This is a genomic window from Agrococcus sp. ProA11, assembly GCF_039880525.1.
Lineage (GTDB): Bacteria > Actinomycetota > Actinomycetes > Actinomycetales > Microbacteriaceae > Agrococcus > Agrococcus chionoecetis.
This window is the reverse complement of the sequence record NZ_CP156989.1, coordinates 1,406,179-1,629,022: the sequence shown is the minus strand read 5'-3', so window position 1 is coordinate 1,629,022 and position 222,844 is coordinate 1,406,179. Positions and strand designations below refer to the sequence as shown.

General features: G+C 70.7%; 218 protein-coding genes, 3 tRNA genes and 4 pseudogenes (2 of these 225 running past the window's edge). 124 read left to right on the top strand and 101 right to left on the bottom strand.

Annotation, left to right across the window (positions count from 1 at the left end):
* The 4 genes in view from dnaE to ABG090_RS07860 are tightly spaced (at most 47 nt apart) and all read left to right on the top strand, a layout consistent with a single transcriptional unit that may run on beyond the window.
* Positions 1-905: the 3' portion of a DNA polymerase III subunit alpha gene (dnaE, locus tag ABG090_RS07875; protein WP_347753908.1), read on the top strand. The gene continues 2,605 nt to the left of window position 1, outside the view; 905 of the gene's 3,510 nt are visible here — the last part of the coding sequence; its start codon lies off the left edge, out of view; its stop codon occupies positions 903-905.
* A 47-nt stretch (positions 906-952) separates the two neighbouring features.
* The gene (gene hisD, locus ABG090_RS07870) at positions 953-2,266 is read left to right on the top strand and encodes a histidinol dehydrogenase (protein ID WP_347753907.1); all 1,314 of its coding nucleotides are present in this window, start codon (positions 953-955) and stop codon (positions 2,264-2,266) included.
* Positions 2,266-2,733, top strand: a complete 468-nt coding sequence (nrdR, locus tag ABG090_RS07865) for a transcriptional regulator NrdR (RefSeq protein WP_347753906.1) — start codon at positions 2,266-2,268, stop codon at positions 2,731-2,733. The genes hisD and nrdR overlap by 1 nt, the downstream gene beginning before the upstream one ends.
* Entirely contained in the window at positions 2,730-3,773 is a 1,044-nt protein-coding gene (locus ABG090_RS07860) for a quinone-dependent dihydroorotate dehydrogenase (protein WP_347753905.1), read from the top strand. Before nrdR ends, ABG090_RS07860 begins: the two co-directional genes overlap by 4 nt.
* 72 nt (positions 3,774-3,845) lie before the next feature.
* Here ABG090_RS07860 and ABG090_RS07855 read toward each other — a convergent pair whose 3' ends face one another.
* On the bottom strand, positions 3,846-4,406 hold the full coding sequence (locus tag ABG090_RS07855; RefSeq protein ID WP_347753904.1) for a DUF3043 domain-containing protein: 561 nt from the start codon (positions 4,404-4,406) through the stop codon (positions 3,846-3,848).
* An 85-nt stretch (positions 4,407-4,491) separates the two neighbouring features.
* Between ABG090_RS07855 and ABG090_RS07850 the strand changes: the two genes are divergently transcribed.
* From ABG090_RS07850 to ABG090_RS07830, 5 genes are all read left to right on the top strand, one after another.
* On the top strand, positions 4,492-5,901 hold the full coding sequence (locus ABG090_RS07850) for a M20/M25/M40 family metallo-hydrolase (protein WP_347753903.1): 1,410 nt from the start codon (positions 4,492-4,494) through the stop codon (positions 5,899-5,901).
* Positions 5,902-5,948: 47 nt separating this feature from the next.
* On the top strand, positions 5,949-6,290 hold the full coding sequence (gene erpA, locus ABG090_RS07845) for an iron-sulfur cluster insertion protein ErpA (protein ID WP_347753901.1): 342 nt from the start codon (positions 5,949-5,951) through the stop codon (positions 6,288-6,290).
* A gap of 151 nt (positions 6,291-6,441) precedes the next feature.
* Entirely contained in the window at positions 6,442-7,320 is an 879-nt protein-coding gene (locus ABG090_RS07840; protein ID WP_347753900.1) for a cytochrome C oxidase subunit II, read from the top strand.
* Positions 7,320-9,041, top strand: coding sequence for a cytochrome c oxidase subunit I (gene ctaD / locus ABG090_RS07835; RefSeq protein ID WP_347753899.1), 1,722 nt, complete (start codon positions 7,320-7,322; stop codon positions 9,039-9,041). Before ABG090_RS07840 ends, ctaD begins: the two co-directional genes overlap by 1 nt.
* A gap of 1 nt (position 9,042) precedes the next feature.
* Positions 9,043-9,459 carry a cytochrome c oxidase subunit 4 gene (locus ABG090_RS07830; RefSeq protein WP_347753898.1) on the top strand — a complete coding sequence of 139 codons (417 nt, stop codon included), beginning with the start codon at positions 9,043-9,045 and terminating at the stop codon, positions 9,457-9,459.
* Between the two features lie 104 nt (positions 9,460-9,563).
* Here ABG090_RS07830 and ABG090_RS07825 read toward each other — a convergent pair.
* The 4 genes and pseudogenes from ABG090_RS07825 to pepN all read right to left on the bottom strand — a co-directional run bounded on the left by ABG090_RS07825 (position 9,564) and on the right by pepN (position 14,965).
* A pseudogene (locus tag ABG090_RS07825) lies at positions 9,564-10,998 on the bottom strand (FAD-binding dehydrogenase).
* Between the two features lie 29 nt (positions 10,999-11,027).
* A complete protein-coding gene (locus ABG090_RS07820; RefSeq protein WP_347753896.1) occupies positions 11,028-11,429 on the bottom strand; it encodes a globin in 402 nt (133 codons plus the stop codon).
* On the bottom strand, positions 11,429-12,415 hold the full coding sequence (locus tag ABG090_RS07815) for a mechanosensitive ion channel domain-containing protein (protein WP_347753895.1): 987 nt from the start codon (positions 12,413-12,415) through the stop codon (positions 11,429-11,431). The genes ABG090_RS07820 and ABG090_RS07815 overlap by 1 nt, the downstream gene beginning before the upstream one ends.
* A 12-nt stretch (positions 12,416-12,427) precedes the next feature.
* Complete coding sequence (gene pepN, locus ABG090_RS07810; RefSeq protein ID WP_347753894.1) at positions 12,428-14,965, bottom strand: aminopeptidase N; 2,538 nt, start codon at positions 14,963-14,965, stop codon at positions 12,428-12,430.
* Between the two features lie 88 nt (positions 14,966-15,053).
* Here pepN and ABG090_RS07805 point away from each other — a divergent pair, with 88 nt between their 5' ends.
* The 3 genes from ABG090_RS07805 to ABG090_RS07795 are packed head-to-tail and all read left to right on the top strand — an operon-like array spanning position 15,054 to position 17,254.
* Positions 15,054-15,707, top strand: a complete 654-nt coding sequence (locus ABG090_RS07805; protein ID WP_347753893.1) for a DsbA family protein — start codon at positions 15,054-15,056, stop codon at positions 15,705-15,707.
* Positions 15,707-16,192 carry a ribose-5-phosphate isomerase gene (locus ABG090_RS07800; RefSeq protein ID WP_347753892.1) on the top strand — a complete coding sequence of 162 codons (486 nt, stop codon included), beginning with the start codon at positions 15,707-15,709 and terminating at the stop codon, positions 16,190-16,192. Before ABG090_RS07805 ends, ABG090_RS07800 begins: the two co-directional genes overlap by 1 nt.
* Before the next feature lie 30 nt (positions 16,193-16,222).
* Positions 16,223-17,254: a DNA-formamidopyrimidine glycosylase family protein gene (locus ABG090_RS07795; protein WP_347753890.1), complete on the top strand. Its 1,032-nt coding sequence runs from the start codon at positions 16,223-16,225 to the stop codon at positions 17,252-17,254.
* Between the two features lie 192 nt (positions 17,255-17,446).
* On the opposite strand, the gene ABG090_RS07790 is transcribed toward ABG090_RS07795, so the two are convergent.
* The 3 genes from ABG090_RS07790 to ABG090_RS07780 form a co-directional block, all read right to left on the bottom strand.
* On the bottom strand, positions 17,447-18,097 hold the full coding sequence (locus ABG090_RS07790) for a hypothetical protein (protein ID WP_347753889.1): 651 nt from the start codon (positions 18,095-18,097) through the stop codon (positions 17,447-17,449).
* A gap of 32 nt (positions 18,098-18,129) precedes the next feature.
* Entirely contained in the window at positions 18,130-19,677 is a 1,548-nt protein-coding gene (locus ABG090_RS07785; protein ID WP_347753888.1) for a DUF222 domain-containing protein, read from the bottom strand.
* 139 nt (positions 19,678-19,816) lie between these two features.
* Positions 19,817-19,890: transfer RNA gene (locus tag ABG090_RS07780), tRNA-Gly, on the bottom strand.
* A gap of 79 nt (positions 19,891-19,969) precedes the next feature.
* Between ABG090_RS07780 and ABG090_RS07775 the strand changes: the two genes are divergently transcribed.
* Complete coding sequence (locus ABG090_RS07775) at positions 19,970-21,382, top strand: GH1 family beta-glucosidase (RefSeq protein ID WP_347753887.1); 1,413 nt, start codon at positions 19,970-19,972, stop codon at positions 21,380-21,382.
* Positions 21,383-21,400: 18 nt separating this feature from the next.
* Here ABG090_RS07775 and ABG090_RS07770 read toward each other — a convergent pair whose 3' ends face one another.
* Positions 21,401-21,841, bottom strand: coding sequence for a hypothetical protein (locus tag ABG090_RS07770; RefSeq protein ID WP_347753885.1), 441 nt, complete (start codon positions 21,839-21,841; stop codon positions 21,401-21,403).
* Positions 21,828-22,544 carry a TetR family transcriptional regulator gene (locus ABG090_RS07765; protein WP_347753884.1) on the bottom strand — a complete coding sequence of 239 codons (717 nt, stop codon included), beginning with the start codon at positions 22,542-22,544 and terminating at the stop codon, positions 21,828-21,830. The genes ABG090_RS07770 and ABG090_RS07765 overlap by 14 nt, the downstream gene beginning before the upstream one ends.
* Positions 22,545-22,779: 235 nt before the next feature.
* On the opposite strand from ABG090_RS07765, the gene ABG090_RS07760 reads away from it, so the two are divergent.
* Positions 22,780-22,854, top strand: a tRNA-Pro gene (locus ABG090_RS07760).
* A gap of 17 nt (positions 22,855-22,871) precedes the next feature.
* On the opposite strand, the gene ABG090_RS07755 is transcribed toward ABG090_RS07760, so the two are convergent.
* From ABG090_RS07755 to sigK, 4 genes are read right to left on the bottom strand one after another with little or no spacing between them, the layout of a single operon-like run.
* Entirely contained in the window at positions 22,872-23,726 is an 855-nt protein-coding gene (locus ABG090_RS07755; protein WP_347753883.1) for a phosphatase PAP2 family protein, read from the bottom strand.
* Positions 23,723-24,688 (bottom strand): DMT family transporter, encoded by a 966-nt coding sequence (locus tag ABG090_RS07750; RefSeq protein WP_347753882.1) that lies wholly within the window; start codon positions 24,686-24,688, stop codon positions 23,723-23,725. The genes ABG090_RS07755 and ABG090_RS07750 overlap by 4 nt, the downstream gene beginning before the upstream one ends.
* Positions 24,689-24,741: 53 nt before the next feature.
* Positions 24,742-25,665, bottom strand: a complete 924-nt coding sequence (locus tag ABG090_RS07745; protein ID WP_347753881.1) for an anti-sigma factor — start codon at positions 25,663-25,665, stop codon at positions 24,742-24,744.
* Positions 25,662-26,210 carry an ECF RNA polymerase sigma factor SigK gene (gene sigK / locus ABG090_RS07740; protein WP_347753880.1) on the bottom strand — a complete coding sequence of 183 codons (549 nt, stop codon included), beginning with the start codon at positions 26,208-26,210 and terminating at the stop codon, positions 25,662-25,664. The genes ABG090_RS07745 and sigK overlap by 4 nt, the downstream gene beginning before the upstream one ends.
* A gap of 219 nt (positions 26,211-26,429) precedes the next feature.
* Between sigK and tig the strand changes: the two genes are divergently transcribed.
* The 3 genes from tig (at position 26,430) to ABG090_RS07725 (ending at position 29,196) form a co-directional block, all read left to right on the top strand.
* Positions 26,430-27,791 carry a trigger factor gene (tig, locus tag ABG090_RS07735; protein WP_347753879.1) on the top strand — a complete coding sequence of 454 codons (1,362 nt, stop codon included), beginning with the start codon at positions 26,430-26,432 and terminating at the stop codon, positions 27,789-27,791.
* 122 nt (positions 27,792-27,913) lie between these two features.
* A complete protein-coding gene (locus ABG090_RS07730) occupies positions 27,914-28,525 on the top strand; it encodes an ATP-dependent Clp protease proteolytic subunit (RefSeq protein WP_347753878.1) in 612 nt (203 codons plus the stop codon).
* A complete protein-coding gene (locus ABG090_RS07725) occupies positions 28,525-29,196 on the top strand; it encodes an ATP-dependent Clp protease proteolytic subunit (protein ID WP_347753876.1) in 672 nt (223 codons plus the stop codon). The genes ABG090_RS07730 and ABG090_RS07725 overlap by 1 nt, the downstream gene beginning before the upstream one ends.
* Before the next feature lie 75 nt (positions 29,197-29,271).
* Here ABG090_RS07725 and ABG090_RS07720 read toward each other — a convergent pair whose 3' ends face one another.
* The gene (locus ABG090_RS07720) at positions 29,272-29,934 is read right to left on the bottom strand and encodes a copper resistance CopC family protein (RefSeq protein ID WP_347753875.1); all 663 of its coding nucleotides are present in this window, start codon (positions 29,932-29,934) and stop codon (positions 29,272-29,274) included.
* Between the two features lie 120 nt (positions 29,935-30,054).
* On the opposite strand from ABG090_RS07720, the gene clpX reads away from it, so the two are divergent.
* From clpX to ABG090_RS07700, 4 genes are all read left to right on the top strand, one after another.
* Positions 30,055-31,332, top strand: coding sequence for an ATP-dependent Clp protease ATP-binding subunit ClpX (clpX, locus tag ABG090_RS07715; protein WP_347753874.1), 1,278 nt, complete (start codon positions 30,055-30,057; stop codon positions 31,330-31,332).
* A gap of 71 nt (positions 31,333-31,403) precedes the next feature.
* The gene (locus ABG090_RS07710; protein ID WP_347753873.1) at positions 31,404-32,219 is read left to right on the top strand and encodes an ABC transporter ATP-binding protein; all 816 of its coding nucleotides are present in this window, start codon (positions 31,404-31,406) and stop codon (positions 32,217-32,219) included.
* 52 nt (positions 32,220-32,271) lie between these two features.
* The gene (locus tag ABG090_RS07705; RefSeq protein ID WP_347753872.1) at positions 32,272-33,273 is read left to right on the top strand and encodes an iron-siderophore ABC transporter substrate-binding protein; all 1,002 of its coding nucleotides are present in this window, start codon (positions 32,272-32,274) and stop codon (positions 33,271-33,273) included.
* Complete coding sequence (locus ABG090_RS07700; RefSeq protein ID WP_347753871.1) at positions 33,270-35,300, top strand: iron ABC transporter permease; 2,031 nt, start codon at positions 33,270-33,272, stop codon at positions 35,298-35,300. The genes ABG090_RS07705 and ABG090_RS07700 overlap by 4 nt, the downstream gene beginning before the upstream one ends.
* Positions 35,301-35,416: 116 nt before the next feature.
* Here ABG090_RS07700 and ABG090_RS07695 read toward each other — a convergent pair whose 3' ends face one another.
* The gene (locus ABG090_RS07695; protein ID WP_347753869.1) at positions 35,417-37,456 is read right to left on the bottom strand and encodes a M3 family metallopeptidase; all 2,040 of its coding nucleotides are present in this window, start codon (positions 37,454-37,456) and stop codon (positions 35,417-35,419) included.
* Between the two features lie 85 nt (positions 37,457-37,541).
* Between ABG090_RS07695 and ABG090_RS07690 the strand changes: the two genes are divergently transcribed.
* Both ABG090_RS07690 and ABG090_RS07685 read left to right on the top strand, forming a co-directional pair.
* Positions 37,542-38,150: a helix-turn-helix domain-containing protein gene (locus tag ABG090_RS07690; RefSeq protein ID WP_347753868.1), complete on the top strand. Its 609-nt coding sequence runs from the start codon at positions 37,542-37,544 to the stop codon at positions 38,148-38,150.
* Positions 38,151-38,152: 2 nt separating this feature from the next.
* The gene (locus ABG090_RS07685; protein WP_347753866.1) at positions 38,153-38,275 is read left to right on the top strand and encodes a hypothetical protein; all 123 of its coding nucleotides are present in this window, start codon (positions 38,153-38,155) and stop codon (positions 38,273-38,275) included.
* 259 nt (positions 38,276-38,534) lie between these two features.
* On the opposite strand, the gene ABG090_RS07680 is transcribed toward ABG090_RS07685, so the two are convergent.
* The 13 genes from ABG090_RS07680 to ABG090_RS07620 all read right to left on the bottom strand — a co-directional run bounded on the left by ABG090_RS07680 (position 38,535) and on the right by ABG090_RS07620 (position 51,472).
* The gene (locus tag ABG090_RS07680) at positions 38,535-39,131 is read right to left on the bottom strand and encodes a DUF305 domain-containing protein (protein ID WP_347753865.1); all 597 of its coding nucleotides are present in this window, start codon (positions 39,129-39,131) and stop codon (positions 38,535-38,537) included.
* Positions 39,132-39,382: 251 nt separating this feature from the next.
* Positions 39,383-39,829, bottom strand: coding sequence for a DUF6153 family protein (locus ABG090_RS07675; protein ID WP_347753864.1), 447 nt, complete (start codon positions 39,827-39,829; stop codon positions 39,383-39,385).
* A gap of 198 nt (positions 39,830-40,027) precedes the next feature.
* Positions 40,028-41,437: a proton-conducting transporter membrane subunit gene (locus ABG090_RS07670; RefSeq protein WP_347753862.1), complete on the bottom strand. Its 1,410-nt coding sequence runs from the start codon at positions 41,435-41,437 to the stop codon at positions 40,028-40,030.
* Positions 41,434-42,921 carry an NADH-quinone oxidoreductase subunit M gene (locus ABG090_RS07665; RefSeq protein WP_347753860.1) on the bottom strand — a complete coding sequence of 496 codons (1,488 nt, stop codon included), beginning with the start codon at positions 42,919-42,921 and terminating at the stop codon, positions 41,434-41,436. The genes ABG090_RS07670 and ABG090_RS07665 overlap by 4 nt, the downstream gene beginning before the upstream one ends.
* Positions 42,922-42,925: 4 nt before the next feature.
* Positions 42,926-44,839 carry a proton-conducting transporter membrane subunit gene (locus ABG090_RS07660; RefSeq protein WP_347753858.1) on the bottom strand — a complete coding sequence of 638 codons (1,914 nt, stop codon included), beginning with the start codon at positions 44,837-44,839 and terminating at the stop codon, positions 42,926-42,928.
* On the bottom strand, positions 44,836-45,138 hold the full coding sequence (locus ABG090_RS07655; protein ID WP_347753857.1) for an NADH-quinone oxidoreductase subunit K: 303 nt from the start codon (positions 45,136-45,138) through the stop codon (positions 44,836-44,838). Before ABG090_RS07655 ends, ABG090_RS07660 begins: the two co-directional genes overlap by 4 nt.
* Positions 45,135-45,719, bottom strand: a complete 585-nt coding sequence (locus ABG090_RS07650; RefSeq protein ID WP_347753856.1) for an NADH-quinone oxidoreductase subunit J — start codon at positions 45,717-45,719, stop codon at positions 45,135-45,137. Before ABG090_RS07650 ends, ABG090_RS07655 begins: the two co-directional genes overlap by 4 nt.
* Positions 45,719-46,660 carry a complex I subunit 1 family protein gene (locus ABG090_RS07645; RefSeq protein ID WP_347753854.1) on the bottom strand — a complete coding sequence of 314 codons (942 nt, stop codon included), beginning with the start codon at positions 46,658-46,660 and terminating at the stop codon, positions 45,719-45,721. The genes ABG090_RS07650 and ABG090_RS07645 overlap by 1 nt, the downstream gene beginning before the upstream one ends.
* Positions 46,653-47,873: a hypothetical protein gene (locus ABG090_RS07640; RefSeq protein WP_347753853.1), complete on the bottom strand. Its 1,221-nt coding sequence runs from the start codon at positions 47,871-47,873 to the stop codon at positions 46,653-46,655. Before ABG090_RS07640 ends, ABG090_RS07645 begins: the two co-directional genes overlap by 8 nt.
* Positions 47,864-48,214 carry an NADH-quinone oxidoreductase subunit A gene (locus ABG090_RS07635; RefSeq protein WP_347753851.1) on the bottom strand — a complete coding sequence of 117 codons (351 nt, stop codon included), beginning with the start codon at positions 48,212-48,214 and terminating at the stop codon, positions 47,864-47,866. Before ABG090_RS07635 ends, ABG090_RS07640 begins: the two co-directional genes overlap by 10 nt.
* Positions 48,215-48,334: 120 nt before the next feature.
* Positions 48,335-48,565, bottom strand: a complete 231-nt coding sequence (locus tag ABG090_RS07630; protein ID WP_347753850.1) for a hypothetical protein — start codon at positions 48,563-48,565, stop codon at positions 48,335-48,337.
* Positions 48,565-51,156, bottom strand: a complete 2,592-nt coding sequence (gene valS / locus ABG090_RS07625) for a valine--tRNA ligase (RefSeq protein ID WP_347753849.1) — start codon at positions 51,154-51,156, stop codon at positions 48,565-48,567. Before valS ends, ABG090_RS07630 begins: the two co-directional genes overlap by 1 nt.
* Positions 51,157-51,298: 142 nt before the next feature.
* Positions 51,299-51,472 carry a hypothetical protein gene (locus ABG090_RS07620; RefSeq protein ID WP_347753848.1) on the bottom strand — a complete coding sequence of 58 codons (174 nt, stop codon included), beginning with the start codon at positions 51,470-51,472 and terminating at the stop codon, positions 51,299-51,301.
* 65 nt (positions 51,473-51,537) lie between these two features.
* On the opposite strand from ABG090_RS07620, the gene ABG090_RS07615 reads away from it, so the two are divergent.
* Positions 51,538-52,359: a fructosamine kinase family protein gene (locus ABG090_RS07615; RefSeq protein ID WP_347753847.1), complete on the top strand. Its 822-nt coding sequence runs from the start codon at positions 51,538-51,540 to the stop codon at positions 52,357-52,359.
* Between the two features lie 58 nt (positions 52,360-52,417).
* On the opposite strand, the gene ABG090_RS07610 is transcribed toward ABG090_RS07615, so the two are convergent.
* On the bottom strand, positions 52,418-53,041 hold the full coding sequence (locus ABG090_RS07610) for a YigZ family protein (protein ID WP_347753846.1): 624 nt from the start codon (positions 53,039-53,041) through the stop codon (positions 52,418-52,420).
* A gap of 200 nt (positions 53,042-53,241) precedes the next feature.
* Between ABG090_RS07610 and ABG090_RS07605 the strand changes: the two genes are divergently transcribed.
* Together ABG090_RS07605 and ABG090_RS07600 are read left to right on the top strand one after the other, a co-directional pair.
* Positions 53,242-53,844 carry a helix-turn-helix domain-containing protein gene (locus ABG090_RS07605; RefSeq protein ID WP_347753845.1) on the top strand — a complete coding sequence of 201 codons (603 nt, stop codon included), beginning with the start codon at positions 53,242-53,244 and terminating at the stop codon, positions 53,842-53,844.
* Positions 53,845-53,891: 47 nt separating this feature from the next.
* Positions 53,892-54,803, top strand: a complete 912-nt coding sequence (locus tag ABG090_RS07600) for a hypothetical protein (protein WP_347753844.1) — start codon at positions 53,892-53,894, stop codon at positions 54,801-54,803.
* 4 nt (positions 54,804-54,807) lie between these two features.
* Here the strand turns inward: ABG090_RS07600 and ABG090_RS07595 are convergent, their stop codons facing one another.
* Together ABG090_RS07595 and ABG090_RS07590 are read right to left on the bottom strand one after the other, a co-directional pair.
* The gene (locus ABG090_RS07595) at positions 54,808-55,662 is read right to left on the bottom strand and encodes an aminotransferase class IV (RefSeq protein ID WP_347753843.1); all 855 of its coding nucleotides are present in this window, start codon (positions 55,660-55,662) and stop codon (positions 54,808-54,810) included.
* The gene (locus ABG090_RS07590) at positions 55,659-56,150 is read right to left on the bottom strand and encodes a hypothetical protein (RefSeq protein WP_347753842.1); all 492 of its coding nucleotides are present in this window, start codon (positions 56,148-56,150) and stop codon (positions 55,659-55,661) included. The genes ABG090_RS07595 and ABG090_RS07590 overlap by 4 nt, the downstream gene beginning before the upstream one ends.
* A 252-nt stretch (positions 56,151-56,402) precedes the next feature.
* On the opposite strand from ABG090_RS07590, the gene ABG090_RS07585 reads away from it, so the two are divergent.
* From ABG090_RS07585 to ndk, 7 genes are all read left to right on the top strand, one after another.
* Positions 56,403-57,641, top strand: a complete 1,239-nt coding sequence (locus ABG090_RS07585) for a histidine kinase (protein ID WP_347753841.1) — start codon at positions 56,403-56,405, stop codon at positions 57,639-57,641.
* Positions 57,629-58,354: a response regulator transcription factor gene (locus tag ABG090_RS07580; protein ID WP_347753840.1), complete on the top strand. Its 726-nt coding sequence runs from the start codon at positions 57,629-57,631 to the stop codon at positions 58,352-58,354. Before ABG090_RS07585 ends, ABG090_RS07580 begins: the two co-directional genes overlap by 13 nt.
* Complete coding sequence (locus tag ABG090_RS07575; RefSeq protein WP_347753839.1) at positions 58,351-59,205, top strand: hypothetical protein; 855 nt, start codon at positions 58,351-58,353, stop codon at positions 59,203-59,205. Before ABG090_RS07580 ends, ABG090_RS07575 begins: the two co-directional genes overlap by 4 nt.
* 297 nt (positions 59,206-59,502) lie before the next feature.
* Positions 59,503-62,817, top strand: coding sequence for an isoleucine--tRNA ligase (gene ileS / locus ABG090_RS07570; protein WP_347753838.1), 3,315 nt, complete (start codon positions 59,503-59,505; stop codon positions 62,815-62,817).
* Positions 62,814-64,343, top strand: a complete 1,530-nt coding sequence (locus tag ABG090_RS07565; protein ID WP_347753836.1) for a folylpolyglutamate synthase/dihydrofolate synthase family protein — start codon at positions 62,814-62,816, stop codon at positions 64,341-64,343. Before ileS ends, ABG090_RS07565 begins: the two co-directional genes overlap by 4 nt.
* On the top strand, positions 64,340-64,738 hold the full coding sequence (locus tag ABG090_RS07560) for a DUF4233 domain-containing protein (protein ID WP_347753834.1): 399 nt from the start codon (positions 64,340-64,342) through the stop codon (positions 64,736-64,738). The genes ABG090_RS07565 and ABG090_RS07560 overlap by 4 nt, the downstream gene beginning before the upstream one ends.
* Before the next feature lie 177 nt (positions 64,739-64,915).
* Positions 64,916-65,326, top strand: coding sequence for a nucleoside-diphosphate kinase (gene ndk / locus ABG090_RS07555; RefSeq protein ID WP_347753832.1), 411 nt, complete (start codon positions 64,916-64,918; stop codon positions 65,324-65,326).
* Between the two features lie 291 nt (positions 65,327-65,617).
* Here the strand turns inward: ndk and ABG090_RS07550 are convergent, their stop codons facing one another.
* The gene (locus ABG090_RS07550; RefSeq protein WP_347753831.1) at positions 65,618-66,238 is read right to left on the bottom strand and encodes a vitamin K epoxide reductase family protein; all 621 of its coding nucleotides are present in this window, start codon (positions 66,236-66,238) and stop codon (positions 65,618-65,620) included.
* A 42-nt stretch (positions 66,239-66,280) separates the two neighbouring features.
* On the opposite strand from ABG090_RS07550, the gene leuE reads away from it, so the two are divergent.
* Both leuE and ABG090_RS07540 read left to right on the top strand, forming a co-directional pair.
* Positions 66,281-66,964 (top strand): leucine efflux protein LeuE, encoded by a 684-nt coding sequence (leuE, locus tag ABG090_RS07545; protein ID WP_347753830.1) that lies wholly within the window; start codon positions 66,281-66,283, stop codon positions 66,962-66,964.
* A gap of 193 nt (positions 66,965-67,157) precedes the next feature.
* The gene (locus ABG090_RS07540; protein WP_347753829.1) at positions 67,158-69,959 is read left to right on the top strand and encodes an Rne/Rng family ribonuclease; all 2,802 of its coding nucleotides are present in this window, start codon (positions 67,158-67,160) and stop codon (positions 69,957-69,959) included.
* Between the two features lie 103 nt (positions 69,960-70,062).
* Here the strand turns inward: ABG090_RS07540 and ABG090_RS07535 are convergent, their stop codons facing one another.
* Entirely contained in the window at positions 70,063-70,332 is a 270-nt protein-coding gene (locus tag ABG090_RS07535; RefSeq protein WP_347753827.1) for a DUF4031 domain-containing protein, read from the bottom strand.
* Positions 70,333-70,493: 161 nt separating this feature from the next.
* On the opposite strand from ABG090_RS07535, the gene rplU reads away from it, so the two are divergent.
* The 18 genes from rplU to ABG090_RS07445 all read left to right on the top strand — a co-directional run bounded on the left by rplU (position 70,494) and on the right by ABG090_RS07445 (position 88,102).
* Positions 70,494-70,802, top strand: coding sequence for a 50S ribosomal protein L21 (gene rplU / locus ABG090_RS07530; protein WP_347753826.1), 309 nt, complete (start codon positions 70,494-70,496; stop codon positions 70,800-70,802).
* Positions 70,803-70,814: 12 nt separating this feature from the next.
* On the top strand, positions 70,815-71,072 hold the full coding sequence (gene rpmA, locus ABG090_RS07525) for a 50S ribosomal protein L27 (protein WP_347753824.1): 258 nt from the start codon (positions 70,815-70,817) through the stop codon (positions 71,070-71,072).
* A gap of 81 nt (positions 71,073-71,153) precedes the next feature.
* Positions 71,154-72,686, top strand: coding sequence for a GTPase ObgE (obgE, locus tag ABG090_RS07520; RefSeq protein ID WP_347753823.1), 1,533 nt, complete (start codon positions 71,154-71,156; stop codon positions 72,684-72,686).
* Positions 72,683-73,480 carry a glutamate 5-kinase gene (gene proB / locus ABG090_RS07515; RefSeq protein WP_347753821.1) on the top strand — a complete coding sequence of 266 codons (798 nt, stop codon included), beginning with the start codon at positions 72,683-72,685 and terminating at the stop codon, positions 73,478-73,480. Before obgE ends, proB begins: the two co-directional genes overlap by 4 nt.
* Before the next feature lie 38 nt (positions 73,481-73,518).
* Positions 73,519-74,781, top strand: a complete 1,263-nt coding sequence (locus ABG090_RS07510) for a glutamate-5-semialdehyde dehydrogenase (protein WP_347753820.1) — start codon at positions 73,519-73,521, stop codon at positions 74,779-74,781.
* 50 nt (positions 74,782-74,831) lie between these two features.
* Entirely contained in the window at positions 74,832-75,011 is a 180-nt protein-coding gene (locus ABG090_RS07505; protein ID WP_347753818.1) for a hypothetical protein, read from the top strand.
* A 40-nt stretch (positions 75,012-75,051) separates the two neighbouring features.
* A complete protein-coding gene (gene nadD / locus ABG090_RS07500; protein WP_347757553.1) occupies positions 75,052-75,618 on the top strand; it encodes a nicotinate-nucleotide adenylyltransferase in 567 nt (188 codons plus the stop codon).
* Complete coding sequence (locus tag ABG090_RS07495) at positions 75,615-76,817, top strand: hypothetical protein (protein ID WP_347753816.1); 1,203 nt, start codon at positions 75,615-75,617, stop codon at positions 76,815-76,817. The genes nadD and ABG090_RS07495 overlap by 4 nt, the downstream gene beginning before the upstream one ends.
* 16 nt (positions 76,818-76,833) lie before the next feature.
* On the top strand, positions 76,834-77,217 hold the full coding sequence (gene rsfS, locus ABG090_RS07490) for a ribosome silencing factor (RefSeq protein ID WP_347753814.1): 384 nt from the start codon (positions 76,834-76,836) through the stop codon (positions 77,215-77,217).
* A gap of 174 nt (positions 77,218-77,391) precedes the next feature.
* A complete protein-coding gene (locus ABG090_RS07485; RefSeq protein WP_347753813.1) occupies positions 77,392-78,414 on the top strand; it encodes a LacI family DNA-binding transcriptional regulator in 1,023 nt (340 codons plus the stop codon).
* Positions 78,411-79,328 (top strand): sugar ABC transporter permease, encoded by a 918-nt coding sequence (locus tag ABG090_RS07480; protein ID WP_347753812.1) that lies wholly within the window; start codon positions 78,411-78,413, stop codon positions 79,326-79,328. The genes ABG090_RS07485 and ABG090_RS07480 overlap by 4 nt, the downstream gene beginning before the upstream one ends.
* Positions 79,325-80,164 carry a carbohydrate ABC transporter permease gene (locus tag ABG090_RS07475; protein ID WP_347753810.1) on the top strand — a complete coding sequence of 280 codons (840 nt, stop codon included), beginning with the start codon at positions 79,325-79,327 and terminating at the stop codon, positions 80,162-80,164. Before ABG090_RS07480 ends, ABG090_RS07475 begins: the two co-directional genes overlap by 4 nt.
* 45 nt (positions 80,165-80,209) lie before the next feature.
* Positions 80,210-81,508 (top strand): extracellular solute-binding protein, encoded by a 1,299-nt coding sequence (locus ABG090_RS07470; protein WP_347753809.1) that lies wholly within the window; start codon positions 80,210-80,212, stop codon positions 81,506-81,508.
* Between the two features lie 73 nt (positions 81,509-81,581).
* Entirely contained in the window at positions 81,582-82,733 is a 1,152-nt protein-coding gene (locus tag ABG090_RS07465) for an ADP-ribosylglycohydrolase family protein (protein ID WP_347753808.1), read from the top strand.
* Positions 82,730-84,109: an ADP-ribosylglycohydrolase family protein gene (locus ABG090_RS07460; protein WP_347753807.1), complete on the top strand. Its 1,380-nt coding sequence runs from the start codon at positions 82,730-82,732 to the stop codon at positions 84,107-84,109. Before ABG090_RS07465 ends, ABG090_RS07460 begins: the two co-directional genes overlap by 4 nt.
* Positions 84,106-86,076, top strand: a complete 1,971-nt coding sequence (locus tag ABG090_RS07455; protein WP_347753805.1) for an SUMF1/EgtB/PvdO family nonheme iron enzyme — start codon at positions 84,106-84,108, stop codon at positions 86,074-86,076. The genes ABG090_RS07460 and ABG090_RS07455 overlap by 4 nt, the downstream gene beginning before the upstream one ends.
* A complete protein-coding gene (locus ABG090_RS07450; RefSeq protein ID WP_347753804.1) occupies positions 86,073-87,260 on the top strand; it encodes a CoA transferase in 1,188 nt (395 codons plus the stop codon). Before ABG090_RS07455 ends, ABG090_RS07450 begins: the two co-directional genes overlap by 4 nt.
* Entirely contained in the window at positions 87,257-88,102 is an 846-nt protein-coding gene (locus ABG090_RS07445; protein ID WP_347753802.1) for a CoA ester lyase, read from the top strand. Before ABG090_RS07450 ends, ABG090_RS07445 begins: the two co-directional genes overlap by 4 nt.
* 18 nt (positions 88,103-88,120) lie before the next feature.
* Here the strand turns inward: ABG090_RS07445 and ABG090_RS07440 are convergent, their stop codons facing one another.
* Positions 88,121-90,046, bottom strand: coding sequence for an amidase (locus tag ABG090_RS07440; protein WP_347753800.1), 1,926 nt, complete (start codon positions 90,044-90,046; stop codon positions 88,121-88,123).
* Positions 90,043-91,068 (bottom strand): agmatine deiminase family protein, encoded by a 1,026-nt coding sequence (locus ABG090_RS07435; RefSeq protein WP_347753798.1) that lies wholly within the window; start codon positions 91,066-91,068, stop codon positions 90,043-90,045. Before ABG090_RS07435 ends, ABG090_RS07440 begins: the two co-directional genes overlap by 4 nt.
* Before the next feature lie 90 nt (positions 91,069-91,158).
* On the opposite strand from ABG090_RS07435, the gene ABG090_RS07430 reads away from it, so the two are divergent.
* From ABG090_RS07430 to ABG090_RS07420, 3 genes are all read left to right on the top strand, one after another.
* Positions 91,159-91,785, top strand: coding sequence for a TetR family transcriptional regulator C-terminal domain-containing protein (locus ABG090_RS07430; protein ID WP_347753797.1), 627 nt, complete (start codon positions 91,159-91,161; stop codon positions 91,783-91,785).
* Between the two features lie 73 nt (positions 91,786-91,858).
* Positions 91,859-93,220 (top strand): NAD(P)/FAD-dependent oxidoreductase, encoded by a 1,362-nt coding sequence (locus tag ABG090_RS07425; protein ID WP_347753795.1) that lies wholly within the window; start codon positions 91,859-91,861, stop codon positions 93,218-93,220.
* A gap of 34 nt (positions 93,221-93,254) precedes the next feature.
* Positions 93,255-94,799: an APC family permease gene (locus ABG090_RS07420; protein WP_347753793.1), complete on the top strand. Its 1,545-nt coding sequence runs from the start codon at positions 93,255-93,257 to the stop codon at positions 94,797-94,799.
* Between the two features lie 65 nt (positions 94,800-94,864).
* Here ABG090_RS07420 and ABG090_RS07415 read toward each other — a convergent pair whose 3' ends face one another.
* The gene (locus ABG090_RS07415) at positions 94,865-95,746 is read right to left on the bottom strand and encodes a VOC family protein (protein ID WP_347753792.1); all 882 of its coding nucleotides are present in this window, start codon (positions 95,744-95,746) and stop codon (positions 94,865-94,867) included.
* Between the two features lie 139 nt (positions 95,747-95,885).
* The gene (locus tag ABG090_RS07410; protein WP_347753791.1) at positions 95,886-96,359 is read right to left on the bottom strand and encodes an Lrp/AsnC family transcriptional regulator; all 474 of its coding nucleotides are present in this window, start codon (positions 96,357-96,359) and stop codon (positions 95,886-95,888) included.
* A 173-nt stretch (positions 96,360-96,532) separates the two neighbouring features.
* Between ABG090_RS07410 and ABG090_RS07405 the strand changes: the two genes are divergently transcribed.
* The 8 genes from ABG090_RS07405 to ABG090_RS07370 all read left to right on the top strand — a co-directional run bounded on the left by ABG090_RS07405 (position 96,533) and on the right by ABG090_RS07370 (position 106,539).
* Positions 96,533-97,651 (top strand): thiamine pyrophosphate-dependent enzyme, encoded by a 1,119-nt coding sequence (locus ABG090_RS07405; protein WP_347753790.1) that lies wholly within the window; start codon positions 96,533-96,535, stop codon positions 97,649-97,651.
* Positions 97,648-98,688: an alpha-ketoacid dehydrogenase subunit beta gene (locus ABG090_RS07400; RefSeq protein ID WP_347753789.1), complete on the top strand. Its 1,041-nt coding sequence runs from the start codon at positions 97,648-97,650 to the stop codon at positions 98,686-98,688. The genes ABG090_RS07405 and ABG090_RS07400 overlap by 4 nt, the downstream gene beginning before the upstream one ends.
* Positions 98,685-100,055, top strand: a complete 1,371-nt coding sequence (locus ABG090_RS07395; protein WP_347753788.1) for a dihydrolipoamide acetyltransferase family protein — start codon at positions 98,685-98,687, stop codon at positions 100,053-100,055. Before ABG090_RS07400 ends, ABG090_RS07395 begins: the two co-directional genes overlap by 4 nt.
* Before the next feature lie 20 nt (positions 100,056-100,075).
* Positions 100,076-101,767 (top strand): carboxyl transferase domain-containing protein, encoded by a 1,692-nt coding sequence (locus tag ABG090_RS07390; RefSeq protein WP_347753787.1) that lies wholly within the window; start codon positions 100,076-100,078, stop codon positions 101,765-101,767.
* Between the two features lie 14 nt (positions 101,768-101,781).
* Positions 101,782-103,722: a biotin carboxylase N-terminal domain-containing protein gene (locus tag ABG090_RS07385; RefSeq protein WP_347753786.1), complete on the top strand. Its 1,941-nt coding sequence runs from the start codon at positions 101,782-101,784 to the stop codon at positions 103,720-103,722.
* Between the two features lie 26 nt (positions 103,723-103,748).
* Positions 103,749-104,273 (top strand): MaoC family dehydratase, encoded by a 525-nt coding sequence (locus ABG090_RS07380; RefSeq protein WP_347757551.1) that lies wholly within the window; start codon positions 103,749-103,751, stop codon positions 104,271-104,273.
* Positions 104,274-104,281: 8 nt separating this feature from the next.
* Positions 104,282-105,106 (top strand): CoA ester lyase, encoded by an 825-nt coding sequence (locus ABG090_RS07375; protein WP_347757549.1) that lies wholly within the window; start codon positions 104,282-104,284, stop codon positions 105,104-105,106.
* Between the two features lie 149 nt (positions 105,107-105,255).
* Positions 105,256-106,539 carry a YibE/F family protein gene (locus ABG090_RS07370; protein ID WP_347753785.1) on the top strand — a complete coding sequence of 428 codons (1,284 nt, stop codon included), beginning with the start codon at positions 105,256-105,258 and terminating at the stop codon, positions 106,537-106,539.
* Positions 106,540-106,565: 26 nt separating this feature from the next.
* On the opposite strand, the gene ABG090_RS07365 is transcribed toward ABG090_RS07370, so the two are convergent.
* Together ABG090_RS07365 and ABG090_RS07360 are read right to left on the bottom strand one after the other, a co-directional pair.
* Positions 106,566-107,276 (bottom strand): TrkA family potassium uptake protein, encoded by a 711-nt coding sequence (locus ABG090_RS07365; protein WP_347753784.1) that lies wholly within the window; start codon positions 107,274-107,276, stop codon positions 106,566-106,568.
* Positions 107,269-108,636 (bottom strand): potassium transporter TrkG, encoded by a 1,368-nt coding sequence (locus tag ABG090_RS07360; RefSeq protein WP_347753783.1) that lies wholly within the window; start codon positions 108,634-108,636, stop codon positions 107,269-107,271. Before ABG090_RS07360 ends, ABG090_RS07365 begins: the two co-directional genes overlap by 8 nt.
* Before the next feature lie 81 nt (positions 108,637-108,717).
* Here ABG090_RS07360 and ABG090_RS07355 point away from each other — a divergent pair.
* Positions 108,718-108,793 (top strand) — tRNA-Ala (locus tag ABG090_RS07355).
* 710 nt (positions 108,794-109,503) lie between these two features.
* On the top strand, positions 109,504-110,295 hold the full coding sequence (locus ABG090_RS07350) for a hypothetical protein (protein WP_347753782.1): 792 nt from the start codon (positions 109,504-109,506) through the stop codon (positions 110,293-110,295).
* Positions 110,296-110,478: 183 nt separating this feature from the next.
* Here ABG090_RS07350 and ABG090_RS07345 read toward each other — a convergent pair whose 3' ends face one another.
* Genes ABG090_RS07345 through ABG090_RS07330 form a run of 4 tightly spaced genes read right to left on the bottom strand, consistent with a single transcriptional unit; the run spans position 110,479 to position 113,632 of the window.
* Positions 110,479-111,333, bottom strand: a complete 855-nt coding sequence (locus tag ABG090_RS07345; protein WP_347753780.1) for an ABC transporter permease subunit — start codon at positions 111,331-111,333, stop codon at positions 110,479-110,481.
* A gap of 3 nt (positions 111,334-111,336) precedes the next feature.
* Positions 111,337-112,116 carry an ABC transporter permease subunit gene (locus ABG090_RS07340; RefSeq protein ID WP_347753778.1) on the bottom strand — a complete coding sequence of 260 codons (780 nt, stop codon included), beginning with the start codon at positions 112,114-112,116 and terminating at the stop codon, positions 111,337-111,339.
* A 5-nt stretch (positions 112,117-112,121) separates the two neighbouring features.
* Positions 112,122-113,108 carry an ABC transporter ATP-binding protein gene (locus ABG090_RS07335; RefSeq protein ID WP_347753777.1) on the bottom strand — a complete coding sequence of 329 codons (987 nt, stop codon included), beginning with the start codon at positions 113,106-113,108 and terminating at the stop codon, positions 112,122-112,124.
* On the bottom strand, positions 113,105-113,632 hold the full coding sequence (locus ABG090_RS07330; RefSeq protein WP_347753776.1) for a transcriptional regulator: 528 nt from the start codon (positions 113,630-113,632) through the stop codon (positions 113,105-113,107). The genes ABG090_RS07335 and ABG090_RS07330 overlap by 4 nt, the downstream gene beginning before the upstream one ends.
* A 162-nt stretch (positions 113,633-113,794) precedes the next feature.
* Here ABG090_RS07330 and ABG090_RS07325 point away from each other — a divergent pair, with 162 nt between their 5' ends.
* The gene (locus tag ABG090_RS07325; protein WP_347753775.1) at positions 113,795-114,217 is read left to right on the top strand and encodes a hypothetical protein; all 423 of its coding nucleotides are present in this window, start codon (positions 113,795-113,797) and stop codon (positions 114,215-114,217) included.
* Here ABG090_RS07325 and ABG090_RS07320 read toward each other — a convergent pair.
* The 8 genes from ABG090_RS07320 to ABG090_RS07285 all read right to left on the bottom strand — a co-directional run bounded on the left by ABG090_RS07320 (position 114,214) and on the right by ABG090_RS07285 (position 119,409).
* Positions 114,214-115,041, bottom strand: coding sequence for an NAD(P)H-binding protein (locus ABG090_RS07320; protein ID WP_347753773.1), 828 nt, complete (start codon positions 115,039-115,041; stop codon positions 114,214-114,216). The genes ABG090_RS07325 and ABG090_RS07320 overlap by 4 nt on opposite strands.
* Positions 115,038-115,676 (bottom strand): HAD family hydrolase, encoded by a 639-nt coding sequence (locus tag ABG090_RS07315; protein WP_347753771.1) that lies wholly within the window; start codon positions 115,674-115,676, stop codon positions 115,038-115,040. The genes ABG090_RS07320 and ABG090_RS07315 overlap by 4 nt, the downstream gene beginning before the upstream one ends.
* A gap of 40 nt (positions 115,677-115,716) precedes the next feature.
* Positions 115,717-115,980 (bottom strand): YgaP-like transmembrane domain, encoded by a 264-nt coding sequence (locus tag ABG090_RS07310; protein WP_347753770.1) that lies wholly within the window; start codon positions 115,978-115,980, stop codon positions 115,717-115,719.
* The gene (trxA, locus tag ABG090_RS07305) at positions 115,977-116,354 is read right to left on the bottom strand and encodes a thioredoxin (RefSeq protein WP_347753769.1); all 378 of its coding nucleotides are present in this window, start codon (positions 116,352-116,354) and stop codon (positions 115,977-115,979) included. The genes ABG090_RS07310 and trxA overlap by 4 nt, the downstream gene beginning before the upstream one ends.
* 74 nt (positions 116,355-116,428) lie before the next feature.
* Positions 116,429-116,800 carry a rhodanese-like domain-containing protein gene (locus ABG090_RS07300; RefSeq protein WP_347753768.1) on the bottom strand — a complete coding sequence of 124 codons (372 nt, stop codon included), beginning with the start codon at positions 116,798-116,800 and terminating at the stop codon, positions 116,429-116,431.
* A 31-nt stretch (positions 116,801-116,831) separates the two neighbouring features.
* The gene (locus ABG090_RS07295; protein ID WP_347753767.1) at positions 116,832-117,602 is read right to left on the bottom strand and encodes a sulfite exporter TauE/SafE family protein; all 771 of its coding nucleotides are present in this window, start codon (positions 117,600-117,602) and stop codon (positions 116,832-116,834) included.
* A gap of 31 nt (positions 117,603-117,633) precedes the next feature.
* Positions 117,634-119,046 (bottom strand): MBL fold metallo-hydrolase, encoded by a 1,413-nt coding sequence (locus tag ABG090_RS07290; RefSeq protein WP_347753766.1) that lies wholly within the window; start codon positions 119,044-119,046, stop codon positions 117,634-117,636.
* 177 nt (positions 119,047-119,223) lie between these two features.
* Positions 119,224-119,409, bottom strand: coding sequence for a hypothetical protein (locus ABG090_RS07285; protein WP_347753764.1), 186 nt, complete (start codon positions 119,407-119,409; stop codon positions 119,224-119,226).
* A gap of 95 nt (positions 119,410-119,504) precedes the next feature.
* Between ABG090_RS07285 and ABG090_RS07280 the strand changes: the two genes are divergently transcribed.
* Positions 119,505-119,789 (top strand): metal-sensitive transcriptional regulator, encoded by a 285-nt coding sequence (locus ABG090_RS07280; protein ID WP_347753763.1) that lies wholly within the window; start codon positions 119,505-119,507, stop codon positions 119,787-119,789.
* 47 nt (positions 119,790-119,836) lie between these two features.
* Positions 119,837-120,874, top strand: a complete 1,038-nt coding sequence (locus ABG090_RS07275) for a zinc-dependent alcohol dehydrogenase family protein (protein ID WP_347753761.1) — start codon at positions 119,837-119,839, stop codon at positions 120,872-120,874.
* Here ABG090_RS07275 and ABG090_RS07270 read toward each other — a convergent pair.
* From ABG090_RS07270 to ABG090_RS07260, 3 genes are all read right to left on the bottom strand, one after another.
* Positions 120,849-121,535 carry a methyltransferase domain-containing protein gene (locus ABG090_RS07270; protein ID WP_347753759.1) on the bottom strand — a complete coding sequence of 229 codons (687 nt, stop codon included), beginning with the start codon at positions 121,533-121,535 and terminating at the stop codon, positions 120,849-120,851. The genes ABG090_RS07275 and ABG090_RS07270 overlap by 26 nt on opposite strands.
* Positions 121,535-122,821: a DUF2254 domain-containing protein gene (locus ABG090_RS07265; RefSeq protein ID WP_347753758.1), complete on the bottom strand. Its 1,287-nt coding sequence runs from the start codon at positions 122,819-122,821 to the stop codon at positions 121,535-121,537. Before ABG090_RS07265 ends, ABG090_RS07270 begins: the two co-directional genes overlap by 1 nt.
* Positions 122,822-122,900: 79 nt before the next feature.
* The gene (locus tag ABG090_RS07260; RefSeq protein ID WP_347753757.1) at positions 122,901-124,460 is read right to left on the bottom strand and encodes a hypothetical protein; all 1,560 of its coding nucleotides are present in this window, start codon (positions 124,458-124,460) and stop codon (positions 122,901-122,903) included.
* Positions 124,461-124,633: 173 nt separating this feature from the next.
* Between ABG090_RS07260 and ABG090_RS07255 the strand changes: the two genes are divergently transcribed.
* Together ABG090_RS07255 and ABG090_RS07250 are read left to right on the top strand one after the other, a co-directional pair.
* A complete protein-coding gene (locus ABG090_RS07255) occupies positions 124,634-125,194 on the top strand; it encodes a PadR family transcriptional regulator (protein ID WP_347753756.1) in 561 nt (186 codons plus the stop codon).
* A gap of 37 nt (positions 125,195-125,231) precedes the next feature.
* Positions 125,232-126,938 (top strand): AarF/UbiB family protein, encoded by a 1,707-nt coding sequence (locus ABG090_RS07250; protein ID WP_347753755.1) that lies wholly within the window; start codon positions 125,232-125,234, stop codon positions 126,936-126,938.
* An 81-nt stretch (positions 126,939-127,019) separates the two neighbouring features.
* Here the strand turns inward: ABG090_RS07250 and putP are convergent, their stop codons facing one another.
* Entirely contained in the window at positions 127,020-128,597 is a 1,578-nt protein-coding gene (gene putP / locus ABG090_RS07245; protein WP_347753753.1) for a sodium/proline symporter PutP, read from the bottom strand.
* Between the two features lie 209 nt (positions 128,598-128,806).
* Here putP and ABG090_RS07240 point away from each other — a divergent pair, with 209 nt between their 5' ends.
* The 9 genes from ABG090_RS07240 (at position 128,807) to ABG090_RS07200 (ending at position 139,237) form a co-directional block, all read left to right on the top strand.
* Positions 128,807-129,943, top strand: a complete 1,137-nt coding sequence (locus ABG090_RS07240; RefSeq protein ID WP_347753752.1) for an ROK family transcriptional regulator — start codon at positions 128,807-128,809, stop codon at positions 129,941-129,943.
* A 72-nt stretch (positions 129,944-130,015) separates the two neighbouring features.
* Complete coding sequence (locus tag ABG090_RS07235; protein ID WP_347753751.1) at positions 130,016-131,536, top strand: ABC transporter substrate-binding protein; 1,521 nt, start codon at positions 130,016-130,018, stop codon at positions 131,534-131,536.
* A 58-nt stretch (positions 131,537-131,594) separates the two neighbouring features.
* Positions 131,595-132,536, top strand: coding sequence for an ABC transporter permease (locus ABG090_RS07230; RefSeq protein ID WP_347753750.1), 942 nt, complete (start codon positions 131,595-131,597; stop codon positions 132,534-132,536).
* Complete coding sequence (locus tag ABG090_RS07225) at positions 132,533-134,326, top strand: dipeptide/oligopeptide/nickel ABC transporter permease/ATP-binding protein (protein WP_347753748.1); 1,794 nt, start codon at positions 132,533-132,535, stop codon at positions 134,324-134,326. The genes ABG090_RS07230 and ABG090_RS07225 overlap by 4 nt, the downstream gene beginning before the upstream one ends.
* Entirely contained in the window at positions 134,323-135,165 is an 843-nt protein-coding gene (locus ABG090_RS07220) for an ATP-binding cassette domain-containing protein (RefSeq protein ID WP_347753747.1), read from the top strand. Before ABG090_RS07225 ends, ABG090_RS07220 begins: the two co-directional genes overlap by 4 nt.
* 65 nt (positions 135,166-135,230) lie before the next feature.
* Entirely contained in the window at positions 135,231-136,112 is an 882-nt protein-coding gene (locus ABG090_RS07215; protein WP_347753746.1) for a sugar phosphate isomerase/epimerase family protein, read from the top strand.
* Positions 136,113-136,123: 11 nt separating this feature from the next.
* Positions 136,124-137,197, top strand: coding sequence for a Gfo/Idh/MocA family oxidoreductase (locus ABG090_RS07210; protein WP_347753744.1), 1,074 nt, complete (start codon positions 136,124-136,126; stop codon positions 137,195-137,197).
* A 4-nt stretch (positions 137,198-137,201) separates the two neighbouring features.
* Entirely contained in the window at positions 137,202-138,308 is a 1,107-nt protein-coding gene (locus ABG090_RS07205) for a Gfo/Idh/MocA family oxidoreductase (RefSeq protein ID WP_347753743.1), read from the top strand.
* Positions 138,305-139,237: an ROK family protein gene (locus tag ABG090_RS07200; RefSeq protein WP_347753742.1), complete on the top strand. Its 933-nt coding sequence runs from the start codon at positions 138,305-138,307 to the stop codon at positions 139,235-139,237. The genes ABG090_RS07205 and ABG090_RS07200 overlap by 4 nt, the downstream gene beginning before the upstream one ends.
* Before the next feature lie 72 nt (positions 139,238-139,309).
* On the opposite strand, the gene ABG090_RS07195 is transcribed toward ABG090_RS07200, so the two are convergent.
* Genes ABG090_RS07195 through ABG090_RS07180 form a run of 4 tightly spaced genes read right to left on the bottom strand, consistent with a single transcriptional unit; the run spans position 139,310 to position 141,977 of the window.
* Positions 139,310-139,792 carry a DUF6328 family protein gene (locus ABG090_RS07195; RefSeq protein ID WP_347753741.1) on the bottom strand — a complete coding sequence of 161 codons (483 nt, stop codon included), beginning with the start codon at positions 139,790-139,792 and terminating at the stop codon, positions 139,310-139,312.
* A 31-nt stretch (positions 139,793-139,823) separates the two neighbouring features.
* Positions 139,824-140,081 carry a Rho termination factor N-terminal domain-containing protein gene (locus ABG090_RS07190; protein WP_347753740.1) on the bottom strand — a complete coding sequence of 86 codons (258 nt, stop codon included), beginning with the start codon at positions 140,079-140,081 and terminating at the stop codon, positions 139,824-139,826.
* Entirely contained in the window at positions 140,081-140,962 is an 882-nt protein-coding gene (locus ABG090_RS07185; protein WP_347753739.1) for an SDR family oxidoreductase, read from the bottom strand. Before ABG090_RS07185 ends, ABG090_RS07190 begins: the two co-directional genes overlap by 1 nt.
* Entirely contained in the window at positions 140,922-141,977 is a 1,056-nt protein-coding gene (locus ABG090_RS07180; protein ID WP_347753738.1) for an EamA family transporter, read from the bottom strand. Before ABG090_RS07180 ends, ABG090_RS07185 begins: the two co-directional genes overlap by 41 nt.
* A gap of 49 nt (positions 141,978-142,026) precedes the next feature.
* Here ABG090_RS07180 and ABG090_RS07175 point away from each other — a divergent pair, with 49 nt between their 5' ends.
* Genes ABG090_RS07175 through ABG090_RS07160 form a run of 4 tightly spaced genes read left to right on the top strand, consistent with a single transcriptional unit; the run spans position 142,027 to position 146,049 of the window.
* Positions 142,027-142,803 carry an EI24 domain-containing protein gene (locus ABG090_RS07175; protein ID WP_347753737.1) on the top strand — a complete coding sequence of 259 codons (777 nt, stop codon included), beginning with the start codon at positions 142,027-142,029 and terminating at the stop codon, positions 142,801-142,803.
* 30 nt (positions 142,804-142,833) lie between these two features.
* Positions 142,834-143,922, top strand: coding sequence for a GNAT family N-acetyltransferase (locus ABG090_RS07170; protein WP_347753736.1), 1,089 nt, complete (start codon positions 142,834-142,836; stop codon positions 143,920-143,922).
* A complete protein-coding gene (locus ABG090_RS07165) occupies positions 143,919-144,974 on the top strand; it encodes a GNAT family N-acetyltransferase (protein WP_347753735.1) in 1,056 nt (351 codons plus the stop codon). Before ABG090_RS07170 ends, ABG090_RS07165 begins: the two co-directional genes overlap by 4 nt.
* Before the next feature lie 10 nt (positions 144,975-144,984).
* A complete protein-coding gene (locus ABG090_RS07160) occupies positions 144,985-146,049 on the top strand; it encodes a GNAT family N-acetyltransferase (protein ID WP_347753734.1) in 1,065 nt (354 codons plus the stop codon).
* A gap of 16 nt (positions 146,050-146,065) precedes the next feature.
* Here the strand turns inward: ABG090_RS07160 and ABG090_RS07155 are convergent, their stop codons facing one another.
* A complete protein-coding gene (locus ABG090_RS07155) occupies positions 146,066-146,530 on the bottom strand; it encodes a phosphohydrolase (protein ID WP_347753732.1) in 465 nt (154 codons plus the stop codon).
* 33 nt (positions 146,531-146,563) lie between these two features.
* On the opposite strand from ABG090_RS07155, the gene ABG090_RS07150 reads away from it, so the two are divergent.
* Positions 146,564-147,079 (top strand): hypothetical protein, encoded by a 516-nt coding sequence (locus ABG090_RS07150; protein ID WP_347753731.1) that lies wholly within the window; start codon positions 146,564-146,566, stop codon positions 147,077-147,079.
* On the opposite strand, the gene ABG090_RS07145 is transcribed toward ABG090_RS07150, so the two are convergent.
* Complete coding sequence (locus ABG090_RS07145) at positions 147,037-148,083, bottom strand: FUSC family protein (protein WP_347753729.1); 1,047 nt, start codon at positions 148,081-148,083, stop codon at positions 147,037-147,039. The genes ABG090_RS07150 and ABG090_RS07145 overlap by 43 nt on opposite strands.
* Before the next feature lie 58 nt (positions 148,084-148,141).
* On the opposite strand from ABG090_RS07145, the gene ABG090_RS07140 reads away from it, so the two are divergent.
* Positions 148,142-149,305 carry a phosphotransferase gene (locus ABG090_RS07140; protein WP_347753728.1) on the top strand — a complete coding sequence of 388 codons (1,164 nt, stop codon included), beginning with the start codon at positions 148,142-148,144 and terminating at the stop codon, positions 149,303-149,305.
* A 40-nt stretch (positions 149,306-149,345) separates the two neighbouring features.
* On the opposite strand, the gene ABG090_RS07135 is transcribed toward ABG090_RS07140, so the two are convergent.
* The 5 genes from ABG090_RS07135 to ABG090_RS07115 form a co-directional block, all read right to left on the bottom strand.
* On the bottom strand, positions 149,346-150,401 hold the full coding sequence (locus ABG090_RS07135) for an LLM class flavin-dependent oxidoreductase (protein ID WP_347753727.1): 1,056 nt from the start codon (positions 150,399-150,401) through the stop codon (positions 149,346-149,348).
* 110 nt (positions 150,402-150,511) lie between these two features.
* A complete protein-coding gene (locus ABG090_RS07130; protein ID WP_347753726.1) occupies positions 150,512-152,098 on the bottom strand; it encodes a ubiquinol-cytochrome c reductase cytochrome b subunit in 1,587 nt (528 codons plus the stop codon).
* Positions 152,095-153,207 carry a Rieske 2Fe-2S domain-containing protein gene (locus tag ABG090_RS07125; RefSeq protein ID WP_347753725.1) on the bottom strand — a complete coding sequence of 371 codons (1,113 nt, stop codon included), beginning with the start codon at positions 153,205-153,207 and terminating at the stop codon, positions 152,095-152,097. Before ABG090_RS07125 ends, ABG090_RS07130 begins: the two co-directional genes overlap by 4 nt.
* Before the next feature lie 30 nt (positions 153,208-153,237).
* Positions 153,238-153,996, bottom strand: a complete 759-nt coding sequence (locus ABG090_RS07120) for a c-type cytochrome (protein ID WP_347757547.1) — start codon at positions 153,994-153,996, stop codon at positions 153,238-153,240.
* Positions 153,997-154,064: 68 nt separating this feature from the next.
* The gene (locus ABG090_RS07115) at positions 154,065-154,712 is read right to left on the bottom strand and encodes a heme-copper oxidase subunit III (RefSeq protein ID WP_347753724.1); all 648 of its coding nucleotides are present in this window, start codon (positions 154,710-154,712) and stop codon (positions 154,065-154,067) included.
* 68 nt (positions 154,713-154,780) lie between these two features.
* On the opposite strand from ABG090_RS07115, the gene trpD reads away from it, so the two are divergent.
* Together trpD and ABG090_RS07105 are read left to right on the top strand one after the other, a co-directional pair.
* Positions 154,781-155,845 (top strand): anthranilate phosphoribosyltransferase, encoded by a 1,065-nt coding sequence (gene trpD, locus ABG090_RS07110; protein WP_347753722.1) that lies wholly within the window; start codon positions 154,781-154,783, stop codon positions 155,843-155,845.
* Complete coding sequence (locus ABG090_RS07105; protein WP_347753720.1) at positions 155,842-156,786, top strand: hypothetical protein; 945 nt, start codon at positions 155,842-155,844, stop codon at positions 156,784-156,786. Before trpD ends, ABG090_RS07105 begins: the two co-directional genes overlap by 4 nt.
* Before the next feature lie 51 nt (positions 156,787-156,837).
* Here ABG090_RS07105 and glpK read toward each other — a convergent pair whose 3' ends face one another.
* On the bottom strand, positions 156,838-158,349 hold the full coding sequence (gene glpK / locus ABG090_RS07100) for a glycerol kinase GlpK (protein ID WP_347753719.1): 1,512 nt from the start codon (positions 158,347-158,349) through the stop codon (positions 156,838-156,840).
* Positions 158,350-158,440: 91 nt separating this feature from the next.
* Positions 158,441-159,208 carry an MIP/aquaporin family protein gene (locus tag ABG090_RS07095; protein WP_347757545.1) on the bottom strand — a complete coding sequence of 256 codons (768 nt, stop codon included), beginning with the start codon at positions 159,206-159,208 and terminating at the stop codon, positions 158,441-158,443.
* A gap of 220 nt (positions 159,209-159,428) precedes the next feature.
* Here ABG090_RS07095 and dhaK point away from each other — a divergent pair, with 220 nt between their 5' ends.
* From dhaK to dhaM, 3 genes are read left to right on the top strand one after another with little or no spacing between them, the layout of a single operon-like run.
* The gene (gene dhaK / locus ABG090_RS07090; protein WP_347753718.1) at positions 159,429-160,433 is read left to right on the top strand and encodes a dihydroxyacetone kinase subunit DhaK; all 1,005 of its coding nucleotides are present in this window, start codon (positions 159,429-159,431) and stop codon (positions 160,431-160,433) included.
* Positions 160,430-161,053, top strand: a complete 624-nt coding sequence (dhaL, locus tag ABG090_RS07085; RefSeq protein ID WP_347753716.1) for a dihydroxyacetone kinase subunit DhaL — start codon at positions 160,430-160,432, stop codon at positions 161,051-161,053. The genes dhaK and dhaL overlap by 4 nt, the downstream gene beginning before the upstream one ends.
* On the top strand, positions 161,050-161,745 hold the full coding sequence (dhaM, locus tag ABG090_RS07080) for a dihydroxyacetone kinase phosphoryl donor subunit DhaM (protein ID WP_347753715.1): 696 nt from the start codon (positions 161,050-161,052) through the stop codon (positions 161,743-161,745). Before dhaL ends, dhaM begins: the two co-directional genes overlap by 4 nt.
* A gap of 24 nt (positions 161,746-161,769) precedes the next feature.
* On the opposite strand, the gene ABG090_RS07075 is transcribed toward dhaM, so the two are convergent.
* A complete protein-coding gene (locus ABG090_RS07075; RefSeq protein WP_347753713.1) occupies positions 161,770-162,066 on the bottom strand; it encodes a GNAT family N-acetyltransferase in 297 nt (98 codons plus the stop codon).
* Between the two features lie 31 nt (positions 162,067-162,097).
* On the opposite strand from ABG090_RS07075, the gene ABG090_RS07070 reads away from it, so the two are divergent.
* Together ABG090_RS07070 and ABG090_RS07065 are read left to right on the top strand one after the other, a co-directional pair.
* Positions 162,098-163,039, top strand: coding sequence for a DMT family transporter (locus ABG090_RS07070; RefSeq protein ID WP_347753711.1), 942 nt, complete (start codon positions 162,098-162,100; stop codon positions 163,037-163,039).
* Between the two features lie 48 nt (positions 163,040-163,087).
* Positions 163,088-163,984: a LysR substrate-binding domain-containing protein gene (locus tag ABG090_RS07065; RefSeq protein ID WP_347753709.1), complete on the top strand. Its 897-nt coding sequence runs from the start codon at positions 163,088-163,090 to the stop codon at positions 163,982-163,984.
* Here ABG090_RS07065 and ABG090_RS07060 read toward each other — a convergent pair.
* Both ABG090_RS07060 and ABG090_RS07055 read right to left on the bottom strand, forming a co-directional pair.
* Entirely contained in the window at positions 163,958-164,722 is a 765-nt protein-coding gene (locus ABG090_RS07060) for an amino acid racemase (RefSeq protein ID WP_347753707.1), read from the bottom strand. The genes ABG090_RS07065 and ABG090_RS07060 overlap by 27 nt on opposite strands.
* 55 nt (positions 164,723-164,777) lie before the next feature.
* On the bottom strand, positions 164,778-165,524 hold the full coding sequence (locus tag ABG090_RS07055; protein WP_347753706.1) for a lysoplasmalogenase family protein: 747 nt from the start codon (positions 165,522-165,524) through the stop codon (positions 164,778-164,780).
* An 88-nt stretch (positions 165,525-165,612) separates the two neighbouring features.
* Between ABG090_RS07055 and ABG090_RS07050 the strand changes: the two genes are divergently transcribed.
* Positions 165,613-166,767, top strand: coding sequence for an ATP-binding protein (locus ABG090_RS07050; protein WP_347753705.1), 1,155 nt, complete (start codon positions 165,613-165,615; stop codon positions 166,765-166,767).
* A gap of 225 nt (positions 166,768-166,992) precedes the next feature.
* Positions 166,993-168,843: a thiamine pyrophosphate-binding protein gene (locus ABG090_RS07045; RefSeq protein WP_347753704.1), complete on the top strand. Its 1,851-nt coding sequence runs from the start codon at positions 166,993-166,995 to the stop codon at positions 168,841-168,843.
* 204 nt (positions 168,844-169,047) lie between these two features.
* Here the strand turns inward: ABG090_RS07045 and ABG090_RS07040 are convergent, their stop codons facing one another.
* The 3 genes from ABG090_RS07040 to ABG090_RS07030 all read right to left on the bottom strand — a co-directional run bounded on the left by ABG090_RS07040 (position 169,048) and on the right by ABG090_RS07030 (position 172,674).
* Entirely contained in the window at positions 169,048-169,974 is a 927-nt protein-coding gene (locus ABG090_RS07040; RefSeq protein ID WP_347753702.1) for a hypothetical protein, read from the bottom strand.
* Positions 169,975-170,140: 166 nt separating this feature from the next.
* Positions 170,141-172,315 carry a protealysin inhibitor emfourin gene (locus ABG090_RS07035; protein WP_347753701.1) on the bottom strand — a complete coding sequence of 725 codons (2,175 nt, stop codon included), beginning with the start codon at positions 172,313-172,315 and terminating at the stop codon, positions 170,141-170,143.
* A 71-nt stretch (positions 172,316-172,386) separates the two neighbouring features.
* A complete protein-coding gene (locus ABG090_RS07030) occupies positions 172,387-172,674 on the bottom strand; it encodes a DUF1905 domain-containing protein (protein WP_347753700.1) in 288 nt (95 codons plus the stop codon).
* 41 nt (positions 172,675-172,715) lie between these two features.
* Here ABG090_RS07030 and ABG090_RS07025 point away from each other — a divergent pair, with 41 nt between their 5' ends.
* The 4 genes from ABG090_RS07025 to ABG090_RS07010 all read left to right on the top strand — a co-directional run bounded on the left by ABG090_RS07025 (position 172,716) and on the right by ABG090_RS07010 (position 176,436).
* Positions 172,716-173,363: a thioredoxin domain-containing protein gene (locus ABG090_RS07025; RefSeq protein ID WP_347753699.1), complete on the top strand. Its 648-nt coding sequence runs from the start codon at positions 172,716-172,718 to the stop codon at positions 173,361-173,363.
* A gap of 50 nt (positions 173,364-173,413) precedes the next feature.
* Complete coding sequence (locus ABG090_RS07020; RefSeq protein WP_347753698.1) at positions 173,414-174,301, top strand: hypothetical protein; 888 nt, start codon at positions 173,414-173,416, stop codon at positions 174,299-174,301.
* Between the two features lie 157 nt (positions 174,302-174,458).
* Positions 174,459-174,683: a tautomerase family protein gene (locus ABG090_RS07015; RefSeq protein WP_347753697.1), complete on the top strand. Its 225-nt coding sequence runs from the start codon at positions 174,459-174,461 to the stop codon at positions 174,681-174,683.
* 115 nt (positions 174,684-174,798) lie between these two features.
* Complete coding sequence (locus ABG090_RS07010) at positions 174,799-176,436, top strand: helix-turn-helix transcriptional regulator (protein ID WP_347753695.1); 1,638 nt, start codon at positions 174,799-174,801, stop codon at positions 176,434-176,436.
* A gap of 23 nt (positions 176,437-176,459) precedes the next feature.
* Here the strand turns inward: ABG090_RS07010 and ABG090_RS07005 are convergent, their stop codons facing one another.
* The 4 genes from ABG090_RS07005 to ABG090_RS06990 all read right to left on the bottom strand — a co-directional run bounded on the left by ABG090_RS07005 (position 176,460) and on the right by ABG090_RS06990 (position 178,966).
* On the bottom strand, positions 176,460-177,263 hold the full coding sequence (locus ABG090_RS07005; RefSeq protein WP_347753693.1) for a thioesterase family protein: 804 nt from the start codon (positions 177,261-177,263) through the stop codon (positions 176,460-176,462).
* A gap of 68 nt (positions 177,264-177,331) precedes the next feature.
* On the bottom strand, positions 177,332-177,865 hold the full coding sequence (locus tag ABG090_RS07000) for a hypothetical protein (protein ID WP_347753692.1): 534 nt from the start codon (positions 177,863-177,865) through the stop codon (positions 177,332-177,334).
* Positions 177,866-177,880: 15 nt separating this feature from the next.
* The gene (locus tag ABG090_RS06995; protein WP_347753690.1) at positions 177,881-178,360 is read right to left on the bottom strand and encodes a pyridoxamine 5'-phosphate oxidase family protein; all 480 of its coding nucleotides are present in this window, start codon (positions 178,358-178,360) and stop codon (positions 177,881-177,883) included.
* An 87-nt stretch (positions 178,361-178,447) separates the two neighbouring features.
* On the bottom strand, positions 178,448-178,966 hold the full coding sequence (locus ABG090_RS06990) for a metallophosphoesterase (RefSeq protein ID WP_347753689.1): 519 nt from the start codon (positions 178,964-178,966) through the stop codon (positions 178,448-178,450).
* Between the two features lie 57 nt (positions 178,967-179,023).
* Here ABG090_RS06990 and ABG090_RS06985 point away from each other — a divergent pair, with 57 nt between their 5' ends.
* Positions 179,024-180,361: an alpha-amylase family glycosyl hydrolase gene (locus ABG090_RS06985; RefSeq protein ID WP_347753688.1), complete on the top strand. Its 1,338-nt coding sequence runs from the start codon at positions 179,024-179,026 to the stop codon at positions 180,359-180,361.
* On the top strand, positions 180,358-181,155 hold the full coding sequence (locus ABG090_RS06980; RefSeq protein ID WP_347753687.1) for a DNA/RNA non-specific endonuclease: 798 nt from the start codon (positions 180,358-180,360) through the stop codon (positions 181,153-181,155). The genes ABG090_RS06985 and ABG090_RS06980 overlap by 4 nt, the downstream gene beginning before the upstream one ends.
* Before the next feature lie 37 nt (positions 181,156-181,192).
* On the opposite strand, the gene ABG090_RS06975 is transcribed toward ABG090_RS06980, so the two are convergent.
* Positions 181,193-181,672 (bottom strand): plastocyanin/azurin family copper-binding protein, encoded by a 480-nt coding sequence (locus ABG090_RS06975; RefSeq protein WP_347753686.1) that lies wholly within the window; start codon positions 181,670-181,672, stop codon positions 181,193-181,195.
* A gap of 71 nt (positions 181,673-181,743) precedes the next feature.
* On the opposite strand from ABG090_RS06975, the gene ABG090_RS06970 reads away from it, so the two are divergent.
* A complete protein-coding gene (locus ABG090_RS06970) occupies positions 181,744-182,976 on the top strand; it encodes a saccharopine dehydrogenase NADP-binding domain-containing protein (protein WP_347753685.1) in 1,233 nt (410 codons plus the stop codon).
* Here the strand turns inward: ABG090_RS06970 and ABG090_RS06965 are convergent.
* The 4 genes from ABG090_RS06965 to ABG090_RS06950 all read right to left on the bottom strand — a co-directional run bounded on the left by ABG090_RS06965 (position 182,965) and on the right by ABG090_RS06950 (position 185,600).
* A complete protein-coding gene (locus tag ABG090_RS06965) occupies positions 182,965-183,810 on the bottom strand; it encodes an SDR family NAD(P)-dependent oxidoreductase (RefSeq protein WP_347753684.1) in 846 nt (281 codons plus the stop codon). The genes ABG090_RS06970 and ABG090_RS06965 overlap by 12 nt on opposite strands.
* Positions 183,811-183,852: 42 nt before the next feature.
* Positions 183,853-184,785, bottom strand: a complete 933-nt coding sequence (locus ABG090_RS06960; protein WP_347753683.1) for an oxygenase MpaB family protein — start codon at positions 184,783-184,785, stop codon at positions 183,853-183,855.
* 19 nt (positions 184,786-184,804) lie between these two features.
* Positions 184,805-184,957 carry a hypothetical protein gene (locus tag ABG090_RS06955; RefSeq protein WP_347753682.1) on the bottom strand — a complete coding sequence of 51 codons (153 nt, stop codon included), beginning with the start codon at positions 184,955-184,957 and terminating at the stop codon, positions 184,805-184,807.
* Between the two features lie 253 nt (positions 184,958-185,210).
* Positions 185,211-185,600, bottom strand: a complete 390-nt coding sequence (locus ABG090_RS06950) for a heavy metal-responsive transcriptional regulator (RefSeq protein WP_347753681.1) — start codon at positions 185,598-185,600, stop codon at positions 185,211-185,213.
* Positions 185,601-185,693: 93 nt separating this feature from the next.
* Here ABG090_RS06950 and merA point away from each other — a divergent pair, with 93 nt between their 5' ends.
* Complete coding sequence (merA, locus tag ABG090_RS06945) at positions 185,694-187,085, top strand: mercury(II) reductase (RefSeq protein WP_347753680.1); 1,392 nt, start codon at positions 185,694-185,696, stop codon at positions 187,083-187,085.
* 273 nt (positions 187,086-187,358) lie between these two features.
* On the opposite strand, the pseudogene ABG090_RS06940 reads toward merA, so the two are convergent.
* Positions 187,359-187,661: pseudogene (locus ABG090_RS06940) on the bottom strand (transposase); the annotation flags it as partial.
* 303 nt (positions 187,662-187,964) lie between these two features.
* On the opposite strand from ABG090_RS06940, the gene ABG090_RS06935 reads away from it, so the two are divergent.
* Genes ABG090_RS06935 through ABG090_RS06925 form a run of 3 tightly spaced genes read left to right on the top strand, consistent with a single transcriptional unit; the run spans position 187,965 to position 190,281 of the window.
* Positions 187,965-188,369, top strand: a complete 405-nt coding sequence (locus ABG090_RS06935; RefSeq protein ID WP_347753679.1) for a metalloregulator ArsR/SmtB family transcription factor — start codon at positions 187,965-187,967, stop codon at positions 188,367-188,369.
* Positions 188,353-189,294 (top strand): cation diffusion facilitator family transporter, encoded by a 942-nt coding sequence (locus tag ABG090_RS06930; protein ID WP_347757543.1) that lies wholly within the window; start codon positions 188,353-188,355, stop codon positions 189,292-189,294. The genes ABG090_RS06935 and ABG090_RS06930 overlap by 17 nt, the downstream gene beginning before the upstream one ends.
* Before the next feature lie 57 nt (positions 189,295-189,351).
* Positions 189,352-190,281, top strand: a complete 930-nt coding sequence (locus ABG090_RS06925) for a M23 family metallopeptidase (protein ID WP_347753678.1) — start codon at positions 189,352-189,354, stop codon at positions 190,279-190,281.
* Between the two features lie 170 nt (positions 190,282-190,451).
* Here ABG090_RS06925 and lnt (ABG090_RS06920) read toward each other — a convergent pair whose 3' ends face one another.
* Both lnt (ABG090_RS06920) and ABG090_RS06915 read right to left on the bottom strand, forming a co-directional pair.
* A complete protein-coding gene (gene lnt, locus ABG090_RS06920) occupies positions 190,452-192,194 on the bottom strand; it encodes an apolipoprotein N-acyltransferase (RefSeq protein WP_347753676.1) in 1,743 nt (580 codons plus the stop codon).
* Between the two features lie 43 nt (positions 192,195-192,237).
* On the bottom strand, positions 192,238-193,200 hold the full coding sequence (locus ABG090_RS06915) for a cytochrome c oxidase assembly protein (protein ID WP_347753675.1): 963 nt from the start codon (positions 193,198-193,200) through the stop codon (positions 192,238-192,240).
* A 279-nt stretch (positions 193,201-193,479) separates the two neighbouring features.
* Between ABG090_RS06915 and ccsB the strand changes: the two genes are divergently transcribed.
* Complete coding sequence (gene ccsB / locus ABG090_RS06910; protein WP_347753674.1) at positions 193,480-194,418, top strand: c-type cytochrome biogenesis protein CcsB; 939 nt, start codon at positions 193,480-193,482, stop codon at positions 194,416-194,418.
* A gap of 271 nt (positions 194,419-194,689) precedes the next feature.
* Positions 194,690-195,355: a DUF305 domain-containing protein gene (locus ABG090_RS06905; RefSeq protein WP_347753673.1), complete on the top strand. Its 666-nt coding sequence runs from the start codon at positions 194,690-194,692 to the stop codon at positions 195,353-195,355.
* A 261-nt stretch (positions 195,356-195,616) separates the two neighbouring features.
* On the opposite strand, the gene ABG090_RS06900 is transcribed toward ABG090_RS06905, so the two are convergent.
* A complete protein-coding gene (locus ABG090_RS06900; protein ID WP_347753672.1) occupies positions 195,617-196,342 on the bottom strand; it encodes an NlpC/P60 family protein in 726 nt (241 codons plus the stop codon).
* 361 nt (positions 196,343-196,703) lie between these two features.
* Between ABG090_RS06900 and ABG090_RS06895 the strand changes: the two genes are divergently transcribed.
* The 5 genes and pseudogenes from ABG090_RS06895 to ABG090_RS06875 all read left to right on the top strand — a co-directional run.
* The gene (locus ABG090_RS06895; RefSeq protein WP_347753671.1) at positions 196,704-197,285 is read left to right on the top strand and encodes a redoxin family protein; all 582 of its coding nucleotides are present in this window, start codon (positions 196,704-196,706) and stop codon (positions 197,283-197,285) included.
* Positions 197,282-198,043, top strand: coding sequence for a cytochrome c biogenesis CcdA family protein (locus ABG090_RS06890; protein ID WP_347753670.1), 762 nt, complete (start codon positions 197,282-197,284; stop codon positions 198,041-198,043). The genes ABG090_RS06895 and ABG090_RS06890 overlap by 4 nt, the downstream gene beginning before the upstream one ends.
* On the top strand, positions 198,027-199,613 hold the full coding sequence (locus tag ABG090_RS06885; RefSeq protein WP_347753669.1) for a cytochrome c biogenesis protein ResB: 1,587 nt from the start codon (positions 198,027-198,029) through the stop codon (positions 199,611-199,613). Before ABG090_RS06890 ends, ABG090_RS06885 begins: the two co-directional genes overlap by 17 nt.
* 99 nt (positions 199,614-199,712) lie before the next feature.
* Positions 199,713-199,844, top strand: a pseudogene (locus ABG090_RS06880) (leucine zipper domain-containing protein); the annotation flags it as partial.
* Positions 199,842-199,949, top strand: a pseudogene (locus ABG090_RS06875) (IS630 family transposase); the annotation flags it as partial. The pseudogenes ABG090_RS06880 and ABG090_RS06875, both read left to right, overlap by 3 nt.
* A 92-nt stretch (positions 199,950-200,041) precedes the next feature.
* Here ABG090_RS06875 and ABG090_RS06870 read toward each other — a convergent pair.
* Both ABG090_RS06870 and ABG090_RS06865 read right to left on the bottom strand, forming a co-directional pair.
* Positions 200,042-201,934, bottom strand: coding sequence for a cation-translocating P-type ATPase (locus ABG090_RS06870; RefSeq protein ID WP_347757541.1), 1,893 nt, complete (start codon positions 201,932-201,934; stop codon positions 200,042-200,044).
* A gap of 143 nt (positions 201,935-202,077) precedes the next feature.
* Positions 202,078-202,449, bottom strand: a complete 372-nt coding sequence (locus tag ABG090_RS06865) for a metalloregulator ArsR/SmtB family transcription factor (RefSeq protein WP_347757539.1) — start codon at positions 202,447-202,449, stop codon at positions 202,078-202,080.
* Here ABG090_RS06865 and ABG090_RS06860 point away from each other — a divergent pair, their 5' ends adjacent.
* The 4 genes from ABG090_RS06860 (at position 202,450) to ABG090_RS06845 (ending at position 204,925) form a co-directional block, all read left to right on the top strand.
* On the top strand, positions 202,450-203,124 hold the full coding sequence (locus ABG090_RS06860; protein WP_347753668.1) for a signal peptidase II: 675 nt from the start codon (positions 202,450-202,452) through the stop codon (positions 203,122-203,124).
* A gap of 102 nt (positions 203,125-203,226) precedes the next feature.
* Positions 203,227-203,586 carry a metalloregulator ArsR/SmtB family transcription factor gene (locus ABG090_RS06855; protein WP_347757537.1) on the top strand — a complete coding sequence of 120 codons (360 nt, stop codon included), beginning with the start codon at positions 203,227-203,229 and terminating at the stop codon, positions 203,584-203,586.
* Positions 203,583-204,188 (top strand): cadmium resistance transporter, encoded by a 606-nt coding sequence (locus ABG090_RS06850; protein WP_347753667.1) that lies wholly within the window; start codon positions 203,583-203,585, stop codon positions 204,186-204,188. The genes ABG090_RS06855 and ABG090_RS06850 overlap by 4 nt, the downstream gene beginning before the upstream one ends.
* A 50-nt stretch (positions 204,189-204,238) precedes the next feature.
* Positions 204,239-204,925 carry a thioredoxin domain-containing protein gene (locus tag ABG090_RS06845; protein WP_347753666.1) on the top strand — a complete coding sequence of 229 codons (687 nt, stop codon included), beginning with the start codon at positions 204,239-204,241 and terminating at the stop codon, positions 204,923-204,925.
* A 459-nt stretch (positions 204,926-205,384) separates the two neighbouring features.
* Here ABG090_RS06845 and ABG090_RS06840 read toward each other — a convergent pair whose 3' ends face one another.
* Positions 205,385-205,924 carry a MarR family transcriptional regulator gene (locus tag ABG090_RS06840; RefSeq protein WP_347753665.1) on the bottom strand — a complete coding sequence of 180 codons (540 nt, stop codon included), beginning with the start codon at positions 205,922-205,924 and terminating at the stop codon, positions 205,385-205,387.
* Between the two features lie 101 nt (positions 205,925-206,025).
* Between ABG090_RS06840 and ABG090_RS06835 the strand changes: the two genes are divergently transcribed.
* Positions 206,026-206,352, top strand: a complete 327-nt coding sequence (locus ABG090_RS06835; RefSeq protein WP_347753664.1) for a hypothetical protein — start codon at positions 206,026-206,028, stop codon at positions 206,350-206,352.
* A 2-nt stretch (positions 206,353-206,354) separates the two neighbouring features.
* Here the strand turns inward: ABG090_RS06835 and ABG090_RS06830 are convergent, their stop codons facing one another.
* Complete coding sequence (locus ABG090_RS06830; protein WP_347753663.1) at positions 206,355-207,410, bottom strand: PLP-dependent transferase; 1,056 nt, start codon at positions 207,408-207,410, stop codon at positions 206,355-206,357.
* Positions 207,411-207,517: 107 nt separating this feature from the next.
* Here ABG090_RS06830 and ABG090_RS06825 point away from each other — a divergent pair, with 107 nt between their 5' ends.
* Genes ABG090_RS06825 through ABG090_RS06815 form a run of 3 tightly spaced genes read left to right on the top strand, consistent with a single transcriptional unit; the run spans position 207,518 to position 210,635 of the window.
* On the top strand, positions 207,518-208,627 hold the full coding sequence (locus ABG090_RS06825) for a crosslink repair DNA glycosylase YcaQ family protein (RefSeq protein ID WP_347753662.1): 1,110 nt from the start codon (positions 207,518-207,520) through the stop codon (positions 208,625-208,627).
* 38 nt (positions 208,628-208,665) lie between these two features.
* Positions 208,666-209,583 carry a diacylglycerol kinase family protein gene (locus tag ABG090_RS06820; protein ID WP_347753661.1) on the top strand — a complete coding sequence of 306 codons (918 nt, stop codon included), beginning with the start codon at positions 208,666-208,668 and terminating at the stop codon, positions 209,581-209,583.
* Entirely contained in the window at positions 209,580-210,635 is a 1,056-nt protein-coding gene (locus ABG090_RS06815; protein ID WP_347753660.1) for a phosphatase domain-containing protein, read from the top strand. Before ABG090_RS06820 ends, ABG090_RS06815 begins: the two co-directional genes overlap by 4 nt.
* A gap of 7 nt (positions 210,636-210,642) precedes the next feature.
* Here the strand turns inward: ABG090_RS06815 and ABG090_RS06810 are convergent, their stop codons facing one another.
* Positions 210,643-212,649, bottom strand: a complete 2,007-nt coding sequence (locus tag ABG090_RS06810; RefSeq protein WP_347753658.1) for a S9 family peptidase — start codon at positions 212,647-212,649, stop codon at positions 210,643-210,645.
* On the bottom strand, positions 212,649-213,440 hold the full coding sequence (locus tag ABG090_RS06805) for an SDR family oxidoreductase (RefSeq protein ID WP_347753656.1): 792 nt from the start codon (positions 213,438-213,440) through the stop codon (positions 212,649-212,651). The genes ABG090_RS06810 and ABG090_RS06805 overlap by 1 nt, the downstream gene beginning before the upstream one ends.
* Positions 213,441-213,538: 98 nt before the next feature.
* Here ABG090_RS06805 and ABG090_RS06800 point away from each other — a divergent pair, with 98 nt between their 5' ends.
* The 3 genes from ABG090_RS06800 to ABG090_RS06790 are packed head-to-tail and all read left to right on the top strand — an operon-like array spanning position 213,539 to position 216,039.
* Positions 213,539-213,997 (top strand): NfeD family protein, encoded by a 459-nt coding sequence (locus ABG090_RS06800; protein ID WP_347753655.1) that lies wholly within the window; start codon positions 213,539-213,541, stop codon positions 213,995-213,997.
* A gap of 15 nt (positions 213,998-214,012) precedes the next feature.
* A complete protein-coding gene (locus tag ABG090_RS06795) occupies positions 214,013-215,293 on the top strand; it encodes an SPFH domain-containing protein (RefSeq protein WP_347753654.1) in 1,281 nt (426 codons plus the stop codon).
* The gene (locus ABG090_RS06790; protein WP_347753652.1) at positions 215,290-216,039 is read left to right on the top strand and encodes a glycerophosphodiester phosphodiesterase family protein; all 750 of its coding nucleotides are present in this window, start codon (positions 215,290-215,292) and stop codon (positions 216,037-216,039) included. Before ABG090_RS06795 ends, ABG090_RS06790 begins: the two co-directional genes overlap by 4 nt.
* 9 nt (positions 216,040-216,048) lie before the next feature.
* Here ABG090_RS06790 and ABG090_RS06785 read toward each other — a convergent pair whose 3' ends face one another.
* The 7 genes in view from ABG090_RS06785 to ABG090_RS06755 are tightly spaced (at most 27 nt apart) and all read right to left on the bottom strand, a layout consistent with a single transcriptional unit that may run on beyond the window.
* Positions 216,049-216,777, bottom strand: coding sequence for a glycosyltransferase (locus ABG090_RS06785; RefSeq protein ID WP_347753651.1), 729 nt, complete (start codon positions 216,775-216,777; stop codon positions 216,049-216,051).
* Positions 216,770-218,368: an apolipoprotein N-acyltransferase gene (lnt, locus tag ABG090_RS06780; protein ID WP_347753649.1), complete on the bottom strand. Its 1,599-nt coding sequence runs from the start codon at positions 218,366-218,368 to the stop codon at positions 216,770-216,772. Before lnt (ABG090_RS06780) ends, ABG090_RS06785 begins: the two co-directional genes overlap by 8 nt.
* Positions 218,365-220,809 (bottom strand): DEAD/DEAH box helicase, encoded by a 2,445-nt coding sequence (locus ABG090_RS06775; protein WP_347753647.1) that lies wholly within the window; start codon positions 220,807-220,809, stop codon positions 218,365-218,367. The genes lnt (ABG090_RS06780) and ABG090_RS06775 overlap by 4 nt, the downstream gene beginning before the upstream one ends.
* Entirely contained in the window at positions 220,802-221,590 is a 789-nt protein-coding gene (gene tatC / locus ABG090_RS06770) for a twin-arginine translocase subunit TatC (RefSeq protein ID WP_347753646.1), read from the bottom strand. The genes ABG090_RS06775 and tatC overlap by 8 nt, the downstream gene beginning before the upstream one ends.
* 3 nt (positions 221,591-221,593) lie before the next feature.
* Positions 221,594-221,800 (bottom strand): twin-arginine translocase TatA/TatE family subunit, encoded by a 207-nt coding sequence (locus ABG090_RS06765; RefSeq protein WP_347753645.1) that lies wholly within the window; start codon positions 221,798-221,800, stop codon positions 221,594-221,596.
* Between the two features lie 27 nt (positions 221,801-221,827).
* On the bottom strand, positions 221,828-222,778 hold the full coding sequence (locus ABG090_RS06760; protein WP_347753644.1) for a WYL domain-containing protein: 951 nt from the start codon (positions 222,776-222,778) through the stop codon (positions 221,828-221,830).
* A protein-coding gene (locus tag ABG090_RS06755; RefSeq protein ID WP_347753643.1) for a WYL domain-containing protein crosses the window boundary here: on the bottom strand, positions 222,775-222,844 show its 3' portion. It continues 971 nt past the right edge of the window; the window shows 70 of its 1,041 coding nt (coding positions 972-1,041); its start codon lies beyond the right edge, outside the window; the stop codon is at positions 222,775-222,777. The genes ABG090_RS06760 and ABG090_RS06755 overlap by 4 nt, the downstream gene beginning before the upstream one ends.

The window sequence follows — 222,844 nt, the reverse complement described above, 5'->3', positions numbered from 1 at the left end:
CCCGTGAGCGCGAGGGCGCTTTCGCGTCGTTCCACGACTTCCTGAAGAAGGTGCCGCTGGGCGTCGCCAACAAGCGCACGGTCGAGTCGCTCATCAAGTCGGGCGGCTTCGACACCATGGGCGTCACCCGCCGCGCGATGCTCGAGGTCCACGAGGACGCGGTCGACGCCGCGGTGTCGATCAAGCGCAACGAGGCCAATGGCCAGGTCGACCTCTTCGGCGACATCTTCGACGACCTCGACACCGTCGCCGACCGGGTGCCGGAGCGGCCGGAGTGGGGCAAGCAGGACAAGCTCGCCTTCGAGCGCGAGATGCTCGGCCTGTACGTCTCCGACCATCCGCTGTCCGGCCTCGAGCTGGAGCTCGCGAAGCACGCGACCCACCAGATCCAGGAGCTGAACGAGTCGGTCGAGGATGGCGACCACGTCAGTCTCGCGGGCCTGATCACGAGCGTGCAGCACCGCGTCGCCCGGAACTCCGGCAACCCCTACGGGATCATCGCGCTGGAGGACTTCAGCGGCGAGCTCGAGATCATGGTGCTCGGCAAGACCTACACGGAGTTCCGGGCTGCGCTGGTGGCAGACCAGGTCGTCGTGGTGCGCGGTCGCGCGCAGACCCGCGACGACAGCATCACGGTGCGCGCGAACCAGATCGAGACCCCTGACGTGCAACCGATCGACGAGACCCGTCCGCTCGAGCTGCGCATCCCGGAGCGGCGCGCCTCGATGACGGCGATGCGCGAGCTGCGGGGGCTGCTAGAGCGGCACGCCGGCCCGACCGACGTGCGCATCGCGCTGCAGCGGCCCGACCTGGAGCGCGTCTTCGCGCTGCCGCTGCAGGTGCGCGTCTCCTCCGACCTGTTCGGCGAGATCAAGTCCCTGCTGGGCCCCGCCTCCATCGCCTAGGGGTCTCGCGTCCCTCGGCCAAGGGCAGGCGATCTACGATAGATCCCGTGCTCCGACGTATCGATCTGACGACGCTGCCCGCCGACCGCGAGCTGCGCGCGCTGCTCCCGCGCCCCGCCGTCGACGTCGCCGCCTCGCTGCCGGCAGCCGCCGAGCTCATCGACGCCGTGCGCTCGCGAGGCGCCGACGCGCTCATCGAGCAGGCCGAGCGCTTCGACCGCGTGCGGCCCGCCGCGCTCCGGGTCGAGACCACCGCGCTGACGGAGGCACTCGAAGCGCTCGACCCGCAGGTGCGCACGGCACTCGAGACGAGCATCGAGCGTGTGCGGATCGGCTCGAGGGCACAGGTGCCGCCGCCGATGGTCGCCCACGTCGCCGATGGCGCCGAGATCGAGCTGCGGTGGCAGCCGGTCGAGCGCGTCGGCCTCTACGTGCCCGGCGGCAAGGCCGTCTACCCCTCGAGCGTCGTGATGAACGTGGTCGCCGCGCAGGCCGCGGGCGTCCGCTCGATCGCGGTCGCGAGCCCCGCGCAGGCCGACCACGACGGGCTGCCGCACCCGACCATCCTCGCCGCGTGCGCACTGCTGGGCGTCGACGAGGTCTATGCCATGGGCGGCGCGGGAGCGATCGGCGCCTTCGCCCACGGCGTCCCGTCGATCGGGCTCGAACCGGTCGACGTCGTCACCGGGCCCGGCAACGTGTTCGTCGCTGCGGCCAAGCGCATCGTCGCCGGCACCGTGCGCGTCGACGCCGAGGCCGGTCCGACCGAGATCCTCGTGATCGCCGATGCCGTCGCCGACGCCGAGCTGGTCGCCGCCGACCTCGTGAGCCAGGCGGAGCACGACGAGCTCGCGGCCGCGGTGCTCGTGACCGACTCGGCCGCGCTGGCCGACCGGGTGGCCGAAGCCGTCGCCCGCCGCGCGGCCGCGACACCGGCGGCCGAGCGCGTCGCGGCATCGCTGTCGGGCGTGCAGTCGGCGATCGTGCTGGTGGCCGACCTGGCTGCGGCCGCGCGCGTGAGCGACGCCTACGCGCCGGAGCACCTCGAGATCATCACGCACGACGACGAGTCGGTGCTTGCGCGCATCCGCCACGCGGGCGCCATCTTCCTCGGACCGCACACGCCCGTGAGCCTGGGCGACTACGCCGCCGGGTCCAACCACGTGCTGCCCACCGGTGGCCAGGCGCGTCGCGTCGCCGGGCTCGGCGCCGCGACGTTCCTGCGCCCGCAGCAGGTCGTGCGCTACAGCCACGAGGCGCTCGCCGCGGTGCGCGACGAGGTGACGGCACTGGCGGCCGCCGAGAGACTGCCCGCGCACGGCGCGGCGATCGAGGCGCGCTTCGAGGGCGGCGAGCGCTGATGCACTGCCCGTTCTGCCGCAACCCCGATTCCCGCGTGGTCGACTCGCGCACGAGCGACGACGGCACCTCGATCCGCCGGCGCCGTCAGTGCACGCAGTGCGGCCGGCGCTTCACCACCACCGAGACCGCCAGCCTCTCGGTCGTGAAGCGCTCGGGCGTGCTCGAGCCGTTCCGGCGCGAGAAGGTCATCGAGGGCGTGCGGAAGGCTGTGCGCGGGCGTCCGGTGACGGATGCCGACCTGGCGGCCGTCGCGCAGTCGGTGGAGGAGACCATCCGCGCGACCGGTGCGAGCCAGATCGACGCGAACGAGATCGGCCTCGCGGTGCTGCCGCCGCTGCGCGAGCTCGACGAAGTCGCGTACCTGCGCTTCGCAAGCGTCTACAACAACTTCGATTCGCTCGACGACTTCGAGGCGGCCATCCGCACCCTGCGCGAGGCGAAGCCCCCGCTGGAGCGCGACGAGTGACCGCCTACGACCTGCTCTTCGATCACGGCTTCGCGAAGGTCGACCCGGAAGCGGCGCACCACCTGGGTGCCGCCGCGATCAAGGCGATCGGCGCGACCCGCCCAGGCGTCCGCACCGACCCGTCGCTGCGCGTGCGCGCACTCGGCAGGGAGTTCCCGACGCCGTTCGGCGTCGCCGCGGGCTTCGACAAGGACGCCACGATGATCGCCGGACTGGGCGCGATCGGCTTCGGCCATGTCGAGGTCGGCACCCTCACGGCGCAGGCGCAGCCCGGCAACCCGCAGCCGCGGCTGTTCCGGCTGACCGAGGATCGCGCGCTCATCAACCGCATGGGCTTCAACAACGGGGGAGCGGCGGCCGCCGCCGACCGCATCGCCGCCGCGCGCGAGGCGCGCTCGCGTCCCGTCATCGGCGTCAACATCGGCAAGAGCCGCGTCGTCGACGCCGAGGACGCCGCCGCCGTGGAGCGCGACTACCTGCAGTCGGCGAGAGTGCTCGCGCCGGTCGCCGACTACCTGGCCGTCAACGTCTCCTCGCCCAACACGCCCGGACTGCGCGGGCTGCAGGACGAGCGGCTGCTCGAGCCGCTGCTCGCCGCCATCCGCGGCGCAGCGGGGCAGACACCGGTGCTGGTGAAGATCGCCCCCGACCTCGATGACGAGCAGGTGGAGGGCATCGCCGCGCTCGCCGCGAGGCTCGAGCTCGCGGGCGTCATCGCCACGAACACGACCATCAGCCGCGCGGGCCTGCGCTCGGATGCCGCCACGGTCGCGAGCGCGGGTGCCGGTGGCCTGTCGGGCCCGCCGGTCGCCGAGCGGTCGCTGCAGGTGCTGCGCCTGCTGCGCGCCGCGCTGCCGGCATCGTCGGACGTGATCTCGGTCGGCGGGGTCGAGACGGCGCTGCAGGTGCGGGAGCGCCTCGATGCCGGGGCCTCGCTCGTGCAGGGCTACACGGCCTTCATCTACCGCGGCCCCGGCTGGGCGCGCGAGATCAACCGCGGACTGCTGGCGACCGGACTGGCGCGGCGCGAGGTCTCGTGACGCGTGCCGGCTGCGCCGGCGCGCTCCTCGACCTAGCGTCCTCCGGGCTCACAGGGGTGAGCCCTCCGGACGCTATTCCGGGTACTTGAAGAGCTTCGTCTGCGGCTTCGGCATGCGCATGAAGGGCAGCTGCACCGAACGCATGGTCGCGTACCAGCCGTGCCCCTTGGCATCCTTCTCGCCGAACTTGGCGCGGATCGCGCGCCGCAGCTGCCACGCCATCAGGATCGAGTCGAGCACCACGACGGCGACGAAGCCCCACAGCACGAGGTTCGCGACGATCCGCCACTGCGGGTCGTTGATGAACGTCAGCGCCAGCACCACGATCATCACCGGCATCGCAGCCGTGCCGATGGACAGGCGGGCGTCGACGAAGTCGCGCACGTAGCGGCGCACGGGACCCTTGTCCCGCGCAGGCAGGTACTTCTCCTCGCCGCGCTCGAAGCCGATCCGCGCCTTCTGGCGCTCGACGCGCATCTTGTCCTGCATCTGGCGCTTGGCCTCTTTGCGGTCCTCGGGCACGAGCGGCCGGCGGTTGCGCGCGACCTGCTCCGACTGCTTGGGCCGACGCCGGATCTCGGGCCCGGGCTCGGGCTGAGCCTTGTCGTCGGCAGAACGGCTGAACAGCGCCACGGGGAGATCCTTCGAGTGAACGGAGCGGGAGGTCGCTCCATGGTACCGCCGCATCGATGCTGGCTCGCCGCCTAGGATCGAGCGCATGACTGCTCACTCCGCTGATTCCGGCACGCTCTCGGCGCGCGACCAGGCCATCCTCGACGCCGTCGACGCGGGCTTCGAGCGCGCGCTCGAAGACCTGCAGTCGCTCGTGCGCATCCCCTCGGTCGCGTGGGACTCCTACGACCCCGCGCACGTGCAGGCGAGCGCCGAGGCGGTCGCCGCGCTCGCCGAGGGGACCGGCGTCTTCGAGCGCGTCTCGATCGAGCGCGCACCGATCGGCGACTCCGACGAGCTCGGGCAGCCGGCGGTGCTGGCGGTGCGGCCCGCGCGCGGCGGCAAGCCCTCGGTGCTGCTCTACGCGCACCACGACGTGCAGCCGTGGGGCGACGAGGCGCTGTGGCGCACGGAGCCGTTCGAGCCCACCGAGATCGACGGCCGCCTCTACGGCCGCGGCGCCTCGGACGACAAGGCGGGCGTCATCACGCACATCGCCGCGATCCGCGCGCTCGCCGAGACCGTCGACCCCGAGATCGGCCTCGCGCTGTTCATCGAGGGGGAGGAGGAGCACGGCTCCCGCTCCTTCAAGCGCTTCCTGGAGCTGCACGCCGATGTGCTGAGCGCCGACCTCATCGTGGTCGCCGACAGCGACAACTGGTCGACCGAGATCCCCTCGCTCACCGTCGCCCTGCGCGGCAACGCGGCCTTCAACGTGCGCGTCACGACCCTCGAGCACGCCAGCCACTCGGGCATGGTCGGAGGCCTCGTCCCGGACGCGATGATGGCATTCGCGAAGCTGGCGGCGTCGTTCTGGCACGAGGACGGCTCGGTGGCGGTCGAGGGTCTCACCGAGGCGGACTTCGAGGTGCCGGAGCAGACCGAGCAGCACGTCCGCGACGAGGCGGGCGTGCTCGACGGCGTCGACCTCATCGGCAGCGGGCCGCTGCTCTCGCGCGTGTGGGCCAAGCCCGCCATCACGATCACCGGCGTCGACGCCCCGAGCGTGCCCGACGCATCCAACACGATCCTGCCGACGGTGCGCTTCCGCGTCTCGGCCCGCATCGCGCCGGGCCAGACGGCCGCGGATGCGTTCGCGGCATTCCAGCGGCACATCGAGCAGCACACGCCGTTCTGCGCCGCCGTCGCGTACGACAGCGTCGATCTCGGCGACCCGTTCCTCGTGGACACCACGGGGTGGGGAGCGACGGCCGCGAAGCAGGCGATGGCCGATGCCTGGGGCGCGCAGCCCGTGGAGGCCGGCATCGGCGGCTCGATCCCGTTCATCGCCGACCTCGTGCAGCAGTTCCCGAACGCGCAGATCCTGGTCACGGGCGTCGAGGACCCCGGCACCATGGCGCACAGCCCGAACGAGTCACAGCACCTCGGCGTGCTGCGGAAGGCGATCGCGGCGGAGGCGCTGCTGCTCTCGCGGGCCGCAGACCACCAGGAGTAGACTGGCGGGGAGGGCTGAGCCCTCGGAAGCTTTCGAGAGGAGCTGCGATGACGGATGTCATGACGCACGGCGTCAACCTCACCGACACGGCCGCCGACAAGGTGCGCCGGCTGCTCGATCAGGAGGGTCGCGATGACCTGCGCCTGCGGGTCGCGGTGCAGCCGGGAGGCTGCTCCGGCCTGATCTACCAGCTGTACTTCGACGAGCGTCAGCTCGAGGGCGACGCGATCCGCGACTACGACGGCGTCGAGGTCATCGTCGACCGGATGAGCGTGCCGTACCTGGACGGATCCACGATCGATTTCGAGGACACGATCCAGAAGCAGGGCTTCACGATGGACAACCCCAACGCGCAGGGCTCCTGCGCCTGCGGCGACTCCTTCAGCTGACCCGACGCACCCATGAGGCGAAGCGCCGCAGATCTTCGGATCGGCGGCGCTTCGCCGTTCCGAGGCGGCTGTGCGGGGCGTGGCAGGAGCCTCGGCGCTGTCTGTGGGTACTAGGATCGAGGAAGACGTTCACAAGAGCCGGAGGAAGACATTGCGCACTCGTCGATCTCGTTGGATCGCGGCCCCGCTCGCTGTGGTCGCGGCGCTCGCTCTCGCAGGATGCACCCCGGCACAGCTGCAGGGATACCTGCCGTCGGAGCCGGGCCTGACGAACCACGTCGACCGGATCATGGGCCTGTGGGCGACCTCCTGGATCGTCCTGATGCTCGTGGGACTGCTCACGTGGGGCCTGATGCTCTGGGCCGGCATCGCCTACCGCCGCCGGAAGGGCCAGACGGGCCTGCCGGTGCAGCTGCGGTACCACATGCCGCTCGAGACCTTCTTCACCGTCGTGCCGCTCATCCTCGTGGCCGGGTTCTTCGCCTTCACCGCCCGCGACCAGGCGATCATCGAGGCGCCCATCGAGGATCCTGACTACTCGATCACGGTCTACGGCAAGCGCTGGGCGTGGGACTTCGTCTACGAGCGCGAGGGACAGGACCCGGTGTACTACCAGGGCCTGCAGGCGATGGACGACCCGGAGTCGAACCTCATCGACCCCGAATCGCTGCCGACGCTCTACCTGCCGACCGACTCGAGCATCGAGATCACCCTGGAGGCGCGCGACGTCGCGCACTCGTTCTGGGTGGTCGAGTTCCTCTACAAGAAGGACATGCTGCCGGGCATCACGAACCGCATGTACTTCGAGACCGGTTCCGAGGAGCGAATCCTGCGCGGCAAGTGCGCGGAGCTGTGCGGCGAGTACCACTCGCTGATGCTCTTCAACGTCGAGCTGGTCAGCCCGGCGGAGTACGACGCGTACCTCGAGAGCCTCGAGGCCGCCGGCAACGTCGGCGAGATCGACGCGTCGATCAACCCTGTCGTGCCTGGCTTCGAGCAGGCCCCTAGCGAGGAAGTCGAGGGCAACTGATGACGGCCACGGCCACGCGCGCCCCCGAGGCGCCGATCAGCCCAAGCGCTGGGCGCAAGGGCAATGTCCTGGTCAGCTGGATCACCTCCACTGACCACAAGACGATCGGGTACATGTACCTGATCGCATCGTTCCTGATGTTCCTGATCGGCGGCGTCATGGCGCTGCTGATCCGCGCCCAGCTGTTCGCGCCGGGCCTGGAGATCGTGCCGACCGAGGAGCAGTACAACCAGCTCTTCACCATGCACGGCACGATCATGCTGCTGATGTTCGCGACGCCGCTGTTCGCGGGCTTCGCCAACGTGCTCATGCCGCTGCAGATCGGTGCACCCGACGTCGCGTTCCCGCGCCTGAACGCGCTCGCGTTCTGGCTCTTCTCCTTCGGCTCGATGATGGCGCTCGCCGGCTTCCTCACGCCGCAGGGCGCAGCCTCCTTCGGCTGGTTCGCCTACACCCCGCTCAGCACCACGGCGTTCTCGCCCGGCATCGGCGGCAACCTCTGGGTGCTCGGCCTCGCGCTGTCCGGCTTCGGCACCATCCTCGGTGGCGTCAACTTCATCACCACCATCATCACCATGCGCGCCCCCGGCATGACGATGTTCCGGATGTCGATCTTCACGTGGAACGCGCTCATCACGTCGCTGCTCGTGATCATCGTCTTCCCGGTGCTCGCGGCCGCGCTCTTCGGCCTGGCGCTCGACCGCATCTTCGGCGGCCACATCTACGACCCGTCGAACGGCGGAGCGGTGCTCTGGCAGCACCTCTTCTGGTTCTTCGGCCACCCGGAGGTGTACATCATCGCGTTGCCGTTCTTCGGCATCATCTCCGAGGTCATCCCGGTCTTCAGCCGCAAGCCGATCTTCGGCTACAACACGCTCGTCGGCGCCACCATCGCCATCGCGGCGCTGTCCGTGACGGTGTGGGCGCACCACATGTACGTCACCGGCACGGTGCTGCTGCCGTGGTTCGCGCTCATGACGATGCTGATCGCGGTGCCCACCGGCGTGAAGATCTTCAACTGGATCGGCACGATGTGGCGCGGCTCCATCTCGTGGGAGTCGCCGATGCTGTGGGCGTTCGGATTCCTCGTGACCTTCACCTTCGGTGGTCTCACGGGCGTCATCCTCGCCTCGCCGCCGCTCGACTTCCAAATCTCCGACACCTACTTCGTGGTGGCGCACTTCCACTACGTGGTCTTCGGCACCGTCGTGTTCGCGATGTTCTCGGGCTTCTACTTCTGGTGGCCGAAGTGGACCGGCAAGATGCTCAACGACCGCCTCGGTCACGTGCACTTCTGGATGCTGTTCATCGGCTTCCACACCACCTTCCTCATCCAGCACTGGCTGGGCGTGATCGGCATGCCGCGCCGCTACTACACGTACCTCGCCGAGGACGGGTTCACCTGGCTGAACCAGCTCTCGACGGTCGGCGCGATGATCTTGGGCCTGTCGATGATTCCGTTCCTGTGGAACGTGTGGGTCACCGCGCGCACCGCGCCGAAGGTGGAGGTCGACGACCCCTGGGGCACCGGCCGCTCGCTCGAGTGGGCCACCAGCTGCCCGCCGCCGCGACACAACTTCCACGCGATCCCGCGCATCCGGTCGGAGTCGCCCGCATTCGACCTGCACCACCCGAACGCGGGCATGCAGGTGGGCGTCGGGCCCCTGAAGGACGCGCCGGACCGCCCGGTGCAGGACGCGAAGACAGGCGAGGTCCGCTGACATGCGCACGAACATCATCATCCTGGCGATCCTCGCCGCGTTCTTCTACCTCAGCTCTGCGGTGTACACCGTGTGGCATCTCGGGAGCGAGGGCTGGGTCGAGTGGACCGGGACGCTGGGGCTCGGCCTCACCGGCGCGCTCGCCACGCTCATCGGGTTCTACATGGTGCTCGTCTATCGCGGTCAGCAGGGTGAGATCGCGGCCGACCGGCACGACGGCGACCTCGAGGACGACGACCCCGAGCAGGGGCACTTCGCGCCGTGGAGCTGGTGGCCGATCGGCGTGGCCGGCGCGCTCGCGCTGCTGTTCCTCGCCTTCACCGGCCCGACGTTCCTGCTGCCGATCGGCGCGGCGCTGGTCATCGTCATGATGGTCGGCTGGGTCTACGAGCACTACCGAGGCAACTTCGTCCGCTGAGCACGCTCAGCCACGCAGCGCCCCGTTCCCTCCAGGAGCGGGGCGCTCTGCGTTGTGCGGGGCGCTCAGGGTTGCGCGGGGCACGCTGCGTTGCGCGGCGACGCTCAGGCGGCGCGGCCTGCGCGGAGCCCGGTGTGCAGGCATCCGCCCAGGAAGGTGCCCTCGAGCGCCCGGTAGCCGTGCACGCCCCCGCCGCCGAAGCCGGCGGCCTCGCCGACGCGTGTGGAGCCGCACGGCGATGAGCGGCCAGTGCGCCTCATCGAGGATGCGGTGCGGTGCCGCGGTGCGCAACAGCCGGTCGCCCACGTACTGCCTGGCTCGGCGGATCTCGACGGCTTGCGGGTCGGGGGAGTCGGGGTCGGCGACGGCGTCGTCGCGCTCGTTGATGGCGGCGACCACCGCGGCGCGATCGATCGTGGTGCCGTCGCCGCTCCTGCCCAGCCGCTCCATGCCGTCGAGCAGCTCGGTGAGCGCGTGCGCGACGATGAAGTCCTCGCCATGGTCGAGGAACGCCTGCACGGGTGCGGCTGCCCCCGGCAGCACGCGCTGCGCGAGCGTCGTCAGGGTGTCGAAGCCCGGATAGTTGGGCGAGGGCAGCCTGCGGCCGCGATGGTCGAGCCAGAGGCTCGAGGGTCCCGGCAGGATCCGGATCCCGTGGTCGGGCCAGATCGGATCCCAATGCTTGATGCCCTCGGTGTAGTGCCACATGCGGTCGCTGCCCACGACCCGGGCGCCGGCGGTGACGGCGAGGTCGAGGCCGGAGCCGTCGACCTGCACGGGGACGCCGCGCACGGCGGTCTCCGGGGCGGTGCCGAGCGAGGCGGGCCAGAGCGCGCGCACCCGGTCGAGGTCGCCGCCGATGCCTCCCGTGGCGACCACGACGCTCGTCGCGCGCAGCTCGAACTCGCCGACGACCTCGCGACCGGAGGGCTCGCCGCGCACTGTCAGGTCGTCGGCGAGCCGCGTGCCGGTGACGCCGACGACCCGGCCCTCCTCGGTGAGCAGCTGCGTCACTCGGTGCAGGAAGGCGAGCCGTGCGCTGCCGTCCCGCACGGCATCCCGCAAGCGCCGCGTGAACGGTGCCACGATGCCGGGGCCCGTGCCCCAGACGATGTGGAATCGCGGCACGGTGTTGCCGTGGCCGCCGGCGGTGCGGGCGCCGCGCTCGGCGTGCCCCACGATCGGGAACAGCCGGATGCCGAGCTCGCGCAGCCAGGGACGCAGGTCGCGGTGTGAGAAGTCGAGATAGGCATCGGCCCAGCGGCGAGCCCACGCGTCCTCGTCGCGGCCGAAGCCCGCGCTGCGCTCCCAGTCCTCCCAGGCGAGCTCGAGGGAGTCCTCGATGCCGAGCCGTCGCTGCTCGGGGGAGTCGACGAGGAAGAGACCGCCGAACGACCAGAATGCCTGTCCGCCGATCGACTGCGGCCCCTCCTGGTCGACGATCGTGACCGTGCGGCCGCGATCGAGTGCCGTGCAGGCGGCGACGAGGCCCGAGAGGCCGCTGCCGATCACGATCACGTCGGTGTCGTTCGCGGCCATGGTGCCTCCTCGCGGTCCGACCGTGCTCGTCAGCGGATCAGGGGGTTGTGGTTGACCATCGCCGTCGCGGCGCGGTCGAAGTAGTCCTCGAGCTCGGCGCGATGCAGCGGCGCGGGGTCGACGGCGTCGAGCGCGCCGGTCATGCAGGCGACCCAGCGGTTGCGGGCATCGTGGTCGATGGGGAACGGATGGTGCCGCATGCGCAGCCGCGGGTGGCCCCGCTGCTCGCTGTAGGTGCCCGGCCCGCCCCAGTACTGCATGAGGAACAGGCTGAAGCGATCCTCGGCGCCGGCGCGGTCCTGCTCCGGGTACATCGCGTGCAGCACCGCGTCCGCCCACACGCGGTCGTAGAACTCGTGCACGAGGCGACGGAAGAACCGCTCGCCGCCGACGGCGTCGTAGAGGGTCTGGGCGCGCGCATCCGTCGTCATCAGCGCTGCTCCTCCAGCCCCTTGACCACGATCTTCTGCAGCGAGGGCAGCGTCACGCCGAGGTCGTCGAGCCCGTCCTTGACGCGGCGGCGCAGCTCGCGCGCGGCCTCGTACTTGGCGCTCGCGCGCGTCTTGACGACCAGCCGCACGACCACCGCCTCGGCGGAGATCGACTCGATGCCCCAGACGGCGGGCGTGTCGATGATGCGGCCGAGCCAGTCGACGTCCTCGCTCATCTCGGTGGCGACGTCGATGAGTCGCTGCGAGACCGCATCGATGTCGGCGGTGTAGGGCACCGCCTGGTCGATCACGACGCGGGCCCAGCCCTGCGACTCGTTGCCGACCCGCACGATCTCGCCGTTGCGCACGTACCAGAGCGTGCCGTTGATGTCGCGCACCTGGGTGACGCGGATGCCGACCGACTCGACGATCCCGGAGGCGGCGCCGAGGTCGACGGTGTCGCCGATGCCCACCTGGTCTTCGAACACCATGAAGAGGCCGTTGAGGAAGTCCTTGATGACGCCCTGCGCGCCGATGCCGGCGGCGGCGCCCAGGAAGCCGGCCATCGCCACGAGCGATGCCGGGTTCACGCCCAGGATGCTCAGGATCAGGATGAGCGCGAACGCGCCGATGAGCCAGCCGGCCAGCGTGTTGAGCACGCTGCCGATGGCGCGCGTGCGCTGCACGACGCGCACCTGCGCGAGCGGGGAATTGGAGAGAGCCTCGGTGTCGGCGGCGTTGGCCTTGCGCTTCACGCCGGTGACGACCTCGTGCACGACGCGGCCGATGACGGCCCGGACGATCGCGTACGCGATGAACGCGCCGATGATCGTCAGGAGCACGCCGATCGGCGCGCCCCAGGTCGCCCACCACTCGGCGAAGGCCTCCCAGTCGACGTCGCCGCTCTGGCCGCTCTGCTCGATCTGGCCGAGCTGCTCGCTCTGGGCGATCTGGCCGCTCTGGCCCCTCTGGCCGCTCTCACGCACGTGCTGCTCCGATCACGCGTCCCGCTGCTGTGCCTCGAGGGCGCGCTCGACCCCCGCGAGGTGCTCGACGATGATGCGGCGCAGCGCCGGCACCGGCTCGTGGGAGGCGAGCCAGTCGCGCGTCGCGGTCGCCAGCGTCTCGCTCGCCGCCACTGCGGGGTAGAGGCCGCCGAGCAGCCCCTCCGCCACCTGGTACGTGCGCGAGTCCCAGATCTGCTGGATGGCGCCGTGGTAGCGGTCGACGATGTCGTCGAGCACTGCCGGGTCGTTGACATGCTGGAGTCCGAGGCCGGTGTAGCGCACGATCATGTTCGACGCCCCCGCCTGGTCGACGACCGAGGCGAACGCGCTCTCCTTCGCCTCCCGCGTGGGGATGGTGGCGCGGGCACTGGCGGCGAACTGACGGCCGGTCGCGGTGTCGTCGGAGGCGAGCTCTGCGGCGATCTCGGCCTCGCCGGCTGCACCGTTCAGCACCAGGCCGTCGAGCAGCTGCCAGCGCAGGTCGCTGTCGACGGTCAGGCCGTCGAGCGCGCTCGAGCCGTCGAGCAATCCCTGCAGGATGCGGGCGTGCTCGGCGGTGGCGGCGATGCCGGCGAACGCGCCGACGAACTGGAACTGGGCGTCGGAGCCGGGCGCGGCCGCTGCGGCGAGCTGCCAGAGCGCGTCGCCGACGCGCTCGATGGTGGCGGCGCGGCGGGTCGGGTGCACGTAGGTGCGGGCGGCCTGCATCAGCTGCGCGAGCGCGAGGCGGATGGTGGTGGATTCGGTCTCGGTGCCGATGTTCGCCAGCACGAGCTCGATGTAGTCGCTCGCGGGTGTCTCCGCGTCGCGCGTGGCGTCCCAGGCCGCGCCCCACACGAGCGCGCGGGCGAGCGGGTCCTCGATGTCGCGCAGGCGCTCGACCGCGGTCGACATCGACTGCTCGTCGAGGCGGATCTTCGCGTAGGCGAGGTCGTCGTCGTTGAGCAGGATGAGCGCCGGGCGCAGGTGCCCGAGCAGCTGCGGCACCTCGGTGAGAGCGCCGTCGATGTCGAGCTCGACGCGGTGCGTGCGACGCAGCACATCGTCCTCGAACTCGTAGAAGCCGACCGCGAGGCGATGCGGGCGCAGCGTCGGCCAATCCGCGGGTGCGGTCTGCTCGATCGCGAACCCCGAGATGATGCCGTCGCCGGTGAGCTCGATGCGCGGCCGCAAGGTGTTCACGCCTGCGGTCTCGAGCCACTTCTTGCTCCAGTCGCCGAGCTCGCGACCGCTCGCGGCCTCCAGCTCGGTGAGCAGGTCGGTCAGCTCGGTGTTGCCCCACGCGTGCTTGCGGAAATACGCGCCGACGCCCTGCATGAAGGCCTCGATGCCCACCCAGGCGACGAGCTGCTTGAGCACCGAGCCGCCCTTGGCGTACGTGATGCCGTCGAAGTTGACCTGCACATCGTCGAGGTCGCGGATCTCTGCGACGATCGGGTGCGTGGAGGGCAGCTGGTCCTGCCGGTAGGCCCAGGTCTTCTCCATCGCCTGGAAGGTGGTCCAGGCGCCCGTCCACTCGGTCGCCTCGGCGGTGGCGAGCGTCGACGCCCACTCCGCGAACGACTCGTTGAGCCACAGGTCGTTCCACCACTTCATGGTCACGAGGTCGCCGAACCACATGTGGGCGAGCTCGTGCAGCACAGTGACGACGCGGCGCTCACGGATTGCGTCGGTCACCTGGGCGCGGAACACGTACGACTCGGTGAAGGTGACGCATCCGGCGTTCTCCATCGCGCCGGCGTTGAACTCCGGCACGAAGAGCTGGTCGTACTTGTCGAACGGGTAGGCGACGTCGAACTGCTCCTCGAAGAACGCGAAGCCCTTGCGGGTGATGTCGAAGAGGTAGTCGGCGTCCATGTGCTCGGCAAGCGAGGCGCGGCAGAAGATGCCCAGCGGCACGACGCGGCCGCTGCTGGAGGTGAGCTCGGAGCGCGTGACCGTGTAGGGGCCGGCGACGAGCGCGGTGATGTAGCTGGAGATGCGCGGGGTGGGCTCGAAGGCCCACGTGCCGGTGTCACCGGTGATGACCGGCTCCGGCGTCGGCTGGTTGGAGACGACCTGCCAGCCGGCCGGGGCCGTGATCGTGAAGGCGAAGGTCGCCTTGAGGTCGGGCTGCTCGAAGACGGCGAAGACGCGGCGCGAATCAGGCACCTCGAACTGCGAGTAGAGGTAGACCTCGCCGTCCACCGGGTCGACGAAGCGGTGCAGGCCCTCGCCGGTGTTCACGTACAGCGCGTCGGAGACGACGGTCAGCTCGTTGGTCGCCTGGAGGCCGTCGAGCTGGATGCGCACGCCGTTGTTGACGGAGCCTGCGTCGAGCTCGGCGCCGTTCAGCACGACCGAGTGCACGGTGCGGGAGATGTGGTCGATGAACGTCGACGCGCCCTCCGTCGCCGTGAAGCGCACCGTCGTGGTCGAACGGAACACCTCGTCGCCGGCGGTGAGGTCGAGGGCGATGTCGTAGCTCTCGACCTGCACGAGCGACGCGCGCTCCTGGGCTTCGGCGCGAGTGAGGTTCTCTCCGGGCACGCTGGACTCCTTTGGCAGTGGTGTGCTGGTCGCTCCAGCGTAGTGCCGCCGATCCGGGCGTCCAGTCAGCGCTCGATAGCATCGAACCATGACTGAGACGCTCCAGCAGCAGGATCCGCAGCGCGTGCGGATGTGGTTCGACCCGGTGTGCCCGTGGGCGTGGATGACCTCCCGCTGGCTGGGCGAGGTCGCCGAGGAGCGGGCCTTCGACGTCGACTGGCAGGTGATGAGCCTGGCCGTCCTCAACGAGGGGCGTGAGCTGTCGGCGAACTACGAGTCGCTGATGCCGAGGTCGATGCGGATGACGCGCCTCGTGACCGCGGCGCGCGCCGTCGGCGGTGACGCGGTCGTGAAGCCGCTCTACGACGCGCTCGGTGAGCGCATCCACCACCAGGGCCGCAAGGACGACGATGCGATCATCGCCGAGTCGCTCGCCGAGGCGGGGCTCGACGCCGCGCTGGTGGAGGAGACCGACGCCCACGATGCGACGCTGCGCGAAACGCACAGCACTGCGATCGACCTGGTCGGCGACGAGGTCGGCACGCCCGTCATCGCCGTCGACGACGTCGCGTTCTTCGGCCCGGTCGTCACGCCGGCGCCGACCGGCGCGGCCGCGCTGCAGCTGTTCGACGGCATCGTGGCGGCCGCGTCGATCGACGGCTTCTTCGAGCTGAAGCGCACGCGCACGCGTAAGCCGCAGTTCACGCCGGCGGCGTCCGTCACGGATGCGGCTGCGGTCTGATGCGCATCCACGTCGCGACTGACCACGCAGGCTTCGAGATGTCGAAGCGGCTCGTCGAGCATCTCGCCGGCAACGGGCACGAGGTCGTCGATCACGGCCCCACTGCCTACGACGCCGAGGACGACTACCCGGCGTTCTGCATCAACGCGGCGCGTGCCGTGGTCGCGGACCAGCGCGCAGGCGTCGACGCACTGGCTGTCGTCTTCGGCGGCTCGGGCAACGGCGAGCAGATGGCGGCGAACAAGGTCGAGGGGGCCCGCGCGGCGCTCGCGTGGAGCCTCGCGACCGCGCAGCTCGCCAGGGAGCACAACGACGCGAACGTCGTCGCGGTCGGCGCTCGGCAGCACAGCGAGCCGGAGATGCTCGAGATCATCGACGCCTTCATCGCGACACCGTTCTCGGGAGCGGAGCGCCACGCGCGCCGCATCGCGCAGCTCGGGGAGTACGAGACGACGGGCGCCATCGCCGGCCACGAGATCGTCTGATGCCTGAGGGGTCCATGCCTGAGGAGTCTGATGCCTGAGGGGCATTCCGTCCATCGCATCGCACGCCAGTTCGGCGCGAACTTCGTCGGCAGCACGGCAGCGGTGTCGAGCCCGCAGGGGCGGTTCGAGGTGGGAGCGGCAGAGCTCGACGGGCGAGCGATGACGTCGTCGCAGGCGATCGGCAAGCACCTGCTGCTGGGGTTCGACGGCACGCCCGCCGACCCGGAGCGCGTGCTGCACGTGCACCTGGGCATCTACGGCGCGTGGGACTTCGCGGGTGCGATCTCGGTCGACCCCACGATCCTCGCGTCGAGGGCTGCTGTCGGGGCTGCCCGCATGGGCCAGACAGGCATGCGCGGTGTCGGTGTCGGTGCCGGTACCGGTGCCGGCGTCGACGGCGAGCACGAGGACTCGATCGCCTCCATCGGCGCGCCGCGGCTCGCGCGGCTACGGGCGGGGGAGCAGGAGCGCGTGAGCGAGGCCGTGGACTTCCCGCCGGAGCCCGTCGGTCAGGTCCGGGTGCGCATCCTCACCTCCATGGCGGTCGCCGACCTGCGCGGCCCGACGGTGTGCGAGGTGCTCGACGACGCGCAGGTGCATGCGCTCGCCGCGAGGCTCGGGCCGGATCCGCAGGCGCTCACCGAGACGCGGGCGCAGGCCGAGGATCGCTTCGTTGCGCGCGCCTCTCGGTCGAACCAGTCGATCGGGCAGCTGCTCATGGATCAGTCGGTCGTCGCCGGGATCGGCAATGTCTACCGGGCGGAGCTGCTGTTCCGCGGGCGGATCGATCCGCACCGGCCCGGCAGCCAGCTGACGGACGATGAACTGCGTGGACTCTGGCGCGACTGGGTGAAGCTGCTGCGCATCGGCGTCGAGACCGGGCAGATGCTCACGATCGATGGGCTGCGAGGCGTCAAGCGGGAGGCGGCGCTCGCGAACCGCGCCGACCGGCACTGGGTCTACAAGCGCGAGGGACTTCCGTGCCGCCGGTGCGGCACCCCGATCGCGCTCGAGACCATGCAGGGCCGCAAGCTCTACTGGTGCCCCGGCTGCCAGCTGTAGCCCACTCGTAGGTCGAGGAGCGTGCGGCGCAGCCGCGCGCGTCACGAGACCGGTGGTGTGTTCCGTAGGTCGAGGAGCGCGCGGCGCAGCCGCGCGCGTCACGAGACCGGGCGGTCGCTCGCCGGTGGTCTCGTGACGGTGCCGGGCTGCGCCCGTCACCTCCTCGACCGGCGGGTCGAGACCGGTCGCGCCTCAGCGCCAGCGGTACAGCCGCGAGCCGTCCTGCGTGCTCTGCGTGGGGCTGATGATCCACGAGCCGGTGCTGGCCGCATCCTCCCGAACCGAGACGATCACCTGCACGACCTCGCGGTCGCCGGGCGCGAACTCCCAGATGTAGCCCAGGTCGTTCGGCGCCGCCGCAATCGATGCCGAGTTCTGGTCGGCGATCGGCCCGCCGTCGGGCTGGTAGCCGAAGGTCATGTCGTGCATCGGATGCGTGGTGATGACGCCGACGTTCGCGATCTCGAGATCCATGATCACGAAGCGCTCGCCCGCTCGCGGCACGGAGCCCGTCTGGGCCGCGAGGCTGTCAGCGGGATCGGTCGAGCCGAGCACGGTGACCTCCCACGTGGAGCCGCGCTCGGTGTGAATGGTCGCGGTGTCGCCGTAGGCGAGTTCGCCGGGCTCCGTCGTGGGTACGGGCGGATCTGACGGTCCGTTGGTCGTCGGCGGGGGAGCGAGGTCGGTGAACACCGGTGTCGGGCTGGCGGGGATCGCCGGATCCTCGGGGGTCGTCGGCGGCATCGCGACGCACGCGGCGAGCGACAGCGCGACCGCCGCCACGAGGGCGGCGCCGAGCCGGCTGGAGCCGCGTGAGCGTTGACGAGAGACGAGCCTGGACACGGCATGCACGCTATCGCCCGCGGCTGTGACGATCAGAAGGGCAGGCCGGGCGGTGCTGTGCCGGCGGGGCCGAGCTCGGCCGCACCCCACGCCTCGGCGCGCGGCGGGTTCGCGGGCGGACCGTCACTGGGCGGACCGTCGCCGGGCGGTGGATCGGGATCGGCGAAGGTGGGCCCGACGGGCTCTGGCACGGTGGTGACGACGTCGCCGAGCGGCGTCGTCCACTCGATGACGCCGTGGTCGAGCTGTCGCATCGACCATCGCGAGGAGTGCTTGAGCGTGTGATCGCGTCGGCAGAGCACCGCGAGATTGTCGATGGACGTCGTGCCGCCCTTGGCCCAGTCGAGGGTGTGGTCGAGGTCGCCGATCGTGCCACGACATCCGCAGTTGGGGGCACGGCATCCGCCGTCGCGCGCCTGCAGCCAGCGCCGCTGCTCGGCGCTGGGGCGGTAGGTGTCGACGGTCACGGCGACGCCGGTGACCGGGTCGGTGAAGAGGCGCTCCCACACGCGCTCGCCGCCGGCCAGACGGCGCGCGGTGTCGCGATCGACGAGTGTCTTGCCGTCGAGCGAGGCGGGGAAGCCGAGCTCGGGCGTTCCCTCGGCGTGCAGGAGCTCCATCGCGGGCACCATGACCGATACATGTGCGGTCAGCATCGCGGTGCCGTGCAGGCCTTCCGGCACCACACCGCCCAGCAGCAGCTCGCAGAAGGCATCAGCGCGGACCTGGTCGAAGGTGCGGGGGTCGTCCTTGGCCTTGCCGCGAGCGGCCTGGGTGCAGCGATCCATGATGCCCGCCGCCAGCACAGCGGGCACGCGACCGATGATGTCGCTCATACCGTCGCCGGCGTCGAACACCTCGATCTTGCGCTGCTCGTTGGCGACCTCGTGGCGCTGCTGCAACGGTGTCGGGAGCGCTCGATCCACGATGCGCTTCGCCCGCCGGGCCAGGGTGCCCGGTGTCGTCGTCTCGGCGATGTCGACGAGCTCGGACTCGACGGCGCGGAGCTGGTCGGCGTCGACCGTGTCGTCCGAGCGGAGGGCTCGCGTCTCCTGCTCGATCACCCGCAGGTGACCCGAGGCGATCCGGCCGGCCTTGGCGGCCTCATGCACGAGCGGCAGCTCCCGCACGAGACGCCATGCGTCGGTCATGCCTCGCTCGACGCCGCGCGGGCTCTGCCGCAGCTCGACCGCAGCGATGGAGGCCAACTCGCGCACCGCCGTCGACGCGTTCTGCTCGTCGAGGGCTCGCTGCATGTGCGCAGCCATGAGCGCGCGGCGCTCGCCCTCGATGCGCGCGGTCTGCTGCGCAAGGGACTTCAGCCTGCCGGTGAACTCGGCGTCGAGTCGCAGCCGCTGCAGCACGGGCGACTCGGGCACCGGAGTCGGCGATGGGCTGGTGCCGGCGCGGAAGCAAGCTTCGACCTCCGCATCGGTCAACGAGGCCATCAGCTCGCTCTCGGCACGGAGCGCGTCGTCGAGCGCGGCGCTGAGCTCGTCAGCCGATGCGCCGAACGGATCGATCGCACCAGCGCGGATGGCTGCGATGTAGCTCTCCGCGTCGATGACTGCTTCGTCCATGCCTGCAGTGAACACCCGGCCACTGACATGGATGCGGTCGGTCGGCCCGATCGTGAACGGCCTGTGGAGAACCGGTGCCCGCGAGCGGACGCGAGCCGAGCGAGCGGTGCGGGCGGAGAGGGTGCGGGCGGAGAGGGAGTGGAGCGGGCGACGGGAATCGAACCCGCGTAATCAGTTTGGAAGACTGAGGCTCTACCATTGAGCTACGCCCGCGCGCCCCGCGCACACGTGCGGTGGGACTCCAAGAACTTACCGCATCCGCGGGCACGCTCCGGCGGGATACGCTCGTGGCGTGCAACGCAGCATCCCTTCTGACCTCATCCTCGGCGGCGCGACCGCTGCCTACCAGATCGAGGGCGCCGCGGCCGAGGACGGCCGGCGCCCCAGCATCTGGGACACCTTCGCGCGCGTGCCGGGCGCCGTCATCGACGCGCACAACGGCGATGTGGCGTGCGATCACTACCATCGGATGCCCGCGGACGTCGCGCTCATGCGCGATCTCGGTCTGCAGACCTACCGGTTCTCGACGAGCTGGGCGCGCGTGCGGCCCGACGGCGGCGCGCCGAACCCGAAGGGCCTCGACTTCTACTCGCGGCTCGTGGACGAGCTGCTCGACGCCGACATCCTGCCGTGGCTGACCCTCTACCACTGGGATCTGCCGCAGGTGCTGGAGGACGATGGCGGTTGGACGAACCGCGACACGGCGCACCGCTTCGTGGACTACGCGCTCACGGTGCACGAGACGCTCGGCGACCGGGTCACGAACTGGACGACCATGAACGAGCCGTGGTGCTCGTCGTTCCTCTCCTACACCGCGGGCGCCCACGCGCCCGGCAGGCAGAGCATCGAAGCGGGGCTCCAAGCGGCGCATCACCTGCTGCTCGCGCACGGCATGGCGGTCACGGCGCTGCGGGATGCCGGTGCCGAGCGCCTCGGCATCACCCTCAACTTCCAGCCTGCCGAGCCGCTCGACGCGGCCAGCGCATCCGACCGTGATGCCGCCCGCCGCCTCGACGACCAGTACAACCGCTTCTTCATCGAGCCCATCACGCTCGGCGCCTACCCGGAGTCGCTGCTCGCCGACGTCGACCACCTCGGCCTCGACGCCGTGGTGCAGCCGGGCGACCTGGAGATCATCGCCGCGCCCATCGACGTGCTGGGCGTGAACTACTACCACGACGACGTCGTCTCGTACGAGGTGCCAGCGGTGCCCGTCGTCAACGACGCGCCGACCGACCGCGCCATCGCGAGCCCGTATCCGGCCGCCGAGGGCGTGCACGTGCATCCGCGCGATGTGCCGACGACGTCGATGGGATGGGAGGTCAATCCTTCCGGCCTCACGGCGCTGCTGCAGCGTCTCCACGAGCAGTACACCGGGCCCAAGGGCATCGAGCTGTGGGTGACCGAGAACGGCGCGGCCTTCGACGACGAGGTGACGACGGATGCGGCCACGGGCGAGGCGCGCATCCACGACACCGAGCGGGTCGACTTCCTGCGCTCGCACGTCGGTGCCGTGCTCGACGCGATCGACGCAGGGGTGCCGGTCAAGGGCTACATGTACTGGTCGCTGCTCGACAACTACGAGTGGGCCTGGGGCTACCACAAGCGGTTCGGGATCGTGCGGGTCGACTACGACACGCAGGAGCGCACGGTGAAGGATTCGGGCCGCGAACTCACCAGGATGATCCGCGAGCGGACGCTGTAGCGCGACGGCGCCGCTCGGTCATGCGCCGCGGGTGCGCATGGCTCTGTCGTGCGCGAGCGCGCGAGCGAGCACCGCGGTGACGGCGCCGACGACGATCATGGGCGTCACGATCGCCCACCCCGACCCGACTGGCTCCGCCGACGCGAGCCCCGCGAGCGCCCCGCCGAGCGCTCCGAGCAATGCGAATACGATCACGTGCACGAATTCGTTCCGGACGCGGCGCAGCGCAGAGGCCGCCGCGATGGCGACGGGGATGCCGTAGACCGTGAGCGTGGGCAGGCCGATGATCGCTCCGAAGAGCATGACGATGACGGCGGCCGAGCCGGCCATCACCACCCCGACCACGAGGGACCCCGCCAGCAGAACGCCGGCGCCCACCAGCCATCCGAAAGCGATGTCGCCTGCCGTCCACTCGTGTGCTGCCGGGTCGCGCCACCCGTAGCGCTCACGCATCGTCACGCGGAAGTTCCTTGACGGCGGCCGCGAGGGCGACCACGTCGCGAACCTGCGATCGCAGCAGTGGCACAGCAGAGACGCGGAGCATCCGATCAAGCATCGGCACGGCCTGTGCGACGAGCGCCCGGGTGCGCCGCTGGCCGCGGCTGCGATCCGAGCTCCAGGCGAGCATTCCCGCGATCAGCAGTCCCCAGAGCAGCTCGGGGAGCTCGTCGACGAGTTGCCGGTCGGCGCGCAGGTCGGATGCGTCGACGACGTCTCGAAAGAGCGTGATCATTGCGGCGCGGGGTTGCGACGACTGCTCGCCGAAGGGGCTGACAGGGGAGTCGAGGCTGATCGCGTGCCCAATCGCCTCGGCGGCCACGCGGTGGAAGGGCGCGATCTCCTCGAGCGCGGCGCCGAGCACGATCGTCATGCGGTCGGCGAAGGGCCGCACGCCATCGAGCGCCATGCGAGCGCGAGCGTCGATCCGCGCGACCGTGTCGTCGTAGAGGTCGAGCAGCACGTGCTCTTTCGAGGGCAGCGACAGGTAGATCGTGCCGGGGGAGACACCGGCGCGCTGGGCGATCCCGCGCATGGTCGTCGCGTGCCAGCCGTCCTCGCGGAGGGCGGTCTGTGCGACCTCGCGGATGCGCGTAGCGGTGCGCGCGCCCTTCGTCTCGGGCTTTGGACCAGACAGCCGAAACGTCACCGGGGATTCGCTCACGGCCCGATGATACCTGAACGTGTTCAGTTTCGGCCGCCGGGCGAGCAACGCTGTGCCGCGCAGCGGTGTGAGCCCCGCCGCACAGGCGCGTCGACGAGCATCCGCTCGCTCCCTGTAGGCCTCCCGGACCTTGCGGACCTCTTCCGCCGAATCGGACCCGGTGCACCGGGTCGCCGAGTGCGGAAGGGGTCCGCGAACGCGGATAGACTCGCCTGTCGTACGGGAGCGATCCCTACGGGGCGTAGCTCAGCTTGGCTAGAGCGCCCGCTTTGGGGGCGGGAGGTCGCAGGTTCGAATCCTGTCGCCCCGACCGGTGCCGCGGCTGGCTCAGGCGGCGGCCCGCGCTTGGCGTCGCACCCGCACGGTGAGATAGATGCGATGCGCCGTGATCACGAGCGCCAGCCACGCGGCACCCAGCAGCCACCCGGCGACCACGTCGGTCACCCAGTGGTGGCCGAGGTAGACGCGGCTCGCGGCGACCAGGATGGTCGCGGCGACGGCGACTAGGACGATCCCCGCGCGTGCGAGCGCGCTCTCGCGACGCAGGATCAGCAGGTAGGCAATGACGCCGAGCAGCGCCACCGCGTTCAGCGTGTGGCCGCTCGGGAACGACGCCGAGATCTCGTACGGCGGCACGGCGTCGGCGATCGGCGGCCGGTCGCGGCCGATGAGCGACTTGCCGGCGACGGTCATGAGCAGCGAGCCGATGCCCGTGGCAACGACGAGCACGGCCGGCGTCCACGAACGGCGCCGGATGCTCAGGATCAGCAGCGCCGACACCGCGATGAGCGGCATGCCGATGGTGCCCGCGAGATCCGTGAAGCCGGTGATGAACGCATCCGCCCCCGGTTCCCGGATGGTGAGGATCGCGTCGAGCACGGGGCGGTCGATGCCTGCCACGCCGTCCTCATCCGTCACCGCCTCGTAGACGGCAGCGGCGAGGTAGGTGAGCGCCGACGTGATGGCTGCGCCGATCGCGAGCGTGATGACGAGCGCTGCATAGGGCCCCAGCCAGTCGCCGAGGCGGTGGCCGAGCTTCGCGATCCAGCGACCGACCCACGACGACCAGCGGGTGAGTTGCACGCCGCCGACCGAGGTGTCCTCGCGGCGCTCGGCGGCGGCCCCCGGCGCGGGTGCCGAGTCGTCATGCTGCTCATGCGGCTCGGGCGGCTGCGGCGTCATGCTGCCTCCTCGCTCGCGCGTCTGCTGGTACGTCGCTCGACGGTAGCGTGCGTGGCCCAGCGCTGCGCAGTGAGCACGACCGCGACGCCGACGGCCGCGACCGCCATGCCGAGCAGGCCCAGGAGCGACACGGGCACGCCAAACATCAGCCAGACCCAGAGCATCGTGGTCGGGGGAGTGAGGTAGAGCAGCGTGCTGACGAAGGTCGCGCCGTGCGAGCGCGTGACCGTCACGTACAGCATGTAGCCGCCGAGGCTCGAGATCCCCACGAGCCACAGGATCGCGAGCCAGAGCTCGGCCGTCGCGGGCATCGCCGCCTGACCTCGCACAGCCGCGACCAGCATGAAGGCAGCCCCCGCCACGACCGAGTGCATCATGAGGGTCTGCAGCAGGTCGTCGTGCGAGTGCCAGCGCCGCTGCAGCACGGTGCCGCTGCCGAGGCACAGCACGCCGATGACCGGCAGCGCATACGCCCAGATCGGCGCCCCGGTGTGGCCGAGCTGCCCCGACACCACGAGCGCGACCCCGCCGAATCCGACCAGCATGCCCACCCACATCCACGCGTTCGCGCGCTCACCGAGGAAGCGACCGGCGACCGTGGCGACGAGCATCGGCTGCAGCGCCGCGATCAGGGCGGCTGTGCCGCCATCGACGCCGAAGCGCACGCCCTCGAAGATCATCAGCAGGTAGCCGAACTGGCTCAGCAGGGCGACACCGCCCTGGCGCGCCCAGCTCTGCCATCGCGGCCAGCGGCGCCGCATGACGAGCATCGCGACGAGCAGGATCGACGAGAGCACGACGAAGCGCCAGGCGAGCACGGTGACAGGCTCGCCGTTCGCGCGCGTCGCCAGCTCCGCACCGACGAAGCCGGAGCTCCAGGTGATGATGAGCGCGACGGCGGCGACGACGATCGCGACGGGACCGAGGCGCGAGGAGCGAGCGGCGCTCGCGAGATCAGACACCGTCCGATCCTGTCAGGTCACCGGCACCGGCGACGCCGAGGGGCCGGGATGCGTCACGTCTGGACGACGAGGATGGGGTCGGTCGTGGGGGCCTCGGATCCGCCCTCGGGCTCGACGGTCACGCCAACGGCATCGCCCGCGGCCAGCTGCCCCTCGAGCAGCACGGCCGTGCTGCCGCCAGCGGTCTGGAAGACGCCGGCACTGCGCGGTCCGGCGCCGTCGATGTACCAGGCCTGGTAGTTGCGGCCTGCCGGCGCCGGATCGAGGCCCTCGAACAGCAGCACCGACTGGCCAAGCTCCGTCGACCAGATGGCGGTCGCCGTCGCGCCGCCCTCGAGCTCGACCTCGCTGCGCTGCGCATCGCCGGCGGCCACGATGGCGCCGAGCGTCTGCTGCTGGGAGTCGGCACCGAGCTGCGTGCCAATGGCGATGCCACCAGTCAGGATCGCCGCGCCTGCCGCGACGGCACCGAGCAGTTGCATGGGGCGCCACCGCGCACGAGCCCGTCGTTCCGCGGGTCCGGGGCCGCGTGCGCTGTCAGCGTGCCGCGGCGCACCGGCCGCGCGCGCCTCGGCGTCCTGCGGCTCGGCCGCCAGCGCTTCCGCACCGGTCACCTCGGTCGAGGGCGCGTCGGCGGCGAGCGCGGCCGTCCGCTGCGCGGCCAGCTCTGTGTTGTCGGGCTGCGCCTCATCGGACTGGGCGTCGGCGGGCTCGGCCACCTCCTGCGGCTCCGCGGCGATCGCCGCGAGCAGGCCGGCGCGCATGCTGACCGGGGGAGCGACGGCATCGGTCGCGAGCAGCGTCGCGATGTCTGCGAGCTCCTCCGCCTCACGGCGGGCAGCGGGCGATGCCTCCGCTTCGAATCGGACACGCTCATCGGGGGAGAGCGCGTCGAGCGCATAGGCGGCGGCGAGCTCGTCGATCGACTTGCGCTCGCGCATCGCGTCACCACCGTTCATCTCGTCACCCCCGCTCATGTCGTCACTCCTAGGATCTCGCGCAATCGGCGCATGCCGTCACGCATCCTCGTCTTCACCGTGCCCAGCGGCGCACCGATGCGCTCGGCGATCTCGGTCTGCGTCAGCCCGCCGAAGTAGGCGAGCTCGATCGCCTCGCGCTGCGCCGGGCTCAGCTCGGCGAGCGCCCGCTTCGCTCGCGCCGATTCCATGGAGGTCTCGACGCGCTCGGCGACCTCGTCGACGGGCACATTCGTGTCTCGCACTCCGATGCGCGCATCGCGGTCGCGCTGCGACTGCGAGGCGCGCACCCGGTCGACGGCTCGCGCATGAGCGATCTGCAGCAGCCAGCTGATCGCGGCCCCACGCTCCGGGTCGAAGCGCTGAGCGCGCCGCCACGCCTCGAGGAAGACCTCCTGCACGACCTCCTCGGCCTGTGCCCGATCGACCAGGATGCGCAGCACCAGGCCGAAGACGCGGGGAGCCGCGGCGTCGTAGAGCTCGGCGAAGGCACGCTGGTCGCCCACGGCGGCACGCACCAAGCACTGCTCCAAGCTGTTCGCCACGCGCACGAGTATTGCAGGCCGCACCTGAGGGAGCGGCGCGACGTGCAGAAGGGCGGTCATGCAGTGGGTTCGTCACCGGTGAACGAACGGATTGCGGCTCACAGGCGCGCGGCCGGTAGACTCGGGCGGCGGTCCGCCCTTCTGCGGTGGATCCTGCGCGCTCGCGCGCCCCAGGTCGGCACGGCCGGCACATCCGACGAACCCCCAGGAGACCACCTCGTGAAGACCACGGTCGAGAAGATCGAGAACACGCGCGCCAAGCTCACCATCGCGGTCGAGCCCGCTGAGCTGCGCCCCGCGATCGACCAGGCGTACAAGACCGTCGCCGAGCAGATCAGCGTCCCCGGCTTCCGCAAGGGCAAGGTGCCTTCGGCGATCATCGATCAGCGTGTCGGACGCGCGGAGGTGCTCAACCAGGCCGTCTCCGAGTCGATCGACGAGTTCTACCGCCAGGGCGTCGCCGAGGCCGGCGTGCGCCCGATGGGCCGCCCGCAGGCTGACGTCACCGCGTGGCCCGAGGTCAAAGACTTCTCCGGCGATCTCGTGCTCGAGATCGAGGTCGACGTCCGCCCCGACTTCGACCTGCCCGAGGTCGACGGCCGCACCCTCACGGTCGACGCGATCGAGATCGACGACGCCGCAGTGCAGAAGGAGCTCGACGAGCTGCGCGGCCGCTTCGGCACGCTCGTGACCGTCGACCGCCCGGCGGCCAACGGCGACTTCGTGCAGCTCGACCTGATCGCGACGATCGACGGCGAGACCGTCGACACCGCGAGCGGCATCTCCTACGAGGTCGGCTCCGGCGAGCTCATCGACGGCGTCGACGAGGCCATCGAGTCGCTCACCGCCGGCGAGGAGACCACCTTCACGTCGACGCTCGTCGGCGGCGACCACGCGGGCAAGGACGCCGAGGTCAGCGTGACCGTCCAGGCCGTCAAGGAGCGCGAGCTGCCCGAGGCAGACGACGACTTCGCCCAGATGGCGAGCCAGTTCGACACCATCGACGAGCTCAAGGCGGACCTCGCCGAGCAGGCCGGCCGCTCCGGCCGCCTCGCCCAGGCTGAGCAGGCTCGCCAGCTGCTGCAGGACGAGCTCATCGAGGCCGTCGAGATCGAGGTGCCCGAGGCCGTCGTCGAGGACGAGGTGACTCGCCACCTCGCGGCCGAGAACCGCGCCGAGGACGCCGAGCACGGCGAAGAGGTGCGCCAGGAGACGCGCAAGCTGCTCAAGCAGCAGATGCTCTTCGACCGCTTCGCGGAGGAGGAGAACCTCCAGGTCACGCAGCAGGAGCTGACGCAGATCATCGTGCAGCAGGCCGCGCAGTACGGCATGGGCCCGCAGGAGCTCGTGCAGGCGCTGGAGCAGAACGGCCAGCTGCCGGTGCTGCTCGGCGACATCCTCCGCGGCAAGACGCTCTCGACGCTGCTCAGCCGCGTCACGGTCGTCGACGACAAGGGCGAGACGGTCGACCTGACCGACTTCCTGCCCCCGGCCGAGTCGGACGAGGTCAGCGAGGACGACGTCGACGCTGCCGTGCGCGACAACGAGGAGCAGCTCGCCGCGGAACGCGCCGAGGACTGATCACCAGCGAGAGGGCCGGGCTCCAGCCCGGCCCTTTCGCATGCCTCCGCCTGCGGCGAACATGACCCGGAACGGGTGCAGCGCTCGCCTAGGGTTGAGAACAACGACAGAAGGAGTCACCCGTGGCTGAACCCGTCTTCGCCCAGTCGGTCTTCGACCGACTGCTGCGCGACCGCATCATCTGGCTCGGCGAGGAGGTGCGTGACGACAACTCGAACGAGATCTGCGCGAAGATCCTGCTGCTGGCCGCTGAGGACCAGAACAAGGACATCTACCTCTACATCAACTCGCCCGGCGGCTCGATCACCGCTGGCATGGCGATCTACGACACGATGCAGTTCGTGCCCAATGACATCGTCACGGTCGGCATCGGCATGGCCGCCTCGATGGGGCAGCTGCTGCTGACGGCCGGCGCCCCCGGCAAGCGCTACATCACGCCGAACGCGCGCGTGCTGCTGCACCAGCCCCACGGTGGCTTCGGCGGTACCTCGAGCGACATCCAGACGCAGGCGCAGCTGATCCTCGACATGAAGAAGCGCCTCGCCGAGATCACCGCCGAGCGCACCGGCAAGTCGGTGGAGCAGATCAACGAGGACGGCGACCGCGACCGCTGGTTCACGGCGCAGCAGGCGCTAGAGTACGGCTTCGTCGACCACGTCCGCGCTTCGGCCTCCGACGTCGCCGGTGGCGGCGGCACGGACCACGACATCATCGACACGGAGGGCGACAACTGATGGAGACCCCCACGTTCCAGGCCGGCGGCAGCGCGCTGCAGATGCCCGGCTCGCGCTACATCCTGCCGACCTTCGAGGAGCGCACGGCCTACGGCTACAAGCGCCAGGACCCCTACGCGAAGCTCTTCGAGGACCGCATCATCTTCCTCGGCGTCCAGGTCGACGACGCATCCGCCGACGACATCATGGCGCAGCTGCTCGTGCTCGAGTCGCAGGACCCGGATCGCGACATCGTGATGTACATCAACTCGCCCGGTGGCTCATTCACCGCGATGACGGCGATCTACGACACGATGCAGTACATCCGCCCCGCGGTGCAGACCGTCTGCCTCGGCCAGGCCGCTTCGGCAGCCGCAGTGCTGCTGGCCGCCGGCGAGCCCGGCAAGCGCCTCGCGCTGCCGAACGCGCGCATCCTGATCCACCAGCCCGCGACCTCGGATGCCGGCCGCGGCCAGGCGTCGGACATCGAGATCCAGGCGCGCGAGGTGCTGCGCATGCGCGGGTGGCTCGAGCAGACGCTCTCGAACCACTCGAAGCACGATGTCGCGCGAGTCTCGAAGGACATCGAGCGCGACACCTTCCTCTCGGCCGAGGAGGCCATGGAGTACGGCCTCATCGACCAGGTGCTCACGAGCCGCAAGACGGCGGCGCAGGCGCAGCTCGGCAGCTGAGAGCTGCACGACGGCTGAGGGCCGGCACCCGCGATGGGTGCCGGCCCTCTGCGCTGCCGGGATCCTGGTGGAGGCTCAGACCTCGTCGGTGTCGCGCGCCTGCCGCGAGGTGCGCATCCGGTTCGCGCGGTAGGCGATGACGGCCAGCACCGCGAGCACCGCCAGCACGCCGACGGTCAGGAACGGGAACGGCGCCGCGTCATCCTCGGCGGAGGCATCGGTGTCGGCGTCATCGCCCTGCTGCGCGGAGGCGGTCGCGGGAGCCGCCTCGTCGCTGGCGTCGGCCGATGCCGCCGGGGTCTCTGCCGGGGCGGGCTCGGCGCTCTCGGTCGCCGCGGCGCCGCAGACGGGGGCCTCAGCCACACCGGGTGCGCCGGCCTCACCCGCAGCCGGCTCGAACGCGAACTCGATCGTGTCGGAGACCGGGTGGCCGTCGGCGGAGACGACCTGGTAGGTGACCGTGTAGTCGCCAGCCTCGCCGAGCTGGGCGTCGAGGGACGCGGTGTCGCCGTCGACGGTCAGGCAGCCGTCCCCGTAGTAGCGGCCCGATGCATCGGTGATCTGGATGGCGTTCGAGCTGTCGGCGCCGTCGACCGAGAGGATCTGCTCGTTCATGACGACGCTGAACGTGCCTGGCTGCTCGGTGACCGTGGCCCCGTCGGCAGGGGTCGAGCCGATGACGGATGCGTGGGCGGGCAGGAGCAGGGCAGCCGAGAGCACGGCAAGAGCGGGAAGCATGCCTCCACGATACCGGCCGCGTTCGAAGCGGAACGGCGTGGTCGGCGGCCGTGTCAGCGCCCCGCAGTAGTCTTGGGACACGGGCGCAGCCTGCGTTCGACGACGATCGGGAGATGCGAGATGGCGCGACTGGGAGAGAGCGGCGATCTGCTGAAGTGCTCCTTCTGCGGAAAGAGCCAGAAGCAGGTGCAGCAGCTCATCGCTGGGCCCGCGGTGTACATCTGCGACGAGTGCGTCGAGCTGTGCAACGAGATCATCGAAGAGCGCATGGCGGAGGCCGACGGCACGCCGCCCGCCGAGGGCTTCCGGCTGCCGAAGCCGCGTGAGATCTTCGAGTTCCTCGAGGAGTACGTGGTGGGGCAGGAGAGCGCGAAGCGATCGCTCGCGGTCGCGGTCTACAACCACTACAAGCGCGTCGCCGCATCGCAGCAGCTGGAGTCTGCCGACACCGTGGGCGACGGCGTCGAGATCCAGAAGTCGAACATCCTCATGGTCGGGCCGACCGGCTGCGGCAAGTCGTACCTCGCCTCGACGCTGGCGAAGCAGCTGAACGTGCCGTTCGCGGTCGCCGACGCCACCTCGCTGACCGAGGCCGGCTACGTGGGTGAGGATGTCGAGAACATCCTCCTGAAGCTCATCCAGGCGGCCGACTTCGACGTCAAGCGCGCCGAGACGGGCATCATCTTCATCGACGAGATCGACAAGGTGGCGCGCAAGGCCGAGAACCCGTCGATCACGCGCGACGTCTCCGGTGAGGGTGTGCAGCAGGCGCTGCTGAAGATCATCGAGGGCACGGTCGCGTCGGTGCCGCCGCAGGGCGGCCGCAAGCACCCGAACTCCGAGTTCATCCAGATCGACACGTCGAACGTGCTCTTCATCGTCGCGGGCGCCTTCGCCGGGCTCGAGGACATCATCGCCAACCGCTCCGGCAAGCGCGGCATCGGCTTCGGCGCTCCGGTGGCATCGCTGAAGCCCGACCTCAACGTCTTCGAGGAGGTGCTGCCGGAGGACCTGCACAAGTTCGGCCTCATCCCCGAGTTCATCGGCCGCCTGCCCGTGATCGCGACCGTCTCGCCGCTCGACCAGGCGGCGCTCGTGGAGATCCTCTCGGAGCCCAAGAACGCGCTCGTCAAGCAGTACCAGCGCATCTTCGAGATCGACGGCGTCAAGCTCGACTTCGAGCCCGAGGCGCTGCAGTCGATCGCCGATCTCGCCGTCGAGCGCAAGACGGGCGCCCGCGGACTGCGCTCGATCCTCGAGACCGTGCTGGCGCCGGTGATGTTCGAGGTGCCGTCACGCGAGGGCGTCGAGCGGGTCATCGTCACGAAGGAGTCGGTGCAGGGCAAGGAGTCGCCCGTAGTCCTCACCGCGGACGACATCGAGGAGCTCTCGGCATAGGCGAGATGCCTGCCGCGCGGTGACGCCTCACGACTTGCCACCTGGCGTGAGGTAAGGCTACCCTTACTCGTGTGATCCCCGCACCTTCGGCTCTGCACGCGAGCGACATCTCGCTCGCGTACGGGCGGGAGCGCATCGTGCATGAGGCGTCCATCGCCCTGCGGCCGGGGTCGGTCACCGCGCTGGTGGGCCCGAACGGCAGTGGCAAGTCGACGCTGCTCCGCGGACTCACCGCGCTCCACCGCCCCGATGCCGGGTCGGTCGTCTTCGGTGACGGCGTCGACGCGGCTGCGCTGGGGGAGCGCGAGCTCGCCCGCCGCGTCGCAATGCTCGCCCAGTCGCATCCCGACCCCTCGGGCGTGAGCGTGCGCGAAGTCGTCGCCTACGGTCGCTTCGCGCATCGCGGGCGACTCCGCGCGGGCGATCCCACCGGCGCGCAGGTCATCGATCGCGCCATGGCAGCGACCGGCATCGCCGAGCTCGCGGCACAGCCCGTGTCGCAGCTCTCGGGCGGTCAGCGCCAGCGCGTCTGGCTCGCGACCTGCCTGGCGCAGGAGACCGGCGTCGTGCTGCTCGACGAGCCCACGACCTTCCTCGACGTGCGGTATCAGCGCGAGATCCTCGAGATCATCCGCGACCTCGCGGATGACGGCGTCGCCGTCGGCGTGGTGCTGCACGATCTCGAGCAGGCGGCAGAGATCGCCGACGAGGTGGTGCTGCTCGTGCACGGGCGCATCCTCGCCGCCGGCACGCCGCACGCGGTGCTCACGGCCGAGCGCCTCAGCGCCGCCTACGAGGTGCCCATCGACGTCGAGTCCGTCGCCGACGGACTCCGCATCCGGCCGCAGCGGCTCCGCCGCCGACCGGCCGTGTCACGCGCCGCGTGACGCGCATCCCCACCACGCCCCGGCCGTGCGCCAGGGCAGAGGAAGGCCGACCATGACCAGGAAGACCCTGCCCACCAGGCCGCTGCTCGCGGGCGCTGCGGTGCTCACGGCGCTCGCGCTGGCAGCCTGCGGCACGACGGAGGCCCCGGTCGACGGCGACGCCTCGGACGCGGCCGGCGAGAGCGTCACGGTGACGGATGCGCGCGGCCAGGACGTCGAGATCCCCGGCGAGGTCGAGGACGTGGTGGCGCTCGAGTGGGTCGCGGTCGAGCACCTGCAGACCGCCGGCGTCGTGCCGGTCGGCGTGGCCGATGTGGCCGGCTATCAGGACTGGGCCGGCACTGGCGCGCCGCTCGAGGGTGAGCCCACCGACGTCGGCACGCGGACCGAGCCGTCGATCGATGCCATCGCGGGGCTCGCGCCCGACCTGATCGTCGCCGTCGCCGGCCGCGACGCCGGCGCCTACGCCGATCTCGAGGCCATCGCGCCGGTGCTGGTGCTGCGGGGCGCCGACGCGAGCGCGCCGCTCGAGACCATGCTCAACGATCTGCGCATGGTCGGCGAGGCCGTCGGCGGCGAGGACGCCGCGGAGCAGGCGATCACCGACTTCGAGACGCACCTCGACGAGCTTTCGGCTCGCGCCGAGGAGGCCGGAGTCGCCGGCACGCCGATCGCGCACATGGACGGCTATGAGAACGGCGGGCAGGTCGAGATCCGTCCGTACGCTGACGGGGCCCTGCTGCCCGCCGCGTTCGAGTCGATCGGCTTCCTCAACGGCTGGCCCGGCGAGGGCGACGAGCAGTACGGTCTCGGCGTCACGGACGTCGAGGGGCTCACCGCGCTGGCGGATGATGCCTGGATCGTCTACCTGACGGTGGGCGACCGCGATGTGTTCACGCAGGATCTCGCCGACAACGCCATCTGGAACGACCTCCCCTCGGTGCAGGCTGGCAATGTCGTGCGCCTGCCCGACGGCATCTGGCTCTTCGGCGGCGTCGACTCGGTCACCGCCTACCTCGACGCGCTGCTCGCCTCGGTCACCACCTCCCCGTGACGCGGGCCCGGCCGGGAGGGCTCGCGCTCGGCGCGGCCCTCCTCGTCGCCCTGCTCGCGCTCTCCGCCTGGCACGCGACGCAGGGCACGACGCAGCTTGGCATGTCCGAGCTGCTCGGCTGGCTGGGAGGCGAGCAGGGCAACGCGTCGGTGATCCTGGAGAGCAGACTGCCGCGCATCGCGGCGGCGGTCGTCGTCGGGCTCGCGCTCGGCGCCGCCGGCTATGCGATGCAGACGCTCACCGGCAACCCGCTCGCCTCGCCCGACACCCTCGCCGTCAACGGCGGGGCCGGTGCCGCGATCGCACTCGCCGCCGTCTTCGGCATCAGCCTGCCGGGCATCGGCGGTGCCGGGCTCGCCTTCGTCGGCGGAATGCTCGCCGCGCTGCTGGTGGTCGCCATCGGTCGTGGCAGAGGGTCGACGACGCAGATGGTGCTGGTCGGCACCGCGCTCGCGCTCGCGCTGCAGTCGGTCACCACGGTGGCGATCATCCTGGCAGAGCAGGAGACGGCGGGGCTGTTCGCCTGGGGCGTCGGGCGGCTGTCGCAGAACGGCATCGACACGGTCGTGCAGCTGCTGCCGATCGTGCTCCTCGGCATCGCGGTGCTGCTGCTGCTCGCGCGCAGGCTCGATGTGCTGGCGCTGGGCGAGGAGGTCGCCACCACGATCGGCGTCGGCGTCGGACGACTGCGGCTGACGACGCTCGTCGCTTCCGTCGCACTCGCCGCCGCCGCGGTCGCGATCGCCGGACCGATCGGCTTCGTCGGCCTCGCCGCACCCATCGTGATCCGACTGCTGGCCGCGCGCATCCCGGGCGCCTCGCGGCACCTGATCGCGATCCCGCTGGCCGCGCTCGCCGGCGCCGTGCTGGTGGTGGGGGCGGATGTGCTGCTGCGCGCCGCACTCGGCGGGGTCGCGTCGCTCGACGTGCCGACAGGCGTCGTCACGAGCCTGATCGGCGCGGCCTGCATCATCGCGCTCGCCCGCTCGGTGGCAGGCTCGGCGGAGACCGAATCGATGGCCGTGCTCGGAGCCCGCACGATCGCCCGCCGGGCCTGGCTGCCCATCGCGGTCGCCGCCGTCGTGCTCGTCGCGATGGCTGCCGCGGCGGTGCTGCTGGGCGATCGGATGCTGCTGCTGGGCGACGTCGTCAACTGGCTCGGCGGACGCGCGGGCGACGCCGTGCGCGTCACGCTCGACACCCGCACGCCGCGCGTCCTCGCCGCTGTGCTGGCCGGGATCGCGCTCGCGCTCTCTGGCGGGCTCGTGCAGGCGGTGGCCCGCAATGCGCTGGCGGATCCGTATCTGCTCGGCGTAGCCGGGGGCGCGGGGCTCGGCGCCGTGAGCATCATCACGCTCGTGCCGGTCGCGACCGGCTGGGCGGTAGCCGCGAGCGCGCTCGGCGGGGGAGCGATCGTCGGCGTCGCGGTGCTGCTGCTGGTCGGCTGGCGCCGGCTCGGGTCGCTGCGACTCGTGCTCACCGGGCTCGCGATGTCGGCGGCGACCGCGGCGGTCACGAGTCTGCTCATCGTGACGACCGATCCGTGGAATCGGGCCAAGGCGATCGTCTGGCTCGCCGGCTCGACCTACGGGCGCGGCTTCGAGGATGTGCTCCCGGTCGCCGTGGCGATCGTGGCCGCGGTGGCGGCGCTGCTGTGGATGCATCGCGGCCTCGACCTCGCGCAGCTCGACGAGGCAACCCCGCGGCTGCTGGGCGTGCGTCTGACGAGGCTGCAGGTGCTCGCGCTCGCGCTGGCGGTGGTGCTCGCCTCGACGGCGGTCGCCGCGATCGGCGTCGTCGCGTTCGTCGGCCTCGTCGCTCCGCACGCGGCACGTGCGCTGGTGGGGGCTCGGCACCGCGTGCTGCTGCCGCTCGCGGCGCTGCTCGGCGGCACGCTCACGCTGCTCGCCGACACGCTCGGGCGGACGCTGATCGCGCCGGCGCAGCTGCCGGCAGGTGTGATGACGGCGCTGGTCGGCATCCCCTACTTCATCTGGCTGGTGCTGCAGGCGGGGCGGGGGCGCTGAGGTCGGGGGCGGTTCGGTCTCGTGACGCGCCCTGCGGGCGCTCCTCGACCTGCGGGGTGTGAGGAGCGCCCGGTCTCGTGACGCGCCCTGCGGGCGCTCCTCGACCTGCGGGGACGCTACGCGGCGGCGTCGAGGCCTCGGCGCTGCAGCAGGGGCGCGATCTCGGCGTCGCGACCGAGGAAGTCGCGGAAGGCGGCCAGCGGATCCTTCGAGCCGCCCACGCCCAGCAGTCGCTCGCGGAAGCGCTGGCCGGCCTCGCGGATCGACGGCTGCTGCTTGAACCACTCGACGGTGTCGGCGTCCATGACCTCCGACCAGATGTACGAGTAGTAGCCGGCCGAGTAGCCGCCCGAGAACACGTGCTGGAAGTAGCCCGTGGAGTAGCGCGTCGGCACCGTCTCGCTCAGCAGGCCAACCTGCTCGAGGGCGTCGCGCTCGAACGCCGCGACATCCACGACCTTGTCGCCCGCGACGCGTGCGTGCCAGGCCTGGTCGAGCAGTGCCGCGGCGAGGTACTCGCTCGTGTCGTGGCCCTGGTTGAACGACTCCGACGCCTGCAGGCGCTCGATCACCGCGGCGGGCAGCACCTCGCCCGTCTCGATGTGCTTGGCGTAGTTGTCGACGATGCCGGGCCACAGCATCCACATCTCGTTCACCTGGCTGGGGAACTCGACGAAGTCGCGGAACACGTTCGTGCCGCCGAACGACGGGTAGGTGACCTCGGCGAACAGCCCGTGCAGGGCGTGGCCGAACTCGTGGAAGAGCGTGCTGGTCTCGTCGAACGTCAGCAGCGTCGGCGTGCCGGCCGGGGGCTTGGGCACGTTGAGGTTGTTCATCACGACCGTCGGGTGCCCGAGCAGCGTGTTCTGCTGGATGAGCGGGTTCATCCACGCACCGCCGCGCTTGGAGTCGCGCGTGTAGAGGTCGAGCAGATAGAGGCCGACCTCGCTGCCGTCCTCGTTGTGCACCTCGAAGACGCGCACGTCGGGGTGGTAGCCGACCAGGTCGTCGCGCTCGGTGAACGTGACGCCGTACACCTGCGTCGCGGCGTGGAAGACGCCGTCCCAGAGCACGCGCTCTGCCTCGAAGTAGGGGCGCAGGGCGGCGGTGTCGACGTCGAAGCGCGCCGTGCGCTCCTTCTCGGTCCAGAAGTCCCAGTCCCATGCGGCGAGCTCGTACGACTCACCCGCGGCCTCGATCTGCGCCTGCAGGGCGGCGGCCTCGACCTTCGCGTTCGCGGCGGCAGGGGCGGCAAGCTTCGTCAGCATCGCCATCACGTTCTCTGGCGAGCCGGCCGTCTGGTCGGCGGTGATCGCGTGGGCGTGGGTGGCGAAGCCCAGCAGCTTCGCGCGCTCGGCGCGGGCGGCGGTGAGCTCGAGCACCGTCTCGCGGTTGTCGTGCTCGTTGCCGCGCGTGCCGCGTGCGAGGGATGCCTCCAACACCCGCCGACGCACATCGCGGTTCGTGAGCGACGCAAGCCACGGGTGGCCGGTGAACAGCGGCAGCGTGATGAGCCACTTGCCGTCCAGACCCCGGTCGGACGCGGCTGAGGCAGCCGCCTGCTGCTCGCCGTCGGAGAGCCCGTCGAGCTCGGCCGCGTCGTCGATGACGACCGCGAGATCGTTGGTGTCAGCCTGCAGGTGCTTGTCGAAGCGTGTGGTGAGCGTCGCGATCTGCTGGTTGAGCTCCTTCAGGCGGTCGCGCGCCGCGTCATCCAGCCCGGCCCCCGCAACGGTCATCTCGGTGAACCTGCGCTCCACGAGGTAGCGCTGCTCGTCGGTCCACTCGGGGCGAGGGTCCTCGTGCAGCGTCTTGATGCGCGAGTACAGCGCCGGGTCGAGCGTGATCGAGTCGGCATGCGCCGCGAAGCGCGGCGCGTAACGCTCCTCGAGTTGCTCCAGGAACGGGCTCGAGTCGGTCGACGTCATGCTCCAGAAGACGTGCGCGACGCGGGAGAGGATCCCGCCGGAGCGCTCGAGCGGCTCGATGGTGTTCTCGAAGGTGGGCGCCGAGCGCTGCACGACGATCGCGCGCACCTCGGCAGCCTGCTCGGCGAAGCCGGCCTCGAGCGCCTCCTCGTAGTGCTCGTCGCGGATGTCGGCAAAAGGCGGCAGCTGATACGGGAGCGCGCTCGGCGCCAGGAAGGGATTGGTCATGGCGCCACCCTACGTGGCGCAGCTCCGCCGAACGCTCAGCCCACGCCACTTGCAAAGAAACGTTTGCAAACGGTACGCTGGATGCATGATCGACGCCGCCGTCGACGGATCCGGCGGCGCGAGCAAGGCCCCGGTGGCCGTCGAACTCGAAGCCCTCAAAGCCCTTGCCCACCCGTTGCGCGTGCGCATCCTGCATGTGCTGACGACGCGAGGGCCGCAGACCTCCTCGTCGCTCGCGGTCGAGTTGGGGGAGTCGACCGGCTCCACCAGCTACCACCTGCGACAGCTCGAGGCGAAGGGCTTCATCGCTGAGGACGCAAGCCTCGGCACGGCGCGCGAGCGCTGGTGGCGGCGCGCCGTCGACCTGGTGCAGCTCAGGACGAAGGATCTCGCCGACCAGCCGGAGGGCCGCACCGCATCCGCCGCCGTGCTGGGCGTCTGGACCCAGCATGACGGTGAGCTGCTGCGCACGTTCATCGCCACCGGCGAGGAGCGCTACGACGAGCCGACGCTCGCTGCCGCGCGCGTGTCCTCACGCGCGGCGACCATGCCGGCCAGCGAGCTGCGCCGGCTCACGCGCGACGTCCACCAGCTCGTGCAGGAGCGGGTCGCCGCTGCCGAGCGAGCGCAGCCCGACGGAGCGGACCCCACCCACCGGATCCAGATCCAGTTCAACGCCTTCCCGATCGACTGATCGTGAGCACGACCATCAAGGAGCACACCATGCCGAAGCACGACGCCCATCCCGTGACCACCCCCATCTGGCTGATCCAGGACCGCTACGACCGCGCCGAGGTCATCCTGCGGCCTATGCGCTAGGAGCGAGTCCGGTCTCGTGACGCGCGCGGCTGCGCCGCACGCTCCTCGACCTACGAGTGACGGACGCGGCTGCGCCGCACGCTCCTCGACCTACGAGTGGTGGCCGCGGCTGCGCCGCAGGCTCCTCGACCTACGAGTGACGGACGCGGCTGCGCCGCACGCTCCTCGACCTACGAGTGACGGACGCGGCTGCGCCGCATGCTCCTCGACCTACGAGTGACGGACGCGGCTGCGCCGCCCGCGCCTGGACCCGCGTCGGTCACTCCGTCGGGCAGGTGCGATCCGCCGTGCCCTCGTAGTCGGGTACGGGTCGATCTGCAGCTTCCTCGGGCGTGGCGGCAATGCCGTTCTCCGCGATGTCGTTGATCAGCCAGTCCATCTCGCGGATCTCACGCTTCTGCGCTTCGCTGATGTCGATCGCGAGTTGGCAGACGCGGACGTCCTGGATCTGTGCGCGCTCGGATCGCGTGATGGCAAGCGAGTGGTGGGGGATCATGCCCTGCATGAAGGCGGTGTCATCGACCGTGATCTGGCTGCGGTCGAGGAACACGCCTCCGCCGATGACGAGTACGCCAGCGACGATGATCGCGATGTTCGCTTTGGTGTTCTTGTACATGCTCAGCATCCAGCCCAGCATGACGAGGACCATGGTGCCGCCCATGGTGAGCGCCATGAAGATGCGACTCTCGCTCAGCCGGATGTGACCCCACTCCCAGGAGCCGGCGAACATCACGAAGTACATGATGACGACGGCGGTGAGGATCATCGCGCCGAAACGGAGGTACATGCTGACCGACGTGTTCTTCTGCCGCTGCTCGTCGTGAGCGCCGGCGTGGTCGTCGTTGTGGTTGCTCATTGTTCTCTCTCCAGGTTCCATCAGTGGTGAAGGGTTCGTTCGTGCATTGCTGGCTGCCAGCTCAAGCGCGGTGGCTCGGTGAGCGCGGGACCGCGCTCATCCACAGCACGCCGGTCGTGGACGCGACGATGTAGCCGACCGTGCCCGTGCCCGGATCGAAAGCGGGACTCGCTCGATCGCGAGCGCGTGCATCTTGCGTCAGCGCTCGCCCGCGGTGCCTGCCGACGTTGGAAGGGCCGGCGCGGCCAGCATCAGGTGCGGCTGATGCAGAGCACTGTCAGCGAGGGCGGCGGCGGCAAGGCCTGTGCTTGGGCCGGCCACCCGCCACGCCCGCCGCTGTCGTGCGGACGTGTGGCGGCGGTCCACCATCGAGGCAGAGGGCCGATCAGGAGGATCACCGCGGCGATCAGCGCGAGCACGCACGCCATCCAAGCCATGGAGCCATCATCGCCGCAGTCTGCGCACTCCGGCGTCGTCGCAGCGGCAGCGCTGTGTGCGCCGAGCGGGACGGAGACGGCCACCGTGTCGCTGGTGCCGGCGACCGTGTCGTGGCGCTCGGCGGCGTCCGCATGGATGTTGAGGGAGTGCATGGCCAGCAGCCCGACGATGATGCTGGCGGCCAGGAGGATGATCGTCAGCACACCACGGGCAGGTGCATCCTGCTTGCGCAGGCGTTCAGAGATGCTGATCAGCGACATGCTCACCTCCCGCCCGATGGGGTACCGGCTTGCCGCTCACCGTCTACGAGCGGCATCCGGGCTCAACTGCAGCCGGCGAAGCGGCCGCACGTTGCGGACGACGATAGCGGACGACGAGCCGGTTTCCTGGGAATGTCGGATCGCAGGACGTGCAGCCGGCGACCACGCTGCATCCATCCGCGCGGGGCGCCGGGCCGCTCAGAGTAGTTGCGGGGCGAGCATCACCGACGCGAACCCTGCGAGCAGCACCGTGGCGGCGAGCAGCAGCGCGGTCGCCTGCACCGTCGGGTGCGCAGTTGGGAGCGCGGTGCGCGCCGCGCCCTCCGGGATCGCGCGGAACGGCGCAGTGAAGAGTCGGAGGTAGTAGAAGAGGCTCACGACCGTGTTGACGGCAGCGACCACCACCAGCCACACGAGTCCGCCGTCCCACGTTGCAGCGAAGACGGCGAGCTTGCCGAAGAAGACCGCGGTCGGTGGCGTTCCCACCAGACTGAGCGCGCCGACCACGATGGTGGCAGTCAGCCAGGGATGCTGGCGCGCCGTGCCGGCGAAGTCTTCGATGCGCCCGCGTCCCGGCAGCGCGGCGAGAGCACCGAAGAGCGTCAGGTTCGAGACGCTGTAGAGCACGAGATACGCGAGCAGGCTCGTGGGCGCGGCAGCGGCGCCGCCGACGACAGCGACCGGCATCAGCAGGTACCCGACCTGGCTCACCGTCGACCAGCCCAGCAGTCGGCGCACATCGTGCTGCAGGAGGGCGGCAAGATTGCCGACGGTCATGCTCAGCGCCGCGAGCACCGCGACGAGCAGCGGCACATCGAAGGTGGACGGCAGCGCACCCACCAGGCGGATGATCGCGACGAGAGCACCGATCTTGGGAACCGTCGTGACGAATGCTCCCACGGCTGTGCCGGCGGCCTCGGTGGCATCGGGCACCCAGAAGTGCCCGGGGACGGCGCCCGCCTTGAACAGCAGACCGGTGATGACCGCGACGGCTCCGATGATGACGGCGGAGGTCGGGGCGGCCGCGAGGGCGCTCTGCATGCTCACGTAGCTGCTCGTGCCGGCGAGCGCGGTCAGGAGCGCCGCGCCCGCGAGCAGCAGCACGCCGAAGAGCGCCCCCATCAGGTACGTCTTGAGCGTCGCTTCGGCTGCGCGCGGCGACCGACGGATGCCGATCAGTGCGTAGAGGGGGATGCTCGACAGCAGGAACGCGGCGATCAGCACCAGCAGATCGGTGCCGCCGCCCATCACGACCGTGCCGAGCGTTGCGAGCAGGAGCAGCGTGTAGGACTCCGACTCACGCGCAGCGCCCAGGAACTCCTGCCGTCCGATCATGACGACGACCGCAGTGCAGAGGGGCGCGAGCACGCGCGCGAGCGTGGTCGAGGCGTCGACGACGTAGGTGCCGGTGAAGATGGGATCGTCGGGCCCTCCGCTGGCAGCCAGTGCTGCAGCCGGACTGACCACGAGCGCTCCCAGCGTCAACCAGCGCACCACTCCCCGGCGCCGACCAGGCAGGAAGCTGCCGGCCAGCAGCACCGTCACTGCGGCAGCGAGCAGCACGGCCTCGGGGACGAGCGCCAGGTAGTTCATCGACATCGGCATCATGGGCTGAGCAAGCCGAGCAGCTGTTCAGCAGCGGGTGCGACGATCTCGATGAGCGGGCCAGGAACGATGCCGATGACCACCGCCAAGCCCAGCAGCAGCACGAGCGGCACCGACTCGTGGCGCCGAAGGTCAGCGAAGTCGGGCGTGAGGCCGGCCTCGCCACCGGTGAAGACTCGCTGGAACGTGCGCAGAAACAGCACGGCCACGATGAGGATGCCGGGAAGGGCCAACGCCGCCCACATGGTCGAACCGATGCTGCCGGTGAAGATCTGGAACTCCGCGATGAACCCGCTGAAGCCCGGCAGGCCCAGCGAGGCGAACGCGGCGACAGCGAAGAATCCCGCGAAGCGAGGCGCGCGCGAGGCCAGTCCTCCGTACTCCCGCAGGTCGTAGTTGCCGGTGCGCTCCCAGAACACCCCCGCCAGCAGGAAGAGCGCGCCGGTGATGAGGCCGTGCGACACCATCTGGATCGTCGCGCCCGTGAGCGCGAGCTGCTGTGCCTGCTCGCTGTCGGGCGCCAGGATGCCGGCGGCTCCGACGGCAAGGATCACGTATCCCATGTGGTTGATCGACGTGAATGCGATCATCCGCTTGATGTCGGTCTGCGCCAGCGCCACCAGGGCGCCGTAGAGCACCGACACGATGCCGACGGCGACGATGATCCATGCTCCGGCTCGCCAAGCATCAGGGAGCATCGGCATCGCGATCCGCACGAATCCGTAGGTGCCCATCTTCAGCATCACTGCGGCGAGCACGACCGATCCGATGCTGGGGGCGTCGGTGTGCGCCGGTGGCAGCCAGGAGTGGAAGGGGAAGGTGGGAGTCTTGATCGCCAGCCCGATCACCACGGCGACGAGGATCAGGCCCCCGGCCAGGGCGTCGCCGGTGAAGGCGCCGGCCTGCGACAGCTCGACCATGTCGAACGTGTGCGGCGCAGAGTGCAGGTAGAGCCCGATGAAGCCGAGGAGCAGCGCCAGCGACCCGAGGAAGGTGTACAGGAAGAACTTCAGCGCAGAGCGTCGCGCGTCGCCGTGACCCCAGCCTGCGATCACGAAGTACATGCCGACGATCGACAGGTCGAACCAGAGGAAGAAGAGGATCAGGTCCTGCGCGGCGAAGACACCCAGGCACGTGGTCTGCAGGAAAAGGAACAGGGCGGCCTGCGCCCGTGGGCGGTCGTCGACTCGCATCGACCACAGCGCGCTGGCGACGAAGATCACGCCGGTGAGGAGCATGAGCGGGATCGAGAAGCCGTCGATGCCGATGTGATAGCTGGTGCCGACGCCTGGCATCCACGCGAGCTGCTCCTCCGCGACCAGGCCGTTGTCGCCGGTCGGCCCGGCGACCGAGACCGCGACGATGAGGGCGAGATCGACGACTGTCGTGAGCAGCCATGTCCAGCGCGCCGCGGATGGCGAGAGCCGGGGGAGCAGGGCGAGCACGATGCCGACAGCCACCGGCAGGAAGATGACAATGCTGAGCACAGGGCTACCTCACAACGATCAACAGGACGATGAATGCGGCCGCGGCAACCGCTCCGACGGCGTAGTAGTCGGCGATGCGACCGGTCTGGGACCGACGAGCCCCCCGCGCCGCGAGCCGGGTGAGGCTCACCACGCGGCTGACCATCGCATCGACGCCGCCGTCGGCGGAGCGGGTCGATCTTCCCGCGCGGTCGAGCGCTCGCGGCGACCGGTCGACCGCCGCGTCGAGCAGCTCGTCGCTGCGAGCCGTGCGCGTGGCCAGCTGCTGCAGCGCGCGGGGTGACCGATCGATGAGCGCATCGAGGCGGCTGTCGAAGCGGGCGAGCGCTGCCGCCGTCGCCTCCGTCGGGCGACCGACCAGACCTGCGGCGGCTCGCTCGAGGCCGAACCAGACCGCTGCGCCAGGGATGCCCGGCAGCCGGTACCGGAGGACGATCAGGCCGACGATGACGGCGAGCACGGCCGAGGCAATGAGTTCGGCGATGGTGCTGTGCGGCTGCGCTGCGACGCCGAGCGCCGCGCGGAATGGTCCGTCCAGCCCCGGCGCAGCGAGCACCCCGAGCACCGTTGCACCGATGGCGAGGATCACGAGCGGGCCGAGCGCCGCCGCGGGGACGCGCCGGGTGCCCCGGTGCTCGTGATCCCAGCCGGTCTCGCGCCGCTCCACCTGCACTGGCGCCCACGCGACGGCGATGATCTTCGCCGAGTAGGCCGCCGACAGCACCGCTCCCACGAGCCCCGCCGCATAGAGTGCGGGGCTCGCTTCGAGCGCGCCTGCGAGCACGGCGTCCTTCGTCAGCCACAGCGACAGCGGCGGGATGCCAGCCAGTGCGAGGGCCCCGATCAGGAAGGTCACCCCGACCAGGGGCCAGCGGCGGCCCACGCCGCGCAGCGCCTGCAGCTGCTTGGTGCCGGTCGCCGCCAGCCAGAGCCCTGCGACGAGGAAGAGCAGCGCCTTCGTGGAGGCGTGGGCGATCAGCTGCGCAGTGCCGCTGGCCGTCGCACCGATCCCGGCGGCGAGCGCCACGAACCCCAGCTGCGCCGCAGTGGAGGCCGCGAGGAGCTGCTTGAGATCGGTCTGGGCGACGGCGACCACGCCCAGCACGATGGCCGTGGCCGCACCGATCCAGGCGGCCGCCCATCCCGCCCATTCGGTGGCGAGCAGCAGCGGACTCAGCCGCAGCAGCAGGTAGCCACCCATCGCGACCATCGCCGCCGAGTGCAGCAGGGCGCTCACGGGGCTGGGCCCCTCCATCGCGCGGGACAGCCAGAAGCTGAACGGCAGCTGCGCGGCCTTCCCGAGACCGGCGATCAGCACGCCGGCTGCGATCAGAGACAGCCATGGTTCGGGGGCGCCTCGCAGGTCGTCGAGCTGCCAGCCGACACCCGCGATGACCGCCACACCCGCCGCCAGGTAGAGCCCGATGTCAGCGGCACGGGTCACGCTGAACGCGACGAGACCGGCGGGCACAGCGCGCGCGCTCCGCCAGTGGAAGCCGATCAGTGCGTAGGAGGTCGCACCCATGATCTCCCACGCGGCCAGCAGCGACACGAGCGACGTGGAGGTCACCGTCACGAACACGGCGGCGACGAACACCAGCATCAGGCCATGGAACCGAGCTTCCGGCTCGGTGCGTTCCGCGACGGCGATGATCAGGACGAGCAGCGCGACGGTGGCGATCGTCGGCAGCAGCACCGCGGAGAGCCCATCGACAGCGAGGGTCGCTCCGCTGCCCACGATGAACGGCGCGTCGGACATCGGACGGGTGACCGCGGCGGCGATCGCGGCGATCAGGGCGAGCGCGGTCACCGCGATCGACGTCGCTGGCGCGATGCGGTCGGCGCGTCGACCGCCGAGCAGCAGGCCCACGCCCGCCGCTGCGGGGAGCGCGATGAGCGCGAGGAGCAGGGGACTCATCCGCCCAGTTCCGTCGCCGAGTCGATCATGTCCGATCCGCGGGACCGATGGACGATCGTCGCGACGGCGAAGCCCATCGCCATCTCGACCGTCATCGCAGCGAGGACGACGATGAGCAGGGTCTGGCCATCGGGCGTGGGTGCGAGGAACCACCAGAGCCCTCCGGCGGCAAGGAGCACGCCGTTGACCATCAGCTCGATGCCCATCATCACCATCACGACCACCTGCTGCGACAGGGCACCGTACAGGCCGACCGCGAACAGCGCGGCCGCCACGAGGAGCACCACTTCGAGCGTCATCGCGAGTCTCCTCCGGCATCCTGCGCCTCGGCGTGGCCATGACCGTCGTGCGCTGCGGTACCGCTGGGCGCCTCGTCGCCCCCGGCCGACCGGCTGTGCGGATTGGCCAGCACGAGCGCGGCCACGATGGTCGCGAAGAGCACGGGGCTGACGATCAGCATCACCAGCATCTTCGAGCCCATGATCGCCTCGCCCAGCGACCTGGTCAGATCTGCTGCCGGGTCGCCCGTGCGGGATGGCCAGGGGATGACGAGCACCGCCACGGCGAGCAGGATGAACACGCCGACCGCGATCGCCATCGACCGGCGCTTGCTGTGCGTCATGTCCATCGGCATCAGCGCCGGGTTCATTCCCATGAACATCACCATGAACACGCCCATGATCGCCATCTCCATGAGCATCATCAGGATGGTGATCACGCCGAGGTAGTCCAGGTCGAGCAGCAGCAGGATCGCGCCGACGCACACGAAGGAGACGGCGAGGGCGTAGGTGGCTCGCGCCATCGAGTTGACGACGAACACCGCGATGCCGCTGGCGACGGCGACGATCCCGAGCACCCAGAACAGCACGGCGGTCAACATCACAGCGCACCTTCGTTCGTGCCGACGATCACGGCGACGACCGCCACCTGCACGATGGTCGCCGGCAGGATGACGACCCACGCGAGCCAGGCGAGCCGATCGGGCCGGATCATGGGGAAGAGCCGTCGGACCAGCAGCATCCCCGCGAGCACCAGCAGCGTCTTGATGAGCACCCACGCCGCAGGCGGCAGCCACGGACCGCTCCCGCCCCCGAGGAACAGCGGCACGGCGAAGGCGGCCCCGGCCACCAGCACCGTGTACCGACCTACGAGCACGAGCAGCCGGTCGACGCTGCTGAGCTCGGCCAGAACGCCGGAGGCGATGTCACCGCTCATCGCGGTCTGGAACGGCCCCCATGACGAGAACGCCACCACGGATGCCGCGAAGATCAGGAACGCGACGGGCATCCAGACGACGAACCACACCTGCTCCTGCGCGCTCTGCAGGTCGAGCATGCGCAGGCTCTGCGCGGCGATCGCCGGCGCAGTGAGCGCGAACATCAGCGGCAGCTCGTACGAGAGCGCCAGCGCGAGGAATCGGTAGCCGCCCACGAGCGACCATCCGCTGTTGGCGCCCCATCCGAGCAGCCACCACAGCACCCACAGCAGCACGTCCATGGCGTTGAACCAGACGAGGCCAACCGGCAGGTCGGCGAGCACGAACGGGCCGAACGGGATGACGAGCAGCTTCAGCATCGCCGTGACGATGAGGCCCGCACCCGCGATGCGCCACAGCAGCGAGTCTGCGCCGAGCAGCGTGCGACGCTGCTGACGCAGGAGCCGGCTCACCTCCCGCACGGGTGCCGCTGCCGCGGCGGCGACGGGCGCACCGGCTGAGCGAGCGTCCAACATCGCGTTCGCCGCAGCCGTCGCCCACGCGACAGCGCCGAGGCCCGCGGCCACCGCGAGCACAGTTGCGACGACGGCAGCCACGTCATTCATGGGCGGCCGCCTCTCGTGTGATCGCGTGGTCCAGCCCGAGCGATGCGACGAGCAGACGGACGGCCGAGAGCTCGTGCCCGACGACGGCGCTGCGGATCGCGTCGGCGGTCGCGTCGGCGTCGCGAGCAGGCTTCGGCCGCAAGATGGGCGAGGCCGCCACAGGTTCGAGCAGCGCGCTGCAGGCGCGGAGCCAGTCCATGAGAGCGCGGCGCGGGTCCCCCGCATCCCGCGCGACGTCGCTCGTGGTCCATGCAAGGGTGCGCGATCGCTCGATCCGTCGCATGACCACAGTCAGCCGGGAGAGGATCCGGTCGGTCGGCACGCCCCCGAGGATGTCGTTGCGGATGCGCCGCACGCGAGCGGCCATCGGATCCCAGCCGGCGACGGCGAGCACGCGAGATGCCGCGTCGCACGCGCGCGCCGCCTCGTCGAGGACGGATGCGTCCGATGGCTCATCGACTCCCCACCACTCGACCTCCGCGTCAGCGACGACGTCGCCGTGCAACGTGCAATGCAGCACGAGTGCCGCTGGCCAGTCGGCGAGGATCGGGCCCAAGGTGAGGTGCGTCGCGTCCATCTCGAGACCGTCGCGATCCTTCGCGCCTTCGGCGAGCGGGATGCCGCCGGGGCCCGACATGTCCATGTCGTGCCCGGTGTGGTCCATGTCGTGCCCGGTGTGGTCGATGTCGTGCCCGGTGTGGTCGATGTCGTGCCCGGTGTGGTCGATGTCGTGCCCGGTGTGGTCCATGTCGTGCCCGGTGTGGTCCATGTCGTGCCCGGCGTGCTCCATGTCGTCAGCGGCGTCGTCGGAGTCGTCGCCAGCCATTTCCCTGGCGTGCTCGTCTGGCATGGCTGTGTCAGCAGTCTGTGTCCGCGGCCTCCGGGCGCGCGCACGCTGGGCGGCGGTGTCGGCGAGATCCGCAGCGATCGCGTCCATGGTCGACGCAAGGCGTGCGGGATCGGCGACAGTCGCCAACGTGCGGGGCGCAGGCACCTGATCCCAGACCGCATCGATCCGCTCGCTCAACCGAGCATGGGGGCTCCCGCAGACCAGGATGGCGTCCGTGTCCGCTGGGCTGCTCGCGAGCGCCCAGCCGCGGACCGTCACCGCGGCCTCTGCGCGCATGCGCAGCAGCCCCGACCCCGGGACCTCGACGATCATGACGTGCACGCGCTTGACCGCCGCATCCGTCACCCACCGCGTCAGACCCATCGGAACGCCCGCTCCCTGGCTGCCCACACCACGCCGGCGACCAGCAGCGCCAGGAAGACGAACATCTCGATGATCGCCTCGGCGCCACGCTCCGCGACGATCACCGCCCATGGATACATGAAGAGCATCTCGACGTCGAAGGCCAGGAACACCAGCGAGATCGGGTACCAACGTGCATGGAACCGGGAGAGGGCGTGCTCGCGGGGCACCCAGCCGGACTGGAACGGCAGTACCTCTGCGACGTCGCGCGTGATGGTCAGGAGCCTGCCGAGGCCGTACAGGCCCGCGACCGCGGCGACGCCGACGAGGATGACGATGAGCACACCGAGGTAGGGCGACACCGTTCACACCTCTACTTCCAGATCGAGGAAGACCGCATGGCCGGGTTCCGAGCATAGACCGCAGTCATGACGACCGCACGCAGCGACCGCCTTGCGCGGTCGGCATACCCCGGGAGGGTATCAGTCCTCGCGCGTGACCAGCACGTCGTCGCCGTCGGTCCTGATGGTGGTGCCGTCGTCGAGCTCGACGACCGGCTGCCCCTCGAGGAACGTCAGCGTCCAGCGCCAGGCCGACGTGTCGGCCCCGAGCTCGACGAGCGTGCGCTCTTCGTCATCGATGGCGGCGCGCATCGCTGCGGGCACAGCCGTCGGCGGGACACCGCCCACCGGCCAGCGTGTGCCGATCTGCATCAGGCCTCCTCGAGCACGATCTCGCGCACCGCCAGCTCGTCCGCCTCGACGAGCGTGAGGTCGCTGATGCGGCCGACGGCGCGCAGGTCGACCGCCGCGGCCTCGAGGTGCTCCCGGAGGGCCGCCGGCACCGCGATGACCGCCGAGGCGACGGGCGTCTTCTGGCTTGCCTTCGCATCCGTCTTCGCCCGTCGGATGCCGATGAGCGCCTGGCCGACGGTGGCGAGCATGCCGGTCGCGCTCAGGTCGTCGCCGAGCTCCGTCGGCTCCGGCCACGAGGCGGCGTGGATCGAGCCCTCGTGCGACCAGGACCAGACCTCCTCGGTGGCGAACGGCAGGAACGGCGCGAGCAGCCGCAGCTGCACGTCGATGGCGGTGCGCAGCGCGGCGATCGCGGAGCCGCGTCCGGCCGCCTCGCCCGCGTAGGCGCGCTCCTTGACGAGCTCGAGGTAGTCGTCGCAGAACGTCCAGAAGAACGACTCCGTCACCTCCAGCGCCTTGGCGTGGTCGTAGGCCTCGAAGGCTCGCGTGGCCGCGCGCACGACGCCCGAGAGCTCGGCGAGCATCTCGCGGTCGAGCCGGTCGGTGATCGCACCCGGCTCGCCCTCCATCGCGAGCACGAACTTCGCGGCGTTCAGCACCTTCATCGCCAGCCGTCGGCCGATCTTCAGCATCTTCGGGTTCTGCGGGTCGAGCGTCGCATCGACGCCCAGGCGCGATGAGGCCGCCCAGTACCGCACGCCGTCCGAGCCGTGCTCCTCGAGCATGCCGAGCGGCGTGACGACGTTGCCCTTCGACTTCGACATCTTCTTGCGGTCGGGGTCGAGGATCCAGCCGGAGAGCGCCGCGTGCTTCCATGGCGAGCGGCCATCCTCGAACATCGACCGCAGCAGCGTCGAGAAGAGCCAGGTGCGGATGATGTCCTGCCCCTGCGGACGCAGGTCGAAGGGGGTGAGCTGCTGCCAGCGCGCGTCGTCGCCGGACCAGCCGCCCGCGAGCTGGGGCGTGAGCGACGATGTCGCCCAGGTGTCCATGATGTCGACCTCGCCGACGAAGCCGCCCGGGCGGCCGCGCTGCGACTCGTCGAAGCCGTCGGGCACGTCGGTCGTCGGGTCGAGCGGCAGCTGCTCGATCTTCGGCATCAGCACGCCGCCGGGCACGCGCTCGCCCTGCTCGTCGAGCCGGTACCAGACGGGAATCGGCACACCGAAGAAGCGCTGGCGCGAGATGAGCCAGTCGCCGTTGAGCCCGTGCACCCAGTTCTCGTAGCGCGTGCGCATGTGCTCCGGGTGCCAGGCGATCTCGCGGCCGAGCGCGACGAGGCGCTCCTGCAGTGCCTCGTCGCGACCGCCGTTCTTGATGTACCACTGCAGGGTCGAGACGATCTCGAGCGGCTTGTCGCCCTTCTCGAAGAACTTCACGGGATGCGTGATCGAGCGAGGCTCTCCGACGAGCTTGCCGGCCGCCTGCAGCAGCTCGACCATCGCCTTCTTCGCGCTGAAGACGGTCTTCCCCGCCAACTCGGCATACGCCGCCTTCGCAGCATCGGAGGCGAGCGCCTCGGGCGCCTCGGCGATGAAGCGGCCGTCGAAGCCGATCACCGATCGGTTGGGCAGCTGCAGCTCGCGCCACCATGTCACGTCGGTCACGTCGCCGAAGGTGCAGATCATCGCCACGCCCGTGCCCTTGTCGATCTGCGCGAGCTCGTGCGCGACGAACGGCACCTCGACGCCGAAGACCGGCGTGGTCACGGTGGTGCCGATCAGGTGCCGGTAGCGCTCGTCGTCCGGATGCGCGACCACGGCCACGCACGAGGGCAGCAGCTCGGGGCGCGTGGTGTCGATCCGCAGCTCGCCGTCCTCGCTCTCGAAGAGCAGCGTGTGGTAGCTGCCGGGCTGCTCGCGGTCCTCGAGCTCGGCCTGCGCCACCGCGGTGCGGAACGTCACATCCCACAGGGTCGGCGCGTTCGCCTGGTAGGCCTCGCCGCGCTCGAGGTTGCGCAGGAACGCGAGCTGCGAGGTGCGGCGGGAGTCGTCGGAGATGGTGCGGTACGACTGCTGCCAGTCGACCGACAGGCCGAGCGTGCGCCACAGATGCTCGAACTTCTCCTCGTCCTCCTCGGTGAGGCGCTCGCACAGCTCGATGAAGTTGCGGCGCGACACCGGCAGCTGGTCGGCGGCCTTCGAGCTCTTGTTGTCGCCGCCCTCCTGCGGGGGCGTGAAGCCGGGCTCGTAGGGGAGCGTCGGGTCGACGCGCACGCCGTAGTAGTTCTGCACGCGGCGCTCGGTGGGGAGGCCGTTGTCGTCCCAGCCCATGGGGTAGAAGACGTGCTTGCCGCGCATGCGCTGGAAGCGGGCGATGAGGTCGGTGTGCGTGTAGGAGAACACGTGGCCGATGTGGAGCGAGCCGGATGCGGTGGGCGGCGGCGTGTCGATCGAGTAGATCGCGTCGCGCTCCAGCGGGGCACCGTCGGCAGCGACGCCATCGAAGCGGTAGGTGCCGGCCTCCTCCCACTTCGCGTCCCACTTCTGCTCGAGTCCCTCGAGGGCGGGGCGGTCGGGCATCGCGGAGTTGGTGGGCATGGCGCTCATGGCGTCTCGCTTTCGATGTGCGCGGCATCGCGTCTGTGCCTCGGGATCCGCATGGTGCGGGATCGGGCTTGATGCCTGATTGTTCTGGACGAGTCTAGGCCCGCTCGGCCGGGCTCGCGAAAGCCGAGCGCGGCGCTGAGGGCTACCGCTTGCGCTGCATCCGCCATCGGAGGAAGGCCGCGAGCCCGAAGGTGATGGCCGCGACCGCCAGCAGCACGCGAGTCAGCGTGTCCTGCTGCAGCGCCGCGGCGATCGCGAGGCAGGCGGCGGCGACGATCGGCAGCCAGAGCGGCATGGGCTTGCGTGCGGGGGCCATGCGGCAACGGTAGCGGCGCGGGCGCATCGGGAGCGGGCACAGCGCCGCGCTCGTAGCATCGGGGCATGGACGTCGAGAAGACCGCTCGAGGCGGCCGGGCCGCGTTGGCGATGGAGGCTGCGGGGCTCGCGTGGCTCGCCGAGGCAGAGACCGGCGGCGGCACGCAGATCGCACGAGCGCGGCTGGACGGTGACGCGCTGCGCGTCGCGCGCGTCGATCCGGCTCCGGCGACGCCGGAGCGGGCGGAGGCGCTCGGCCGCAGCCTCGCGCTGCTGCATGCCAGCGGCGCCGACTGGCACTGCTGCCCGCCGCCGGGCGCCGAGCCGCCGTTCGAGGTGGGCTCCTCGCGCACGCCGCTTGCGGCAGAGCCTGTGGGCGGTCGGCGGGTGGAGCCGAGCGTGGACGGGCACGCGGGCGCCGCCTGGGGCGAGGCGTGGGCGACGACATCCGTGCGCCCGATCCTCGAGCGCTGCATCGCCGACGGCGCCTTCGACCGCGGCGCGGCGTCGATCATCGACCGCGCGGTCGAGCGGATGGCCGCGGGCGACTTCGACGCACCGCAGCCGCGGCTGGTCGACGGTGTCGCCCGCATCCACGGTGATCTCTGGAGCGGCAACGTGCTCTGGTCGGAGGTCGACACCGGTGCGGTGCTCATCGATCCGCACGCGCAGGGCGGGCACGCCGAGACCGATCTCGCCATGCTGGCCCTGTTCGGCGTGCCGCAGCTCGATCGCGTGCTCGCCGCCTACGACGAGGCGTCGCCGCTCGCCGACGGCTGGCGGGAGCGCATCCCGCTGCACCAGTTGCAGCCGCTGCTCGTGCACACGATGCTCTTCGGGGGCGGCTATGCGCAGCAGGCCGTGGCGGTGGCGAGGTCGCTCACCTGATCGACGTGCTCGAGTGGTCGCCGGCGGCCGTCAGCCGCGAGCGCGCAGCTGGATGCCGTCAGCCTCGCGCGCGCTGCTCGAGGATGAGGCCCGTGCGCGCCTCATGCTCGACGCCGAGCTGTGCCAGGAGCGACTCGGCCGCCGGCAGGCTCGCATCCGCGACGGTGAGGCGCAGCGCGGCGCCGCCCGCGCCGTAGTCGACGGTCGGCTCGTGCCCGGCGCTGCGCAGGGCGTGATCGATGCGGGGTGCATCGGCGATCGCGAGCGAGCCTGTCAGCTCGCTCGCGGGCACCCGCAGCAGCCTGCCCGCGATGTCGAGCGCGCCGGCGGCGATGCCGCCGTATGCGCGCACCAGGCCTCCGGTGCCGAGCTTGACGCCGCCGAACCAGCGCACCACGAGCACTGCGACATCCGTCAGCTCGCGCCCCGCGATCACCGACAGGATCGGCGCGCCGGCCGTGCCGCCGGGCTCGCCGTCGTCGTTCGAGCGGCTCGCCTCGCCGTGCGGCCCCGCGACGGCCGCGCTGCAGACGTGCCGGGCATCCGGATGCCGCCGACGCGTCGCGCGCACCAGCTCGGCGAGCTCGTCGAGCGAGCCGATGCGGTGGGCGGTGGCAAGGAAGCGCGAGCGCGAGATCTCCACCTCGGCGCTCGCCTCCCGTGCGATCGTCGCCAGCAGCATGCCCCCATCCTCCCGCGCGCGGCGCCTCCGGCGCTCGCGGGGCGCCGCGCGGGCCAGAAGTGTCACGATCGGCGCGCAAAGCGTGCGGTGACGAGCCGTTCGTGACAATTCTGCGCGCATGATGCGCGGGATGCGCGGAATGACGAGGGCGACGCCGATATCGACACCGAGTGCGACAATGGAGGTGGGAAAGGAATCCGATGGCAGCGTCGAAGGGCCCTGGCCGCCCGCGCGCGTCGAGCGCCGAGACGATCCACGAGGCGGCACTCGAGCTCTTCCTCGAGCACGGCTACGACGCCGTCAGCGTCGATGACATCGCCCGGCGCGCGGGCGTCTCGCGTGGCACGGTCTTCGCCTACTGCGACTCGAAGGCCGATGCGCTCTGGGTCGGCCTGGATGCGGCCATCGAGCGCGCGGGCGGGGCGCTCCTGACCGGCGACGGAGACGCGCTCCGGCGTCTGGTCGATGCGATCGTGATCGCCGTCGAGCCGTGGGGCACGACGCCGCCGCCGGCACTGCGGGATGCGCCGACCATGGGCGCAGTGGAGGCGCTGCGCGATGGGGCGCCCGCTCGGCTGCAGGCACTGCTGGACCGCGCATCCCTCGCGCTCGCGCTCGAGCGCGACGCGCTGCCGGAGTCGACCGATGCCGCGGTCGCCCCGGTGGCGATCCTCGCCGCCGCGTGCGCGGCGGTAGTGGCATGGACGCGCAGCCCGGCACGGGGCAGCGCGGCCAGCGCGGTGCGCAGCGCGATCGAGCCGATCGCGGCAGCATCACGAATGGGCAACGATCTCGCGGACTAACCGACGCGGCTCAACCGATTCAGGGGCAGAAGGCGGATCATCGGGGTATGAGGCCCCGGTCCGGGAAGGTCACGGTCGCCGCAGCACTGCTGTCAGTGACCGCGCTGACCGGGTGCGGCGCGGGCTCCACCCCGCCCGAGGCCGCCACCACCACACCGCCGGCTCCCGCCGCGTCACCGCCCACCGGGTCGCATCCCGGCGTCATCGACGCGCCGGCACCGGCGAGCGAGCGGCCGCCGCTGTCACCGCCGCGCGAGCAGCCGCTGCCGGAGGTGCCCACGGTGCGAGGTCCGTACGTGCCGCCCCCGCCGACCACCGAGCCCGCGCCGTCGGGCCCGCCGCGCCCGTCGCAGCCAGCGCCGACGGTGACGGCGACACCGACCCCTTCGGCGACGCCGAGCGCGACGCCGACCTCCGCGCCGACACCGGCGCCGACACCGGCTGGTCTGGTCGCGCTGCTGCCTCGCGCAGCCGACCTGCCGCCGCTCACCTGGACGGCCGCGGACGGCACCAGGAGCGCTGACTGGACCGAGACCTCGCCGCCCGCCGCAGTTCCGGTCGCGAGCGCGCTCACCCACGTGAGCGCGGCGCGCGCCGCGGGCGGTGACTGCGCGAGCGCCAGCCGCCGCGTGGACGGCAGCGTGCTGGCGGCGGCGGCCGTGTCGCTCGCCGCCGAACCCGCGCCCGGCGCCCCGATGGACGTCGTGCTGCTGCGCTACGCCTCGGCGCAGCTGGCCTCCGACGCGATCACCGCGCTGCGTGCGCTCGGCACTGCCTGCGCGGGGGTGGAGACGGCCGACGGCACGCTGGGCGCTGGTGCGGGCGGACGTGTCACGCTCACCTCGGGCGATGCCGTCCTGATCGTCGAGGGGCGTGCGCGCGGCACGCTGCTGATCGCCGTGCAGCACGAAGGTGCCCCTCCCGAGGCGGTCGCGGCGCTGCTCGCGGCGGTGCGCTGACGGCTCAGACGTCGAGCAGGTCGCGCAGTTCCTGATCCAACCGCGAGGTCGGCAGCGCCGCGCCATCGACGCTCGTCACGCGTGCCAGCAGGCGTCCTGACGACAACAGCCAGGCGCCATCGCTGTCGCGCAGGTCGTCCGGGGTGAGCGACTCGAACGCCACGTCGAGGCCTGCGCCGGGGGCATCGCGCATGAGGTGCTCGAGGGTGATCGAGGCGAGGATGCCGTCCTGCTTCGGCGTCAGCAGCCTCCCGCCACGGTCGACCACGAGGGTCGAGGTCGGGCCCTCCAGCAGCAGCCCGGCCGGCGACACGAAGATGACATCGTCGAAGCCGCGTTGCGCCGCGTGCCGCTTCGCAGCCATGTTGATCGAGTAGGACAGACTCTTCGCGCCCGGCAGCAGCCACGGCATCGCGGCCACCTCGTCGCCGTCGTGCCCGCGGCCGAGCAGCGTCACGCTGACGCCGTCCTCGCGCTCGCGGATCGCGGATGCGCCCAGCGGCGCCATGAGGGCGAAGGCGGTCGGGTCGCCGCCAGCCTCCGGTCCGCGGGTGAGCACCAAGCGGATGATCGCCTCGGACTCGGCACCGAAGTCCCACGCGGCGAGCAGCGCGTCGATCGCGCGCTCGTAGCCGGCGCGATCGGGCACGGGCAGCTGCAGGATCGCGGCCGAGCGCTCCAGCCGGTCGAGATGCGCCTGCCGGTCGCGGATGCACGGCGCACCGCGCGCGTCGCGCCGTGCGAGGGCAGCATCGAAGACGCCGTCGCCGCGCACCACGCCGAGGTCATCGGCTCGCACGATCGGCTGCGCGACGTCGACGATCGAGCCGTCGAGCAGGGCGAGCAGCGGCGCGCTCATTCGGCGCCCGCGCAGTACTCCTGCAGCGCCGTGACCTGCTCGCCCAGCTGGGTGAGACCGGCGACGGCGCGGTCGATGCCACCGGTGTCGCCTTCGGCCACGGATGCGCTCGCGTCCTCCACGAGGGCGTCCCAGCCGCGCTGGATCTCGTCGATGCGCTCGAGCAGGGCGGGATCGGTGATGCTCACCTGCAGATCGCCGATGCGCCCGGAGACGTTCGCGATCAGGGCGATGGCGCCCAGTGGATCGTTGGCGAGCAGCTCGCCGACCCGAGCGACGTCGACGGCGATGCCCCGCACATCCGCCAGCAGCCGCTCGCACTGGGCCGACTGCGCGTTGCCGCCGGTCGGCGCGGGCTGCGTGGTGGCGCTCGGCACGGGAGGCAGCGACGGGGCGGGCAACAGGCCGCATCCGGTCACGAGCAGGCCCGCGGTGAGCGCGAGCGCGATGCCCGCGGTGCGCGGCGACCTTGAGCGCTGGAGCCTCATGGGTCGAGGGTACTGCGGGAGGCTATGGGCGGGCGGGTGAACGATCCGGTCTCGTGACGCGGGCGGCCTGCGGCCGCGCGCTCCTCGACCTACGGAGATGGGTGGGTGATCGGTCCGGTCTCGTGACGCGGGCGGCCTGCGGCCGCGCGCTCCTCGACCGACGGGGTGGCGGGAGCGGGGCGGGGGATAACCCCCGCGAGGCGTGGGGAGATCCGGTGCGCGCTCGCCGCGGGCCCGGCCTAGCGTGGAGTCATGCACCGCGTCCGCACACTGATCGCCACCGTCGCGCACCTCGCGCTGCTCGGCTCCATCGGCATCCCGATCCTCGTCACGATCGCCACGGTCGCCGCCGCGGGCATCGGCACGCTGATCGTGCTGCTCGGATTCCTGCTCGTGCCGCTGGCGCTGCTCGGCCTGCTGGGCGTCGCGTGGTTCGAGCGCGAGCGCATCGCCGGCCTCTACGGCGTCGACGTGCCGCCGGCGGTCTTCCGGCAGTCGCCCCGCACCGACTGGCTGCGCCTGCCGCACCGGCTGCTGCGCATCCTCACCGACGGCCAGCACTGGAAGGCCATCCTCAGCTTCTTCCTCGCGAGCATCTTCGGCGCGTTCACGCTGCCGCTGCTGGGCCTCGTGGGCATCGGCATCCCGCTCGCGCTCGCCGGGCTCGGGGAGGCGGAGTCGATCGGCATCCCGCTCACGAGCTTTGCCGTGCCGGTGGCGTGGGCCCCGCTCATCGGTGCACTCGCCTTCCTCGCAGGGCTCGCCGGCACGGTCGGCCTCGCGATCGCCCATCGCAACATCACGACGAGCCTGCTCGTGCCCGACGACCGCGAGCGCCTCGCGCAGGAGGCGAACGCCGAGCGCGAGCGCCGTCACGGCGCCGTCCGCGCGGCCGACTTCGACCGCACCCGCATCGAGCGCGACCTGCACGACGGGGTGCAGCCGCGCCTGGTGTCGATCGCGATGCAGCTCGGGATGGCGCGCGACAAGCTCGAGACCGACCCGGCAGCCGCGCGCCAGCTGATCGACGAGGCGCACGCATCGTCGAAGTCGGCCGTCACCGAGCTGCGACAGGTCGCCCGCGGCATCCATGTCGCGGTGCTCGACGACCGCGGGCTCGACGCCGCGGTGTCGGCACTCGCCGCGCGCAGCGTCGTGCCGGTCGAGATCGACGCACGCATCGAAACCCGCTGCAGCCGCGACGCCGAGACCGCCGTCTACTTCGCGATCGCCGAGGGGCTCACGAACGCCCAGAAGCACGCCCGCGCCAGCCGCATCCGCATCGCCATCCGCACCCGCGCGGGCGCCGCAGCACCAGCATCGCTGTGGGCCCGCATCGAGGACGACGGCATCGGCGGCGCGGAGCGCCAGGCCGGCGGCGGCATCGACGGCCTCGCCCACCGGGTCGCCGGCGTCGGCGGCACGCTCACCGTCACCAGCCCCGCAGGGGGCCCGACCGCGATCGAGGTGGAGGTGCCATGCGCATCCTGATCTGCGAGGACAGCGTGCTGCTCCGCGAAGGCATCGCCCGACTCCTCAGCGACGCCGGCCACGACGTGGTCGCCCAGCTGCCCGACGCCACCGCGCTCGAGGCCGCGATCACCGCGCACGACCCGGATCTCGCGATCCTGGACGTGCGGATGCCGCCCACGCGCACCAACGAGGGCATCCTCGCCGCGATCGCGATCCGCGCCAGGACGACGCAGCACGGCGGCGACCGGCCGCGGGTGCTCGTGCTCTCGCAGTACGTCGAGGAGCGCTACGCGGCCGACCTGATCGCCGGCGGACCGGCCGGCTTCGGCTACCTGCTGAAGGATCGCGTGGCCGACGTGACCGACTTCCTCGACGCGGTGGAGCGGGTGGCGAACGGCGGGACGGTGCTCGACCCGGAGGTGGTCAGCCAGCTGCTCGCCCGGCGGCGCCGCGACGCCCGGATGGAGCGGCTCACGCCGCGCGAACGCCAGGTGCTCGCCCTGATGGCCGAGGGATCGTCCAACCAGAGCATCGCCGACCGCCTGTACATCTCGGCGGGGAGCGTCGAGAAGCACATCTCCGCGGTGTTCCAGAAGCTCGAACTCGAACCCGAGGACGGCAACCGCCGCGTGCTCGCGGTGATCGCGCTCCTCGACGCGCCCGGCTCCACGGGCTATCCCGGCACCCCGGGCCAGCGGAGCAACCCCGACGTGACCGGAGGCATCCGATGACCATCTCCAACCCCACCGCAACGCACCTGCCACGCTCGACCAACCGCGCGGGCCGCTGGATCAGCATCGTCGTGATCGTGCTCGGCGCCATCGGCATCGTCTTCGCGCTCGGCGGCGGCGTCGTGCGCGGCCTCGCCGCCCACTCGGCGACGAGCGGGAGCTACACGGCAGCGGCCGATGGCATCGAGCAGCTGCAGATCGACAGCTCGGCTGCCGCGTTCGAGATCCGCTTCGACGACGTGGAGGAGGCGACCCTGCAGGTCGTGACGAACGGCGGGCCCGTGCAGCAGTGGAGCCTGCAGCGCTCCGGCGACGCGCTCATCGTCGACACCGACCGGCGCTGGGGCTGGCTCGGCCTCGGCGGCATGTTCGGCGAGCGGGGCGGCGAGGAGCTGGCGGTGCTGACGCTGCCGGCCGCGCTCGAGCGCGCCGAGCTCGACCTCGAGACCGACGTCAGCGCCGGCAGCTTCACCGCCGCGGGCGAGTGGGGATCGGCGTCACTGGGTCTCAGCGCGGGCAGCGCCGAACTCTCGGGCACGGCCGCGTCGCTCACCGTGGAGGTCTCCGCGGGCGAGGCGCGCATCGATGTCGCAACCGGTGGCGCCGTGCAACTCGAGGTCAGCGCCGGCCGCATCGTCGGCTCGCTCACCGGCGAGCAGCCGTCGTCGATCGACGCCACGGTCAGCGCCGGCGCGATCGAGCTGACGATTCCGGATGGCGCCTACGCCGTCACCGAGAGCGTGTCTGCGGGCGACTCCGACGTGCGCGTGACCGACGACCAGAGCGCCGCATCCACGATCGACGTCGAGGTGAGCGCGGGCAACGTGCGCCTGATCGGTGGCAAGCACTGATCGTCGGCAAGCACTGATCGTCGGCAGGCACTGCTCCGCGCCACAGCGCCCGCGCGGTAGGATGGAGCCACACGCATCGATCCGGCCATCACCGGGGAGCGGTCGGGAGAACGGCAGCAATGCACCGAAGGGTGCGGGGTTGCTCACTAGATCCGAACGGGGCAGGCCCGTCACAGCCGCAGCGCCTGCAGCATCATCAGGCACGAAGCGGCGTCCCGAGCACCGGGTCGCAAGCGGGGTGGTACCGCGCGAGAGCGTCCCCGCATCCGAGAACCATGAGGATGCAGGAGACCCAGCGTGACCGACAAGACCAGGTACCCGCTCACCGACGCCGAGAGCGTCGTCGCCAGCCCCGATCTGCCGGCCATCGAGACCGGCATCCTCGCCTTCTGGAAGGGCGACGACACCTTCAAGGCCTCGGTCGAGCAGCGCCAGGGATGCCAGGAGTGGGTCTTCTACGACGGCCCGCCGTTCGCCAACGGCCTGCCGCACTACGGCCACCTGCTGACGGGCTACGCGAAGGATGTCTTCCCGCGCTTCCAGACGATGCGCGGCAAGCAGGTGCCGCGTGTGTTCGGCTGGGACACCCACGGCCTGCCGGCTGAGCTCGAGGCCATGAAGCAGCTCGGCATCACCGAGAAGGCCGAGATCGAGGCCATGGGCGTCGACGTCTTCAACGAGAAGGCGCGTGCCTCGGTGCTGCAGTACATGGACGAGTGGGAGGCGTACGTCACGCGCCAGGCCCGCTGGGTCGACTTCGACGGCGGCTACAAGACCCTCGACCTCACCTACATGGAGAGCGTCATCTGGGCGTTCAAGACTTTGCATGAGAAGGGCCTCGCCTACGAGGGCTACCGCGTGCTGCCGTACTGCTGGCGGGACGAGACGCCGCTGTCGAACCACGAGCTGCGGATGGACGACGACGTCTACCAGGACCGTCAGGACACCACGCTCACGGTCACGTTCCCGCTCGCCGGCGAGCAGGCGGATGCACTGGGTCTCACGGGCGTCAAGGCGCTGGCGTGGACGACCACGCCCTGGACCCTGCCGACGAACCTGGCGCTCGCGGTCGGTCCGGCCGTCGAGTACGTGATCGTGCCCGCGGGCCCGAACGGCACCACGGCGGGCGAGGGCGACTTCCTGCTCGCGGCCGACACCGTCGCCGGCTACTTCAAGGACCTCGGCTACGACTCGGCAGAGGATGCCGTCGACGCGGTGACGCGCACCTTGCCGGGCGCCGAGCTCGCCGGCATCACCTACGCGCCGCTGTTCGACTTCTACGCCGACGCCGACGAGTGGGGCACGCAGCACGCCTTCCAGATCCTCGTGGACGACTACGTCGCCACCGGCGAGGGCACCGGCATCGTGCACCAGGCGCCCGCCTACGGCGAGGACGACCAGCGGGTCGCGACCGCTGCGGGCATCCCCACGATCCTGTCGGTCGACGATGGCGGCCGGTTCCTGGACGCGGTCGCGCCGGTCGCGGGCATGCAGGTGTTCGACGCGAACAAGCCGCTCTCGAAGCTGCTGAAGGACGACGGCCGGGTGCTGCGCCAGGCCTCCTACGTGCACTCCTACCCGCACTGCTGGCGCTGCCGCAACCCGCTGATCTACAAGGCCGTCTCGAGCTGGTTCGTGCGCGTCACCGACATCAAGGACGACCTGCTGGCGGCGAACGAGCAGATCAACTGGGTTCCCGAGAACGTCAAGCACGGCCAGTTCGGCAAGTGGCTCGAGGGCGCGCGCGACTGGTCGATCAGCCGCAACCGCTACTGGGGCAGCCCGATCCCGGTGTGGAAGAGCGACGACGCGAACTACCCGCGCGTCGACGTCTACGGCTCGCTCGACGAGCTCGAGCGCGATTTCGGCGTGCGACCGAGTGACCTGCACCGCCCCGCGATCGACGAGCTGACCCGCCCGAACCCCGACGACCCGACCGGCAAGAGCACGATGCGCCGCATCCCCGACGTGCTCGACGTCTGGTTCGACTCCGGCTCCATGCCCTTCGCGCAGTTCCACTACCCGTTCGACAACGAGCAGTGGTTCGAGGAGCACAGCCCCGCCGACTACATCGTCGAGTACATCGGCCAGACGCGCGGCTGGTTCTACGTCATGCATGTGCTGTCGGTGGCGCTCTTCGGCCGGCCGGCGTTCGAGAACGTCATCAGCCACGGCATCATCCTCGGCGACGACGGCTTCAAGGCGTCGAAGTCGCGGCAGAACTACCCCGACGTGAACGAGTCGTTCGACACCTACGGGTCAGATGCCGTGCGCTGGAACCTCATGCAGGGCTCGATCCTGCGCGGCGGCAACTTCATCGTCTCGGAGGAGGGCATCCGCGAGGCACTGCGGCAGTTCCACCTGCCGCTGTGGTCGACCTGGTACTTCTTCTCCACCTACGCCAACCGCGCGGCCGACGGCCAGCCATACATCGCGAAGCGCTCGACCGCATCCGCCGACGTGCTCGACCGCTACATCCTCGCCAAGCTGCGCGAGACGGTCGTGTCGGTGACGGATGCGCTGGAGCGACTCGACGCCACGGGCGCCACCTGGGCGGTGCGCGAGTTCATCGACGTGCTGACCAACTGGTACGTGCGCGGATCGCGCGACCGGTTCTGGCGCGGTGTCGCGTCCGACGGCTCGGGCGCCGAGCCGTTCGACACGCTCCACACGGTGCTCGAGACCCTCACCCGGCTCGCGGCACCGCTGTCGCCGCTCGTGACCGAGGAGGTCTGGAAGGGCCTCACGGGTGGTCGCTCGGTGCACCTGACCGACTGGCCGACACCCGACGAGCTGCCGGCCGACCCCGAGCTGGTGGCGCAGATGGATGCCGTGCGCGCGATCGCGTCCGTCGGCAACGCCCTGCGCAAGCAGGCCCGCAAGCGCGTGCGGCTGCCGCTGCCGACCCTCACGGTCGTCGGCGCCGTCGACGTCTCCTCGTTCACCGACGTGCTGCGCGACGAGCTGAACGTGCGCGATGTGGTGCTCGAGGAGGCGGCGGAGGACGCGCTGGAGCGCTACGGCATCTCGCGCCGGCTGCAGGTCAACGCCCGCGCGGCCGGCCCGCGCCTTGGCAAGGACGTGCAGGGCGCCATCCAGGCCGCGCGCGCCGGCGACTGGTCGGTGACCGCCGACGACGATGGCGGCGAGACGGTCACCGTCGGCGGCATCGCGCTGGTCGACGGGGAGTACGAGCTCGCGCTCGAGGTCGCGGACGACACCGCAGCCGTCGGTTTCCTGCCCGGCGGCGGCTTCGTGGTGCTCGACACCGCGACCACGCCGGAGCTCGAGGCCGAGGGGCTCGCTCGCGACGTCGTGCGCGCCGTGCAGTCGGCGCGCAAGGATGCCGGGCTCGACGTGAGCGACCGCATCCGTCTCACGCTCGGCTCCGACAGCCACGGGGTCGCGGCACTGGAGGCGAACGCCGAGCTCGTCAAGGGCGAGACGCTGGCGGTCGAGCTGCTGCTCGAGCGCGTCGATGACACCATGGGCGAGCTCGCCGACGGGCGCACCGCGCACCGGGTGGGCGACGGATCGCCGCTGGCCATCTCCCTGGAGAAGGCGATCACGGTCGAGCAGGCGCAGGCATCAGCGGAGGGGACGCAGGCATGAGCGACGAGCTGGAGCCGGGCTCGCTGCCCGAGGTCGACGAGCGCATCCTGGAGGTGCTCGAGCACGCGGAGGCGGCCGAGGCCGCCTATCAGGCGCTTCTCGAGCGGGCGGGGGAGCAGGCGGTGGAGCCGCGCATCGAGGCGACCCGCCGCGCGGTCGAGCTGCTGGGCGACCCGCAGCGGCTGTTCCGCGTCATCCACATCACCGGCACGAACGGCAAGGGGTCGACGGCCCGCATCGCCGACGCGCTGCTGCGCGCCCATGGGCTGCGCACCGGCGTGCTCACGAGCCCGCACCTCGAGCGCGTCAACGAGCGCATCCTCATCGATGGCGAGCCCGTCTCCGATGAGGCCTTCGCCCGCGGCTACGACGACATCGAGCCGTTCCTGGAGATGGTCGACGCCGAGCTCGCGCAGCAGGGCGAGCGCCGGCTGACGTTCTTCGAGGCGTTCACCGTGCTCGCCTTCGCGGTGATGGCGGATGCGCCGGTCGACGTCGCGGTGCTGGAAGTCGGCATGGGCGGCACCTGGGATTCCACGAACGTCGCCGACGGCGATGTCGCGGTGATCACGCCGATCGCGCTCGACCACACGAACCGGCTGGGGTCGACGGTGGAGGCGATCGCAGGCGAGAAGGCCGGCATCATCAAGCCCGACGCGATCGTCGTCTCGGCGGCGCAGGAGCCCTCGGTGGTCGCGGTGCTCGAGGCGCGGGCCGAGGAGGTCGGCGCTCGGCTGCTGCTCGACGGCCGCGACTTCTCGCTCACGACGCAGTCGGTGGCCGTCGGCGGTCAGCTCATCACCGTGCAGGGGCTCGCTGCGGAGTACATCGACCAGCTCGTGCCGCTCATGGGCTCGCATCAGGGTCGGAACGCCGCGCTCGCGATGGTGGCCGTCGAGGCCTTCCTCGGCGGCGGCTCGCAGCCGATGACCGCCGAGGTGCTCGCCGACGGACTCGCCGCGGCGACCTCGCCCGGCCGGCTCGACCTGATCGGCACCGAGCCGCTCGTGATCGCCGACGCCGCCCACAACCCGCACGGCGCGGCCGCGCTGCGCGCCGCGCTGGGGGAGTACTTCGGCCTCGAGCGCGTGACGCTCGTGCTCGGCGTGCTGGCCGGCAAGGACGTGAAGGGCGTGCTCACCGAGCTCGAGCCCGTGATCGACGAGCTGATCGTGACGCAGTCCACCTCCGAGCGCGCACTCGACGCCGACGAGCTCGCGGGCGCCGCGGTCGCGGTGCTCGGCGCCGACCGCGTGCTGGTGGAGCCCGACCTCTCGACCGCGGTCGAGACGGCGCGCGATGCGGCAGCCGATCGCGGCGGCGCCGTGGTCGTGACGGGATCCATCACGCTGCTGGGCGACGTGATCAGCCACGCCCGTGAGACCGGCTGGCTGCAGCGACCCGACGTGCGTCGCCAGGCCGCGACCGTGCAGCTGGATGCGCCGGAGCTGGAGGCAGAGGAGCTCGAGGCGGAGCAGCTGGAGGCCGAGCAGCTCCGGGGCGAGCAGCGCGGAGGTGACCTGTGACCGCCGAGGCCGAGCAGCCAGCGCGGCGGCAGCGCCCGCAGCGCGGCGCCATGGAGTCGCTGCTGCGCATCGTGCACGTCATGGAGGTGAGCGCGCTGGCCTTCGGCGCGCTCGCCGCCTGGGGCATCTCGCGCGACTGGCCGCAGCCCGCGGCGTTCGGCATCGTCTTCGTGCTGCTGATCGCCGCGATGCCGCTGCTGTCGCGGCCGTGGGGATGGATCGTGAGCCTCGTGCTGCAGGTGGCGCTCGCCGCGCTGACCTTCGTCGAGATCATCTGGGGCATCGTCGCGCTCGTGTTCGTCATCCTCTGGATCTGGACCTTCGTGAAGGCGCGCGGCATCGAGCGGCAGCGGCGCGCCGCGGGCCTCGACCCGCGCGGCGCCCCCGGCTCGTAGCGCGGCGCTCGCGCGCATCATCGCGCCGCCAGCGTCCCTGCGCGCGCGGGCACCCGCATCCATCGCCAGAAGTGTCGCTATCGGCGCTCATGCCGCGCCTTTGCGAGCCGATAGCGACAACTCTGCGGATGGGTGGCCGGGGCGAGCGGGAGTCGCGCGATCGGTAGGCTTGGGGGCATGCAGAGCACCCTCGTCCTCATCAAGCCCGACGGCGTCAAGCGCCAGCTGACCGGCGCCATCCTCGCCCGCATCGAGGCAAAGGGATACGTCATCGCAGACCTGCGCCTCGTGCAGCCCGCGCGGGCACTGCTGGAGGAGCACTACGCCGAGCATCAGGGCAAGCCCTTCTTCGAGCCGCTCGTGGAGTTCATGCTCTCGGGCCCGTCGGTCGCGATCCGCCTCGAGGGCGACCGCGTGATCGAGGGCTTCCGCTCGCTCGCGGGCACCACCGACCCCACGACGGCCGCACCGGGCACCATCCGCGGCGACCTGGGCCGCGACTGGGGCCTCAAGGTGCAGCAGAACCTCGTGCACGGCTCCGACTCCGAGGAGTCGGCCGAGCGCGAGCTCGCCCTCTGGTTCGCCTGACCCGTACCCGCGCCGCAACGACGGCCCGCCCATCCGACCCGTCGGCACCCGCCGGCACCCGTCGGCATCCGCCGGCACCCGCCGGCACCCGTCGGCGCCCGTCGGCATCCGTCGGCATCCGTCGCCATCCGTCGAGCTTCCCGAGAACGCGCGCTCCCGAGACGAACCGCACGCGTTCGGGAAGCTCGACGATCGGGGAGCGGTCGAGCTTCCGTCAATCGGGCGGATGCGCGGCGAACCGCGCTCGTTCGGGAAGCTCGACGCCTCGACGCTCGGGTCGGGGGCTTGCTGTCAGAGGCTGCTGAGCAGGTAGCGGGGGATGCCGGGGAGGACGATCATGATTGTCACGACCAGGATCACGGCGAGGGCGAGCGAGAAGACCCAGCCCCACGGGATGAGCTTCGCGAAGGCGCGGCGCATGCCTGACCCAGCGGGGAGCGCGCCGGAGCCGAAGCCCCACACCCACAGGGGGAACGCCATCGCGTACATCGCCAGCCACACCAGGAAGCACCAGGGGCACACGAAGCCCAGCACGAAGATCGACTGCTGCGCGAGGTAGAGCACGATCGCGAAGCCGCCGAGCACACCGATCGAGAAGACCGTCCACACCCAGCGGGGCATGGCGACGCGACCCAGCGTCAGCGCCCCGACGATGATCGGAGCGGGGAACGCCATGAGCCCCAGGAACGGATTCGGGAAGCCGAACAGCTCGCCCTGCTCCGACTCGATCGCGCCCGAGCAGGTCAGGAACGGATTGAGGTCGCAGCCGAGCGACTCCTCCGGGTTGAGCAGCAGCTCGATGCGCTCGACCGAGAGCGCGAAGGCGCCCAGCAGGCCCAGGAGCCCCGTGACGATCAGCAGCGCGCCGAGCCACCTCGGCGCTGCGATGTGGGCGCGGCGGATCTCAGTCATGAAGCCTCATGGGACTCATCCAATCATCGCGGGAGGTGCCGGATGAGCCTCGACGCCGCAACGCTGGCCGCATTCATAGCCGGCGTCATCGTGATCGTGCTGCTGCCGGGCGCCAACAGCCTCTACGTCATCACCGTCTCGCTCCGCGCCGGTCGCCGCTCCGGTTTCCGCGCGATGCTCGGCGTCTTCCTCGGCGACGCCATCCTGATGGTGCTCGCGGTGCTCTCGGCGCAGGCGCTCTCGGCCAACCCGCTCGTCTTCCGGATCCTGACCTGGGCGGGCGCGCTGTACCTGTGCTGGCTCGCGCTCGGCCTGGTGCGCAGCGCGGTCGCTCGCATCCGCGCCAAGCGCGACCACACCGCCGAGCCGGCGCCGACCGAGAACCCGACGCACCCGCTCACGGCCCCGAACCCGATCATCGCGAGGCCCCGGATCGCGCCGTTCCGCACCGCGCTCGTCACGAGCCTCCTGAACCCGAAGGCGATCCTCTTCTTCGCATCCTTCTTCGTGCAGTTCATCGATCCCGACTCAGCCACACCGCTCGGCGACCTGCTGGTGCTGATGCTGATCCTGGAGACGGTCTCGGCCACCTACCTCGCCGCGGTCGTACTGATCAGCGCACGCATCGGTCGCAGCGTGCAGCCGCACGGCTGGCTCGCGATCGCGGGCACGCTGCTGGCCGCCGCCGCCTTCGTGGCGCTCGCGGTGCGCGTCGTGCTGCCGTAGCGACGCGACGACCGTGCGGTAGACTTCCCCGCAGCGCGCCCGACGGGCGCACGCACAAGTTTTTCCGGGCGGCAAGCCTTGCCCGGGCCGCCCCCGCAAGGGGGTGAGAAGAGAGGATTCGCGCCGGGGCGCGCCCCGGATTGCGACGGAGATGTCGACCGGCAGTGTCGGTCGCGACAGGAGCGCGCCAGCGATGGCAGAGAACACCACGGCCCTCCCCGATGAGGGCGGCGAGCTGCAGGCACAGACCGCGGCCGAAGAGACAGTGACCACCGAGACCGAAAGCGCCGCGGCGGACAAGCCCAAGCGCAAGCGCGTCTCGACCCGCAAGCGGGCGTCGTCGGCAGACGCTGCCGCGCAGGCGACGGATGCCGAGCAGGCGACGGACGCCCCGGCGACGGATGCTCAGGCGGACTCGGGCGAAGCCGTGCCGGATGCGTCGGCTGACGCCGGCGAGGCGTCGAGCGAGGATGCGTCGAGCACCGACGGGTCGAGCACCGACGGGTCCAGCACCGACGGGTCCAGCACCGACCAGTCGAGCACCGACCAGTCGAGCACCGACCAGTCGAGCACCGACCAGGAGCCCGGCCACGAGCCCGGCCTCGTGGACCCGGCCACGTCGGCATCCGGCGCTGCCGAGCACCCTGCATCCGAGGCCGAAGCCGAGCCCGACCCGATCGAAGCCGCCAAGGTGCTGCCGGCGCTGCCCAGCGGCCCGTTCGGCCTGCTGTTCCACGCACCCGATCTCGCCGCGCTGCCGACACTGCCGGCCGCCGACGCGTTCGCGGACGATGACGACGACGATGACGACGACAGCGACGACGACCGCCAGCAGGGCCGTCGCTCGTCGCGCCGCAACCGCCGCAACCGCCGCCGCGAGCCCGAGGACGAGAAGCCGCTCATCACCGAGCCGCAGAAGGTGAAGGGCTCGACGCGACTCGAGGCGAAGCGCCAGCGTCGCCGCGAGGGCCGTGACGCCGGCCGTCGCCGCACGGTGGTGACCGAGACCGAGTTCCTCGCCCGCCGCGAGTCCGTCGAGCGCCAGATGATCGTGCGCTCGAAGCACGACCGCGTGCAGCTCGCCGTGCTCGAGGATGGCGTGCTCGTCGAGCACTACGTCGCGAAGTCGAGCGAGTCGAGCCTGATCGGCAACGTCTACCTCGGCCGCGTGCAGAACGTGCTGCCGAGCATGGAGGCCGCCTTCGTCGACATCGGCCGCGGCCGCAACGCCGTGCTGTATTCCGGCGAGGTCGACTGGGATGCCGCAGAGCTCGAGGGCCAGCCGCGCAAGATCGAGCTCGCGCTCAAGCCCGGCGACACGGTGCTCGTGCAGGTGACGAAGGATCCGATCGGCCACAAGGGCGCCCGGCTCACGAGCCAGATCTCGCTGCCCGGCCGCTACCTTGTCTCGGTGCCCGGCGGCTCGATGAACGGCATCTCGCGCAAGCTGCCCGACACGGAGCGCGCGCGCCTGAAGAAGATCCTCAAGCAGGTGCTCCCGGAGGGCGTCGGCGTGATCGTGCGCACGGCCGCTGAGGGCGCGACCGAGGAGCAGCTGACGAACGACGTCGAGCGCCTCACCCGCCAGTGGGAGCGCATCCAGCAGCAGCGCACCTCTGGCACCGCCCCGCAGCGCCTGCACGCCGAGCCCGACCTGCTCGTCAAGATCGTGCGCGACGTCTTCAACGAGGACTTCGGCAAGCTCGTCATCCAGGGCTCCGAGGCGCTCGAGACGATCCGCGAGTACCTGGAGGCGATCGCCCCCGACCTGCTCGACCGCGTCACGCCCTACGAGGGCACCGACGACCCGTTCGAGCACTTCCGCATCGCGGAGCAGATCGATAAGGCGCTCGACCGCAAGGTCTTCCTGCCCTCCGGCGGCTCGCTCGTGATCGACCGCACCGAGGCGATGACGGTCGTCGACGTCAACACCGGCCGCTTCGTCGGCGCCGGCGGCAACCTCGAGGAGACGGTCACCAAGAACAACCTCGAGGCTGCGGAGGAGATCGTGCGCCAGCTGCGGCTGCGCGACATCGGCGGCATCATCGTGATCGACTTCATCGACATGGTGCTGGAGTCGAATCGCGACCTCGTGCAGCGACGCCTCATCGAGTGCCTCTCGCGCGACCGCACGAAGCACCAGGTGGCTGAGGTCACGAGCCTGGGCCTCGTGCAGATGACGCGCAAGAAGCTGGGCCTCGGCCTGCTCGAGTCGTACTCGGAGGCGTGCGAGATCTGCGCAGGCCGCGGCATCATCGTGCACCACGAGCCCGTCTCGCGATCGCAGCGCCAGAGCAGCGACCAGAACGGCGGCGGCTCGTCGAACCGTCGCCGTGGCCGCGGGGGCAAGCAGCACGACCAGCAGCCGCAGGAGCACCAGCAGCAGGGCGGCAACGGCGGCACGCACGCCATCACGGACGACATGCGCAAGGGCCTGTCGCAGGTCGCGCTGGCGGCGAAGAGCAAGGCCGCAGAGGGCGAGCACGAGCCCGCGCAGCCGGACGCGGCCGCCGACGCGCAGGGCGACGCCACGCAGCGCAACGCCACGCAGAGCGACGCAGACGAGCGCGACGCAAAGCAGAGCGACACGAACCAGCGCGACGCCAAGCAGCGCGACGCGGGCCAGGCCGACGCCATGCAGGGCGACCAGCAGGATCGGCAGCAGTCCGGCCGCGGTCGCTCGAAGGGTCGCTCCAGCCGCAACGAGCGCCAGGGCCGCGACCGCGGCCAGGGCGAGCAGCCGTCGGGCGTCGTGCGCCCGTCCCAGGATGCGGTCGAGGCCGTGGCGGCCGAGCCGGTCGTGTCGATCCTCGACATCCCGGTCGAGGCGTACCGCGAGGAGTCCGCTCCCAAGGCTTCGGTCGACGACCTCGACGGCCTGCTCGGGAGCGCCCTCGACGCGATCGCGGCGCCGGCTCCCGGCACCGGCAAGGCTGCGCGTCGTTCACGCCGCGCGTCGTCGGGCATCATCACGGCGAAGCCCGGCGAGTCCTGACCGGCTCCGCGCACCCGCGACACGAATCCGCCCGCCGCTCCGGCCCGGGCGGATTCGTCGTATGGCGGGGCCGGTCGCGCGGCGGCGCAGGGCGTGCAGCCGGTCAGTCGCGCCGGTCGCGCTCCTTCACCCGCAGCCCGCTGGCGATGAGGCGGCGCACGAGCGCCTTCGGGCTCACGCGCTCGGCGCCCATCGCCACGAGCTCGTCGATGCGCTCAGCGGGCACGTCGTAGTGGTCGTGGTCGAAGCCGCGCAGCGGGAGCCCGGCGCGGCGGGCGAAGTCGTGCAGCTCGTCGAGCGACACGTCGCTCACCAGATGCGCCCACATGCGACCGTGCGCCGGCCAGAGCGGGTCGTCCACGAGGAGCGCCATGCGGTCACGGTACCGGTTGAGTCACGACGCGCCCGGCGGCGGTGTTGCCCGACGGCCCCGATGCCTGTATCGTTGTTCGCTGGCGCAAGTCGCATTCCGTGCGCGCGCTGCAAGCTTCGTCCCGACACTGTCGGGAGTCGTTCCAACAGTGAGGATCCAACGTGGTGTACGCAATCGTGCGCGCCGGCGGCCGGCAGGAGAAGGTCGAGGTCGGGACCATTCTCGTCGTCGATCGCATCGCCGGTGACGACAACGGCAACGTCGAGCTGGCCCCCGTGCTGCTCGTCGACGGCGACAAGGTGACGTCGGACGTTGCTGCGCTCGCCAAGGTGAAGGTGACGGCAGAGGTCGTGACCGACCTGCGCGGCCCGAAGATCCGCATCCAGCACTACCGCAACAAGACCGGCTACAAGCGCCGCATGGGCCACCGCTCGGAGCTCACGCGCCTCAAGATCACCGGCATCAAGTAAGGGGTCCCAGAGATGGCACATAAGAAGGGCGCATCGTCCACCCGCAACGGTCGGGACTCGAACGCGCAGTACCTCGGCGTCAAGCGCTTCGGCGGCCAGGTCGTCAAGGCCGGCGAGATCCTCGTCCGCCAGCGCGGCACGCACTTCCACCCCGGCGCCGGCGTCGGCCGTGGCAAGGACGACACCCTGTTCGCCCTCGCGGCGGGCGCGGTCGAGTTCGGCTCGAAGGGCCGCCGCAAGGTGGTCAACATCGTCGCTGCCGCCGAATAGCTGGCGCACGCACGACACTGACATTCCGATGGACGGGGCGGGCTTCGGCTCGCCCCGTTCTCGTATCTAGAGGAGACATCCATGGCCACCTTCGTCGATCAGGTGACGCTGCACCTGCGTGCAGGCAACGGCGGTCACGGCTGCGTCTCCGTGCACCGCGAGAAGTTCAAGCCGCTCGGCGGCCCTGACGGCGGCAACGGCGGCGACGCCGGCGACATCGTGCTCGTCGCCGACCCGCAGGTCACGACGCTGCTCGGGTACCACCGCTCGCCGCACCGCGCGAGCGAGAACGGTCAGCCCGGCATGGGCGACAACCGCTCCGGCACCAAGGGCGCCGACCTCGAGCTGCCCGTGCCGGTCGGCACCGTGGTGCGCGATGCCGATGGCGAGCAGCTCGCCGACCTCACCCACCCGGGCATGCGGGTCGTGGTCGCCGAGGGCGGCCAGGGCGGCCTCGGCAACTCCGCGCTGGCGAACAAGCAGCGCAAGGCGCCGGGATTCGCGCTGCTGGGCACCGAGGGCCATGAGCACGACGTCACGCTCGAGCTGAAGACGGTCGCGGATGTCGCACTGGTGGGCTTCCCGAGCGCCGGCAAGTCGAGCCTGGTCGCCGCGATGTCCGCCGCACGCCCGAAGATCGCCGACTACCCGTTCACGACGCTGCACCCCAACCTCGGCGTGGTCGAGTCGGGGCAGACCCGCTACACGATCGCCGACGTGCCGGGCCTCATCGAGGGCGCCAGCGAGGGCAAGGGCCTTGGGCTCGAGTTCCTGCGGCACGTCGAGCGCTGCTCGGCGCTGCTGCACGTCATCGACTGCGCGACGCTCGAGGCGGGCCGCGACCCGGTGAGCGACCTGCAGGTCATCCTGGCCGAGCTCGCCGCGTACCCGGTGCCCGAGGGGCAGCCGCCGCTGCTGGAGCGCCAGCAGCTCGTCGCCCTCAACAAGATCGACGTGCCGGAGGCGGCGGAGCTCGCCGCATTCGTGCGCGAGGACATCGAAGCGCTCGGATTCCGGGTCTTCGAGATCTCCACGGTCGCCCAGAAGGGCCTGCGCGAGCTGTCGTTCGCGCTTGCCGAGATCGTCGAGGCCGACCGGCTCGCCAAGGCCGCTGACCCGGTGCCGGAGCGCATCGTGCTGCGACCGCGCGCGGTCGACGACGCCGACTTCACCATCAAAGTCGAGGGCACGCACGCCGGCCCGCTGTTCCGGATCCTGGGCGCCAAGCCGGAGCGCTGGGTGCAGCAGACCGACTTCCGCAACGACGAGGCAGTCGGCTACCTCGCCGACCGGCTCGCGAAGCTCGGCACCGAGGAAGCGCTGCTCAAGGCCGGCGCGGTCGCCGGCGCGACCGTCGTGATCGGCCCCGGCGCCGGCATCGTCTTCGACTGGGAGCCGACGGTCGCCTCCGGCGCCGAGCTGGTGGGCAACCGTGGCACCGACCCGCGGCTGGATCGCAACGACCGCCGCACCACGCCGGAGCGCCGCGAGCAGTACCGCCGCCTCATGGATGCGAAGCAGGCGGCTCGCGACGGGCTCGTGCAGGAGCGCGACGGCCGCGCCGCCGCCGACGACGAGGGCGTCGACGTGCAGCGCTGGGACGACGAGGCGTGACCTCGCTCGACCCCGCCGCGGGCGAGCTCATCGTCGTCAAGGTCGGCTCGTCATCGATCTCGGGGGAGCGCCGCGCGCAGATCGAGCCGCTCGTCGACGCCCTCGCGAGCCTGCACCGCACCTGCCGCGTCGTCCTCGTCTCGTCGGGTGCGATCTCGACCGGCATGCCGTTCCTCGGGCTCGACGACCGTCCGGTCGACCTGCCGATGCAGCAGGCGGCGGCAGCGGTGGGCCAGAACGTGCTCATGAACCGCTACCAGCGCGGCCTCTCGCGGCACGAGGTCACGGCGGCGCAGATCCTGCTGACGGCATCCGACATGGATCTCGACTCGCACCGCGTCAACGCGAGGAACGCCCTGCGACGCCTGCTCGAGCTGCGGATGCTGCCGATCATCAACGAGAACGACACCGTCGCGACGCACGAGATCCGCTTCGGCGACAACGATCGCCTCGCGGCCCTGGTCGCGAAGCTCATGCGAGCCGACCGCCTCATCCTGCTCTCCGACATCCCGGCGCTGCGCACCGCCCCGCCCGGCGAGCCCGGTTCCGAGCCGATCCACTCGGTGCCCTTCGGCGACCCGCTCGAGGGCGTGCGGCTCGGCGCGAGCGGCTCGCACATCGGCTCCGGCGGCGCGATGACGAAGGTGGATGCCGCCAGGCTCGCCGCCGACGCCGGCGTGCGCGTCACGGTCACCGCGACGCCGCTGCTCGAGCGGCTCGTGGCGGGGGAGCGGCTCGGCACCGAGTTCGAGCCCAATCCCGCTCCCGCGGCAGAGCCCGACGACGAGCGCTGAGCGTCCGGGGCGCATCCGCCGCCTCGTAGGATCGAGCCATGGCAGAGACCGACACCCGTGACGGCTTCGACGCGCTGCTCGACGCTTCGCAGCGCGCCTCGCGCACGCTCGGCGTCGCGCCGGCAGCGCAGCGGCACGCCGCGATCACCGCCATCGCGGGCGCGATCGAGTCGGCGGGCGCAGAGATCCGCGCGGCGAACGAGCAGGATCTCGAGCGCGGCCGGGAATCCGGCCTCGACGCCGGCCTGCTCGACCGGCTGCTGCTCGACGATGCGCGCATCGCCGGTCTGGCCGCCGCGGCCCGCCAGCTCGCCTCGCTGCCCGACCCGGTGGGCGAGGTGCTGCGGCAGCGCACGCTGCCGAACGGGCTCGACCTGACGCAGGTGCGCGTGCCGTTCGGCGTGATCGGCGTGATCTACGAGGCACGCCCCAACGTCACGGTCGACCTCGCGTGCATCGCGCTCGGCTCCGGCAACGCGGTCGTGCTGCGTGGCGGCTCGGCCGCCGAGCGCACCAACGCGGTGCTGGTCGCGACGATGCAGGGCGCGCTCGAGGCCGAAGGGCTGCCGCGCGCGGCCGTGCAGACCATCGACCCCTATGGCCGGGATGGCGCAGGGCGCCTCATGCGTGCCAGGGGCCTGGTGGACCTGCTCGTGCCGAGGGGGAGCGCATCGCTCATCGAGCGGGTCGTCACCGAATCGACCGTGCCGGTCATCGAGACCGGCGCCGGCATCGTGCACGCGTTCGTCGACCGGGCCGCCGACCTGTCGATGGCGACCGAGATCGTGCTGAACGCCAAGACCCAGCGCATCAGCGTCTGCAACTCGCTCGAGACGCTGCTCGTGCACCGCGACATCGCGGAGGAGGCCGTCCCCGCGCTCGCGACCGCGCTGCAGACCGCCGGCGTCACCGTGCACGCCGACCGCCCACTGCCGGGCGTCGAGGGCGCCGCGCCGCTCGGCCACGGCGGCTGGGCGACCGAGCACCTCTCGATGGACATCGCCATCGGCGTCGTCGACGACCTGGACGCTGCCATCGAGCACGTGAACCGCTACGGCACGCATCACACCGACACGATCGTGACGGAGGATGCGGATGCCGCGGGCCGGTTCCTCGCCGAGGTTGACTCCGCGGTCGTCATGCACAACGCCTCGACTCGCTTCACCGATGGCGGCGAGTTCGGCTTCGGCGCGGAGGTCGGCATCTCGACCCAGAAGGCGCACGCGCGGGGCCCCATGGGGCTGCCGGAGCTGACGAGCACCAAGTGGATCGTGCGGGGCTCCGGACAGGTGCGTCCATGAACGGCGATCGGCGCGCGCCGCGCTAGGCTGGACGCTGATCGGAGGCATCCATGACCCTGCTTGAGCTCGCGACCGCCGCTGCCGAATCCGGCGAGACCCACGTCACGCCGTACATCGCTGCCGGCATCACCGCTGCCGTGTTCATCATCTCGGCCATCGTGCTGCGCTCCTTCCGCGACGTCTCGCACCGCAGCGCCGACCCGTTCGCACCGGGTGCCGATCGTCACTGACGCACCCGCCGTGCCGGAGCGCCGGCGCCGCCTCGGCGTCATGGGCGGCACCTTCGACCCCATTCACCACGGCCACCTGGTGGCTGCCAGCGAGGTCGCGCAGCACTTCGGCCTCGACGAGGTCGTGTTCGTCCCGACCGGTGAGCCGTACCAGAAGCGGGATGTCTCGCCGAGCGAGGATCGCTACCTGATGACGGTGGTCGCCACGGCGTCTAACCCGCAGTTCACCGTCAGCAGGGTCGACGTCGATCGCGACGGCCCGACGTTCACGATCGACACCCTGCGCGACATGCGCGCGCAGCATCCGGACGCCGACCTGTTCTTCATCACCGGCGCCGATGCCTTCGCCTCCATCGTCGAATGGAAGGACGTGCAGGAGCTCTGGGAGCTCGCGCACTTCGTGGCCGTCACGCGCCCCGGCCACCAGCTCGAGATCGCGGATTACCCGAAAGAGCGCGTCTCTCTGCTGGAGATCCCCGCGCTTGCGATATCCTCGACTGATTGCCGCGCGCGAGTCCGCGCTGGCTATCCCGTCTGGTACCTCGTGCCCGACGGGGTGGTTCAATACATCAGCAAGCACGACCTGTACCGGAGACTGACTGCATGAGTGACGTGAACGGAGAGCGCCCGCTGACGCGGCGCGAGCTTCGCGCGCGCGAACGCGCGGCAGAGCTCGCAGCCAACGGCGACTCCACGCCCGAGCCGGATGCAGAGCAGCGCGCCGGAGACGACGAGCCCGCACAGCTCGGCCGCCACTCCACGCCCAGCGTGCCCGCAGCACCCGAGAGCGGCGACGTCCTCGAGGCGGAGCTGGTCTCTGAGGAATCGGGCACTGAGGAGCCGGTCGCGACGCCGGCGCCCCCCAAGGATCCGCAGCCCTCGAAGCCCATCGGGCGCTTCTTCGGTCGCAAGAAGAAGTCGGAGGCCGGTGACGCTCCCGCGCCCGACGCCGCGCAGGAGCCCGCCGAGACCGTCGCCATGGAGCAGGTCGACGTCCAGAAGGTGGATGCCGACTCCGCCGATGCTGCCGACGCCATCCAGGCCGAGATCGCCGAACCGCACGGCAGCGCGCCGACCGGTGGCTCCGCCGTTCCGGCCCCCTCATCCGCGCGCCGTTCGAGCGCGCACATCGACGACGTGCAGGGTCTCGACACCGTCGACGACGCCGAGGTCGATGACGTCGAGATCGACGAGGTGATCGTCGCGCAGCCGCGAGTCTCCTCGCGCCGCGTCGCCGAGGTCACCCCCGCCCAGCTCGAGGATCGCCGCCTGGCGCAGGAGGAAGCCGACGACGCCGTCGTCAGCGGCCCCAGCCGCGGCAGGTCCCAGCGCCTCCCCGTCATCGTCAACGTCGTCTCCGACACCTCCGAGCACCACATCGCCGACCTGCGCGAGCAGGGCGTCGCGGGAAAGGGCAGCGGCTCTGGCTCGTCGATCACGGCGAATGCGCTCGTGCTGCCCGCCGGCAGCGAGAGCCCCGACTTCACGCTCGAGGGCGATGACGGGCTGCTCGTGACCGGGTCGATCGACGTGCCGGAGGGCTTCGCCTCGTCCGGCCGCGGCAGTGTCTCGATCGACGGCAACGATGTTGACTCCGATGTTGCCGAGGGCGAGGTGTCGAGCCCGGAGACGGCGCCGGTGCGCGCCTCCAAGGCAGTGTCGTCGTATGCAAATGCTCGCGTGCAGATCGCGCCGAAGAAGCAGCGCTCGAACGTCTGGCCTGTGGCCATCGGCGTCGGCGCTGGCGGTGTTGCGGTCGCGGTCGCGGGCTTCCTGGCTCTCGCACTCTCGCAGGGCTGGCTCTGATCTCGGGAGGTGCGCGATGAGCGCGGACGACAAGGCGATCGCGCTCGCGCGCGCTGCAGCACGTGCGGCAGACAAGGCACTCGGCACCGACCAGGTGGGTCTGGATGTCTCTGGCCAGCTGCCGCTGACCGATGTCTTCCTGGTCGTGACCGGCCGCAACGAGCGGCAGGTCAGCGCCATCGCGCGCGAGATCGAGGATGCGCTGCTGCCGGAGGGTGCGAAGCCGGTGCGCCGCGAGGGTCGTGCTGACGGCCGCTGGGTGCTGCTCGACTTCTCCGACATCGTGGTGCACGTCTTCCACGAGGAGGAGCGCACCTACTACCAGCTCGAGCGCCTCTGGCGCGATGCTGCGGTCATCGACCTGCAGCTGCCGGAGCACGCCGCGCCCGACGCCGAATAGGCGAGCACGGGCCGCCCGGGGCGGCCCGCTCGGTGGCGCGCACGCGCGCCGCCGTCTCGGCTTGCGCTCACGTCGGGTGAGCGCCTAGAGTCTCTGCTACGTGCTTTGGAAACGTTTCCATTTCACTCGGACCGGTACGACTCAATGGGCGATGGCGCTCAGGGCGGAGCAGTGATGGCGAGCAGCCCCACGATCGCAGCCGTCGCCGAGCGTGCCGGCGTCTCCATCGCCACGGCCAGCCGAGCGCTGCACGGCGAGGGCGCATCCCCGGCCACCGCCGAGCGCGTGCGCGCCGTCGCCGCCGAGCTCGGCTACCGACCGAACGCGGTCGCCAGGGCGCTGCAGGCCGGTCGCACCGGGCAGATCGCGATGATCGTGCCGGATGCCGCCAACCCCGTCTACGCGCGGATGACGAGCGCGGTGCAGCACGAGCTCGCGGGTGACGAGCGCCAGCTGCTCGTGGCGCAGGCGCAGGACGCGTCGGCGGTGGCGGCGGCCATCCAGCGCTTCGACCCGAGCACGGTCGACGGCCTCATCGTCGTGCCGCTGCGCCCCGAGCCGCAGGTGCTCGAGGCGCTCGCGCAGTCGCGGGTGCCGGTCGTCGTGATCGGGACGCTGCCCGCGACCGCCGCGCATGGTGCCGTGGGCGCGGATTCGCGCGCCGGCGTCGGGCTCGCGATCGACCACCTGATCGAGCAGGGCGCCAGGCGGATCGCATTCGTCAACGGCCCGGTCGACACGACGCCCGGGCGGCTCCGCCTTGAGGGCTACCGCTCGGCGCTCGCCGCCGCGGCGCTGCCGGTCGACCCCGACCTCGAGATCGCGGCCGACGACTTCACGCACGCGGCGGCGCTGCCGGCGGTGCACACCCTCCTCGAGCGCCTCTCCGGTGCGCCCGCGATCGACGCGATCGTCGCGGCGAACGACCTCATCGCGTTCGCCGCCCTGCGCGTGCTGGCAGACCGCGGCATCGCGGTGCCCGACGAGTGCCTGGTGGTCGGCATGGACAACACCGAGCTCGCGGAGATCGCGATCCCCAGCCTGACGAGCGTCGACCTCGGCGCTGAGGCCCGCGGCACGCTCGCCGCGCAGCAGCTGCTCGCCGCGATCGGCGGCGACCGCACCGCGACGACGCACGCGATCGTCGAACCCCGGCTCGCGGTGCGCGAGTCCACAACCCGGAAGGTGCGCGGATGACGCCCGTCGATGTGACCGTCGCCGAGCGGAAGCTCGGCAAGCGGCGCAGGATCTCCCAGGAGCGGGGCGCCTGGCTGCTCTTCCTGCCGGCGATGCTGCCGATCCTGATGTTCAGCGTCTGGCCGCTCATGCAGGGCATCGTGCTGGGCTTCACGAACGCGACCGCCGGACGCAATGCCGTCACCGAGTTCAACGGGCTGCAGAACTACGTCGACCTGGCGGGCTACGACCTGTTCTGGAACTCGTTCGGGATCGGGCTGATCTGGGCGTTCTCGGTGACGATCATCCAGTTCGTCGCCTCGCTCTCGCTCGCGCTGCTGCTGAACGCCAACCTGTGGGGCCAGGGCGTGGCGCGCACCCTCGCGCTCATCCCGTGGGCCATGCCGCCGGTGATCATCGCGATCATGTGGCGGCTCATGCTGCACCCGACCTACGGGGCCGTGAACGGCGGCTTGGGCGCGGTCGGCCTGCCCGACTCCATCAACTGGCTCGGCCAGGCCTCGACGGCGCTGCCGGCCGCGATCGTGGTGGGCGTCTGGGCGGGCATGCCGCAGACGACCATCACGCTGCTCGCCGGGCTCCAGGGCGTGAACGCCGAGCTGCACGAGGCGGCGCAGATCGACGGTGCAGGCACCTGGCAGCGGTTCTTCTCGGTGACGCTGCCGGCGATCAAGCCGGTCATCATCGCGATCACCACGCTCGACTTCATCAACAACTTCAACTCGTTCGCGCTGGTCTATGTGCTGACCGCCGGGGCCTGGGGCACGATGCTGCCGATGCTCTTCGCCTACAACGAGGCGTTCCGCTACGGCAACTTCGGGCTCGCGAGCGCCATGGGCAACGTCATCGTGATCGTCATCGCGTTCTTCCTCTTCTTCTATCTGCGCGCGCAGGCGAGGGGAAGTGAGTCATGACGAAGCGCACCTTCCGGCTCGGCCGAGCCCTGCAGTACGTCGCCGTGACGCTGTTCATGATCTTCCTGGCGTTCCCGCTGCTGTTCCTGTTCACGACCGCGTTCAAGACGCAGCGCGAGCTGCAGTCGCCCGATCCGCAGCTGCTGCCCGCGCAGTGGAACCTCGACAACTTCGTCGCTGCCATCGACCGGGCCAACCTGGTGCAGGCGGCGGGCAACAGCCTGCTCGTGGCGCTCACGACCACGCTCATCGTCACCGTGATCTCGCTGCCGGCCGCCTACGCCCTGGCCCGCTTCCGCACGCGGCTGCGCAAGCTCGCCACCGGCTGGATCCTGCTCTCGCAGGTGTTCCCCTTCATCCTCATCATCATCCCGCTCTACCTGATGCTGCAGCCGCTCGGCCTCGGCAACTCGCTCGGCGGGCTCGTGGTGGTCTACGTCGTCTGGTCGCTGCCGTTCGCGCTCTGGATGCTGCAGGGCTACGTCGCCTCGATCCCGGTCGACCTCGAGGAGGCGGGCGCCATGGACGGCGCGCCCAAGTGGCGCGTGCTCGTCTCGATCGTGCTGCCGCTGCTCGCGCCCGGCCTCGTCGCCACCAGCCTCTTCGCCTTCATCGGCGCCTGGAATGAGTTCTTCTTCGCCCTCGTGCTGATCAAGGACGAGGCGCTGCAGACGCTGCCGCAACGGCTTGCGCTGTTCGTGGGCGCGGAGGGCCAGGTGCAGCTGGGGCAGCTCGCCGCGGCCTCGCTGCTGGCAGCCATCCCGAGCCTGTTCTTCTTCGCCCTGATCCAACGACGCCTCACGTCGGGCCTGCTCTCTGGCGCCGTCAAGGGCTGACCGACCACCCAACCCACCCTCACCCCCATCACCCAAGGAGATCTCATGCACCGCACATCCCGCGCCGCTCTGGCGCTCGCAGCGGGTGGCCTGCTGCTCACCGGCTGCGCCTTCGGCGGCGGCTCGGCACCCGCGGCCACCGAAACCACCGACCCCATGGAAGAGGTGACGCTCACCTTCCAGTCGCTCGCGTTCCAGGACGCCACCATCGCCGCGACCGAGGAGATCGTCTCGTCGTGGAACGAGGAGCACCCCGAGACGCAGATCGACCTCGTGCAGGGCTCCTGGGACAACGTGCACGACCAGCTCGTGACGCAGTTCCAGGGCGGCGACGCACCCGACATCATCCATAACGAGGCCTCCGACATGGCCGGCTTCGCGCACGACGGCTACCTCGCCGACCTGACGCCGTATCTCAGCGACGAGATCCGCGGCGACGTGGCCGACGGCATCTGGACCGCGGTCTCGGCGAACGACGAGATCTTCGGAGCACCGACGCTCATGCAGTCCTACGTGGCGTTCGCCAACACCGGCGCGTTCGAGGAAGCGGGCGTCGAGGTGCCCTCCGGCGAGTCGCTCGCCTGGGAGGACCTGCGTGCGATCGCGCAAGAGCTCACGGCTGACGACACCTACGGGCTCGGCTGGGGCCTGAAGTCGCCCACGGCGCCGTTCATGAACCTCGCCCTCGGCGAGGACGGCACCTACTTCGAGGTCGACGAGGACGGCGAGGCCACCATCGACATCGGCGAGGAGGAGCTCGCGCTGCCGCAGACCGTCCACGCGATGGCCTACGAGGATGAGTCGCTCGACCCGATCACGCTCACGCAGTCGGGCGGCGACGTGCTCCCGGGCTTCCTGGGTGGCACCTACGGCATGTACATCGGCGGCTCGTACCTCGCGCAGCAGATCGCCGACACCGCGCCCGAGGGCTTCGAGTGGACCGTGCTGCCGCCGCTGGCAGGCAGCGACAGCGCCGCACAGGGCACGTCGCCGCAGACGCTCTCGGTCTCGGCCGACTCGCAGTACGTCGACCGCGCAGCCGAGTTCATCAACTACTACATGCAGGCAGAGCACCTCGCGACCGTGGGTCAGGGCGACGCGCTGATCCCCGCGACCGGCGCGGCTCGCGACGCGCTCGCCGAGGCGACCGAGGGCCAGACCGGCTGGACCGAGATGCTCGTCTCCGGCGAGGTGCTCGAGGCAGCGCCGTTCCAGCTCGCGGTCAACTACCCGCAGTGGAAGGACCAGTACGCGACCCCTGCGTTCCAGCAGTACCTCGCCGACTCCATCAGCCTCGAGGAGCTGGAAGCCCAGTTGACCGAGGGCTGGGAATCGATCCAGTAGTCACCCCGGCCGGGCAGGGGCAGCAGTCCCTGCCCGGCCGCCCGGCGCATCCGCACCCATCGATCGGAGAGACATGAACGCCGCAGCATTCCAGGATGTCGCGACCGCAGCCCTCGCAGGCGCCGCCGTCGGCGACGCACTCGGCGGCGCAGCCGAGGGCAACACGCCCGAAGCCATCCAGCAGCGCTACGGGGGCACGATCGAGGGGATCGTCGGGCCGTTCCTGGACGACTGGCGCCACGCCAGACCTATCGCGCCGTACCACAAGGGCGACGGGCACGTCACGGACGACACCCTGATGACGAACCTGCTGGTCGACGTCTACGCGCACGTGCGACGCCACCTCACGGCACACGACATCGCCGAGCACCTGGTGCCCAGGATGATCGGTGAGGTGCAGTGGATCCCGGAGCTCGAGGCCGAGGCGCTGCCGCTCCACCGCGTCTTCCTCGCCGAGAAGTGGCTCGTCGCGCGCCTGCACTACGGCCACATCGACCCCCGCGAGGCAGGCGTCGGCAATGTCGTCAACTGCGGCGCCACCATGTACATGGGGCCCGTGGGCCTCGTCAACGCGGGGGATGCGCAGGGCGCCTACGCGGAGGCGATCGACATCGCCGGCGCGCACCAGTCGAGCTACGGCAGGGAGGCCGCGGGCGTCTTCGCGGCCGCGGTCGCCGCCGCCGCCGCTCCCGGCGCGACGATCGACGGCGTGCTCGACGCCGCCATCGGGCTCGCCCGCGACGGCACCCGCGCCGCGGTCGAGGCGACGGTCGAGGCCGGCCGGCGGCTGGACGGATGGCGCGACGGCGGGCTCGCCGCGCTGCGCGACGCCGTACGCCCGTACGACACGGTCGGCGAGACGTATCGGCAGCCGGCGATGGATGCGCGGCTGCCGAGCCGCACGAAGGCGATCGAGGAGCTGCCGGTGGCGCTCGGCCTGCTAGCCGCCTGCGACGGCGACTACCGCGAGGCGGTGCTCGGTGCGGTCAACTACGGCAGGGACTCCGACTCGATCGCGGTCATGGCGGGCACCATCGCCGGCGCGCTGGGCGGGCCCGACGCGGTGCCGGCGGAATGGATCGACGCCGTGGGCGAGGCCTCCCGCCTCGACCTGCGGGCCCCGGGCGCAGTGATCGCCGACGTCGCCGCAGCAGTCTGGTCGGCGGACGCCGAGCGCCACGCAGCCCGCAGCAGCGCGGTCGCGGCCCTCGGTCTCGACCGGTGACAGGCACCGCCCAGCCGATGCTGCGACTGAGCTGGACCCAGCCGGAGGATCTGGCCGCGCACGCGCTCGCCGCGGCACGCCTCGACGGCCTCGACGTGCGCGAGCTCGAGGCCGAGCTGACCGCGGCCGGCGGCAGCCTCGACGCACCCGTGAACGGCGCCACCCCGCACCCGGCCGACGCCGAGCTGCGCGCGGTCGCGGCGCGCGTCACCGCCGCGGCGACGCTGCTGCCGCGGCCCGCCGCGCTGCTCGCCGCCGAGCCGGATGCGCTGGAGACCATGGCGCTCGAGTTGCCTCGCACGCAGGTCGCCGCCGGGCTGGAGGATCGGCTGCGCGGCGCGTGGCTCGGGCGAGCGATCGGCTGCCTCATCGGCAAGCCGGTCGAGAAGATCCCGCGGGAGGGCATCCGCGCGATCGCCGAATCCACCGGGCGCTGGCCCATCCGCGGCTACTTCACGGAGGCCGGGCTCGACCCCGCAGTCGCCGAGCGCTGGCCGTGGAACCGTCGGTCACGCCCGACCAGCCTCGACGGCGTCATCGACGGCATGCCGGAGGACGACGACCTGAACTTCGCGGTGCTCGCACTGGTCGCCCAGGAGCGCGCGCGCTCCGCTGGCGGGCGCGCGGTCGACACCGCGGCGATCGCGCAGCTGTGGCTCGAGCAGCTGCCCGCCGGGCGGGTCTTCACCGCCGAGCGCATCGCCTACCGCAACCTGCTCGCCGGCGACGAGCCGCACATCGCCGCCGAGCGCGGCAACCCGTTCGTCGACTGGATCGGCGCGCTCATCCGCACCGACGCCTATGGTTGGGCCCACCCGGGCGAACCGGGCGCCGCCGCGCGGCTCGCGGTGGCGGATGCGCGCCTCACGCACCGCCGCGCGGGCGTGCACGGCGCGGTCTTCATGGCCGCTGCCGCCTCGATCGCGATCGCCGGCGCCGGCGTGGACGCGGCGATCGATGCCGGCATCGCTGCCGTGCCGCACGACTCCAGGCTCGCCGCGGCCGCCCGGCTCGGGCGCGACCTCGCCGCATCCGAGCTCGACGACGACGCGTGCCTCGACGAGCTGCACCGCGCCTACGGCCACCTGCACTGGGTGCACGTGCTGAACAACACCGCGCTGCTGGCGTTCGCGGCGCTGCGCGGGCACGGCGACTTCTCGCGCGGCGTCGGTCTGGCGGTCGCGGGCGGCTGGGACACCGATTCGGTGGGCGCGAGCGTCGGCGGTCTGCTCGGCGCCGCCGGCACGAGCGTGATCCCTGGCGAGCTCGCTGCGCCCATCCACGGCGTCTACCGCACGACGCTCGCGGGCTTCGACGGCATCCGCTTCGATGAGCTGGCGGCGCGCACGCTCGCCCTCGCGGAGGCGCGCGCATGATCCCCGACCCCGACGAGGCGCCCACCAACACCATCGACCCGCTGGTCCCTCGACCGATCGACCTGCCGACGGCGGTGCCGCTGCCCGACGAGGGCGGCGTGCCGCTGGCAGAGGCCGACTTCGACATCGCGAAGATCCTCGCCGCGCCCGCCGACCCGGCGCGCTGGCCCGCCTGGCGCGCGGAGCTCGAGCGTCTGGCCGTCGATGCACGGCGCCGGCTCGCGCACGACGACGCCGCCTACGACCGGGTGCCGTGGGCATCCGGATGCCGCGTGGCGGCGCAGATCTGGCTCTGGGACGAGCGGCTGTGGGATTGGCGCGCGCGCACCTTCACGCCCGAGCGGCTGCTGGCTGCCTATGAGGGCGTCGGCGGGCTCGACGGGCTCGTGCTCTGGCACGCCTACCCGTGCATCGGCATCGACGCCCGCAATCAGTTCGACTGGTACCGCGAGGTGCCGGGGCTCGCGGCACTCGTGGCCGACCTCAAGGCCGCCGGCGTGCGCGTCTTCCTCGACTACAACCCGTGGGATGTCGGCACGCGCCGCGAGACCGACGACGCCGGCCGCGAGCTGACGGACGGCGAGGCGCTGCGGCGCCTCGCGGATGAGCTCGGCGCCGAGGGCGTCTTCCTCGACACCCTGAAGCAGGCCGACCCGGCGTTCCTCGACGCGGTCGGCGGCGACCGACCGCTCGCGCTCGAGGGGGAGTCGCGTGCGCCCAACGAGCGGCTCCGCGACCACGTGCTGTCGTGGGCGCAGTGGTTCGCCGACTCGACCGCGCCCGGCGTGCAGCGCGCCCGGCTCGTCGAGCGTCGCCACATGCTGCACGGCATCCGCCGCTGGAACCGCTCGCACGCGGAGGAGCTGCAGTCCGCGTGGATGAACGGCACGGGCGTGCTGGTGTGGGATGCGGTGTTCGGCGTGTGGGTCGGCTGGAACGAGCGTGACCGCGCCACCCTGCGCGCCATGTCGCGCGTGCAGCGCGCCTGCCACGAGCTGCTCGAGCGCGGCGACTGGCAGCCGCTCGCGGGCGCGACGGCGGAGGCCGCGGACCGCGGCGTCTTCGGCACCACCTGGGCGCTCGGCGACCTGACGCTCGTGACGCTCATCAATCGTGGCGACGAGCCGGTGCGCGGCCGGTTCCTCGCGCCGCTCGAGGGCGCGCTGGTCGATCTCCTGCGGGGTGAGCCGACCGACGGCGAGGTGGTCGTTCCCGCGCACGGCATCGCCGCCGTGCTCGCCGTGCGCGGCGAGCGGCCCGACTGGGTCGGACCGCTGCTGGAGGCGGCCCGCGCCGACGACCGCTCGCAGGACGCGACCTTCCCGGCTCGCGCCACCTCGCGCATCCCGACGCCGCAGTCGACCGCCCGGCCACCGCACGATGCGGTGGCGGTGCCTGCCGGCACGCACGAGCTCGCGGTGCTGTGGCGCCGCCGCGAGACCGGCCTCTATGGCGAGGCGCCCTACGTGGAGGAGTGGAAGCCGCTGCCGCCCCGCCTGCACGACGACCGCCGGATCGCCGTCACGGCAGAGGTCGGCCCCGCAGCGGTCGCGCTGCGCGAGGTGAGCGTGGCCGAGTGGAACGCCGAGTGCGATCGGGCGGGCCTCGCCCGGCGCGACGGCGACGCCGACGCGCCCGTCAGCGGCATCGACCTCGACGAGGCGCGCGCCTTCGCGGCCGCCGTGGGCGCCCGACTCCCCACCGACCACGAGTGGCAGCTCGCGGGTGCGATGCTGGAGCGCCGCAGCCCGCGGGTCTGGAACTGGACGGAGAGCGAGATGACCGACGGCATCACCCGCCGCGTGATCCTCAAGGGCGGCAGCGACCGCGCCGTCACCGGATCCGACTGGTACGCCGACGGCGGCGAGCAGCCGCCCGAGCGCTCGCTCGCGTGGCTGCGCACCGGCATCGACCGCAGCCCGGCCATCGGCTTCCGGCTCGCCTGGGATGCGGAGCAGGCATCGTGAGCGGACCGCTCGAGGGCGTGCGGGTGCTCGATGTCTCCACGCTCTTCGCCGGGCCGCTCGCGGCGACCTTCCTCGGCGACTTCGGGGCCGACGTCATCAAGGTCGAGCATCCCCGCCGGCCGGACGCCTCGCGCGGCCACGGGCCAGCGAAGGAGGGCGTGAACCTGTGGTGGAAGACGCTCGGCCGCGGCAAGCGCACCGTCACGCTCGACCTGAAGCAGCCCGAGGGCGCCGAGGTGCTGCTGCGGCTCGTCGCGGGCGCCGACGTGCTGATCGAGAACTTCCGCCCCGGCACGCTCGAGCGCTGGGGGCTCTCGCCCGACCGCCTGCTCGAGGTCAACCCGGCGCTCGTGATCGCGCGCGTGACGGCCTTCGGCCAGCACGGCCCGCTCGCGCAGCAGCCGGGCTTCGGCTCGATCGCGGAGGCGATGAGCGGCTTCGCCGCGATCACGGGCGAGCCCGACGGGCCGCCCATCCTGCCCCCGTTCGGGCTGGCCGACGGCATCACGGCGCTCGCCACCGCCTACGCCTGCGCGATCGCGCTGCGTCACGCCGAGCGCACGGGCGAGGGTCAGGTGGTCGACATGGCGATCATCGAGCCGATCCTCATGCTGCTCGGCGGGCAGATCACGGCCTACGACCAGCTCGGCCTGGTGCAGCCGCGAGTGGGCAACCGCTCCGTGAACAACGCGCCCCGCAACGTCTACCGCACGGCCGATGATCGCTGGGTGGCTGTCTCGACCTCCTCGCAGTCGATCGCAGAGCGCGTTGTGACACTCGTCGGCAGGGCCGACTTCATCGACGAGCCCTGGTTCGCCTCCGGCAGCACCCGCGTCGAGCACGTGGACGAGCTCGACGCGGCGGTGGGCGGATGGATCGCGGCGCGGCCGCTCGCCGAGGTGGTCGCCGCGTTCGGGCGCGCCGAGGCCGCCATCGGCGTCGTCGACGACATCACCGGCGTGATGGCGAACCCGCAGTACGACTCGCTCGGCACGATCCTGCCGATCGATGATCCGGAGTTGGGGGAGATCCGCATGCAGAACGTGCTGTTCCGGATGTCGGCGACGCCCGGGCAGGTGCGCCACACCGGCCGCCGTCACGGCGAGGACACCGATGCGGTGCTCGCCGAGCTCGGGGTCACCGCCGAGCAGGCAGCGGCGCTGCGGGAGCGAGGCATCGTATGACCGTCGCGCTGTACGTGCCGGGCGATCGACCCGACCGATTCGACAAGGCCATGCGCTCGGGCGCCGACATCGTGATCCTCGACCTCGAGGATGCCGTCGCGGGCGACCGGAAGGCCGAGGCCCGTGCGGCCGTGGAGCGCTTCCTGCTCGACCACAGCGCCGGGGAACGGCAGCACGAGGACGCGCCTGTGCAACTTCGGACCAGCACCGTGCAGCTGCAGGTGCGCCTCGGCGACATCGGCGACCTCGCCGTCGCCGGGCGCTTCGACGTCGGCCTGCGGGTGCCGAAGGCAGGCATCGACCTGCTCGACCGCATCGTGGGCGAGCTCGGCGACGCGAGCCGGCGGCTGCATGCGATCGTCGAGGACGCCGCCGGTGTCGCCGCCCTCGACGCGATCGCGGCCCATCCCGCGGTCGCCTCCGTCGCGCTGGGGGAGTCGGATCTGCGCAGCGACCTGGGCTCGTCGAGCCCCGCGATGCTGGAGCATCTGCGCATCCGGCTCGTGCTCGCCGTCCGCGCGGCGGGGCTCGATGCGCCGCTCATGTCGGTCTACCCGGCGATCGGCGACCCGGCTGGGCTGGAGGAGGACTGCCGTGCCGGCGCCGCGCTCGGCTTCGGCGGCCGCACGGCCGTGCACCCGAAGCAGATCGACGTCATCCGCCAAGCGTTCGCCCCCAGCGATGCTGACCGCGCGTGGGCGCACGCCGTGCTCGATGCGCTCGACGCTGCGGACGGCGGCGTCACGACGCTCGCCGACGGGCAGATGGTCGACGAGGCGATGCGCCTGCGAGCGCAACGGATCCTGCGCGCGGCAGACGCGGCGAATCGAGCGCGAAGCTGACGCTCGGCGATCAGCGAATCACGCCTGCGCCCACGCTCCCGCATCGCCCGTCGTGCCGCGCACGAGCGCCACGACCAGGCTGCCCGCGGCACGCGCGGTGAACGTGTCGCCATCGACAGCGATCGCAGGCTGCGTCCCGTCGACCCACAGCGCGATCGCCTCGCCCGTTGCTCGGCCGTGCACTACGAGCTCGTCGCCATCGCGCTCGACGTGGAGCTCGACGGCCGCCTCGGCTGCGGTGCCGTCGGCCGCCAGCGGCGTCCACTCGGCCGCCGGCAGCTCGGGGGTGCGCGGCGGTGTCGTGCGCCGCTGGCGCTGCGCCTCGATCGCGAGTCCGATGCGCAGCAGCCGCTCGTCCTCGTACGGCTTGCCCGCGATCGTGAGGCCGACGGGCATCCCGATGTCGCCCATGGTGCCCATCGGCACGGTGACCGTCGGGATGCCGAAGTGGCGCCAGACGAGGTTGCCGTTCGCGACCCAGGTGCCGTTGCGCCACGCGAGCGCCGCAGAGTCGGGCTCGACATCGGCGTCGGCCGGACCGACGTCGGCGAGCGTCGGCATCACGACCGCATCGATGCCGTGCGCGTCGAGCCACTCGTCCCAGTCGACGCGGCGCGTCTGTTCGAGCCCCGCAATGCCCTCGGCCATGGCGGGGATCTCCTCGAGCTCCGGCACCGGCAGCGAGGGGAAGTCGGCCAGGCCGGCGTTCGCGGCCGGCTCGAAGGCGGGCGACGAGCGTTCGAAGCGATCGGGCAGCGCACCGGGCGGATGCGGGAAGATGCGCTCGCCGTCGACGTCGCGCAGCCGATCGAGTGCGGGGTCGCCGTTGCGTCGCAGGAATGCGTCCCACGCCCAGACCGCGAGCTCGCGCAGCTCGCTCTCGATGAAGCGCGGCGACACGATCCCGCGATTCAGGATGTGCGGTGCGCCGTCGCGGTCGCCCTCGTAGTTCGACACGATCGGCAGATCGGTCTCGACCACGGTGGCGCCCGCGGCGCGCAGGTCGTCGGCCATCGCGCGCCACAGCTCGAGCACGCTCGCGCGGGTCTCGATGGGGGAGCGGATCGCCTCGTCGGTGCCGATGTACATGCGCGGCACGGCGATCGTCATGCCGGCAAGCTCCGCCGGCTGCAGGTCTGCGAAGCGCTCCGGGCGCACCTCGTCGACGCCGGGCAGCGCCAGCCACGGCTGCTCGCGCCAGAAGTCGCCGTCGGTGCGGGCGTCGGGCTGCACGAGCACGTCGAGTGCGGCGAGCAGATCGGCCATGCTGCGCGCGTGCGGCACCACGACATCCATCGTCGGCACGAGTGCCCAGTTGCCGCGCATCGAGATGAGGCCGCGGGAGGGCGTGTAGGCGACGAGCGCGTTGCAGCTCGCCGGCGCCCTGCCCGACGACCAGGTCTCCTCGCCCAGCCCGATCACGCCGATGCCCGCCGCCGTCGCGGTGCCGGAGCCGTTCGACGATCCCGAACCGAAGGCGCTCGTGAGCCAGTCGGCGCTGTAGGGGCTCTCGGCGCGGCCGCGCAGCCCTCGCTGCATGCCGCCGTTCGCCATCGGGGGCATAGTGGTGAGCCCGATCAGCACGGCGCCCGACGCCCGCATCCGCTCGATCGCGAACGCGTCCTCGCCCGCCACGAGGTGCTCGAACGCCGGGCTGCCGGCCGAGACGGTCATGCCGCGCGCGGAGTAGCTCTCCTTCGCCGTGTAGGGAATGCCGTCGAGCACGCTCGCCGGGCTGCCAGCACGGATGCGCGCATCGGCGGCGCGCGCGGCGGCGAACACATCGGGTGCGAGCACGGGCACGGCGTTGAGGCGCGGACCTCCCACGCTGAACGCCCCGATGCGCGCGAGGGTGAGCGCGGCGAGCTCGGTCGCGCTCGTGCGGCCGCTGTCGAGCGCGGCGCGCAGCGCCTGCACGCTCGCCTCGACGAGCCGCGCGCTCACGATGCGGCCTTCGGCTGCTGCTGCGTGATGCAGTGGATGCCGCCGCCGCGCGCGAAGATCTCGCGCGCATCGACCGTCACCGCGCGCCTGCCCGGGTAGACGGCCTCGAGCACCTCGCGCGCCTCGGCATCTGCCGCCGGGTCGCCGAAGCCGCAGGCGAGGATGCCGTCGTTCAGGATCAGGTGGTTCACGTAGGACCAGTCGACCCAGCCCTCGTCATCGCGCAGCGTCGCGGGCGCTCGCAGCGGCACGATCTCGAGCTGACGACCGGCGGCGTCGGTCGCGTCACGCAGCACGCGCTCGATCTCGGCCGAGACCGCGGCGTCCGGGTGCTCGTCGGCTGCCTGCACATGCAGCAGCACGCGACCGTCGCCGACCAGCGAGGCGACCATGTCGACGTGACCGCGGGTGCCGAAGGGCTCATAGTCGCGCGTGAGGCCGCGCGGGAGCCAGATGGGATGCGTCGCGCCGATCGTGCGCGCGAGCTCGGCCTCCACGTCGGCACGCGAGATGCCGGGGTTGCGGCCCGGATCGCGCTGCACGGTCTCGGTGAGCAGCACGGTGCCGTGACCGTCGACGTGGATGGCTCCGCCTTCGTTGACGAGCGGCGATGCGATGCGCTCGGCACCGGCCTGCTCGGCGACGAGCGCGGCGATGCGCGAGTCATGCTCCCAGCTGGCCCAGTCCTGGCCGCCCCAGCCGTTGAAGACCCAGTCGACGGCCCCGAGCCTGCCCTGCTCGTCGAGCACGAACGTGGGACCGATGTCGCGCATCCACGCGTCGTCGAGCGGCGCCTCGACCGTCGTGATGTCGCCCGCGAGCAGCCGGCCGGCGACATCGCGCTCGTCGGGGTCGACCACCACGGTGACGGGCTCGAACTCGCTGGCCGCGTTGGCCACGGCCGCCCAGGCGCGATGCGCGGCGTCCGCCTCGGCCGAGGTCTCGCCGGCATTCGGTCCGTGCGGGAAGGCCATCCAGAGCCGCTCGTGCGCTGCGGATTCCGCGGGCATCGTCCAGGCCATGATCGCCTCCAGGGTCGTCGTCGACGTAATTGACACTATGGTCAATAAGCGGGTCGTACGACAAGTTACTGTGGACCCAGCAAGGATGCAATGACCAACCACAAGCGTGTCAGGAAGACCCCCGAGCAGCGCCGCGCGGAAGTGCACGACGCTGCTCGCTCGATCGCGCTCGAGTCCGGCCTGAGCGCGGTGACACAGCGCGCGGTGGCCGATCGCGTCGGCGTCGCGCCCGCCCTGGTCACCCACTACGTGACCCGCATGGAACTGCTGGTCGCCGACATCTTCCGCGACATCGCTCAGGAGGAGCTCGCGAGCGTACGAGCGAGCGTCGACGCGGTCGAGGGCGGCGAGGTCGAGCAGGTGCTCGTGCTGCTGCGCGAGCTCATCCACGACTTCCGCCGCGATGTCGCGCTCGTGTGGCTCGACGGCTGGAGCCTGTCACGGCGCAACGCCGAGCTCGCCGCGGTGCTCGTGGAGGAGGCGCGGGCCTGGGAGGAGTTCGTCGCGGACATCTTCGCGCGAGGGCACGCCGCCGGTGCGTTCAGCGCTCCGGAGCCGCTCGCGCTCGCTCGCTTCGTGGTGGGCGCCACCGACGGCCTCAGTGCCCAATCGGCCGTGTGGGCCGGCTACGAGGAGGAGACCGCGCACTACGTGATCACGACCGTCACGGCCCTGCTGCGCATCCAGCCCGAGGATGTGCGTCGCGCGTCCTATTGACCGCCTAAACAATAGTGTGCGATAGTCACGTCGTCGACGCGGAGCAGCGTCGCAGACGGAGTGGGAGCACACCATGGCGGAGATCACCAGCGACGTCGTCGTGATCGGTGCGGGCGCGGCCGGCCTCAGCGCGGCGACGCGCCTACGGAAGGCAGGGCACTCGGTGACCGTCCTCGAGGCCCGAGACCGGGTCGGCGGGCGCACCTGGACCCGCGACATCGACGGCGCGATGCTCGAGATAGGCGGCCAGTGGGTCTCGCCCGACCAGAGCGCGCTCATCGAGACGCTCGACGAGCTCGGACTCGAGACCTACGAGCGCTACCGCGACGGCGAGAGCATCTACATCGACCACGCGGGGGAGCGGCACAGCTACTCCGGCGACATCTTCCCGGCCGGTGCCAGCACCGAGGCCGAGATCGAGCGCCTCATCGGGGTCCTCGATGCGCTCGTCGCCGACGTCGGCGCCCGTGAGCCGTGGGCGCACGCGAAGGCCGCCGAGTACGACGCGATCTCCTGGCACCACTGGCTGCGCACGCAGTCGAGCGACGAGCGGGCATGCGAGATCGTCTCGATCTTCGTGGCCGAGGCGATGCTCACCAAGCCCGCCTACTCGTTCAGCCTGCTGCAGGCGCTGCTGATGGCGGCATCCGCCGGCAGCTTCTCCAACCTCGTCGACGAGGGCTTCATCCTCGACCGTCGCGTGGTCGGCGGCATGCAGCAGGTCTCCGAGCGGCTCGCCGCATCGCTCGGCGACGACGTGGTGCTCAACGCGCCCGTGCGACGCCTCGAGCACACCGCTGACGGCGTGGTCGCGCACGCGGATGGCGGCGTCGTCGTGCGCGCACGCCGCGCGATCGTCGCGGTGCCGCCGAACCTCTACGACCGCATCGACTTCCAGCCGTCGCTGCCGCGCCTGCGCCAGCAGATGCACCAGCACCTCTCGCTCGGCCTGGTCATCAAGGTGCACGCGGTGTACTCGACGCCGTTCTGGCGCAAGGCTGGCCTCTCGGGCACCGTGTTCGCCCCGTACAACGCGCTGCACGAGGTCTACGACAACACCAACCACGAGGACGAGCGGGGCACCCTCGTCGCCTTCATCTCCGACCTGAAGGCCGACGCATCCTTCGGTCTCGGCCCTGAGGCGCAGCGCACCGCGATCCTCGAGCAGCTGGCCACTTACTTCGGCCCCGAGGCGCTCGAGCCCGAGGTGTTCTACCTCTCGGACTGGGGCGAGGAGGAGTGGACGCGCGGCGCCTACGCCGCCAGCTTCGACATCGGCGGCCTGTCGCGCTACGGCGCACTGCAGCGCGCGCCGCACGGATCGCTGCACTGGGCGTGCAGCGACATCGCCGCGGAGGGCTACCAGCACGTCGACGGAGCCATCCGCCGTGGCTGGGCAGCCGCCGACGAGATCATCGGGACGCTCGGCGCCTGAGGCGCCGAGCACAGAACGCACGACGGAGCAGTCAATGACGACTACAGCAGACAAGACAGACACCGGGATCTCGAGCAAGGGACTCGCGCCCGGCACGGTCGGCATCCTCGGCGCGGTGGTGATCGGCATCTCGACGATCGCGCCCGCCTACACCTTCACGGCAGCGATCGGTCCGACGGTCAGCGCCGTCGGCGTGCAGGTGCCGGCGATCATCCTGCTCGGCTTCATCCCGATGCTGCTGGTCGCCTTCGGCTACCGGGAGCTCAACAAGGCGATGCCGGATGCGGGCACCTCGTTCACCTGGGGAACGCGTGCGTTCGGCCCCTACGTGGGCTGGATGGCCGGCTGGGGTCTCATCATCGCGACCGTGCTCGTGCTCTCGAACCTCGCAGGCATCGCGGTCGACTTCCTCTTCCTGCTGATCGCTCAGATCACCGGGAACGGAGCGATCGCCGAAATGGCGAGCAACCCCTTCATCAACGTCGCCGTGTGCTTGGCCTTCATGGCGGGCGCCACCTGGATCTCCTACCGCGACATCAGCACGGCGCAGAAGGTGCAGTACTGGTTCGTCGGCTTCCAGCTGCTCGTGCTCGTCACCTTTGGCGTGACGGCGCTGGTGCGTGCCCAGTCGGGCGACGCGGTGCAGTACACGCCGGTCGACCCCTCGTGGTTCAACGTGCTGCAGGCGCCGTCGGTCACCTCGGTCGTCGCGGGTCTGTCGCTGTCGATCTTCATCTTCTGGGGATGGGATGTCGTGCTGACGATGAACGAGGAGGCGAAGGATCCCGAGCGCACGCCCGGTCAGGCTGCCGCCATCACGATCATCATCGTGCTCGGCCTCTACCTGCTGCTCGCCATCGGCCTGCTCACCTTCGCGGGCAACGGCGACACGGGGCTGGGTCTCGGCAATCCTGACATCCAGGACAACGTGCTCTTCTTCCTCTCCGACCCGATCATGGGCCCGCTCGGCTGGCTGATCTCGCTCGCGGTGCTCTCCTCGTCGGCCGCCTCGCTGCAGTCGACCGCGCTGTCGCCGGCTCGCACGCTGCTGGCGATGGGGCACTACAAGGCCGTGCCGGCCCGGTTCGCCGCGGTGCACCCCCGCTTCAAGACGCCCGGCTTCGCAGCGGTCATGTCGGCACTGGTGGCGAGCGTCTTCTACGCCGTCATGCGCTTCATCAGCGAGAACGTGCTGTGGGACACGATCACGGCGCTCGGCATGATGGTCTGCTTCTACTACGGCATCACGGCGCTGAGCGCGGTCTGGTACTTCCGCGTGACGGCGCTGACGTCGGCGAAGCGCTTCCTCACGCAGATGCTCAGCCCGCTGCTCGGTGGCGTGGCGCTGATGGTGCTGTTCGTGCAGACGCTCATCGATAGCTTCGACCCGGCCTACGGCTCGGGATCGGAGATCGGCGGTGTCGGCCTCGTCGGCATCCTGGGCGTGTTCATGCTGCTGCTGGGCGTCGTGCTCATGCTCATCATGCGCGTGAAGTCGCCCGAGTTCTTCCGCGGCGAGGTGCTGCCGAAGGGCGTCAACAAGGGCGACCTCGACACGAAGGCGCTCTTCATCAAGTAGGCAGGCCGCTGCCGTCGGGGCGCGGATCGAGACCCAATCGCGGTCTCGGTCCGCGCCCCGCGGTGCTACTCGGCGACGCTCGGCGTGAGGGTGATCACGTTCGCCCACGGGTCGTCGAAGCGGATGCCGCGCCCGTCATCCGCGACCGCGACGCCGCGCGCCGTGAGCCGCTCGCGGGCCGCACCGACAGCATCCGCATCGGGCACCGCGATCTGCACGCGACCCAGGCCGAGCGTGTCGACGCGACGGCCGGCGCCGCGCGAGTTCCACACGTTCATCGCCATGTGGTGGTGGTAGCCGCCGGCGCTCACGAACAGCGCCGAGCCTGCGATCGAGGCGGTCTCTGCGAAGCCGAGCGCGCCGACGTAGAAGTCACGCGCGGTCGCGACGTCGCCGACCTGCAGGTGCACGTGGCCGATCGTCGCGTCCACCGGCGCACTCGACGACTGCCCGAAGCTGCCGCGATCGAGGTGCTCGCTGACGAAGCGGTTGGGGTCGATGAACTCGGTGGTCATGAAGACCTGCCCGTTCTTCCATGACCACCGGTCGCGCGGCCGGTCGACGTAGAGCTCGACCCCGTTGCCGTCCGGATCGGCGAAGTAGAAGGCTTCCGAGACATGGTGGTCACCCGTGCCCGCGAACTGGATGCCCGGCAACTGGCTCATGCGCACCACGGCCGCGGCCAGCGCCGCGTGAGTCGGGTAGAGGATCGCCGTGTGGAACAGGCCCGCGTCGGCCGGGTTCGGGCCGCGCAGGCCCGGCGCCTCCTCGAGCACGAGGATCGCGCGGCCGTCGACACCGAGCTCGACGACCCCCGGCCGTTCGGCCACGTGCTCCAGGCCAACGCCGGCGGTGTACCAGTGCACCAGTCGGGCCAGCGAGGCCGTCTTCAGCATCACCGGGCCCATGGCGGTGTCGTCGGGCAGCAGGTCGGTCGTGGTGGTCATCGGTTCCTCCAGTAGAGGCAACGCCGCGGCGGCCGGACCATTCCGTCAGCGCCGACTCCACCGACGACGAGATTCTCGGGGATGCGCGAACCCACCCGGCGTTCGCACTGCGGGTGCCGCAGACGTAGGCGCGTGCCGGCTACCGCCGCCCGAGGTCGCGCTCGAGCACCGGCGCGAGGCGGAACGGGATGAGCTCGCCCATCGACAGCCACGTCTCGGTGCGCTCGACGCCCTTGCACGCGAGCACCAGCTTGTTGACGCGGTAGAGATCCTCGGCGTCGCGGCACACGACTCGCACGAGCACATCCGCCTGCCCGGAGAGCCCGAACGCCTGCACGACCTCGGGGATCTGGCGCAGCTGCTCGACCACCGAGTCGATGCGGGGCTGATCGACGTGCGTGGCCATGAAGACCGTCAGCGGGTAGCCGAGCGCGGCGGCGTGGAGCCGGCGATCGAAGCCCTGCAGCGCATCCGACGCCTCGAGCGCAGCCACCCGGCTCTGCACCGTGTTGCGCGCGAGGCCGAGCTGCTCGGCGATCGCGGCGTTGGTGATGCGGGGATGCCGCGTCAGCTCGAGCAGGATCTTCCGGTCTGTGTCATCGACGATGCGCATGGTGCGCAATCTAGCGCAGGGTAGGCGCCAGCGGAATGCGCGGCCTGCGCAGCGAGCGTGTCGCTGATTGCGCGAAGTGCCTCATGGCACTACGTTCGGAGCACGATCTTCGGACGACCCGTCCTGCGGATCCACCGGCGCCCAGAAGGTGCTTCGAACAAGGAGGTTCGATCGTGTCGATCACGGTTCCCGCTCCCGACCCTGCGCTCGCCGCCGGGCTCGATTCCCCCCTGCAGGTGCTCGACCTCGACGGCAGCAGGCTGACGAACGAGCTGCTCGACCCCTATCTCACCGACATCGATGAGTCGGCGCTCACGAACCTCTACGTCGACATGGTGCGCGTGCGCCGCCTCGACACCGAAGCCTTCGCCCTGACTCGTCAGGGCCAGCTCGTGCTGTGGCCGCCGCTGCTCGGCCAGGAGGCCGCGCAGGTGGGCCCTGCCACGGCACTGGGCGAGAAGGACTGGGTCTTCGGCTCCTACCGCGAGCACGGCTTCGCGCTGCTGCGCGGCGCCGACATGGCCGAGTTCTCGCGCATCTGGAAGGCGCACGCGCACAGCGGCTGGTCGCCGCAGGAGATCCGCATGGCGCCCGCGCAGATCATCATCGGCGCGCAGTCGCTGCACGGCGTCGGCTACGCCATGGCCGCCAAGATGGATGGCGCCGACGAGGTCGCGCTCACGGCCTTCGGCGACGGTGCCACGAGCGAGGGCGACGTCAACGAGGCGCTCGTGTGGGCCGCGAGCTTCCAGGCGCCAGTGGTCTTCCTCTGCCAGAACAACCAGTACGCCATCTCCGAGCCCGTCGCGCTGCAGTCGGGCGTGCCGCTGGCGCTGCGCCCCACCGGCTTCGGCGTGCCGTCCATGCGCGTCGACGGCAACGACGTGCTCGCCATGCACGCCGCGGCCCGTATCGCCTTCGAGCGCGCCCGCTCGGGTGGCGGGCCGACGTTCATCGAGGCCGTCACCTACCGCCGCGGACCGCACACCAGCACCGACGACCCCAAGCGCTACCGCGAGGACGCCGAGCTCCAGAGCTGGGTGGAGAAGGATCCGGTGGAGCGGGTCGAGCGTGCGCTCGAGCTCATGGGAGCCAACATGGAGGCGGTGCGCGCGGAGGCCAAGATCCGCGCCGACCAGCTCGCCAAGGAGTTCCGCGCCGCGTGCGAGCAGGCTCAGCCGCCGGCTGCCGAGTCGATCTTCGACGAGGTCTACGCACAGCCCACCAAGCGCCTCCAGCGTCAGCGCCTGGAGCACCGCGCATTCGCAGCCAGCATTGAGGCAAAGGCATGACTGAGACACTGAACCTGGCCAAGGCCGTCAACGCGGCGCTCGCCGACGAGCTCGAGGGCGACGACCGCGTGCTGCTGATGGGCGAGGACATCGGCAAGCTCGGCGGCGTCTTCCGCGTCACCGACGGCCTGCAGGCCCGCTTCGGCACGCAGCGCGTCATCGACACGCCGCTGGCCGAGTCGGCCATCATCGGCACGGCGGTCGGCATGAGCTACCGCGGCTACCGCGTGGTCGCCGAGATCCAGTTCGACGGCTTCATCTACCCCGCGTTCGACCAGATCGTCGCGCAGGTCGCGAAGCTGCGCTACCGCACCAAGGGCGGCGTCCCCATGCCGCTCACGATCCGCGTGCCGTTCGGCGGCGCCATCGGCTCGGTCGAGCACCACTCGGAGTCGCCCGAGTCGTACTTCGCGCACACCGCCGGGCTGCGCGTCGTGACCGCGTCGACGCCGCAGGAGGCCTACTCGACGCTGCGCGCCGCGATCCAGAGCGACGACCCGGTGCTGTTCTTCGAGCCGAAGGGCAAGTACTACACGAAGGGCGAGGTCGACCGCACGATCGTGCGCGACCTCGAGACGGCCAACATCGTGGCGAGCGGCCGCGACGTGACGATCGCCGCCTACGGGCCGACCGTCGACACGGCGCTGCGCGCGGCGATCGCCGCCGCCGATGAGGGCATCGAGATCGAGGTCATCGACCTGCGCTCGATCTCGCCGCTGGACGTCGACACGGTCGTCGAGTCGGTGCGCCGCACCGGCCGTCTGATCGTCACCCACGAGGCGGCCAACGAGTCGTCGGTGTCGAGCGAGCTCGTCGCCTCGGTCGCCGAGCGCGCCTTCCAGCACCTGGAGGCCGCGCCCGAGCGCGTCACCGGCTACGACACCCCCTACCCGCCGTCGGCCGTCGAGCACGACTACCTGCCGAGCATCGACCGGCTGCTCGACGCCGTCGACCGCACCCTCGGCCGCCGCAACTCGCGCACCGATCTCGACTACAGCGCCCTCGAGGGCGCCATGACCGCTGGAGCCGCACGATGAAGACCTTCATGCTGCCCGACCTGGGCGAGGGCCTGACCGACAGCGAGATCGTCGCCTGGCGCGTCGCCGAGGGCGACACGGTCGAGCTCAACCAGCCGCTCGCCGACATCGAGACCGCCAAGGCGGTCGTCGAGCTGCCGAGCCCCTACGAGGGCACCATCGCCAAGCTGCACGCCGGCGAGGGCGAGACCGTCGACGTGGGCGCGCCGCTCATCGACTTCGACCTGGGCGGCGACGACAGCGCCGCTCCCGCGTCGGAGACGCCCGCGGCATCCGCCCCGGCCTCCGAGGATTCCGATGCGTCCGCGAAGCCCGGCCCGGTGGGCGAGGAGCCGGATGTCGTGAGCGCGCCCGCCTCGGCGCCTGCTGCGGCAGAGGAGAGCGTCGCCGCGCAGGCGGAGGCCGCCGCCGACGACAAGCCCGAGAAGGTGTCGGTGCTCGTCGGCCACATCACCGTGCACGGCGGCAAGCCCACGCGCGCCAAGCGCACCTGGGATGTGGAGCCGTTCGACCGCGCCGCATTGGAGAGCTCGGCGCGGCGCGGCCCGAACCGCGCCATGCCGCCCGTGCGGAAGCTCGCCAAGGAGCGCGGCATCGACCTGCAGTCGGTGCGCCCGAGCGGCGCCGACGGCCTCGTCACCCGCGCCGACATCGAGAGCGCGGGCACTGCATCCGCTGCCGCTCCCGCACAGGCACCCGCGTCGACGCGCGAGAAGATCACGGGGCTGCGCAAGCACACGGCCGCCGCGATGTCGAAGTCGGCGCTCACGGTGCCGCACGCCGCCACCTTCCACCAGGTCGACGTGACCGAGACGCTCGCGCTCGCCAAGAGCGGCGACGCCTCGTTCCTGGCGCTGGCCAGCCGAGCGATCCTGCTCGCCGCCAAGCGCTGGCCCGATGTCACCGCCGCCTTCCACGCCGACACGAACGAGCTCGAGCGCTTCGCGCACGTCAACCTCGGCATCGCGGTCTCCACCGACCGCGGCCTCGTGGTCGCCTCGGTGGATGAGGCCGAGACGATGGATGCCGTGCAGTTGACGGCCGAGATCCGCGACCGCGCCGTGCGCGCCCGCGAGGGCAAGCTGTCGATGGAGGAGCTCACCTCCTCGAACATCACCATCTCGAACGTAGGCGTCTTCGGCGTCGACGGCGGCATCCCCATCCTCAACCCGGGGGAGTCCGCGATCATCGCGCTGGGCGCGATCCGCAAGCTGCCGTGGAACCACCAGGGCGAGATCGCGCTGCGCGACATCTGCACCGTGACGATCTCGTTCGACCACCGCGTGCTCGACGGCCGCGAGGCGGCGGGCTTCCTCGCCGACATCGTCGCGGTGCTCGAGCGGCCGAGCCTGGCGCTCGCGCGCTGAGGATCTGGCACGGTAGGGGGATGCAGCAGCTGACCACCCGCGTCGACACCACGTCGGACGCGGCGACGACCAATCGTGCCGCCATGGAGGCGCTCGTGGGCGAGCTGCGCGAGCGCCTCGGCCGCGTCGCGCCGGGCGGGCCGGAGTCGAGCCGCGAGCGGCACGTCGCGCGCGGCAAGCTCCTGGCGCGCGACCGCATCGACGCGCTGCTCGACCCGGGCAGCCCGTTCCTCGAGGTCGCGCCGCTCGCCGCGTGGGGGGTCTACGGCAAGGACGTCGACGGCACCGGCGGTCAGGATGCGCCATCCGCCGGCATCGTCGCCGGCATCGGGCTCGTGCATGGCAGGCACGTCATGGTCATCGCCAACGACGCCACGGTCAAGGGCGGCACCTACTACCCGCTCACGGTCAAGAAGCACCTGCGCGCGCAGCAGATCGCGCGCGAGAACCGGCTGCCGTGCATCGCGCTCGTCGACTCCGGCGGCGCGTTCCTGCCGATGCAGGACGAGGTCTTCCCCGACCGCGAGCACTTCGGCCGCATCTTCTTCAACCAGGCGCAGCTCTCGTCGCTCGGCATCCCGCAGCTGGCGGCCGTGATGGGCTCGTCGACCGCCGGCGGCGCCTACGTGCCGGCGATGAGCGACGAGACGGTCATCGTGCGCGACCAGGGCACCATCTTCCTGGGCGGCCCGCCGCTCGTGAAGGCCGCCACCGGTGAGGTCATCGACGCCGAGTCGCTCGGCGGCGGGGTGCTGCACGCCGAGGTCTCCGGCGTCGTCGACCACCTCGCCGACGACGACGCGCACGCGCTCGAGATCGTGCGCGACATGGTCGCCTCGCTGCCGCCCGGCGACCGGGCCGCCACGGCCGGCGCCGTCCCGGCGAAGCAGCAGTCGTTCGCCTGGTTCAGCTATGCGCCGCTCAGCGCGATCGAAGACGAGAACGCGCCGGCGGTCGACCCGGCGACGCTCTATGACGCGATCCCGCCCGACCTGCAGACGCCCTACGACGCGCACGAGATCATCGCGCGCATCGTCGACCGCAGCGAGTTCCACGAGTTCAAGGCCGGCTACGGCGACACGCTCGTGACCGGCTTCGCCGAGCTGCACGGGCACACCGTCGGCATCATCGCCAACAACGGCGTGCTCTTCAGCGAGTCGGCCATGAAGGGCGCGCACTTCATCGAACTGTGCGACCAGCGCGGCGTGCCGCTCGTGTTCCTGCAGAACATCACCGGCTTCATGGTGGGTTCGGAGGCCGAGCGCGGCGGCATCGCCAAGCACGGCGCCAAGATGGTCACCGCCGTCGCCACCACGCGCGTGCCGAAGCTCACCGTCGTCGTCGGAGGATCCTTCGGCGCCGGCACCTACTCGATGTGCGGCCGGGCCTACGACCCCCGCTTCCTGTGGCTGTGGCCCAACGCGCGCGTGAGCGTGATGGGCGGGCCGCAGGCGGCATCCGTGCTCTCCACCGTGAAGCGCGAGCAGATCGAGGGCGCCGGCGAGGAGTGGACGGCCGAGCAGCAGGAGGCCTTCGAGCGCCCGGTGCGCGAGCAGTACGAGCGGCAGGGCAACCCCTACTACGCCTCCGCCAGGCTGTGGGACGACGGCGTGATCGACCCCGCAGACACCCGCCGCGTGCTCGGCATGGCGCTCGACGTCGTGACCGCCGTGCCGCTGCCCGAGCCGCGCTTCGGCGTCTTCAGGATGTGACCCGGATGCCCGACATGCCAGAGCACCCCATGTTCTCCACCGTGCTGGTCGCGAACCGCGGCGAGATCGCCATCCGCATCGCGCGCACGCTGCGCGAGAACGGCATCCGCGCGGTCGCCGTGCGTGCCGAGGACGACCCCTCGCCGCACCCGGAGCACTTCGACGAGGTCGTCTCGCTCGGCGCCGGGCCGCTGCGCGACACGTACCTGTCGATTGACAAGATCATCGCCGCGGCGAAGGAGACCGGCGCGCAGGCGATCCACCCCGGCTACGGCTTCCTGTCGGAGAACGCCGCGTTCGCGCAGGCTTGCGCCGATGCCGGCCTCGTGTTCATCGGCCCGCCCGCCTCGGCGATCGAGACCATGGGCGACAAGATCTCGGCCCGCCACGCGGTCGAGTCGCGCGGCGTCTCCACGGTGCCGGGCATCGCAGAGCCCGGCCTCGACGACGCCGCGCTCATCGCCGGCGCCGAGCGGGTCGGCTTCCCCGTGCTCATCAAGCCGGCCGCGGGCGGCGGCGGCAAGGGCATGTACCGGGTCGACGACGCCGCGGGGCTGCCGCCCGCGCTCGCCGCGGCCCGCCGCGAGGCGGCATCGTCGTTCGGCGACGACACGCTCTTCATCGAGCGCTTCGTCACCAGCCCGCGCCACATCGAGGTGCAGGTGCTCGCCGACACGCACGGCAACGTCATCCACCTGGGCGAGCGCGAGTGCTCGCTGCAGCGCCGCCACCAGAAGGTGATCGAGGAGGCGCCCAGCGCCCTGCTGACCGAGTCGCAGCGCGCCGCGATCGGTGAGGCGGCCGTCGAGACCGCCCGCTCGGTGGGCTACGTCGGCGCCGGCACGGTGGAGTTCATCGTCGCGGGCGACCGCCCCGACGAACCATTCTTCATGGAGATGAACACGCGCCTGCAGGTCGAGCACCCGGTGACCGAGATGGTCACGGGCGTCGACCTCGTGGAGCAGCAGCTGCGGATCGCCGCGGGGGAGCGGCTCGCCTTTGCGCAGCAGGATGTGACGCTCACGGGCCACGCGATCGAGGCGCGCATCTATGCCGAGGATCCGGCCGCGGGCTTCCTCCCCACCGGCGGCACCGTGCTCGAGCTCGACTGGCCGTACGACGGCGTCGAGGACGGCAGCGTGCGCATCGACGCGGGCGTGCAGCGCGGCGGCGAGGTCGGCTCGAGCTACGACCCGATGATCGCAAAGCTGATCGTGCACGGCGCGACGCGCGCCGAAGCGATCGACCGGCTGCGCGACGCGCTGGCCGAGACCAGCATCTTCGGCGTGATCACGAACCGCGGCTTCCTGAGGGCGCTGCTCGACGAGCCGAGCGTGCGCGCCGGCGACCTCGACACCGGCTTCATCGACCGGGAGGGCGAGCGCATCGCGGGCGACGGCGTGCCGAGCGCCGTGCTCGCCATGGTCGCCGCGGCCGAGCTGCCGCAAGGCGTCGGCCCGGTCGGTGCCTGGCACCTCGACGGCTGGCGCATCGGCGGCGCCGTCGGTCGCCGCACCCGCCTGCGGGACGGCGACGGTGAGGCGAGCGTGCAGGTGCTCGGCGAGCGCACGGTCGTCACGCGTGCCGACGGCACCGTCGATGCGCTGCCGACGCCGCGCGAGCAGTGGGTGCAGCAGACCCCGGCGGGCGCCTGGGTGCGCACCCCCGATGGCGACTTCCTGGTGGAGGCGCCCCCGCGCATCCGCCGTGGCCGCGGGCCCGCCGAGCCGACGCTCGCATCGCCGATGCCGGGCACGGTCGTCGCCGCGCATGTCGCCGACGGTGACACGGTCGCGGCGGGGCAGCCGGTCATCAGCGTCGAGGCCATGAAGATGGAGCATGTGCTGCGCGCACCCGTCGCCGGCACCGTGCACCTGCATGCCAGCGCCGGCGACCAGGTCACGCGCGGGCAGGAGCTCGCGACCGTCACGCCAGCCGAGGGGGAGAGCGCATGAGCGACCAGAGCAGCAGCGAGCAGGACATGAGCGAGCAGGGGAGCGGCGAGCAGCGCGTCACCGAGCAGCGCATCACGCAGCGCGGCCTCTACTTCGACGAGCTCGAGGAGGGCGTCGTCTACGAGCACCGGCCCGGTCGCACGATGACCGAGACCGACAACGTGCTCTTCACGACGCTGACGATGAACACGCAGCCACTGCACCTCGACCGCGCGTGGAGTGAGACGACCGAGTTCGGTGAGCCGCTCATGAACTCGATGCACACGCTCGCGACCATGGTGGGCCTGTCGGTGGGGCAGCTGACACAGGGCACGATCGTCGCGAACCTCGGCTTCAGCGACATCGCGTTCCCGGCGCCCGTGCGGCACGGCGACACGATCTACTGCGAGACGCGCGTGACCGGCAAGCGCGAGTCCGCGTCGCGCCCGGGTCAAGGCATCGCCACCTTCGAGCACCGCGCGCTCAACCAGCGCGGCGAGCTGGTCGCGAAGGCGGTGCGCACCGTGCTCATGCAGGTGTCGCCTGCCGCCTCGGGGACGGGCAACGCGTGAGCGCGGGCATGGAGACGCTCGGCATGGGCCCGGCGCTGCTGTTCTGCCCGGGTGACCGGCCCGACCGCTTCCAGAAGGCCGCGGACCGGTCGGATGCGGTGATCCTCGACCTCGAGGATGCCGTTGGTGCGGACTCGAAGGCTGCCGCTCGCGCCGCCATCGTGGAGGCAGGCCTCGACCCCGAGCACACCATCGTGCGTGTGCAGGCCGCATCCGCCGAGGGATTCGAGGCCGATCTCGCTGCAGTGGCCGAGTCGCCGTTCCGCACCGTCATGCTGGCGAAGACCGAGTCGGTGCACGACATCGACCGCGTCGTCGCCGCGGTGCGGGGCGTGCGGGTAGTGGCGCTCATCGAGACGGCTCGCGGCGTGCTGCAGGCCGAAACGATCGCCGCGCACGCGCAGGTGGTCGGCATGATGTGGGGCGCGGAGGATCTGGTGGCATCGCTCGGCGGCACCTCGAGCCGCTCGGAGTCTGGCGCCTACCGCGACGTGGCGGTGCAGGCGCGCAGCCGCGTGCTGCTGGCCGCCGGCGCGTTCGGCGTCACGGCCATCGACGCCATCCGCGCCGACATCGCCGATCTGGACGGCGCGCATGCCGAGGCGCTCGACGCGGCGGCGAGCGGCTTCAGCGCGAAGGCGGCGATCCACCCGAACCACATCGAGCCCTATCGGCGGGCGTTCGCGCCCACGGCCGAGCAGCTCGACGAGGCGCGCCGCATCCTGGCGGCGGCCGAGGTCACCCCCGGCGTGTTCTCCTTCGAGGGCCGGATGGTCGACGAGCCGATCCTGCGGCATGCGCGCAGCGTCGTCGCGAGGGCCACGCAGCACTGAGTCACCGCGCTGCGCCTCCCTCGGATCAACGTGCAGCGTTGCTAGCCTGCGAGCGCCGACCGAGGGGATAGCGCGTGGGACGACACCGATCTGGCGCAGATGCTGCGCGTCATCTGCAGCGGATCGGCGGCCGTACCGACGCGCGCCGGGTGCGGTTCGGCGGAGACGCACCGGCTCCTGACGCGAGCGAGCGCGCCACCGAGCGCGACCTATTCGGCGACGATCACGGCCACAGTCGTGGCCACGGCCACGGCCACGGCCATAGCCACGGCCACGGGCACGGGCAGCGATTGCGCGTCGGTGCCAGGCCGCGCCTGCTGCTCTGGTTGGCTCTCGCGCCGCTGCTCCTGGCGACCGTCGCCGGCTTGTTCGCGCTCTGGCCGAGCGCTGATGCGCTGCCCGAGCGACTCGCCTACTTCGGTCCGGGCGTCAGCGCGATGCACGCCACCGCATCCGGCGCCGCCGACCCGGAGACTGCGCTGGCGCCGGCTCGGCTCGACCACGGCACGGCGATCCAGGTGGTGGTGACGCCGGAGGCGCTCGGCGAGGTCGGCGTCGGCGACCGGCTGCGGGTCTACGACGTGCCGGAGGCGGCGGGCTACGGCAGCACCTACATCTTCATCGACTTCGCGCGCGAGATCCCGCTCGCGCTGCTGGTGCTGGCGTTCGTGGGCGTGGTGGTGCTCGTCGCCCGCTGGCGTGGCCTCGCCGCCATCGGCGGGCTCGCCGCGGCCTTCGCGGCGATCGCCGGCTTCACGCTGCCCGCGCTGCTCGCCGGGCAGCCGGCGTTGCCGGTCGCGATCGTGACCGCATCCCTGGTCATGTGCATCGTGCTCTACGTCGCCCACGGATTCAGTACGCGCACGACGACTGCGCTGCTGGGCACCCTCATCGGGCTGCTGCTCACCGGGGTGATCGCATGGGTGGCCACCGCGAGCACGCGCATCATGGGCACGGGCTCCGAGGAGTCGTCGATCCTGTTCCAGCAGATCGGGCTCGACCTGTCGGACGTGTTCATGTGCGGGCTGGTGCTGGCTGGAATGGGCGTGCTCAACGACGTCACCATCACGCAGGCGTCGGCGGTGTGGGAATTGCGCGCAGCGGCCCCGTCCGCGAGTCGCTGGCATCTATTCGAGCGCGCCATGCGCATTGGCCGCGACCACATCGCCTCGACGGTGTACACGATCGCCTTCGCCTACGTCGGGGCGGCGCTGCCGATGCTGCTGGTGCTGTGGCTGATGGATGCGCCGCTCGGCGTGCTTGCGACCACGGGGGAACTGGTGGAGGAGATCGTGCGCACGCTGGTCGGCTCGATCGGGCTCGTGCTCGCGATCCCGGTGACCACGGCGATTGCGGCGCTGGTCGTGCCGGCTGCGGTTCTGGATGCCGTGTCGAAGTCCGAGCTGACCACCGCTTCCGCTGACTTTCACTGACGCCGGACTGCCCCTTCCGTCATCGATCAGGGCTTCCCGCGCTGCTTCGCCAGCAGCACCGCGAACGCCTCGACCTTGGGCGTGAGCCCATGCACGAGCACGGTGTCGCCGTGCTCGAAGCGGGTCTCCGGGTTCGCGAGCATCCACCGTCCGTCGCGCTTCACGGCGCCGATGCCGATCCCGTGCTTCGCCTGCAGGCCGAGCTCCCGGAGCGGCACGGCCAGCAGCGGCCCCGGCACCTCGAGCCGCGCGGCGGCATAGCCCGGCTCGATCTCGGTGAAGTCCTCGAGCGCACCGCGTACCATGTGCGCGACGCGGCGACCCATGTCGGCCTCGGGGCGCACGACATGATGCACGCCGAGCTGATCGAGGATGAGCGCGTGCCGCTCGTCGATGGCCTTCGCCCAGACCTCGGTCACGCCCACCCGCAGCAGCTGGCTGGTGGTGAGGATGTTCGCGGTCACGTCGGTGCCGATCGCGACCACGACGCGGTCGAAGTCGCCCAAGCCCAGCTGCTCGATGAGCTCTGGCTTCGTGGCGTCGCCGACGACGACGGCCGTGAGCTTGCCGTTGAGCGACTGCACGAGCTCCTCGTCGGTGTCGATGCCGAGCACCTCGGTGCCGTGGCGCATGAGCTCGAGCGCGAGGGCGGTGCCGAAGCGGCCGAGGCCGATGACGGCGATGGAGGCGGCGGAGCCGATGGTCGACGGGTCGAAGGGGTTGCGGAGCCTAGCCAATGATCGGCCTTTCCTTGGGCAGCTCGTACACGAGCCTGCGGGGGCGGAGCGCGAGGGTGGTCGCGACGGTGATGGGGCCGACCCGGCCGACGAACATGAGCAGGATCAGGATCAGCTGGCTCGGAATGCCGACCGATGCGGTGATGCCGGTCGAGAGGCCGACGGTGCCGAAGGCGGAGACCACTTCGAACAGCACCCGGTCGTGGTCGAAGTCGGTCAGGTGCATGATCGCGAGGGTCGCCACGAAGCACAGCCCCACCGACAGCAGCGCCACGGTGAGGGCCTCGCGGTGCACCGCACGCGAGAGGCGCTTGCCGAACAGCGTGACCGTCGGGTCGCCGCGCACCTCGGCGAGGATGATCGCCGCGAGCACGCCGAAGGTGGTGATCTTGATGCCGCCGGCGGTGCCGGCCGGTCCGCCGCCGATGAACATCAGCACATCCATCACCAGGAGCGTCTCGGGCCGGAACTCGCCGATGTCGAGCGCGTTGAAGCCAGCCGTGCGGGTCTGCACAGAGTGGAAGAACGACTCGAGGATGCGGGTGCCGGTCGGGTGGGCGCCGAGCGAGCCCGGGTTGCTCCACTCGAGCAGCGCGATCGACACCGTGCCCAGCAGCAGCAGCACGGCGGTGCCGGCGAGCACGAGCCACGTGTGCATCGAGAAGCGACGCGGGTGCGGCGCGTGCTTGAGCACCTGCATGATCACCGGGAACCCGAGACCGCCGATGATGGTCGCCGCCGCGAGCGGCAGCAGGATCCACTGGTCGTCGACGAAGCCCATCAGGTTGTCGCCGAAGAGCGCGAAGCCGGCGTTGTTGTAGCTGGAGACCGCGTGGAAGATGCCCAGCCACAGCGCGTGCAGCGGATCTTCGCCTCGCCCCAGCCAGAACCGCAGCCACAGCACGATCGCGACGCTGCCCTCCACGACGGCGGCAATGGCGGCGATGCTCGTGATGAGCGAGCGCAGCTCGCCGATGCCGCTGGCGTGCGCCTCCTTGGCGGTCGTGAGGCGTGTGCCGAGTGTCAATCGGCGGACGACGAAGATGCCGATGAGGCTCGCGAAGACCATGACGCCGAGGCCGCCGAGCTGAATGAGCACGAGGATGACGACGTGGCCGAAGGGCGTCCAGAAGGCCGCGGTGTCGACGACGGTCAGGCCGGTCACGCACGCGGCCGAGACGGCGGTAAACAGCGCCTCGATCCAGTTGGCGCCGCCCGGCCCCTGCTTCGAGATCGGCAGCATCAGCAGCATCCAGCCGCCCAGATTGAGGGCTACGAAGCCGGCGAAGATGCGTCTGGCGGGGTGTTGTCGCTCCCAGAGCTGGGTGAGCCCCCATCGGGGACCGCGCGCGGTCTGCACGAGCGCTGAGCCTACGCCCCTCGATGTGACTTGGCGCGCAAACCTGTAGTAAGGTAATCGGGTTGCTCCGAGAGCAATTGAGGGTCTGTGGCGCAGCTGGTAGCGCACCTGCATGGCATGCAGGGGGTCGGGGGTTCGAGTCCCCCCAGATCCACCATTGTGATGAGTCGGGACATCGTTCATAGATGTTCCGGGTCATCGTTGATATTCGGAAGCCCCGGCCATCGGCCGGGGCTTCTGTCGTTGTTGCGCCAGTAGGCGCGTGCGGGGTCGACGGTGTGGATGGCGAGGACTTCGCCGGTGGTCTAGTTGGTGACGGTGACGGTGGTGTCGTCGGTGAGGATCAGGACGGGTGTTCCGGCGTGGTCGATGCCGATGCCGAGGTTTACCACGGCGAGCGGCAGGTCGCGTCGGCCACCAGACTGCGCTACGCGACGGCGCGGGCAACGCGGCGCCAGAGCGGCAGCCGCAGGTCAGCAGAAGCAACGCTGGGCGACGGCCGTCCTCGTCGGCCCGTTCTTGTCGTTGCGCCGCGGCCCGGTTCGCCGAGGAGCTGGACAACGCGCAGGGCGCTAAGATGGCATGGAGCAGTCGCGACGGCGCCATTCACCGTGCCTACCCGCGCAAACCGCCCCCAAGCGCCGCGCGCAACGCAACGGCCTCGTCTGCCTCCATTACTGCGTCCGTTCGACTGGACGATCCGTGATCCCAATCACAGGAGCGTGTCCACCGCCGACCATCCGACTGAACTCGAGAGCGGCGCACCTGGTCAAGCAGGACCTCGCGTCGATGCATCGCGGCGGCAGCAGTCAGAACGGCAAGCGCGCCAGGGCCGAGAACTGGGGCGCTACCTGATAAGAACGCTACGTGGAGAACATCCCTGACGAGGTGGAAAGCGCCGGACTCGTGCGGCTCGACGAGCTCCTCCGGCGTATCGAGCCTCTAAGAGAACGCATCGTCGCTCTTCACGCGGAGCCCGGGAGCAGGACAGCCGAGGACGATCTCGCGACGCCCTACGATCCGCTCTCGTACCAGGTGCACCATCTCGCTTCGGCGGCGCTTGACCAACTCGAGACACTGCACGATGTCGTCGTCAGGGCAGAAGCGTTCAGAATGCTCGGCAACTACAGCCTTATCCGAGCAGCGATCGAGGCGGCTGGTCTCGGCATCTGGCTCCTCACTCCTGGGAGGAAAGATGCGCGCATCATGCGGTCCCTGAAACTGGTGCTCGACCAAGCCACCAAGACCGTGGATCTGGCGGCGAAGCTCGGGCATGACCGGACCGCATGGCTGGCGCGCGTCGAGGCGCGTCTGCTTGAGCTGCAGCACTCCCGTAAGGCACTGCGCCAGAGGACGATGAAGACGAAGCCGATCATTCCCACCATGACCGAGGTGCTTCTCGAAGTCGGGCAACTTGTCCGCGGCAAGGACATGCTCCCGCCCGTAGCTGCATGGTCAGCGTGCGCTTCCATGACTCACGGCAACCGGCTCGCCCAGATGATCGTGCTCGAGCGACGGAAGATCGGTGAGCTCCCTACCGGCGGCAACGCGTACATGGTCACAAGCAGTTACGCCGCCACCGCGCGCCTCCTCGAGACCGCTATCGCAATGCTCACGTTCCTCGTCACGCTCGCTGAGCAACACAACCTCGCGAAGTAGACCCGTGGGAACCACTCAAAGCGCCTGGTCGCGACCATGAGGTATTCCGGCGCCGCCGCGTGACCCGACGATAACTGCCTCGGCCGCGTGTTTTGAGGAGGTCGGCAGGGCCAGGACGCGTTCCGCCCAGCGAATTCGCCGCTGGTCCGACATGTCTGCGCTTCAATCTGGGAGAGCCGCTGGTCAACCCCGCAGATTGTCCCGCCGCGGAAACGCGATGAACGCGATCGCGCCGATGCCGATGGCGAGCCCGCCCATGAGCGCCGCGTAGCCCCAGTGCATGCCATCGGCCAACGCGGCGTTCGCTGAGTAGGGGTACCAGAAGTTCAGCTTCGACAGCCACTCAAGTTCTTCGACCATGCCCAGGAAGTTGGCCGCGACGAAGGAGACGGCGAAGACGCCGCCGGGGATCGCGAGCGAGCGCCGCTTGTCGCCCGTGACAACACCGATCACCAGGGTCATCGCGCCGTAGACGAGCGCGATCAGCACCATCTGCGCCGTGGCTGCGAGCATGTTCGGCACCTCGAGGCCCAGATCGCCGATCGGGTTGGCCACCATCATGCCGGCGAAGAGCGCGGCGCCGACGATCAGCACGTGCGTGACCATCGCGGTCGCCTTGGCGGCGAGGAATGTCGTGCGCGGGGTGCCGGTCGAGAGCACGAGCCCCAGAGTGCGGGCCTGCTCCTCGCCGGCGGTCGCGGCGGCTGCCGAGATCATCGCGGTGGCGATCAGGAAGCCCGGGCCCAGGATGGACATGAGCTCGGCATGCATCCACCCGACGGGCGTCGCGATCGACAGCCCGCCGAGCAGCGCCTCGAAGCCCTCCGGCAGATCCGCGGCGATCGACGCGAACGTGTCCTGCAGCGGCAGCCAGAGCGCGCCGACGCCCACGGCGATCGCGAAGCCGTAGAACGCGAGCACGCCGACGATGACGGCCTTGTCGGCCACCGCTCGCCGGTACACGGTGCGCCAGATCATGCGGTGGAGCGCCGGCGCCGGGCGGTTGTTGGCGTGGCGAGGCGTGGTGATCGCGGTCATGGCTCAGCCCTCCAGGTCACGGCGGCGGAACACGACCACCGCGACGCTCATGCAGACGACGACAATGGCAGCGAAGAGGCCGACGTCGCCGACGTTCACCCCGTCGCGCAATGGATCGGAGTGCCCGAGGTAGTAGTGCCATGGGCTCAGCCGAGCCCAGTCGGTGAGGCCGGCGATCGGCAGCATCGTCGCCGCCAGATACGAGGCGACGGCGAGGCCGCCGGCTGCAGCGGAGCCCAGCGCGGGCTTGCCGGTCGCGCCCGCGACGGCGAACGCGATCGAGCCGAACGCGAGGCCCAGGAAGAGCAGGTGCACGGTGGCGCCGGTGAGCCCTGCGAAGGTCAGCTCGCTGGCCCTCGACGCGATGAAGAGGCCCATCGCCGCCCAGTTCACTGCGACCACCAAAATCACCGCTCCGAGCACACCGAGCGCTTTCGCCCAGAAGAGCCGAATCCGGGAGACCGGCTGCGCGGACAGGATCGCCATCGTGCCGTCGCGCTCCTCGCCCGCGAGGGCGCCGGCGCCGACGATGACCGCGAACGTCACCACAGAGACGGGGAAGATCAGGCTGAACATCTCGCCCACGGCATAGCCGCCCGGCGCGTTGGCGCCGAGGAAGATGTCAAACGCCGGCGGCATCCCCTCGGTGATCGCGGCGAGCAGGTCGCCGATCACGTCGGCGATCACCAGCGCGAGCAGCCCGAAGGCGGCGAGGATCACCGCGAGCACGGCCGCCCCCGGCACGCGCTGGCGTGCCTCGTGCGACAGGAGTGCGCCGGACACCAGCGTCACCGAGTCCCGCCGCTGGACGCCGCGCCCTGCTTCGCAGAGTCGCGACGCACGTCCGTCCGCGCGCCCGCGGCGGCCGCGCCCGTGTCAGCATCGGTGTCGCGGTAGTAGTCCAGGAAGATCTCCTCGAGGTCGGCCTCCCGGGAGTGGATGTCGACGACGTGTCGTGTCATCGCGGCCTGCAGCACCGGGTGGACGGCACCCTCGTATGACACGCGCGCGTGCACGCCGTCGATCTCCAGCTCGCGCACCACATCGACATCCGCGAACAGGTCGGCCGGCACGGGCTCCGCGAACTCGAACTCGAGCCGCCGGATGGCCTTGCGCTTGAGCGCATCCACGCGCTCGACGATCACGAGCCGCGCGTGCCGGATGATGCCGACGCGGTCGGCGACCCGCTCGACCTCGGAGAGCGTGTGCGAGGAGAGGAACACCGTGCGCCCATCCGCGCGCACCTCGCGCAGCATCTCCTGGAACGTCTGCTGCACCAGCGGGTCGAGCCCCGCGTTGGGCTCGTCGAGGATCAGCAGCTCTGGCTTGTGCATGAACGCCTGGATGAGCCCGATCTTCTGCCGGTTGCCGGTGGAGTACTCGCGCACCTTGCGCGACAGGTCGGCGCCCAGCCGCTCGGCGAGCTCGTCGACGTAGCGCATGTCGACACCACCGCGGAGGTTCGCGAAGTAGTCGATCGTCTGCCGGCCGGTGAGCTTCGGGTAGAGCGCGAGGTCGCCGGGGAGGTAGCCGATGCGGCGACGGATCTGCAGCGAGTCGGCGTGCATGTCGAGCCCCAGCACGCTCGCCGATCCGCTGGTCGCGCGCAGCTGGTCGAGCAGCATGCGGATCGTGGTCGACTTGCCGGCGCCGTTGGGCCCTAGGAAGCCGAAGATCTCCCCGGTGTGCACCTGCAGGTCGAGGTCGTCGACGGCCGCGAGGTCGCCGAACGTCTTGGTGAGCCCCGTGGTGCGGATGGCGTCGGAACCGCTCATGATGCCGTGCCCTTCTCGTCGTGGTAGCGGCGGCGCAGCGCCGGCATCTCGCGCTCGATGAACGCCAGGTAGTCGCGCATCTCGAGGAGCCGATTGCGCCGATCCGGCTCCGTGTCGGCGAGCACGCGCAGGCCGTCGTCGGCGATCGCGCGCAGGCGCGCGGTTGGCTGCTCCTGCGCGGCCATCGCGTGATCCCAGACGTTCGGGGCCACCCGGTAGAACGCCCGCCGCTCACCGGCGCGGCCGACGCGCTCGACCAGCTGCAACTGCGTCAGCATCCGCACGGTGGTGCTCACGCCGCCCGTGCTCGCCTGGAGCGCCTTGGTGAGCTGCTCTGCCGACTGCTCGGGTGGATCGCAGACCATCAGCCACGCCAGCATCCGACCGGCCGCGCGCTGCAGGCCCACAGCCTCGAGGCCCATGCCCATCGCTTCGATGAAGGCATCGATCTGGTGCTGCGACGGAGCGCCCGACGAGGGGAGCTCCGCCTCCGGCGCTGCATGCGTTTGAGCGGGAGATGTCATTGATTCAGAATACTCTGAATGTTCAAAGAAACAAGAGGGCGCTCAGGTCAGGGATCGCTGAGCTATCGCGAAGCGCCTCGCACGAACCGAGCCAGCCTCCCGGGTGCGGATCGTGCAGTGGCACTCTTGCACCGCAGCGTGGGCCACCGCCAAGATGGAGTTATGACGACGCCCAAGCCCGTGAGCGCGCTCGAGATCGAGCGCGACTTCACAGAGCAGAGAGACTGGGGCATCCGATTCGTGATGCTCGCCGGACTCGCCTCGTGGGTGCTCTCTGGCGCGTTCGGCTCATCCGGTGGCGGCGGTGGCGAGAATGGCCCGAGCTGGTCGGTCGTCGTGCAGGTGATGCCCGCGGTGGAAGGCGCTGTCGTCGGCGTGATCGCGCTCGCATGGCTGGCGACGCAGTGGCAGCGTCACGACCGTCAGTTCGTGGTGCGCGTGCAGCGTCTCGTGCTGCTGACCGCGTGGGCGCTTGTCGCCATAGCAATCGTTGGATCGTACGTGGCACTGTTCTGGGTCGATCGCCCGCCGTCGAGCCCGCCGGTGGTGTTCTTCCCGCTCGAGGTCGTCGACGCCTATCGCTAGTGCCTCAGTCGGCGCTCCTGGAGCAGGTCGTCGTAGCCCGAGCGGTAGCCCGGATGGGTGAGCGAGCCCAGCAGGCTCAGCAGCAGCGCCCCGTCCAGCACCGTGCCGCTGCTGACCGCCGGTTCGATCGCCGGCGGCGCAGCGACGCCGAGCCGCTCGGCGATGTGCGCCGCGACCTCGCCGAGCGGCGCCGGCGCCTGGTCGACTGCGTGCAGCACGGCGGGTGGCGCTTCTGCCAGCAGCATGGCGTGCAGCGCGCGCACCAGGTCGGTCTCGTGGATGCGATTCGTGCGGCGCGCGTGCTGCATCGGGGTGCCGGCGGCGACCCGGCGGATGAGCGAGTCGCGATCGGGCCCGTAGATGCCTGCGGGCCGGATGATGTGCGCGGCGAAGCGGTCGACGGCGAGCAGCTCGCCGTCGCGCAGCGCGCGGGCGCGGTCGGAGCCGGGCACCGGCTCGTCGGCCTCGCTGAGCGGCCGCGGGCCCGGCATCCCGTCGAACACGCGCGTCGACGATACGAACAGCACGCGTGGCGGCACCGCCGGGAGCGCCGCAGCGAGGTGCTCGAGGACCGCTTGGTAGCCCTCGACGGCCTCGGAGCGGCCTGCTCCGGGCGGCAGCGTGATCACCATCGCATCGGCTACGGGCAGCTGCTGTTGCAATGGCTGCCGGAGGTCAGCGGCGACGGCGGTGAAGCTGCTCGGGAGCATCGACGGGTCGCGCCGCACTGCCGTGACCTCCCAGCCCTCCATCACGAGCTGTGTGCCGAGCAGGGTGCCCAACCGGCCGCAGCCGATCAGCAAGACATGGCGCTTCTTGATCACGGCAGGAGCTCGGTGACGAGGCCCGACGACCGATATCGGGCAGCCGAGTGGCGCGACGGCGCGACGAGCACCACGGATGCCGCCACCTGTGCGGTGGGGAAGTCGTCGAACGAGTCGGTCCAGAAGCGGCGCCGCTCGATTTCGACACCCGCCTCGCGCAACGTCGCGAGCTTCCCCTCACCGCGGATGTGGCGGTCGAACACCGGTCCGGTCGGCGTCCACCGAAGCGTGGACGCGAGTAGCAGGTCGTGCTCGACGCCGGCCGCAGCGAGGAACGCTGCGGCCAGCCGATGCTCGGAGCCGGTGGCGACCACGATGTGTGCTCCTTCGCGGCGACACCGCGCGGCGACCTCGACCATGGACGCGCGAGCGCTGCGCAACCCCAGTTGACGGCCGACCCGCATTGCGAGCGCGTCGTAGGCCGACTCCGACATCCCGCTCAGCAGGCTGCGCGCCACCTCGCGAGAGGCGGCCGCATGACGGACCACGTCGTGGCCGGCCTGCAGCCATCGCACGAGCTCGGGACTGCTTCGCAGTGCCGTCGGGAGTCGTCGGCGCGCGGCGGCGACCAAGAGCGCAGCGAACGTGTCGCGGGTCGAGAGCACGCCGTCGAGGTCAAGCACCACGTCGGTCATGGACTCAGCATGGCAAGTGTCGCTGGACGCTCCATAGTCGTCAATCGTCGAGCGGCTGGCGCGCCTCCGGAATGCCGCGGGTGTTCTCCGCGGCGGCGGCCCGGCGCGCGAGCAGCGCACCGGGGCACCAGCCACCGATGGTGCCGGTGAGCAGCACGACGGCAACGAGTCCGGCGACGATCGCGAGCGCCGGGTTGTCGAGGCTGTCGAGCGCGAATGCGCCGATCAGCACCGCGACGACGCCCTGCACGATGCGCTCGGCGGTGCCCGGGCTGCACATCGCCGCCGGGCGGCGCCGGGTCATGATGCGTCGCTGGTCGCGCGCTGCTCGGCCACCTGGCGACGCACGTCATCCATGTCGAGTCCTCGCACGCCCTCGATGAGGCTGTCGAGCTGCGCCGGCGGCATGGCGCCGGGCTGCGAGAAGACGAGGATGCCGTCGCGGAACGCCATGAGCGTCGGGATCGACGTGATGCGGAACGACGCGGCGAGCTGCTGCTCGGCCTCGGTGTCGACCTTGCCGAACACGATGTCGGGGTTGGCCTCGGCGGCTCGCTCGAAGACCGGCGCGAACGAGCGGCAGGGCCCGCACCAGGCGGCCCAGAAGTCGAGCAGCACGATGCCCTCGGCCGCGATCGTCGCGTCGATGGTGTCGATGGTGATGTCTTGAGTGCTCATGGTGTTCGGTCGCTTTCTGTGTCGTCGGCGGCCCGCGAGGCGGGCCGGTGCAGTTGGAGGGGGAGCGGGCGCGGTCAGCGCTCGATCGGCAGCCCGGTGGCGTCGGCGGCCTGCTCGAGCGAGCCGAGGTCGGTGACGTCCGTGAAGCCGGCGTCGCGCATCATGGCGACGGCCACTGCCGACCGGTTGCCGGAACGGCAGTGCACGAAGTAGGGCACGTCGGGATCGAGGTCGGCGAGCGCGGCCTCCAGGTCGCCGTTGGAGACGTCCAGCAGCACGGCGCTGTCGAGGTGCGCCGACGCATACTCCTCCGCGGTGCGAACGTCGATCACGACCGCGTCGTCGGGCAGCGGGGCTGCCGACGGGGCGGGGGAAGCGCACCCCGCGGCGGTGAGGGTGAGGGCGAGCGCGACGCTCGTGAAGCCGACGGTGCGGAGCGTGGTCATGGTGTTCCTTCGTTGGGGGAGAAGCGGCGGATCAGGAGAGGGGCAGGAGTTCGAGCACCTGCTGCACGACCAAGCCGGCTGCCACGAGGAGCAGCAGGATGGCGAAGCCGCGGCGCAGGACGCGATCGGGGATGCGGCCGGTCAGCGCCGAGCCCAGGAACGAGCCGGCGATCGCGATCGCGGTGAAGGGCAGGACGAGCTCCCACGGGATGTCGAAGAACGCCGGCTGTGCAGCGAGACCGGCGAGCGACTGCATCGCGATGACGAGTAGCGACGTGCCGATGGCGGCCGCGGCGGAGATGCCGGCCAGCACGATGAGCGCCGGCACGATGAGGAAGCCGCCGCCGGCGCCGACCAGCCCCGCCAGCATCCCGACGCCGACGCCGAGCAGCAGGATGCGCAGCACCCGCGGATGCGTGTCGCCCCCGGCATCGCCCCGGCGGCGCCGCAGCATGGCGATCGCCGCGGCGACCATGGTGACCGCAAGCAGCAGCATGAGCACCGCCGACGGGAGCAGGCCGCCCAGCAATCCGCCGGCCAGCGCGCCGACGATGCCGGCGGCACCGAAGATCAGGCCGACGCGCCAGCGGACGCGGCCGCCCCGTGCGTGCTGCACGAGGCCGACCGCGCTCGTCGCGCCGACCACGAACAGCGACGACGCGATGGCGACCCGCGGCTCGAGGCCGGCGACGCCGGTCAGGATCGGCACGGTGAGGATCGAGCCGCCGCCGCCCAGCAGTCCCAGGCTGATGCCCACGACGAGCGCGAGCGCCAGCACGGCGATCAGCAGGGCAGGGGTCATGGGGCGGCTCGATCCTCGTTCGTGTCAGTGCTCAGGCGGTGGCGGGCTGGCGGTCGGTGAACCGCTCCCACGCCGCGAACGAGCCGTCGAGCTCGACGACGTCGAGGCCGGCGCGGCGCAGCGCACTCGCCACGAGGCTGTTGCGCACACCGCTCTGGCAGTAGGTGACGAGCGTGCCCTCGCGGGGCAGCTCATCCAGCTGCCAGAGGGCGCGGCCACCGCTGAGGTGCTCGGAGCCGGGGATGTGGCCCTCGGCGTGCTCGGTGCGCCCGCGCACGTCGACCAGGTGCGCGTCGGCGAGCCCGTCGAGCTCCTCCGGCTGCACGAGCCGCGGCTGCACGAGGTCGAACCCGTCCAGTGAGCGGATGTAGCCGTCGAACGCGTCGATGCCGACCCGCACGAGGTGGTCGCGCAGCTCGTCGGCGGTCTCGCGGTCGTCGGCGAGCAGCACGAGCGGTCGCTCCTCGGTCTCCGGGTCGTAGACCCACGCGCCGTAGCTCGCGGCCTTCGCGATGCCGGGGATGTTGAGCGCGCCCTCGACGGTGCCCTCGTGCACGAGGTCGTGCTGGCGGGTGTCGACGAGGATCGCGGCGTCGTCGCGCAGCAGATCGCGGACGGCCTCGGTGGTGCGCTCCGAGAGCTCCGGCAGCTCGCCCAACAGCTCGGGGCCGCTGCGGTTCTGCGACTTCATGCGCGCGAAGTAGGCGTGCGCGTCGGGCTGGCCGCCCAGCAGCTCCTCCACGAAGCCCTGCTCGTCATTCGCGGCCAGGAACGGAGCCCACCATGCGAAGGTGCGCTCGTAGCCGACCGTCGATGCGGCGATGGCGCCGAGCGCCTTGCCGCACGCGCTGCCGGCGCCATGCGCCGGGAGCACCTGCACGTAGTCGGGGAGCGTGAGGAAGCGGTCGCGCAGGCTCGCGAAGAGCTGCTTCGCGCCCTCGAAGCGCGTGTCGACCCCGCCGGCGGCCTCGTCGAGCAGATCCGGCCGGCCGGTGTCGCCGACGAACACGAAGTCGCCGGAGAGCAGGAAGCCGGGCTCGGTCGCCTGCGCGCCGTCGGTCACGAGGAAGGAGAGGTGCTCGGGCGTGTGCCCGGGCGTGTGCGAGGCGCGGAGCGTGATGTTGCCGACGGCGATCTCGTCGCCGTCGTGCATCCGGTCGGCCTCGTCGAAGCCGCTGCCGTAGGTCCAGTCCGGACCGCCCTCGTCGGAGACGTGCATGCGAGCGCCGGTCCTCGCGGCCAGCTCCCGCGTGCCCGACAGGTAGTCGGCGTGGATGTGGGTCTCGGTCACGTGCGCGATGCGCAGACCGTGCTTCTCAGCGAAGCGCAGGTAGACCTCGACGCCGCGGCGGGGGTCGACCACGACCGCCTCGCCCGTTGCCTGGCAGCCGATGACATAGCTTGCCTGAGCCAGGTCCTCGTCGTAGATGCGTTCCAGCAGCATGGTGTCCTCCTCGTGTCTGGTCAGATCAGGGGTCGGTCGTTCAGCAGCGGCAGCGGTCGGCCTCGGGGACGCCGGCGAGCGCCTCGTCGACGTGCTGGCCGCAACCGGCCCAGGTCGGCTTTCCGCAGCGGTCACAGGTGATGCGTGCACACATGGTGGTGTCCTCTCGTCGTGGGATCAGCGGTTGAACAGGCGGGCGAAGAAGCCAGGTCGCGAGGCCTTCGCCTCGGTGATCTCGCTCTGCGTGTGCTGGTTGCGGCACCAGTCGGATGCGGGCACGGTGCGACGGACCTCCTGCACGTGCTGGCCGCATCCGGCCCAGGTCGTCTTGCCGCACACGCGGCACGTCACTGCTCTGCACATATTCGCCCTCCCGGCGGTTCGTGGTCCTGGATACTCCCAGGGGTATCGAAACTATACCCCATGGGGTATCGTGGTTGTCAACCGAGGAGGCACCCATGACCAGTGATGCAGAGATGGCTGCCGGGCACGACCCGGAGGCCAAGCGCAAGATCGTCAACCGCCTGCGCCGTGCGCACGGGCAGCTGGCAGCGGTGATCGCCGCGGTGGAGGATGAGGCGCACTGCCGCGACGTCGTGCAGCAGCTCTCGGCGGTCTCGAAGGCCGTCGACCGTGCCGGGTTCCTTGTGGTCGCCGGCGCTCTGAAGGAATGCCTGACCGATGAGCCGGGCGACGGCGAGCGCATCGACGAGCTCGAGCGCCTCTTCCTCTCGCTCGCCTGAGCCGCGCTCGCACGCCAGCACCGCCGAGCGATGCGAGGATCGATCGCATGCGCGCTCTCGTCCTCGATGCCGTCCGCGGCACGCCCGTCGTCCGCGACGTTCCCGCCCCCGCGCCGCCGGAGGGCGGCGTCGTCGTGCAGGTGCAGGCGACCGGCCTCTGCCGCAGCGACTGGCACGCGTGGGCGGGCCATGACGACATCGCCTTCCCGCATGTGCCGGGCCACGAGCTCGCCGGAGTCATCTCGGCGGTCGGTGCGGGCGTGCAGCGCTGGAGTGTCGGCGACCGCGTGACCGTGCCGTTCATCTGCGGCTGCGGCCGCTGCCAGTGGTGCCTCGCGGGTGACGCGCAGGTGTGCCCGCAGCAGGAGCAGCCCGGCTTCACCCACTGGGGATCGTTCGCCGAGCAGGTCGCACTGCATGCTGCCGACGTCAATCTCGTGGCGATCCCGGATGGCATCGACGTCGCGACCGCCGCCAGCCTCGGCTGCCGGTTCGCGACCGCCTACCGTGCGCTCGTGGGACGCGCCCGCGTCGCCGAGGGGGAGTGGGTGACGGTGATCGGCGCGGGCGGCGTCGGGCTGAGCGCCGTGATGATTGCCCGCGCGCTCGGCGCCAGGGTCGTGGCCGTCGACCGCAATGCCGCCGCGCTCGAGCTGGCTGCGTCGCTCGGGGGGGAGCACGTCGTGCTCGCCGACGGCCGGGACGTGCCGGAGGCCGTCGCCGCGATCACCGGCGGCGGCAGCCACGTCTCGGTGGACGCGGTCGGCAGCGAGCAGACCGCGTCGGATGCGGTGCTGAGCCTGCGCAGGCGCGGACGGCACGTGCAGGTCGGCCTGCTGCCGCCCGTCGGCGGGCATCCGCGCGTGCCCATGGCCCGCGTGATCGCGTGGGAGCTCGACCTGCTGGGCAGCCATGGCATGGCCGCGCGCGACTATCCCGCGATGCTGGCGCTCATCGAGCAAGGCGTGCTCGAGCCGCAGCGCCTCGTCGAGCGCACCGTGGGCCTCGAAGAGGCAGGCGTGCTGCTGCCGGACTTCGACCGCTCGACGGCAGCAGGCATCACGATGATCGATCCGCGTCGCTGACCTGAGCGGACGCGTCGCCGTCGGACGTCTTGCTGGCGCTGAGCCGCTCCACCGTGCCGGCCTTCAGTCGCTCGGCCTCGTCGATCGTGAAGCCCGCGGCGACCACGAGGGGCAGCGAGCGTCGGGTGAAGTGCTCGCCCGCGGTGGGCACCGTGACGCGCTCGAGGAGCTGCTGTGTCCAGCGAATCGGCGTCCAGCTGCTGCCGATGTGGTCGAGCAGCAGCAGTCGCCCGCCGGGCACCAGCACGCGATGCATCTCGGCGACCGCCCGTGCCGGGTCGGGCACGCAGCACAGCGCGAGCGCGCAGACGACGGTGTCGAACGAGGCATCGGCGAACGGCAGCTGCTGGGCGTCGCCCTCGCGCAGTTCGACGGCGCGGCCGAGCTCCGCGGCGCGCTGCCGAGCGATCGCCAGCATGCCGCTGCTGATGTCGATGCCGGTCACGGCGGCGTCTGTCGGATAGTGCGGCAGCGTGAGTCCGGTGCCGATAGCGACGTCGAGGATGCGTCCGCCGGCCCGTGCGCCCAGCCACGCCCGCCCGCCGGAGAGCCAGAGGCGCTCGACCACCGCCATGCTGCGGTCGTAGCGCGCCGCATCCTCGTCGTAGATCCGGCGCTGCCGCTCGATCGCGGATTCCTCCGCGCGCCCTCGGCGGCCCATCAGGCCGCTTCGGTCGGGGAGTTCGCGTCGACGACGGCTCGAGCCTCGCGGATGGCCGGCAGGTAGCGCTCCATCGCGACGCCCTCGATGTCGTGGAGCATGCCGCGCAGGCGCGCCGGCACCTGCAGCGAATCCTTGCCGTAGTGGCTGATCTCCTCGACGGCGAGGCGCACGTGGTCCTCGATCGACTGCGGGTGGTGCACGATGCGCACGGCGCCCTCGTCGTCGACGATGTACGGGCTGGGCGACTGTCGCTGCACGAGGCGCCGCAGGATTCGGTGGAGCTCGTCGATGCACTGCACGGCGGTGGTCGGGTCGTTGATGCCGGGGGAGAGGGCGCGCTCAGCGACGTCGACGAGCTGGCGGATGCCGAAGGAGACGTCTTGCCACAGCTGCCGCTCGGCGCCGAGGCCGATGGAGGCGAAGAGCTGCTCGGTGGCGCCCGCGTCGAGCTCGTCGATGCCCCACACGCGCAGCATGTTCTGGCCCTCGGTGAGGAACTCGCCCACCGGCCGGTCGACGGTGACGACCACGTCGTTCGACTTCGCCCAGCTGACGAGGCTGCCGTAGTCGAGATAGGTGATCTGGCCGTGCCGCTTCTGGGTGGATACCTCCACGCGTGGCGCCCCCTGCGCGGGCGACCAGGTCGTGCCGAGCGGGCTCGACTGCTCGTCCGCGGGCTCGGGATACATCTTGTCGGCGAGCGCGAGCGTGCGGTCGCCGATGCGCGAGATGACCTGTGCGACCTGGATGGATGAGGTGATGTGGTGGATGAACGCGAGGAAGAAGCCGACGCTCGCGAGCACCAGCAGGAACGCCACCGTGACCGAGAGCTGCGGCACGAATACGTCTGTCTCGCCATAGTCGCCGCGCACCGAACGGGTGGCGGTGAGCGCATAGACGAAGCTCGCCGTGAAGACGCCCAGCGTGCCCTGCGTGACGCGGCTGTCGAGGAACCCGCCGAGCGCGCGGGGCGTGAATTGGCTGCTCGCCAGCTGCAGCACGACCATCGTGATCGAGAACACCAGGCTCGTCATCGAGATCATGCCGGTGGCGATGGTCGACAGCAGCCCTCTGGCGCCCTCGGGGCCGCCCTGGAAGACGTAGGCGAAGCTGCCGAAGACGTGCTCCTCGAGCATCGGCAGCACCGAGCCCAGCACGATCGCTCCCACGGCACACGCGACGGGGATCGCCCAGAACGGCTTCCACAGATCTCGCCACCAGGACGCGCCCTGCACCTGGGGCACCCCGCCGCGGGCTCGGCCTGCTGACTGCTTATCGCTCATGCGGTCCTCTCGTGGCTGCCCGACCCGGTCGCCTCAGTCTAGGTACCGCGCTCGGGGCGTCAGCGGAGCTGGCCGCAGCTCACCCGTGCGCGGGATCGGAGAGGCCCTCGACGGCATCCCCGTGCCGGTCGCAGACGGTGAGCCGCACGGCGGCGCTGGGTCCGAGGAATGCGCGCGCGTGCTCGGGCAACGGCACGCGCGAGACCCACCGGCCGGGCGCGGCATCCTCGTCCGGCAGCGGCTCGCCACTGGGGGTGTAGTCGCGCAGCGGCACGGCGACATCCGACAACCACACGGCCCAGGCGGCGAGTCTGCCGCCGGTGGCGCCGATGTCGACGATGAGCGTGTCGTTGAAGTCGGGCGTCGCCTCCAGGTGGTCGCCGAAGTCGAACACCCCGCGCCGCTGTCGCAGCGAGAGCAGCCGCAGGTCGAGCTTGTAGCGAGCGGTCTCCGACGACTCCGGGCGCGCGGTGGGGTCGGCGATGAGGAAGGTCGTGACGAGCGGCTGCGGCTTGTCGGCGTCGTCGCGCGGCAGTTCCAGCACGACGGGGCAGTGGTGCGCGGCGACCTGCTGATGCATGAGGATCGGCAGGCCGCGCACGGCCAGCTCGACCTCGGCCTGCCAGATCACGTCGTCGCGGCGCGTGCCGGGCAGTCGGACGCCCACCAGGTCTGCCGTGACCTCGAGATCGCCCAGCAGGAAGCGGCGCAGGTTCTGATAGCCCTCCTCGGAGTTCACGATGCCGTAGCGGCCCGAGTGGCTGCGGTGCACGAATGCGAAGCGGGCGCCCGGCACGTAGGCGTTGTCGATCTGCACCAGCCCGTCGCTCTTGGAGCCGACGAGGCGCGCGGAGAGGCCCCCTGCCACGGCGTAGTCCTCGGGATTGGTGCCGATGAGCGTGAAGATGCGGTCCTTCGGGAAGGCATCGTCCGGCACGGTGCGCGGATCCCAGCCATCCGGCACCGGACCGGGCTCGTCGCCGGGGGTGAGGAACTCCCACATGCGCTGCGGCCCGAAGATGTCGGCGCCGTTGATGCCGAACGCATCTCGCGCCTTCTCCAGCAGCCCGAACCCCAGCTCGAACTCGATCCCGCCGTGCGGCGTGGCGTAGGTGAAGAGCCGCTCGACGTAGTCGACCGCGGTCTTCGGCTTCGCGCGCACCCGCTGCCGGTCGGGGATCACCTTCTGGATGAGCGATCGGCAGATCAGTCCGCCCATTGAATGCGCGACCAGGAAGACGCGAGGCGCCCCGGTCTTGCGCCGCACGAGCTCGATGAGCTCGAGCAGGCTCTCGGCGGCATCTTCGAGCCGGTACTCCTGCGGCTTCTCGCCGAAGGTGGATGCCGAGATGTCGTAGAACCGGTGGATCCAGATGGTGGCGGGGTCGACCGTGCCGTTGTCCTGCGCGGTCAGCCACGCGAGCTGGCCGCCCTTCACCTTGAGGTCGTAGTCGTGGTCGAGCATCAGCCGCAGCAGCGGACTCTCGAACTGGTACAGCGTCGGCGTGCCGCGCGCACCGACCCGCACGTGGGTGGAGCCGACGTTGAAGCCGTAGAACGGGTCGTCGGTCTGGGTGTCGATCCCGCTCTGCCCGCCGGCATAGCCGCGGACGTAGATGATCGGCAGTCGCTCCGTCATGGCGCACCTCCCCGGGCGCCGGACCGGCGTCGTCGTCGGCTGGCACCTTCAAGGATGCCGCGCGCGGGCGCTGAGGGCGAGCCCCTTCTTCGCGGCAGATCGGCCCTACCGCCTCAGCGATATCCGATCTATCGTTGAGTATCGCCGACAGTCGGTGAGCCGAGGAGGGCACCATGCACGGAACGTTCGGAAGCGCTGGCTTCGATGGGGCACGAGGATTCGACCGCGGCCCGGGCGCGCACATGTGGGAGGCGATGGACAGCCTGCGCACCGCGTTCGATCGCCGTGGCGGATCGCGCATGGGACGCGGCGACGTGCGCGCGGCGGTGCTCGCGCTGCTCGCGGAGCGCCCGATGCACGGCTACCAGATCATCCAGGAGATCGAGGAGCGCAGCGACGGCGCGTGGCGGCCCAGCCCCGGCTCGGTCTACCCGACCCTGCAGCTGCTGGCCGACGAGGGCCTCATCACGGCGGCGGAGGCGGACGGACGCAAGACCTACTCGCTCGCCGAAGGCGGCCGTGCGGAGGCGGATGCCGCCAAGGATCGCCACGCGTGGCTGCCGCAGGGCGACCGCGAGCAGTCCGGATTCTCGGCGCTGCCGAAGGCCGGCATCGACCTCGCGCAGGCCGCCGCCCAGGTCGGCCGCACCGGGAGCCCCGAGCAGGTGCAGCAGGCGGTCACCGTCCTCGAGGACGCGCGCCGTAGGCTCTACTCGATCCTCGCTCAGGATTGAGCAGCGCGCCGCCGGCGCGTCGGGTCGAGGAGAGCCGATGACCGCCGCCGACCACCCACGCGCTCGCTACCGCCGCATCCTGCGCTTCGCCGCGCGCCACCTCGCCATCACCTGGTGGTTCGAGATCCTGCTGCCGCGCCTCGGCCTGTCGGCGCTCGCCGCGCGCGGTCGCAGCCGGAGGATGACGCGCTTCGCACGGCGCTTCCACGCACTGGCGATCGATCTCGGTGGGCTCATGATCAAGGTGGGGCAGTTCATGTCCTCCCGCCTCGACGTGCTGCCGCCCGAGATCACGCGCGAGCTCGAGGGGCTGCAGGACGAGGCGCCGGAGGTGCCCTTCGAGCCGCTGCGCCGCGCGATCGAGGACGACTTGGGGATGCCGCTCGAGCGCGCATTCGACGCGATCGAGCGCGAGCCGCTGGCCGCCGCCTCGCTGGGGCAGGCGCATCGCGTCACGCTCGCCCGCTTCGACGCCGACGCGCTCGGCAGCGACCAGGCGGTCGTCAAGGTGCAGCGTCCCGGCATCCAGACGATCGTCGACGTCGACCTCGCGGCGCTGCGGGTCGTGGGGCGCTGGCTGAGCCGGGTGCGCCTGGTCTCCGATCGCGTCGACATGCCGGTGCTGGTCGAGGAGTTCGCGACCACGAGCCTCGCCGAGATCGACTACCTGCAGGAGGCCGCGAACGCCGAGCGCTTCGCTGCCGACTTCGCCGACCAGCCCCGGGTGGCGGTGCCGCACGTGGTGTGGGAGCGCACCACGCGGCGCGTGCTCACGCTCGCCGACGTCACCGCGATCAAGCTCACCGATCTCGACGCGCTCCGTGCCGCCGGGATCGACCCCAGGGAGGTCGCGCAGGAGTTCGCCCGCGTCATGTTCGACCAGCTGTTCGTGCACGGCTTCTGCCACGCCGATCCGCACCCCGGCAACCTCTTCGTCACGCCCAGCACGGATGCGGACAGCACCGATGGAGCCAGCACGGTCGCGTGGCAGCTGACGTTCATCGACTTCGGCATGATGGGGCGGGTTCCGGAGAGCACGCGTCGCGGGCTGCGCACGCTGCTGATCGCTGCGGCCGCCCGCGACGGGCACGGCATGGTCGAGGCGATGCGCGAGGTGGGGGCGCTGCTGCCCTCGGCGGACACCGCCGAGCTCGAGCGCGCGATGCAGCACGCCTTCGCTCGCTTCGGCGGCATGGGCTTCGCCGAGCTGCGCGAGGTCGACCCGCGCGAGTTCCGCGACTTCGCGCTCGAGTTCCAGGAGCTCATGCGCGCGCTGCCCTTCCAGCTGCCGGAGGACTTCCTGCTCGTCATCCGCGCCATGTCGCTGACCTCCGGCGTCTGCAGCTCGCTCGACCCGGCGTTCAACCTCTGGGACGCGGTCGAGCCGTACTCGGCCCGGCTGCTGCGCGACGAACGCGGCAATCTCGCGCAGGATGTCGCGCGATCTGCGTTCACGTCAGCGCGCCGGATCGTGCAGCTGCCAGCCCGGCTGGATGCGGTGCTGACGCGCGCCGAGGAGGGCCGGCTCGCCGTCTCTGCGCCGAAGGCCGAGCGCAGCCTCGTGCGGCTGGAGCGCGTGGCCCGCCAGCTCGTCTCCGCGGTGCTCTTCGCGGGTCTTGCGGTGGCGGGCGCGCTGCTGCGGGACGAGCAGGAGGTACTGGGCACCACGCTGCTGGTCATCGCGGTCGTGCCGCTGCTGCACGCAGTGCTCGCTGGCCTGGCCGCGCGGCGCAGGCGACGCTGACCCGCGGCCCGCGCGGTCAACGTGCGATGTCGGCGGCGAGCAGCCGGGCTGGGCGCGCTCGCGCCCAGCCCGGTCCGCTCGTTACGGCAGCACGTTCCGGTCGGCCGCGGCTCCGCGGCTGACGCGCGCGGCAGCCTCCTCCGTCGATGCGCCGGCATTGCTGAGCGCCACGATCGAGCCGGTCTTGGTGAACTCATCGTCGATCGCCGCGCTGTGCTTGTGGGTGGCGAGGCTGACGACCACGGCCACGAGCATGGCGAGCACGAAGCCGGGGACGATCTCGTACAGCGTGAAGAGCTCGATACCGGTCGCCTTCTCGAGCGCGTCCCAGATGAACACGGTCGCGGCACCCACGATCATGGCGGCCAGCGCGCCCCAGTTGGTGAGCTTGCGCCAGTAGAGGCTCAGCAGCACGATCGGGCCGAAGGCGGCACCGAAGCCCGCCCACGCGAAGCCCACGAGGCCCAGGATCGTGTCCGACGGGTTGAGCGCCAGCAGCCCGGCGATGATCGCGACGACCAGGACGCAGGCGCGGCCGAGGATGACGAGCAGCTTCTGCGACGGCTTCTCCTTCGTGAACACCTGGAACAGGTCCTCGACCAGCGCCGACGAGCACACGATGAGCTGGCTCGAGATGGTCGACATGATGGCGGCGACCACCGCCGCCAGCACGAGACCGGCGACGAAGGGGTGCAGCAGCGCCTGCGCCATGACGAGCACGACCGTCTCGGGGTTGTCGAGCGTGATGCCGCTCTGCTGGATGTAGGCGATGCCGACGAAGCCCGCGATGACGGCGCCGATCAGCGAGATGACCATCCAGCTGATGCCGATGTTGCGACCGGCCTTGGCCGCGTGCACATCCCTGAGCGCCATGAACCGCACGATGATGTGCGGCTGACCGACGTAGCCCAGGCCCCAGGCGAGCGCCGAGATGATGCCGATGACCGCCATGCCGTCGAGATCAGCGGGGAACAGGCCGGTGAGCTCTGCGCCCGACGCCTCGACGCCGCTCTGCACGCCCTCGAAGCCGCCCACCGTGACGAACGCCATGATCGGGATGATGATGAGCGCGAGGAACATCATCATGCCCTGCGCGACGTCGGTGAACGATGCTCCCAGGAAGCCGCCGAAGAGCGTGTAGCTGAGGGTCACGCCCGCGACCAGGAGCATGCCCCAGGTGTAGTCGACGCCGAACGACGCCTCGAAGAAGACTCCGCCGGCGACCATGCCCGAGGAGACGTAGAACGTGAAGAAGACCAGGATGACGACGCCCGCGACCAGGCGCAGCAGCCGCGTGCGGTCGCGCAGACGGTTCTCGAAGAAGCTCGGGATGGTGATCGAGTTGTTCGACACCTCGGTGTAGGCGCGCAGCCGCGGCGCGACGAACTGCCAGTTCAGGAAGGCGCCGACGGTGAGACCGATGGCGATCCACGCTTCGATGAGTCCGGCGGCGTAGATCGCGCCCGGGAGACCCAGCATGAGCCAGCCCGACATGTCGGAGGCGCCGGCGGACAGCGCCGCCGTGAACGGGTTGAGGTTGCGACCACCGAGCATGTAGTCCTCGTGGCTCGAGGTCTTGCGTGCGGCGTAGACGCCGATCGCGATCATCGCTGCGAAGTACAGCCCGATCGCGATGATCTGGAATGTGATGTCTGACATCGTCGTTCCCCTCGTTTCGGTCGACGGACAGCGTACTCACATGTCATCCATAGACGCGAACGCCGTTTCCGAGTCCTGCTTCTGTGCCCAAGCCAAGCGCGGATCGTGGCCGAGCGATAGTCCCCGCATGGCGCGTTCCGGGTTGCGGCTCGCGCATCCACCGCGTCAAAGACTTGCGCCGAGTTTGTTTGTACGCTCTACTAACATTCATGACGACGGAGTCCCTGCCTGGCCACGCTCTGCGGCCGACCGCGAAGCGGCTGCCGGGACAGGCGCGGGCCCACAACCTCTCCCTCGTGCTCCAGACGCTGTGGCGCAAGGGCAGCAGGAGCCGCGCTGACATTGCCCGCGCGACGGGCCTCACACGCGTCACCGTTTCGGACCTCGTCGCGGAACTCATGTCCAACGGCCTCATTGTCGAGCTCGGCACTCGCGAGGACATCCGGCCGGGCAAGCCGGCCACGCTGCTCGGGCTCGATCGGGACGCGTTCCAGATCATCGGCGTCGACCTCAGCGCTTCCGAGCAGTTCCGTGGCGCCGTGCTCGATCTCGACGGCACCGTTCTCACGACGATCGAGGCGCCGCTCGACGCCGTGACAGGCGATGCGGCCGTCGCGAAGGTCATGACCCTCGTGGCGGACCTGCTCGCGGAGACGACCGCGCCGGTGCTCGGCATCGGCATCGGATCGCCTGGCGTCGTCGACGCGAGCGGCGTCGTCCTGAGCGCGCCGAACCTGGGCTGGACACGCCTCGATCTCCAGGCTCAGACCTCGGCGCGATTCGATCATCCCGTCATGGTCGCCAACGATGCGAATGTCGCGGCGCTCGCCGAGCACAGCTTCGGCGGCGCCGACGCGGACTTCATGATCATCAAGGTCGGCCTCGGTGTCGGTGCCGGACTCCTCCTCGGCGGGCAGCTGCTCCGAGGGAGCCGCTTCGCATCGGGCGAGATCGGCCACGTCGTCGTCGGTACCGATGGCGGAGACCGATGCGTCTGCGGCAAAGACGGATGCCTCGAAACCTGGCTGGCCGTGCCCCGCCTGGCAGCCAAGTTGGAGCACGCGACCGCGAGTGCCGCGGACGACGTGCTCGAGCAGGCCGGACGTCGACTCGGCATCGCGATGGCCCCGATCGTCGGCGCGCTGAACCTCGCCGAGATCGTGCTCAGCGGCCCCACGGCGCTGCTCGACGGCGTGCTCGCATCCGCAGCACTCGCATCGATCCGTGAGCGGACGATGGCCGAATTCCACGGAGCGCTGACGCTGCGCATGACCGAACTCGGTGACGACATCGTCACGCGAGGCGCCGCGGCGATGGTGCTCTCGAGAGAGCTCGGCGTCTCATGACCCCACACCAACCCAGATCCCTCGTGCCCACATCAGAGTCGATCACAACATAGAGGAGAACGAATCGTGCGAATGGCAACGAAGCTCGGCGCGCTAGCAGTCGCAGGCGCTCTGATACTCACCGGATGCAGCTCCGGTGCGACGACCGAAGAAGAGGAGGCCGCCCCGGCGACCCTCGTCATCGGCAACAACGGTGACGCGATCACCTGGGACCCCGCAGAGATGAAGGAAGGCGCGATCATCCAGTACGCGGATGCCGTCTACGACTCGTTGCTGAGGAGGACGGCGGAGTCGACCATCGAGGGAAACCTCGCCACGGAGTACACGTACAACGACGACCTCACCCAGCTCACGCTGGAACTTCGCGAAGACGTCGTCTTCAGCGACGAGACCCCCTTCGACGCCAACGCAGTCGTCGTCAACATCGACGCTCGCAGGGCCGGCGCCGGCAGCGCTTCCGAAGCCGCGAAGACGATCACCGAGGTCGTCGTGGTCGACGACTACACCGTGCAGCTGAACCTTGCGGCACCGAATCCAGGTCTGCTCTCGGCCCTGGCCACCTACCTCGGGTTCATGGCCAGCCCGGCCGCCATCGAGGCGGGCACGCTCGGCAGCGATCCGGTGGGAAGCGGGCCATACACCCTGAACCAGGCCGAATCCGAGCCTGCCGTGAGCTACATCTTCGATGCCAACCCGGACTATTGGAACGCCGAGGCGTTCCCGTTCGACACGATCGAGATCCGACCGTACGAGGACTTCTCGGCCCGCTACAACGCACTCGCGACCGGCCAGATCCAGTTCATGTACGGGACATCCGACATGGTCGCGCAGGCGGAGTCGGACAACCTCACGGTGCAGACCGTGCCAGGCGAGTGGCAGGGCATCATCATGCAGGACCGTGCGGGCACCGTACTCGAGCCGCTCGGCGATGTTCGGGTGCGGCAGGCGTTCAACCACGCGCTCGATCGCGAGGCGATCCTCGAGACCTACTACAGCGGATTCGGCCAGGTCTCGACGCAGACGTTCAACCCTGCCAGCGAGGCATGGGTGGAAGACCTCAACGACGCATACCCGTACGACCCAGAGCGGGCGAGGGAGCTGCTCGCGGAGGCCGGCTACCCCGAGGGCTTCTCGATCCCGATCTCCTACTCGGAGGGCTTCATGTCGCCGCTGGTGCCGATCGTGGCCCAGTACCTCGCCGACATCGGCGTCGAGGTCGAGCAGGTTCCGATCAACGGCTTCGCCAATGGCGGTCTCGACACGCTCATCGGTCAGCCCGCGTTCATGCTGTCGTTCTCCACGAACATCCCCGCCTGGACCGACGTGCTGAACAAGCTCACCCCGGATTCGCTGTGGAACAACTTCGGCTACACCGACGAGACCGTCTCGAGGCTGCTCGAGGAGATCCCGCTCGCGACCGGCGATGAGCAGGCAGCGCTCTATCAGGAACTCAACACCCACCTGGTCGAGGAGGCGTGGTTCGCGCCGATCGTCACCCAGCAGAACATCTACCTGTCCTCCCCGGAGATCTCAGTGACGATGCAGCAGGCTCAGTTGGTGCCGAGCCTGCGCTTCTTCGCCCCGGCCAGCTGACCAGTCGGTGGGGCGGACCACCGGTTCGCCCCACCGCACCCTCAACCAAGGAGCCACCATGTTGCGCTTCATCGCGCGCCGCGTCGCCGCGGGCATAGGCCTGGCCTTCGCTGTGGTGACCGGTATGTTCTTCTTCCTGAAGCTCACGGGCACTGACCCTGCCAGGGGCGCCCTCGGCCTCTATGCCACGGAGGAGCAGGTCGAGACCCGCCGCCTGCAGCTCGGTCTCGACCGTCCCATCGTCGAGCAGTACCTCGACTGGCTCGGCCACGCCCTGCGTGGAGATCTCGGGATGTCGTCGGCGCAGAACACGCCAGTCATCGACCTGATCGTCACGAGACTTCCCGTCACCGTGTCCCTCGCGCTCGGCGCCATCATCGTCGCAGCCGCAGTCGGCGTCGTGCTCGGGCTCGTCGCCGCCATCAAGCCCGGGCGCTTCGATCGATTTCTGCAGGTCATCATGGTGCTCGGTTTCGCGCTCCCGAACTTCTGGGTGGCGATCATCCTGGCGATCATCTTCGCCGTGAACCTGCAATGGTTCCCCGCGACCGGATACACCCACATCTTCGACTCTCCGAGCGACTGGCTGCTCAGCATCACCCTCCCGGTGATCTCGCTCGCCATCGGGTCGATCGCCGCGATCGCACAGCAGCTTCGCAACTCCGTGATCAACGTCTACAGCCAGGACTACATCAGAACCCTGCGCAGCCGGGGGCTTCCCTCGCGGAACATCCTGCTCACCCACGTTCTGCGCAACGCCGCGCCTCCCGCTCTCACGATGCTCTCCCTGCAGTTCATCGCCGCCATGAGCGGGGCCGCGATCATCGAGCGGGTGTTCGGCCTGCAGGGCATCGGATCGGTGGCGATCTCTGCCAGCGGCAACAGCGACATCCAGGTGATCATGGGCGTCCTCCTGTTCACCGTGGCCCTCGTGGTCCTCGTCAATCTGACCGTCGACGTCGTCTACGGCGCCCTCAACCCGAAGGTGCGGAACGCATGACCTCAGCAGCGCAACTGACGCCGACCGACAGCCTCCGGTTCAGGCGACTCAAGCGGTTCGCCCGCAACCCCCTTGGGATGGGGGCCGCGGCGGTGCTCCTGGCCATCCTGGTGCTCGCGGTCTTCGCGAGGCAGCTCGCCCCGCACGACCCCAACCTCATCGAACTCTCTCAAACCCTGCAGCCACCGAGTGGCGAGCACCCGTTCGGCACCGATGCCAGCGGACGTGACGTGCTGAGCCGCCTGCTCTGGGGGGCGCAGGTCAGCCTGCAAGCCGGCGCGATCATGATCGGCACCGCCATCCTCTGCGGGGTGCCGACCGGGCTCCTCGCCGGCTACTACTCCAGATGGTTCGACGGTGTGGCCAACTGGTTCTCCAACATGCTGATGTCACTGCCGGAGATCCTCATCATCATCGTCGTCATCACGTCGCTCGGCAGCGGCCTGGCACCGACAATGGTGACGCTGGGGGTGCTCGCGTCTCCCGACCTGTTCCGCCTGACCCGCAGCGTCGTCGTGAACGTGCGCGACGAGCTCTACATCGACGCCGCTCGCGTCTCGGGCCTGAGCGACATTCGCATCATCTTCCGACACATCCTGTCGGTGGTGCTCGGACCGCTGCTCGTGCGCGCGTCCTTCGTCTTCGGCCTCGCCATCATCGTGCAGTCCGGGCTCGAGTTCCTCGGGTTCGGCGACCCGTCGCGGCCCAGCTGGGGCGGCATGCTCAGCTCCGCGTTCCAGACCATCTATCGCGCGCCAGAACTCGTCATCGCCCCCGGCGCGGCAATCGGCCTGACCGTGATGGCCCTCGTCGTCTTCGGCGCCGCCATGGCCGATGCCCTGGGCGCCGACCGTGGCGACCGCACGAAGAGGCCGAAGCGGCAGCGCGCGTCGGCGGCAGTGCTCGCCGAACCGAGCCTCGATGTCTCGACCACCGACGGCGCCGTGGTCGAGGTGACGGATGCGCTGCTGCTCGTCGACAACCTCCGCGTGACCTACCCCGGAGACGGCGAGACCGAGAAGTCGGTCGTCCGTGGCATCTCCCTTCACGTCGACCGAGGCGAGGTACTCGGTCTCGTCGGCGAGTCGGGCTCCGGCAAGTCGCAGACATCATTCGGCATCCTGGGGCTTCTGCCGCCCGAGGCGAGAGTCTCCGCGGCGCGCATGACGCTCGGAGGCACGCCCCTCATCGGTGCCACCGAGCAGCAGTTGCAGGCCCTCCGTGGCACCCAGATGGCGTATGTGCCACAGGAGCCGATGTCGAACCTCGATCCGTCGTTCACGATCGGTACGCAGCTGACCAAGCCGATGCGCCACAAGCTGGGCATCAGCAAGGCCGAGGCGAGCAAGCGGGCACGTGAACTCCTCGACCGCGTCGGCATTCCCGACCCGGTCCGCACCATGGCGGCCTATCCGCACCAACTGAGCGGAGGGATGGCGCAACGCGTGCTGATCGCCGGCGCCGTGTCGTGCGACCCCGAGCTCCTCATTGCAGACGAGCCCACCACGGCCCTGGACGTGACGGTGCAGGCAGACGTGCTGAACCTGCTTCGCGAGTTGCAGCGAGAGCGGAACATGGGCATGATCCTCGTCACGCACAACTTCGGAGTCGTCGCCGACATCTGCGACCGAGTGGCCGTGATGCAGGAAGGCGTGATCGTGGAGCAGCGCGGTGTTCGTGAACTCTTCGATGCGCCGCAGCACGCGTACACCCGCATGCTGCTCGAGGCGACACTCGAGGACGCGCGCCCTCGCTCCGAGCGCCCGGCAGGGATGGGGGCGCTGGGATGACCGAGACGGACCACGTCGCCGAGGCGCGGCTCCTCGAGGTCACGGACCTCAACGTCGACTATCGGGCGAAGGGCTTCCGTCGCACGCCGTTCCGCGCGCTCACGAACGTGTCGATCTCCATCGACCGCGGTACGACGCTCGGTCTCGTGGGGGAGTCGGGTTCCGGCAAGACGACACTCGGACGCGCGATCCTCGGCCTCGTCCCCGCAGAATCCGGCAGCATCCGATTCGAGGGCGAGGAGATCTCTGCGCTCTCGACACGGCACCGACGCCGCCTCAGCCGCGACATCGGGGTGGTCTTCCAGGACCCGTACTCCTCCCTCAACCCGGCGATGACGATCGAGGCGATCCTTGCGGAGCCGCTCGCGGCGAACGGGATCGGCCGCGTCGATGCGTCGCAGCGGGTTCGACGGCTCCTCGACAGCGTCCAGCTCCCGACCGACGCGGGCCGGCGCCTGCCCCGTGAGTTCTCCGGTGGGCAACGACAGAGGATCGCGATCGCCCGCGCGCTTGCCCTCGAGCCGAAGCTGATCGTGTGCGACGAACCAGTCAGCGCCCTTGACCTCTCCACCCAGTCGAAGATCCTCGAGCTCTTCATCGACATTCAGGAGCAGACCGGTGTCTCGTATCTCTTCGTCACTCACGACCTCGCCGTCGTGCGGTACATCAGCCATGAGGTCGCGGTCATGCTCGGCGGCGCGATCATCGAGACCGGCGGAGGCGAGACCGTCACCTCCGCTCCGGAGCACCCCTACACGAAGAAGCTGCTCCTGGCGTCACCGGTGCCAGACCCGGAACGCCAGGCCGCGCGTCGCCAGGAGTACATGCAGCTCAGTTGACTCGCCCCCCCATGCACCGACCAGACCAACCACCGCACACGCACGACAGCTAAGGAACATCACACGTGGAATTCGGATTCAGCTCCTACTCCTTCTACCAGCAGCTTCGCACCGGCCGCATGAGCATGCTGGATGTCATCGACTGGATCGCTGAGAGCGATGGGACCCACATGGAGATCGCGACGGTTTCGCTCTCGCCCGAGATCTCGAACGACACGTCGAACCTCGATGAGGACCCGGAGCTCGTTCAGGCGATCAAGCAGCGGGCCGCGGAACGTGGGGTGATCCTCTCCAACCTCGTCGTGCCCGCGAACTTCCTCGGCCACGACGATGACCTGCAGCGCGACCTCGCCCGGCTCAAGCGCCATATCGACATCGCGGCCGAGCTCGGCATCATGCTGTTCCGCCACGACGTCGCGAAGTGGGCGCACAAGGCGAAGGATGTCGCAGAGTTCGAGGCGCTCCTTCCCCGCATGGTGGAACACTCGAAGGCGATCGCCCAGTACGCCGCCCAGTACGGCATCACGACGAGCGTCGAGAACCACGGCTTGCTCATGAACGGCAGCGAGCGGGTCAGACGACTCATCCACCTTGTCGATGAGCCCAACTTCAAGACGACGCTCGACGTCGGGAACTTCCTCTCGGTCGATGAGAATCCTGTCGTCGCGGTAGCCGAGAACGCACCGTATGCGTCGATCGTCCATCTCAAGGACTTCTACATCCGTGATCAGTTCCCGGGCCAGGGTTGGCACCACACGCCTGGCGGCAAGTACCTCCTCGGATCGATCGTCGGCTACGGAGACCTCGACATGCGGGCAATCATCGCCGGGGTCAAGGCCTCCGGCTTCGACGGATTCGTCTCCATCGAGTTCGAAGGCATCGAAGAGTGCCTCATGGCCTGCGAGACGGGCCTCGCCAATGCCAAGCGCATGTTCGCCGAAGTCTGAGGGGGAACAGCATGAGCACATTGAGCATCGGGATCATCGGCGCCGGCAGCATCTCGCACATGCATCTGCAGTCGTACGCGGCGCATCCGAGCGTCGACATCGTGGCCATCCACGACATCGACGTCGATCGCGCGAAGCAGGTGGCCCGGACCTACGGGGCCACGAGGGTGCACGCAGCGCTCGCCGATCTGCTCGCCGATGACGACATCGACGCGGTGAGCATCTGCACATGGAACGACAGTCATGCCGAGCTCGCCATCGCGGCGCTCGACGCGGGCAAGCATGTGCTCGTCGAGAAGCCGCTCAGCAAGACGGTCGCCGAGGCGGAGGCGATCGCCGATGCGGTCGCGCGCTCCGGCAAGCATCTGCAGGTCGGCTTCGTTCGCCGATTCGCCTCGAACGCCACGGTGCTGAAGTCGTTCATCGACGCGGGTGAGCTCGGTGAGATCTACTACGCCAAAGCCGTGAACATCCGCCGTCTCGGCAATCCCGGCGGCTGGTTCGCGGACTCGAGCAGGTCGGGCGGAGGTCCACTCATCGACATCGGCGTGCACGTGCTGGATATCTGCTGGTACATGATGGGCAGCCCTCGCGCCATGAGCGTGAGCGCATCGACGTACCGCCATCTCGGCAATCGCGCCAATGTCACCTCGCTGTCGCGCTACAAGGTGGCGGACTACGATCCATCGCAGAGCGACGTCGAGGATCTCGCAGTCGCCTTCATCCGCTTCGACAACGGCGCGACCCTCACGCTTGAGGCCAGCTATTCGCTGCATGCCGCGCAGGACCACCTCGGCATCAGCCTCTATGGCGTGCACGGCGGGGCGGAACTCGAGCCGGAGCTTCGAATCGTGACCGAGAAGGTCGACACCGTGCTGAACATCAGTCCCCAGGTCGATCACCGCACCTTCGACTTCGACGAGGGCTTCGCGAACGAGATCGCTCACTTCGTCTCGCTCTGCCTCGGCCAGGCGGAACCGGTGGCTCCCGTGGAGCACGGCGTCGAGATCATGCGCATCCTCGCCGCTGTCTACGAGTCGGCCGCGAGCGGCCACGAAGTCATCATCGGCGACGCGGGCCAGTAGAGGGATGGAGACTGCGGATTCCCGTCCCATCCGGGTCGGTCTTGTGGGGTGCGGGAATGTCAGCCGTCAGTACCTGCGCAACACCGCCGCGAGCGAGGAGCTCACGGTGGTGGCCTGTGCGGACCTCGTCGGGGCGCGCGCAGAGTCTGTCGCGCGCGAATTCGGCGTTCCGGCGGCGTTGCGCGTCGATGCGCTCCTCGCCGATCCCGAGATCGATCTGGTGCTGAACCTCACGCTGCCGAACGCGCACGCCGACGTGACCCTCCGGGCGTTCGAGTCGGGCAAGCACGTCTATACCGAGAAGCCCCTCGCCCCGGACTTGGAGGACGCTCGAACGATCGTCGCCGTTGCGCAGCGACTCGGGCTCGGGCTCGGCAGCGCCCCGGATACCGTGATGGGAGCTGGGCTCACGACGTGCGCCAGGTTGATCGCTGAAGGGGCCATCGGGCAGCCGATCGGCGCGAACGCGTTCATGATGAGTGCGGGCCCCGACCGGTTCCATCCCGCGCCGGAGTTCTTGTTCCGTCCAGGGGCGGGCCCACTGCTCGACATCGGGCCCTACTTCGTCACGGCACTCGTCGCGTTGCTGGGACCGGTGAGCAGCGTCGCGGGTCTGGCAAGCACGCCGCGCGGCGAGCGGGTGATCCGGGTCGGCGACCGCGCCGGGACTCCGTTCGCCGTCCAGACGCCGACGCATGTCGTGAGCTTGCTGAACTTCGCGAGCGGCGTGCTCGGCACTCTCGTCACGAGCTTCGACATCGTCGGAACGCGCACGCCCGGCTTCGAGATCCACGGAACGGCGGGGAGCCTCATCGGCCCCGCAGCCAACTCCTGGGGCGGCCCGGTGCTCCTGAAACGGGACGGCGATCACGACTTCACCGAGGTCGACATCGGTGCGGGTGCGACCCCCGGCTTCATGGGGATGGGCCTCATCGAGATGGCCCGCGGCCTCAGAAGAGGGAGCACGCCGACGGCATCGGGCATTCGGGCGCTCCATGTGCTCGACGTGCTCAACGGAGTGCTCGCGTCAGCGCACGCCGACGGCGCTGCCACGGTCATCACACCGCCACATGCCGAGAGCATGTCGTCGAGCGGCTGGAGGGCAGCGTGAGAGTCGGACTCGACATCGGCGGTACGAAGACCGCGGCACTGCTCATGGACGATCATGGCACCATCCAGCACGAATCGGTGCGACCGACCGGCTACGGGGCGACCGAGGTCATTGCGACCGCCGTGGCCGCCGCACACGAACTCGCCGCCGTCGCAGGCATGGCTACCTCAGGCTTCTCCTCCGTCGGCGTCGGCGTCCCGGGCGTCGTCACGGCGACCTCCGGCACGGTGAGCCACGCCGTGAACCTGGGACTCGAGAACCTGGAGCTCGGCAGCATCCTCGCCGATCGACTCGGCACGCGTGTACATGTGGAGAACGACGTCAACGCGGCCGCGGTCGGGGTCTACCATCTGCTCGCAGAGCCGGCCACGCACTCGATGGCGTACCTGAATCTCGGCACTGGTCTCGCTGCGGGACTCGTCCTCGAGGGGCGGATCTGGCGAGGTTCACGCGGCACCGCCGGGGAGATCGGCCACATCCCCGTCGATCCCGATGGGCCACTCTGCGCGTGCGGTCAGCGCGGCTGCCTCGAACTGGTCGCATCTGGCTCGGGCATCGCCCGCATGTGGCCGACCGAGAGCCCGCGCCCGATGGAGGCGCTGCATGCTGCCGCCATCAATGGAGACTCCGTCGCCGCCGACGTCTTCACCAGGTTCACGCAGAACGTCGCAGCCAGCGTCAGGGTGCTCGTGCTCAGCGTCGACGTGGACAAGGTGGTGATCGGCGGCGGGATGAGCAGTCTCGGCGCTCCGCTCATCGACGCCGTCGCCACCGTGCTCGACGCCTGGGCAGTCGAATCGCCGTTCCTCGACTCCCTCCAGTTGGCCTCCAGGGTGGAATTGCTGCCCGACGGCTATTCAGCCGCCGCCGTTGGCGCCGCACTCGTCGGCGGCGAATCCCCCACAGAGCTGCAGCCGACCTGCAGCTGATCGGCGGCGGACTCAGGACACTGCGGCTGCTCTGGGACCCGCCGGGCTGTCGTTGTTCAGGTGGAGGGGCGGTCAGGTCTCGCGCTCGGGTGCATCGGCGCGCATGCTCCAAGCGATCGCCCAGAGTGCGAGGATCATCGTGACGGTTGCGCCCGCCGCCCAGAGGCCAGCCGCCGCCGACACGACCACCTCGAAGATGAAGGAGGTGACGCCGACGACGAGCGCCGACACGACCACGAGCGTCACGATGAGCAGCCGATTGCCGAGCAGCACGACGCGGCGCTTCACTCGTTTGGCGAAGTGCAACCGGTGGACGACCACGGGCGTCATCCCAAGCAGCGTTGCGAGCGCGGCGACGGCGACGAGCACCAGGTAGTGCACCAGCTCACGCGCGTCGAGGTCTTTGAAGCCGCTCTGGAACGCCACCGCGAGCAGGAAGCCCGAGATCAACTGCGTGCCGGTCAGCACGACGCGGAGCTCTTGCAGGATGTCGCCGAAGTTCCGATCGGCTCGCTCATCGGGAGTCTCGTCCCGCCCGCGATCATGCGCAGTCACCCGGGCATCATCTCACCCGGTTGCTCAAAGGTCAGTGATTGCGCAGCCGCTCGATCAGCTCGGCCTTGCGAAGGTCGGAGTAGCCCTCGATGCCGAGCTCCTTCGCGCGCTGCTGCAGCTCCTCCACGGTGCGATCCTCGTAGTCCTCGGCCTCGCCGCCGCGCTCGCCGACCGAGGAGCGCCCGTCGCGGGCCGCGGCGTTCGAGATGCGCGCCGCCTTCTCCTTCGAGTCGCCCTCGTCGCGCAGCTTCTGGTAGAGCTCCTCGTCCTTGATCTGCGGTTCCGGCATCAGAATCCCCTTCCTCCTGTGACGGGCACGATCGCGCCCGAGACGTACGACGCCTCCTCGCTGGCGAGGTAGACGTAGGCGCCGGCGAGCTCGGCGGGCTGCCCAGCTCTGCCCAGCGGCGTGTTCTTGCCGAACTCCTCCACTTTCTCGTCCGGGAAGTCGGTGGCGGGGATGAGCGGCGTCCAGATCGGGCCGGGGGCCACGCCGTTGACGCGGATGCCCCGCTCACCCAGCTCGGTCGCGAGTGCCTCGACATAGGCCACCAGCGCCGCCTTGGTCATGGCGTAGTCGAGCAGCCCGGCGCTCGGCTCCTCCGCCTGGATGGAGGTCGTGACGATGATCGACGCGCCCGGCTGCAGGTGCGGCACCGCCTCGCGCGCGAGCACGATCGCCGCGACCAGGTTGGTGCGGAACACCCGCTCGATCTCGGCGACCTCCATCGTGTGCACGCCGTCGCGCTGCCGCTGGTAGGCGGCATTGCTCACGAGCACGTCCAGGCCGCCGAGCGTCGCGACGGTGCCCGCGACGGCGTCCATGCAGCCCTGCTCCTCGCTGAGATCGAGCGCCATGGCGTGGAAGCGTCGGCCGGCTGCCTCGACGAGCCTGCCCGTCTCGGCGGCATCCTCGGCCTCTTCCGGCAGGTGCACGATCGCGATGTCGGCGCCCTCGCGCGCGTACGCGATCGCGACCGCCCGGCCGATGCCGCTGTCGCCGCCGGTGATGAGCGCGCGCAGCCCGGCGAGCCGACCGTGCCCGACCCAGCTCTGCTCGCCGTGGTCCGGCACGGGGTCGGTCGCCGCGGTCATGCCGGGCTGCTGCGACTGCTGCTGCACCGGGAAGTCATCGCTGCGGTGCTTCGTCCTGGGGTCGTGCTCGGTCATGCCCCTGCTCCGTGTCGTCGGCGTCGTCGTAGGCGGTCTCGGCGCTGTCGTCCGCCGCGCTGGCGGCAACCGCACCGTCCACCAACGCTACGCGCCGACCGCGGGCTGTCAAGGGCCGGCGCACCGTCAGCAGCGCGATGCCGAGGGCGATCGCGGCGAGGCCCGCCCAGCCGATCGGGCTGGGGCGCTCACCGACCACAGCGACCGCCAGCAGCGTCGCCACCACCGGCTCGAGCAGCGCGATGGTGGTCGCGGTCGAGGAGCGCAGCACCCGCAGGCCGTAGCCGAACAGCAGGTAGGCGAGCGCCATCGGCACGAGCCCCAGGTAGCCGATGGTGGCGAGCCCGGCCGGGGAGCCGAGCGGGCCGATCCCGACCAGCGCGAGCCACGCGAGGCACGCGGCGCCGCCGACCAGGAAGAGCGCCCCCATCGCGCCCGTGGACGGCGCACCGCGCCCGATGAGCCGTGCGCCGGCGAAGGCGTACAGCGCGTAGCCGAACCCGGCGGCGAGCGCGAGGACGACGCCGAGCGCGGCGCCGGCGGGATCCGCCGCGGCGGTGCCGTCGGTCGCGGGCTCACCGGAGACGAGCAGCACGATACCCGTGGCGGCGACCGCGGTGGCGACCGCCCAGCGCGCGTCGGGACGGCGCCGGTCGACGAGCCACTCCAGCAGCGCGGCGAAGATCGGGCCGGAGCCCAGCGCGACGACGTTGCCGACGGCGACGCCCGCGAGCGCCATCGCCGGGTAGTAGCCGGCGGGGTAGAGCACCACGCCGACGGCGCCCGCCAGCACCCAGCCGAGGTGCGCACGCTGCCGCAGCACGGCCGCGACCCGCCGGGCAGAGACCGCCGCGAGCACCAGACCGCCGATGCCGAACGTGGCGAGGCCGATCGCGAGCGGGTTCGATCCTGCCGGGGCGAAGTGCGCGACGGTGCCGGTGGTGCCCCACAGCACGGCGGCGAGCAGCACGGCCACGGCGTGCATCGGACTGCGCTGCTGCACGGGGATCGACACGAGGCGATCCTACGGATGCGCCCGGGCGGCGCATGCCAGCATGGCTCGCATGCGACATCGGATCTCCGAGCTGCTGGCGGGCGCCGGTCTGTTCCTGCGCGGCTTCGGCACCTGGGCGTCGAGCCCCGGGCTCATGGTGCTCGGCGCCGTGCCGGCGCTCATCGTCGGCAGCCTCATGCTCGCGCTCGTGATCCTGCTGGGCTTCCAGGTGGGCGGATGGGCTGCAGCGCTGACCCCGTTCGCCGACAGCTGGGATGCGCAGTGGTCGGGGCTGCTGCGCCTGGCGCTCGGGGTGGGCCTGCTCGTGGGCGTCATCGTGCTGTGCGTGCTGACCTTCGTCGCGGTGACGCTCGCGGTCGGCGACCCGTTCTACGCCCGCATCTCGCGCTCGGTCGAGGAGCGACTGGGCGGCGCGAGAGCGAGCGAGGAGCCGGGCTTCTGGGCATCCGCGCGACGGGGCCTGCGCGACGCCGCGGTGCTCATCGGCATGGCGATCGGCACCGCCGCGGTGGTCTTCGTCGTGGGGCTCATCCCCGTCGTGGGCACGGTCGTCGGCATCGCGCTCGGCGCGATCCTCGGCGGGCGGGCACTCGCTCGCGAGCTGACCGGGCACGCCGGCGACGCGCGCGGCATGACGCTCGCGGAGCGGCGCGCCCTGCTGCGGTCGCGGCCGTGGCGCTCGCTCGGCTTCGGCATCGTCGCCTACCTGCTGCTGCTCATCCCCGGCGTCGCCGTGGTGGCCACTCCGGTCGCGATCGTCGGCGCGACCCTGCTGGTGCGCGACCTGCGCGGCGAGCCGACCACGGCGCCCAGAGCCGGGTCGTAGGCTGGGGAGTCAGCCAGCCCGAGAGGTTCCATGCTCATCGCAGCTTCCGTCCGCCGCGCCACCACCGACGAGATCGCCGAGTGGGATGCGCTCATCGAGACGAACCCGGACGGCGGCCACATGGTGCAGTCGCGAGCGTTCGCCGAGACCAAGCGATTCGACGGTCTCGAACCGGTCTTCCTCGTCATCGACACCCCGGCTCGGGCCGACGGCGATGCGACGGTCAGGACGGAGCGCATCCACGCCCTCGCCCTCGAGGGCACCGTCTCGCTCGGCCGCTACTGGTACCTGCCGATGGGGCCGACGGCGACGCGCATGGGCCCGGTCGTCGAGGCGCTGCGCGAGTTCGCCTCCCGCGAGCGCGGGCTGCTGGTGGTCAAGATCGAGCCGCACCTCGAGCGCAGTCCCGAGCGCATCAACGAGCTGGTCGCGATGGGGCTCGAGCAGAGCCGCGACATGCAGGTGATGACGCACACGGTGGTGCTCGATCTCACGCAGGGCGAGGAGGAGCTCTTCGCCTCGTTCTCGCAGATGATCCGCCGGCAGGTGCGGGGTGCGACGAAGAAGGGCTACCGGGTCGAGCGGCCAGAGCCCACCCAGGAGACCTTCGACCGCATGTACGCGATGATGCACACCGTCGCGGGCGGCAAGGGCATGGCGGGCATGCGGGAGCGTGCCTACTACGACGAGTTCTGGGGCCGGTTCACGCGCGCCGGCGCGGGCCGCTTCTACTTCGGCTACGACGACGACAGCGGCGAGCCGCAGGCCGGCATCTTCGTCACCACCGTCGGCAAGACCGCGGTCTACAAGGACGGCGGATCCCGCCCGGATCGGAAGATCAACGGCGGCTCGGCGCTGCTGCTGTGGACGGCCATGCAGGACTGCATCGCCGACGGCAAGCTCGCCTTCGACCTCGCCGGCACGCCGCCGCCCGAGCGCGCCGACGACCCCACGCATCCGTTCCACGGCCTCGCGCAGTTCAAGCTGCGCTTCGGGCCGATCTCGAGCTTCCTGCCCTCGTTCGACCTGGTGCTGCACCCGGTGCGGCACCGCGTGTGGGAGCAGCTCGTGCGCCGCGTCGAGTGGCGCATCAAGCCGGGCCCGGACACGCTGCGATGACGACCGCCGTCCGCTTCGCGACCGACGACGAGATCGCGCGCTGGGATGCGCTGATCGAGCAGAACCCCGACGGCGGGATCATGACGAGCGCCCGCGCGATGGGCGAGATCAAGCGCTACGACCGGCTGACGCCGCGCCACCTGGTGATCGAGGGTCCGCAGACCGTCTACGCGCTCGCCCACGAGGGCACCGTGTGGCTGGGTCGCTACTGGTACATCCCGCTCGGGCCGACCTGCGACGACCTGGAGGGCATGGTCGCGGCCATGCGCGCCTTCGGCGAGCAGCAGGACGGGCTGCTGGCGATCAAGGTCGAGCCGCACCTGCTGCGCACGCCGGAGCTCATCGAGCGGATGGAGTCGACCGGCGCCGTGCGCAGCCGCGACATGCAGCTGCTCACCCACACGGTCGTGCTGGATCTCACGCTCGGCGACGACCTCATCATGGAGTTCCAGAAGAAGCTCCGGTCCTCGATCCGGGGAGCCGAGAACAAGGGCTACCGGATCGAGCGGATCGAGGCGCAGGACGCGACCGAGCACGACTTCGAGCGCTTCTACGACCTGCTCAAGACCATCAACGGCGGGCAGGGCGTCGCCGCGATGCGCGAGTACGCCTACTACCGGCTGTTCTGGGGCGAGTTCGCCAAGACCGGCAACGGACGGTTCTACTTCGGCTACGACGACGACGGCGGTGAGGCACAGGCGGCGATCTTCGTCACCCTCGCGGGGCGCACCGCGGTCTACAAGGACGGCGGCTCGCGTCCCTCGCGCGCCATCGCCGGGGGAGCGGCGCTGCTGCTCTGGCGCGCGATGCAGGATGCCGCGAGCGACGGCAAGGTCGCGTTCGACCTGTGCGGCACCCCGAAGCCCGAGCACATGGACGACGAGACGCACTGGTACTACGGCGTCGGCCAGTTCAAGAAGAAGTTCGGCCCGGTGGTGAGCTACCTGCCGTCGTTCGACGTGATCCTGCGCCCCATCCGCCACCGCCTGTGGGAGCGCATCGTGCGGCGCATCGAATGGCGCATCAAGCCCGGCACCGACGCACTGCGATGAGGAGGCCAGCATGACGACCCCGTGGACGATCCGCCGAGCGCGGCAGGACGAGCTCACCGACTGGGATGCCCGGGTCGAGGCGAATCCCGACGGCGGCCAGTGGACGCAGGGGCTGGCCTACGCACGCCTCAAGTCGACCGAGCGCCTGCGCCCGGTCTTCCTCGTGCTCGAGGGGCCCGCCACGGTGCACGTGCTCGCGCTCGAGCACCGCAGCCTCGCGGGCAGGTTCTGGTACCTGCCGCTCGGCCCCGGCGCGCGCTTCGAGGATCTGCCCGGCATCGCAGATGCGCTGCGCGCCGCCCGCGACGATGTCACCAAGGGCGTCTTCGCGGTCAAGGTGGAGCCGTACGAGCTCGATACGACAGAGCGCCGCGACGCGCTGCGGGCGGCCGGCTTCCGGGTCGCGAACACGGTGCAGCAGAACATCCACACCGTGCTCGTCGACCTCACCCCGCCCGTCGATGACATCTTCGCCGGCTTCAACAAGAAGCTGCGCAACCACATCCGCAACGCCATCAAGCACGGCTACCGGGTCGAGAAGCAGGAGCCGGGGGAGGCGACCTACCGGCAGATGTACGAGCTGATGCAGACCGTCGCCGGCGGCAAGGGCGTCGACACGATGAAGTCGTACGACTACTACCGCACGCTGTGGGGCGAGCTGTGCGACCGCGGCCAGGGCCACTTCTGGTTCGGCTACGACGGCGCGCACGAGGGCCCGCAAGCATCGGCGTTCATGATCGGCTTCGGCCGCTACGCACTCGCCAAGGACGGCGGCTCGGTTCCCGACCGCGCGATCCGCGGCGGCGCGCACCTGATGCGCTGGACCGCCATGCAGTGGTTCAAGGAGCAGGGGCGGGAGGTCTACGACACCTACGCGACACCGCCGTCGTGGGCGGCGGACGACGAGTCGCATCGCATGCACGGCCCCGGCATCTTCAAGCGCCTGTTCGGGCCGATCGTCGATCACCTGCCGAGCCACGACCTGGTGCTCGACGAGCCTCGCTACCGCATGTTCCTGCGGCTGCTGCTGCCGGTCGAGCGCCGCGTGCGGCGCCGCCCGTGGGGCATCTGGTAGCGGGCCGCCAGGCCCGTCAGCGCACCTCGCGGCCGCAGAGCTCGTCGAGGTCGGTGCCCATGAGCTCCGCGCTCTCGCGGTACATCGCGACCAGCCGCGAGCGCAGCTGCTCGTCGGGCAGCGCGTCGAGCCGCCACTCCAGCGCGTTGTCGCGCAGGTCAGCGAGCTTCACCGTGGTCGCGAGCGGCGAGGCGAGGATGCGCGCGATGTGCTCCGCCGGCGTCTCGCCGTAGCGCTTGGTCATCGCGTCGACCGCATCGATGACGCGCTTGGGGAACTTGGCGCTGGCGAACTCGCGCAGCGTGATCGTGCCCCACTCGAAGACGTCGTGCAGGATCGCGACGGCGCGCTCGTCATCGGTCTCCACCGCGAGCATCACCCGCACGGCGTGCGCGACGTAGGGCTCGCCCTGGCGGTCGACGCGGCCGTCATAGGCCTTCGTCGCAACCGTGATCGCGCGTTCCAGGTCAGCAGTCGCCATGACGCGAGCGTATCCGGTCGCTATCCTGAAGACATGTCACGCGTCGCAGATCCCGCCGAGCTCGCTCGGCTGCTCCGCGGCACCTGGGCGATCCGTGCGACGACGTTCCCGTACTGGACGAACGCGGCACGCAAGAATCCGCGCGTCACCTTCGAGCTCGTGCGCAACTCGCCGCTGCATCTGCGGGAGGTCTACGAGTACCACCGCCCCGACAAGGGCGACCGCGAGGTCATCGCCGAGGCCCTGTGGGCAGGCCGTCACTTCTCGTGGCGGATGCTGGGCCGCTCGCGCCTGCTGGCGAGCGCCTACGTCGTCTCCGATACCCCGGCCACCGCCGACATCCTCGCGATTCACTACGGCAAGTCGACGCTGCTGCGGCAGTCGGCGGTCACGATCCTCGCCCGTCCCCACCTCGAGCCGGATGAGGTGCGACGCGCTGTCGCGATCGACACGCACTCGTTCGAGCTGAGCGCCGACGAGTTCTGGCGGCTGCAGTGGCTGGTGCCCTATACCGCGTCGACGTCCGCCTCGAGCGACTCCCTGGCCTGACGCACGTCCTCGAGCAGCGCGCCGATCAGCACCCAGTGCTGCGGATGCGGCTCCGGCATCGGGATCGGCTTCGTGAGCATCTCGCCGTCGAGCCGCGGCATCGTGATCGTCCTGCCGTCGTCGTGGGCATGCAGGTCGACCAGCGCGCGCGTCTCGTGCGCGATCCTGCGTGCTTCCGAGGCGATGCGCAGCACCGTCGGGTCGTCGACGAGGGATGCGTCCAGTCGGTCGGCGATCGACCGTGACATGCCGATCACCCGATTGGCGAGCACGGTGAGCGTGAGCAGCAGCCTCTCGTCGCGCTCCAGCCTGGCCCGCAGGCGCTTGGTGCGGGGGTTCAGCTGCGTCGAATCCTCCAGCGCATCCATAGCGGCACGCGCCGCCTGCACGCGCCCGCGCAGCGCCCTGGCCTCCTCGAGCAGGTGCTCGCTCGCCGCGCCGGCCGTGAGCGAGCGATCGACCCGCGCGTAGGCATCCGCGATCGCGTGCGCGAGCTCGCGCATGGCGCGCTCCGCCGGCTCGTGGTGCACGGGCGGCACCACGAGCAGGTTGATGGCCAGGGCGATGACCGCGCCGATGATCGTCTCGACGATCCGCTCGGCGCCGAAGAGCGGCCCGCTGCCCGCCCCCAGCGCCAGCAGGATCATCGCGCTGATGGGCAGCTGGTTGGCTGCCATCGGTGCGAGCCGCAGCAGTCGCGCGAGGATCACGGCGACCACCGTGACCGCGAGCACCAGCAGCGGGCCGGTCGGCAGCACCAGGGTCGCGAGCCAGGCGAGCACCACCCCGCCGAGCACGCCGAACGAGCGCTCGATGCCCTTGCCGAGCGACTGATTGACGCTGGGGGCCACGACCAGCAGTGCCGCGATCGCGGCGAAGACGGGCACTTCGACGCCGAGCAGCAGCTGGCTCGCCAGCCAGGAGAGCGCGATCGCGATCACGACCTTCAGCACCTGCAGCCAGGAGCTCTGCTGCTCGGTCATGAGCCTGCCCAGCCATCGCATGATGCAACGATACGCGTGCCGCAGGCGCATCTCGGCCGGGGGGTGTTGGATGGTGCCCATGCTCGACAATGCCGCCGCCGTGCTCACGCGTCTCCTCGCAGAGAGCGGCCGCGAGCTCGTGGACTTCACGCAGAAGGATGTGGAGCCCGTCAACGAGGGCTTCATCATCGGCTACTCGTGCGGCGTCCGCACGCAGCAGGACACCATCGAGCGGGTGACGATCTACGTGAACACCTCGCCCACCGCGGTGACCGACGAGCACACGGTCGAGATGACCGACGCTGCCGGGGCGCGACTCACCGCCTGGGTGTACCCGCAGGACCCATCCCTGCCATCGCTGCCCGCGGTCTCCTACCCGGAGGCGGCCGGTGTGGTGCTGTCGAAGTTCGGCATCGCCGCCGACGGCGCGAGCCTGCGCATGGAGGCCTACCGCCCCGGCAAGCGGGCGGTGCTGCGCGTCGACACGGCCACCGACAGCTGGTTCGCGAAAGTCGTGCACCCCTCGCTCGCCAGCACCATCCACGATCTGCACGAGCGGTTCCTGCACGCGGGCGTGCCGGTGCCGCGATCCCTGGGGTTCTCGGATGCGGGGCTGGTGCTGCTGGGCGCGCTCCCTGGCGTGCCGGCGATCGATGTCTTCGACCGGATCGACCGCCATCGCTTCGCGCGCGGCCTCGACGAGCTCACGCAGCACATCGCCACGGTGCCCGTGACGATCGGCGCCCGCGAGTCCCTGGCGCGGCGCGTCGACTGGTACGCGGAGCGCATGGAGGAGACCGCCCCGGTCTTCGCCGGTCAGACCGCCAGGCTCGCGCGCGTCGTGCGCGAGCGCTACGCGGCCACCGCCGTGCCGCGGCCGGTCACCATCCACGGCGACCTGCACCTCGGTCAGATCTTCGTCGACGAGCAGGACCCGTCGACGATCACCGGCATCCTCGACATCGATACCGCCGGCCTCGGTGATCCTGCCGACGATCGCGGCGCGCTCTACGGGCACGTGGTCGTGTCGTCGATCGAACGAGCGCCATCGGTCGAAGCGGGACGCGCGCTGGCATCCTTCGCCGACGAGCTGCAGGCGGGATGGCAGGGCGATCAGCGAGTGTGCGCGATCGCGGCCACCCACCTGCTCGGGCACGCGCTCGCCAACGCCGGGCGCAGCGACGACCGCGGCGCCTCCGCCGCCCAGCGGCTGCTGGAGCGCGCCGAGGCCCTGCTCGCCTGACGGTCCATCGCGGAGCCGCACGCAGTTGCCGCCCGGCGCGCTACGTGCCGAGCAGCGCCCGCACCCGCGGGACGACCTCCGTGCCGAAGAGCTCGATCGTGCGCAGGTTCTCCTCGTGCGAGGTGCCGCCGTCGTACTTCAGGTCGAAGCGCTCCACCCCGAGTGTTTCGACCGCCCAGGCGATCTTCTGCGCGACCGTCTCCGGGCTGCCGGCGAAGAGGGCGCCGTGCTCGGCCAGCTGCGCGTCGAACTCGCGCTCGGTGGCCTCGCCCCAGCCGCGCTCCCGCCCGAGGCGGTTGCGGAAGACCAGCCACTTCGGCAGCAGGATGCGCCTCGCCTCCTCGTCGGTCTCGGCGACGAGCCCGGGGGAGTGCATGCCGACGCGGCCGAGCGGCGTGCCGTTATCGGTCACGTGCCCGAACTGCTCCATCGCCCTGCGGTAGAGGCCGGCGAAGGGCGCGAACTGCGCGGGAGAGCCGCCGATGATCGCGAGCATCATGTCGAAGCCGTGCTTCGCCGCGCGGATGACGGACTCGGGGGAGCCGCCGACGCCCACCCACACCGGGATCCGCCCGCCGTGCTCGGCGGCGTGCGAGGGCGGGAAGATCTGCTGCTGCGCCAGCGGCGCGCGCAGCCGACCGGACCACGTCACCGGCGTCTCGCGCACCACGGCGGCCAGCAGCTCCAGCCGCTCCTCGAACAGCTCCTGGTAGTCCTCGAGCCGGTAGCCGAACAGCGGGAACGACTCCACGAACGAGCCGCGGCCCACGATCATCTCGGCGCGACCGCCGGAGATGCCGTCGATGGTCGAGAACTGCTCGAAGACGCGCACAGGATCGTTCGAGGAGAGCACCGTCACCGCGGTGCCGAGCCGGATGCGCTCGGTCACCGTGGCGATCGCCGCGAGCAGGATCTCCGGCGCGCTGGCCGCGAAGTCCTCCCGGTGATGCTCGCCGATGCCGAAGAAGCGCAGACCAGCGCGGTCGGCGGCGATGCCCTCCGCCACGACGTCGCGCAGCACCTGCGCGTGGCTGACGGGGCTGCCATCGGTATGCGGGATGGCGGCGAAGGTGTGGGCGCCGAACTCGATGCTCATGCTGTGTCCTCTCCACCCAGACCAACGCCCGGCCACGCGCCGCATTCCAGCCGCCGGGAGCGCGAAGCAGGGCCCGGGTCGCCCCGGGCCCTGCTTCGCGTCGATCGTCGCTAGTGGTCGTGCTTCGCGGCCTCGAGCTCGCCGCGCGTGACCGGCGCGATGCGGTCCTCGAAGAACCAGCGGGTGAGCGCCGCGCGCATGTGCGTGCCGGCGGTGATCTTGCCGTCGGCGTTCGGTCGCACCATCACCGGCTCGTAGCTCTCGAAGGCCTTGAGCTTCCACGACTGGTACTCGTCGAGCGGCTCGTGCACCTCGATGTACGCACCACCGGGGAGGCGGCGGATGTTGCCGGTCTCGTAGCCGTGCAGCAGGATCTCGCGATCCTTCTTCTGCAGGCCGATCGCGATGCGCTTCGCCAGGAAGTAGACGATCACGGTGCCGACGATGAGCATCGCCTGCAGCGCCCAGGTCACCTGGAACACGTTGAGGTTGAAGTGCGTCGCGATGAGGTCGGACGAGGCCGCGGCCCACAGGATCGCGTAGAACCAGACGCCGGCGGAGCCGATCGCGGTGCGCGTCGGGTTGTTGCGGGGACGCTCGGCGATGTGGTGCTCGCGCTTGTCGCCCGTGATCCACGCCTCGATGAAGGGATAGAACATCACGAGCACGATAAAGGCGCCGAGCACCGCCATGGGCAGCAGGATGTTCCACGACAGGGTCAGGCCGAAGATCTCGGACTCCAGACCCGGCGCAAGTCTGAGCGCGCCGTCGGCGAAGCCGATGTACCAGTCCGGCTGGGTGCCGGCGGAGACCGGCGATGGATCATAGGGCCCGAAGTCCCACAGCGGCAGGATCGTGAAGGTCGACGCCATCGCCACCAGGATGCCGAAGACGATGAAGAAGAACGAGCCGGCCTTGGCCGCGAACAGCGGCATGATCGGCGCGCCGACGACGTTGTCGTTGGTCTTGCCGGGGCCCGCGAACTGCGTGTGCTTGTTCACGATCAGCAGCACCATGTGGATGCCGATGAAGGCGATCACCAGCGCCGGCAGCAGCATGATGTGCAGCACGAACAGGCGCGGCACGATCTCGTGGCCCGGGAAGATGCCGCCGAACAGCAGGTACGAGATCCAGGTGCCGATGATCGGGATGCCCTTGACCATGCCGTTGATGATGGCGAGGCCGTTGCCCGAGAGCAGGTCGTCGGGGAGCGAGTAGCCGGTGAAGCCCTCGGCCATCGCGAGGATGAAGAGCACGAAGCCGATCACCCAGTTGATCTCGCGCGGCTTGCGGAAGGCGCCGGTGAAGAACACGCGCAGCATGTGCAGGCCGATCGCGGCGATGAACAGCAGCGCGGCCCAGTGGTGCAGCTGCCGCATGAGCAGCCCGCCGCGGATGTCGAAGGAGAGGTCGAGCGCGGATGCGTACGCCGCCGACATCTCGAGGCCCTTGAGCGGCACGTAGGAGCCGTGGTACTCCACGGCCGTCATCGACGGCTCGAAGAAGAACGTCAGGAACGTGCCGGAGAGCAGGATCGCGACGAAGGAGTAGAGGATGACCTCGCCGAGCATGAACGACCAGTGGTCGGGGAAGACCTTGCGGCCGAGCGCGGCGACCATGGTCGACATGCTGGTGCGCTCGTCGAGGTAGTTCGATGCCTTCGCGGTCAGCGAGGGACGCGTGGCGGTGGAGGTCATGCGCGGGTCTCCGTCTCAGCAGCCGACGCCTGCACGTGCTCGGGGTCGACGTGGTTCAGTCGCTCGAAGAAGGATGCACCGATCGGCTCGGTGAAGTCGCGCTGCGCGACGAGGTAGCCCTCGTCGTCCACCGCGATCGGCAGCTGCGGCAGCGGGCGCTTCGCAGGACCGAAGATCACCTTGGCGTGCTCGGTGACGTCGAAGGTCGACTGGTGGCACGGGCACAGCAGGTGATGCGTCTGCTGCTCGTAGAGCGCCACCGGGCAGCCGACGTGCGTGCAGATCTTGGAGTACGCGACGATGCCGTCGTACGACCAGCCCTCACGGCCCGGTGCCTCGTTCAGGCGCTCGGTGGGCACGCGCACGAGCAGCACGGAGGCAAGCGCCTTCTGGTCGAGGTAGCCCTCGTTGTGGCCGATCTCGGCGAGCGGCTCCGGGATCACGTGGAAGGCAGAGCCGATCGTCACGTCCGCGGCCTTGATCGGTGCGCCGGAGGGGTCGAGCGCGAGCCGCATGCCCGGCTCCCACATCGTGTTCGAGATGGCCTCGACGGCGTCCTCCGCCGGGGCGAGGTCGCGGAACAGCACGACGGCGGGCAGCGGCAGGATCGCCACGGCACCGATGAGGGTGTTGCGGATGAGCGAGCGGCGCGTGAAGCCGGACTCCTCGTCGCCGAGCTGGAAGATCTCGACGGCGCGCTCACGGGTGGGCGCCGAGCCGCGCGAGAGGTGGCGATCCTCGACGACCTCGTGGCTGCTCATGAGCTGGCGGGCCCAGTGCATGCCGCCGAAGCCGATGCCGAGCAGCGCGAGCGCGATGCTGAGTCCGAGGAAGAGGTTGTTCGCGCGCACGCTCGCCAGGTCGCCGATCTCGATCGGCACGGCGATGTACGCGACGATCGCGAGCACCGAGCCGAGCATCGAGAGCAGGAACCAGCCGACCACCTGGCGCTCAGCGCGGCGCTCCTTGTGGGGGTGCAGGTCCGTCTGGCGCGGGCGGTGCGGGGGCAGTCCCGGGTTGACGAATGCGTCCGACTGCTCGACAGCGGCGCCTCGGTCGTAGGCCACGACCTCGTGCTGGTCCGGAGCCGACCGGTCTTCAGCCGACATGCTGTTCCTCTCTGTGTCCTGCGCCATGGATCAGTTGGGTCTCGAGGTCAGCCAGACCGTGATCGCGACGATGCCGCCGAGACCGAAGATCCAGAGGAACAGGCCCTCGGAGACGGGGCCGAGACTGCCGAGGTCGAAGCCGCCGACCGATGGGTTGTCGTCCAGGTAGTGCAGGTACGCGATGATCTGGCGCTTCTCCTCGGGGGAGATGTTGTTGTCGTTGAAGACAGGCATGTTCTGCGGGCCGGTCAGCATCGCCTCGTAGATGTGCGCCGCGTCGATGTCCTGCAGATTCGGCGCGAACTTGCCCTCTGTCAGGGCTCCGCCGGCACCGGCCACGTTGTGGCACATGGCGCAGTTGATGCGGAACAGCACGCCGCCCTCGGCGAGCTCCTCGTCGGAGACCAGCGACGTGTCGAGTAGCTCGTCGGAGGGTCGCTCGGGGCCGGGTGCCAGTGAGGCGATCCAGTCGCCCATGGCGTCGGACTGCTCCTGCGTGAACTGCGGGTCGCGCTGCAGCGCCTGCGGGCCGGAGAACGCCATCGGCATGCGGCCCGTCATGACCTGGAAGTTGACGGATGCGGCGCCGACGCCGATGAGGCTCGTACCCTTGTCCGTGCCCTCGGCGTTCAGGCCGTGGCACGACGCGCAGTTCGCGCGGAACAGTTCAGCGCCGTCCTGAGCGGAGAGGGACTGCGCGTTCGCGGAGGCGCCGGTGGTCTCCGCGTTCGCGACTGTGCTCACGGCAGCGGATGCTCCACCCGCCGCGACGAGCCCGATGAGCAGCATCGCTGCGCTTGCCAGCGGATGCCGGCGGCCGGTCTTCTTGCGTGTTGCCAACGTTATTCACCCAACCGTTACTTGAGCCAGTAGATGACGAGGTACAGGCCGATCCAGACCACGTCGACGAAGTGCCAGTAGTACGAGATCACGTGCGCGCTGGTCGCCTCCTTGCGACCGAAGCGCTTCACGGCATAGGCGCGTCCGATGACGAACAGGAACGCGAACAGGCCGCCGGAGACGTGCAGGCCGTGGAAGCCGGTGGTGAGGTAGAAGGCCGAGCCGTAGGAGTTCGACGACAGGGTGACGCCGTCGCTGATGAGCTCGAAGTACTCGAAGACCTGCAGCACCACGAAGATGGCGCCCATCGCGTAGGTCAGGTAGAACCACTCGATCATGCCCCACTTGGAGAACTCGAACGCCCCGCCGGTCTTGCGCGCCTGGTGGTGCTCCGCAGCGTTCGCGCCTGCCTGGCAGGTGAAGCTCGAGGCCAGCAGGATCATCGTGTTGATGGTCGCGAAGATGACGTTCAGCTTCTCGGCCTCGGTGGCGAACAGATCGCCAGACATCGAGCGGAGCGTGAAGTAGATCGCGAACAGGCCGGCGAAGAACATGACCTCGCTGCCGAGCCAGACGATCGTGCCGACCGCAACGGTGTTCGGCCGCCTGATCATCGGCGCCGAGGCTGGCGACGTGGGGAGCGCAGTAGTGGACACGGGATCCATCCTAGTGACAGATCGGAGCCGGTCTGGGCCCCGGGGGCCAGCGTGCCGCAAAAAGATAGGATGCAACCATGGATCGTCTCTTGACCTGGCCAGTCGTGCTCGAGACGCTGCTGGACGGCGACGATCTCGCCATCCGCCAGGCTGAGTGGGCGATGGCTGCAGTGGTCGCCGGCGAGGCCACCGACGCGCAGATCGCGGGCCTCCTGATCGCGCTGCGCGCGAAGGGCGTGGTGGCCGAGGAGCTGGTCGGATTCCGCGACGCCATCCTCGCCGCGGCGGTGCCGCTGCCGGGGGAGACGCGCGTGGTCGACATCGTCGGCACCGGCGGCGATCGGCAGCACACCGTCAACATCTCGACCACCGCCAGCATCGTCGTCGCCGCGAGCGGCGTGCCGGTGCTGAAGCACGGCAACCGCGCGGTGTCCTCCTCATCCGGCGCCTCGGACGTGCTCGACGCGCTCGGGCTGGTGCCGGTGGACGAGGATCCCGCCCGAGTGCGACAGATCCTCGAGCAGGCAGGCATCTCGTTCGCCTGGGCGACGCGCTTCCACCCCGGCTTCCGGCACGCTGGCCCGGTGCGGCAGCAGCTGGGCGTGCCGACCGTCTTCAACTACCTCGGCCCGCTCGTCAACCCCGCGCGGCCGGAGGTGTCGCTCGTCGGCGTCGCCGACAAGCACGTGATCGAGCAGTTCGTCGGCGTGTTCGCCACGCGAGGCGCGACCGCGCTCGTGGTGCGCGGCGAGGACGGACTCGACGAGCTCACCACCACCGGGCACTCGGAGCTGTGGGAGGTGGCGCGCGGCGACGTGGTCGAGCACGACATCGATCCCCGCGAGCTGGGCATCCCACGCGCATCGCTCGACGACCTGCGCGGCGGATCGCCGGAGGACAATGCCGAGGTGGTGCGCCGCACGCTCGCGGGAGAGGCGGGCGCCGTGCGCGACATCGTGGTGCTGAACGCTGCCGCCGCGCTGGTGGCGTGGCGCCTCGATCGCGACCCGAGGCAGAAGGACCGCCCGATGAAGGAGCGGATCGCCGAGGAGCTCCTCGTCGCCGAGGCGGCGATCGACTCGGGCGCCGCCATGCGGACGCTCGAGGCGTGGCGCAGGGCCGCGAGCCCGAACCCCGCGTGAGCGTCCTCGAGCAGCCCCGCGCCCAGCGGCAGACGAGCTGGTGCCGCGACGAGATCTGGCACGACTGGCCGCTGCGCTGGGCCGACCGGGCATCGCGGTCGCTGCTGCTCATCGCGCTCGCACTCGGAGGCCTGCTGACCGCCTACGGCCTGACGCTGCTGCTGCACCGCCCGCCGGCGCTCGCGCCCGCGGTCACCATGCACGTCATCGGCCTGGTGCTGCTGCTCTTCGCGGCGCTCGTCGCGCCCGCCTCACGGGGCTACCGCGTCGCGGCGCTGTACTGCCTCGTGCTCTACGGGGCCGCGAGCGCCGTGATCGTGCTCATGGAGTCGACGACGCTGCTGGGTCCGACCACCTACGGGGCGCTGGATGCTGCGCAGTTCGTCGCCGGCGCCGCGCTGATCATCGCCTGGATGCTGGTGCGCATGCGGCATCCGCTCACGATCATCATCGTGGCGCTCGGCTACGCCGCTGCCGCGGCCGCCTTCTATGCGCGTGCGATGCCGGCGGTCCGCGCGAGGGTCGCGGGCAACGCCTGGGAGGAGGCCGCCACCGCGGCCGACGAGCTGGTCACCCGCGGCGTGATGCTGCTGCTCCTGCTGGGGCTCGTGCTGCTCGGCTGGTGGCTCGACGGCTGGATGCGCGCCCTGCTGCCGGTCGCGGACGTGGCGGAGCCGCATGCCTCGGGTCGAGCCTCGCGCACCGGGGAGCTGCACCGACGGCGATTCGCGGTGGTCGCGATGCTCATCGGCTTCGACATCATCGCGATCGCGATCGCGATCTCGGCGAAGCAGCCCACCGCGCGCGGCCGCCTCGCAGCCGAGGACGACTGGTGGGCGTCGATCGTGCTCGCCGTGTCGACCGCCCGGTTCGTGATGGTCATCGTCGTCGTCGCGGCCGCCGCGGTCTGGGTCAGCGACCCGACCCAGCGGGCGGTGTGACCGGCGCATGACGAAGGGGGCGACCGCAGCCGCCCCCTCGTCGCTCAGCCGTCAGTCGACGTCTTCGTCGACCCAGTCCAGCGTCTTCTGCACTGCCTTCTTCCAGTTGCGGTAGGTGCGGTCACGCGCCTCCTGCTCCATCTGCGGCTCCCAGCGGCTGTCCTCCTGCCAGTTGTTGCGCAGCTCGTCGAGCGAGCTCCAGAAGCCGACCGCGAGGCCAGCGGCGTACGCCGCGCCGAGCGCCGTCGTCTCCGCGACCACGGGACGGATGACCGGCACCCGCAGCACGTCGGCCTGGAACTGCATCAGCGTGTCGTTGGCGATCATGCCGCCGTCGACCTTCAGCTCCGTCAGGTCGACGCCCGAGTCGGCGTTGACGGCGTCGACGACCTCGGCGGTCTGGAACGCCGTCGCCTCGAGCGCTGCCCGCGCGATGTGTCCCTTGTTGACGAACCGCGTCATGCCCACGAGGGCGCCACGCGCATCAGGCCGCCAGTACGGCGCGAAGAGGCCCGAGAAGGCCGGCACGAAGTACGCGCCGCCGTTGTCGTCCACCGTCTTGGCGAGGTCCTCCACCGCCGGGGCGTCCTTGATGAGGCCCAGGTTGTCGCGCAGCCACTGGATGAGCGAGCCCGTCACGGCGATCGATCCCTCGAGCGCGTAGTGCGTGGGCTCGTCGCCGATCTTGTAGCCGACCGTCGTGAGCAGCCCGTTCTTCGAGTGCACGATCTCCGTGCCCGTGTTGAAGATCAGGAAGTTGCCCGTGCCGTAGGTGTTCTTCGCCTCGCCCTTGTCGAAGGCGGCCTGGCCGAAGGTGGCGGCCTGCTGGTCGCCGAGGATGCCCGTGATGGGCGTCTCGCGCAGCAGCGAGTCGGTGGACGCGACGCCGAACTCACCCGAGGACGCCTTGATCTCCGGCAGCATCGACTTCGGCACGCCGAAGTCCTCCAGGATCGAGTCGTTCCAGGTGGTCGTCTCCAGGTCCATGAACAGCGTGCGCGACGCATTCGTGACGTCGGTCGCGTGCACGCCGCCGTTCACGCCGCCGGTCAGGTTCCACAGCACCCAGGTGTCGGTGGTGCCGAAGAGCAGATCGCCGGCCTCCGCGGCCTCGCGGGCGCCGTCGACGTTCTCGAGGATCCAGACGATCTTGGTGCCGGAGAAGTACGTGGCCAGCGGCAGGCCGACCTGCCGCTTATAGCGGTCGGTGTCGCCGTCGGCCAGCCGGTCGACGATCTTCTGGGTGCGGGTGTCCTGCCACACGATGGCGTTGTAGACCGGCTCACCCGTGTTCTTGTTCCAGACCACGGCGGTCTCGCGCTGGTTCGTGATGCCGACGGCCTTCACGTTGTGGCGCGTGACATTGGCCTTCGAGAGGGCCTGGCCGATGACCTCGCGGGTGTTGTTCCAGATCTCCTTGGGGTCGTGCTCGACCCATCCGGCCTTCGGGAAGATCTGCTCGTGCTCGAGCTGGCCGCTCGAGACGATGCTGCCGGAATGGTCGAAGAGGATGGCGCGAGTCGAGGTCGTGCCCTGGTCGATGGCGATGACGTAGTCGTTCACCGGAACTCCTTCGTTGGGTGATGGATGTGCTGTGCGGTGTGTGCGCGGAACAGGAAGAGGAGGGGATCCGGGGACCCCCTCCTCTCGACGGTCAGGCGGCGGCGAGCGTCGCGATCAGCACCGGAGCCGTCAGGCCGGCGATCACGCCGCCGATGATCGGTCCAGCGACCGGGACCCAGGCGTAGCTCCAGTCGCTCGAGCCCTTGCCCTGGATGGGAAGGATCGCGTGCGCGATGCGAGGGCCGAGGTCGCGCGCCGGGTTGATCGCGTAGCCCGTCGGGCCACCGAGCGAGGCGCCGATGCCGACGACCAGCAGGGCCACCGGCAGGGCGCCGAGCGCTGCGAGGCCAGCGGGCACGCCCTCGTCGACGCCGCCCTGGGCGCCGAAGCCGATGACGACGAACACCAGCACGAAGGTGCCGATGATCTCGGTGACGAGGTTCCAGCCGTAGTGGCGGATGCCGGGGCCGGTCGAGAAGGTTCCGAGCTTCGCTGCCGGGTCCTCCTCGATGTCGAAGTGCTGCTTGTAGGCCAGCCAGCAGAGCACGGCACCGATGAAGGCACCGATCAGTTGACCGCCGATGTAGGCGGGCAGCGCTGCCCAGTTGTAGTCGCCGCCGGTCGAGAGCGTGTTGGCCATCAGGCCGAAGGTCACGGCCGGGTTGATGTGCGCGCCGGAGTAGATGGCGACGACGACGCCGGAGAAGACGGCGAGGCCCCATCCGAAGTTGATCATCAGGAAGCCGCCACCGAAGCCCTTGTTGCCCTTCAGCACGACGTTGGCGACCACGCCGCAGCCGAGGAGCACGAGCATCGCGGTGCCGACCAGCTCGGAGAGGAATACCAGACCGATGTTCAGATCCACAGGTCCCTGCTTTCTCGTTCCCGGGCCGCATCGCCCGGACCACCCACTCGGGCGATAGCCACACAGTAACCCCGGATCGGGGCGCGGTGTGGAACCGCAATGAGGATTCTGGCAACTCGGATCGAGTTTCCACCGGCCGGGGCGTAGCGTGGGCTCAAGTCGGGCCAGCGGCGCTGGCGCACCGACGATGGATCCCACGAGCGAGAGGCCCACCGTGAAGAAGCTCATCAATGACCCTGCGAAGACCGTCGACGAGGGCGTCGCCGGATTCGCAGCCGCCCACCCCGATCTCGTGCGCGTGGTCGTCGACCCGCCGTTCGTGGTCGTGCGCGCGGATGCGCCGATCCCGGGCAAGGTCGGTCTGGTCTCGGGCGGCGGCTCCGGGCACGAGCCGCTGCATGCGGGATTCGTCGGCTACGGCATGCTCGACGCGGCCGTGCCGGGCGCGATGTTCACCTCGCCCACGCCCGATCCGATCCTGGAGGCGACGAAGCAGGTCGATGCGGGCGCCGGCGTGCTGCACATCGTGAAGAACTACACCGGCGACGTGCTGAACTTCGAGACCGCCGCTGACCTCGCGCTCGCCGAGGGCATCGAGGTGCAGTCCGTCATCGTCGACGACGACGTCGCGGTGAAGGACTCGCTCTACACCGCGGGTCGTCGCGGCGTCGCCGGCACGCTGCTGGTGGAGAAGCTCGCTGGCGCCGCGGCCGAGCGCGGCGACAGCCTCGACCAGGTGGCGCAGATCGCGCGCCGCGTGAACAGCCAGGTGCGGTCGATGGGCCTCGCGCTCGCGCCCTGCACGGTGCCGCATGCGGGGGAGCCGAGCTTCGAGCTGGCGGACGACGAGGTCGAGATCGGCATCGGCATCCACGGCGAGCCGGGCCGAGAGCGCATCGCGCTGGAATCGGCCGACCGGCTGGTCGACCGGCTGATGGAGCCGATCCTCGAGGATCTGCCGTTCGCCACCGACGACCGCGTCGTGCTGCTCGTCAACGGCATGGGCGGCACGCCGCAGTCGGAGCTCTACATCGTCTTCCGTCGCGCGGCCGAGATGCTGGCCGAGCGCGGCATCACGCTCGCTCGCTCGCTGGTGGGCTCCTACGTGACCAGCCTGGAGATGCAGGGCGTGTCGATCACGCTGCTCAAGGTCGACGACGAGCTGCTCGACCTCTACGACGCCCCGGTGCAGACCGCGGCGCTGCGGTGGGGACGTTGAGCGGCCTCGACGGCGCCTGGACGCGACGTTGGATCGAGGCGATCGCGGCGCAGGTCGCCACGCGCAAGAGCGAGCTGACCGCACTCGATCGGGCCATCGGTGACGGCGATCACGGAGAGAACCTCGATCGCGGCTTCCAGGCGGTGCTCGGCAAGCTCGACGGCTTGGACGCCGACGCGACGCCGGGCGCAGTGCTGAAGCTCGTGGCGACGACCCTGATCTCCACGGTGGGAGGTGCGGCCGGGCCGCTGTATGGCACCGCCTTCCTGAAGGGTGCGATGGCCGCCGGCGATCGCGAGCAGCTGGACGCAGCCGCACTGGTCGAGGTGCTCGGCGCGGCGCGCGACGGCATCGTCGCCCGCGGCAAGGCAGAGCCGAACGACAAGACGATGGTGGATGCGTGGAGCCCGGCGGTCGAGGCCGCCGCGGGCGCGGGCGACGACGTGCGCGCGGTGCTGGATGCCGCGGCCGCGGCCGCCGAGCGCGGCGCAGTCGCGACCGAGCCGCTGGTGGCGCACAAGGGGCGCGCCTCCTACCTGGGGGAGCGAGCCGTCGGCCACCGCGACCCAGGCGCAGAGTCGTCGGCGCTCGTGCTGCGCGCTGCGGCGGACACGCCATGACGGTCGGTCTCGTGATCGTCTCGCACTCGGCGAAGATCGCCGAGGGAGTCGTGGAGCTCGCCGCGCAGATGGCGCCGTCGGTCGCGATCGTGGCCGCCGGCGGCACCGATGACGGCGGGATCGGCACGAGCTTCGACAAGGTGCAGGCCGCGTTCGCGACCGCCGACAGCGGTTCGGGCATCGTGGTGCTGTGCGATCTGGGCTCGGCAGTGCTGACCACCGAGACCGCGCTCGACTTCGCGGAGGATGCCGAGCGGATCAGGATCGCGGACGCGCCGATCGTCGAGGGTGCGGTCGCGGCGGCCGTCGCCGCCGAATCCGGAGCCGGTCTGGACGAGGTGCTCGCGGCTGCGGAGGATCAGGCGCCGTCGGCTGCCGCGCAAGGCGCGGACGCAGCCGACGGCGACGCGTCGACGGAGTCCACGGCCGCCGCCGACGACGGCTCGGTGCTGGACATCGAGCTGCAGAACGAGCACGGGCTGCACGCGCGGCCCGCGGCCGAACTCGTGCGCACGGCGAGCGCCTACGACGCGCGGGTGACCGTCAATGGCGTGGACGCGAAGAGCATGCTCCGGGTGCTCGCGCTGGGCCTCGGCAAGGGCGACACCGTGCGATTCGAGGCCACCGGCGCGCAGGCCGGGGAGGCGCTTGCCGCGATCGAAGCACTCGCCGCGGACGGCTTCGGCGAGTAGCGCGCGGGCTCGTGGGCGCCGTCGTCAGCGCTCGACGACGTGCGCCGCGAATTCGTCCGAGGCTGCGCGCGCGACGACGAACGAGCAGCTCGGCTTGATGCGCATGCCGTCGGCGATCGTCGCGCGCAGCGCCTCGTCGACGAGGGTGGATCCGACGCCGCGGCCGCCGAAGGCGGGGTCGACCTCGGTGTGCACGAAGGACCGGATGCCATCGCGGTCGCGGTAGTCGGCCAGGCCCGCTCGCTCGCCTTCGATGTGCGCCTCGAAGCGGTTGGCCTCGCTGTTGTCGACGATCTCGATCTGCTGCTGCTCACTGGTCATGGGCACGACGGTAGCGCCCTAGGCTGATCCGGTGGCACAGACGGGAACCTCGCGGCTGGCGGGGACCTCGCGGCTGGCGACGGTGCTGCTCGTGGGCCTGACGATCGTGTGGGGCTCGACGTTCTTCCTGATCAAGGATCTCGTCGAGCACGTGCCATCGCTCGACTTCCTCGGCGTGCGCTTCCTGCTGGCCGCGGTGATCATGACGGCAATCGCCTGGCGTCACATCGTGCGGCTGGGGCGGCCGCTGCTGCTGCGATCCGCCGTGCTCGGCGTGCTCTACACGGCTGCGCAGATCCTGCAGACGGTCGGGCTCGAGACCACCGCAGCCTCGGTGAGCGGCTTCCTCACCGGTGTCTACGTCGTGCTCACGCCGCTGATCGCCGCGCTCGCCTTCCGGCAGCGCATCGGGCGCAGCACCTGGATCGCGGTCGCGGTGGCCGCCGCGGGCCTCGTGGTGCTGACGCTCACCGGCATCTCGTTCGGGCTGGGCGAGGCGCTCACGCTCGGTGGCGCGCTCGCGTACGCGCTCCAGATCATCGCCACCGCTCGCTGGGCCAAGGTCGAGCACGCGCTCGGCATCTCGATCGTGCAGCTGTGGGTGATCGGCATCATCTGCATCGCCGGTGGCGCTCCGGATGGGATCACGCTGCCCGCCACCGGCGACCAGTGGGCCTCGATGCTGTACATGGTGGTGTTCGCCTCGATCGCGGCGATGTGGGTGCAGACCTGGGCGCAGGCGCAGATCAGCGCCACGCGCGCCGCCGTCATCATGACCGCGGAGCCGGTCTGGGCGACCGCGTACGCCGTGGCGTTCGGCGGCGAGGGGCTGACATGGCGGCTGGTCGTCGGCGGCGGCATGATCCTCGGCGCGATGTATGCGGTCGAGCTGCTCGCCGCGCGCCGGCCCGCGCGGCGCGATGAGCCGCCGACGGGCGCGATCGACGCGCCGGTGCGCATGGCGGGGGAATGACCGGGAGCGGTGCGCGTGCTGCGAGCAGTCGTGCGGCATGCTTGACCCATGCAGCTTGACCCGCGACGCATCCTGATCTTCCGCACGGTCGCGCGCGAGGGCTCCGTCTCCGGCGGCGCTCGGGCGCTCGGCTGGACGCAGCCGGCCGTGAGCCAGCACATCCGCCTGCTGGAGGACGAGGTCGGCCAGGCGCTGCTGCTGCGATCCTCGACCGGCGTGACGCTCACCGAGGCGGGCGAGCGGCTGCTGCGGCACGCCGACGGTGTCGCGGCGCTGCTGGGCTCCGCCGAGGCAGAGCTCGCGTCGCTCGCGGAGGGGGCCGGCAGCGTGACCATCGCCGCGTTCCCGTCGGCGCTGGCCGACTTCGTGCCGCGCGCCATCGCCGCCGCGCGCCTCGCCGTGCCCAAGCTGCGCGCTCGCGTCATCGAGTTCGAGCCCCCGGAGGCCATCGAGGCGGTGCTCGCCGGGGATGCCGACATCGCGGTGGTGTTCGAGTACGACGAGTTCCACGACGACGTGCAGCTCACCCGGGTCGAGCTCGGCGTCGACCCCTCGCGGCTCGTGCTGCCCACCGATCACGCGCTCGCCTCCGGCGAACCGGTCGCGCTCGAGCGGCTCGCCGCCGACGACTGGGTGGGCGGCTGCCCGCGCTGCCGCGCCCATCTCGAGACCCTCGCCGCCACCGCCGGCTTCATGCCCACGATCCAGTTCGAGACCGACGACTTCGTCGCCGCGCAGTCGTTCGTCGCAGCGACCGGCTCGGTCACGCTGCTGCCGGAGATGGCGCTGCGCGTGCTGACGCGCGACGACGTGGTGGTCGCGCCGCTCGCGCACGCCTCGGGGCGCACCGTGTCGCTGCGCTACCGGCACGGGGCCGAGCGCGTGCCGGCGGTCAGCACGGTGCTCGACGCGATGCGGTCACTCTGGAACGAGACGGCCGACTGACGTCGCGCCGGCGGGCGCCAGGCCGTCCGCGGCGAGCGCGCCCAGCGCGATGCGCGAGAGCACGGCCGCGTGGGCCTCGCAGGAATCGATCAGCGGCACTGTTGCATCCGAGGCATCCACCAGCAGCATGATCTCGGTGCACGCGAGCACGATCGCCTCGGCGCCGTCGGCGACGAGCGCGGCGAAGGCGTCGCGGTAGGCGGCGCGCGCGGCATCCGTCACCACGCCCTGCGTCAGTTCATCGAAGATGACGCGATCCAGCACTGCCTGCGCATCCTCGTGCGGCACGACGGTGCTGATGCCGTGCTTGGCGAGCCGCTCTGCATAGAAGCGCTCGGCCATCACCCATCGCGAGCCCACGATGCCGAGCGTGTCAGCGCCGACCGCTGCCGCGGCATCGGCCACGGCGTCGCCGATGTGCACGAGCGGCACGCCGACGCTCGCTTCGACGGCGGGGGCGACCTTGTGCATGAGGTTCGTGGCGATCGCGATCGAGGTGGCGCCGGCGCGCTCGAGCGCCGCGGCCTCGCGGGCGAGGATGGCACCGGCGCCCTGCCAGTCCTCGCGCAGCTGGCAGTCGCGGATCTCGGCGAAGTCGAGGCTCGACAGCAGGATCCGCGCCGAGGCGTGCCCGCCGCGGTCGGACGCGACGCGCTCATTGATCGCGCGGTAGTACTCGATGGTGGAGTGCCAGCTCATGCCGCCGAGGATGCCGATGGGACCGGGAACGTGGTGCATGATCCGATCTCACCAGAGCCTAGGGTAGAAGTCCAGCCTGTGTCCCTGATGATTGCTATTCGGTGCGGTAATACCCAGAGGTGGTGCGAGCCGGCGTCGAGGCGCTCGGGGGAGACGGGAGCGGGTCCGCGAGCTCCAGCCGCCGCTGCAGGCTCATCGCGAGCAGCATCTGCGCGCCGAGATACGGCACCAGCACTGCGAAGGTGCGCAGCGGGTCGGGGATCTCCAGCACGAACAGGCCCAGGCCCAGCACCAGGACGGTGAGCATCGACAGCAGCCCGCCGAGCAGGCCGAGCGCGTCGATCGCGGCGAGCGATGCCATCGCCGCGAGTACGACCGCGAACACGAGCACCGGGATCGCGAGCGGCCCGGCGCTCACGGCGATGATGCCGCCCGCCAGCAGCGCGACGAACGCGTAGCCGCCGAACGCGGGGCTCCAGGCGAGCGACCGCTTGCGGGTGGGCCAGAGCGAGACGATGAAGGCGAGATGGCCGAGCAGGAACGCTCCCAGCAGCACGGCGGTGATGCCGCTCGTCGCACCAACGCCGTCACCGAGCCAGTACAGGGCCACCGCGAGCACATGCCAACGCCCCACCGCGTGCCGCAGGGCACCGATCCGGACCAGCGCCAGCGCCAGCGGGGGCATCAGCATCCACATCAGCACCGTTCGCACCACGTTGAGCGCGCCGGCGTCGCCCACGCCCAGCCCGATCAGCACGGCTGCGAGCAGATTGAGCACGAGGGTGGCTGCGGCGACGCCGAACCCGATGCGCAGGGCGCGGGGCTGCGTCGTCGCGGGCATGCAGCCATCGTTCCACGGGTCGACGCGGATGCGGGCAACCCGGCGAATGTCGGGCGTGCCTGTGGGAGGTCGGTGGCAGAGTGGGCGCGTGCACGACAACCCCTTCAGGCCCGGATTCGGCATCTCGCCGCCCATGCTGGCGGGGCGCGACGCGCTGCTCGACCAGTGGCGGGAGGTCTTCGACCTCGGTGCGTGGTCGCCGTTCCGGGCAGTGCTGGTGACCGGCATGCGCGGCGTCGGCAAGACCGTGCTGCTCAATGCCGTGGAGGACGCCGCGGTCGAGCACGATTGGACCGTGGTGCAGGGCACCCTGCACGCGGGACTCATCGACGGGCTCGAGCGCGATCGCCTGCCCGCCATGCTCGCCGAGCAGGACGCCGACGCGGTGCAGCGCGACCTCACGGGCGTGACGGTCGCGCAGGTCGGCGGGCTGCAGACGACCGTGCGGGCGAGGTACGAGCGCGAGCCGCGGCTCGAGAGCATGCTCGGTCGGCTCGTCGAGCTCGCAGAGGCACGCGGCACCGGCGTGCTGGTGTCGCTCGACGAGGTGGCGAAGGAGTCGCTCGAGCAGCTGCGACGCATCGCGATCGCGGTGCAGCACCTGCAGCGCCAGGATCGCCGGATCGCGATCGTCGCGGCCGGGGTGCCGGCGTCGATCGCCGCGGCGCTCGACGCCGACGGCCTGACCTTCTTCCGCCGCGCCCAGCAGCTGCGCCTCGACACGCTGACGCTCGCCGAGACCTGCGCGGCCCTCGCCGAGCCGATCCGCAGCCGCGGCCGCGCGATCGGCGACGAGGCGCTCGAGCGCGCCGCGCGAGCGAGCGAGGGCTATCCCTACCTGGTGCAGTCGATCGGCGCACGCGCGTGGGAGTACACGCCCAGCACGCGCGAGATCACGACGGATGCGGTGCAGCACGCCGTCGAGGTCGCGCACGCGGCGATGGGGGAGAGCGTCATCGTCCCGGCGCTGCGAGGCCTCTCGAGCAGGGATCGTGACTACCTGCTGGCGATGGCCGAGGACGACGGCGCGGCATCCACCGCCGCCGTCGCCGCACGCATGGGTGCCACCCCTGGCAATGCCGCTCGCCAGCGAGCGCGCCTGCTCGACGGCGGCATCATCGTGGCACCCGAGCGAGGGCAGGTTGACTTCGCGATCCCGCGCATGCGGGAGCACCTGCGCGCGCATCCGCACGATGCACAGCTGGGACTGCCGACGCGGGCGCGCGAGACCTTCCGCGACTGAGCCGCGCCCGGATGCGCGCAGCTGCCGCTCGCGCCGGGCCGCAGCGCTTCCGCAGGCGCCGACGCGTTCGCTATCGTTGACCGGTCAGGCGTCGTTCGACGCCGGTCTCGACAAATGGGACCACGCGCACACGCGCGCGACACACATGGACCCCATCGACGAGGTTCCGTGCCGTGTCGCAGCAGCCCTGCGCCGCCGAGCCTCCCTCTCTTCCCGGAGTGCCCCATGTCTGACGCTTCCCCCTCGCGCGCGGCGATGCCCGACGCCGCGCTGCTCGATCCCGTCATGTCCGATGCGGCGCTGCCCGACGCGCCCGCGCCGGACGCCGCCCTGCCCGACGCGCCGCTGACCGTCTCGGCCGCCATCGCGGCGGAACTCGAGCGGCACGCGAGCGACGTCTTCTCGCTCATGGGCAACGGCAACGCCTGGTTCCTCGACGCCGTCGTGCGGCGCGGCGCCATGCGGCTGACCTCCGTGCGGCACGAGACCGCCACGGTCGCTGCCGCGGACGCGTTCTTCCGCGCGACCGGCCGCCTCGCGATCGCCTCCACCACGTACGGCCCCGGCTACACCAACGCGCTCACGTCGCTCGCCGAGGCTGCGCAGGCGCGCATCCCGCTCGTGCTCGTCGTCGGCGATCAGCCGACCGCGGGCGCGCGCCCGTGGGACATCGATCAGGCGGCGGTCGCGACCGCGGTCGGTGCGACCACGATCGTGGTCGGGCGTGACGACGCCCGCGCCGCGGCCCGTCGCGCCGTCGAGATCGCGACGACGGATCGCCGGCCCGTCGTGCTGGCGATCCCGTACGACATCGGCCACGCCACGCTGGAGGGCGACGGTGAGCGCGACGCGGGCCTGCCCGTGCCGACCACGACGGCCGCGCGCCTCGACAAGGCCCAGCTGGTGAGCCTTGCCCAGACGCTGCGCCGGGCCGAGCGCCCGCTGCTGATCGCCGGCCGCGGCGCGCACCTGGCGGGCGCGGCGACGGCGCTGCGTGCGCTCGCCGAGCGACTGGGCGCACGCACCGCGTCGAGCGCGCTCGGCAGCGGCATCTTCGCGCCCGACGCACGCCACCTCGGCATCACCGGCGGCTTCGCCTCCGAGCGTGCGGCCGCCGCGATCGAGCGCGCGGATGTCGTGCTGGTCGTCGGAGCGAGCCTCAACCAGTTCCAGACCCGGTTCGGCGATGCCTTCGATCACGCAGCGCGCGTGATCCAGGTCGATCTCGAACCGGCCGCGACGAACCCGCGCGTCGACGAGCTCGTGCGCGGCGATGCACGGTTCGTGGCCGAGGCGCTGCTGTCGGCGGTCGGCGACGGCGCGGGCGATCGGGCCGATGCGGCTGGAGCCGACGCGGCCCGCGCTGACGCGGCTCGGGCCGATGCGGCCCGCGCCGACGCGGCCTGGGCCGAGGCGGGCTACGGCGACGTGACCGGCATCCACTTCGAGCGCGAGCCCGGCGACCGGGCAGCCGTCGACGGCAGGCTCGACCCCCGCAGCCTCTTCCACGCGCTCGAGCGCATCCTGCCCGCCGACCGCCTGATCGTGCAGGACGGCGGCCACTTCATCGGCTGGGGGCCAACCCACCTGTCGGTCGCGGACCCGTCGCGCCTGCTGATGGTCGGCACCGCGTTCCAGACCATCGGCCTCGGGCTGCCGAGCGCCGTGGGCGCCGGCGTCGCGATGCCGGACACGACCCTCGTGCTCGTCTCCGGCGATGGCGGAGCGCTCATGGGCCTCGCCGACCTGGACACCGTGCTGCGCACCGTGCGCCGCGGCGTCGTCGTGCTCGTCAATGATGCGGCCTACGGCGCCGAGGTGCACCAGTACGCGGTGCGCGGTGTCGCCGAGGAGCCGATGCTCATCGAGCAGATCGACTTCGCGGCGATCGCGCGCGGCATGGGGGCATCCGCTGCCGTCATCGAGTCGCTCGACGATCTGCAGCAGCTCGAGACCTGGCTCGCATCGGGCGCCGACGGCGTCTTCGTCGCCGACTGCCGCGTCAGCCAGCAGGTCGTCGCGCCCTACATGGTCGAGATCCGCGAGGCCGCGATGCGGGCGGCCGCCGCCCGCTGACCGCCCGCCCGCCCGCCCGCCGCCCGCCGCCCCGCGCGCCACGCCCGCCCCGCCCCACCCCGCCGCGCCCCGCGACGAGCGACGCGTGTCAGGTTGTTGCACCGCCGCGCCGCAGAAACAGCAACAAGCTGACACGCGAGCCCCGGCCCTTGCGCGGGGCGGGGGAGGGAAGGGGTGAGGGGGGCGAGGGGGCGAGGGCGGGGGCTACGGGGTGCGGCGGCGGAGCACAGCTGCGAGGTCGGCGAGCCAGCGCTGCGGCGACGGCACGAAGTCGCGGTTCGTCGCGCGCACGACGTGCAGCCCGATGCGCTCGAAGTCGCGGTACTTCTGGATGTCGCGATCCCACTGTGCCTTCTCCCGGTGCCCGTCGCCCTCGTACTCCTCGACCACGCGAGCCGCCCGATGCAGCAGATCGGCGCGGCCGAGGCGACGCCCGGTCTCGGGATCGAAGACCTCGACCTGCACCTCGGGTTCGGGCATCCCGGCATCCGTGATGAGCAGTCGCATGTCGGTCTCACGCGGCGACTCCACGCGCGGCCGGATGCGCGGCACGGCCTCGCGCAGCGCCGCCGCACCCGGCCTGCCTGCCCATCGCTCGGTGATGTCCTGCAGCGCGTCGAAGCTCGCGATCGGCCCGGGCAGCCGTCGGCCGGGGTAGTTGTCGGCGGCCGCGACGATGGCGTCGCCGATCCGGACGAGCTCGTGCACCGTGCACCGCGTGGCCATGCACGCGAGCGCCAGTGCCGGCGACGCCACGCGAACGCCAGCCACGTCGCAGGTTTCGAACACCGCCTCGGCGACCCGCTGCGCCTGCACGCCCGAGCGCTGCGGGTGGCCGCGGCCCTTCACCGACACGATCTCGACGCCGGCGTGCCGCGCCAGTCGCCAGGGGACAGGCAGACCGAGGAGCGCGAGCGCCGAGACCCCGCCGACGCACTGCCAGGGCCGCAGCAGCGGAGCGAACGCGATCGCCCGATCGCTCAGCGTGTCCGGCGGCTCGAGCGTGCGCACGCCGCGGAACGGCGCCACGAACGCACGGCCGCGCAGCCTGCCCGGGCTGAGCCCGTGCTCGAGCCCCGCGCGGAAGCTGAACCCCGTGCCCGGCAGTGCCGCCGGCAGATCGTCGACCACGGCCGCACCCTGGCACGGCCGCCGCGCGCCCGCCGCCACTCTCCACAGCGCTCGCACGCCGCCGCGCATCCGAGGCCACGCGTGTCGAGTTGTTGCTGTTTCAGCGCTGAGGAAGTGCAACAACCTGACACGCGTCGCTGCCTGCGGGCGCGAGAGCCGCGCCGCGTCAGGCGCGGGGCGGCTCGTCGCCGAGCTCGAGCAGGCGGCGGAAGAGCGCGAGCACCTCGCCGGGCAGCAGCGGCTCGGCCACCGTGACGTCGCACTTCGTCTCGACCGTCACGCGCCACAGCGGTGCATCCGGCAGCGTCTGCTCCTCGAGCTGCTCGAGCACCCCGGAGGCGACGAGCGTGTCGAGCTGCTCCCGATCGTCGCCGGGGATCACCTGCAGCTCGAGCACGGCGGCCTGCGTCTGCCCGAGCATGCCACCGGTGCGCGCCAACCTGACGGCGTCGTCCGCCGGTGCGGTCGTTCCCGGCTTCTCCTCCGTCACCCCCACTGCGCTCCAAGCCGCCCGCACGGCGCGCGTCTCCGGCGCGTCGTCGCCGAAGCGGGCGACGGATGCTGCCTCGGTCGCGGCCGCGAACGCAGTGAAGTCCGCATTTGCCGAGAGGCCGCTGGTGAGCGCATCCATCCAGATCTGCCCCGCCGCCTCCCAGGCCCTGCCGCCGATGGCGGTGGCGACGAGGTGGAAGGCTTTGTTGGGGATGCCCGAGTTGATGTGCACGCCGCCGAGGTCGTCGCCGGTGACGACGAAGTCGCGCATGTGCGCCGGCTGCGGGTCCTTGCCGAGCGCAGCGTCGTCGTACGCGGTGCCGGGCGCAGCCATGGAGCGCAGCGCCTTCCCGGTGACGCGGTCGGTGAAGACGCCGGAGCCGATGAGCCAGTCGGCCTCATTGGCGGTCTGACCGAGCGCGTGCTGCTTCACGAGCGATCCGAGCACGTCGGCAATCGACTCGTTGACCGCACCGGACTGATCGCGGTAGACGAGGTCGGCGGTCGACGCGATGATTCCGTGGCCCAGCTCGTGGCCGATCACGTCGACGGCAGCGGTGAAGCCCGCGAAGATCTTGCCGTCTCCGTCGCCGAAGACCATGCGGCTGCCGTCCCAGAATGCGTTCGCGTACTGCTCGCCGTAGTGCACCGTGGCGCGCAGCGGCATCCCGCCGCCGTCGAGCGAGTCGCGCCCGAACGCCTCCATGAGCATCGACCAACTGGCGCCGAGGCCGTCGAAGGCCTGGTCCGCCGCGGCATCGCCCGTCACGTCGGCGCCCTCGGCTCGCACGAGCTCGCCCGGCAGGGTCGTGGTGCCCCTGGCGTCGCTCACGATGCGGTGCGGGGCCGGGCGCTCGCCCGGGATGCGCGCGGGTGCGTCGGGCATCAGTCGCGCATGCGGTGCGGCATGCAGGTGGCGCTCGCCGCGGATGCCGCGATCGAGCCCGAGCGTGCGCTCGGCGATGATCGACGCGGAAGGTATCGAGGCGGCCGCGAGCCGTTCGAGCAGATACGGCGGCACGATGCCGCGACGGACGGGCACCGCCGAGGCGCGGCCATGGAGCGCTGCGGCGACGCGCGGCGCGACGATGCTCGACCAGAGCCGGTAGCCGGCGGCGGAGGGGTGGAAGCCGTCGGCCGCATGCTGCTCGGGCTCGACGATCGCCGGCGTCGGCAGGTGGATGACACGGGGGTCGGCCGCGGCGAGGCGCTGCTGCACATCGTCGAGGGTGCGCGCATGCCCGCCGATCAGTGAGCGGATGGGCTGCGGCAGCCAGATGAACGTGTCGATCTGCGGCGTGCCGGTCACCCCGATGACGCCGCCGGGCGCGAGGTGCGCGCCGAGTCCGTCCAGCAGCGCGCAAACGGTCCGCTCGAACGCCGACCGGCCGACGAGCTGCAGGGCGTCATTGGCCCCGACCAGCAGCAGGATCGCATCCCACTCGCCCTCGACCTTCGGCAGCTGGTCGCGCAGCACCTGCGCGGCGCTCGAGCCCTCGAGGCCGACGATGCGCCACTCGACGCCGCGTCGCTCGCTCACGGCAAGACGGTTCGCGGTCTGCAGCACCAGGCCATCCTCGAGCCGTGCAGCGCCCACGCCGGTGGCGGTCGAGTCGCCGATGGCCAGCAGGCGCAACGGCGCGCCGCTGCCGTCGGGGGCGTCTATCGTGCCGTGCCTCGCGCCAGTCGGCTCCGGCAGCCACACGAGGCCCTGCTGCACCTGCTTCGCCTGTCGCATCAGCACCGGGGCGAGCGCGATGGCGGCCGGCTTCGCCAAGCGGTGGATCGAGCGCTCGATCGCCTTCGAGGCTTCGGCGCCGCGCGCGCCGATCCGTGCTGCGAGATCCATCCCGCTCCCTCCGCCCGGTGCCTGCCACCGCGGCGCGGCCGATGCTACTCGGCGCCACTGACCGTGCGGCATCAGCGCCCGAGGCGCATCCGCACGCTCAGCTCGTCGCCGATGCCGACGCCCTCCGCGCGCTGCACCGCGACCTTGATGGGCAGCAGATAGCCGCCGTCGCGCGGGAACAGCGACGTGGTGAAGTCGGTGCCGCCGATCGTCGCCGTCACCGGGATCACGCCCCAGCCGTAGGTGAGCTCCGAGGCGCTGTCGTGGATGATCTCGGCCTCGTCGTCGGGCACCGGGAGGAAGACGAACGGCGCGGGACCGCGCCACTCGATCGCGACCGCAGTGAACTCGAGCTCCACGCCGGCGAGCGTACTCCGGAGCGCCGGGTAGCCTGGAACCCATGTCGAAGAACGCGTTCGGGAGCATCGCTGCCGTAGTCGGAGCCTTCCTGCTCATCATCGCCGTCGCCCTGCTCGTGGTGCGTCCATGGGAGAGCTCGCAGCCGCAGGCGGACGCGGGCGGCACGCTCGTCGAGGAGAGCACGCACGTGCTCGACGACGCCGGCGAGGGCGCGCCGGTGCTGGTCGAGTTCTTCGACTACCAGTGCCCGACCTGCGGGCAGTTCCACCCGATCGTCGAAGACCTGCGGGATCGCTACGACGGCTCGGTGACGTTCGCCATGCGCTACTTCCCGCTCGAGATGCACGCGAACGCCGTGCCGGCTGCCGCCGCCGCCGAGGCCGCTGCGCAGCAGGGCGAGTTCGAGGCGATGCACAACCGCATCTTCGAGACTCAGGCCGAGTGGTCGGAGAGCGACGACGCGGCCGCCATCTTCCGCGGTTTCGCCGAGCAGCTGGGGCTCGACCTGGCCGCGTACGACGCGGCGGTCGAGTCGGAGGCCACGGCCGACCGCATCGCGCTCGACTACAGCGCGGGTGTGGCAGCCGGGGTCCAGGGGACGCCGACGTTCTTCATCGACGGTCGCCGCATCGAGCTGCAGAGCTTCGACGACCTCGAGCAGGCCATCCAGCAGGCGCTGGAGGAGTAGCAGCTCGATCCGCGCAGTCGCTGGCGGCTCGACGGTGGCAGGATGACCGCGTGCGGAGCCATCGGAGGCGGTGCGCGGCGCTGCTGGTCGCGGCGACGCTCCTGACGGGCGGCTGCGCGGCGGCGCCATCCGACTCGCCCGGTGCGAGTGCGACACCGGAGGCGGTCGTCGAGATCCTGCAGCTGCGCGGCGACGTCGCAACCGGCCACATCGAGCTGCGGGTGACGAATCACGCCGAGGCTCCCCTCACCATCCTGCGCGCGACCTACGCCTCCACTCGCTGGTCGGCGCCCATGACGACCGAGAACCCCGCGACCATCCCGCCAGGGCTGCGACGGAACCTGCGGCTGCAGCTGCCGGAGGCGACCTGCGACGCCGGCCCGCTCGAGCACCGCGCCGAGCTGGAGCTCGCCGACGGCACGGTGCTCGAGCTGCTCCCGGGGGATCCGGAGCAGCAGCTCGAGGCGCTCGACGACCGCGCCTGCGACCTGCAAAGGTTCGCGTCGACGGTCGCGCAGATCAGCTGGCTCGAGCCCAGCATCCCGGCCGACGGGGCCGGGCCGGCGATCGTCCGGCTCCGCATCGATCCGATCGGCATCGATCCGACCGGCGTCGCGGCGACAGCGCAAGCGAGCGGCAGCCTCGACGCGATCGACGCGACGGTGCTGCTGACGCCCGTCGACGCCGCCGGCATGCGCGTCGAGCAGCTGCCCGTCGGGCTGCAGATCCGGCCGGGCGACGCACCGACCGATGTGGCGATCCCGCTCGAGCCGGGCCGATGCGACCTGCACGCGATCGCGGAGGACAAGCAGGGCACGCTGTTCCGCCTGCGCGCCAGCATCGACGGCGAGCCGATCGATCTGGTGCTGCCCTCGCCCGATGCGCAGCGCGATGCGCTGCTCGACTGGGTGGTCGATCGCTGCGCAGCCCGGCCGTAGGGCGCGGCTGTTGAGAGCGCGCCGCGGCCGACGGGTGGCCCGATCGGGCCATGCCGCTGGTGCAGGATGACCCGCACGGTCGATGCGGGCGCCTGCGGCGCGGCGGAGTCTGGATGCACGCCCCTGCACCGGGGGCGCATCGCACAGGGAGGCAATCATGCCGTTCATCCAGGTCAAGGTCATCGAGAACGTCTTCACGCCCGAGCAGAAGGGCGAGATCGTCCGCACGCTCACCGACGCCATGGTGCGGATCGAGGGCGAGAACATGCGCCCCGTCACGTGGTGCGTCGTCGAGGAGGTCGCGAGCGGCTCGTGGGGCATCGCCGGCAACCCGCTGACGACCGCCGACGTGCGCGCGCTGGCCTCCGGCGTCGCCGTCTAGGCATCGCGCATCCGCTGGGTCACCCGGTCGTCGGCCGGGCGGCTCGGCGCACGCGCGCATTCGCGAGCACCCGCGGGGGCTTGTGCGCGCGGCCCGATGCGCGCACGCTCGGGGCATGAACGGCCGACCGAGCGCGCAGGATGACGCCGAGCTGGCGCTGCGCTCCGGCCACTGGGCGGCCGCGCGCGACGGGTTCCGCGCTCGACTCGCGACGCGAGCAGTGGGCACCGACTACGAGGGCCTGGCGCAGGCGATGTGGTGGCTCGACGACGGCACCGCGTGCCTGGAGGCCCGCGAGTCGGCCTATCGCGCGCACCGCGACGCCGGCGACCGCGTAGGGGCCGCGAGAGCCGCCGCGGCGCTGGGCTACGACTCGCTGCTGTTCGGCGAGGGAGCATCCGTCGCGCGCGGCTGGCTCGGCCAGGCCGCCCAGCTGCTGGACGGCGAGCCGGAGGCGCCGGAGCACGGCTGGCTCGCTTTGCGTGAGGCAGAGGTCGCGCTCGCGACCTCCAGCGATCCCGAGATCGCGCGCCAGGCGGCCGCGCGTGCCGCCGCCGTCGGGCGCAGGGTCGGCGATGCCGATCTGGCCCACGCGGGCGACGCGCTCGGCGGCCTCGCGCAGATCATGACCGGCAGTCCCGCTTCGGCCGTGCAGCAGCTCGATGTGGCGGCCGCTGCGGCGACGGCCGGCGATGTGCACGATCTGATGTGGATGGGCAAGATCGTCTGCTGGCTGATCATCGCGTGCCAGGAGACGGCGGATCTCACCCGCGCGCAGGAGTGGTGCCGTCGCGTCGAGATCATCTGCCGCAGGCAGCACCTGGATCCGCTGTTCACGGTGTGCCGCATCCAGCACTCCTCGATCCTCATCGCTCGAGGCACCTGGAGCGAGGCAGAGGCCGACCTGACCGCGGTGCTCGAGCGCACGATCGACTCGCGCCGGCACGCGCGCGTCGACGCCGTCATCCAGCTCGGCGAGTTGCGCCGCCGGCAGGGCAGGATCGAAGAGGCAGAGGCGCTGCTGGTCCAGGCAGAGTTCGATCCGCTCGCGATCGTCGCCAGGGCGCACATCCTCGTGACGCAGGGCAGGCCGGATGATGCGTGGGGAGCCATGCGCGCCGTGCTGCAGCGCACACCCCCGTCGCACCATCGCGCGCGCGCTCGACTCCTGCTGCCGGCCGTGCGCGCCGCGCTGGCCGCGGGCGACCGTGCCGCGGCAGCGACGGCCGCCGCCGAGCTGCGGGCCATGGCGGCGGACGGTGCCAGCACGGCGCTGCTCGGCGCGGCGGCGGCGGCGACGGCGTTGCTCGCGGAGCCCGGGCAGTCGCCGCAGCACTGGCTCGAGGCGGTGCGGCGCTACCACGATGCGCAGCTGCCGTTCGAGGAGGCCGGGTGCAGGTTGGAGCTGGCGCGAGCCCACGAGCAGGCAGGAGACGACGCGAGTGCGGCGGAGCATGCAGCCATCGCGGCCGCGACGCTGCGGGCACTCGGGGCGGCCGCTGCGCTCTCGGACGCGGAGCGGCTGCGCGACCGGGCGTCCGGCGGGGCGACCGGCGTCGCACACGACCTCACCGATCGGGAGCTGGAGGTGCTGCGCCTGCTTGCTGCTGGGCAGACGAACCAGCAGATCGCCGGGGCGCTGGTCGTGAGCCCGCACACCGTGCACCGGCACGTCGCCAACATCCTGACCAAGCTCGACCAGCCGAGCCGGGCGGGTGCCGCGACCTTCGCCGCGGTCAACGGCCTGCTCTGAACTGCCGAAGGCAGCGAGCCGACTCAGCGCGGCGTTCGCCGCACCGTGAGCGTCTGCGCGGCACGGCCGACGTGGCCGTGCTCATCGTGCAGCGCGCTACTGGTGATGCCCTGCCCCGTGGGGCCGAAGACGACGGCGGTGTCGAAGCCCACCCACTCGCCGACGGGCTGTCGGTGCAGGTGGATGGTGAGGTCGAGGTTGGGGTAGACCCAGTCGCGGGGATGCTCGCGCACCGCGACGCCGTTGGCGGCATCCACCAGTCCGATCCAGCGGGCGAGCGGCGAGACCCGCTCGCCGTCCACGAGCGGATGCGGCGTGCGCTGCCAGGCTCGGTTGCGCCCCGGCTCCCGCTCACCGCACACGCGGTACTCGATGGCGTTGACGTAGCCGCCGCCCCAATCGACCCCGAAGTCGGCGATCGGCGACTCGTCGACGGGTCGGATCGGCTCGTCGGCGCCCCCGGCAACCGCCTCGGTCTCGCCGGCGACGCTGTGCCACGCGCGCGCGACGGCGACGTCGCGGCCGGCGATGGATGCGGTGGCCTCGGTGAGCTCGATGGTGCGGCCCGCGCGTCGAGTCTCGACCCGCACCGCCGTCTCGTCCAGCGCGAGGAAGCCGAGGATGTCGAAGGCGATGCGGGCCAGCAGCAGGGGAGCGCCGCCGACCCGCTGTCGGTGCTGCTCGATCGCGTGCGTGAGCAGGCCGCTCAGCGGCCCGAAGTGCATCTCGCCCGGCTGCCACGCGCCGCTCGCGTGCTCGGTCGGGCGGTAGCGGCCGTCCCCGAGCGCGACGAAGAACGGGGCAGGCACGGCGCTGTCGGCAGTCATGCTCCCGATCCTGCCATCCGCGCCGAGTCCCGCCCGACCCGCCCGCCGTCACGGGTCGGCGAGATCGGCTACGCACCCTCCGGCGGATGCAGCAGCAGGTCACCGAGATCGTCGAGGTAGCGCTCGAGCGGCACGGGCGCATCCGTGCCCCAGTGCACCCACGCCTGCCCGTCGCGGACCCGGAGCGGGCCCGTGCTGCCGACCAGCCGCTCGTCGAGCTCGATGGGCGTGATGCCATGATTGATCGTCTCGCCCATGGGGAAGCCCCCGGCGATCGCGGCGGCTCGGTAGGCGCGACGGATCTCGACGGATGCGGTGTGATGCTGGGGCCGGCCGGGCTCGGCGACGCGGGTGGAGATGCCCGTCGCCCAGACCGAGCCGTCGGCCTGCAGGAGCAGCGCGCCCAGCCGCCACGCGCGGCCGATCGGACGCATCGTCGGCCGCCGCGGGATCATCCCCAGCAGCGCCTTAGGCTCCTCGTAGCGGGCCAGGGCCTCGTCGCGCGCGTCCGCGGCCGCGAGGCGCTCGGCGGTCGCACGCAGCACCGCGCGAGCGCGCTCGACCGCCGCGAGCGCCGCATCGTCGGGCGCTGGACCGTGCACGCGGCTCCTCCGTGACTAGAGCTCGACCACGCCGCTGTCGCCCAGGTCGGGTCGAGCGTCGCTCACGAGCCCCCTCACCAGCTGCACGGCGGTCGCGACCGCGCCGGGGGAGTCCCAGTACTCGGCGCTCGTCGCGGTGATCTCGAGCAGGCCGTTGCCGGAGTCGTCGGGCGAACCCTCCATGAAGACCTCGGCGGAGGCGTCCCACAGCTCGCGCAACCGCTCGGGGTCGTCGACGTAGCGTGCGGTGCCCGCGAGCGAGACCCAGCCGCCCTTGCCGGCGTAGTGCACGTTGACGCGCGGATCCTGCGCGAGGGCGCGCACCTTGTCGGTGGAGCGCTGGGTGATGAACCAGACGGTGCCGGGCTCGTCGAAGTTCTGCGTGCCCATCGGGGTGGAGACGAGGTCGCCCGCGAGCGAGATGTAGGAGAGCGATGCGATCCGGGTGGAGCGCATGATCTCGGAGACGGTGGTGGTCGCGTCGGTGTCGGTCATGCGGCTCACCGTGGCACGGCGACCTGTGTGCGATCCGGGAGCGAGGGCTGCCCGCGCGCGTGCGCTCGCGCGTCGCCGGCACCGGCGTCAGCGCGGCGTGGGGATCGTCTCGACCGCTCGCACCGCGCCGTCGGCGACGTCGACCAGCATCACCGTGCCCACCGGCTGCCGCCGACGATCGGTGGGGGAGCCGGGGTTCAGGAGCCGCAGCCCGGATGCGGTGGTGGTGTCCCAGGGGATGTGGGAGTGGCCGAAGACGAGCACGTCGGCCGGCGCGTCGCTGGTCGGGCCGAAGCGGGCATCGCAGCGGCGCTCGCGACCGGTCGCCGCTCCCGTCTCGTGGATGACGGCGAAGCGCACGCCCGCGATCTCCGCGCGCGCCACCTCGCCCAGCCGATCCCAGAGCGCGGTTCCGTCGTTGTTGCCGGCGACGCCGATCAGTCGCCGCGCGCGCAGCTCGAGCTCGTCCAGCAGCGCGACGTCGACCCAGTCGCCCGCGTGGATGACGACATCCGCCTCGTCCACCAGCCGCCACACCTGCTCCTGCAGCGCCTTCGCGCGCACTGGCAGGTGGGTGTCGCTCAACAGCAGCACGCGTGTCGTCATCACGCCAGTCTGCCGCGTGGTCGAGCGCCGCACAGTTGGGCGAGGCAGGATGTCGGTATGACCGATCAGCACAGCACCGACCACTGGAGCGCGAGCGCGATGTGGTGGCACGTCTATCCGCTCGGATTCACCGGCGCCCCGATCCGCGACTGGCAGGAGCCGGATGTGGTGCACCGGCTGCCGCGCATCGAGGCGTGGCTCGACCACGTGGTGGAGCTCGGGCTGAACGGCATCGCGCTCGGCCCGGTCTTCGCCAGCAGCACGCATGGCTACGACACCATCGACCACCTCCGCATCGATCCCCGGCTCGGCGACGACCAGGACTTCGATCGGCTGGTCGCCGCGGCGCACGAGCGCGGGATCCGGGTGCTGCTCGACGGCGTCTTCAATCACGTGGGGCGGGAGCACCCGGCGTTCCAGGCCGCGCAGGCCGACCCGGAGGCGGCGCCCGAGGCGGCGCTGTTCCGGCTCGGCGACGGCGGGGAGGCGGAGGTGTTCGAGGGGCACGGCGCGCTCGTCGAGCTCGATCACGATTCGGCAGCGGTGCAGGATCTCGTGGTCGATGTGATGCGCCACTGGCTCGACCGCGGCGCCGACGGGTGGCGACTGGATGCGGCCTATGCCGTGCCGGCCGCGTTCTGGGCGGCGGTGCTGCCGCGCGTGCGGGAGCAGCACCCCGACGCGTGGTTCCTGGGCGAGGTGATCCACGGCGATTACCCGGCCTTCGTGGAGGAGTCCACGATCGACGCCGTCACGCAGTATGAGCTGTGGCAGGGGCTCTGGCACGGGATCGCCGACGGCAACCTCTTCGAGCTCGAGCACGCGATCGGTCGAGGCAACGAGCTGCTGCGCTCGTTCGTGCCCTACACGTTCCTCGGCAATCACGACGTGACTCGCATCGCGTCGGCGATCGGATCGGACTTCGTGCCGCACGCGCTCGCCGTGCTCTGCACGGTCGCGGGCACCCCGGCGATCTACGCGGGCGACGAGTACGGCTGGGAGGCGGTGAAGGAGGAGCGCGAGGGCGGCGACGACGCCGTGCGTCCCGAGTTCTCGGAGGCGCCGCCCGCGCATGACGCGCTGGAGGCAGCCGCGCAGCACATGCTCGACGTGCACCGCGAGCTGCTCGCGCTGCGGCGGCGCAACCCGTGGGTCACGACCGCGCACACCGACGCCGTGCACGTCGCGAACGGATCCATCGTGCTGCGCACCGCGACGGGGGAGCGGGGGCTGATCACGGCGCTCAACCTCGAGGACGGGCCGGTGACGGTGCCGTCAGCGGATGCACAGGGCGTCGTGGCCGGGGAATGCGAGCTCGGCGACGGCGAGCTCACGCTGCCGCCGCGCGGCTGGGCCGTGCTCGAGGTCGATCTGCAGCGAGACGACGCGGCATGAGGGCCGAGCCGGTCCCGACCGGCTATGACCCGCGCTTCCTCGGCGAGTGCGTGGCCGCGCCCGCGCCGGTCGACGACGCCGACGCGCCGGTGCTGGACTCGGTGCACTTCACCGTCACCATGCACGTGCGCCGCCGACTGGCCTGGTCGGTGGCGTGGAATGTCGACGGTCTGCGGTTCTTCCCCGGCATCCCCCGCGCCCGGCAGTTCTCGCCAGACCTGCGATTGCCGCTCGAGCAGCAGACGGTGAACGACGTCTACGTCGACAACGACCTCGACCGTGGGCATCTCGCGCGCCGCTCCGACCTGCTGTGGGGCACGCTCGCCGAGGCCGAGCAGGCGAACCAGGACTCGTTCCGCTTCACGAACATCTCGCCGCAGATGGCGGGCTTCAACCAATCGAGCCGCGGGGGCGTGTGGGGCGAGCTCGAGCACGGGGTGCTCGATCTCGAGTCGCTCGTCGATCGACGCATCAGCGTCTTCGCCGGCCCGGTGCTGGCCGAGACTGACCCCTGGTACCGCGATCTGGTGCAGGTGCCGCGCGACCATTGGAAGATCGTCGTCTATCGGGCGGGGGAGTCGCTGCGCTCGAAGGCGTTCCTGCTCACGCAGGACCTGGACGGGCTGCGCAGCGCCTACCTCGACGAGTTCGAGACCTTCGAGCTGCGCCTTGACGAGCTGGCCGAGCGCACCGGCCTCGACCTGAGCGGCATCCCGCAGGCCGAGACCGACGCGACGACGCCGCGGCAGACGCGGCCGCTGCCGATCAGGACGCTGGCTGACATCCGCTGGTGACCGGGCAGGCTGGCGTGCGAGCTGCAGCGGTGGCCGATCAGCCGGTGACCTCGAGCACACCGTTCATGGTGCTCGCGTGCGGGTCGCACACGTACTCGTAGCTGCCCTCCGCGAGCGTGATCTCCACGGTCGTCTCGTCGGTGCCCTGCACGTCGGTCGCGACATCGACGCCGTCGCCCATCAGGTGGAAGTTGTGCAGCTGCGAGCGGTCGACGAACGTCAGCGAGTAGTCGCCTGCGGGCACCGAGGTGACCATCTGGCCGTCCTCGTCGACGATGCTCATCGTGTACGCCTCCGGGTCGTCCTCGCTGCCGACCACGGCCATCAGCGTGGTGGGAGCGCCATCGGCGGGCATCTCCGCAGCGTCGGTCTCGCTGGCGGCTCCCGTCTCGGAGGACTCGGCGGGGGCGCTGTCGGCGGCCGGGGCGGCATCATCGGCGGTGCCGCCGGAGCAGCCGGCGAGCAGGAAGGCGGCGACGAGTGCTGCCGTGGCGAGGGCGGGGCGAGTGTGGTTCATGTGCCGACCGTAGGGCCCGCTCCTATCAGCGCCCGGTGAGGAAGCCGGGCACGGCAGGGCACACTGGCCGGATGGCACACCGCGACCTCGACCTGACCCTCTTCGGCGCGACCGGATTCGTGGGCCGCCTGGTCGCGGCGCACCTCGCTTACGCCGCGCCCGCTGGCCTGCGCGTGGCGCTCGCCGGGCGCTCGCGCGAGCGCCTCGAGGCGGTGCGCGCCGGGCTCGGACCGGTCGCCGCGGGATGGCCGCTCGTCGTGGCGGACTCCGACGATCACGGCAGCCTGCGCGCTCTGGTGGAGCGCTCGCGCGTGGTCGTGACGACCGTGGGCCCGTACCAGCGCCATGGACTCCCGCTCGCAGCCGCGTGCGCCGAGGCGGGCACCGACTACGCCGACCTCACCGGCGAAGTGCTCTTCGTGCGCGAGCTCATCGAGCGCTGTCACGACACGGCGCGTGCGAGCGGCGCCAGGATCGTCGTCTCCTGCGGCTTCGACTCGGTGCCGTCGGATCTCGCGGTGCAGCTGCTGCACCGGCAGGCACTGGCCGATAGAGCGGGAGCCCTCGGCGACACGACCATGCGGGTGCGGCGTCTGCAGGGTGGCGTCAGCGGCGGCACGCTGGACTCGCTGCGGCTGCAGCAGCATCGAGTCGCACAGGACCCGGCGCTTGGCCGCATCCTCGCGGATCCGGCAGCGCTCAGCGGCGGAGCGCCGATCGCGGCGGGCCAGCGGGATGTGCGGCGGCCGTTCCTCGATGCGGAGACGGGGGAGTGGAACGCGCCCTTCGTCATGGCGGGGTACAACACGCGAGTGGTTCGGCGCTCCGACGCCCTGGCTGGGGGTGCGTACGGCGATGAATTCCGGTACCGCGAGGTGCTGCCGACCGGCCGAGGCGTAGGCGGACGAATTCGCGCCGCGGCGATCGCGGCGGCGATGGCGGTCGCGGCAGCCATGGCGACGCCCTGGCTCGGGGGCATCATCGACCGCGTGCTGCCGGCGCCAGGCGAGGGGCCCTCGGAGCAGCGCCGCAGCGCGGGCTCGTTCCGCCTGGAGACGACGACGCGCACATCGAGCGGACGGGCCTATCGAGCCACCGTTGCGGCGCAGGGCGATCCCGGCTACGCCGCCACCGCGGTGATGCTCGGCGAGGCAGGGCTCTCGCTCGCCGTCGACGGCGACCGGTGCAGTGCGGAGGGCGGCGTGCTGACGCCCGCGGTCGCGATGGGCGATGTGCTGGTGGATCGGCTGCGTGCTCAGGGGTTCACGCTCGAAACCGCGCCCGCGGGGCGGTCAGACCGCTGACGTCTCCCCGGCGACAAGCGCTTCGCTCCGCTCCCACAGCTCGTCGACGAGCCAGTCGGCATGCACGAGCGGATTCGTGTCGCCGAGCGTCGCGGGGGAGCGCTCGGTGTAGAAGCGACCCGGCTGCCACGTCGTGCCGGGTGTGCCGTCGGCGAAGAACGTGAGGTTCGTGCCGCCCTGCTCGGGGCTGATGAGCAGCAGGCGCGCGAGCGGTGTGCGGTAGACCAGGCGCAGGATGCTCGTGCTGCCGACGGCGAAGCTCGTGCGAACGTTGCCGGGATCGAACGCGACCGCGCTGATGCCGGCGTCGCCGTAGCGCTCCTGCAGGCCGCGCGCGTGCAGGATGTTCGCGAGCTTCGCGTTGCCGTAGGCGCGGTTGGGGCCGTAGGAGCGCTCGCCCTGCAGGTCGTCGATGTCGAAGCGCGCGAGGCGTCGCGCAGCGGAGCTCGCGGTGTTCACGACGATGCCCTCGCCGGCCTGCAGCTGCGGCAGCAGCAGCTGGGTGAGCAGGAACGGCGCGAGGTGGTTGACCTGCAGCGTCGCCTCATTGCCGTCGACGGTGATGGTGCGGTGGCCGAGGAGGGCGCCGGCGTTGTTGGCGAGCACGTCGATGCGGTCGGTCGCGTCGGCGACCTCGCGGGCGAGCCGGCGCACGTCGTCGAGCCGCGCGTAGTCGGCGATGAAGTGCTGCGCGCCGATGTCGCGCGCGACAGCGGCGGTCTTCTCGGGGGAGCGGCCGACGAGCAGCAGGCGATGACCCAGCTCGGTGAGCTGACGTGCGGAGGCCGCTCCGATGCCATCGGAGGCGCCGGTGAGCAGGATGGTGCGGGGCATGGTGACTCCAGGTCGATGCGGTGCCCGGTTGGGCGACGCGGCTCACTGTATGCCGTGCGGCGGTGTGCGACCTTGCAGCCGGCGGAGGCGTTGCCGCGCCCACGCGTGCGCGGGCCGACCGTCACCGGACGCGAGCGCTCGTGCGGCGATCGAGAGCACGACCCGCGTGGCGGTCACGACGGGCAGCACGGAGCGGCGCACGCCGAGCAGGCGACGGTACGGGCGGGGGAGCGTCGCGACCGCGGCCTCGAAGAGCAGCCGGTACCCGATGCCTGCGGCGCCGCCCATCGGCGGCCGCCGCAGGAAGGCGACCACCTCGTGCACGCGCTCGCCGCCGCGCAGCTCGCCGCGCTCCAGGTAGCCGTGGATGCGGCGGCGGAGCTCCCGGGCAGTGGTGGGCGGGTCGGTGACCCGCATGAGCCGCGCCGCTGCGGCCCACTCGGCCACGTAAGCATCGGGTCCGCCTGGGATGCGACCACCTCCGCGACGCGGGCCCCAGGTCTGCTGGCTGGTGAGGAAGGCATCCGTGAACGCCAGGTGCACCCAGTCGGCGAGCCCGGGATCCGCCGCGCTGTAGGTGCGCTGGTCGCCGCGGCCATCCAGGTAGTCGCCTTCGACGCGGGCGTGGAGGCGCGCCACCCGCGCGGTCTCGCGCTGGGCCTGCTCGGTCGAGCCGTAGGTGACGCAGACGACCCAGCGGACCGTGCCCGCGAGGCGCCCGAGCGGGTCACGCCGGTAGCTCGACCAGTCGTGCACGCCCGCCATCGCCCCGGGGTGGAGCGCCTGCAGCAGCAGCGCTCGGATGCCGGCGACGAGCGTCGCCATGCTCGCGTGCGCGGTCCATGCCGCACCGTCCTCGACGAAGTATCCCGTGTCATCGCCATCGGCGAGCTCGCGCACCCACGCGGGCGTGCCCTCGGGATCGCCCGAGAGCGCGACGAGCAGCCGCGTGCGGAGCGCGCCCAGCCGGCTCACGCCAGGGGAGTACTGGGGGTCACTCCGCGCGGCCGGTCACGACGAGCGCGAAGCCACCGAGCAGTGCGAGGAACGACGCGGTGACCCCGATGGCCGAGACGACGATGAGGATCATGAAGGGGTCGTTCAGAGGAACGCTCGTGGCGTGCGCTGCGTTGGCGATGGCGTGCATGGTGTGCCTTCCTGAGTTGCGACGGCGGCGGTGCGTCCACCGCGCCATGGTGCAAGCCTGCCAGCGATCGCTGAGGGGTGCCTGCTCAAGCAGCAGGCGTGGCGCGCGTGCTGAGCAGCGGAAGAGTGGGCCCCTCAATGCGACTGGATATCGGGGATATCAACCCAGGTCGTGAACCTGAGCACAGAGTCGCCTCGAGCAGCACGCACCGGTCGTCATGCGCTACCGCCGCGGCCTTATGGCCACGAAGGGCTCACAGGTAGCGGCATACGTCCTTGGACTGGCATTCGGAGGGGTTGGCTTGTGCGGCGTCGTCTCGGAGGTGGGCGACGTTGGTGCGGAGCGCTTGTAGGTCGGCGATCTGCTGGTCGAGGGCAGTGAGGCGGATGTCGAGGAGCTCCTTGACGTGGTGGCACGGGGCGGTCCCGGCATCTCGAATATCGAGCACCTCGCGGACCTGAGCGAGTGTGAGTCCGGCGGCGCGCCCGCGCCGGATGAAATCCAGCCTGGCGATGGCCTCTTGGTCGTAGTCGCGGTATCCGCTGACGGTCCGTTCGGGGGGCGGCAGCAGTCCGCTGTCCTCGTAGAACCGCAGGGTCTTGGTGGTCGTGCCGGTGGCCTCGGCGAGTTCACCGATTCGCATGGCGGTCTCCGCTCTCGGTACTTGACCTTCTACTGCACTGGAAGGTCCATGGTGGGTGATGGATGGGCGAATACCAAACCGGAGGAGATTGAGATGAGCGCGGAGTACGACGTTGACCTGGCCGTAATCGGGTCGGGAGGAGCCGCGATGGCAGCAGGTATCGCGGCCCGCAAGGCGGGCGCCGAGGTCGTACTGATCGAGCGCGGCGCTCTGGGCGGGACCTGTGTCAACGTCGGCTGTATTCCGTCCAAGACCCTGCTGGCCGCTGCCGGGACACGGCACAGTGCGCTAACCAACCCATTCGACGGCGTTCCCACCTCCGCGGGCGGCGTGGACCTGGACGCCCTGGTGGCGCAGAAAGCCGAGTTGATCGACCGACTCAAGCAGCACAAGTACATCGAGGTCGCTGACGCGTGGGGGTTCCCGTTGATCGCAGGTGAGGCTCGCTTCGCCGACAAGGACACGGTGGAGGTCGACGGGAAGCGGCTGCGGGCACGGTCCTACGTGATCGCGACCGGTTCGCAGCCCACGGTGCGCGGTATCGACGGGATCGAGGACGTGGAGTATTTGACGTCGACGACTGCGATGGAACTGACCGAGGTGCCCGAGTCGCTGGTGATCATCGGTGGCGGCTATGTCGGGATGGAGCAGGCCCAGCTGTTCGCGCACCTCGGCGCTCGCGTGACTGTGATCGGGCGCCTGGCGCCGCGCGCAGAGCCGGAGTTGCGCGAGGTCATGGCCGGTGTGTTCGACGATGACGGTATCGCCGTGATCGCCGAACACGCGACCGGCGTCGAGACCGCCGAGGAAGGCGGCGTCAGAGTGATCACCGCGTCCGGGAACCAGGTGACTGCGGAGCGACTGTTGGTGGCGACCGGCAGGCACTCCGACACCATCGCGTTGGATCTCGCGGCAGCGGGCGTCGACACCGACGCCCGGGGCTTCGTCGTGATCGACGAACACCAGGCCACGTCCAACCCGCGGGTCTATGCAGCGGGCGACGTTGCGGGCACTCCGCAGTATGTGTACGTCGCCGCCGCCTCTGGACGGGTCGCCGCCGTCAACGCACTCGCCGACGGTGGGACAAAGCGTGAGACGGTGGACTACACCGGCCTGCCGGCGGTGATGTTCACCCGCCCACAGTTGGCCTCGGCAGGGCTCACTGAGAAAGAAGCGCTTGAGCAAGGCCACCCGTGTGCCTGCCGCACTTTGGCGTTGGAGGACGTGCCGAGAGCACTGGTGAACCGCGACACTCGCGGCGCGCTGAAACTGGTCGCCGACGCCAACACCGGCAAGGTCCTAGGCGTCCACGCGGTCGCCGACGGAGCGGGCGAGATCATGCTCGCCGCCACTTACGCGATCAAGGCCGAGATGACCGTCGACGACCTCGCCGACACCTGGGCTCCCTACTTGACTATGGCCGAGAGCCTGCGGATCGCCGCCGGGCTGTTCCGCAACGAACTACCCACCTCCTGCTGTGCCTGACCCGACCCGGGCCGCACCGGCCGGGCCGCAGGACGCCGGGTTGGTGCATTTTCTGCATCACCTATGAGCGGTGGGCGCTAGTTAAGAGTTCACCACGCACGGAAAACGCCCGGTCAGGAACGGTTTTTGATGAGACTTGCTTGCTGACTTGGGCCTCAGGGAGAGCGGGACCGGAGCTTCAGTACCAATACGACTGGATATCGGGGATCTGAACGTAGGTCACGTCCCGCTGAGTGGTGGAGTTTCTCGACACCGTGCGGCCAGTTGTCCTGATTATGCAGCAGCGAGTTCGGGGATGGTCATCTCCTCGTGGATCAGTTCGAGCAGGCGCATGGAGTTCTCGCTGAAGTAGCGGCGGTCGGCGCTGTCCCATTCGTCGTGCTGCTCGATCAACACGTGCCCAGCGAGCCGCAGGAGAGCGGCGGGGTTGGGGAAGGTGCCGACCACCTTGGTGCGGCGTTTGATCTCCTTGTTCAGCCGCTCGAGCGGGTTCGTGGACCAGATCTGCTGCCAGTGCTGGGAGGGGAACGCGGCGAATGCGAGCAGTTCGTCTCGCGCTTCGTCGAGCATCTCTGCCGCTGCCGGGTGGGAGTGCTCCATCCCCGATTTGACTGGGTATCGGGGATATCAGGCTCTTCGCCGTTGAGCGTGGGTCATTCGGATAGTCCGCCGACGATGAGCCGCATGCGGAGCCGGTAGTTGTCGCGGTTCCGGAAGCCGCGGGCTCACCAACCGGCGATTGGTTATCCGGGGATTTTCACTGAGGTCTGGAGCGCTGACGCTCGAGGTCGCAGCCGGCCTCGGCTTGAAGAGTGCTGCGCCTGCGTGCGACAGCCGCGCCGCATCGATCACATCGCTCGTGAGTGATATCATCGCTGCATGACGATGTTAAGCAAGCGGCGCGAGCTGGACGTCGAGGCGACCGAGGCGTTCGCGCATCTGTTTCAAGCGCTCGCGGACCCGTCACGGTTGAGCGTGCTCCAGCACCTGTCCTTGGGCGAGCATCGCGTGCGAGACTTGGTTGATCACCTCGGCCTCGCACAATCGACGGTGAGCAAGCATATTGCGTTCCTGGCGGCGTGCCGATTGGTCAGGGCGAGAGTCGACGGGCGCTCGACTTGGTACGCGCTCGCGCACTCGAGGCCCCTGGGGGACCTAGTCGCCGCCGCTGAGCGGCTGCTTGAGGCGGCCGGCTCGCAGCATGCGCTTTGCGCCCACCTCACCGCTCGAGCCGATGACCTGGGCATGACTGGAGAGGATGGCGCCGATGGGAGCCGGGCATAGCCATGGCGCGACCGCCGGCGACGGTCAGGTAGCAGCCGACTTCCGCATCCGGCTTGGAATCGCTTTCGGGCTGACGGCGACGATCGTCGTCGCTCAGTTGATCGGTTCGGTCGTGACGGGCAGCCTCGCGCTGCTCACCGATACGGCGCATGCGATCACCGATGCCTCGGGGTTGCTCATCGCACTGATCGCCGCGACGCTGATGCGGCGGCCGTCGACATCGAAACGGACGTGGGGGTTCCGTCGCATCGAGGTGATTGCCGCGCTCGGGCAAGCGACCCTGCTGCTCGCCGTCGGCGTGTACGCGGCGGTCGAGGGCATACGCCGGCTCTTCCAGCCACCAGAAATCCCAGGCTCGGAACTGTTGGTGTTCGGGGTGATCGGGCTCGTCGTGAACATCGCCGCGATCCTGGTGCTGTCATCCGCCCGTGGCTCCAACTTCAACATGCGGGCCGCGTTCCTCGAGGTGCTGAACGATGCGCTCGGCTCGCTGGGCGTCATTGTCGCCGCGATCGTGATCTCGACGACGGGTTTCCAACAGGCCGACGCGATTGCGGGCCTGTTCATCGCTGCACTCATCGCGCCCAGGGCGCTCATGCTCATGAAGGAGACCGCTGGCGTGCTCATGGAGTTCACGCCGAAGGGGCTCGACCTCGACGACGTGCGTCGCCACATCCTGGAGCTCGAGCACGTCGAGGGTGTCCACGATCTGCACGCCTCCACCGTCGCGACTGGTCTGCCAACGATCAGCGCCCACGTGGTGGTCGACGACGGCTGCTTCACCGATGGGCACGCGGCCAACGTCCTCGAAGACATCCAGCAGTGCGTCGCAGAGCACTTCCCCGTTGCAGTGCATCACTCCACCTTCCAGGTCGAGACCGCCCGGATCAGCGAGCAGGAGTCTGATGCCGTCCGCCACCCGTGACCGGGCGTCGCAGAGCAGCTCGCGGCGCAGCTCGCTCGCTCTGGCGGCACCGGCGACATGAGCGCGGAGCTGTTCGCCAACCCGGGCTCCGCCGACACCTGGCTGCACCGGCTGGACATGATGGATCGCGCCGCCGGCACCGCCGACACGCTCTACGAGCAGGCGCAGCAGGACGCCAACACCGCGCAGGCGCTGCAGGATCAGGCTGTGGTCGCCCGCGACGCGCTCCATGAGCTCAAGGTCGCCGCCGACGAGTCGTATGCGGCCGCCCAAGAGGCGGCGGCGGCCGCACAGGCTGCGGTCGCCGCGCAGCAGGAGCACAAGGTCGAGCTGGAGGCGCAACTGACAGTGCTGGTCGAGAACCGGGCCGCGACTGAAGATGACTACCAGGCCGGTCAGCGACACCGCGCGTGGCTCGCCGAGCAAGAGCGGCAGCGCCGTATTCGTGAGGCGGCTGAGCGTGAGGCGGCGCGCCAGCGGGCGATCGCCGAGCAGCAGCAACGTGCGGAGGAAGCCGCACAGAACGGTGGCGGCAGCGGTGGCGGCGGCTCCGTCCCAGTGGCCGAGCCAAGCAGCAGTGGATGGGTCAGCCCGCACTACGGCCGCTTCACCTCCGCCTACGGCTGGCGCAACGACCCGCTCGGCAATCTGGGAAGCAAGCTGCACGCCGGCATCGACATCGCCGCCGGCTGCGGCACCCCGATCTACGCTGTCGCCGACGGCACCGTGACGCTGCGCTCTCGCGACACCTACGGCGCGAACATGCTCTACATCGATCACGGTGGCGGTGTGCAGAGCGAGTACTTCCACATGGCCCGACCAGCGCACGTCTACCCAGGCCAGCGGGTGAGCGCTGGCCAGGTCGTGGCCTATGAAGGCTCCACTGGATACTCCACCGGCTGTCACCTCCACTTCCAGCTCCGCGTCGGCGGCACACTCGCCAACCCGGAGTCGTTCCTCAACGCGCGCGGAGTGCGCCTGCGCTGAACACGGTGGCCACGGAGCGGCATCCGCTCGTGGCGTGCGCGAGCTGCTCTGCAACGCCGCGAGCCAGCGTTCAGATCCTGCGGCGGTCAGTGGAGGTATCGCGAAAGTGTGATCCGGCGGCGCAGCTGCTCCGAAACGGTTCTGGTCGACTGATCCGGCCGCGTCATGGCCTAGCCGCCTTCAGCGATGCGCCCAGCTGAGTCCACGCGTCCTTCCGAACTCCAGCGCCGTCGCTGAATCCTTGGGGGTAGCAGGAGCGCAGCCGCGGTCGAGAACGCCGCGAGGCTGTTTACCGCGATCTCGATGGCGCCACCGAGGGCAATGCCCGGTGTCACGGTGTCGCTGAGCGGTAGCGTTTCGAGCATGACGCCAGGCTCGTAGGCCGTAAGTCGATCGATGGTGCTTCCGTCGGGGAGGATGACGGCGCTGGTGCCGACGGTCGACGAGAGAACGAGTGCGCGGCCTGACTCCATGGCTCGGAGCCGAGCGATGGCGAGTTGCTGGAGGCTTTGCGGGCTGCCCTTACCGAAGTCGGCATTGTTCGATGGTGAGAAGAGGATCGTGGCGCCTGCCTCGAGGATCGATTCCCGTAGTAGCCCGTCGTCGACGATGTCGAAGCAGATGAAGAGTCCGGCGGCCGTGCCCGCGACATCGAACGCGTTGACGCTTGTCGGGTCGATGCTGTAATCGCGGGGAATGAAGTCCAGAAAACCCAGCCAGTCGAGCACCGGAGCAAGGATCGGCCGAGCCGGCAGGTACTCGGCGAAGGGAACTGGCCGACGCTTGCGGTACTCCGCACGCACCCCGTCGTCCCACAGCAGCAATGAGTTGTACGTCGCCTCCGATGTCGTCTGGATGGCGCCCAGGACTATGGGCGCGTCAACCATCTCTTGCACGCGATCGATCGTCGCCGCCGCATCGGCGTCGCGTTGAGGGTCAGTCTCGCCGGCGTTCTCGGGCCAGACGAGGACATCCATCTCTTCGCCCGCGAGCCGCTCCGAGGCTTCGGCGTGCTGCGCGAGGATCTGACCTGGGACGTACGGGGCGAGCAAGCCGGCCTCCGAGGCTCCTTGCACCGCCCCGACGCGCAGCTCGCCGAGCGGCGCAAGGGGCACGCTCGGAACGAGCAATGCAATCACAGCCGCCGCTACCGGCCAGGTCGATGCCCGCAGCAGCGTTACGTTCCGGTGTGCCAACGCGACAGCAGAGGCAGCGCCTATCGCGGCGATCAGAAAGGTGAGCCCGGGCATGCCGACCCAGGCGATCGGCTCGGCCAGCGGGCCGCCGGCTTGGGTATGGGCGAGCCTGCCCCACGGGAAGCCACCCCATGGGAACGCCGAAGAGAGCGACTCTCGCGCACTCCAGACAGCGGCGAGCGCCGTGCTCGTAGCGGGCGCCGCCACGGTCCGGGGCAGCCGACTCATCAGACGCCAGGTCCACGCCGCGGCGATGCCGCCCAGTCCGTACCACGATGCCATCAGTGCCGTGAGGCCGACGAGAGGAACGGGACCGAGATAGACCGCAATCCAAGAGATCTGTACTGCGTACAACGCCGCACCGCCAGCACTCCCGACTGCGGCGGCCAAGAGCGGCGAGCGGCCGCGCAGTGCAAGCAGGCAGAGCGCGACCCCGACAATCGCGAGAGGCCATGCATCCCAGGGCGCAGCGGCCGCGGCCAGGCAGAGACCGCCGAGCACGCTGGCGGCCATGGCGATCATGAGCGAGGACACCGAGCGGAGGCTCGAGGAGGCCACGGCGCCAACGGTGGCACCCGCGGTTATCCGCTGCGGCGGCCCGCCGGTATCAAGCATCGATGACAGCCGCATTCTTCCGTCCGGCACCCGCGGCCCGCGCGGGACGGCGTACGCGTCGCGTACGCCGTTCAAGATGGCGCCGGCCTCATCGGGAACCACCCAGCGGGGGCTGCCGTGGCGTTCCCGCGACCGCACGGAGTGTTCATCTCCGCCCGTCACGGTCGCTGTCCTGCTCGCGCTGATGCAGGCGCTGCAGGTACTCGTTGTATGCATCCCCCTCTTCATCGGCGCGACCCTGGGCCCGCGTTGCGCGCTGCCTGTCGCCGCGCTGCCATCGTGCGAGCGTCACGATCAGCATCGCGAGCAGGGGTAGCTCCCCGAACGTCCACGCCAGAATTCCGGCTATGCCCTGGTCACGAACCGGGTCGATATCCCACGACTCCGGAGTGGCGGTGGCGAAGTAGGGCACGACCACTGTGGGAGCGAACAGCATCACGAGGCCGAAAGCGGCATGGACCTGCATCTCGAGAAAGACATCGAAGAGTCGGCTCGGGTACGAGGTTCGCCGAGGGAGCGGGTCCGACGACACCAGCGGCGTGGTGATCAAGATCCCCACGATGAGAAACACGATTTCAAGGAGGACGTGACCGATCGAAGATCGCAGCACCACGTCCGCTACCCCGCCGACGTAGAACCCGAAGAAGGACAGCAGCATCAACGGAATGACGAGCGCTGGATGCAGCGCGAACCGGGCCGCTCTCGAGCGCAACCCACACAAGGCGACCCGAAGCACCGTGCCGCCAAGGCCACGATGTGGCGTGGCGCGCAGGAGCAGGGTTCCTGGAGATCCGAGAACGAGCAGCGGGGCGATCACCATCATCAGCGCGAGCTGCTGGAACATGAAAATGGAAAACATCAGCTGGCCATAGGCGTCGATCCCCGCGCCGGTGACCACGGCCATCAGCGCGCAGCCGAGCAGGAAGCAGGTGGAGCGCAGCCACGGCCAACAGTGTCCGTGCCGCCGCAACCGCACAACACCCACCAGATACGCGATGGCGAGAATCACCGAGGCCGCCGGCAGCACGGGCACGATCGGCGAGGCCGGGAGCAGGAATTGGTCGAAGCTCGGCGGCAGCAGTGGACCGACGGTGTCAGCGGCGCTCATCACCGAAGCCCGCGACCCGGTGCGCCGGGCCGACGATCGCATACGAACCGAGGTCGGCGCTGGATTGAACGTGGGCGGCTCACGACGCCAGCCCCAAATGCGACAATATTCCCCTCCCGGTCCGACGGACGCGCGCTGCCCCGCCTGGTCCCACTGCCGACTACACGCACTTGGCAGATGCGGTCCGATCTTCAGTCAAGCCTAGTCAGCACACGCTCGTCGGCACCGCCACACGTGGCTTGTGTCGAACAGCTAGCGCTGAACGGTACGATCGACTCCATGCCCGTGGCTGATCTTGACGCCTACTCGCTGTTGCTCGTCTACTCGGCGATGGCGGTGTACACGCTGGCGTTCATCGCGTACGCGGTCGATGTCGCCCGCAGATCGGCGGCCAAACCCGTGCCCGCGGCGGTGCGCGAGCCGGTCGGGGCCGGCGCGCATGCCGCGCCCGCGGAGCCGAGCGTAGGTGTGGTCGCGCCCGGAGCAGCAGCAGGGCGCGGCGCCCGCATCGGCTTCACCCTGATCGTGCTCGCGTGGGCGCTGCATCTGGGCGGCGCACTGTTGCGCGGTCTGGCTGCCGGCCGGGTGCCCTGGGCGAACATGTACGAGTTCGCGCTCACCGGCGTCGCGGTGATCGTGGGTGTCTTCGTGCTGTCACGGCTGTGGAAGGACCTGAACTTCCTGGGCGTCTTCTTCACGGGGCTCGCCACCGTCTTCCTGGGCGTCGCGACTGTGAACTACTACGTCGCGGTGACGCCGCTGCCGCCGGCGCTGCAGACGTACTGGCTCGTGATCCACGTGTTTGTCGCGACGCTCGCGACCGGCTTCATGGGACTCGGCACGGGCTTGAGCGTCCTCCAGCTCATCAAGGAGCGCCGCGACAACGGCTTCTTGCGCTCGCTGCCCACACCCGTGCAGCTCGAGGATCTCGCCTACCGGGTTGGCGTGATCGGCTTCATCTTCTGGACCTTCACGCTCATCGCCGGCGCCATCTGGGCAGAGCACGCCTGGGGCCGCTACTGGGGCTGGGACACCAAGGAGGTCTGGACCTTCGTGATCTGGGTCATCTACGCCGGCTACATCCACGCGCGGGCGACGCGCGGCTGGCGCGGCTCGCGCTCGGCCTGGTTGCAGATCATCGGCTTCGCCGCGATCATCTTCAACTTCACGATCGTCAACCAGTTCTTCACCGGCCTGCACGCCTACAGCGGCCTCTGACGCCACGGGCGTAGCCCGCCATCTCCACGTCCTCGTAGGTCAGCATTTGATGTATGGTCAGTGCATGCTGCATATACAGCAGACACTGACTCGCCAAGGACCTCTCGTAAGGGCACGCGGCAGCTGCTGCCGGCCTCCCCAGTGCGATGGGTCGTGCGAACCAGCGCACCACCGGTGCGCTCCTTCCCGTTCTTCGCACGGTTCGCCCCCACCCCTTCGCTCATCGTGCTCTCGATCAGCCGGACTTGATGGAGCCGATGCGGCTGCGCTCATGCAGCCGCATCGGCTCCAACAAATCCTTACTGACAGAGAGAAGAACACCATGCATGCACCCAAGCGCGCGCTCGCAGCGAGCGCGCTCACGATCGCCCTCGTCCTCACCGGCTGCTCCGCCGCGTCCGAGCCCGCCACGAGCCCCTCGACATCGAGCAGCCCCACGGAGAACAGCGCTGGCAGCGCGGGGGCGACGGACTTCAACCAGGACGACGTGATGTTGGCGATGAACATGATCGCCCATCACCAACAGGCCATCGAGATGTCCGACACGCTGCTGGCCAAATCCGGCGTCGACGAGCGCGTCGCCGACCTCGCCGAACGCATCCGGGCGGCGCAGCTGCCGGAGATCGCGCGCATGAACGCCATGCTCGAAGCCTGGGGCGAGACTCCCGGCGACATGGAAGGCATGGACCATGGATCAGGCACAGGCGGCGGCATGATGTCGGAATCCGACATGGAACTGCTCGAGGAGGCACCGGGACCTGAGGCATCGAGGCTGTTCGTGGAGCAGATGATCGTGCACCACGACGGCGCCGTGGAGATGGCGGAGGCCGAGGTCGCCGCGGGCGAGAACGCCGGCGCGGTCGAGCTGGCCGAGCGCATCATCAACGACCAAACGTCGGAGATCGCCGAGATGGAAGCACTGCTCGACGAGCTGTGACGGCACGGCGGGGGCGTCCGGCGCGTGGCATTCATCGCCTGGTTGACGAAGAGCCGTACTGCAGCGCATCCAGATATTCCACCCCGTGGCGCGCGGCGAAATTGCCGTAGTCCTCCTCGAGGACCAGTTGCCGCCGCGCGGAGGCGAAGATCCGCGACGCATCACAAGTCATCGAGGCCCTTCCGGACCGTTCCAGATCCCGGGCATCCGGTCACACGCGGAATTGCCCACCCATGATGGGCGGGCCATTCCTCTGCATGCTCAGGTGATGTCGATGAATACCGGGGCTGAGCCGCCGATGTCGACACCGGCGATCACGGTGTTGAAGCCTGACCAGCCGCCGTGCACCGCACGGCCTCCGCCGATGTAGATGCCGATGTGCGCGCGCCCCACACCGCCGTCGGCGTAGTAGATGACGTCACCGGGCGAGGCGGCAGACATCGGGATCGTCGGGCCGAGGTTGAACAGCGAATTCATCCCGGAGTACGGCAGGCCCGCTGCGGCGATCGCCCGGCGCACCATCGCGACGCAGTCCTGTGAGATGCCGACCTGCGCGATCGCTGCATCCGCGATGACGCTGCCGGAGGCTCCCGCGGCTGGGGCAGTCGAGGTCTGTGCGGGTTCGGACTGCGCTGCAGCGCCGCCGCCTGCGATGCCGGTCCCTGCGGTGCCGCCGCCCGCGGTGCTGGCCGTTGCTGCCGCTCGGGCCTGCTCCTCTCGTTCCATCTCCGCTTCGAGTTCTGCGCGAATCTGGGAGAGTTCCTCGGCCGTGGTGGCCTGCACATCGAGGCGCTCGTCGCTGAGTCCGTTGCCTCCAGCGGTGACGACACCCGACACCGTTTGCGCGTTCGCGCTGAGATTCGACGGCAGTTGCTCAGCGCCGGTGTCAGCGGCAAATGCCGGCAGCGCGAGCGGTGTCGCAAGGGCGGCGGCGATGGCGATGACACCAATGCGCCGGGCCCCGCGCACGACGGCGGCACGGGTCATGCGCGCATCTTCGCGCGGCTTGAGGTTGTTCGTAGAGGTCGTCACAGGCAGCTTCTCCGTAGGTTCGAGTGCCGGGGCACACGAGTCGACGTTACCAATCCGTTACCTGCTTGTCACCTGACACGCAGATTGAGCGCAGCCGACCGTGCTATCAGCCGGTCGCGACATTCATAGAAACCGTCAATAGGCTCGCGAGTGATGTCCATCCGGCCAAGACGGAACTCCGTGCGCAGCCCGGGCATCCTGCCAAAGCCCAGTGTGGGGCCGAATCCTCGTCCGAGAGGTTCGTTGCGCGCCTCAGGCCGCCGATGACGGACAACCTTCGTGGGTTCGATTGTCTGAGCGGATTCCTGGAGGATTGATGAGGGGCACCGGCCGTGTTCTCTTAACGGTGACGGCGGCGCTGAGTGCACTCGTACTCGCCGGCTGTGCGAGCGCAGAAGGTGTTGCCAGCCAAGTTGGGGATGCTGGATACATCGCGGGTGACGGCATCGTGACGGAGATCGCACCCGACCATCGAACCGCGCCCGGAGCGTTCAGTGGCCCCTTGGCCAGCGGGGGCGAGTTCGACTCCGCTGCGCTCGAGGGCGTCACGCTCGTGAACTTCTGGTACGCGGCCTGCCCGCCCTGCCGGGTCGAGGCGCCCGTGCTGGCAGAGCTGCATGCCGAGTTCGGCGATCGCGTGGATTTCATCGGCGTCAACGTGCGCGACGGGGCCGCGCAGGCCATGGCATTCGAGGAGGAGTTTGGCATCGAGTACCCCTCGATCCTCGACGACCAATCTGCACAGGGACAGCTTGCCTTCACCGGCATCATCGCCCCCAATGCGGTGCCTTCGACGATCATCCTCGACGCCGAGGGCCGGGTGGCCGCTCGCGTCTCCGGCGCCGTCACCGACACCAGCATCCTCTCAACCCTCCTGCAGGAGGAACTGGAGCGATGAGCCTGACCGTTCTCCAGAGCGTCGCACTGGATCCCGGCGGCGCCGTGCTCAGCGGCCAGTTGCTGCTGTCCGTACCGATCGCGCTGCTGGCCGGCATCGTCTCCTTCGCCAGCCCCTGCATCCTCCCGCTGGTCCCTGGCTATCTGGGCCTGATGGGATCACTCGTCGGCGAGGAGGGCGGCCGAGCCAGACTCATCACCGGCGTAGCGCTCTTCGTCGCCGGCTTCACCGCCGTGTTCGTGCTCGGCACCGCGCTCGTCGGCGTCGTCAGCTCGTTCCTGCTCGCATGGTCGGCGTTGCTCGTGCGCATCCTCGGAGGGCTGCTGATCCTGCTGGGCCTAGTCTTCATCGGGCAGTTCCGGTTCCTCCAACGCGTCTGGAAGCCGCAACAGCTGAAAGCCGGCGGCATGTGGACAGCGCCCCTGGTGGGCGTCATCTTCGCGCTCGGCTGGACCCCGTGTTCCGGACCAACGCTCGCCGCGATCAGCGCGCTCACGGTCACGACCGGCAGCGCCTGGCAGGGCGCCATCCTCGGCCTCGCCTACGCCCTGGGCCTGGGCATCCCGTTCCTGCTGCTCGCAGTGGGGCTCGGCTGGATGGGCTCGGCGATGGCATGGATGCGCCGACATGTCAGGGCGATCAACATCGGCGGAGGGGTAACCCTGATGATCATCGGCGTGCTCATGGTGACCGGCGCCTGGGACGCGATCATGAACGAGATGCAGGGATGGATCGCCTCCTATGTCACGATCATCTAGCCCCGATCGCGCCACCGCGGACCCGCTGCGGCCCGGCGACCACATCGACGCCCCCGAGCCGGCGAAGGCCGCACCGGGCGGGCCGAAGCTCGGCTTCATCGGCTGGCTCCGCTTCCTATGGCGGCAGCTCACGTCGATGCGCACGGCGATCGTGCTGCTGCTGCTGCTCGCAGTCGGCGCGATCCCCGGCAGCCTCGTGCCGCAGCGCTCCAGCGACCCCAACGGCGTCATCCAGGTGCGCGCCGACAACCCCGACCTGGTCTGGCTCTACGACGCGCTCTCGCTGCACGACGTCTACGGCAGCCCGTGGTTCTCGGCCATCTACATCCTGCTGTTCACCTCCCTGGTCGGCTGCGTCATCCCGCGCCTCATGCACCATTGGAAGGCCATGCGGGCGCTGCCGCCGCGCACCCCCGCCCGCCTGTCTCGCCTCGTCGGCTTCCAGACGGTGGCGGGCGACGCATCCGACCTCGACCGCGCGGATCGGGTACTCAAGAAGCTCGGCTACCGCACGACCCGCTACGGCGACTCGGTCTCCGCCGAGCGCGGCTACCTCCGCGAGACCGGCAACCTGCTGTTCCACATCTCGCTGCTCGCGCTCATCCTCGTGATCGGGCTCGGCTCGGGCTTCGGCTACAACGGGCAGCGGCTGCTCGTGGAGGGGCGCGGCTTCGCCAACACGCTCTCGAGCTACGACACGTTCTCGGAGGGGCAGTGGTTCGACGATGCGGCGCTGCCTCCGTTCGCCGTGCAGCTCGACGAGCTCGACGTCGTCTACGAGACCGAGAACCCGAACGCGATCGGGGCGCCGCTCGACTTCACGGCGCGCGTGTCGGTGACCGAGGGGAGCGGGGACGCGCGTGAGGCGCAGATCAAAGTGAACGAGCCGCTGGACGTCGCGGGCGCCGACCTCTACCTCATCTCCAACGGCTACGCGCCGCGCATCTCGGTGCGCGACGCCGAGGGCGAGCTCGTCTACGACGAGTACACGCCCTTCCTCGCGCAGGACGACCTCATGACGAGCCTCGGCGTGATGAAGCTGCCGGACGGGCTCTCGAAGCAGCTGGGGCTGCGCGGCTTCTTCTACCCGACCGCGGCGCAGCTCGACACGGGCGCGCTCGCCTCGGCATACCCAGACCTCGCCAACCCGGTGCTCTCGCTGCAAGCGTTCACGGGCGACCTCGGCCTCGACGCGGGCATCCCGCGCTCGGTCTACGCGCTCGAGACCGATGCCATGACGCAGATCGCCGGCGGCGACTCGGGCACGGAGGCACTCATGCTCGCGCCCGGCCAGACGGTGGAGATTCCCGGCGGGCTCGGCACCATCACGTTCGAGGACGTGCGGCGCTACGGCGTGATCGAGGCGCACGTGGATCACACGCAGGTGCCGGTGTTCTGGATCACCGTCGTGCTGTTCATCTCGCTGCTCGGCTCGCTCCTCATCCCGCGCCGGCGCATGTGGGTGAAAGCGACGCCAGCAAGCCTCGAACTCGCCGGGCTCGCCCGCGGCGAAGATCCCACGCTCGAACGAGCAGTCGACGACCTCGCACGACGACTCCGCCCGTCCTAGGTGTACCCGGTCATGACCTTGGTGGCACGAATGGTGGCGTGAGGAGGACCCCCGCGGGTCGAGTGGAGTTGTTCACGCTTCACCGACCAACGGAGGTCCGTGTCTCACGCTAATGCCGCGCTCACGCTCAAGGGCAGAGAGCTCGTCGTCGCCCGCTTCCAGGCGGGCTGGCCGAAGGCGCATATCGCGAAGGCGATGGGCTGCTCCCGCAAGTGCGTGGGGCATTGGATCGCCTCCACCCATCGCCGCCACCGGGCCACCGAGTTCCGGAAGTTCCTGGCCAAGATCGACCAGCAGGTGCCCGACCACCTCGACGTGCACATGATCTGCGACAATTGCGGCACCTGGGCGAGCCGAGCGTCTTGGCGTACCGCCCGGCCGCGCAGCGGCGGTAGCCCCATAGCAGTGGGCCCTGCGCGCGGTGCGCGTCAGACGCGCGCGGGCGCGGAGCGCGGTGCCGGCGTAGGGGCGAGCTGCGGCAGCGCTCTGGGGCGACGGGCGGCGCGGACGCCGTTGAGGATGACGACGACTTCGGCGACCTCGTGCACCAGCACGACACCGGCAAGCCCGAGCACGCCGAACAGCGCGAGCGGGAACAGCACGATGATGATCGCCAGCGCTAGGACGATGTTCGCGGTCATGATCCGCCGTCCCCGCCTCGCGTGCGCGAGCGCGCCTGGGATGAGGCGCAGGTCATGGCCGGTGAACGCGACATCGGCGGACTCGATCGCCGCGGCGGAGCCCTTCACTCCCATCGCGATCCCGACCGTCGCCGTGGCCAGGGCCGGGGCGTCGTTGATGCCGTCGCCGACCATCGCGGTCGGACGTGATGCCGCGAGCGCGGCGATCGCGTCCGCCTTGTCCTTGGGCAGCTGCTCGGCCCGCACGTCGGTGATGCCGGCTTCCTCGGCGATCGCGCGGGCGGTGCGGTCGTTGTCGCCGGTGAGCATGATGGTCTCGATGCCTTGATCGTGCAGCATCCGCACCGTCTCGGCGGATTCCGGGCGCAGCTCGTCCCGTACCCCGATGAGACCGGCGACCCGCCCGTCCATCTCGACGACGACCACGGTCATGCCGTGGGCGGCCATCGCATCGGCGGTGCCGCGAAGCTCGCCGGGGTGCAGCCAGCGAGCGTTGCCGACCCGGATCGTGCGGCCATCCACCTGGCCGGTGATGCCGTGGCCGGCTTCTTCGGTCACGTGCGTCGCGACGGCGGTGTCGCCCGCGGCGGTCGTGATCGCGGTCGCGAGCGGGTGGCTGCTCGTTGCTTCCACGGCCGCCGCCCAGCCGAGCACGTCGTCGCGAGTGATCCCCGGCGAGGCGTGCACCTGGACGACGGCGGGCTCGTTGCGCGTGAGGGTGCCGGTCTTGTCCAGGGCGACCGCGCGGATCGTGCCGAGCTGCTCGAACGCCTCCCCGGACTTGATCACCACACCGAACTTCGATGCCGAGCCGATCGCGCTGATGACCGTGACGGGCACCGCGATCGCCAGAGCACAGGGGGAAGCCGCGACGAGCACGACGAGGGCTCGTTCGATCCAGGTCCACGGGTCACCGACGAGCACGCCGAACAGCGCGACGAGGGCGGCGAGGATCAGCACCGCCGGGACGAGGGGCCGGGCGATGCGGTCGGCCAGGCGTGCGCGGTCGCCCTTGCGGGCGTGGGCCTGCTCGACGAGCGCGACGATCTGGGTGAGGGAATTGTCCCGTCCGTCCGCGGTGGCTTCGATTCGGAGGGTCGCGGAGCCGTTCACCGAGCCGGCGATGACCGCGTCAGCGGGTCCGACCTCGACGGGGATGGATTCGCCGGTGACCGCGGAGGTATCCAGGCTCGAGCGGCCTTCCAGGACCACGCCGTCGGTCGCGATCCGTTCGCCCGCACCGACGACCAGGACATCCCGTTCGCGGATCTCCGCCGCGGGGATCGTGACGTCTCCGCTGCGGCGGGAGACCCGCACGGTGTCGGGGATGAGCGAGAGGAGCGCGCGCAGCCCCTCCTTGGCGCGGTCCATCGCGCGGTCCTCGAGGGCTTCGGCGAGGGAGAACAGGAATGCCAGCGCGGCGGCCTCTCCGACGTGGCCGAGCAGCACTGCGCCGACCGCGGCGATGGTCATCAGTAGCCCGACGCCGAGGCGGCCGCGCAGCAGCCGGCGGATCGCGCCGGGGACGAACGTGGACGCGCCCGCGATCAGCGCGACGGACTGGAGGATCACGGCCGGGATGGGAACGCCGGTCCATTCGAGGATGTATCCGGCCAGCAGGAACACGCCGGCGATCGCGGAGGGCAGGAGCGCGGTGTCACGCCACCACGGAGGCCGCAGCTCGATCTCTTCCGCATCCGCGTCCGTGCTGGAGGCGGGGTCTGGTCCGCAGCAGGCGTCGCCGGTGGTGAGCGGGCGGGCCGGCTCTCTCTGGCGCACGGTGCTCGTCTTCTGCGGCTCGTCAGGGCCGCAGCACTCCTCGCTCACGCCGCGACCCCCGTTGTGGTCGTGGTGTCGCAGCAGAACGGCACGTCGCAGTGCTCGTCGGTGCAGGGTGCTCCGTCGTCGTAGGCGAGCACGGTGTCCACGAGCATCGAGATCGCTCGGGTCAGATGTGGATCCGCGATCTCGTACCGGGTCTGGCGCCCTTCCGGGGTCGTGATCACGATGCCGCAGCCGCGCAGGCATGCGAGGTGGTTCGAGACGTTCGTCCGGGTCAAGCCCAGCGACTCCGACAATCGGGCCGGGTATCCGGGTGCGTCGAGAAGCTCGAGGAGAATTCGGGAGCGCGTCGGATCGGCCATCGCGCGACCGAGTCGGTTCATCACGTCGGCGCGTGAGGCAAGGGTCAGCATATGCTGACCATACACCGCAATGTCCTCCAACAGATCGTTGACTCCGTGCCCATACCGCCGCCCGTTCCCGCACCCCGGGATGTTGCCCCGCGCCCACTATCGCTGACCCGAGATCGCCAAGACCTCTCCTCGTCCTCCGATGCGCGGCGTACGCCGAAGCGCGATCGGAGCCGGGCACTGGCCGTCGCATCGCTGATCGCGCTCACCATGGCTGTCGTGGATCAGGGCACGAAGGCCATGGCGCTCGCGCAACTGAGTGAGCAGGAGCGCATTCCACTGATCGGCGACCTGCTGGGCCTCCAGCTCGCATTCAATCCCGGCACGATCATGTCCTTCGGATCGAACAGCACCTGGGTGTTCACCGTGCTCTCGACCGCGGCAACGATCGGGCTGTGCTACGCCGCATCGCGCGCGCCGTCCAAGGGGTGGGCGATCGCCATCGGATTCGTCTGGGGCGGAGCGATCGGCAACCTCATCGACCGCCTCTTCGCCCCACCCGGGTTCGGCATCGGCCACGTCACCGACCTCCTCGCCTACGGAAACCTCTTCATCGGGAACGTCGCCGACATCGCTATCGGTATCGGCGTCGGGCTCGGCATCCTCCAGCTCATCCGCAACCACCGATCCGAGCTGCGCAGCGCGTCTTCCGCGGCGGCCTCCTCTCGCGAGGAGTGACCTCGGCCCCGTTTTCGGCGCACCGGCACGAGGGCATCCACCCATGGCATGACTGCACGTGGACGATTGGTGAGACTACAGTGCGGCATGTATATTCATCGAGTGCTGACTATTACCGATCGCTTGGATGTGATGAACCGACTCGGCCGAGCAATGGCCGACCCGACGCGTTCACGCATCCTCATGACCCTGCTTGAAGGCCCCATCTATCCGGCGGCACTCGCCCGCGAGCTGGACCTCAGCCCATCCAACGTCTCCAACCACCTCGCGTGCCTTCGCGACTGCGGCATCGTCGTGACCGAACCCGAGGGGTGCCGAACCCGGTACGAGGTCGCGGATGCGCGGCTCACGCGTGCGCTGACGGCGCTGCTGGACACCACGCTGGCCGTGGACCATGCGGCCGAGTGCATCGACACCTCCTGCGCGCTTCCGGGATGCAGTACGGCGGAGGCGAACGCATGATCGTCGTCTCCGTCCTGCAAGCCATCGGACTGTTCCTCGTCACGAACATCGACGACATCATCGTGCTCTCGCTGTTCTTCGCTCGCGGTGCGGGGCAACGAGGCACGACGGTCCGGATCCTGGTCGGTCAGTACGTGGGATTCGCAGGCATCCTCGCCGCGGCCGTGCTCGTATCGCTCGGTGCTGGTGCGTTCCTGCCTCCTGAGGTCACCCCCTACTTCGGCCTGATCCCCTTGGGATTGGGGCTCTGGGCCGCTTGGCAAGCATGGAGCGGCCGCCACGACGACGACGATGATGATGAGGCCAAGATCGAAGGCAAGAAGGTCGCCGTCTGGGTCGTCGCCTGGGTCACCTTCGCGAACGGAGGGGACAACATCGGTATCTACGTCCCCGTCTTCCTCAGTGTGGGACCGGCTGCCGTGGTCGCGTACTGCGTCGTGTTCCTCGCGCTCGTCGCGGTCCTGGTGATGGCGGCCAAGTTCATCGCCACGCGACGCCCGATCGCGGAGGTCCTGGAGCGCTGGGAGCACATCCTGTTCCCGATCGTGCTGATCGGCCTCGGCATCTTCATCCTGATCAGCGGCGGGGTATTCGGGCTCTGACGTTCCAACTGCGCGTCATGCGCGCACGAGTCGACGGTAAAGTGAGGAGAGTGCCTACCCGCCCCGTCGCCGTAATCTCGATCATCGCCATAGCCGCAGCGATCCTCGTCGCTGCAATGCTGCTCGTCGTCCGACCCTGGGAGAGCAGCGGCTCGTCCCCTGCGACGGAGGAATCGCCCGACTCGACTGCGTCGCCGTCTGCGCTGCCGCCGCTGGTGGACGAATCGACGCACATCCTGAACGACGCGGGTCCGGATGCTCCGGTGGTGGTCGAATTCCTCGACTTCGAGTGCGAAGTGTGTGGCGCCGTGTACCCCACGATGGAAGGGCTACGCGAGGAGTACGACGGCGAGGTGACGTTCGCCGTTCGGTACTTTCCGCTGCCAGGTCATTTCAATTCCGGTAACGCAGCGGTCGCCGTTGAGGCGGCCGCTCAGCAGGGCGCGTTCGAGGCGATGTATCAGCGCATGTTCGAGACGCAATCGGAGTGGGGCGAGGGGCGGGAGTCCGAGGCCGACCGTTTCCGCGGCTACGCGCAGGAGCTCGGCCTCGATATGGCCGCATATGACGCCGGCGTCGCGGACCCCGCCACGTTGGCTCGCGTCGAGCAGGACTTTCAGGCCGGCGTCGCACTCGGCGTCGATCGAACGCCGACGATCTTCGTGGACGGGGAGCGGCTCGAGCTGTCGCAGGAGAGCGACATCGAGACGGCGATCCAGGCGGCGCTGGCGGGGTAGGCGATCCCGGCACGAGGTGAATGGGTCTGGAGGCACTAGCAACTCGCGTAGCGAACTCCGTGACGAATCTCTGCGGGGGCGGCTGCCGGAGCGCCGTGGTGCCCGGCGGCGTAGCCAGCGGAGGATGTTGTGCCGCCGGCGGCGCGGATCAGGGATTACGGAATGGTGCAAAAAATGCACCATTGATGCATCAGATGCAACACTCGGGACGAAATCACCGGTCAGCGCCCACTCCAATTGATGCATCTGATGCAACACGTCGCGAGCCGTTTGTTGTGGCCCGTATCGTGCCGCGCGGGAGAAACCACCGGTCAGGCCATGATTCTCGGGGAGTGAGCGTCACGGGCGGGGAGTGATACCAACCGTGCGAGTAGGGGTACTACCCACTTCGATCCGACATAATGTGCATTATCGGCGCTTTGCTGTGAGTGCAGATGAGGGCCTGCGGCGACCGGAGCGTCACCGCCCGCGCGCAGGCGGAACGCCAGGCACTTCGTGCGCGTCCACCTGCTCGACCGCCTCGGACATCCCGTCCAGGAACCGAGCGACAGCACGTCGCTCGTCGTCGTCCATGCTGTCGATGACGTCGATCATCCGCCGATGCATCGGGCCGAGCGTCGCACGCACCTCGTGATCGGTCTCGGTGGTCGGCACAACGATCGTCGCTCGGCGATCCTCCGGGTGCGGCTCGCGTCGCACGTGCCCGCTCTTGACGAGGCGATCGACCAGGGCTGTCACCGATGGCGACGCCAGATGCAGTGCAGCAGCGAGATCGCGCTGACGCATGAGCTCGCCGCGCCGCTGGGCCTGCAGCAGGCGCCGCAGCGCGAGCAGGTCGGTCTCGCCCATGCCCATCGACGACCGCGTGCGCTTGCGCATCGACGACTCAGCGGCACGATATCGCCGCAGCAGGTTCAGCACGTCGACGCTCGAGGGAACCCCGTGGTCGGGATACCAGTAGCCGGAACTGCTGGCGTGGCCATCGATCGCAGTCTGCATCGCTGCCCCCTTCCGGATTCGTCGCGCTGGATGTTGCTACCCTATCGTTTCGCCATGATACAGTTCGATCGTCAAACTAACCAATGATGGAGGAGCCACGCATGTCCCAGACCCTGATCTCCCAGAGCGTCTCCTCCGACGCCACGGCGTCGGCGACCCACGTGACGTGGACCTCGCCCAGTAGCGACCTCTGGGTCGCGTCGAGCCTCGACGCTGAGGGCGTGCGCTTCCTCGGCTTCGTCGAGCTGAGCATCGACGCCCACGTCGCCGTCAATGGCGACGGTGTGAGCCTCGGTCGCCACGCGCTGCTCGCCGACGCGAAGCGCGCGGTGCAGGACGACGCCACCCGGGAGACGCCGTCGGAGGCGGCGAGCTGGAGCGCCGTCGCAGCGCCGGTGCTCTCGGTGCGGGAGCTGCGCGCGCGCTGATCTCAGCCGAGTGCGCCCAGCAGATCGTCGGCGAGATCGTCGATGTGCTCGATGCCGACTGAGAGGCGGATGAGTCCCTCGGGGATGGTCGGCGCCTCCGTGGCCCAGCGGCGGCGGCGCTCGAGCGTCGACTCCACTCCCCCGAGACTCGTCGCCGGGATCCACAGCTGCACCCGCTCCACCAGCCGGTCCGCGGCGGCGGCATCGGCGAGCACGATCGCGAGCACCGTGCCGAAGCCGGGGTCGCGCACCTCGAGCACACCGGGAGCGTCCGCCAACCTGCTCGCGAGCTCGCGCGCGTTCGCCTCCGCTCGCTCGAGTCGCACGGAGAGCGTGCGGAGCCCGCGCAGCGTGAGGAAGGCCTCCATGGGTCCGGGGATCGCGCCGTGCAGGCCGCGATGGTGACGGATGCGCTCGGCGAGTTCTCCCTGACCGGTCACGACCGCGCCCAGCACGGCGTCGCTGTGACCGGCGATGAGCTTCGTCGCCGAATGCACGACGACGTCGGCGCCGAGTTCGAGCGGGCGCTGCAGCAGCGGTGATGCAAAGGTGTTGTCGACGACGCTGACAACGCCGGCCGCGCGCGCTGCCGTGGTCAGTCGTGCGATGTCCGCGACCTCGAGTGCCGGATTCGTCGGCGACTCCAGCCACACCATCGCCGCACCCGGCAGGGCCGCCTCGACCGCTGCCGCATCCGCGACGTCGACGCGGCGCACCTCGAACCGCTGACTGCTGGCGCCGTCGTCGAGCAGCGCGAGCGTGTGCTGGTACGAGTGCCGCGCGACCACGACCGCTCCCCCGACCGGCACCTGCGCGAGCACCGCGCTCACCGCCGCCATCCCGCTCGCGAACGAGATGCACTCGCCGCCCTCGAGCGCGCCGAGCGCATCCTCGAGCGCCGTCCAGGACGGGTTCCCGTAGCGCGCGTACTCGAGCGCGCCGCCGGCCACGAACGAGCTCGCGAAGGTCACGGGCTCGTTCATCGGCGCGCCGGGCACGTGCGCTGGGCGCCCCGCAGTCACGGTGACGGTCTCGAGGTGACGGGGCGTGGCAGACATGGCGCAATTCTGGCACCGATCACGTGCGTTCCCGCGCTCCACCGTGTCAGGCGAGCGCTACTCCTGTCAGGCCAGCGCTGCGCCCATGCCCGGCGTACCATCGCGAGATGGATCCCAGCGGGATGCGCACCATCTCCATCGAGGCGGCTCGCCGCATCGCCGTGCGCGCGCAATGGCTGGATGCGAGCGCGCTCGGACGCGACGCCGGCGACCTGCCGGAGCTCGTCGCACAGCTGACGCTGCTGCCGTTGAACCCGACGGAGATCGTCGCGCCGTCGGCGGAGCACATCGCGCACACGCGGATCCCCGCTCTGGGCTACGACGACGTGCGCCGCGCGGTCGAGCGCGAGCTGACGCTCGTCGAGCATCTCGGCCCCCATCGGCATCCGATGGAGGCGTGGGCGATCGGCCTGCGTGCCACGGTCGACCTGCCGTGGCTGACCGCCATCGGCCGCGATCCGGCGTCCATCCACGTCCACGCCCGTGAGTGGCTGGAGGCGAACGGCCCGTTCCGCGAGCGCGTGCTCGAGCAGTTGCGCGCAGAGGGACCGCTGCCCCAGGCCGCCATCGACGATGCCGCCGATGTGCCGTACCGCTCGAGCGGCTGGAACACCGACCGGAACGTGGCCATGATGCTCGAGCTGCTGCAGATCCTCGGTGAGGTGGTCGTCGCCGAGCGCGTCGGCACGGCGAGGGTCTGGGATCTCGCAGCGCACGTGCTGCCGGCGATCGACCCCGAGCCGCTCGACGACGCCTGGCGCATCTGGAGGCAGCGCTGGCTGCGCGCCTGCGGCATCGCCCGCGCAACGCATCTCGACGACGTCGGTGTTCCGGTGCGCGTCGAGGGCGTGCGCGGCGCATGGCGGTTGGATCCCGACGCGAGCGCAGAGCACTTCGCCGGCCGCGTCGCGCTGCTCTCGCCGCTCGACCGTCTCATCGCCGATCGCACCCGCATGCGCCAGCTGTGGCGGTTCGACTACGCGCTCGAGCAGTACACGCCCGCCGCCAAGCGCCGGTGGGGTGCGTTCGCGCTGCCGATCCTGGACGGCGACGCGCTCGTCGGCAAGGTCGATGTGAAGGCCGACCGCGAGCTCGGAGCGCTGCTCGTGCATCGCATCCACTGGGACGTCGAGCCGCGCACGGGCTTGCAGGACGCGGTCGCAGACGAGGTCGCGAGACTCGCGGGCTTCCTCTCGCTGCGCCCCGCGATGCCCTGAAGCGGGGTTCCGCGAGCCCCCGCGGCTACGCTGACGAGGTGGCCTCGCTCGCCGTCATCGGCAATCCCACCGCGCGCGGCTTCGACCGCGCCGTCGACGCCGTGCTGCGCGAAGCGGCCGCCGCCGGCGCGGATGCCCGCGTGATCGCGACGACGGTCGCCGAGACCGGCGGCCCGCAGGCTCGCCAGGCGCTGCGGGACGGCGCGGATGCGGTGGTCGCGGTCGGCGGCGACGGCACGGTCCGTGACGTGGCTGCCGAGCTCGCGCGCGGCGCTGTGCCGCTCGGCATCATGCCGGCGGGCACGGCGAACCTCTTCGCCAGGAACCTCGGGCTGCCGCTGCGCGACCCACGCGCCGCCGCGCGCGCCGCGGTCGACGGCGCCGTGACGTCCGTCGACGTCGGCCGCGTCACGCTCACCCGCGGCGACGACGGCCCCGAGCCCGAGCGCGCATTCCTCGTCGTGGTTGGCGTCGGCAATGACGCGCTCGCGGTCGAGGCCGCGTCGCTGCTCGGCAAGCGACGCCTCGGCTGGGCCTCCTACATCGCGCTCGGTGCGCGCCGACTCGGCAGCCCGAGCTTCGCCGTGCGCGGCAGGCTCGACGGCAGCCCCGTGGAGTCGACGCACGCGTGGAGCGTGCTCGTGCACAACGCTGCGCGCATCCCCGCAGGCTTCCAGGTGCTGCCCGGCACCCGTCTGGACGATGGGCTGCTGCACATCGCGGCGGTCAGCCCCCGGCGCCTCGCGCACTGGGGCCGCATCGCGGCGGCCGGCGCCGGCATCGCCAGGGCGGAGGGCATCCTGCAGCACCGCACGGCCGGGCGCGTGACGCTCGGCTGGGTGGATGGGCCGCTGCCCGTGCAGATCGACGGGGATCCCGCGGGCCGCGTCACGCGGCTCGACGCGCGCATCGACCGCGCCGCGCTCAGCGTGCGGGTGACAGGATCGATCACGTGAAGCCGCGAGATGCACTGCAGACGCTCCGGGCCGTGCCGCCGGGCGAGCTCGAACCCGCGCTCGCGCGGCTCGATCTCGCGAGCACCGTCTCCTCGATCGCGGGCAACATGGTCACCGGGCTCTGGCGCGGGGACGAGCGCCGCGAGCTCGTGGAGCTGCTGTGCATCGAGCGGGTCGCGGAGCTGAGCCCCGCCATGCGCGCCAGGGTCGCGCACGCCCTGCGCCTGCTGCCGCCGAGCGCTTCGGTCTCGGCCGGGCTGCGATCGATCCTGCTGTCGCTCACCGGCGAGCCGTTCCGCGACATGAAGTACCTGCTCAACGCCACGGGCGACCGGCACGACCTCGAGCATGTGGTCTACGAGCGCCTCTCCCCTGCCGATCGCGACGCGGTGCTCTCCCACATCCAGGCGGAGGCAGACGCCGCTCCCTCGAACGACCTGCGCATCCTGTGCGACATCGACGACACGCTGCAGGCGATGCTGCACGAGCGCCGCTACCCGCGCGGCACCGTGTACCCGGGCGTGGTCGAGCTGCTCACCGCGCTCGACGACGGCCGGGCCGCGCAGCCATCGCGCCCCGGCGACCTCACGTTCGTCACCGCCCGCCCGGAGGGGCCGAAGGGCTTCATCGAGCAGTACACGCGCAATGGCCTCGCAGGGATGGGCCTGCCGCCGCACGCGGTGCTGGGCGGCTCGTTCCTCAACATCTTCACCAAGGCCTCCATCAAGGCGCGCAAGCTGCAGAACTTCGAGCGCGAGCGTGCCCTGTTCCCGGAGTGCCGATTCGTCTTCCTCGGCGACAGCGGGCAGGCCGACGCGCACGTGGGCGCGGCGATGCTGCAGCGCGGACCGGACTTCGTCGTGGCCGTGCTCATCCACGAGGTCGTGCCCGTCACCGGCGCCGAGCGGGCGAAGCTCGAGCAGGCGGGCATCCGCTTCCACACGTCGTACGACGAGGCGGCGCGCATCGTCTACCGGCTGGGCCTGATCGACAGGTCCGGGCGGGATGCCGTGGTGCGCGCCGTCGACGAGATCAGCGGGATGATGACCTGACGGCTCGCTAGGCGTGGTTCCTCGGCGTCGGGAGGTGCTTCGCCCACCAGGCGAGGATGTGCTCGAAGCGCTCGAGCCGGTGGCGCGGCTGGCCCGCGCGCGTGAGCTCGTGGTCCTCGCCCGGGAAGAGCAGCAGCGCCGACTCGACCCCGTTGCGCTTGAGCGCCGAGAAGTAGCGCTGGCCCTGCTCTGGCGGGCAGCGCCAATCCTGCTCCGAGTGCACGACGAGCGTCGGCGTCCGCACCTGGTCGACATGCGCCATGGGCGACTGCGCGCGCACGGCCTCCGGATCCGAGCCCGTGTACTCGCCGGAGAAGAACCAGCCGATGTCGCTCGTGCCGACGAACGACTCCGGGTCGAGGAACCCGCGCTCGACGATGGCCGCGGTGAAGCGGTGGTCGTGCGCGATGGTCCAGGCCGTGAGGTAGCCGCCGTAGGAGCCGCCCATGATGCCCAGCCGCTCGCCGTCGAGCTGCGGATGCGCCGCCAGGCTCGCGTCCAGGAAGTCGAGCACGTCGTGCATGTCGACCGTGCCCATCGCCTGTCGGATCGCGAGGCCGTGCTCGCGGCCGTAGCCCGCGGAACCGCGAGGGTTGCACTGCACGACGGCGTAGCCGGCATCGACCGCCACCTGCGCCTCGTCGAAGACGCCGACGCCGAACTGCGCGAACGGCCCGCCGTGGATGTTGAGCAGCACCGGGTGCGGCCCCTCGCCCTCGGGCACCCAGACCCAGCCGTGCACGGCCGAGCCGTCGCGGGCAGTGAACGCATGCTCGGTGGGCGGGACGAGGCCGGCCTCGACGAGCGGCGCGCCGAAGTCGGTCAGCACCATGAGGCCGCGCTCGTCCAGCACCGCGACCTCGCCCATCGACGTCGGCGTCTGCACGGTCGCGACCGTCACGCCGTCGCCGACGCCGTGGCCGATCACCTCGACGTCGCCGCCGATCAGCTCCTTGGAGCCGCCGCCGGTGACATGCACCAGCCGGTTGCGGCCGCGCCGGCGCTCCTGCACCAGCACGCCGTCCTCGACGACCGTCGCGTGACTGCCGACCTCGCCCAGATCGACCGCGTCCTCGTCGGTCACCTCTTCGGCGTGGGCACCCGCGTGCTCGAGCACGAACAGCTGGGTCGAGCGGGCGACGAAGTCGCGGCCCGACTCACCCACCTTGCTGGCGAGCAGCACGTAGCCGCCGTCGGGCGTGCCGAGCACCTGGCCGACGCTGAGCCCCGCGCGCGAGGAGAGCACGATGTGCGGCTCGCCGTGCGCGGCGGTGGCGTCGAACTCCACCACGGCGTTCAGCAGGTCGTCATCGCGGGTGTCGTGCCGCGCGGTGATGCACAGCACCCGGGTGCCGTCGGGCGAGAAGGCCGGGGCGCTGTGGTCGAAGTCGCCCTGACTGAGGCGGATGGCCTCCGGCGCGCTGGGTGCGTCGTCCCGCGTCGTCTCGTCGTCGTGCGGCTGCGGCGCTCGCGCGTAGCGGGGCTCCGCATCGAGGTCGGGCAGCGCGGCCGAGAACAGATGCGTGCGCCGGCCGATGAGGCTGCCGACGCCGTTGGCGAGGCTGCGGTTGCCGGTGATGAGGCGCGGTGACTCCTGCGCCGGGGAGATGCCCTCGACCGAGCCGTAGCGGCCCGGCTCGACGACGGCCGCGGTGAACGCGATGCGCTCCCCGTTCGGCGACACCGCGAACTCCTGCACGCCGCCCGGCTGCGCGGTCGCCTGCACCGGCTCGCCGCCGTCGACGCGCACAGCCCAGACCTGCGGCTTGTCGCGCTCGTCGGCGCGCAGGAACAGCACGGCCCCGCCGTCGGGCGTGAGCTGCGGCGCGCGATCGGCGACGCCGCCGGTGAGTCGGCGGCGCGAGCCGTCCTGCAGGTCCACCCGCCAGAGCTGGCCGACGTTGCGGTTGGCGTGCAGGCTCGGGCGCGACGCCGCGACCACTGCGAACGCGCCGCTGGGGTGCACTGCGGGCCGCGAGAGCGAGACGAGCTGCTCGATGTGCTCCGCGCGCATCAGGCCGTGGCTCCCTCGGCGGTGCCGAATCCGGAGATGTCGCCGACCAGCCTGGTGTGCTCGGCCGGCACGGGCTCCACGGCGGCACGCGCGACTTCGAGCGCGAACTCCTCGACGTTGTAGAGCTTGCCGGCGTCCTCGCGACGGCTCGCGATCGCGCCGGGGTTCGCGCGCTCGAGCAGGGTCGCCGTGATGGTGCCCTCGATCATGTCGCCGGAGACGACCACGAACTCGATGCCGCGCTCTGCCAGCGACGGGATGCGCTCGCGCAGGGCGTCCTCGCCCGCGCGCTTCGACAGCGCCACGGCCTCATACTCGGGCATGGTGGGCGTGGTGCGGATGAAGTGCGCCTGGTGGCTGGTGACGAACACCACGCGGGCGCCGTCGTTCAGCACCGGCAGCGCGGCCTCGAGCAGCGCCACCTGCGCGTCGCGGTTCAGCCGCATGGCGTAGTCCTCGCCCATGCCGCTCTCCATGCCGCCCGATGCGTTCATCACCAGGAGGTCGAGGCCGCCGAAGCGCGACTTCGCGGCCTCGAACATGGCCTGCAGGCTCGTGGGATCGGTCAGGTCGGCCTGCACCGCGATGGCTTCGGCGCCCTGCTCCTCGGCGGCCGCGACCACCTTCTGCGCTCGCGGCGCCTTGGCGCGGTAGGTGACCACGACGTTGGCCCCTGCCCGCGCGAGCAGGTCGATCGTGGCGGCGCCGATGCCTCGGCTGGAGCCGGTCACGAGCGCGGCGCGCCCGGTGAGCGAGCCCGGCTCGAGGGTGGCATTGGAGGTGTCTGACACGGTTGCTCCTTCGTTCCCGACGACACTACTGTGCGCGACGTGCACGAACCGCGCGAGTATGTGCGCCAGGCACAGCGTCTTCTCCATATGCTGAGGACGTGGATCTCGTCGAATATGCATGGATCGTGTGGCTCGTCATCGCGCTCGTGTGCTTCATCATCGAGATGGTGACGCTGGAGTTCACGTTCCTGATGATCGGCCTCTCGTCGGTCGTCGGCCTGGTCTCGAGCATCACCGGACTGCCCTGGTGGGTCCAGGTGCTGGTCGCCGCCGCGGCAGCGCTGCTGCTGCTGTTCCTGGTGCGGCCGAAGCTGCTCAACCGTCTCCACGAGTCCGGTGAGCTCAACAAGCAGGGCATCGAAGCGCTGCTCGGCATGGAGGGCGAGGTGACTCGCTCGTTCCTGCGCGGAGCCGGCGAGGTGACGCTCGCCAACGGCGACGTCTGGACGTCGCGCCTCTCCCCCGCCGTGCAGCCCCGCGATCCAGACGTCGGTGAGCGCATCGTCGTCACATCCATCGAAGGGGCGACGGCCATCGTCGTCCCTGCTCAGCGCTAGATCAAGGAGACACTCATGCCGTTCGACGGAGGATTCATCCTCGGGGCATTCCTGCTCGTCCTCGTGATCCTCGTCGTCCTGTTCGTGCTCGTCACGCTCTTCAGGTCGATCAGGATCATCCGACAGGGCTTCACCGGCGTGGTCGAGCGACTCGGTCGCTTCCACAAGGTGCTGCAGCCCGGCCTCAACTTCCTCGTGCCCTTCATCGACCGGGTCTCCTACCACGTCGACATGCGCGAGCAGGTGCGCTCCTTCCCGCCGCAGCCGGTGATCACCGAGGACAACCTCGTGGTCTCGATCGACACGGTGGTCTACTTCCAGGTGACGGACGCGCGCGCCGCGACGTACGAGATCGCCGACTACCTCTCGGCGGTCGAGCAGCTCACCACCACGACGCTCCGCAACGTGGTCGGTGGCATGAACCTCGAAGAGGCGCTCACCAGCCGCGACACGATCAACGGGCAGCTGCGCAACGTGCTCGACCAGGCCACCGGCAAGTGGGGCCTGCGCGTCGGCCGCGTCGAGCTGAAGGCGATCGACCCGCCCCACTCCATCCAGGACTCGATGGAGAAGCAGATGCGCGCCGAGCGCGACCGCCGCGCCGCGATCCTCACTGCCGAGGGCTCGAAGCAGGCGCAGATCCTCGAGGCCGAGGGCCTCCGGCAGTCGGAGATCCTGCGTGCCGAGGGTCAGGCCAAGGGCCAGGTGCTGCGTGCCAAGGGTGACGCCGAGGCGCAGGTGCTGCTCGCCAAGGGTGAGTCAGAGGCCATCGAGCGCGTCTTTGCCGCCATCCACGCGGGCGATGCCGACAACAAGCTGCTCGCCTACCAGTACCTGCAGACGCTGCCGAAGCTCGCCGAGGGCGACTCGAACAAGCTCTGGATCATCCCGTCGGAGCTCACCGACGCGCTGCAGCAGGTGGGCAAGGGCTTCTTCGAGGGCCGCGCGGAGGTGCCCTTCCAGAAGGACGCCGGCAAGCGCAAGACCGACGAGGCGGAGCCGTCGATCCTGGACGAGACCTTCCAGGCCGATTCCGTGTCGGATGTCGAGGTTCCCACGATCGCCGAGACGCTGCGGGCCAGCGGCATCGATCCGCAGGACTCCGGCCGCACCGACAACGTCTCCTCCTCCACCTCGCTGGCCGACGAGACGCCGAGCGCGGCCTACAACGAGGCGCTCGAGACGGTGCGCGAGGCGAAGGCCGAGGCGCCGGATGTCGAGGTCGACCCGAACCAGGTCGACGTGCCGCCCACCGACGAGCGTCCGACCGACGAAGGCCGGCACTCGCAGGCGTGACGAACTACCTGAGCCCGGCGTCTCCACGGGTACTCGCGCATCGCGGGCTCGCCGTGGAGGCGCCGGAGAACACGATGATGGCGTTCATCGCGGCCGTCGATGCCGGGGCGACGTTCCTCGAGACCGACACCCACGCGACCGCCGACGGTGTCGCGGTGCTGGCCCACGATCCGGCCCTGGACCGGGTCGCGGGGCGAGACGTCGTCATCGAGCAGACGCTCTGGAAGGATCTCGCCGCGATCGATCTCGGTCAGGGTGAGCACGTGCCGGGCCTGCGCGAGGCGCTGCTCGCGCTGCCGGATGCCCGGTGGAACATCGACCTCAAGTCGGATGCGGCGGTCGTGCCTGCGGTGCGCGCGATCGTCGAGGCGAAGGCCGTCGACCGGGTGCTGCTCACCTCGTTCTCGGAGCGCCGCCGCCGGCAGGCGCAGCGACTGCTGCCCCAGGTCGCGACCAGTGCCTCGCAGCGGATCGTGATGCAGGCGCTCGCCGCGCAGCGGCTCGGCCTGCGCGGCAGGCTCGCGAAGGCCCTGGAGTCGGTGGTCGCGCTGCAGGTGCCGCGCCGGAGCAAGGGCGTCGAGATCGTCACCGAGCGGTCGGTCGCCGCCTTCCAGCGCGCCGGCGTCGAGGTGCACGTCTGGACGGTCAACGATCCCGCAGAGATGCGGGAGCTGCTCGGCCTGGGGGTCGACGGCATCGTGACCGATCGCGTCGACCTCGCGCTGCCGTTGCTCGGCGGGCGCTGAGCAGCTCGGTCAGCGGGGAGGCTTCGGGAGTGCGCGCACGCCCGACAGGCCCCACTTCGTGACGGCGCCGATCGTCCCCAGCTCTTCGAAGACCCGCATCTTCGAGCTGCCGACCGCGCGCTCGATGAAGCCGATCGGCACCTCGGCGATGCTGCCGCCCGCCTGCGCGACCCGCACCGCCATGGCGATCTGGAACGCGTACGCGTCGACGTGGATCGCATCGAGCTCGATCTGCTCCAGGATGCGCGTGCGGTAGACCCGCAGGCTGCTGGTGAGATCCTTCACGCCCGTCTGCAGCACCGAACGAGCGTAGGTGTTGCCGATCCTGGCGGCGATGCGGCGCCGGACACCCATGTTGCGCACGTCGCTGCCCTCGACGAAGCGCGACCCGATCACGAGATCGACGCCCGACTGCGACAGCGCCAGCAGCTCCGGCAGGCCGTCCGCGTCGTACGAGCCGTCGGCATCCGTCACGACCACCTTCGTCGCGCCGCGCGAGATGGCGAATCGCATGCCCTCGATGACGGCCGAGCGGTAGCCCCGCTCGGTGCGGTGGATGACGAGGGTGCCGGCGTCGGTCTTGGCGAGTCGGTCGGCGAGCTCGCCGGTGCCGTCGGGGCTGCCGTCGTCGATGATCACGAGCTCGGCATGCGGCACCGACTGCCGCAGCCGCCCGACCGTGCGCTCCAGACCTTCGATCTCGTTGTAGGTCGGCACGACGATCATGACGTCAGGCATGCGCCCTCCTTCGCTCGATTGCGTTGGCGACGCCGAGACCGGCGAGCGCGAGGACGCTGCCGAGTGCCAGCGCCCAGTCGATCCATGCTCCCAGACGAATGCCCGGCGTGATGGTGGTCGACAGCGGGAGGTCCTCGAGCATCGCCCCGGGCTCGTACTGCGGCAGGCGGTCGAGCATGGTGCCGTCGGGCCCGATCATGGCGCTCGTGCCCACCGTGGAGATGTTGACGACGGCGCGCCCGGCCTCGACGGCGCGCAGCTGGGCGATCGCGAGCTGCTGCACGTTCTCGGCCGAACCCTCGCCGAAGTCGGCGTTGTTCGTCGGCGCGAGGATGAGCTGCGCACCGTGGTCCTGCACCATCTCGCGCGCCTGGTAGTCGTCGATGATGTCGAAGCAGATCGCCACGCCGGCGACGATGTCGGCCACGTCGAACGCGTTGGCACTGGACGGATCGATCGAGAAGTCGCGCGGGATGAGCTCGAGGAACCCGAGCGCGCCCAGGATGGGCTCGAAGAACGCGCGCTGCGGCAGGTACTCGGCGAAGGGCACCGGGTGGCGCTTGCGGTACTCCGCGACGGCGCCTGCGCCCGGCTCGATCTGCAGCAGCGCGTTGTAGGTGTCGTCGCCGTCGCGCGTGACGGTGCCGACCACGAGCGGCGCGTCGAACTCGGTGACCACGCGATCGAGCGTCGCCATCGTCGACGGCGTCTCGTCGGCGTAGAACTCCGCCGCGTTCTCGGGCCACACCAGCAGGTCGAGCTGCTCGCCCGAGAGCTCGCGGGTGGCGTCGACGTGCTGCTGCAGGATCTGCCCCGGCACGCGCGGCGCGAGCAGGCCCGCCTCGCTGTCGCCCTGCACCGCGCCCACCCGGATGCTGCCGGTCTGGGTGACCGGGAAGGCGGGGATGGCGACGAGCAGGATAAGCGCGGCGGCGCCGATCGTGAGCCGGCGCCGCAGCATGGTGCGGTGATGCAGCACGAGCTGCAGCAGCAGGGCGGACACCGCCGCGATGAGGAACGTCAGGCCCGTGAAGCCCACCCAGCTGGTGGTGTCCGCCAGCGGGCTGGCGGCCTGCGAGTGCGCCAGCCTGCCCCAGGCGAAGCCGCCCCACGGCACGGTGGACGACAGCGACTCCCGCAGCGTCCAGACACCGGCGAGCAGCAGCGGCAGGGCGAGGAAGGAGCCGACCGGCCCCGCAGCGCGCCGCTCCCCCCAGCGCCAGGCGAGCGCGAGCAGCATGCCGCCCAGACCCCACCAGACGGCCATCCACGCCGTCAGGGCGACGAGCGGCACCGGCCCGAGATACACGGTGATCCACTGGATGTGCAGGACGAAGAAGACGAAGCCGGTCGTGAAGCCCAGCCAGAACGCCGTGCCGACCCGCCGGCCGCGGAGCGCGAGCAGCGCGAGCGCGACCGCCGGCACGATGAGCGGCCAGCCGTCATACGGCTGGAATGCGAAGGGCATGATGGCGCCCGCGAGCACGGCGGCGACCCAGGCGGCGCCGGTGGGCAGCGGCGCGCGGGCGCGGGTGCGACGCTGGTGCGGCTGCACCCCCGCGCCGCTGATCGGGTTGCTCCGCTCGATCACAGCGCCGACCCCGATGCGTCCACGACGCCCCGGCGGATGGCCGTGACCGCGTCGCGCGCGGTGCGCGAGAGCCGCTTGGGTGCCACGTGCTCGATCTGCTCCAGCACGTCGATCGTCTGCTTGGTCCAGCGCACGAAGTCGCCGGCCGCGAGATCGGTGTCGCGCAGCACGCCATCGAGCGGGTAGCCGCGCGCCCAGCGATGCATCGCGAGCGTGAGGCCGGTCTGCAGCGGCTCCGACCCTGGCAGTCGATGCGCCTGCTCGAGGTCGTCGAGCTGCGCCCAGAGCCGCTGCGTGGCATCGAGCGCCTGCAGGAAGGCGCCCTTCGGCAGCATCCGCTCGGGCAGCATGCCGTCGTCGCGTCTGCCCTCGAACACGAGCGCGCAGGCGAGCGCGGCGAGCGCGGGCGCGTCGAGCCCGTTCCAGAGATGCTGGCGGATGCTCTCGGCCACCAGCAGATCGCGCTCGCCGTAGATGCGGCGCAGCACCTCGCCCGCGGGGGTGATGTGCGCCCCGTCGTCGTCGGCTGCCACGTAGTCGAGCTCGCGCAGGATGACGGTGATGCGGTCGAAGCGCTCGGCGATCTCGCCCGTGCGGCGCGAGATCTGCCGCTCGGCCTTCTCCACGTCGCGGTGCAGCCGCCAGTAGCGCTCGCCCCAGCGGGCGTGCGACTCGCGCTCCGGGCAGGCGTGGCACGGATGCCGCTTCATCGCGCGGCGCAGCGCCTGCAGCTCGCGCTGGATGCGGTCGTGCTCGGCGTGGGTGAGGTGCTGCCGCTGGGCATCGCGCTCGAGATCGGACAGGCCGCGGCGCAGCTGCGAGTACTCGGCGAAGTCGCCGAGATGGCACGACATCGACTCCTCGTAGCCGGCGAGGCTCGCGCGCTGATCGACGACCCGGCGCGCCAGCTGCACCACGGAGCGGTCGGCCTGGAACTGCGCGAAGGAGGTCTCGAGCACCTCGCGCGTGCCGGGCACACCGAGCCGGTCGATGAGGTTGACGGCCATGTTGTAGGTGGGCTTGAAGCTCGAGTGCAGCGGATACGTGCGGCGCGAGGCGAGCGAGGCGACCTCCACCGGCTGCAGCTTGCCGTTCCAGATCACGACGGCGTGGCCCTCGGTGTCGATGCCGCGGCGGCCGGCGCGACCGGTGAGCTGCGTGTACTCCCCCGGCGTGATGCGCACGCGAGCCTCGCCGTTGAACTTCTCGAGCTGCTCGAGCACGACCGTGCGGGCGGGCATGTTGATGCCGAGCGCGAGGGTCTCGGTGGCGAAGACGACCTGCAGCAGGCGCGCGCGGAAGAGCTCCTCCACCACTTCCTTGAAGACCGGCAGCAGCCCCGCGTGGTGCGCTGCGACACCGCGCTCGAGGCCGTCGAGCCATTCGTAGTAGCCCAGCACCCCGAGGTCGGCGTCGTCGAGCAGTCGCGTGCGCTCATCGACGATCGCGCGGATCTCGGCGCGGTCCTCAGGGCTTGTGAGTCGCACGCCGCCCTCCACCACCTGGCGCACGGCAGCGTCGCAGCCGGCGCGCGAGAAGATGAAGTCGATCGCCGGCAGCATGTCGCGCTGGTCCAGCTGCTCGATGAGCCGGACGCGGTCGACGCGCGCGGGGCCGCCGGAGCGCCAGGGCTGGAAGTCGCGCTGCCGACCCTTGCGGGGCGCGTCGCGCGAGCGATGCCGATTGTGGCCGCCGCGATCCCGATGGCCGCGCACGGCGGAGGCCTCGATGTCGGTGCCGCGCGCGAGCTCCTGCAGCTCCCGGCCGGGCCGATGCGTGGCCTCGCCCGCCTTGGAGTCGAACAGGTCGACGAAGCGGCCCTTGATGTGCACGTGCGCGTCGAGCGGCACGGGTCGGTGCTCGGAGACGATCACGCGCGTGTCGCCGCGCACCGCGTCGAGCCAGGCACCGAACTCCTCGGCGTTCGAGACGGTGGCGGAGAGCGAGACCATGCGCACGTGCCGCGGCAGGTGGATGATGACCTCCTCCCACACGGCGCCCCGGAACCGGTCGGCGAGGTAGTGCACCTCATCCATCACCACGTACTCGAGCTGCGACAGGTCGCGGCCCTCGTAGAGCATGTTGCGCAGCACCTCGGTCGTCATCACCACGATGCGGGCGTCGCCGTTGATGCTCGTGTCGCCGGTGAGGAGCCCCACGGATGCGGCGCCGTAGGTCTCGGTCAGCTCGCGGTGCTTCTGGTTCGAGAGCGCCTTCATCGGCGTGGTGTAGAAGACCCGGCCGGTGGGCGCCTCCATGGTGAGGTGGATGGCGAACTCGGCGACGACGGTCTTGCCGGCGCCGGTGGGCGCGGCGACGAGCACGCTCGAGCCGTCCTCGATGGCCTCGCAGGCCTCGCGCTGGAACGGATCGAGCCCGAACGGCATGGTGCGGGCGAAGGCGTCGGTGGCGATGGTCACGCTGCAGCTCCCCTCATGCATCCACCATGGCAGCGCGCTTGGCCCTGCGACGGTCGACGAGCAGCGCGACGCCGGTCGCGGCGAAGTAGAGCACCACCATCGGCACCGCGATGATGAACATGCTGAGCACCTCGCCGGCCGGGGTGACGAAGGCGCCGAACAGGGTCGCCACGAGCACCGCCCAGCGCCAGCCCTTGAGGATGGTCCTGCCCTCGACCACACCGGCGAGGTTGAGGAAGACCACCACGAGCGGCAGCACGTAGGCGACGCCGACGGCGAAGACGAGCTTGAGCGAGAAGTCCCAGTAGTCGGATGCGCCCAGGAACGCGGTGAAGCCATCGGGCGTGAAGCCCACGAAGAGTCGGATGATGCGCGGCAGCACGAACCAGCCGGTGGCGCAGCCGCCCACGAACAGCGGCACGGCGACGGCGATGAAGCCCAGCACGTAGCGCCGCTCGATGCTGCGGAGCGCGGGAACGATGAATGCGAGCAGCTGCCAGATCCAGATCGGGCTCGACATGATGATGCCGAGCATGAAGCCGATGCGCATCTGCACGTCGAAGGCCTGCGTGACGTTCGTGATGTTGAGCTCGACGTCGAGTCCCGACGCCTGCAGCTCGTCGAGCGGGGCGCTCAGCAGATGCAGCACGGGTGCGGCGAGGAAGAAGCCGCCGATCGCACAGACCGCGATCGCGATCAGGCTGATGTAGAAGCGCCGCTTGAACTCGCGCACGTGCTCGGCGAGCCGCATCCGACCGTCCGCACTCCGCTGCTGCTCGGCAGCGCGCCCCTTCCGGGCCATCGACTACTTCCGGTCGGTGCTGGAGGCCGTGTCGTCGGTCTCGGCGCCCGTCTCGGCGGCGTCGTCGCGCTTGACTTCCTTCTTCAGGATGTTGACCGACTGCCCGATGCTGCGCGCGAGCGCCGGCAGCTTCGCCGCGCCGAAGATGAGCACGACGATGATGAGGATGATCCACCAATGCGATGCTGCATTGCCAAAGAATCCACCCATGATCGCTCCTCGCGTTCGTCTCGGTCGTCACCCATCGTACCGCGCCGTGCTGCGGCTCGACTCGCCCAGTGCGTCGAGCGCGAAGCGGTGCATCGCCCGCCGCAGGCTGGCGGGCGCGACGATCTCGGCGTCGCCGCCGCAGCCGGCCACGGCGCGCAGCACGCTCGCCTCGCTCCACACCTCGATCTCGAGCCGCACCCGCTCGCCGTCGATCGACACCGGCTCGGTGGTGGCGTAGTCGGCGAGCATCGCGGCCGCGGCCCGGGTAGCGACGACCTGCGCCGTGCCCGTCACCGTGCGCTCCCGGGTGGGCAGCGCCTCCGGCCACGCGTCCTGCGTGCGCTCGATCCGCTCGATGCGGTCGAGCCGGAAGGTGCGCATGCCCTGCCGGTCGAGATCGGCAGCCTCCACGAACACCTGCCCCTCGTGCAGGTCGAGCGTGACGGGCGCGATGCGGCGCGGCTGCGAGCCGGCGTCGGGCTTGCGGTAGTCGAGGGCGAGCACGCAGCGGTCGCGGATCGCGTCGCGGATGATCTGCACCGCGCGCGGCGCGGCGAGCACATCGACGGCCACCGTGTCGGCGCCCTGCGTGGCGGCGGCGCGCAGCTTCTTGCGCAGCGCCGTGACGCGCTCCGGCGAGGCATCCGTGTAGCCGGCCACGAGCGTGAGCCCGGCGATCAGGGCGCTCGCCTCGCGCGGCGACAGCCGCACCGTCTCCTCCTCGAAGGCGGGACGCATGGTCACCGAGATGATGTCGTCGACCTCGAAGGCGTCGAAGTCGATGTCGAAGCGGATGAAGTCGCCCGCCCCGTCGGGCACGCCGGCCATGAACACGCGCGCGACCGCCTCGCGGATGCGCTCCTCGGGCACGCCGAAGTGGGCGGCGGCCTCCTGCACGGTGACGGAGCCCGAGGCCGTCACGTACTGGATGAGCGAGAGCAGCAGCCCGATGCCGCGCTCGACGCGCGCCGCGCTCACGCCGCGCCCTCGTCGGCGTGGGCGTCGCGGATCCGCTCGAGCCGCTGGCGCACGAGCTCGCGCTGC

Excerpts from the sequence above, each read along its gene's own strand:
- nrdR (WP_347753906.1), top strand. The coding sequence starts at position 2,266 with ATGCACTGCCCGTTCTGCCGCAACCCCGATTCCCGCGTGGTCGACTCG.
- ABG090_RS07850 (WP_347753903.1), top strand. The coding sequence starts at position 4,492 with ATGACTGCTCACTCCGCTGATTCCGGCACGCTCTCGGCGCGCGACCAG.
- erpA (WP_347753901.1), top strand. The coding sequence starts at position 5,949 with ATGACGGATGTCATGACGCACGGCGTCAACCTCACCGACACGGCCGCC.
- ctaD (WP_347753899.1), top strand. The coding sequence starts at position 7,320 with ATGACGGCCACGGCCACGCGCGCCCCCGAGGCGCCGATCAGCCCAAGC.
- ABG090_RS07830 (WP_347753898.1), top strand. The coding sequence starts at position 9,043 with ATGCGCACGAACATCATCATCCTGGCGATCCTCGCCGCGTTCTTCTAC.
- ABG090_RS07820 (WP_347753896.1), bottom strand. The coding sequence starts at position 11,429 with ATGACGACGGATGCGCGCGCCCAGACCCTCTACGACGCCGTCGGCGGC.
- ABG090_RS07805 (WP_347753893.1), top strand. The coding sequence starts at position 15,054 with ATGACTGAGACGCTCCAGCAGCAGGATCCGCAGCGCGTGCGGATGTGG.
- ABG090_RS07800 (WP_347753892.1), top strand. The coding sequence starts at position 15,707 with ATGCGCATCCACGTCGCGACTGACCACGCAGGCTTCGAGATGTCGAAG.
- ABG090_RS07795 (WP_347753890.1), top strand. The coding sequence starts at position 16,223 with ATGCCTGAGGGGCATTCCGTCCATCGCATCGCACGCCAGTTCGGCGCG.
- ABG090_RS07785 (WP_347753888.1), bottom strand. The coding sequence starts at position 19,677 with ATGGACGAAGCAGTCATCGACGCGGAGAGCTACATCGCAGCCATCCGC.
- ABG090_RS07755 (WP_347753883.1), bottom strand. The coding sequence starts at position 23,726 with ATGACGCCGCAGCCGCCCGAGCCGCATGAGCAGCATGACGACTCGGCA.
- ABG090_RS07745 (WP_347753881.1), bottom strand. The coding sequence starts at position 25,665 with ATGAGCGGGGGTGACGAGATGAACGGTGGTGACGCGATGCGCGAGCGC.
- ABG090_RS07725 (WP_347753876.1), top strand. The coding sequence starts at position 28,525 with ATGGAGACCCCCACGTTCCAGGCCGGCGGCAGCGCGCTGCAGATGCCC.
- ABG090_RS07720 (WP_347753875.1), bottom strand. The coding sequence starts at position 29,934 with ATGCTTCCCGCTCTTGCCGTGCTCTCGGCTGCCCTGCTCCTGCCCGCC.
- clpX (WP_347753874.1), top strand. The coding sequence starts at position 30,055 with ATGGCGCGACTGGGAGAGAGCGGCGATCTGCTGAAGTGCTCCTTCTGC.
- ABG090_RS07705 (WP_347753872.1), top strand. The coding sequence starts at position 32,272 with ATGACCAGGAAGACCCTGCCCACCAGGCCGCTGCTCGCGGGCGCTGCG.
- ABG090_RS07695 (WP_347753869.1), bottom strand. The coding sequence starts at position 37,456 with ATGACCAATCCCTTCCTGGCGCCGAGCGCGCTCCCGTATCAGCTGCCG.
- ABG090_RS07690 (WP_347753868.1), top strand. The coding sequence starts at position 37,542 with ATGATCGACGCCGCCGTCGACGGATCCGGCGGCGCGAGCAAGGCCCCG.
- ABG090_RS07680 (WP_347753865.1), bottom strand. The coding sequence starts at position 39,131 with ATGAGCAACCACAACGACGACCACGCCGGCGCTCACGACGAGCAGCGG.
- ABG090_RS07675 (WP_347753864.1), bottom strand. The coding sequence starts at position 39,829 with ATGTCGCTGATCAGCATCTCTGAACGCCTGCGCAAGCAGGATGCACCT.
- ABG090_RS07670 (WP_347753862.1), bottom strand. The coding sequence starts at position 41,437 with ATGATGCCGATGTCGATGAACTACCTGGCGCTCGTCCCCGAGGCCGTG.
- ABG090_RS07660 (WP_347753858.1), bottom strand. The coding sequence starts at position 44,839 with ATGAGTCCCCTGCTCCTCGCGCTCATCGCGCTCCCCGCAGCGGCGGGC.
- ABG090_RS07655 (WP_347753857.1), bottom strand. The coding sequence starts at position 45,138 with ATGACGCTCGAAGTGGTGCTCCTCGTGGCGGCCGCGCTGTTCGCGGTC.
- ABG090_RS07650 (WP_347753856.1), bottom strand. The coding sequence starts at position 45,719 with ATGTTGACCGCCGTGCTGTTCTGGGTGCTCGGGATCGTCGCCGTCGCC.
- ABG090_RS07645 (WP_347753854.1), bottom strand. The coding sequence starts at position 46,660 with ATGAATGACGTGGCTGCCGTCGTCGCAACTGTGCTCGCGGTGGCCGCG.
- ABG090_RS07640 (WP_347753853.1), bottom strand. The coding sequence starts at position 47,873 with ATGGGTCTGACGCGGTGGGTGACGGATGCGGCGGTCAAGCGCGTGCAC.
- ABG090_RS07630 (WP_347753850.1), bottom strand. The coding sequence starts at position 48,565 with ATGCAGATCGGCACACGCTGGCCGGTGGGCGGTGTCCCGCCGACGGCT.
- valS (WP_347753849.1), bottom strand. The coding sequence starts at position 51,156 with ATGAGCGCCATGCCCACCAACTCCGCGATGCCCGACCGCCCCGCCCTC.
- ABG090_RS07620 (WP_347753848.1), bottom strand. The coding sequence starts at position 51,472 with ATGGCCCCCGCACGCAAGCCCATGCCGCTCTGGCTGCCGATCGTCGCC.
- ABG090_RS07615 (WP_347753847.1), top strand. The coding sequence starts at position 51,538 with ATGGACGTCGAGAAGACCGCTCGAGGCGGCCGGGCCGCGTTGGCGATG.
- ABG090_RS07610 (WP_347753846.1), bottom strand. The coding sequence starts at position 53,041 with ATGCTGCTGGCGACGATCGCACGGGAGGCGAGCGCCGAGGTGGAGATC.
- ABG090_RS07605 (WP_347753845.1), top strand. The coding sequence starts at position 53,242 with ATGGCAGCGTCGAAGGGCCCTGGCCGCCCGCGCGCGTCGAGCGCCGAG.
- ABG090_RS07600 (WP_347753844.1), top strand. The coding sequence starts at position 53,892 with ATGAGGCCCCGGTCCGGGAAGGTCACGGTCGCCGCAGCACTGCTGTCA.
- ABG090_RS07595 (WP_347753843.1), bottom strand. The coding sequence starts at position 55,662 with ATGAGCGCGCCGCTGCTCGCCCTGCTCGACGGCTCGATCGTCGACGTC.
- ABG090_RS07590 (WP_347753842.1), bottom strand. The coding sequence starts at position 56,150 with ATGAGGCTCCAGCGCTCAAGGTCGCCGCGCACCGCGGGCATCGCGCTC.
- ABG090_RS07585 (WP_347753841.1), top strand. The coding sequence starts at position 56,403 with ATGCACCGCGTCCGCACACTGATCGCCACCGTCGCGCACCTCGCGCTG.
- ABG090_RS07580 (WP_347753840.1), top strand. The coding sequence starts at position 57,629 with ATGCGCATCCTGATCTGCGAGGACAGCGTGCTGCTCCGCGAAGGCATC.
- ABG090_RS07575 (WP_347753839.1), top strand. The coding sequence starts at position 58,351 with ATGACCATCTCCAACCCCACCGCAACGCACCTGCCACGCTCGACCAAC.
- ABG090_RS07565 (WP_347753836.1), top strand. The coding sequence starts at position 62,814 with ATGAGCGACGAGCTGGAGCCGGGCTCGCTGCCCGAGGTCGACGAGCGC.
- ndk (WP_347753832.1), top strand. The coding sequence starts at position 64,916 with ATGCAGAGCACCCTCGTCCTCATCAAGCCCGACGGCGTCAAGCGCCAG.
- ABG090_RS07550 (WP_347753831.1), bottom strand. The coding sequence starts at position 66,238 with ATGACTGAGATCCGCCGCGCCCACATCGCAGCGCCGAGGTGGCTCGGC.
- leuE (WP_347753830.1), top strand. The coding sequence starts at position 66,281 with ATGAGCCTCGACGCCGCAACGCTGGCCGCATTCATAGCCGGCGTCATC.
- ABG090_RS07540 (WP_347753829.1), top strand. The coding sequence starts at position 67,158 with ATGGCAGAGAACACCACGGCCCTCCCCGATGAGGGCGGCGAGCTGCAG.
- ABG090_RS07535 (WP_347753827.1), bottom strand. The coding sequence starts at position 70,332 with ATGGCGCTCCTCGTGGACGACCCGCTCTGGCCGGCGCACGGTCGCATG.
- rpmA (WP_347753824.1), top strand. The coding sequence starts at position 70,815 with ATGGCACATAAGAAGGGCGCATCGTCCACCCGCAACGGTCGGGACTCG.
- obgE (WP_347753823.1), top strand. The coding sequence starts at position 71,154 with ATGGCCACCTTCGTCGATCAGGTGACGCTGCACCTGCGTGCAGGCAAC.
- ABG090_RS07510 (WP_347753820.1), top strand. The coding sequence starts at position 73,519 with ATGGCAGAGACCGACACCCGTGACGGCTTCGACGCGCTGCTCGACGCT.
- ABG090_RS07505 (WP_347753818.1), top strand. The coding sequence starts at position 74,832 with ATGACCCTGCTTGAGCTCGCGACCGCCGCTGCCGAATCCGGCGAGACC.
- nadD (WP_347757553.1), top strand. The coding sequence starts at position 75,052 with ATGGGCGGCACCTTCGACCCCATTCACCACGGCCACCTGGTGGCTGCC.
- ABG090_RS07495 (WP_347753816.1), top strand. The coding sequence starts at position 75,615 with ATGAGTGACGTGAACGGAGAGCGCCCGCTGACGCGGCGCGAGCTTCGC.
- rsfS (WP_347753814.1), top strand. The coding sequence starts at position 76,834 with ATGAGCGCGGACGACAAGGCGATCGCGCTCGCGCGCGCTGCAGCACGT.
- ABG090_RS07485 (WP_347753813.1), top strand. The coding sequence starts at position 77,392 with ATGGCGAGCAGCCCCACGATCGCAGCCGTCGCCGAGCGTGCCGGCGTC.
- ABG090_RS07480 (WP_347753812.1), top strand. The coding sequence starts at position 78,411 with ATGACGCCCGTCGATGTGACCGTCGCCGAGCGGAAGCTCGGCAAGCGG.
- ABG090_RS07475 (WP_347753810.1), top strand. The coding sequence starts at position 79,325 with ATGACGAAGCGCACCTTCCGGCTCGGCCGAGCCCTGCAGTACGTCGCC.
- ABG090_RS07470 (WP_347753809.1), top strand. The coding sequence starts at position 80,210 with ATGCACCGCACATCCCGCGCCGCTCTGGCGCTCGCAGCGGGTGGCCTG.
- ABG090_RS07465 (WP_347753808.1), top strand. The coding sequence starts at position 81,582 with ATGAACGCCGCAGCATTCCAGGATGTCGCGACCGCAGCCCTCGCAGGC.
- ABG090_RS07455 (WP_347753805.1), top strand. The coding sequence starts at position 84,106 with ATGATCCCCGACCCCGACGAGGCGCCCACCAACACCATCGACCCGCTG.
- ABG090_RS07445 (WP_347753802.1), top strand. The coding sequence starts at position 87,257 with ATGACCGTCGCGCTGTACGTGCCGGGCGATCGACCCGACCGATTCGAC.
- ABG090_RS07435 (WP_347753798.1), bottom strand. The coding sequence starts at position 91,068 with ATGGCCTGGACGATGCCCGCGGAATCCGCAGCGCACGAGCGGCTCTGG.
- ABG090_RS07430 (WP_347753797.1), top strand. The coding sequence starts at position 91,159 with ATGACCAACCACAAGCGTGTCAGGAAGACCCCCGAGCAGCGCCGCGCG.
- ABG090_RS07425 (WP_347753795.1), top strand. The coding sequence starts at position 91,859 with ATGGCGGAGATCACCAGCGACGTCGTCGTGATCGGTGCGGGCGCGGCC.
- ABG090_RS07420 (WP_347753793.1), top strand. The coding sequence starts at position 93,255 with ATGACGACTACAGCAGACAAGACAGACACCGGGATCTCGAGCAAGGGA.
- ABG090_RS07415 (WP_347753792.1), bottom strand. The coding sequence starts at position 95,746 with ATGACCACCACGACCGACCTGCTGCCCGACGACACCGCCATGGGCCCG.
- ABG090_RS07410 (WP_347753791.1), bottom strand. The coding sequence starts at position 96,359 with ATGCGCATCGTCGATGACACAGACCGGAAGATCCTGCTCGAGCTGACG.
- ABG090_RS07400 (WP_347753789.1), top strand. The coding sequence starts at position 97,648 with ATGACTGAGACACTGAACCTGGCCAAGGCCGTCAACGCGGCGCTCGCC.
- ABG090_RS07395 (WP_347753788.1), top strand. The coding sequence starts at position 98,685 with ATGAAGACCTTCATGCTGCCCGACCTGGGCGAGGGCCTGACCGACAGC.
- ABG090_RS07390 (WP_347753787.1), top strand. The coding sequence starts at position 100,076 with ATGCAGCAGCTGACCACCCGCGTCGACACCACGTCGGACGCGGCGACG.
- ABG090_RS07385 (WP_347753786.1), top strand. The coding sequence starts at position 101,782 with ATGCCAGAGCACCCCATGTTCTCCACCGTGCTGGTCGCGAACCGCGGC.
- ABG090_RS07380 (WP_347757551.1), top strand. The coding sequence starts at position 103,749 with ATGAGCGAGCAGGGGAGCGGCGAGCAGCGCGTCACCGAGCAGCGCATC.
- ABG090_RS07375 (WP_347757549.1), top strand. The coding sequence starts at position 104,282 with ATGGAGACGCTCGGCATGGGCCCGGCGCTGCTGTTCTGCCCGGGTGAC.
- ABG090_RS07345 (WP_347753780.1), bottom strand. The coding sequence starts at position 111,333 with ATGACCGCGATCACCACGCCTCGCCACGCCAACAACCGCCCGGCGCCG.
- ABG090_RS07335 (WP_347753777.1), bottom strand. The coding sequence starts at position 113,108 with ATGAGCGGTTCCGACGCCATCCGCACCACGGGGCTCACCAAGACGTTC.
- ABG090_RS07330 (WP_347753776.1), bottom strand. The coding sequence starts at position 113,632 with ATGACATCTCCCGCTCAAACGCATGCAGCGCCGGAGGCGGAGCTCCCC.
- ABG090_RS07325 (WP_347753775.1), top strand. The coding sequence starts at position 113,795 with ATGACGACGCCCAAGCCCGTGAGCGCGCTCGAGATCGAGCGCGACTTC.
- ABG090_RS07315 (WP_347753771.1), bottom strand. The coding sequence starts at position 115,676 with ATGACCGACGTGGTGCTTGACCTCGACGGCGTGCTCTCGACCCGCGAC.
- ABG090_RS07310 (WP_347753770.1), bottom strand. The coding sequence starts at position 115,980 with ATGACCCGGCGCCGCCCGGCGGCGATGTGCAGCCCGGGCACCGCCGAG.
- trxA (WP_347753769.1), bottom strand. The coding sequence starts at position 116,354 with ATGAGCACTCAAGACATCACCATCGACACCATCGACGCGACGATCGCG.
- ABG090_RS07300 (WP_347753768.1), bottom strand. The coding sequence starts at position 116,800 with ATGACCACGCTCCGCACCGTCGGCTTCACGAGCGTCGCGCTCGCCCTC.
- ABG090_RS07295 (WP_347753767.1), bottom strand. The coding sequence starts at position 117,602 with ATGACCCCTGCCCTGCTGATCGCCGTGCTGGCGCTCGCGCTCGTCGTG.
- ABG090_RS07290 (WP_347753766.1), bottom strand. The coding sequence starts at position 119,046 with ATGCTGCTGGAACGCATCTACGACGAGGACCTGGCTCAGGCAAGCTAT.
- ABG090_RS07285 (WP_347753764.1), bottom strand. The coding sequence starts at position 119,409 with ATGTGCAGAGCAGTGACGTGCCGCGTGTGCGGCAAGACGACCTGGGCC.
- ABG090_RS07280 (WP_347753763.1), top strand. The coding sequence starts at position 119,505 with ATGACCAGTGATGCAGAGATGGCTGCCGGGCACGACCCGGAGGCCAAG.
- ABG090_RS07275 (WP_347753761.1), top strand. The coding sequence starts at position 119,837 with ATGCGCGCTCTCGTCCTCGATGCCGTCCGCGGCACGCCCGTCGTCCGC.
- ABG090_RS07270 (WP_347753759.1), bottom strand. The coding sequence starts at position 121,535 with ATGGGCCGCCGAGGGCGCGCGGAGGAATCCGCGATCGAGCGGCAGCGC.
- ABG090_RS07265 (WP_347753758.1), bottom strand. The coding sequence starts at position 122,821 with ATGAGCGATAAGCAGTCAGCAGGCCGAGCCCGCGGCGGGGTGCCCCAG.
- ABG090_RS07260 (WP_347753757.1), bottom strand. The coding sequence starts at position 124,460 with ATGACGGAGCGACTGCCGATCATCTACGTCCGCGGCTATGCCGGCGGG.
- ABG090_RS07255 (WP_347753756.1), top strand. The coding sequence starts at position 124,634 with ATGCACGGAACGTTCGGAAGCGCTGGCTTCGATGGGGCACGAGGATTC.
- ABG090_RS07250 (WP_347753755.1), top strand. The coding sequence starts at position 125,232 with ATGACCGCCGCCGACCACCCACGCGCTCGCTACCGCCGCATCCTGCGC.
- putP (WP_347753753.1), bottom strand. The coding sequence starts at position 128,597 with ATGTCAGACATCACATTCCAGATCATCGCGATCGGGCTGTACTTCGCA.
- ABG090_RS07240 (WP_347753752.1), top strand. The coding sequence starts at position 128,807 with ATGACGACGGAGTCCCTGCCTGGCCACGCTCTGCGGCCGACCGCGAAG.
- ABG090_RS07235 (WP_347753751.1), top strand. The coding sequence starts at position 130,016 with ATGGCAACGAAGCTCGGCGCGCTAGCAGTCGCAGGCGCTCTGATACTC.
- ABG090_RS07230 (WP_347753750.1), top strand. The coding sequence starts at position 131,595 with ATGTTGCGCTTCATCGCGCGCCGCGTCGCCGCGGGCATAGGCCTGGCC.
- ABG090_RS07225 (WP_347753748.1), top strand. The coding sequence starts at position 132,533 with ATGACCTCAGCAGCGCAACTGACGCCGACCGACAGCCTCCGGTTCAGG.
- ABG090_RS07220 (WP_347753747.1), top strand. The coding sequence starts at position 134,323 with ATGACCGAGACGGACCACGTCGCCGAGGCGCGGCTCCTCGAGGTCACG.
- ABG090_RS07210 (WP_347753744.1), top strand. The coding sequence starts at position 136,124 with ATGAGCACATTGAGCATCGGGATCATCGGCGCCGGCAGCATCTCGCAC.
- ABG090_RS07205 (WP_347753743.1), top strand. The coding sequence starts at position 137,202 with ATGGAGACTGCGGATTCCCGTCCCATCCGGGTCGGTCTTGTGGGGTGC.
- ABG090_RS07190 (WP_347753740.1), bottom strand. The coding sequence starts at position 140,081 with ATGCCGGAACCGCAGATCAAGGACGAGGAGCTCTACCAGAAGCTGCGC.
- ABG090_RS07185 (WP_347753739.1), bottom strand. The coding sequence starts at position 140,962 with ATGACCGAGCACGACCCCAGGACGAAGCACCGCAGCGATGACTTCCCG.
- ABG090_RS07175 (WP_347753737.1), top strand. The coding sequence starts at position 142,027 with ATGCGACATCGGATCTCCGAGCTGCTGGCGGGCGCCGGTCTGTTCCTG.
- ABG090_RS07170 (WP_347753736.1), top strand. The coding sequence starts at position 142,834 with ATGCTCATCGCAGCTTCCGTCCGCCGCGCCACCACCGACGAGATCGCC.
- ABG090_RS07165 (WP_347753735.1), top strand. The coding sequence starts at position 143,919 with ATGACGACCGCCGTCCGCTTCGCGACCGACGACGAGATCGCGCGCTGG.
- ABG090_RS07160 (WP_347753734.1), top strand. The coding sequence starts at position 144,985 with ATGACGACCCCGTGGACGATCCGCCGAGCGCGGCAGGACGAGCTCACC.
- ABG090_RS07155 (WP_347753732.1), bottom strand. The coding sequence starts at position 146,530 with ATGGCGACTGCTGACCTGGAACGCGCGATCACGGTTGCGACGAAGGCC.
- ABG090_RS07150 (WP_347753731.1), top strand. The coding sequence starts at position 146,564 with ATGTCACGCGTCGCAGATCCCGCCGAGCTCGCTCGGCTGCTCCGCGGC.
- ABG090_RS07145 (WP_347753729.1), bottom strand. The coding sequence starts at position 148,083 with ATGCGATGGCTGGGCAGGCTCATGACCGAGCAGCAGAGCTCCTGGCTG.
- ABG090_RS07140 (WP_347753728.1), top strand. The coding sequence starts at position 148,142 with ATGCTCGACAATGCCGCCGCCGTGCTCACGCGTCTCCTCGCAGAGAGC.
- ABG090_RS07135 (WP_347753727.1), bottom strand. The coding sequence starts at position 150,401 with ATGAGCATCGAGTTCGGCGCCCACACCTTCGCCGCCATCCCGCATACC.
- ABG090_RS07130 (WP_347753726.1), bottom strand. The coding sequence starts at position 152,098 with ATGACCTCCACCGCCACGCGTCCCTCGCTGACCGCGAAGGCATCGAAC.
- ABG090_RS07125 (WP_347753725.1), bottom strand. The coding sequence starts at position 153,207 with ATGTCGGCTGAAGACCGGTCGGCTCCGGACCAGCACGAGGTCGTGGCC.
- ABG090_RS07120 (WP_347757547.1), bottom strand. The coding sequence starts at position 153,996 with ATGCTGCTCATCGGGCTCGTCGCGGCGGGTGGAGCATCCGCTGCCGTG.
- ABG090_RS07115 (WP_347753724.1), bottom strand. The coding sequence starts at position 154,712 with ATGGATCCCGTGTCCACTACTGCGCTCCCCACGTCGCCAGCCTCGGCG.
- trpD (WP_347753722.1), top strand. The coding sequence starts at position 154,781 with ATGGATCGTCTCTTGACCTGGCCAGTCGTGCTCGAGACGCTGCTGGAC.
- dhaM (WP_347753715.1), top strand. The coding sequence starts at position 161,050 with ATGACGGTCGGTCTCGTGATCGTCTCGCACTCGGCGAAGATCGCCGAG.
- ABG090_RS07075 (WP_347753713.1), bottom strand. The coding sequence starts at position 162,066 with ATGACCAGTGAGCAGCAGCAGATCGAGATCGTCGACAACAGCGAGGCC.
- ABG090_RS07065 (WP_347753709.1), top strand. The coding sequence starts at position 163,088 with ATGCAGCTTGACCCGCGACGCATCCTGATCTTCCGCACGGTCGCGCGC.
- ABG090_RS07060 (WP_347753707.1), bottom strand. The coding sequence starts at position 164,722 with ATGCACCACGTTCCCGGTCCCATCGGCATCCTCGGCGGCATGAGCTGG.
- ABG090_RS07055 (WP_347753706.1), bottom strand. The coding sequence starts at position 165,524 with ATGCCCGCGACGACGCAGCCCCGCGCCCTGCGCATCGGGTTCGGCGTC.
- ABG090_RS07045 (WP_347753704.1), top strand. The coding sequence starts at position 166,993 with ATGTCTGACGCTTCCCCCTCGCGCGCGGCGATGCCCGACGCCGCGCTG.
- ABG090_RS07035 (WP_347753701.1), bottom strand. The coding sequence starts at position 172,315 with ATGGATCTCGCAGCACGGATCGGCGCGCGCGGCGCCGAAGCCTCGAAG.
- ABG090_RS07025 (WP_347753699.1), top strand. The coding sequence starts at position 172,716 with ATGTCGAAGAACGCGTTCGGGAGCATCGCTGCCGTAGTCGGAGCCTTC.
- ABG090_RS07015 (WP_347753697.1), top strand. The coding sequence starts at position 174,459 with ATGCCGTTCATCCAGGTCAAGGTCATCGAGAACGTCTTCACGCCCGAG.
- ABG090_RS07010 (WP_347753695.1), top strand. The coding sequence starts at position 174,799 with ATGAACGGCCGACCGAGCGCGCAGGATGACGCCGAGCTGGCGCTGCGC.
- ABG090_RS07005 (WP_347753693.1), bottom strand. The coding sequence starts at position 177,263 with ATGACTGCCGACAGCGCCGTGCCTGCCCCGTTCTTCGTCGCGCTCGGG.
- ABG090_RS06995 (WP_347753690.1), bottom strand. The coding sequence starts at position 178,360 with ATGACCGACACCGACGCGACCACCACCGTCTCCGAGATCATGCGCTCC.
- ABG090_RS06990 (WP_347753689.1), bottom strand. The coding sequence starts at position 178,966 with ATGACGACACGCGTGCTGCTGTTGAGCGACACCCACCTGCCAGTGCGC.
- ABG090_RS06985 (WP_347753688.1), top strand. The coding sequence starts at position 179,024 with ATGACCGATCAGCACAGCACCGACCACTGGAGCGCGAGCGCGATGTGG.
- ABG090_RS06980 (WP_347753687.1), top strand. The coding sequence starts at position 180,358 with ATGAGGGCCGAGCCGGTCCCGACCGGCTATGACCCGCGCTTCCTCGGC.
- ABG090_RS06975 (WP_347753686.1), bottom strand. The coding sequence starts at position 181,672 with ATGAACCACACTCGCCCCGCCCTCGCCACGGCAGCACTCGTCGCCGCC.
- ABG090_RS06970 (WP_347753685.1), top strand. The coding sequence starts at position 181,744 with ATGGCACACCGCGACCTCGACCTGACCCTCTTCGGCGCGACCGGATTC.
- ABG090_RS06965 (WP_347753684.1), bottom strand. The coding sequence starts at position 183,810 with ATGCCCCGCACCATCCTGCTCACCGGCGCCTCCGATGGCATCGGAGCG.
- ABG090_RS06955 (WP_347753682.1), bottom strand. The coding sequence starts at position 184,957 with ATGCACGCCATCGCCAACGCAGCGCACGCCACGAGCGTTCCTCTGAAC.
- ABG090_RS06950 (WP_347753681.1), bottom strand. The coding sequence starts at position 185,600 with ATGCGAATCGGTGAACTCGCCGAGGCCACCGGCACGACCACCAAGACC.
- merA (WP_347753680.1), top strand. The coding sequence starts at position 185,694 with ATGAGCGCGGAGTACGACGTTGACCTGGCCGTAATCGGGTCGGGAGGA.
- ABG090_RS06935 (WP_347753679.1), top strand. The coding sequence starts at position 187,965 with ATGACGATGTTAAGCAAGCGGCGCGAGCTGGACGTCGAGGCGACCGAG.
- ABG090_RS06930 (WP_347757543.1), top strand. The coding sequence starts at position 188,353 with ATGGGAGCCGGGCATAGCCATGGCGCGACCGCCGGCGACGGTCAGGTA.
- ABG090_RS06925 (WP_347753678.1), top strand. The coding sequence starts at position 189,352 with ATGAGCGCGGAGCTGTTCGCCAACCCGGGCTCCGCCGACACCTGGCTG.
- ABG090_RS06915 (WP_347753675.1), bottom strand. The coding sequence starts at position 193,200 with ATGAGCGCCGCTGACACCGTCGGTCCACTGCTGCCGCCGAGCTTCGAC.
- ccsB (WP_347753674.1), top strand. The coding sequence starts at position 193,480 with ATGCCCGTGGCTGATCTTGACGCCTACTCGCTGTTGCTCGTCTACTCG.
- ABG090_RS06905 (WP_347753673.1), top strand. The coding sequence starts at position 194,690 with ATGCAGCCGCATCGGCTCCAACAAATCCTTACTGACAGAGAGAAGAAC.
- ABG090_RS06900 (WP_347753672.1), bottom strand. The coding sequence starts at position 196,342 with ATGACCCGTGCCGCCGTCGTGCGCGGGGCCCGGCGCATTGGTGTCATC.
- ABG090_RS06895 (WP_347753671.1), top strand. The coding sequence starts at position 196,704 with ATGAGGGGCACCGGCCGTGTTCTCTTAACGGTGACGGCGGCGCTGAGT.
- ABG090_RS06890 (WP_347753670.1), top strand. The coding sequence starts at position 197,282 with ATGAGCCTGACCGTTCTCCAGAGCGTCGCACTGGATCCCGGCGGCGCC.
- ABG090_RS06885 (WP_347753669.1), top strand. The coding sequence starts at position 198,027 with ATGTCACGATCATCTAGCCCCGATCGCGCCACCGCGGACCCGCTGCGG.
- ABG090_RS06865 (WP_347757539.1), bottom strand. The coding sequence starts at position 202,449 with ATGCTGACCCTTGCCTCACGCGCCGACGTGATGAACCGACTCGGTCGC.
- ABG090_RS06860 (WP_347753668.1), top strand. The coding sequence starts at position 202,450 with ATGCTGACCATACACCGCAATGTCCTCCAACAGATCGTTGACTCCGTG.
- ABG090_RS06850 (WP_347753667.1), top strand. The coding sequence starts at position 203,583 with ATGATCGTCGTCTCCGTCCTGCAAGCCATCGGACTGTTCCTCGTCACG.
- ABG090_RS06840 (WP_347753665.1), bottom strand. The coding sequence starts at position 205,924 with ATGCAGACTGCGATCGATGGCCACGCCAGCAGTTCCGGCTACTGGTAT.
- ABG090_RS06835 (WP_347753664.1), top strand. The coding sequence starts at position 206,026 with ATGTCCCAGACCCTGATCTCCCAGAGCGTCTCCTCCGACGCCACGGCG.
- ABG090_RS06830 (WP_347753663.1), bottom strand. The coding sequence starts at position 207,410 with ATGTCTGCCACGCCCCGTCACCTCGAGACCGTCACCGTGACTGCGGGG.
- ABG090_RS06825 (WP_347753662.1), top strand. The coding sequence starts at position 207,518 with ATGGATCCCAGCGGGATGCGCACCATCTCCATCGAGGCGGCTCGCCGC.
- ABG090_RS06810 (WP_347753658.1), bottom strand. The coding sequence starts at position 212,649 with ATGCGCGCGGAGCACATCGAGCAGCTCGTCTCGCTCTCGCGGCCCGCA.
- ABG090_RS06795 (WP_347753654.1), top strand. The coding sequence starts at position 214,013 with ATGCCGTTCGACGGAGGATTCATCCTCGGGGCATTCCTGCTCGTCCTC.
- ABG090_RS06785 (WP_347753651.1), bottom strand. The coding sequence starts at position 216,777 with ATGCCTGACGTCATGATCGTCGTGCCGACCTACAACGAGATCGAAGGT.
- ABG090_RS06775 (WP_347753647.1), bottom strand. The coding sequence starts at position 220,809 with ATGCATGAGGGGAGCTGCAGCGTGACCATCGCCACCGACGCCTTCGCC.
- tatC (WP_347753646.1), bottom strand. The coding sequence starts at position 221,590 with ATGGCCCGGAAGGGGCGCGCTGCCGAGCAGCAGCGGAGTGCGGACGGT.
- ABG090_RS06765 (WP_347753645.1), bottom strand. The coding sequence starts at position 221,800 with ATGGGTGGATTCTTTGGCAATGCAGCATCGCATTGGTGGATCATCCTC.